Here is a 222,337-nt window from a genome sequence, read left to right on the forward strand (position 1 = left end):
GCCTTGTCGAAGTTGATCGACACCGGCATGCCGACGCCGACCTTGGAGCCGTCCTCGGGGGTGAAGTTCCCGATGAAGCTGTTGGCGGGCGAGACGGTGGTGAAGGAACCGTTCTCGTGCGCCTTGCGGCCCTCGGAGTCCGCCGCCGTCGCAGTGATCTTGTACGTCGTCGAGCGCTCCAGCTGGCCGGACGGCTTCCAGGTCTTGCCGTCCGCGGCGATGGCGCCCGCGATCTTCGTGCCGTCGGCAGCGGTCATCACGACCTCGGTCAGCTTGCCTTCGCTGACGGCGACCTTGGTGCCGCGGTTGATCCCGACGTTGTCGGCGCCGCTCTTGGGGGTGATCGCTATTCGCGCCTTCGAGGTCTCCTTGGCCGCCGCCGCGTCCACGTCGGCCTGCGACTTCTTCGAGCTGTCGGCGCTACTGCCGCCCTTGTCGCCGTCGCCGCTACAGGCAGAAAGCACCAGAACGCCGCCGAGCAGAGCGGACGCGGCCATCAGGCCCCTGCGGCGCCGCTTGCTGTCCGTCATCACACGCTTCTCCATCGTTGCCGATTCCCCACACGTCCCCGGGCAGAGCCGCTGGACAGCGTTTCCCTGCCAATGTCTTACAACACGTATTCCGACGCGTCCGTTCCACATCCGGGGAAGATGTGGGGAACACCACTCGCCGGCGACCGCCGGCGCACGCCGGCTCGCTCTGTCCGCCGACTCGTTCGTCGATCTCATCGACGCAGCCGCGCCGCCGCCGGTTGCAGCGGCGGGCGGCTTTGATGCGACAAGTTTTACGACACGTTCTACGACAGGTTCTATGCCACGTTCTATGACGAGGTCTCCAGGGACGCTACGCCCGGTCCCCCACTTCCTCCTCATCGAGGTCCCACTCCAAGGATTCAGGGTCGTATTCGATCTGCTCGCTGCTCCACGAGGCCTGCGCGAGCACCACCCCGGGGACGTCGCCGACCAGGTCCAACGGGTCCACGAGCTGGGCGAGGGCCTCCGCCACGTCTTCCCTGACACTGTCCTGGGCATGCATGCGATCGCCGTCCGCCCCGGCTGCGTCCGCCGCGACGGCGGCGAGGGCCGCTGTACTGAGGGCCCCTGGGTCGGTCACTTCCACGACGAGCTCCACCTGGAGCCGGACAAAGCGTGATGTGTCGGTTTCAGTCATGCGTCCGAGCGTAGGCTGCCCGGCCGCCGACGAGGGCACCTGACCCTCACGACTTTCCCGCGACCCGTTGCTTTCATTAGCATCGGCGCACACGGCCAATTCCCGGCACCATCAAGGGGGATCGATTACGTGTCCGCACGTCGACCACTGCTGACCGCCACCGCCGCCGGCACACTGCTGTGCGCCCTGTGGTTCGTCCCGTCCGCCAACGCGACCGCGGAGAAGGAGGCCCAGGCGCAGGAGGCTCGGACCCAGAAGGCCCAGGCCCAGGCGGAGCAGCACTCCGCCGCCGCTGCCGCCCCCGCCGACTCCGCCGCGCCCACGGAGTCGGACGCGTCCGACCAGGGCCTCAGGCTCGCCGACACGGGCGGCGTGGACACCACCCCGTATCTGATCGGCGGCACGGCCTTCCTCGGTACGGGCGCCGCCTTCGTGGCCTTCTCGATGAGACGGGCCGCGCGCCCGGTCTGACGCGCGGCCCACCCGCCTCCTGGTTACGCGAGCGGTCCTGTCACCGGCTCGACGACCTCCACAAGCCTGCCCGCACGTACGAAGGCGTCCGCGGCGGCCAGGTCGGGCGCCAGGAAACGGTCCGGGCCCGGCCCCTCGACGCCTGCCGCACGCAGCGCCGTGATGACCGCCCGCGAGGCCGGCGCGGGCTTGAGCCCCTCGCGCAACTCGATGCCGCGGGTGGCGGCGTACAGCTCGACGGCGACGATCCGCGTCAAGTTGTCGATGGAGGTGCGCAGCTTGCGCGCCGCCGACCAGCCCATGGAGACGTGGTCCTCCTGCATGGCGGAGGACGGGATCGAGTCGGCGGACGCCGGGACGGCGAGTCGCTTCATGTCGCTGACCAGGGCGGCCTGCGTGTACTGCGCGATCATCAGGCCCGAGTCGACACCGGGGTCGTCGGCCAGGAAGGGCGGCAGGCCGTGCGAACGGTTCTTGTCGAGCAGCCGGTCGGTGCGGCGCTCGGCGATGGAGCCCAGGTCGGCGGCGGCGATGGCCAGGAAGTCCAGGACGTACGCGACGGGCGCGCCGTGGAAGTTGCCGTTGGACTCGACGCGTCCGTCCGGCAGCACCACCGGGTTGTCGACGGCCGAGGCCAGCTCGCGCCCGGCGACGGTGAGGGCGTGCGCGATCGTGTCGCGGCCCGCGCCCGCGACCTGGGGGGCGCAGCGCACCGAGTAGGCGTCCTGGACGCGCGGCGCGTCGTCCTGGTGATGGCCGGTGAGCTCGGACCCGGCGAGCACCCGCAGCATGTTGTCGGCGCTGGCGCCCTGGCCGGGGTGCGGCCGGATTGCGTGCAGGTCGGGGGCGAGCACCTTGTCCGTACCGAGCAGCGCTTCGAGGCTCAGCGCGGCGGTGATGTCGGCGGAGGTGTAGAGCCGCTTCAGGTCGGCGATGGCCATGATCAGCATGCCGAGCATGCCGTCGGTGCCGTTGAGCAGCGCCAGACCCTCCTTCTCGCGCAGCTCCACGGGCACGATGCCGTGCGCGGCGAGCAGCTCACCGGCGGGCTTCAGCGTCCCGTCGGGGCCCTCGGCGTCGCCCTCGCCCATGAGCGCCAGCGCGCAGTGGGACAGCGGAGCGAGGTCGCCGGAGCAGCCGAGCGAGCCGAACTCGTGCACGACGGGCGTGATGCCCGCGTTGAGCAGGTCGGCGATGGTCTGCGCGACATGCGGCCGTACGCCGGTGTGGCCGGTGGCCAGGGTCTTGAGCCGCAGGAACATCAGCGCGCGTACGACCTCGCGCTCGACGTGCGGGCCCATGCCGGCGGCGTGCGACCGCACGATGTTGCGCTGCAGCTGGGCGCGCAGGTCCGGGCTGATGTGGCGGGAGGCCAGGGCCCCGAAGCCGGTCGAGACGCCGTACACGGGCTCGGGCTTGGCGGCCAGGGCGTCGATGATCTCGCGGGATGCGGCGAGGGCGGCGACGGCTTCGGCGGAGAGCTCGACACGGGCATTGCCCCGGGCTACGGCGATGACGTCCTCGGGGGTGGTCCCGGACGTCCCCAACACGACTGTGTGCCTGTGCATATCCATATTCAGAACCCTACGGACTGAATTCCTCGATGTCACTACCGGACGGCGGGACAGACCCTTACCTGTGACCATCCCGACCGACAGCCCTCAGGTCCGCCCCCGGAATCGACGGCGGTCGTGCGGGGCGGGCGGGGGTGTGTCCGCCAGCCTGACCACCGCCCCGTCGCGGCCCGCCACCACCGGCTTCGCCGCCCGCGCCGCCTTCGCGCGGTACTGCGCCGCGTCCGCGAGGCGGAACAGCCTGCGGGCCGAGTGCATCTCGCCGATGGGGTCGCCGGTCGAGGCAACCCCGCAGGCGACGCCCTCGCCCAGCTCCATCTCCCCGGCCCGTACGCACAGCTCCTCGGCCACCCGCACGACCTCGTCCGCCGACGGGCCGACCGCGAGCAGACAGAACTCGTCGCCGCCGAGCCGCGCGGCCAGCGCGCCCGGCAGCATCGCCCCGCACAGGGACAGGACGGAGCCGAAGCGCTCCAGGAGGCGGTCGCCGACCGCGTGACCGTGCGTGTCGTTGACCCGCTTGAGGCCGTTCAGGTCGCAGACGACGAGGCTGACGACCGTGCCCAACGTCCGGTGCCGCTCCACCGCCGCGTCCAGGCCCATGTCGACGGCGCGGCGGTTGGCCAGCCCGGTCAGCGGGTCGGTGTAGGCCAGCCTGCGGACCTCCTCCAGCCGCTCGGTCTGCGCGATGCCCGCCGCGGCCACCGACGCCAGCACCGTCGCGAAGTCCGCGTCGGACCGGCCGAAGACCGGGGCTCCGGTCGGCCTGGCGACGTACAGCTCGCCCCAGGCCCGCCCGCGCAGCACGATCGGCGCGACCACACACGAGCCGCGCCCGCGGCGGCGCAGCGCGGCGACCCGCTGATGGCAGTACCCGGCGGAGTCGGCGTCGTCCCCGGCCGGTCCCGCCGCCGTCTCGACCCAGGCGTTGGGCTCACCGCCGCCCGCCCACTGCTCGTGCAGGAACTCCGCGATCTCCGGAAACTGGTGGACGGGATACGTCTCCTCCTCGGGGAAGTCCTCCTCGCCCTCCGCGAGCTCGCCCGCATTGACGAGCACCCGCAGCCGCCCCAGCTCGCGCTCCCACACCGACACGGCGGCGAAGCTGCCGCCCAGCGCGTCCCGCGCGCCCAGCGCCGCCGCCCGCCAGGACTCGCGCGGGGTGTGCGCCGCTGCCATGGCTTGCGCCAGCGTCACTACGGCCCGCAGCCGCGCATCCTCACCCATCACCCCACCTTAGGGTGATTTGTATGACTACGGCCTTTCCGTCGTCCCCGCCTACTCGCCCGGCCAGTGCGGCTTGCGCTTCTCGTTGAACGCCGCGACGCCCTCCGCGCGGTCGCCTGAGAAGGCCACGGACCGCCACGCGGCGTCCTCGACCTCCAGGCCCGCCCGCAGGTCGAGACCGTGCCCGAGCCGCATCGCGCGCTTCGCCGCGCGCAGCCCCACCGGGGAGTTTCCGGCGATACGCGCCGCGAGCGCCAGCGCCTCCTCGCGGGCCTGCCCCGCGTCCACCAGCTGGTCGACGAGCCCGAGCGAGGCCGCTTCCGCCGCCTCCACACGCCGCGCCGTGAACACCAGCTCGGCCGCCCGCGCCGCGCCGACCCGCCTCGGCAGCAGCTGCGTACCGCCGCCACCTGGGATCACGCCGACCGACACTTCGGGCAGCCCGACCACGGCGGTGGCGTCCGCCACGATCAGGTCGCAGGCCAACGCCAGCTCGAAGCCGCCGCCGAGGGCGAAGCCGTGCACGGCGGCGATCGTGGGCATCGGCAGGTCGAGCACCCCGGTGTACGCACCCCGGGCGACCGGGCGCTGACGCACCAACTGGGCGTCCGTGAAGGAGTTGCGCTCCTTGAGGTCGGCCCCGACGCAGAAGGCACGCGCGCTGCTGGAGGTCACCACGGTGACCCGTACCGAGGGGTCCGCGGCGAGCGCGTCGCACGCGGCGGCGATGGAGCGGGCCATGTCGGTGGACACGGCGTTCATCGCCTTGGGCCGGTCGAGCACCAGCTCGGCCACGTGCCCGCCGTCGCCGTGCCGTCGTACGGCGACGAACTCACCGAATTGCTGCGGTTGCGACGGCTGCTGCTGCTCGCTCGTGCTCATGCGGGTGCCCTCCCGGTTAACGACCGTTACCGGGGCGATCCTAGTGGGGGCGCCTGCGGCGAGCTGTTCCCCTACCCGCCCCTTCCCGAAGCCGGGGGAGGCCCCCGGACCCCTGGACGCCCTTCGGGCGTGTCCTCAATCGCCGGACGGGCTGAAGAGGTTGCCGCATACGGCAATCTTCAGCCCGTCCGGCGATTGAGGACCGGGGTCTGGGGCGGAGCCCCAGTTGCGGGAAGGGGCGGGTAGGGGAACAGCCCCGCGCACCGGCACCCGCACCCCCACCGGCCCGCACCCGCTACGGCGTCGTCCGCCGCGTCAGCAACCAAGGCTCGACCGTCCCAAGACCCCGCACCGGCCGCTGCCACATCGGCTGAAGCGCGAACCGGTACGAGGGCGGCTCCACGCCCTCCTTCTCGGCCTTCTCCGCCTCCACAGCCGCCTCCGCCTCGGAAACCGGCGCGTCCCCGGTCCGCGAAAGCTCCTCGGCGAACGCCTCGTCCACCAGCAGCGCGTCCTTCGGCGCTATGGACGTGAGCCGGCTCGCCAGATTCACCGTCGTACCGAAGACGTCGCCCATCCGCGTGGTGACCGTGCCGAAGGCGATGCCGACGCGCAGGGCGGGCATCGCCTGGTCGTTGGCCATCGTCTCGATGAGCCGCAGCGCGATCTCCGCCGCAGTGCCCGCGTCGTCCGCCGCGTACAGGACCTCGTCGCCGAGGGTCTTGATGAGCCGGCCACCGTGCGCCGCGACCAGGTCCGCCGCGGTCGTCTCGAACGCCTCGACCAGCTCGCCCAGTTCCTCCTCCTCCAGCCGGCGCGTCAGCCGGGTGAAGCCGACGAGGTCCGCGAAGCCGACCGCGAGCCGCCGGTCGACCATCTCGTCGTCGTCGGCGGCCTGGACGACCCGGCCGGTCGCGGCGGCGAGCTGGCGCCGCCACACATAGACCAGGAACTCCTCCAGCTCCGGGAGGAGCAGCTCGACCAGGGGGTACGTGACCTCGGTACGGGTCATGCCGGGCTCGGGCGGCTCCGTCAGACCCTCCAAGAAGGAATCGATCTGCCATTCCGCCAGCCGGGCGGTGGTCTGCCCGGTGGACCGGGCGACCTGCACCGCCATCGGCTCGCTCAGCAGCCCGGCCTCGACCAGTCCCGCGAGGCGGCGCAGGGCCAGGACGTCCGCCTCGGTCAGAGCCTTGGCCTGCCCGATGTCGGCGAAGCCCATGGCGCGCCAGAAGCGGGAGGCGAGGTCCATCGAGACGCCTGCGGTACGGGCCGCCTGGAAGGGCGTATAACGGCGCTCGGCGCCGAGGATCAGCTGCTCCAGACGGATGGCGAGCGGGTCGTCGGTCGGCTCGGCGGTGTGGTCGACGGCGTGGTGCGGGGTGGGGTGGAGCGAGACCTCGGGCTCCATCCGGGCCTCGATCTCGTCCTCCTCGGCAGACCCCTCGGCCCACGGCCCGGTCCCGTCCGACTCCGTGTCCTCCTGAGACCGCGACGCCCGCCAGGACCCGGAACCGGCCCCGACCTCGGCGTCGTCCGGACCCCGCGCCCCGGAACCGTCCCCGACACGGGCTTGAGCACCGTCCGCGGCATGGTCGTTCGCACCGGACCGCGCACCGCCGCCCGGCTCGGCACCCGCGCCGTCACCTGCCCGGGACTGGGCCCCGTCCGCGGCCGCAACGGCACGGGAGGCCCCGCCGTCACCGCCCGCAGCTCCGCCACTCGCCCGTGCGGGCGCGCCTTCGTCCGCGCCGGTACCCGCGCGGGACGTCACACCGTCACCTCGCGGCGCCGCACCCGCTCCGCCCCCCGCAGGGGACCCCGCACGGGAGGTCCCGTCGTCGACGGTCACCTGCCGCCTCCTGCCCGTTCCCTGCGCACTGCCTGTGTCCTGCCGTTCGGTCGTCGCGCGATCTGTCGCGGATCGCCTCAACGATACGGCAGGTGTGCCCTACCTCACTCCCCAGTCCCCGGTGTCCCCCCTGTACCCGGACCCGGCCGCAGGTGTACGACGTCGCCCGCCCCCACCGGCTGCTGCATGCCCTCCGCCGTCGCCAGCACCAGCCGCCCGTCGCCGTCGACCGCCACCGCCTCCCCGGTCAGCGACCGGCCGCCGGGCAGTTCGGCCCGTACCGTACGGCCGAGTGTCGAGCAGCCCGCCGCGTACGCCTCCTGGAGGCGGCTGGCCGCCGGGTCGCCGCCACTGGTACGCCAATCGGCGTACCACTGGCCCAGCGAGCGCAGTACCGCGCGAAGGAGCGGATCGCGGTCGGTGGAGGCCGCGCCCGCGAGCAGCAGCGAGCCCGCGCCCGGCACCGGCAGCTCCTTCTCCGTGAGCGAGACATTGATGCCGATCCCGACCACGACGCCGTCCGCCGCGCGCTCCGCGAGGATGCCGCCAGCCTTGCGCTCCTCGCCGTCGATCGTGACCAGCAGGTCATTGGGCCACTTCAGGGCCGTGTCGACGCCCGCCGAGCGGGACAGCGCGGTGGCCACCGCGACGCCGCTGAGCAGCGGCAGCCAGCCCCAGCGCTCGATGGGCACCTCGGTGGGCTTCAGGAGTACGGAGAAGAACAGCCCGGAGCGCGCGGGCGCCGACCACTGGCGGTCGAGGCGGCCCCGGCCCCTGGTCTGTTCCTCGGCGACGAGCACCGCGCCCTCGGGCAGGTCGCCCGCGCGCGCGGCTAGGTCGCTGTTGGTCGATCCGGTGGCGGACACGACGTCCAGCGACGTCCACAGTCCGCCGGGCCGCAGCAGCGCGCGGCGCAGCGCGGGGGCGTTCAGCGGCGGTCGGCCGAGGTCGGACCAGCGTGCGTCTGGAGCATCCGGAGGCGTCATGCAACCCAGCGTAGGTGTGGCAAACGACGCACTGCCGAGTGGCATCCGCGCCGCTACGCTACGTGTCAGTAGCCGAAGTAGCCGTCCGTTGACCAGGCAGGGAGCCCCATCCCGATGTCAGAGGCCGAGATCGCCAACGCCGATGTCGATGCACAGAACAGTCAGACGACCGCGCACACGACCGCGGGAAAAATCGCGGATCTGCAGCGCCGTATCGATGAGGCGACGCACGCGGGCTCCGAGCGCGCGGTCGAAAAGCAGCACGCCAAGGGCAAGTTGACGGCGCGCGAGCGGATCGATCTGCTCATGGACGAGGGATCGTTCATGGAGCTCGACGAGTTCGCGCGGCACCGTTCGACCAACTTCGGCATCGAGAAGAACCGCCCGTACGGCGACGGTGTCGTCACCGGTTACGGCATGGTCGACGGCCGCCCGGTCTGCGTGTATTCGCAGGACTTCACCATTTTCGGCGGCTCGCTCGGCGAGGTCTACGGCGAGAAGATCGTCAAGGTCATGGACTTCGCGCTGAAGACCGGCTGCCCGGTCATCGGCATCAACGACGGCGGTGGCGCGCGCATCCAGGAGGGTGTGGTCGCGCTCGGCCTGTTCGCCGAGATCTTCCGCCGCAACGTCCACGCGTCGGGCGTCGTACCGCAGATCAGCCTGATCGTCGGCCCGTGCGCGGGCGGCGCGGTGTACTCGCCCGCAATCACCGACTTCACGGTGATGGTCGACCAGACCTCGCACATGTTCATTACCGGGCCCGACGTCATCAAGACGGTCACCGGTGAGGACGTGGGCTTCGAGGAGCTGGGCGGCGCGCGTACGCACAACACCACATCGGGTGTCGCGCACCACATGGCGGGGGACGAGAAGGACGCCATCGAGTACGTCAAGTCCCTCCTGTCCTACCTGCCTTCGAACAACCTCACCGAGGCCCCCGCCTATCCCGAGGTGGCGGACCTGGAGACGTCCGACGAGGACCGTGAGCTCGACGTCCTCATCCCGGACAGCGCCAATCAGCCGTACGACATGCACACCGCCATCGAACACGTCCTGGACGACGCGGAGTTCCTGGAGACCCAGGCACTGTTCGCACCGAACATCCTGACCGGCTTCGGCCGGGTCGAGGGCCGCCCGGTGGGCATCGTCGCCAACCAGCCTATGCAGTACGCCGGTTGCCTGGACATCAACGCCTCCGAGAAGGCCGCGCGCTTCGTCCGCACCTGCGACGCCTTCAATGTGCCGGTCCTCACCTTCGTGGACGTGCCGGGCTTCCTGCCGGGCGTGGACCAGGAGTACGGCGGCATCATCCGGCGCGGCGCAAAGCTGATCTACGCGTACGCGGAGGCCACGGTCCCGCTGATCACCGTTATCACCCGCAAGGCCTTCGGCGGCGCGTACGACGTGATGGGCTCCAAGCACCTGGGCGCCGACCTCAATCTGGCCTGGCCGACCGCGCAGATCGCGGTCATGGGCGCGCAGGGCGCGGTGAACATCCTGCACCGCAGGACCATCGCCGCATCCGACGACCCCGAGGCGGCCCGCGCCGAGCTGATCGCCGACTACGAGGACACCCTGCTCAACCCGTACGTCGCGGCGGAGCGCGGTTACGTCGACGCAGTGATCATGCCGTCGGAGACCCGCCGCCACATCGTGCGCGGGCTGCGCCAGCTGCGTACGAAGCGTGAGTCGCTGCCGCCGAAGAAGCACGGCAACATCCCGCTCTAGTTCCAGGACTGCAGGACTGCAGGACTCCAGAAAGGGTCGTTCGGATGATCAAGGTCGTACGGGGCAACCCGACATCGGAGGAGCTGGCCGCCGCACTCGCGGTAGTCCAAGCGCGCGCCGCGGCGGCGGAGAACTCGCCGTCCGGCGCACACGAGCCGGCAGCCGCCTGGGCGGACCCGGCGCGGGTGGCGCGGCATTCGATGCCGCAGCCAGGCCCGCAGGCGTGGAGCCGGACGTACTGGCCCGCGTGACGCCGGACGGCGTGGCGCCGCACATCGGGACGCCGCACAAGGAGGGCCGGACCCGCGTGCCGGGTCCGGCCCTCCGCGCGTCCCTCTCCGCGCGTCTCCCCCTCCGCGCGTCTCAGAGGACGGCCGCGACCGTCTTCGCCATCAGCCGGTACCCCGCGTCATTCGGGTGCAGGCCGTCCTTGAAGTCGTACGCCGGGTTGAGGCGTTCGGCGTCGGCCGGGTCCGCGAGGACCTTGTCGAAGTCGGCGACCGCGTCGAACTCCCCCGAGGTGCGGATCCAGTCGTTGACCTCGTCGCTGACCTGCCGCGCGTGCTCGCCCCAGTGGTCGGAGCCCTTGAGCGGGAGCAGCGTGGCGCCGACGATCCGCAGGCCCCTGGCGTGCGCCGCGCGGATCAACTCCCGGTATCCGGCGATCAGCTCGGCGGCCGGTACGACGGGCGACGGCTTGTAGGTGGGCTGGTCCTTCGCCTCGCTGAAGCCGATGTCGTTGAGCCCTTCGAGGAGGACGACGGTGGAGACGCCGGGCTGGTCGAGTGCGTCACGGCCGAAGCGGGCGGTGGCCCGTTCGCCGTACCAGGCCGAGTCGTTGAGAAGGAGGTTGCCGCCGATGCCCTGGTTGATCACGGGGCGCCCGGTGCGCTCGGCGAGGGCGTCGGAGTAGCGGCGGTCGGTGTTCGGGGTCGAGCCGAAGCCGTCGGTGATGGAGTCGCCGAAGAGGACGATGCCGTCGGTGCGGGGGCGCTCGCCACCGCCGACCTCGACGCCCGACAGGTAGTACCAGGACTGGGTGGCGTCGGTGAAGGCGGCGGCGGAGGTGGCGCCGCGCCGGTCCCCCTCGGCGCGGTAACTGTCGGTCCAGGCCTGGGAGTGGAAGGTGGCGGGCCCTGTGGTCCCGGCGAGGTAGAGGGTGACGGTCACCGACTCCAGGCGCTTCAGCCCCAACTGCGCGGCGTCGCTGCGCAGTTCGCCGTGCGCCGGTATCGCCACGGACCGCTTCCCGGCGAAGGTGAGGTGGCGGACGCTGCCCGGCTCGACGGCGGCCCCCTTGTCCGTACGGGCGAGGGTCGCGCCGGTGATGCGCAGCGGGGAGGTCCCGTACGCGTTGGAGAGGCGGATACGGGCCCGCTCACCGGCGGCGGTGACCCGGACGACCTGGCGGACGGTCTGGCCGGAGAAGCCCTCCTGCGACCAGTTCGGGGTGAAGCCGATGGCGGGGCTCTGCGGCGACGCACCCCATGCGGCGGTCCAGCGGGCGGAGGGCGGCTTGGCGGGGGCGGGCCGCGGGGACGCGGCCGGTGCGGACGACGCGTGCGCCGCGCCGAGCAGGCCGAGGGCGAGGGCGGCGGCGAGGACGGGTGCCGCGGTGCGGCGTACGCGGTGAATGTGCACGGCAATGCTCCTTCGATCGCCCTAATGGGCGGCGAGTTCCGTTAGGATATGAGGACCGTAACAGAGCCGGAGCCTTTAATGGAACAGAATTCCCGTTTGGAAGGTCCGGAAGCGGCGCCCAGCGGTCCGGAGGCCACGCCCGGCAGCGTGCGGCCGGGCGGCCGGACCGCCAAGGTCCGCGCCGCCGTGCTCGACGCCACCCAGGACGCACTCGTCGAACAGGGCTTCCACGGGCTGAACATGGACCGCGTCGCGGCGGGCGCGGGCGTCGGCAAGACCACCGTCTACCGGCGCTGGGGCTCGTCGGTCGGCCTGATCGCCGATCTTCTGCGCGACATGGCCGAGCAGTCCCTGCCCGCCGCCGACACCGGCTCACTTGAGGGCGACCTGCTGACCAACGCCCGTCTCGTACGGCAGACCCTTACCGACCCCCGGATGGGCGCCGTGTTCCAGGCCGTCATCGCCGCCGCCGCGTGCGACGCGCAGTGCGCGACCGCGCTGAACGGCTTCTACGCGACCCGCATCCGCGAGTGGGCGCCCTGCGTGGAGCGGGCCGTCGAGCGCGGCGAGGTGCCGGCCGGGACGGACGCGGGCGAGGTGATCCGGGCGGTCTCCGCGCCGCTGTACTACCGCTTCGCGGTCAGCCGCGAAGCGGTGGCCGAGGCGGACGCGGACCGGGCGGCGGGCGCGGCCCTCGCGGCGGCACGGGCGGGGGCGTACGTGGCCGTAGGCCTGTAGGCCCGTAGGCCCCAGGGGGACTAGTCCGTAGGTGGGGCGGCGTTTGAGTACGGATACTCAGGCGCCGGAGGCGTCACGGGCCGCAGGATCGATTGCATGCTGTGGTCCGACCCGGAGAACGAGCCGCCAAAAGAGCTGCGTGAGACGGAGGCGATGCTTCGTCGCATGGGGCTGCTGCTGGCGCTGGCGATGGTGATCGCCATGTTCGTGCTCGGCATCCACTGAAACTGCCACCCTGCCACCCTGCCATACAGGCTGGTACCCATAGGGCATGAAAAAGACCACGGTGTACCTTCCCGAGGAGCTTGAGCTCCGCCTGGACGCCGAGTCGGCAGCCACCGGAGTCAGCAAGGCCGAGCTCATCCGCCGGGGCATCGCCCAGCTCCTCGACAACTCGTCCCGGCCCAAAGAGCAACCACCCTCTGCCCGCGTTCAACAGCGGCCGTTCGCTCACGCCTGAGCAGATGGACGACGCCATTTACGAACGCATCAAGGAAAGGGCGGCCAGGCGTTGATCATCGTTGCCGACACCTCGGCCGTCTTCGCGGCCTTCGACGCCACCCAGCCCGAACATGGCGGCGCCGTCCGCATCATGGCGCAGGAGACACTGGCGATCTCCCCGCTCGTCGTCACGGAGCTCGACCATCTCGCCCAGTGCCACCTCGGGTTTCCGGAGGCACTTCGCGTCATGGAAGCCGTCAACGAGCGCCTTGTGGACGGTCAGTACAAACTCGCCACACTGCACCCCGTGGATCTCGTAGCAGCGCACGAAGTGCGGCAGAAGTACGAAGGCTTGCGGCTCGACCTCGCGGATGCAGTCGGCGTCGTCCTGGCCGACCGGTATCGAACCGACCGGATCTTCACCCTCGATCAGCACGACTTCAGGGCCATCACCCCGCTGACCAAGGGCTTCAAGGCCTTCCGCATCCTGCCACTCGACGCCTGAGCCCTGACCAGCGCCTCGTACGATGACCCGTATGACTGATCCCCGCCGCCGTCTCGTCCTCGCCTCCGCCTCCCCCGCCCGCCTCGCGCTGCTGCGGCAGGCCGGGCTCGCTCCTGAGGTGGTTGTCAGTGGGGTCGACGAGGACGCCGTGACCGCCCCTACCCCGGGCGAGCTGGCGCTCGTACTCGCGGAGGCGAAAGCCGCGTCCGTCGCGGGGCGGGACGAGGCCTCCGGCGCGCTGGTCATCGGCTGCGACTCCGTGCTCGAACTCGACGGCGAGGCGCTGGGCAAGCCCGTCGACGCCGAGGACGCCACCGCCCGCTGGAAGTCCATGCGCGGGCGCGTCGGCATCCTGCGGACCGGCCACTGCGTGATCGACACCGCGACCGGGCGCAGGGCCGCCGCCACCGCGTCCACCACGGTCCGCTTCGGCGAGCCGACCGACGCCGAGATCGCCGCGTACGTCGCGACCGGTGAGCCGTTGTACGTCGCGGGCGCCTTCACGCTCGACGGCCGCTCGGCGCCGTTCATCGACTCCATCGACGGCGACCACGGCAATGTCATCGGCCTGTCGCTGCCGCTACTGCGGCGACTCCTCGGCGAGCTGGGAATCTCGATCACCGACCTGTGGGTGTGACGCCCGCCGGAGCGCGGCCACGGCGCATCAGGCCGGCGCGGGCGCCCCGTTCTCCGGCCCCGCCATCGGCGCGTCCACCGGGTCCGCCTCATCGCGCTCGACCCGCGGGCCGTACGCGATGAGCGCCAGCACGATCAGCCCGAACTCGACCATCATCAGCGCGAACGCGGACCAGCCCACCAGGCCGACCGTCAGCGCCCCGAGCACCACATGCACCACGGCGCACACGATCAGCAGGATGCGGCCGATGCGGCCCGGCGGCCTGTCCGACAGCGCGCTGCGCAGCAGCACCACTCCGCAGATCGCCAGATAGAGGCCGAAGAGGCCGCCCATCGCCCAGGTGGAAGTGGCCATGGCTCCGGGGTCCAGGCCGGCCAGGGACATCGACTGGCCGTCAACGACCTTGCCGAGGATCCAGTTGACGAAAACTATTCCGATGGCTTCGACGAACAGCGCAGCCGCAGCTGCGGCAGCTATCGGTCTGCGCACCACGGCGCCCACCCTCTTCCGCTGTTACCTCATGTACGCACGACAGCGCGAACGCTACTCACGGGTAAACCTCTGGACAAGGGGTCGCGCGAAGTCGTGACGCGCAGCAGAGAATCTTTCGGGTGTTCGTAGAGACCCGACAAAGAAAGCAGGGGTGGCGGTGACCCCTGCAACAGAGACCTTGCCCACACAGGAAGGCTACTGTTCGGTGGGGAAACCCGTCGTACCGTGATGCGACAAGGGAATTCAGGACTCGCGCGGACCTCGAACACGCTCTGTGTGGGCAAGCTCACCATTGGGGACGGGTCGTAACGTCGTGTCGGCAGTCCCTAAAATCAGCTTGTTTCAAGGAGGGAGCCATCGTGCGCAAGGTGCTCATCGCCAACCGTGGCGAAATCGCTGTCCGCGTTGCCCGAGCATGCCGAGACGCCGGGATCGCGAGCGTAGCCGTCTACGCCGACCCGGACCGGGATGCTCTGCATGTCCGCGCGGCCGACGAGGCATTCGCCCTGGGCGGTGACACCCCGGCCGCCAGCTACCTGGACATGGCCAAGGTGCTCCAGGCGGCCAAGGACTCGGGTGCCGACGCCATTCACCCCGGCTACGGATTCCTGTCCGAGAACGCCGAATTCGCGCAGGCCGTCCTGGACGCGGGCCTCACCTGGATCGGCCCGCCGCCGCAGGCCATCCGCGACCTGGGTGACAAGGTCGCGGCCCGGCACATCGCGCAGCGCGCGGGCGCGCCGCTGGTCGCCGGCACGCCGGACCCGGTCACCGGCTCGGACGAAGTCGTGGTGTTCGCCGAACAGAACGGTCTGCCGGTCGCCATCAAGGCGGCCTTCGGCGGCGGCGGTCGCGGCCTGAAGGTCGCCCGTACGATCGAAGAGATCCCGGAGCTGTACGACTCCGCGGTTCGCGAGGCCGTTGCCGCCTTCGGCCGCGGCGAGTGCTTCGTCGAGCGTTACCTCGACAAGCCGCGGCACGTCGAGACCCAGTGCCTGGCCGACAGCCACGGCAACGTCGTCGTCGTATCGACGCGTGACTGCTCGCTCCAGCGCAGGCACCAGAAGCTCGTCGAAGAGGCACCCGCGCCCTTCCTGAGCGACGCCCAGAACGCCGAGCTTTACGCCGCGTCGAAGGCCATCCTCAAGGAGGCTGGCTACGTCGGCGCCGGCACCGTCGAGTTCCTCGTCGGGGTCGACGGCACGATCTCCTTCCTGGAGGTCAACACCCGCCTCCAGGTGGAGCACCCGGTTACCGAAGAGGTCACCGGCATCGACCTGGTCCGCGAGATGTTCCGCATCGCGGACGGCGAAGAGCTCGGCTACGGCGACCCCGCCGTGCGCGGCCACTCCTTCGAGTTCCGCATCAACGGCGAGGACCCGGGCCGCGGCTTCCTGCCCGCCCCGGGCACCGTCACCACCTTCGCCCCCCCGTCGGGCCCCGGCGTGCGGCTGGACGCGGGCGTCGAGTCGGGCTCGGTCATCGGCCCGGCCTGGGACTCGCTGCTCGCCAAGCTCATCGTCACCGGCGCCACCCGCGAGCAGGCGCTCCAGCGCGCCTCCCGCGCACTGGGCGAGTTCAACGTCGAGGGCATGGCCACGGCCATCCCGTTCCACCGCAAGGTGGTCGTCGACCCGGCCTTCACCGCCGACCCGTTCAGGGTGCACACCCGCTGGATCGAGACCGAGTTCGTCAACGACGTACCGGCGTTCATCCCCACCGATGTGGACACCGAGGACGAGCCGGGCCGCGAGACGGTCGTCGTCGAGGTCGGTGGCAAGCGCCTTGAGGTCTCGCTGCCGTCCTCGCTGGGCATGACGCTGGCCCGCACCGCCGCGGCAGGCGGCGCCAAGCCCAAGCGCCGCGCCGCCAAGAAGTCCGCTGCGGCGGCTTCCGGCGACACCCTCGCGTCCCCGATGCAGGGCACGATCGTCAAGGTCGCGGTCGAGGAGGGCCAGGAGGTCAAGGAGGGCGACCTCGTTGTCGTCCTGGAGGCTATGAAGATGGAGCAGCCCCTGAACGCGCACCGCTCGGGCACCGTCAAGGGCCTGGCGGCGGAGGTCGGCGCGTCCGTCACCTCGGGCGCGATGATCTGCGAGATCAAGGACTGACGTCCGGCCGTGCATGAGTTGAGGGCCCCGCCGATCTCGGCGGGGCCCTCAATTTCTGCTTCTGCCGGTACGTCAGGCGACACGGCCCACCTTGGCCACATGCACGGTCACCGTCTCGTCGACGATCTCGTACAGGACACGCCAGCGCCCCACACGGAGTCGGTAGTAACCGGACCCTGCCAGTTGCGCAGCAGCTGCCGGACACGGGTCAGCAGTCAGCTCCTGTACGGCGATTGCGCAAGCCTTGGCCCCACCTGGGTCCACCTCCCGCAGCCGACGAAACTCGGCCATCGCCGGGTATTCCCACACCAGCGTGTACGTCACCGTTCAACCTGCCGGTCCTCGGCCTCGAGCTGCTCCATGAACTCCTCGTGCGTCAACGTCGCGCCGCCAGGATTTGCACGTCGGGCGCGGATCTCGGCAATGTCTGCCTCGTCACGCAGACGCTGGAGCTCTTCCAGCTCTCCTATCGGGATCAGCGCAGCCGCCGGCTTCCCGTACTCGCTGATCAGAATGTGCTCGTGCCCGTGGCGCACGCGGCCGACCAGCTGGCCGAGCTGATTCCGGGCCTCGACAAGCGCGTAGGTATCCATGAGGCAAACAGTACTCACCTGCGGGTGTGTACGTCAAGCGGGCCGCGGCGCCCCCAGCGAATGTGCCCAATGGCATCCTGGAGACCAGCGGCACCGGCAGACACGGAGAAGGGCGGCGCAATGGCGACCAGCAGCGCACAGGTCGGTGCACAGACGTCGGCGACCGCATCGGCGACGTCCGCACGGCGGCCCATGCGCGCCGACGCGCGCCGCAACTACGAGCGACTGCTCGACGAGGCCCGCTCCGCGTTCGCGGAGCACGGCACGGACGCCTCACTGGAGGACGTCGCCCGCCGCGCCGGGGTGGGCATCGGCACGCTCTACCGGCACTTCCCCAACCGGCACGCGCTGATGAGCGCGGTCTTCCAGGGCGCGGTGGACGAACTGCTCGCGCATTCGCGCGCACTCGCCGACAGCGAGGTCCCCTGTACGGCACTGGTGACCTGGCTGCGCGACATCGTCACTCATGCGGGTGAGTATCGTGGCCTCGCCCGCGAGCTCATGTCGGCCTCGCACGACGACAGTTCGGCGCTGGCACGGTGCAGCACGCCAATGAGAGAGGCCGGCGAGCGGCTGCTCGTACGGGCTCAGGAGAGCGGCGCCGTCAGGCCCGATGTCTCCATCGGGGACCTGATGCAGCTGACCAACGCCATCGCGCTGGCCGCCGAACAGGCTCCGGACGATCCGGAGTTGGCCGACCGTCTGCTGACGCTGACCCTGAAGGGCCTGCGGGCGGAAGAGCCCAAGAGGCTGTAGCCGGTGGTGCGTTGACCGGATGGTCGTCGACCGCGTTGCGCCGGTCGACTTCGGTCGAGTGCCGGTCGGCTTCGATCCAGTGCCGACCGTCTTCGGTCAGCGGCGGCGCAGATCGGCGACGCGCGCCCGCTCCCGCTCGCCGGAGCCCGACTGCTGCTCCGCGAGGGACGTGGCTGCGGAGCGCAGTTGCGCACCGGCGCCCTGGATGGGGCCGCCCGGGTGCGTACGCCGCTGTCCCGGCAGCGGCATGTCCCGGCGGGGCTGCTGTCGCCCCGTCGGGACGCCATCACCCCCGGAGGCCGCAGCTCCCGGACCCGCGACGGCGATCTGCACACCCTGGTCGGCCAAGGCCTGCAGCTCGGTGGCCGCACGGTCGTCGTGGGGCGGCGGCTCGTCGGTGACGAGTCGCGTGATCACGTCCGTCGGCACCGTCTGGAACATGGTGTCGGTGCCGAGCTTGGTGTGGTCCGCGAGGACCACCACCTCGGCGGCGGCCTGCACCAGCGCCCTGTCGACGCTCGCCGACAGCATGTTGGACGTGGAGAGCCCGCGCTCCGCGGTCAGGCCGCTCCCTGACAGGAAGGCCCGGGTGACGCGCAGCCCCTGGAGGGACTGCTCGGCCCCACTGCCGACCAGCGCATAATTCGAGCCACGCAGGGTGCCGCCGGTCATGACGACTTCGACGCGGTTGGCGTGCGCCAAGGCCTGTGCAACCAACAGCGAGTTGGTGACAACGGTGAGCCCGGGGACCCGGGCGAGCCGTCTGGCCAGCTCCTGCGTGGTCGTACCGGCGCCGACGACGATGGCTTCGCCCTCTTCGACGAGTCCCGCGGCGAGTTCGGCGATGGCCGTCTTCTCCGCGGTCGCGAGATGGGATTTCTGCGGAAAGCCGGACTCTCGCGTAAAACCGCCCGGCAATACCGCACCGCCATGTCGGCGGTCGAGGAGTCCTTCTGCCTCCAGCGCTCGCACGTCCCGCCGTACGGTCACTTCGGAGGTCTGGACGACACGGGCGAGCTCACGGAGCGAAACAGCCCCGTTGGCGCGCACCATTTCGAGGATCAATTGGCGACGTTCTGCAGCGAACACGAAACTGACAGTAACCTGACCGGCCGATAGTTTTCAGCAGTTTGCGCCGAATAACAGAAGTTGTTCGCTAACTGAAGCGACAAGTGGTATACGCGGCGTACGCCCGGCACGTAGGCCGGAGGGCCACCTTCCGCGCACGCCTGACCTACGCTTCGCCCGCCGTCTTGCGGGAGTGCAGCTGGCGCGCTACCTCCGCGATCGAACCCGACAGGGACGGGTACACCGTAAAGGCGTTCGCGATCTGTTCCACGGTCAGGTTGTTGTCGACGGCGATCGAGATCGGGTGGATCAGCTCGCTGGCGCGCGGCGACACTACGCAGCCGCCGACCACGATGCCCGTACCCGGCCGGCAGAAGATCTTGACGAAGCCGTCCCGGATGCCGAGCATCTTGGCGCGCGGGTTGCGCAGCAGCGGCAGCTTCACGGCGCGGGCGTCGATCCTGCCCGAGTCGACGTCGGCCTGGCTGTAGCCGACCGTGGCGATCTCGGGGTCGGTGAAGACGTTCGACGAGACCGTCTTGAGGTTCAGCGGCGTGACCGCGTCGCCGAGGAAGTGGTACATCGCGATGCGGCCCTGCATGGCGGCGACGGACGCGAGCGCGAACACTCCGGTCACGTCACCCGCCGCGTACACACCGGGCGCGCTGGTGCGCGAGACCCGGTCGGTCCAGATGTGGCCCGAGTCCTTGACCCGGACCCCGGCCTCCTCCAGGCCCAGGCCCGCGGAGTTCGGGATGGCGCCGACGGCCATCAGGCAGTGCGTGCCGGAGATGACACGCCCGTCGGAGAGCGTCACCTCGACGCGGTCGCCGACCCGCTTGGCGGACTCGGCGCGCGAGCGGGCCATCACGTTCATGCCGCGGCGCCGGAAGACGTCCTCAAGCACGGCGGCGGCGTCCGGGTCCTCGCCGGGGAGCACCCGGTCGCGCGAGGAGACCAGGGTGACGCGTGAGCCGAGCGCCTGGTAAGCGCCGGCGAACTCGGCGCCCGTCACGCCGGAGCCCACCACGATGAGCTCCTGGGGGAGCTCGTCCAGGTCGTACACCTGCGTCCAGTTCAGGATCCGCTCCCCGTCGGGGAGGGCGTCGGGGATCTCGCGCGGGTGCGCGCCGGTCGCGAGGAGCACGGCGTCGGCGGTGAGGCGCTCCTCGCCGCCGTCGCTGTCGGTCACGACCACGGTGCGTGAGCCGTCCGCGCCCTGCCGGCCTTCGAGACGGGCCCGGCCGCGCAGCACCCGGGCGCCGGCCCGGGTGACGGAGGCGGTGATGTCGTGGGACTGGGCGAGCGCGAGGCGCTTCACCCGGCGGTTGACCTTGCCCAGGTCCACGCCGACGACACGGGCCGCCTGGTCGATGTGCGGGGTGTCGTCCGCGACGATGATGCCCAACTCCTCGTACGAAGAGTCGAAGGTCGTCATCACCTCGGCCGTGGCGATCAGAGTCTTGGACGGGACGCAGTCGGTGAGCACCGACGCCCCGCCCAGACCGTCGCAATCGACGACGGTCACCTCCGCGCCGAGTTGGGCGCCCACGAGGGCCGCCTCGTATCCGCCGGGTCCGCCGCCAATGATCACGATCCGAGTCACGTACTCCATTGTCCCGCACGCGCCAAGGTGCTTCGCCCCGGGGCCTCCAAACGGCGGCAGGCGATCCCCGGCGGCTCTCCGGAACACCTCCGACCCGCTACGGGAGCCGCCGCGCGGGACCCTCCCGTACCCTCGATCACATGTCGCTCTACGCCGCGTACGCCGGCAACCTCGACGCGCGGCTCATGACCCGCCGCGCCCCGCACTCTCCGCTGCGCAGCACCGGCTGGCTCAACGGCTGGCGGCTGACCTTCGGCGGGGAGTCGATGGGCTGGGAGGGTGCGCTCGCCACGATCGTGGAGGCCCCGCGCTCACAGGTCTTCGTCGCGCTCTACGACATCGCCCCCATGGACGAGGACTCCATGGACCGATGGGAAGGCGTGGGCCTGGACATCTACCGCCGGATGCGGGTGCGCGTGCACACGCTGGAGGGCGAGGACGCGACCTGGCTGTACGTACTCAACGGGTACGAGGGCGGGCTGCCGTCGGCGCGCTACCTGGGGGAGCTCGCGGACGCGGCCGAATCGGCGGGCGCCCCGCACGACTACGTGATGGAACTGCGCAAGCGGCCCTGCTGAGCGCGCGCGGCAGCCGGCCCCTGCGGCGTTCGTCGGAACCGCCAAAGCAACGATCGCAATACCGTCGGCAGTGACATCTACGCGCGTAGGCCAGAACCGGCTACCCTCGTCCGCGTGAACGCATCTGTTATTCCGGCCCTCGCCGACGGACCCGCCGACCCCCACGCCATCGCCGACGCCGCCGCGGCGCGGCTGCGCGAGCTGACCGGTGCCGAGACCCATGACGTCGCTCTTGTGATGGGCTCGGGCTGGCTGCCCGCCGCGGAGGCGCTGGGCGCGCCCGAGCACGAGTTCGCCGTCACCGAGCTGCCGGGCTTCCCGGAGCCCGCCGTCGCCGGCCACTCGGGCACGGTCCGCTCCTACAAGATCGGCGACAAGCGCGCCCTGGTCTTCCTCGGCCGTACGCACTACTACGAAGGCCGCGGCGTCGCCTCGGTCGCCCACGGCGTGCGCACCGCGGTGGCCGCCGGCTGCAAGACCATCGTCCTGACGAACGGCTGCGGCGGTCTGCGCCCCGGCATGCGCCCCGGCCAGCCGGTCCTGATCAGCGACCACATCAACCTGACGGCGACCTCGCCGATCATCGGTGCGAACTTCGTCGACCTGACGGACCTGTACTCGCCGCGGCTGCGCGCGATGTGCAAGGAGGTCGACGCGTCGCTCGAAGAGGGCGTGTACGTCCAGTTCCCCGGCCCGCATTACGAGACGCCCGCCGAGATCAACATGGTCCGAGTGCTGGGCGGCGACCTGGTCGGCATGTCCACGGTCCTGGAGGCCATCGCGGCCCGTGAGGCGGGCGCGGAGGTGCTCGGCATCTCCCTCGTCACGAACCTGGCAGCGGGCCTGACCGGCGAGCCCCTCAACCACGAGGAGGTCCTCCAGGCGGGCCGCGACTCGGCGACCCGCATGGGCGAGCTCCTGTCGAAGGTCCTGCACCGCATCTGACCTTGCCCGGGGGTTCCCGAAGCGGGGCGGAGCCCCCACGCGGCAGCAGCCGCACAATGTCACAGCGGGAAGGGGCGGGTAGGGGACAAGCCCGCCGCAGGCGCACCACACCGCACCACGGACGAGAGGTGGACCATCGTGCAGCAGGACCTGATCGCACAGGCGCAGGCCTGGCTGGCCGAGGACCCGGACAGCGACACCCGCGAAGAGCTCGCCAAGCTCATCGACACCGAGGACCTGAGCGAGCTCGGCGTGCGCTTCGCCGGCACCCTCCAGTTCGGCACGGCCGGGCTGCGCGGAGAGCTCGGCGCGGGCCCGATGCGCATGAACCGCTCGGTGGTCATCCGCGCCGCCGCCGGCCTCGCCGCGTACCTCAAGGCGCAGGGCGAGACCGACGGTCTGGTCGTCATCGGCTACGACGCCCGCCACAAGAGCGCCGACTTCGCCCGCGACACCGCCGCGGTCATGACCGGCGCCGGCCTGCGTGCCGCCGTCCTGCCCCGCCCGCTGCCCACCCCCGTCCTGGCCTTCGCCATAAGGCACCTGGGCGCCGTCGCGGGCGTCGAGGTCACCGCGAGCCACAACCCGCCCCGCGACAACGGCTACAAGGTCTACCTCGGCGACGGCTCGCAGATCGTGCCGCCCGCCGACGCCGAGATCGCGGCCGAGATCGCAGCCGTGGCGTCGCTGCACGACGTACCGCGCCCTGACGACGGCTGGTTCGTGCTGGACGAGGAGGTCCTGGAGGCCTATCTCGCGCGTACGGACGCCGTCCTCACCCCCGGCACCCCCCGCACCGCGCGCGCCGTCTACACGGCCATGCACGGCGTCGGCAAGGACGTCCTGACGGCCGCCTTCGCGCGGGCCGGTTTCCCCGCGCCCGTGCTCGTCGCCGAACAGGCCGAGCCCGACCCGGACTTCCCCACGGTCGCCTTCCCCAATCCGGAGGAGCCGGGGGCCATGGACCTGGCCTTCGCGACGGCCCGGCGCGCCGAGCCCGCCCCCGACCTGATCATCGCCAACGACCCGGACGCGGACCGCTGCGCGGTGGCCGTCCCCGACCCGGCGGCGGGCAGTGGCTGGCGGATGCTGCGCGGCGACGAGGTCGGCGCGCTGCTGGCCTCGCACCTCGTGGCGCACGGCGCCGTGGGCACCTTCGCCGAGTCGATCGTGTCGTCGTCGCTGCTCGGCCGCATCGCGCAGGCGGCGGGGGTCGGCTACGCCGAGACGCTCACCGGTTTCAAGTGGATCGCCCGCGTCGACGGCCTGCGCTACGGCTACGAGGAGGCCCTCGGCTACTGCGTCGACCCCGAGGGCGTACGCGACAAGGACGGCATCACCGCCGCGCTCGCCGTCGCCGAGCTGGCCTCGGAGCTCAAGGAGCAGGGCCGCACGCTCCTGGACCGCCTCGACGACCTCGCCGTCGAGCACGGTCTGCACGCCACCGACCAGCTGTCGGTGCGCGTCGAGGACCTGACGGTCATCGCGAACGCCATGCGCCGCCTGCGCGAGCAGCCGCCCGCCGCGCTCGCGGGCCTCACGGTCGTCACCGCCGAGGATCTCAGCGAGGGCACCGAGCTGCTGCCGCCCACCGACGGGCTGCGCTACCACCTGGACGGCGAGGTGAAGGCCCGGGTCATCGTGCGGCCGAGCGGCACCGAGGCCAAGCTCAAGTGCTATCTGGAGGCCGTTGTGCCGGTCGCCGGTCGGGACGGCCTCGCGGCGGCCCGTACCCGCGCGGACGCGATTCTCGCCGCGATCAAGCGCGACCTGTCGGCAGCCGCCGGAATCTGAGCGACCGCCGCCCGCATTCGAGCGATCCGAGCGGCACGTACGACACGTACACACATACGACACGAGCGACACCCTGACGGGCAGTCGGTTCCCGAACCGGGGACCGACTGCCCGAACGAGTGATTTCGGTACGGCAGTTGTCGCAGCCCCCGTGCCTTTTCCCGATCACGGGAGAAGGGTGACCCGGTACCCCCGCCGAGTCCCAGGAGCTGCCGCAGTGCCCCCGACCGCACCCCCGGTGACCGACCGCCACCACCGGGCCCCCCGCCGGTCCGCCCCCACCTTCCAGGTCAGGCGCGAGCGGGCGCGGGAGCGGGTGGTGCGCTCGCTGCGGCGGGCCGCCCCCGCGCTGCTCGGGTACGTCGCCGTACGGCTGCTCGGCGTCGTGGTGCTCTCCCACTGGTCCCATCTCAGGGGCCACGGCCTGTGGCCCGCCCTCGCCACCTCCTGGGACTCCCACTGGTACCTGGAGATCGCCGACCAGGGGTACGACTCGGCTCTCGGCACCGCCCGCAACAGCAACAACCTGGCCTTCTTCCCGCTCTACCCGGTGCTCGTCAAGGCCGTCGCAGGCGTCACACCCGGCTCGCGCGCCTCGGTCGGGCTGCTGCTCGCGGTGGCCTGCTCCCTGGTCGCAGCCTGGGGCATCTTCGCGATCGGCGACCGCCTGTACGGCCGTCGTGTCGCCGCCGCACTGACAGTGCTCTGGGGCTCGACGCCGGTCGCGATCGTCCAGTGGATGGGCTACACGGAGGCCCTGTTCACCGCGCTGACGGCGTGGGCGCTGTACGCCGTACTCACCGGCCGCTGGCTGTGGGCCGGTTCGCTCGCCGCGCTGGCCGGGCTGACCCGCCCGACCGGTGTCACGGTCGCGGCGGCCGTATCGGTGACCGCGATGACGGTCCTGTGGCGGTCGTGGCGACGCGAGCGGCGCGTCGACCGGGCGGTCGTCGCCGGCGGGCTGCTCGCCCCGCTGGGCTGGTTCGGTTACGTCGCCTGGGTGGGCCTGCGCCTCGGCCGCTGGGACGGCTACTTCGCCGTGCAGAAGCTGTGGCTCAACGAGTGGGACGGCGGCGCCGACACGCTGCGCGAGATGCGGCAATTCCTGCTGTACCAGTCCAGGCCGCAGCTGTTCCTGGTGGTGGTGACGGTTGTGCTGATCGTCTCCGTCGCCCTGTTCCTGCTGTGCCTGGCCGACCGTCTGCCGCTCCCGCTGCTGGTCTTCACCGGCATCCTGCTGCTGGTGGTCATCGGCAGCGGCGGCGTCTACTTCCCGCGCGCCCGCTTCCTGGTGCCGGGCTTCCCGCTGCTGCTGCCGATCGCGCTCGCCGTGGTGCGGGCGAGACCGCTGGTCGCGGTGCTGGTGATGGGCGGCATGACGCTGTCGTCGGTGTGGTTCGGGGCGTACACGCACCTGCTGTGGACGGGCCCGCCGTAGAACGGGCTCGGCCTCGGCTCAGTGAGCTCAGTGAGCTCAGTGGCCTCAGCCGACGACGAGCAGCACGATCAGCAGCACCGCGCCCACCGCGCTCGGCGCGACGACCTCGTACGCCCAGCGCACCATGGGGGCGCCCTGGGCCGACGGCTCCGCGGCGAACCGCTCCGCCTGCGCGCGCAGATCGCCGATGGTCTGGTCTGCGATGGCCTTGCGGGCGTGTGTGTCGGTGACGTCGGCGGACACGGAGGTCCTGCCATACGGGTCGTCGTGCGCGGCCTTGGTCTGCCGGCGGGCGACCCGCTTGCGCTGGCGCAGGGAGACGGGGACCGCCCACAGCTGGTACTTCTTGCCGTCCGCGAGTACCTCGCTGGAGTAACCGGCCTGCACGCCCTCGACGGACCCCCAGGGCAGCGTGATCGTACGGAAGGGATTGCGGACCTTCATCCGGTCGTCGCCGGCGAAGACGGCGGGCCGCAGCGTGTACGCGACGACCAGCGGCACGACGAACAGCAGCCCGGCCAGCGCCACCCACGGCGTACGTCCGTCACCGCGCACCACCGCGTCACCGCCGATCCAGACGCCCAGCGCGAGCAGCAGGACGCCTCCCACCATGGCGGAGGGCGACCGATAGGTCCGGTCGGCGTAGGTCGGCTCGGCACTCGGTTTGGGGCTGCTTGTCATGACGCCGATTCTGCCTGACCGGCGACGAGGGGGAGCCGCGGGGACATTGCGGTACGGCAACGTACCCGCCGAAGCGTGCCCGCGGCGCCGCCACGGGCCGTACACCACCGGCCGCGGCACGGGTCGCGGCGCCGGTACGCCCCGGGTTCGACAGCCAACCGCGATCCGGGACTGTACAGGCCGCTACGCGCGTAGATATGCTCCCCTGGTGACCATGCCCACCACTGCACCCGCATTCGTCGACGCCACCGCGTCCGACGGTGCGCTGCGCCGCTTCCTGCACGGGTTGCCCGGCGTAGACACCGTCGGCCTCGAAGCGCGCGCCGCGTCCCTCGGCACCCGTTCGATCAAGACCACGGCGAAGGCTTACGCCATCGACCTGGCCATTTCGATGATCGACCTGACCACGCTCGAAGGCGCGGATACCCCGGGCAAGGTCCGGGCGCTCTGCGCCAAGGGCGCCCATCCCGACCCGACCGACCGCACGACCCCCCGGGTCGCCGCGATCTGCGTCTATCCGGACATGGCGGCGACCGCCAAGGAGGCGCTGGCCGGGACCGGCGTCAAGGTCGCCTCCGTCGCCACCGCGTTTCCGGCCGGCCGCGCCGCGCTGCCGGTGAAGCTCGCGGACGTACGCGACGCCATTGCCGCCGGGGCCGACGAGATCGACATGGTGATCGACCGGGGCGCGTTCCTGACCGGCCACTACCTCAAGGTCTACGAGGAGATCGTGGCCGTGAAGGCCGAGTGCGGCGACCACGCCCGCCTCAAGGTCATCTTCGAGACCGGTGAGCTGGCGACGTACGACAACATCCGCCGCGCCTCCTGGCTCGGCATGCTGGCCGGCGCCGACTTCATCAAGACCTCGACCGGCAAGGTCGCGGTCAACGCGACACCCCCCAACACCATGCTGATGCTGGAAGCCGTCCGCGACTTCCGCATCCAGACCGGGGTGCAGGTCGGCGTGAAGCCGGCCGGCGGCATCCGCACCACCAAGGACGCGGTCAAGTTCCTGGTGCTGGTCAACGAGACGGCCGGCGACGACTGGCTCAGCAACGAGTGGTTCCGCTTCGGCGCCTCCTCGCTGCTGAACGACCTGCTGATGCAGCGTCAGAAGCTCAGCACCGGCCGCTACTCCGGCCCCGATTACGTGACGGTGGACTGACCATGGCTTTTGAGTACGCTCCCGCACCCGAGTCCCGTTCCGTCGTCGACATCGCGCCGAGCTACGGCCTGTTCATCGACGGCGAGTTCACCGAAGCGGCCGACGGCCAGGTCTTCAAGACCGTCAGCCCGTCCACCGAGGAAGTCCTCTCCGAGGTCGCCCGCGCGGGCACCGAGGACGTGGACCGGGCCGTGAAGGCCGCCCGCAAGGCCTTCGAGAAGTGGTCGGCGCTGCCCGGCGCCGAGCGCGCCAAGTACCTGTTCCGTATCGCGCGGATCATCCAGGAGCGCTCGCGCGAGCTGGCCGTCCTGGAAACCCTCGACAACGGCAAGCCGATCCGCGAGACCCGCGACGCGGACCTCCCGCTGGTCGCCGCGCACTTCTTCTACTACGCGGGCTGGGCCGACAAGCTCGACCACGCGGGCTACGGCGCGAACCCCCGGCCACTGGGCGTCGCCGGCCAGGTCATCCCCTGGAACTTCCCCCTCCTGATGCTCGCGTGGAAGATCGCCCCGGCGCTCGCCACCGGCAACACGGTGGTGCTCAAGCCCGCCGAGACGACCCCGCTGTCCGCGCTCTTCTTCGCCGACATCTGCCGCCAGGCGGGCCTCCCGCGCGGCGTCGTCAACATCCTGCCCGGCTACGGCGACGCGGGCGCGGCCCTCGTCGGGCACCCGGACGTCAACAAGGTCGCGTTCACCGGCTCCACCAACGTCGGCAAGGCCATTGCCCGTTCCGTTGCCGGTACGTCGAAGAAGGTCACCCTGGAGCTGGGCGGCAAGGGCGCGAACATCGTGTTCGACGACGCCCCCATCGACCAGGCCGTCGAGGGCATCGTCACCGGCATCTTCTTCAACCAGGGGCAGGTCTGCTGCGCGGGCTCGCGGCTGCTGGTCCAGGAATCGATCCAGGACGAGCTGCTTGACAGCCTCAAGCGCAGGCTCTCCACGCTGCGCCTGGGTGACCCGCTGGACAAGAACACCGACATCGGCGCGATCAACTCCGCCGAGCAGCTGGCCCGTATCACCGCACTCACCGAGACGGGCGAGGCGGAGGGCGCCGAGCGCTGGACCGCGCCGTGCGAACTGCCCTCCTCCGGCTACTGGTTCGCCCCGACGCTCTTCACCAACGTCACCCAGGCGCACACCGTCGCGCGCGACGAGATCTTCGGCCCGGTCCTCTCGGTGCTGTCCTTCCGCACCCCCGACGAGGCCGTCGCCAAGGCCAACAACAGCCAGTACGGCCTGTCCGCCGGCATCTGGACGGAGAAGGGCTCCCGCATCCTCGCGGTGGCCGGCAAGCTCCGTGCGGGCGTGGTGTGGGCCAACACGTTCAACAAGTTCGACCCGACCTCGCCCTTCGGCGGCTACAAGGAGTCGGGCTACGGCCGTGAAGGCGGCCGTCACGGCCTGGAGGCGTACCTCAATGTCTGAGCGCGAACCAATCAGCGGCTCCGCCGCGCGGCGACTGAGTGTCTTCAAGACCTACAAGCTGTACGTCGGGGGCAAGTTCCCCCGCAGCGAGAGCGGCCGGGTGTACGAGGTGCAGGACAGCAAGGGCAATTGGCTCGCCAACGCACCTCTCTCGTCCCGCAAGGACGCGCGTGACGCGGTCGTCGCCGCGCGCAAGGCGTTCGGCGGCTGGTCGGGCGCCACGGCGTACAACCGCGGCCAGGTCCTCTACCGAGTCGCCGAGATGCTGGAGGGCCGCAGGGACCAGTTCGTGCGCGAAGTGGCCGAGGCCGAGGGCCTGTCGAAGCCGAAGGCCGCGGCCGTCGTGGACGCGGCGATCGACCGCTGGGTCTGGTACGCGGGCTGGACCGACAAGATCGCCCAGATCGTCGGCGGTGCGAACCCGGTCGCGGGGCCGTTCTTCAACCTCTCGACGCCGGAGCCGACGGGCGTGGTCACGGTGATCGCCCCGCAGGACTCGTCGCTCCTGGGCCTGGTGTCCGTCGTCGCCCCGGCCATCGCGACCGGCAACACGGTGGTCGTCGTCGCCTCGGAGAAGTCCCCGCTGCCCGCCCTGTCGCTGGGCGAGGTGCTCGCGACCTCCGACGTCCCGGGCGGGGTGGTCAATATCCTCACCGGCCGCACGGCGGAGATCACCCCGTCGCTGGCTTCGCACCAGGATGTCAACGCGATCGACCTCACGGGCGCGGACACCGCGCTCGCGACGGAGCTGGAGATCGCGGCGGCGGACAACCTCAAGCGCGTCCTGCGTCCACAGGCTGTGGACACCGTCGACTGGTCGGCGGACCCGGGCACGCACCGCATGACCGCGTTCCTGGAAACGAAGACGGTCTGGCACCCGACGGGTTCGCTGGGCGCGTCCGGCTCGGCGTACTGACCCCGCGCCGCCACAAGATGGCCCCCGTACCGCCCGACGGCGGTGCAGGGGCCATCTCGCGTACTACTTCCGCGCGTACGGCTTCGCTCAGCCCGGCAGCGCGGACACGACGTCGCCCACGATCGGCAGGTCCTTCGGGGCGCCGCCCGCGGTCAGCGGGTTCGTCACCAGGGCCGTGCTGAGCGGCTTGAAGTCGGCGATCTGGGTGCCCACCACATTGTCCAGCGGGTCCACGCCCGTGCCCGCCAGCGGGTTCAGCCGGAGGTCCTTGAGCGGGGCGATCCCGCCCGCGGTCGCGTAGCCGAGCGCAGTGGTCGCGACCTGGACCGGGGCCGCACTGTCGAGTTCGTCGAGCAGATGAGTGACGCCGGCCGACTGCGCGAGGTCGGGCGCCGGCGCCGCCTGCGCCGCACCGCCCGACGCGAGGGCCGCCCCCGCGGCCGTGAGGGTCAGACCTGCGCGCAGCAGGGCGCGCCGGGGGGACTTGGATGCTGCGTGTCGTGACATGAGGATCAGGGGTTCCCGCCTGGCTGGGTAATCGTGAAGATACGCAGAGTAGTTGAAACTGGACTCCCGATACCAACGCCAACACGGACGGGTCCCCTGCCCGGTCCAATGCCGCACAATAGTTTTCCGTGAGCTCATCCCCGATACCCACGCGCGTCGTCCTGCTGACAGGTCCTTCCGGCTCCGGGAAGTCGTCCCTCGCCGCCCGTACGGGCCTGCCCGTACTGCGCCTCGACGACTTCTACAAGGAGGGCGACGATCCGTCGCTTCCACAGGTCGCGGGCAGTACGGACATCGACTGGGACTCCCCGCTGTCCTGGGACGCGGACGCCGCCGTCGCCGCGATCGAGGAGCTGTGCCGAACGGGACGTACGACCGTTCCCGTGTACTCCATCGCCACCAGCTCGCGCGTGGACAAGGAAAGGCTCGACATCGAGCGCACACCGCTGTTTGTGGCCGAGGGGATTTTCGCCGCGGACATCGTCGCCCGCTGTCAGAGTCTTGGCGTGCTCGCGGACGCGATCTGTCTGCGCGGTCGCCCCGCGACGACTTTCCGGCGGCGGCTGGCGCGCGATCTGCGCGAGGGCCGCAAGTCCGTGCCGTTCCTGCTGCGGCGCGGCTGGCGGCTGATGCGGGCGGAGCCCGGGATCGTCGCGCGGCAGGCCGCGCTGGGCGCGCATCCCTGCGGCAAGGAAGAGGCGCTGGGCCGGCTCGCCGCGGCGGCTGCGGGCCGCTGCGTCAAGGCCCGCAGCGCGACGGCGTAGCCACACAGAAACGTAAGCGCGCAGGCACCTGGACCCGCACAGAGAAAAGCAGGACCGGACGGACCCCCCGGCCCCCGGTCCTGCTGTTCCCCCGTACCCCCCGTGTCCCCCCTCGTTCCCCCGCGGTCCCCCGTGCTGTCGCCGTTTCCCCCGAAACAGCGACTCCCCCGATCCTTCAGGCCACCAGCTCGCCGAAGGACTCCTCCTCGTCACGGCCGAAGCTGAGGACCTGGTCCTCGCGCATCCGGCGGAGTGACCGCCAGATGCTGGACTTCACCGTGCCGACACTGATGTCGAGGATGTCCGCGATCTCCGGGTCGGTGCGGCCCTCGTAATAGCGCAGGACCAGCATCGTGCGCTGGAGTTCGGGCAGCCGGGCGAGCGCCTGCCAGAGCACGGCGCGCAGCTCGGTGCCGCGCATCGCGTCCGTGTCGCCCACCGTCTCCGGCAGCTCCTCGGTCGGGTATTCGTTGAGCTTGCGCCTTCGCCAGGCACTGATGTGCAGATTGGTCATCGTGCGGCGCAAATAGCCGCCCACCGCGGCCTTGTCGCTGATCCTGTCCCAGGCGCGGTACGTCGAGAACAGTGCGCTCTGGAGCAAGTCCTCGGCCTCGAACCGGTCACCGGTCAGGTGGTAGGCGGTTGCGTACAGGGAGGCCCTGCGCTGCTGGACGTAGGCGGTGAACTCCGCCTCCGACGCAGAAACGCCTTCCCCCGTGGTCTCCCCGTACGCCGTTCCCCCGTTGCCCCCCACAGATGCGTCAGGCACTACCGCAGCCATGTGCACGGTCTGCGTGCGCTGACGCCCGGCGCCGTGCGAGCACCCCCGCCCTCCCACAGCACCGGACTTCTCGGTGCTCCGTGTGACGTCGTGAAGACGCGTGACAACTGCGCTGGAAGTGGTGCCCTGCAGTACGTTCATCTCGCGCCCCCCGTCGGTGGAGTCCGTTGCTGTCCGTGTGACCAATAGCTTGCCCCGGCAGTTTCATCGGGTTGTCCGCCGACTGTCACAGGCCTGTCACAGGGGAAGTTCCTGCCGGGGATACGGTGCGGGAGCCGTACACGCGAGGTGCGGGAGCGGTATGGGAGCGCCGCAACTGTCGAAGTCCCCCTCCCCCATGGGCCAGAATGACCTCTGTGCCTTTCCTGTTGCTGATCGAGGACGACGACGCCATCCGCACGGCCCTCGAACTCTCGTTGTCACGCCAGGGCCACCAAGTGGCCACCGCGGCGACGGGAGAGGACGGCCTGAAGCTGTTGCGCGAGCAGCGGCCGGATCTGATCGTGCTGGACGTGATGCTGCCCGGCATCGATGGATTCGAGGTGTGCCGACGTATTCGACGAACGGACCAACTGCCGATCATCCTGCTGACCGCGCGCAGTGACGACATCGATGTGGTGGTCGGTCTGGAATCCGGCGCCGACGACTATGTCGTCAAGCCGGTGCAGGGGCGGGTTCTCGACGCCCGGATCCGGGCGGTGCTGCGGCGCGGCGAGCGGGAGGCCAACGACGCGGCCTCCTTCGGCAACGTCGTGATCGACCGCTCCGCCATGACGGTCACCAAGAACGGCGAGGACCTGCAGCTCACGCCGACCGAGCTGCGGCTTCTGCTGGAACTGAGCCGTCGGCCGGGGCAGGCGCTCTCGCGCCAGCAACTGCTGCGGCTGGTGTGGGAACACGACTACCTCGGTGACTCACGGCTGGTCGACGCGTGTGTGCAGCGGCTGCGGGCGAAGGTCGAGGACGTGCCGTCGTCGCCGACCCTGATCCGTACGGTGCGGGGCGTGGGCTACCGGCTGGACACGCCTTCGTGACAGAGGTCCCGGCGCCCAGGCGGGGCCTGCTGGCCGGGCTGCGCTGGACCAGTCTGCGGCTGCGCCTGGTCATCGTCTTCGCCCTGGTGGCGCTGACGGCTGCCGTCTCCGCTTCGGGCATCGCGTACTGGCTCAACCGCGAGGCGGTGCTGACCCGTACCCAGGACGCGGCGCTGAACGACTTCCGCCAGGAGATGCAGAACCGCGCCGCGACTCTGCCGCTGCAGCCGACCCAGAGCGAGCTGGAGACCACGGCCACGCAGATGGCGGCCAGCAGCGGCCCCGGCTACAGCGTGGTGCTCGTCGACGAGCGGGCGGCGGGCAAGCCGATCGCGGGCAATTCCGACATTGACTCCTTCACGCTCGACCAGGTGCCTGCGGAGCTCCAGGAGGCGGTGAACCGCAAGCAGAAGGTGACGGAGGCCAATGATGTTCCGTACCACCTCTACTGGTTGCGGATCAGCCCCAACAGCAAGCCGTTCCTGGTGGCCGGTACGAAGGTGATCGGTGGCGGGCCGACCGGGTACATGCTCACCTCGCTGGAGCAGGAGCGCGAGGATCTGAACTCGCTCGCCTGGTCGCTGGCCATCGCCACCGGACTCGCCCTGCTCGGTTCGGCGCTGCTCGCGCAGGCCGCCGCGACGACGGTGCTCAAGCCCGTGCAGCGGCTGGGTGACGCGGCGCGGCGGCTCGGTGAGGGCAAGCTGGAGACGCGGCTGCGGGTGTCGGGGACGGATGAGCTGGCCGATCTGTCCCGCACCTTCAACAGGACCGCCGAGTCGCTGGAGAAGAAGGTCGCGGACATGAGCGCGCGGGAGCAGTCGAGCCGCCGCTTCGTCGCCGACATGTCGCACGAGCTGCGGACGCCGCTGACCGCGATCACGGCGGTGGCGGAGATCCTGGAGGACGAGGCGGACAGCTTCGACCCGATGATCGCGCCGGCCGTGCATCTGGTGGTCAGCGAGACCCGCCGGCTCAACGACCTGGTGGAGAACCTGATGGAGGTGACCCGCTTCGACGCGGGCACGGCCCGGCTGGTGCTCGACGACGTCGATGTGGCGGACCAGGTCACCGCGTGCATCGACGCCCGCGCCTGGCTGGACGCGGTGGACCTGGACGCGGAGCGCGGCATCATCGCGCTGCTCGACCCGCGCCGCCTCGACGTCATCCTGGCGAACCTGATCGGTAATGCGCTCAAGCACGGCGGTTCGCCGGTACGGGTGTCGGTGCGGGTCGTCGACCAGGAGCTGACGATCGAGGTGCAGGACCACGGCCCCGGCATCCCCGTGGACGTACTGCCGCATGTCTTCGACCGGTTCTACAAGGCGAGTGCCTCACGGCCGCGCTCCGAGGGCAGCGGGCTCGGCCTGTCCATCGCCATGGAGAACGCGCACATCCACGGCGGCGACATCACGGCCGCCAACGCGCCGGACGGTGGTGCGGTCTTCGTGCTGCGGCTGCCGCTGGACGTGTCGGGGGCGGCGGACGAGGAGTCCTACGGCGACGTGGACGTCGAGCGGGAGGGGGAAGCGTGCGAGGAGAAGTGACCTCGACCGGTGTCCACGGCGTCGGAGCGTGGCGTGCGGCGTTCGCCCTGGCCTGTCTCGCGGTGCTCTGCGCTGTGGTGGCCGGGTGCGGGATCCGGACCACTTCGGTACCGGTCCGCTCGGGCGGCGCCCCGTCCCGGGTGCCGTGCGAGCTGTCGTCCCCGGGCGCCGACGACACGGCGGCGCCCGGCGTCGCGCTCCAGGTCTATCTGGTCTGCGGTACACAGTTGGTCTCGGTGGACCGGACGGTGCGGATCGCGGAGGACAAGCTGATGGCCGACCCGGTGCGGGTCGCTCAGCTTCTCCTCAACGAGCTCCAGAAGCCGCCGTCGGCCGAGGAGAAGCAGGCCGGGTTCACCACGGATGTACGGGAGACACTGGCCGCCTCCGGGCCGCGCAAGGGCGACCCGAAGGACGCACTGCGCCTGACCTCCCCGCCCGAGGACCTGCCGACGCACGCCCTGGCCCAGATCGTCTGTACGTACGCGGACAGCTCGGCGGCGGGTCCCGACAAGTCCGTGGCGCTGGGTGGTCCTTCCGACGACCCGGTGCGCGACTTCCGCTGCACCCAGGCGCTGAAGGCCAGGCCGGACGCAGTCGGGACGCTCGGAGAGATCCGCCCGGCGGTGTGACACGCCGTCGGCTTGTCACCGGCTCGTCACACCGGGCGGCCAGGCGGAACCGAACCTGCCGGTAACCGCGTCTTGAGGGGCGTGCGTCATGGCCCCGACGGAAGCACCGTCATCATTCGACTCCGCGTGGCGGGGACTCTGCTCCTCGTCGCGCATCTGCTGTACGTCGGGTGGCTGACGCTTCGCCCCCTGGACGTCCCGTGGGTGACCGCGCCGAACTTCCATCCGCTGGCCGGCATCAGGGCGGACATGGCCCTGGGCACGCTGCCCGCCGCGCGCCGGATCGGCGAGGCGCTGCTGCTGCTCGCACCGCTGGGGGTGCTGCTGCCGATGGTGGGCGGGCGTATCGCCGTGTCGCCGCTGGGCTCGCTGGCCCGTTCGGTCGCCGCCGGGGCGCTGTTCTCGCTGGCGATCGAGCTGTTGCAGACCGGGGTGCCCGGCCAGGTCGTCGATGTGGATTCACTGCTGCTGAACACGGTCGGGGTCGGGCTGGCGCACCTGGCGGTCGTCCCTGCGGGGCGCTCGCTGCTGCGGCGCCGTCGGCGGCGGGCGCGCCCTCGGGGCAGGGCCCTGCTGCGGGATGACGTGTCTCAGGGGGCTACCCCGACGATTCCCAGGGTCGGGATCGCCCCGTAGAGCGATGCTTTGCCCCCGTGGTCGGGCGCAGTATGGGAGCAACGGGAAACACACAGGACGTGCCTCCCGGACCACTTCTAAGGAGCCCGCCATGACCGCCCTTGCCCGCCCCCGTGACGGCCGGATGATCGGCGGAGTGTGCGCTGCGCTGGCACGGCGCTTCGGCACCTCCGCAACGACTATGCGAGTGATCTTCCTGGTCTCGTGTCTGCTGCCCGGTCCGCAGTTCCTGATCTACCTGGGCCTGTGGATCTTCCTGCCGGCGGAGAAGACCTCGACGACCGCCTGGTAGTTCACGACGTACCAAAAGCGAACGCCGAAGGGGCGCACACCGGATTCCGGTATGCGCCCCTCGTGCGTGCTCGTACGCCGGGTCTGCTCAGCCCGCGAGAGGCAGCGAGCCGGTGGACAGACCGCCCAGGAGGCCGCTGAGCGGGTCAGCCTTGCTGCCCTTGCCGCCCTTGCCGCCCTTGTCGCCTGCCGGCATCGCCGACTCGACGGCGCCGGAGAGCGCCTTCTCTCCGGCGGCCAGGGACTGGGGGGCGCCCTTGGGAAGCGCGGCGAGCGATTGCTCGACGGGCAGCGTCTTGGTGACGGCGCTCAGCGTGCCGAGCGTGTCCGGCAGGGTCGGGACGGCCGGGGCGGCGGCGGCACTGCCGGCGGCGGCAGCGGCAAAGGCGGCACCGAGAGCGGCGGCACCGAGAGTCTTGGCAGCAGACTGCTTCATGAAGAAAACGTCCTTGCTACAGGGAGCGGGGAGTTTGAGCGGCTCTGCAAGCTAGCCAGTCCCGTAGTTCCCCGCAAATACCCGAAAGCGGCCGGGTCCCGCGATTCCCGGCCGCCCCGTGTCCTGTGTGATCAGCCTCCGACAGAGGAAGACCCGCTGGTCGCAGCGGTCTGCCGGAACAGCCATTCGGATTTCAACTCGGCGTATCCAGGCTTGATCACGTCGTTGATCATGGCGAGGCGTTCATCGAAAGGAATGAATGCTGATTTCATCGCATTGACTGTGAACCACTGCATGTCTTCGAGCGTGTAACCGAAAGCATCGATCAGGTGCTCGAACTCGCGGCTCATTCCGGTACCACTCATGAGCCGGTTGTCGGTATTCACGGTCAGCCGGAAATGCAGCTTGCGCAGCAGCCCGATCGGGTGTTCGGCGTACGAATCGGCCGCGCCCGTCTGAAGGTTCGACGTCGGGCACATCTCCAGCGGAATGCGCTTGTCGCGTACGTACGAGGCGAGGCGGCCCAGCTTGACGCTGCCGTCCTCGGCGACCTCGATATCGTCGATGATGCGCACCCCGTGGCCGAGCCGGTCGGCGCCGCACCACTGGAGCGCCTGCCAGATGGACGGCAGGCCGAAGGCCTCGCCCGCGTGGATGGTGAAGTGGTTGTTCTCGCGCTTGAGGTACTCGAAGGCGTCGAGGTGCCGGGTGGGCGGGAAGCCCGCCTCGGCGCCCGCGATGTCGAAGCCGGAGACGCCCAAGTCGCGGTAGCGGTTGGCGAGTTCGGCGATCTCCAGGGCGCGGGCGGCGTGCCGCATCGCGGTGAGCAGCGCGCCGACGCGGATGCGGTGGCCGGCGGCCCTGGCGCGGCGTTCGCCCTCCCGGAAGCCCTCGTTGACGGCCTCGACGACCTCTTCGAGGGTCAGCCCCTGCTCCAGGTGCTGCTCGGGTGCGTATCGCACCTCGGCGTAGACGACGCCGTCCTCGGCGAGGTCCTCGGCGCACTCCGCGGCGACGCGGAAGAGCGCGTCACGCGTCTGCATGACGGCGCAGGTGTGCGCGAAAGTCTCCAGGTAGCGCTCCAGAGAGCCGGAGTCCGCGGCCTCGCGGAACCACAGGCCGAGCTTGTCGGCGTCGCTCTCGGGGAGTGCCTCATAGCCCGCTTCGCGGGCGAGGTCGATGATCGTGCCGGGCCGCAGGCCACCATCGAGGTGGTCGTGGAGCAGCACCTTCGGGGCACGGCGGATCTGGTCCGCGGTGGGCGTGTTGAGGGTCTCGCTCGTCATCTGGGCACTCTAATGCCTACGCGCGTAGATCACCTCCTGTCGATACGTAACAGTGACCGTGCGTACGGGTGGAGTACATCTGGCCTTCTGACACTGTTCTGTCATGGCGCAGCAAGCAATTCCGACCCACTCGGCCCGGCTGGGGCGGGCCTTCGGGTCGGCCGGGAACGGGCGAACGGTCAGCGGTGTGGTCCTGCTACTGCCCGCGGGCGAGCCCGTTTCGGACCGTGGCCCCTCCCCCCTCGCGTACGCCGTCGCGCGCCCGCTCGCGCGCAGACTCGCCGAGGCGGGGCGCTCGGAAGGGCTAGTCTCGCACGTCGTGCGCTACCGCGGGCGCGGGTGGAACGGGACCGATGCGCGGCTCGCCGCGGATGCGAGGTGGGCGGCGGACGAGGTCGTACGGCGGTACGGCGACGTGCCCGTCTGCCTGGTCGGCATCGACATGGGGGGCCGGGCCGCGTTGCACGCCGCGGGGCACTCGGCGGTCAACTCCGTGCTCGCGATGGCTCCCTGGCTGCCCGAGGACGATGTGGCGGCGGCGCCCGAGCCGGTGAAGCAGCTGGTGGGGCGGCATGTGCTGATCGTGCACGGCACGAATGACGAACGTACCGATCCGGAGCTGTCGTACCGGCTGGCCGAGCGGGCCAAGAAGGCGAATCGCGATACGTGTCGCTTCGAGGTGCACTCGGACGGGCACGCGCTTCGGCAGTACCGGGGGGAAGTCGTGGCGCTCGCGGTGGACTTCGTGCTGGGAGCGCTTTTTTCGCGGGGGTACGCGCGGCCGGTCGCCGACGCGTTCGCTGCGCCGCCGCCGCTGGGGTTGCGGATGCCGCTTGCTGCCGGGTTCGGGCGGTCGTTGCGGGCGTAGGGGTGGGGGGCGGGTGTGGGGGTTGCCTGCGGGTGGGTGGGCCGGGTGCGGGGTGCGGGTGGGTGGGCCGGGTGCGGGGTGCCTGCGGCGCTGGTCCCCTGCCCGCCCCTTCCCGCTGAGTCATTTTGCGGCTGCCGCCGCGTGGCGGGGCAGGCCTCGGACCCCGGGACGCCCTACGGGCGTGTCCTCAATCGCCGGACGGGCTGAATATGCGCCGCATCCGGGAAACTTTCAGCCGTCCGGCGATTGAGGACCGGGGTCGGGGGCGGAGCCCCCACGCGGCGGCAGCCGCGCAATGTCACAGCGGGAAGGGCGGGTAGGGGAACAGCCCGCCGCAGGCGGCCCGTCACTCGTCCCGGGTCGCCTCCGCCATCCAGCCGTACGGGAGTTCCTCGCCGTCGACCGTGACCGCTTCCACCGTCCGGGTGCGGGGATCGATCTCGGCCTGGACGCCGTCGCCCTCGTAGCGCGGGTAGCCGCTCGCGCCCCACTTGCCGGTCGCCACCACCGCCGCGACGCGCAGGGTGGCTCCGTGGTCGGTGTGGCCGTCCTCGTCCGTCGTGCGGGGCTTGAGCTCCACCGTGTAGGCGCGGGGGTGGGCGGGAGGGCCGGGACGCGGCCTGGGGTCCGTTGCTGACATGGGGACGACGCTAGCGCCGCCACCGCGCCCGCGCCCGCCCAGCGCACGACCCGCGCGCGTCGCAGCCTGCGGTGCGGGCCCGGTCTGTCAGGGTCGCAGGCATGAGCCGTCTGGTCCGCATCTGCGTCACGCACTGGGCGACCGCCCTTCCCGTACTGGCCGTCCTACTCCTGGTCTTCGCCTGGGGGCGGGATCTGCCGGGGCCCCTGGTCGCGCTCCTCGCGTGCTTCCTCGCCGGGGCGGTCCTCGCCGCCGTGCATCACGCCGAGGTCGTGGCCCACCGGGTGGGCGAACCCTTCGGCTCGCTCGTCCTCGCCGTGGCCGTGACGATCATCGAGGTCGCGCTGATCGTCACGCTCATGGCCGACGGCGGCGACAAGAGCAACTCGCTCGCCCGCGACACCGTCTTCGCCGCCGTGATGATCACCTGCAACGGCATCGTCGGTGTCTCGCTGCTGGTCGGCTCGCTGAAGCGGAAAGTGGCGGTGTTCAACGCGGAGGGGACGGGCGCGGCGTTCGCGACCGTGGCGACGCTGGCGGGGCTGAGCCTGGCGCTGCCGACGTTCACCACCAGTACCCCGGGGCCCGAGTTCACGCCCGCCCAGCTCATCTTCGCCGCGGTCTCCGCCGTGCTGCTGTACGGGCTGTTCGTGATGACCCAGACCTGGCGGCATCGCGACTACTTCCTGCCCGTGACCACCCAGGGCAAGGTGATCGACGGGGAGGAGCACGCCGACCCGCCGTCGCAGCGCGTGTCGCGGATCAGTCTCGGGTTGCTGGCCGTCTCACTGGTCGCGGTGGTGGGCCTCGCGAAAGGGGTGTCGCCGACCATCGAGGCCGGGGTCGAGGCCGCCGGTATGCCCGCCTCCGTGGTGGGTGTCATCATCGCGCTGCTCGTGCTGCTCCCCGAGTCGATCGCCGCCGTACGGTCCGCCCGCCGCGACCGGGTGCAGACCAGCCTGAACCTGGCGCTCGGCTCGGCCATGGCCAGCATCGGTCTGACGATCCCCGCGGTGGCCATCGCGTCCATCTGGATGGACGGGCCGCTGCTGCTCGGGCTCGGCGCGACCCATATGGTCCTGCTGACGCTCACCGTGGCCGTCGGCACGCTGACCATCGTGCCGGGGCGGGCCACCCCGCTCCAGGGCGGCGTACATCTGTCGCTCTTCGCCGCGTACCTGGTACTCGCCGTCAGCCCGTGATCCCCTCGGCCACTCCGGGCAGCAGGCGGCCCCGGCGCGACAGCAGGAAGCGTTTGAACGCCGCCACCGGGGGCGTGTCCGGGTGGCCGTCCAGCCAGGCGACCCCGATCTCGCGCACCGCGCGCGGCGCCGTGACGGTGAGCTCCACGACGCCGGGCCTAGCCACCGCGGGCGGCGGCAGCAGGGCGACACCGAGGCCGGCCGCGACCAGGCCGCGCAGCGTCTCCGCCTCCTCCCCCTCGAACGCGATCTTCGGCCGGAAGCCCGCTTCGGCGCACAGGTCGTCGGTGATCCGGCGCAGCCCGTAGCCGGATTCGAGGGTCACGAAGGTCTCGTCGGCCGCCTCCGCGAGACGCACCCGCTTGCGTCCTGCCAGCCGGTGGTCGTCCGGGACGACCAGGCGCAGCCGCTGCTCGTCGAGCCGGCGGGCCACCAGGTCGGGCGCGGTGGGGATGGGCGAGGTCAGGCAGAGGTCCAGGTCGCCCGCGCGCAGCCGTTCGATCATGGCCTCGCCGTAATTCTGGACGAGTTGGAACCGTACGCGCGGATGGTCGACGCGGAAGGCGCGGATCAGGCTGGGTACGGTCTCGGAGCCCATGGTGTGCAGGAAGCCGAAGGCGACCTTGCCGGTGGCCGGGTCGGCGTCGGCCCGTACCGAGTCGGCGGCCCGCTCGACCTCGGCGAGCGCGCGCTCGACCGTGGCGAGGAAGGTGCGGCCCGCCGGGGTGAGGGAGACCGTGCGGCCCTTGCGGGCGAACAGGGCGACTCCCAGGTCGTCCTCCAGCCTGACCATGGCGCGCGACAGCGTCGACTGGGGCACGCCCAGTTCGTGCGCGGCGCGTGTGACGTGCTCGTGGCGGGCGACCGCGGCGAAGTACGCGAGGCGCGGGGCGAGTACCTGCTGGATGTCTTCTTCGTAACCACTGGGTGACAGCCGGGGCTGTGAGCTTTGCTTATGCGCCATGGGATTGATTATCGCGAGTTTGTGCATTGGACGCATGAAGCGGCTGTGTCTACGTTCGTCACATGCCTTCCGCCAGTACCAAGGCGTCCACCAGCCGTGTGGCCGCCGACACCGTTGTTGCCACCGATTCCCGTCTCGCCCCCTCCTCGCCCGGCTACCGCCGGATGAGCTTCGCGCTCTTCGCCGCCGGAATGGCGACCTTCGCCCTTCTCTACTCCACCCAGGCCCTGCTGCCCGCCATCTCCGCCGACTTCGGTGTGACGGCGGGGCAGGCCAGCTGGACGGTGTCCGCGGCGACGGGCGCGCTCGCTCTGTTCGTTCTGCCGCTGAGCGCCCTGTCCGAGCGGTTCGGGCGGCGCACGCTGATGACGGTGTCGCTGGTGGTGGCGGTCGTGGTCGGGCTGCTTGTGCCGTTCGCGCCCTCCATCGAGTGGCTGGTGGCGCTGCGCGCGGTGCAGGGTGCGGCGCTGGCCGGACTGCCGGCCTCGGCGATGGCATACCTCGCGGAGGAGATCCGGCCGAAGGCGCTGGTGGCGGCGATCGGCCTGTTCGTTGCGGGGAACTCGATCGGCGGCATGAGCGGCCGGATCGTCAGCGGCTGGGTGGCCCAGGCCTGGGGGTGGCGGGCCGGGATCGCCGCCGTCGGTGTGATGGCGCTGCTGTGCGCCGTGGTGTTCCGGCTGATGCTGCCGAAGGCACGGCACTTCGCCCGGGGTTCGCTGAACCCGCGGGCACTGGCGAAGACGGTGCGCGGCCCATCTGGCCGACCCGCTGCTAGTGCGTCTCTACGCGATCGGCGCCCTGTTCATGACCGTATTCGGCGCGGTCTACACGGTGATCGGCTACCGGCTGGTGGCCGCCCCGTTCAACCTGCCGCAGGGCGTGATCGGCTCGATCTTCCTGGTCTACCTGGTGGGTACGGTCTCCTCGGCCGCGGCCGGCCGGCTCGTCGCCCGCACGGGACGGCGGGGTGCGCTGTACCTGGCGGTCGGCACCACCGCCGCGGGTCTGCTGCTCTCGCTGGCCGACACCCTGGCCGCGGTGCTGATCGGCCTGGTCCTCATCACGGCGGGCTTCTTCGCCGGGCACGCGGTGGCGTCCTCCTCGGTGAGCCGTACGGCGAAGACGGGCCGCGCGCAGGCTTCGGCGCTGTACCAGTCGGCGTACTACCTGGGCAGCAGCGTGGGCGGCACACTCGGCGCGGTGGCGTTCCACGCCGGGGGCTGGGCGGCGACCGTGCTGCTCGGTCTGGTGGCGGTGCTCGGCGTCGTATCGATCACGCTGTACGGGACCCGGGTCGCGCGGGCCGAGCTGCGGGCGGGGCGCCGGAGCGGCCGGCGCGGTGTGCTGGCTGCGGCGGGGCAGCGCTGAGGGTGTCGTCCGGGGTGCGTTTCCGGCTCCCTCGCGTCCGGTGTTTTCACCGCACGGGCGTGACTGTCAGTCCCCTGCGGTAGGTTCCAGATCGCTGGAGTTCTGGCAGATCTGGGCGACAGGGGCGGACCCGATGAGTGACATTGCCGCGACGACGGACCTCGATGCCCGGCTGGAGGGCCACCGGACGGAGCTGACCGGTTATTGCTACCGGATGCTCGGTTCTGCCTTCGAGGCCGAGGACGCGGTGCAGGACACGCTGGTGCGGGCGTGGCGCAGTATCGACAAGTTCGAGGGGCGGTCCTCCCTGCGGTCCTGGCTGTACCGCATCGCGACGAACGTCTGCATGGACTCGCTGAACGCGGGCAATCGCCGGGCCCGCCCGATGGACCTCACGGCCGCGACGCCGGTGGCGCAGGCCGCACTCAATTCCCGCCCCGAGGTCACCTGGCTTGAGCCGGTGCCGGACGGCCGGGTGCTGCCCTCGGTCGCCGACCCCGCGGACACGGCGGTGAAGCGGGAGTCGATCCGCCTCGCGTTCGTCGCGGCGCTCCAGCACCTGCCGCCGAAGCAGCGGGCGGTGCTGATCCTGCGGGAGGTGCTCGCCTGGAAGGCGAGCGAGGTCGCCGAGTTGCTGGAGACGACGGTCGCTTCGGTCAACAGCGCCCTCCAGCGGGCCCGCGCCACGCTCGCCGAGCACGGCGGGACGCAGGACACGGTGACGGAGAATCCGCTGGACGAGGAGCAGCGCAAGCTCCTCGACCGGTACGTCGCGGCCTTCGAGGGGTACGACATGGCCGCGCTGACCGCCCTCCTCCATGAGGACGCCACGCTCTCCATGCCCCCGTACGACCTGTGGCTGCGCGGCCACGACGACATCGTCGGCTGGATGCTGGGAGTCGGCGAGGTCTGCCGGGGCTCGCGCCTCGTCCCGGTCGTGGCGAACGGCACACCGGCCTTCGCCCACTATCACCCGCGCCCGTCGGGCGACGGCTTCGACCCGTGGGCGCTCATGGTCATCGAGATCGTCGATGGCAAGGTCTCCGGGATCACGTCCTTCCTGGACACGAAGCGGTGGTTCCCGCTGTTCGATCTGCCGGAGCACCTCGACGCGTCGGGAGTGGGTACGTCCTCGATCGCGGAGGGCCCGGCGGCCGGTTAGAAGATCTCGCCGAGCCCCACCAGGTGCAGCAGCGCGCACAGTTGGGGCGGTGGGTGTCGCAGTCTGATGCGGCACCCCCGCCTGCGCGCGGCGAGGCGCAGGCGGGCCAGTACCTCGACGGTGTGCAGATCGGGCCCGGCGACGGCTCCCACGTCACAGTCCACCTCTTGGGCGTCCGACGCGTGCAGCAGTTGGCGCAGCTCCTCGGACAGCCTGGGGATGTCGGCCGCGGTGACCCGGCCGGCGATGACAAGAACGATCGGTTGGGTGGCATCCACGGGGAAGAGACCTGTGGCACGGGCAGAACTCATCGCTGCGCGCATATGCGCAGCGGTCGGCCGTACGACGAAGGGGGCCGGCGGTGATCCGCCGGCCCCCTCCCTCCCTGCTTCGCTCAAGCGGGGAATCGCACGTCAGGCGATGCGCCCCAGGATGATCGGCTGCGCGGTGAACTCGGTGTCCTCGGGCGAGGTCAGGACTCCGCCGTCCAGCGCCTCCAGGGCGTACTCGAACTTCTCCGGGGTGTCCGTGTGCAGCGTCATCAGGCGCTGGCCCGCGGTGATCCGGTCGCCCGGCTTGGCGTGCAGCTCGATGCCGGCGCCCGCCTGCACCTTGTCCTCCTTGCGTGCACGGCCCGCGCCGAGGCGCCAGGCCGCGACACCGATCGCGTACGCGTCCAGGGTGGTGAGGCGGCCCGAGGTCGAGGCGTGGATGACGTGCTGCTCGCGGGCGACGGGCAGCGCCGCGTCCGGGTCGCCGCCCTGGGCCGCGATCATGCGGCGCCAGACGTCCATCGCGGAACCGTCGGCCAGCGCCTTCGCCGGGTCGGTGTCCTTCAGGCCTGCCGCGTCGAGCATTTCGCGGGCGAGGGCGAGGGTCAGCTCGATGACGTCGGACGGGCCGCCGCCCGCCAACACCTCGACGGATTCGCGGACTTCGAGGGCGTTGCCCGCGGTGAGGCCGAGCGGGGTGGACATGTCGGTGAGGAGCGCGACCGTACGGACGCCGCTGTCGGTGCCGAGGCCGACCATCGTGGCGGCCAGCTCGCGGGCGTCCTCGATGGTCTTCATGAAGGCGCCCGAGCCGACCTTGACGTCCAGGACGAGTGAGCCCGTACCCTCGGCGATCTTCTTGGACATGATCGAGGAGGCGATCAGCGGGATCGCCTCGACGGTGCCGGTGACATCGCGCAGCGCGTAGAGCTTCTTGTCGGCCGGGGCCAGGCCGTCGCCCGCCGCGCAGATGACCGCGCCGGTGGAGTCCAGGACGCTGAGCATCTCCTCGTTGGAGAGCTGGGCCCGCCAGCCGGGGATGGACTCCAGCTTGTCGAGCGTGCCGCCGGTGTGGCCGAGGCCGCGTCCGGACAGCTGGGGCACGGCCGCACCACAGGCGGCGACGAGCGGCGCCAGCGGGAGGGTGATCTTGTCGCCGACGCCGCCGGTGGAGTGCTTGTCGGCGGTGGGGCGGGCGAGGGTGGCGAAGTTCATGCGCTCGCCGGACGCGATCATCGCGGCCGTCCAGCGGGCGATCTCGACGCGGTTCATGCCGTTGAGCAGGATCGCCATCGCCAGGGCCGACATCTGCTCGTCGGCGACCTCGCCGCGGGTGTACGCGTCGATGACCCAGTCGATCTGCTCGGGGCTCAGCTCGCCCCGGTCGCGCTTGGTGCGGATGACGGAGATGACGTCCATGGAGTTCCCTACGCAGAAAGAAGTACAGAGGAGAAGTGGTGTCACACAGGATGCTGCTGGGTCACCCGAGGTGCTGCGGGCCGAACGCGTCCGGCAGCAGCTCGGCGAGGGTACGGATGCCCGCCGACGTGTCCAGCAAAAGCGCCGGGCCCCCGAACTCGTACAGCAGCTGACGGCAGCGGCCGCAGGGCATCAGGATCTGGCCCTGGCCGTCGACGCACACGAAGTGCGTCAGCCGGCCGCCGCCGGTGGTGTGCAGCTGCGAGACCAGGCCGCACTCGGCGCACAGCGAGAGGCCGTACGACGCGTTCTCGACGTTGCAGCCGGCGACGGTGCGGCCGTCGTCGACGAACGCCGCGGCGCCGACCGGGAAGCCCGAGTACGGGGCGTACGCACGGGACATCGCCTCGCGCGCCGCCTCGTGCAGGGCCTCCCAGTCGGCCTTGGCCGCGGCCTGTGTCATTTGCCCTGGCCCTTGCGGTAGGCCTGACCGTTCGCCTTGGGCATCCGCAGGCGTTGCGCCGACAGGGCCAGGACCAGCAGCGTCGCGACGTACGGCGTCGCGTCGACGATCTGGCTCGGCACCTCGTCGGTCAGCGTGTACCAGGTGAACAGCAGCGCCGAGACGGCCGCCGAGATCACCGCGGCGACGTACTTCTTCTTGTACAGCTGCCAGGCCACGACGAACACCAGGAGGATCGCCAGGAACAGCAGTACGGCGTGCACGTTCTCCGCGCCGCCGCGCAGCTTGAGGCTGTCGGTGAAGCCGAAGAGCCCGGCGCCCAGCGCCATGCCGCCCGGCATCCAGTTGCCGAAGATCATCGCGGCGAGACCGATGTAACCGCGGCCGCCGGTCTGGCCCTCCTGGTAGATGCCGGTCGCGACGATGGCGAGGAAGGCGCCGCCGAGTCCGGCCAGGCCGCCGGAGACGGTGACGGCGATGTACTTGTACTTGTAGACGTTCACACCGAGGGATTCCGCCGCCATCGGGTTCTCGCCGCAGGAGCGCAGCCGCAGGCCGAAGGCCGTGCGCCACAGGATCCACCAGGTGCCCGGGATCATCAGCAGGGCGACGACGGTGAGCAGGGACAGGCCGGTGACCAGGCCGCCGACCACGCCGGCGATGTCCGAGACGAAGAACCAGTGTTTGTCCTGGAGATCACCGAGCCCGTCGGAGAGCCCGGGGATGGTGATTTCGGTGATCGGGTCGATGCGCGGGGACTGCTTGGACGAGCCGCCGTCGATGTTCGCGAAGGTGAAGTTCGACAGATAGCGGGTGGCGCCGACGGCCAGGATGTTGATGGCCACACCGGAGACGATGTGGTTCACCCCGAAGGTGACGGTGATGACGGCGTGCAGCAGACCGCCGATCGCGCCGCCGATGATGCCGAAGGCGACCCCGGTCCACGGGCCCCACTGGAAGCCCGCCCAGGCACCGAACCAGGTGCCGAGGATCATCATGCCTTCGAGGCCGATGTTGATGACGCCCGCGCGCTCGGCCCACAGGCCGCCCAGACCGGCGAGGCCGATCGGGATGGCGAGCTTGAGTGCGCCGGACACCTGGCCCACCGAGGTGAGGTCGTTGGCGCCGCTGATGAGGCGGACCAGCGAGACCAGGGCCATGCCGCCCGCGATGATCAGCAGGATGACGGGCCAGGACAGCTTGCGGCGTACGCCCTTCTTGGGAGCGGCGCTCGCGGCGGCCGAGACAGTACTTGTGGTCATTACGCCGCCACCTCCTCACGGGATTTGCGGGCGGCTGCGGCGAGTTCCTCGCCGACCTTCTGCTGCTGGCGGCGCAGCCCGTAGCGGCGGACCAGTTCGTACGAGACGACGACGGAGATCACGATCAGACCCTGCATGATCGTCGCGATCTCCTTCTCGTAACCGTGCTGGTCGAGGGAGTTGGAGGACTTGTCGAGGAAGGCGATGAGCAGCGCGCTCGCCGCGATGCCGACCGCGTTGTTGCGGCCGAGCAGGGCGATCGTGATGCCGGTGAAGCCGACGCCCGCCGGGAAGTCCAGGCTGTATGTGTGGGTGTCGCCCAGGAGCGTCGGCATGCCGGCGAGTCCGGCGACACCGCCCGAGATCAGCATGGAGGTGAGGATCATCTTCTTGGCGTCCACACCGCTGGCCTGGGCCGCGCTCTCGCTGGCGCCGGTGGCGCGCAGGTCGAAGCCGAAGCGGGTGCGGTTGAGGACGAACCAGTAGACGATGCCGCAGCCTGCGGCGACGAAGGTGAAGCCGTAGATCTCGCCCGCCTCGGGGCTCAGGCTCAGGCCCGGGAACCAGCCGGACTCCGGGATCTCACCGGTGGTCAGGTTGTTGGAACCCTCCAGCTGGACGCCGAAGTTGTCGGGCAGGATCAGCCAGGCCACCAGTGAGGTCGCGATGGCGTTGAGCATGATCGTGGAGACGACCTCGCTCACCCCGCGAGTGGTCTTGAGGATGCCCGCGATACCGGCCCAGAAGGCGCCGACCAGCATCGCGACGATCACGATCAGCGCGATCTGCAGCGGTCCCGGCAGGTCCACGCTGGCGCCGACGAGGGCCGCCATCATCGCGGCGAGGCGGTACTGCCCGTCGACGCCGATGTTGAACAGGTTCATCCGGAAGCCGACGGCGACGGCCAGGGCTGCCAGGTAGTACGTGCCGGCCTGGTTGATGATCAGCACCTGGACGTCGACGTACGACGCGTTCTCGATCATCAGGCTGTACGGCTCGAACGGGTCGCGGCCCGAGGCGAGCAGCACCACCGAGGTCAGCACAATGGCGACCACCAGGGCCAGCGCCGGGCCTGCGAAGCCCAGGATCAGCCGGTCCTTGTCGAATTTCTTCATCGGGCCTCGTCCTCCGGGGCGTGCTCCAGACGGCCGGAAGCGGCGCCTGTCATGGCCGAGCCCAGCTGTTCCGGTGTGATGGTGGCGGGGTCGGCGTCCGCGACGAGTCGGCCGCGGTACATCACCCGCAGGGTGTCGGAGAGCCCGATCAGCTCGTCCAGGTCGGCGGAGATCAGCAGGACCGCGAGGCCGTTGCGGCGCGCCTCGCGGATCTGGTCCCAGATCTGCGCCTGCGCGCCGACGTCCACGCCGCGCGTGGGGTGTGCGGCGATCAGCAGCTTGGGGGTGTGGCTCATCTCGCGGCCGACGATCAGCTTCTGCTGGTTGCCGCCGGACAGCGAAGCCGCGGTGACGTCGATGCCGGGTGTGCGGACGTCGTACTCGCGCACGATCCGCTCGGTGTCCTTGCGGGCCGCCTTGAGGTCGAGGAAGCCGTGCTTGCTGTTGGGCCGCTCGGTGACATGGCCGAGGATGCGGTTCTCCCACAGCGGGGCTTCGAGCAGCAGGCCGTGCCGGTGGCGGTCCTCGGGGATGTACCCGACGCCGCTCTCGCGGCGCTTGCGGGTGGGGGCGTGCGAGATGTCGGTGGTGTCGAGGGTGATGACACCGCCGTCCGGGTCGCGCATGCCCATGACGGCCTCGACGAGCTCGGCCTGACCGTTGCCCTCGACGCCCGCGATGCCGAGGATTTCGCCCTTGTGGATGGTGAAGGAGATCGCGGCGAGCACCTCGCGTACGACGCCGTCGGAGTCGACGGCGTTCAGGTGGAGGTCTTCGACGCGCAGCATCGGGACGTCGGTGACCGTCGAATCGCGGGTCTCCGGCGAGGGCAGCTCACTGCCGACCATCAGCTCGGCGAGCTGCTTGGTGGTGGTGTGCGCCGGGTCTGCGGTGCCCACGGTCGTGCCGCGGCGGATGACGGTGATCTCGTCGGCGACCGAAAGCACCTCGCGCAGCTTGTGCGAGATGAAGATGACGGTCAGGCCCTCGGACTTGAGCTCGCGCAGGTTGTCGAAGAGTGCGTCGACCTCCTGGGGCACCAGGACCGCGGTCGGCTCGTCGAGGATCAGGGTGTGGGCGCCGCGGTAGAGGACCTTGAGGATCTCCACGCGCTGGCGGTCGGCGACACCGAGCTCTTCGACGAGGACGTCGGGGCGGGCGTTCAGGTGGTACGCGTCGGAGATCTCCATGATCTTCTTACGGGCCTTGGGGCCGATGCCGTACAGCTTCTCGCCGCCGAGAACGATGTTCTCCATGACGGTGAGGTTGTCGGCGAGCATGAAGTGCTGGTGCACCATGCCGATGCCGCGGGCGATGGCGTCGGCGGGGCTGGAGAAGGTGACCGTGGTGCCGTCGATCGTGATGGTGCCCTCGTCCGGCTTCTGCATGCCGTAGAGGATCTTCATCAGGGTCGACTTGCCGGCCCCGTTCTCCCCCACAAGGGCGTGGACGGTGCCCTTGCGGACGGTGAGGGCGATGTCGTAGTTGGCGACGACGCCGGGGAAGCGCTTGGTGATGCCGTGGAGTTCCACGGCAGGGGAGCTGGACGCGTTGATGACGCACTCTCCTTGGCGAAGGAGCTGGAAGCGGAGACGGGGCGGGGCGGGGCGGAGGGGCGAAACTATCGCGCTGAGGAGGGGTCTACACGCGTAGCGCTGCCGAATGGTTGAACTAATTGAAGGATCTGATCCAGGGTGTGGGTCCGGGTCCGTGGGGGTTCACCCCCACGGACCCGGACCCACTGGTCTCCCGCGGAACTACGGGGTCGTCTTGACCTTGATCGAGCCGTCGAGAATGCCCTTCTTGGCCTTCTCGACCGCGGCGGTGACGTCGGTCAGCTTCTTGTACGCCGGGTTGGAGTCGGAGAGGCCGACACCGTTCTCGTCGAGACCGAAGCGGACCTCACCGGTCTGCGGCTTGCCGTCCTTGACCGACTTGATCAGGTTGTAGACGGCGCCCGCGACGTCCTTGGTGGCCGACGTCAGGATCTTGTCCTTGTACGTGACCAGGCCCTTCTGCAGGTACTGGTCGGAGTCGACGCCGATGGCCCACTTGCCGGCCTTCGCCGTGGCCTCGATGGCGCCCACGCCCGCCTGGCCGGCGGCGTGGTAGACCACGTCGGCGCCCTTGTCGAGCTGGCCCTCCGCGGCGGCCTTGCCGAGGTCGGGCTTGGAGAAGCCGTCGTTGTTCGGCGGCTGGGTCAGGTACTGGGTGAGGACCTTGACCTTCGGGTTGGTGGCCTTGACGCCCTGGACGAAGCCCGCCTCGAACTTCTTGATCAGCGGCACCTCGACACCACCGATGAAGCCGACCGTGTTGGACTTGGTGGCCTTGGCGGCGGCGACGCCCGCCATGTACGACGCCTGCTCCTCGTTGAAGACCAGGTTCGCGACGTTGGGGCCGGTCACCGAGAGGTCGTCGACGATGCCGAAGGTGGTCTTCGGGTACTTCGCGGAGACCTTCTTGATGGCCGGGGCGTAGGCGTAACCGATGCCGATGACCGGGTTGTTGCCGTTACGGGCCAGCTCGGTGAGGCGCTGCACCTTGTCGGCGTCGCCCTCACCCTCGGCGGGCTCGGCGTCGACGCCCTTGATCTTGAGGTCCTTCTTGGCCTTCTCCAGGCCGGCGAAGGCGGCGTCGTTGAAGGACTGGTCGCCCTTGCCGCCGATGTCGTAGGCGATGGCGGCGCTGGCGCCCTTGTCGTCGGACGCGTCCGACGACGATTTGCCGCCACACGCGGTGGCGGAGAAAGCGAGGGCTGTGGACGCAATGGCCACGGTGGCAATCCTGGTTACCCGGCGCACGGGAGAGCTCCTTCAACATGACCGAAGCGCCTCTGCCGGCGCTGGTTTCGCGGCGATCGTAACGCGCGTAGATGTCAGATAAAGCCCCCTACGGAAGCCGTTATCGGATCGTCGTGAACGGAAGGCAGCGTGGCTGATTACACGCGGTGGCCGTCGAGCAGCGCAGCGGCCGTGAAGAGCTCCACTCCGACCGCGATCGCCCCCTCATCGGCGTCGAAATCGCCACGATGCAGGTCATGGCGGGCGGTGTCTCCGGGTGTGCGGACGCCGAGGCGGGCCATCGCGCCGGGAACGTGCTCCAAGTACCAGGAGAAGTCCTCGCCGCCGAGACTCTGCTCGGTGTCCTCGATTGCGTACGATCCGCGCCTGGCGGCCATGGCCGAGGCCAGCAGCTCGGTGACGGCGAGGTCGTTGACGACGGGCGGGACGCCCCGGATGTAGTTGATCTCCGACTTGGCCCGGTGCAGGGCCGCGATCTCGTCGATCGCGGCGTGCACCAGGTCCGGGGCCTCGCGCCAGGCCTTGAGGTCCAGGCAGCGGACGGTCCCGGAGAGCTCGGCGCGCTGCGGGATGACGTTGCAGGCGTGACCGGCCTCGATGCGGCCCCAGGTCACCGCGAGCCCCGCGCGCGCGTCGACGCGCCGGGCGATCAGGGCCGGGACGTCGGTGGCGACCCTGGCCGCTGCGGTGACCAGGTCGGTGGTGAGGTGCGGGCGGGCGGTGTGGCCGCCGGGGCCGTCCAGCGAGACTTCCAGGCGGTCGCAGGCCGAGGTGATGGCGCCGGGGCGCAGGCCGATGCGGCCCACGTCGACCTTGGGGTCGCAGTGCACCGCGATGATCCGGCCCACGCCGTCCAGAACACCGGAGACGATCGCGTCGGAGGCGCCGCCCGGCAGCACTTCCTCGGCGGGCTGGAAGATCAGCCGTACGGGGTACGGGAGCAGGCCCTGGCGGTGCAGGTCGGCGAGGATCAGTCCGGCGCCGAGGACCACGGTGGTGTGGATGTCGTGGCCGCAGGCGTGGGCGCGGTCCGGGACGGTCGAGCGGTACGGGACGCCCGCCTTGGTGTCCGGGATGGGCAGCGCGTCGATGTCCGCGCGCAGGGCGAGCATCGGGCGTACGCCGTCCCAGGCCCGGACAGTGCTGTCGTCACTGTCGGTGGTACGGATGTCGCTGCTGCCGATGCCGATGTCACAGATGAGCCCGGTCCCGATGGAGAGCACACGTGGCGCGAGACCGGCCTGCTCCAGCCGGGTCTTGAGCGCGGCGGTGGTGCGGAACTCCTGGTTGCCGAGCTCGGGGTGCATGTGCAGGTCTCGGCGGAAGGCGATCAGTTCGGCGCGCAGGCTCTCGGACAGCACGCCGGGCAGTTCTGCTTCCCCGGGGAGATCGGCATCGGACTCTCGGGACATCAACTGGTTCACCCGTCGAAGGGTAAGCCTCTTCAATGGCCAACTAACCATCGATCAACAAAACTTCAGCCCGATAGGGGAAAGAAAACTGGCCGCGATGCGCATGTCCTATCCGCACGGAGGGTACACAGAGTGGCTATGTCGCGGGCAGCGACTGGAGTCGGTGCACGTCACGGGCGGTGCCGGTGACCCCGGCCAGGAATCCCTGGGCGCGGGGTGACGCATGCGCCGTAAGCCAGTCGGGATCAATGTCGCAGACGGCCACCTTCACGTCCGTACCCGCGAGTGCGAGCGGGAGCGTATGCACGACGGTCGACGGGAAGCTCAGGATCGTACGTCCGATGGGCCCTCGGCGTGCGATGAGCTCCAGCGGGAGCTCGGGGCGGACGATTTCGAGGCCGGTCTCCACGGCGAGCCGGTGCAGCTTGTGGGTGCTCTCGCGGCGGTGGGCGAAGTAGCGGGTCGCGCCGTGCGCGCGGGCCAGCGCGATGACCGCCGCGACGTACTGGTCGGCGTCGACGACGCCCGTCTCCACCAGTGAGGTGCCGACGAGGTCGGCGCCGCCGGTGATGCGGGGCGGGCCGAAGCGGGCGCGGGTCCAGGCGAAGTCGTTGGCGGTGACCGTGACGCCGGGGGCGGTGTCGACGGGCATGGAGGTGAAGACCTCGACCGTGCGGGTGGCCGAGGGGGTGAGGCGGCGGCGCGCGGCGGCCGACACCGGCGCGAAGAGGATGTCGCGCGCCCCGGGGCGCCCGCCGCGCCGGTGCCAGCGCACCAGGCGCTCCCCGCGGGCGAGCTGCGAGATGAACTCCATGGTGGCCGTGCCGTCGTCGACGACGACCAGGTCACGGGCGCTGGTGATGGTCAGCAGGAGCTGTACGTACCGCGAGAACGGGTCGCCGATGACGATCCGCTCGGCGCGGCGCAGGGCCGACGCGAGCCCGCCTATGGTCTGGAACGGCGCCCCCGGACCGCCACGCGCCTCCTCCCACCGCACCCGCATCCCGTCACCGCGGGCGAGCTCCGCCATGCGCCGCAGCTGGCCGCGGGTCATGGGGTCGGTGGGTGACAGGACGACGACGGTGATGTCGTGCGTCTTGGTGTGGGCCCACTCCAGGACGTTCAGGAGCTGGACCGGGCTCTCCACGAAGGCGAGCGTGGCGGGGGCGGAGGCGGCGTTCACGACGGTGTGACCGGCCGTTCCGTCAGACCGCTACGGGTTCGCGGTCGGCGCCCTCGGCGACGACACCCGCGACGCGGCGGAGCTTCTTCATCGGGCCGAGCTCCGACTCGTACACCTTCTTGACGCCGTCACCGAGGGACGCCTCGATGGTGCGGATGTCACGGACGAGGCGGGTGAGGCCGCCGGGCTCGACGGACGCGGCCTGGTCGGAGCCCCACATGGCGCGGTCAAGGGTGATGTGACGCTCGACGAAGGCGGCGCCGAGCGCGACGGCGGCGAGGGTGGTCTGCAGGCCCGTCTCGTGGCCGCTGTAGCCGATCGGGACGTTGGGGTACTCGGACTGGAGCGTGTTGATGACGCGCAGGTTGAGCTCCTCGGCCTTCGCCGGGTACGTCGACGTGGCGTGGCACATCAGGATGTTGTCGCTGCCCAGGACCTCGACGGCGTGCCGGATCTGGCGCGGCGTCGACATGCCGGTGGAGAGGATGACGGTGCGGCCGGTGGCGCGCAGGGCGCGCAGCAGCTCGTCGTCGGTGAGGGACGCGGAGGCCACCTTGTGGGCCGGCAGGTCGAACTTCTCCAGGAAGGCGACGGCCTCGGTGTCCCACGGGGATGCGAACCAGTCGATGCCGCGCTTCTTGCAGTGCTCGTCGATGGCGCGGTACTCGTCCTCGCCGAACTCGACGCGGTGGCGGTAGTCGATGTACGTCATGCGGCCCCACGGGGTGTCGCGCTCGATGTCCCACTGGTCGCGCGGGGTGCAGATCTCCGGGGTGCGCTTCTGGAACTTGACGGCGTCGCAGCCGGCCTCGGCGGCGGCGTCGATGAGCGCGAAGGCGTTCTCGATGTCGCCGTTGTGGTTGATGCCGATCTCACCCGTGATGTAGACGGGGTGGCCGGGGCCCGCGGTCTTGGAACCGAAGGTGCGCAGGCGGGAGTTGGAGCTCATGTGGGGGCGTTCCTTACTTGGTGAGGGTGCTGGGGACGGTGGTGCGGAGGGGTTCTGTGGTGAGGAGGGGTTCTGTGGTGAGGGAAGGGCCGAGGATCCACGTAGCGATCTCGCGGATCGCGCCCTCGCCGCCGGGGATCGTCGTGACGGCGCGCGCGGCGCCGCGGACGGTGTCGTGGGCGTCGGCGACCGCGACGGGCCAGCCTGCGAGACCGAAGCAGGGCAGGTCGTTGACGTCGTTGCCGACATAGAGCACGCGCTCGGGTGCGACGGACTGCTCCTCGCACCACTGCTTGAGCGCGAGATCCTTGCGGTCGATGCCGTGGAGCACGGGGATGCGCAGCTTGCGGCCCCGTGCGGCGACGACCGCGTTCTGTTCCGTGGACAGGATCAGCAGCTTGAGCCCCGCCTTGCGCAGGGCCGCGATGCCGAGTCCGTCGCCGCGGTGCACGGCGACGAGCTCCCGTCCTTCGGAGTCGATCAGCACCCGGTCGTCGGTCTGGGTGCCGTCGAAGTCGAGTACGACCGCGTCGATGTCGTCGCGGGTCGGAAGTGTGGTGGTGACGGCCGTGTCGAGGAGCGGCGCGAGGGCACGTGCGCGTGCCAGGTCGTGCGGGTCGTCGATCTCCAGGACGCGGGCCGGGTCGGTGCGTACGAGAGCGGTCCGGCCGAAGAACCGGTGCCCGGCCTCCCGGAATCCGGCGACGTCCATGGCGTACGCGGCGCCGGTCTCCAGGAAGTCCTCCGGGCGGTCCTGCCTGCGGGGCCGGAAGGCCTTGTCGTGGTTGACGCCGTCGGCGGTCTGCACGCCATCGGCGGTCTGCACGCCCTGCTGGTCGCCTTCCCGCCAGAGGAAACCGTGGAAGGGGGCCACCGTGTGCGCCGTGTCCGCGCCGTCCTCCAGGACGGCCGTGCAGACACCCTCGATGTCCTCGCAGGTCAGGAACGGGCTCGTGCACTGCACCAGCAGCACCACGTCCACCACCGCGCCGTGCAGCGCCTCGTGCGCGTCCAGGGCGTGCAGTACGGCGGCCTCGCTCGTCGCGGTGTCCCCCGCGATGTCCGCGGGTCGCAGTACCGCTTCGGCGCCCGCGCCGCGTGCCGCGGCGGCGATGGCCGCGTCGTCCGTGGAGACCACGACGTCCGTGACCTGGCGAGCGCCCAGACAGGCGCGGACGGCGCGCACGACGAGCGGCGCGCCCCCCACCGCGGCGAGGTTCTTGGCCGGTACGCCCTTGGATCCGCCGCGGGCGGGAATCACCGCGAGGACGCGGCGCACGGTCGTTGTGCGGGGTGCGGTCGTTGTGCTGCCTACGGTCGTCGTGCTGCGCACGGTCGTTGGCTTGGCCTGCGGCGGCCGGGGCCGGCTGCTCATAGTTCTCCCATGCGGCGGATGACGGGTGCCACGCGCTGCACCCCATGGCGGTACGCCCCGCGCGCCGCCTCTCGCACGGCGTCGCGCACGACTCGGCGCACGCCCGTGACCTCGATGTCCCGCACCCCGTCGAGACGGTGGCGGGCGAGGACGCCGGGGAGGTAGCCCGGCGCGGTGACGGTGGTGTAGTAGGGGGACAGCGGCGGTAGTTCGGGCTGTTCAAGGAGGCCGGTGACACGTTTGCGTACGGCGTCGAAGGCCGTTTCGTACGAGCCGTCCGCGGCCACTCCCTGCCGGGCGAGCCACTCCTCGTCGGCGCGCGGCCGGTGGCCGGCGTCGAGCTGCTCCCAGGAGGCCAGGCATCCCGAGCCGAGGAAGTGGTGGTTGCCGAGCGCCTCGCGTACACCCAGGTCGGTGAGGACCGCGGTCGGAATGCGCCGGTGCAGGGCTTCCAGGGCGGCGGTCGAGCTGACCGTCACCAGAAGGTCGGTACGGTCGAGCACCTCACCCATGTGCCCGTACGCGAGGCGGAAGTTGGCGGGCGGGCCGCCTTCGATGCGGGCCGCGAGCCGCTGGTAGGGCAGCTCCTCGATGTGCGTGGTGTGCTCGCCCGGCCTGCTGCGCAGCTTGAGCACGACTTCCCGCCCGGGGTGCAGCCTGGCGTGCTGGACCAGACGGCGGAGCAGGTACGTACGGTCGGCGCGGGACTGCGGTACGGAGGGCTGGGCGGCGAAGACGACGACGCCCGTGGCGGACCCTGTGCCCGTCCCGGTGGCTCGGCCGGTCGCCGTACCTTCACCGGTCGCCGTGCTTCCGCCCGTCGCCGTGCCTTCATAGCGTGCGCCGCCGAGGAACGGCAGCGCGGCCTCCGTCACGGACGAGGCGTCGGCGCCCACCCCTTCGTACACCGCGCGGAAACGCTCCGCGTCGTGCCGCGAGTTGGCGAGGACGACGTCCGCGCCGTGGCGCAGCAACAGTCCGTCGGCGAGCTTCTCGTAGACGACACCGACATAACCGGTGACGACGACGGGCCGCCTGGCCGCTTCCGGCCACAGTGGCGCGAGGCCGTGCAGTACGGCCTGCACCGCGCCGCCGACGAGGGCGAGCAGGACGACGTCGTACGACTCGTGCTCGATCTCGCCGAGGAATTCGGCGGCCGTCACCTCCCGCACACCGTCCACCGGCACGCCGACCTCGGCGAGCTGGCGGGGGGTGGGGGTGGCCCGGCCGCGCAGAAGGAATCCGTTGAGTTCGCTGTCCGGTGCGATGCGGTGCGCGGTGAGTGCGCCCCATTTCCATCGCGTATCGGAATCGGCGAGCACGGCGATCCGTAGGGGTTTGCTGGTACTTGCTGGCACAACGAATAAGCTAGGGACGCTATGAGATTCACGGCCCAACTCAGCCGCAACAAAGGGTTAACAGCACATCGACGATCGGCGCCGGACCCCGGGAAACAGGTCGGTTAACCATTCCGCCATTCGTCGTTCACCCACGGTCTTTCCGGGCGTCGCAACGAATGCCGGAGTACGCCCTAGCGTCGCGGGGGTGGTCAAGCTCTCCGTCATCGTGCCGTTTTTCAACGTGCAGACATACGCGCCCGACACCCTGAGAAGTCTCCGTGCGAACGCACGCGACGACTTCGAATTCATCCTCGTCGACGACTGTTCGACCGACGAGACCCCAGAGATCCTGCAGCGCGCGGAGCAGGAGCTTCCGGGCGCTGTCCTGATCAGACACGAACGCAACGGCGGTCTGGCCACCGCCCGCAACACCGGCCTGGACGCCGCCCGCGGCGAGTACCTCACCTTCCTCGACGGCGACGACTGGCTGGCCCCCGGCCACTACCCACGCCTGCTCACCGCCATGGAGGAGCTGGGCTGCGACTTCGTACGCACCGACCATGTGCAGTGCACCGGGCGTACGCGCACGGTCCATCGCGTCCCGCAGGGTCGGCGTGGCGTCGTCATGTCGCCGCGCGAGGCGATCCTGCCCGCCACCAGGTCCACCTCGGTGGACTACGCCTTCGCGTGGGCCGGCATGTACCACCGGCGGCTCGCCGACCGGGGGCTGCTGCACTTCACGGACGGCCTACGGACGGCCGAGGACCGGCCGTGGATCTGGCGGCTGCACCGGGAGGCGGAATCCTTCGCCACCCTGAGCACCCTGGGCACCTTCTACCGGCGCGGAGTCGCCTCCTCGCTGACTCAGATCGGCGACGTACGGCAGCTCGATTTCATCCGCGCCTTCGACCAGGTCATCGAAGAAACAGCTAAGGACCGGGACGCGGACCGGCTTCTCCCGAAAGCCGTACGCACGTACTGCGCCATTATTTCCCACCATTTGGGAAGCATCGAAAGGTTCGAACCGGCCGTGGCAAGGAAATTGCGGACGATGAGCGCGGCGGCGTTGCGGCGGATGCCGCAGGACGTTCTGAAGGACGCGCTGGATTCGATGGACACGGAGCGTTCCGCACGGCTGCGCCGACTGCGCCGCCGCCCCTCGATCGGTGCGGGGGCCACGGCCTGATGGGCACGACGCAGATCTTCCTCGCCTCCACGCTGTACGGCGCCGCGACACTCGCCGCCGCGATCGACAGCGACTGCTTCGGCCCGGCCGACCGCAGGCTGCTGCTCGTCAGCAACAACGCGACGACCCCCGAGACGACCCCGTCCCTCGACGAGATGCCGGGCTTCGACCGGCTGCGCGACCGCTTCGACGGGCTGCTGTCCTGGAACGAGACCATCGCCCCGTTCCACCCGGGGGGCTGGGCGCCGCGCGCGGACGACATCCCCCTGTGGGAACGCCACCTGCGCCTGCTGTGGGACCTGGGCGACGACACGGTCGAGCTGGCAGTGGAGTCCATCCAGGTCAATCCGGCACTGGCGCTGACCCAGCTGTTCACGGACGCGCCGATCGATGTGTACGCCGACGGGCTGATGAGCTACGGCCCGACCCGCAACAAGATCGACCCGCTGGTGGGCATGCGCGTACAGCGCCTGCTGCACCTGGACCTGGTGCCGGGGCTCGAACCGCTACTGCTCGGCGAGTTCGGCGTCCGGCCGGAGCTCGTCCCGACGGACACCTTCCTGAAGGTGCTGGCGGAGGTGTCGGAGACCTCGGACGCCTCGGACGCCTCGGATGACTCGACGACGCATCCGGATCTGCCCGCCGACGCGGCGCTGCTCCTCGGCCAGTATTTGTCCGCGCTCTCGATCCTCACCCCGGAGGAGGAAGAGGACCTGCATGTCCGGATGCTCCGCGGGACAGTGGCACGCGGCCATCGCCGGATCGTCTTCAAGCCGCATCCCACGGCCCCGGCCCGCTGGTCGCGCCTGCTGGAACGGGAGGCGGCGGCGCTCGGCGTCGAGCTGACCGTCCTGGACAGCCCGCTGCTGGCAGAGGTGCTCTACCAGCGGATCCGCCCGGCGCTGGTGGTCGGCTGCTTCTCCACGGCGCTGCTGACCGCGAGCACGTTCTACGGGATCCCGGTGGCCCGCACCGGAACCGACGTACTCCTGGAACGCCTCGCGCCGTACCAGAACAGCAACCGCGTCCCCGTCACGATCGTCGATGCCCTGGTCCCCGACCTGGAGAGCGGTGCTCACGCGGGCACCTCCGACGCGAGGGTGGGCTCGCCTGCGGATGTCCCTGCGGACGCCTCTGTGGACGCCTCCGAGGACGTCCCTGACCTGGCAGGTCTGCTGAGGGCGGTCGGTTTCGCGATGCAGCCGCAGATCCGCCCGGACCTGCGGCCGGCCGCCGAGACCTATCTGACCCGGCACCTCGGCCCCCGCACCCGCCGCTACTTCAAGCGCCGCCGCCTGACGATGCTCGCGCTGCCCGGCGCGCTCCCGGCCCAGCTCGCCTTCATCCCGCGCAACGCGACGGTGCGCGGGGTGGCCCGCCGGGCCCGCCGCCTGAAGCGGGTGGCGCTGGGCTGAGCCTGTGCCGACGCGGTGCAGGAGGCGTATGTACGGGCCCGGGGCCGGTCGTCGTCCGGGCACGCGTTCTCGAAGTACGGGAGCACATGCTCGGCGCAGTCGGCGGCCCAGTGCAACAGGGCCCGGTGGTCCTCCTGGTCGGCCTGGTCGGCCTTGCGGTCCCCCACTGCCCCACCCGCTTTCCCCACCGGCCGCGCAACCGCGTCCGCATCTCACACATCCGACAGCCCTCTGACACACCAGAGGTATCAGACAGGGGCCAGAGAGAGGGATCAGGGAGGCAGGGGTCAGAAGAAGATGACCGACCGCAGCTTGAGGCGCTCGCTCGCGCCGCCGCCGGGCCGCATCGTGAAGTTGTCACCGGAGCAGTCCACACCGGTGAACGCGGTGGCGTAGGAATCGGTCCAGTTCCTGGGTGCCTCCGCGGGCGCCGAGGTGTACTCCACGGCCGCCTCCGGAATCGTGATGCAGACACCGGACTCGGGGGACGGCAGGACGCCGGTCTGATCGGAGCCGTCATCGCCGAGATACGAGTAGGTGAACACGCCCTCCGCGGCGTAGGCGGAGCCGGGGACGGCCAGAAGCAGGGCGGCGCCGGCCGCGGCGGCCAGGGTGTGACGAAGACGCATCGTGGAATTCCTTCGATTCGGGCACTTGGCAGTGCTGGTCGGGCGCAGCGTGCGGTGCCCCACCGTGGGCTCGAAGATTCCGGCTTTCTGCGAGGAATGCCGCTGAAACGATCCCGCCTCACCCGTTCGGCCGACGCCACCACCCGTACCGGTCGGTTGCGCGTTTCGCTCGTGGGCGCTCGTGGTTGTGTGCGGGTTGACTTGGACCACACGCCAATTCGTAGCGTTCAAGCGGCTGCTCGGGATCGGCCGCCTACCGGGGCACGTTGGTCCGGGACCAGACCGATTGGAGGGCCCGGTAGTCGATCACTGTGATGTCCTCCTGCCGGAGGAGATCGCGGGCCTCGGGTGACGTAAGGAACTCGTAGTCGGTCAGGCGCACCCGCCAGCCGCCGTCGATCGCCTGCGACTCCGCGTTGCCCAGGCCCGGATGTACCGCCCACTCGCTGAGGCCGGCGGGGAGGGCGCGCAGCAGTTCGGCGTAACGGGACGACTTGCCGTCGAGGTCGAGGGCGAAGCTGTCCAGGAAGTCGTTGTCGGTGACCGGCAGGCCGCGCTCGCGCATCTTCAGGCGGCCCGGATCGAGCCAGACCCGTACCGCCAGGCCGTACTCCGCGGCCAGCGCCACGGTCAGGTCGAGGATGTCTTCGCGTCCACCGTCGGCCAGGCAGTGCCAGTCCAGATGGGTCGGCGTCAGCCCGGCGTCGACCACCGCGTCGATCTGGGCGCGGAATTCGAGCTCCACCTCGTCGATACGCGCCGCGGTCAGGAGCGCGGCACGACCGGCCGTGGTGGGGGTGAACAGCTCGCCCGCCGCGTCGAGCAGCGAGGGCACCTTGTCCTTCGCGGCCAGCGGACCCCACGTGTAGTGGGTCGTGTCGCAGACCAGCGTGAGGTGGATCCCGAAGGGGATCTCAGGCCGTTCACGGAGCAGGTGCATCGCGTGCGGCGCCCATGGACACGGCGCCATCAGGCTGCACGAACTGCCGATGCCCTGCTCGATGGATTCGATGATCGCGACGTTGACCGCGTGATATATCCCGAGGTCGTCGAGGTTGACTATGAGCACGCGCGCATCGGGCGAAAACCCCAGCAGCTCGCTCGACTTGAGGGCAGATCTGTCCATGCCCTCACTATGGGCGAATCGTATGCGAGCGGCTGGGAATATCGGTTGGCCTCCGGAGAGCACTACGGGTTGCTGTCAGTTCCGTCAGTTCCGGTGCAGAGTCTGCAGAGCCTCGACGAGGATCTTGGGATCGTGGCCGCCCTTGAATACCGGCGGCGGCTGCTTGTCGAGGCCGAGCAGTCCGGCGACGGCGGTCCAGGCGGTGCGCACGGAGTACTCGACCGTGAAGACCACGTCGTCAGGGACCTCCGCGTACTGACCGATGAACGCGAGGTTGGTGGACTTCGCGGGGACGACCTGGGGGCGGTCACCCGCCTTGCGGACCAGGAACTGACTGGTGATGTAGGGCATCATCGCCGGGATCACGATCGATCCGTCGAGAATCTGCGGGCGCTCCTCGAAGCGCAGGTGCTGAAGGACCTCGTCCAGGATCTCGCGGCCGGTGCACTGCGACATCGGCTTGCGCACGAAGTCCCCCTCCTTGTCGGGGAACAGGGCGTATCCCCACCAGACGAAGGCGTCTTCCGGCTGCTCACGGAAGTGCGGCTGATGGTTGAGGACGATGGTGAGCAGCCAGTTGGAGTCCTTGAAGGTGATCAGGCCGCCCTTGCCGGCCTCGCTGCCGCTGAACTTCTCCATCAGCTTGAAGAAGACCGGGTCCTTGGTGGTGACCGTGAACGACTCCCAGGTGGAGTCCGCGGTGGTGGAGTCGAAGACCTTCGGGTCGCCCAGCCCCGCGCGCTTGGCCGCCAGGGTCTCCCACAGCTCCCAGGAGCCACTGGAGGTGGTGGTGTCCGGCACGGGGACGGTGTCGGTTGAGCCGAGCGTCGAGTTCGCGGTCATCGACCCGTTGGTCACCATCACCAGGTCACCCTCGTCCAGGGTGATCTCCTCCGTGGTTTCCGACGATTCCGATGATTCCGACGTCTCCGTCGTCTCCGTCGTCTCCGTCGTTCCGCCACGGACGCAGGTGATCGCCTCCACGGTCAGCGCGTCACCGGGCGCCAGCCGCAGATCGGTGACGCGGGTGCCCAGTCGCAGGGTGACGCCCTGCTCGGTGAGCCACTTCAGCAACGGGCGCACGATCGAGTCGAACTGGTTGAACTTGGTGCGGTAGATCCCGGACATGGAGTCGAAGGTCTTGAAGAGGTGCACAAAGCGGTTGAGGTAGTGGCGGAACTCGATCGCGCTGCGCCACGGCTCGAACGCGAACGTGGTGCACCACATCGCCCAGAAGTTCGTACGGAAGAACTCCTCGTGGAAGCAGTCCGAGATGCGCTTGCCGTCCAGCAGCTTCTCCGGGGTGGCCACGCACTTGACCAGCTGAAGACGGTCGCGTTCGGTGAAGGTCATCGAGTGCGCGTCGATGACCTTGCCCTCGGCATCCACCAGCCGTGCGTGGTCGTCCCACGCGAAGTCCTCGTGGAAGGCGAACGTGTCCTCGGTGACGGACTTCGAAGGGTCGTCCAGCGAGGGAATGGAGGACAGCAGGGCGTAGGTGCAGTCGAAGTGCACCTCGAACATCCGCCCACCCCGCATGGTGTACCCGGTCTCCGGAGAGCCGGCCGCGTCCAGGCTGCCGCCCTCGCGGTCCTGTTCCTCCAGGATCACGATGTCCGCTGCCGCGAACCCGCCGTCGCGGATCAGAAATGCCGCCGCCGACAGCGACGCGATGCCGCTGCCCACCAGATATGCCTTCGCCATGGCCGTCCCTCTATCCTTGTCCGACTTGTCCGACACGAGGTTCCCGGACAGATGGAGTGCACGTACCCGACGGACTGGGTTCGACGACCCCCGCACCTTGACCTCAAGCGGGCTTGGGCTTCTACCTTTGCCATATGGAATACACACATGACGACACGGGACTTGCACGCCAGCCAATCGGCTACTGGGCCCCATCCGCGGGCCGGGCGGCGGTCACCCATATCCGTTCCGCGCTCGCGGAGTTGGGGCTCAATCAGCCCCAGTGGTGGGTACTGAGCCGACTCACCGAGCACCCGGACGGGCAACCGCGCGCGGAGGTCACGGCCTTCCTCCAGGGGTACATGGACGAGGGGACCACACTGGACGGCGACATCACATCACTCGTCTCCCACGGCCTGGTCGACGAGGACGGCCCGCGGCTGCGGATCACCGCCGAGGGCAGCGAACTCCAGGCCAGGACCGCCGCACGTCAGCGGGAACTGCGGGAGGAGATCCACGCGGGGATACCGGACGAGGATTACGTACGTACGATCAAGGTCCTCCAGCGCATGATCCACAACGTGGGCGCGGAGGCGTGGCACCACTGAGGGGGCCCGGGTCAGTCCACAGCTCCGTCGAGATCGCCGTCGAGGAGCCGGTCAACGGAGAGCTCCATGGTGAAGCCCACCGAATCCGGCACCTGGACGGACGTCCCCCGCTTGTACGGCGTGCGGGTCTTGTACTCGCCGTCCCTCGGGTCGGTGTACAGCAGGACCTCGCCGTGCTTGCGGTCCACGACGACATAGATAGGGATGCCCGCCTGCGCGTAGGTGTCGACCTTGGTGCCCAGGTCGTCCGCCCAGTTGGAGGAAGTCACCTCCAGCACCATGCGGAAGACGTGCGGCGCGTAGCAGTTCTTCTGGACATGGGCGTCCCGGAAGCCATGATCGACGACCGAGAGGTCGGGGACGGCGAAGTCCTCGGGGCCTGTGGGCAGCCACAGGCCGATGCCCTGCACCATCCTGAGGCCTGCCTGACGCGCTCTGGCGCCGAAGTCCTCGCTGAGCCAGGACAGCGCCAAGGTGTGCGCTCCATCAGCCAGCGGTGTCACAGTGAGCGTCGCCATCTCCTGTACCCCCCGGTAGCCCCTGGGTTTCCATCATGCGCGGGCTTTCGCGGCCGGGCAGAACGGGGAACAGTGCCTGGGGACGGACGAGATACCGGGGGCGGAAATGAACCAGCACAGCCGCAGCAGCAGCCAGAACAGCCGGAACAGGCGGCAGGAGCGGGAGCAGGAGCAGAACAGAACGGACCATCGGGCGGTGCTCATACGCAGGGCCCTCGCCGCGACGGCGGTGGTGGCCGTGACAGTGACCACGGGGTGCGCGGTGCGGGCCGAGGGGGCGGGTGCCACTCCCACCGGCGCCCGCGCCGGGGCGGCGGCCGGACCCGGGGGCACGAAGGCGCCCGCACCGGCGCACAAGCCCGTGAGTGCGCCCTCCACGGCGCCGCGATCGGCCTCGCCGGCCGCCTCGTCCCCGGCCGCTGCCCCGGCCGTGTCACCGTCGGCCGTCACGCCGTCGAGGAGGGCCGCACCCAAGCCCCGCACGCTGATGGTGAACGGCTCCGGGGGCGCCCAGGTGCGGGAGCTCCAGGCCAGGCTCCGACAGAGCGGCCACTTCGACCGCAGCCCCACCGGCTACTACGGCACGGTCACCGCCGCCGCGGTCTCCTCGTTCCAGGGCGGGCGCGGCCTGGCCCGTACGGGCCGCACGGACACCGTGACCTGGCAGAGGCTCCTGGCGACGACCGACGAGCCGACCCGCTCCGAGCTGTACCCGCCGACCACCGAGACGGTCGCGAAGCCTGATCCGCGGTGTATGGAGGGCCGGGTCCTGTGCATAAGCAAGAACAGCCGCACGCTGGCCTGGATGATCGACGGGCGGGTCGTCTCCGCGATGGACGTGCGGCTCGGGTCGCAGTACACCCCCACCCGTGAAGGGACGTTCACGGTGTACTGGAAGTCCCGGCACCACGTCTCGACGCTGTACGACACCCCCATGCCGTACGCCATGTTCTTCAGCGGCGGCCAGGCGGTGCACTACTCGGCGGACTTCGCGGCCCGGGGCTACAACGGTGCCTCGCACGGCTGCATCAATGTCCGGGACCAGGGAAAGATCGCGAGCCTGTTCACCCAGGTACGCAACGGCGACGAGGTCGTCGTGTACGGGTGAGGCGAGGTGGGGCCACCCGAGGTGGGCTGAGTCAAGCGGGCCGAGTCGAGCGGGCCGAGTGAAGTGGGCGCGGGCGGGATCGGGGGAACGTTCCCGCCCGCGCCGTGTGCGCGGAGCCGTAGGCACGGGGGGAACCCCGGCTCGTCGCGCGGCCGATGACCAGTCGGCTCACTCTCTACTGCGCCACCGGCCCAAAAAACGTCACACCATGCCGTAGCGAAGGAAAAAGCGCAGTTCAGGTTGAGTTTCAGGCAGCCGATCCGACAGCGGACGCCGCGTGGTCCGGGAAGGACAGCGGGACGTAGGAGACCGGGGGGACGGGCAGATCGCCCGTGCCGGGAGCACCCTGGCTGCCGCCGTCCTTGCCATCGCCACCGTCCGCATTGCCGTCGTCGCCGCCGCCACCGCCGCCGCCGTCATCGCCACCGTGGTCGCCGCCGCCCGGCCGGCTGTCCGAGCCGTCCAGCAGCCGGTCGCAGAAGCGGGCCACCCGGTGGGATCCTCTGGCCGCCGTGTCCAGGCTGCGCCTGTGCTCGGGGGCGAGGTCGCCGCTGCGGTAGTCGCGGCAGGCCTGGACCGTCCTGCGGTGCCAGGTGGCGTTTCCGCTGCCGCCGCTGTTGCCGCCGTTGTCCTGGGGGGCCTCGGTGGTCGGGTCCTGTCCCGGTTCCGGGGTGCCGCCGCCGGGGGGCGGGCCGTTGTCCGGCGGCGGGGTCGGCTCGTGCGTGCCGTCCGTACCTCCGAGGTCGTGGCCGGGCGTCGCGCTCTCCTCGTCCGGGGCCGGGGTCGACGGCGGGACGGACCCCGGCGCGCTCGGGGCCCCGGTCAGCGCCTCGGAGGCGAGCGGCTCCGGGGTCGCGGCGGCCGAGACGGAGGTCCCGGGCGTCGGATCGGCGCCGAGGCCGAAGGGCGCTGGCAGCACACCCGTGCCGCCCGCGACCGCGACGCCGCCGAGCGCGACCCCGGCGAGCGCGGCGGCCAGGCCGAACCGTACGGGGCGCCCCCAGCGCGCGGGCGCGGGTCTTCCACGGCCGGCGGTCAGCGTGACGCGGGTGGGGGCCGCGCCGATACGTACGGAGGGGATCGCGTCCGGGGACGCCGCTCTGGCGTTGCGGAAGGCCGCCAGAGCGGCCGCCTCACCGGGAAGTTCGGCGGGGGCGCCCGTCTCGGGGCCGCCCGCGCGGGCCAGCCCGTCGAGGGCGGCGGCGAGGCGCTCGGCCTTGGCCCGTACGTGATCGTCGGCAGACTCGACCGGCTCGCCGCTCAGCAGTCGCTCCGCCGCGTCCTGGTCGAGCCACTCGTCACGCTCGTCGGCCATCACATGTCCTTCTGCGTCCGCACGCGCGAATGCGTCACACCGGCGGACGTCACCCAGCCCGGCATCCGGTTCCGCTGCGGCGGTACGGCGTCCAGTTCCGGCCGCTCGTCCACCGCGCCCGCCACCGTACCGCCGCCCGCTCCGTCGCGGCTCCCGGCCGGTGAAGGATCACCGGCGCCGAGGCCGGGGCCCGTGTCCGGCGAGATCTCCGCGGCCAGCAGTTCGGCCAGCCGCTTCAGCCCGCGATGGGCCGCGGTCCGTACCGCGCCGGGGCGCTTGCCCAGGGTCTCCGCCGCGCTTTTCGCGTCGAGCCCGACGACCACGCGCAGGACGACCGCCTCGGCCTGGTCCTGCGGGAGCTGTGCGATGAGGGCGAGCGTACGGCCGGTGGCGAGGGCTTCCATCGCCTCGCCCGCGGTGTCGGACTCGCCCGGCCGGCCGGCCAGTTCCGTCTCGTCACCGCCGACGGCCGGGCGCCTGCCCCGCATGCGGATGTGGTCGAGTGCGCGATTGCGCGCGATGCGCGCGGCCCAGCCTCGGAAGCGGTCGGCGTCGCCGCTGAACCTTTCGAGGTCGCGGGTGATCTGGAGCCAGGACTCCGAGGCGACATCCTCCGCCTCCGAGTCCCCCACCAGCGTGCGTATGTAGCCCAGCAACCGCGGGTGCACGGAGCGGTACACAGCACGGAAGGCTTCTTCGTCCCCGTCCTGCGCCGCGAGCACCGCGGTGGTCAGCTCCGCGTCGTCCCCCAGCACTCCCTCAACCTGTCCCCAGTCGCCGCTGGTCACCACCGTCGCACAGCCCTGCGCGAACCCGCACGCTACGACGTCTGACGGGGCCCCGTCCACAACTTGTACAACCTGCAACGACCTGCTGACTCAGCGCGGTGTGACAGAAAACGCATCCATGGCGCTGAGTGGAGTACGGGCCGTCGCACGGTCCGCACGGACGGCGGCCGGGGTCACTCCTGTGGGGGGTGGCGACCCCGGTCGTCTTTCGGTCTTTCCGCGCTCTGACCTGCGGGTATGTTGGGCGTCGACCACCCCCGTGGCCAGCAGCGTGGCCAGCGCGTCACGCGAGCTTCCCGAGACCAATGTGCTCAGCCGTCCCAGACGCCAGCTTGCGGGCCCCCTCGACCCGACGCTTTCCGTACTGGGCCATGGTGTAGCCCGGTGAGTGGTGCCTCACGTTCGCCGAGACCTCCACAGGGTTCTCCCCCGCCTCCAGGTCGTTCGTGACCTCGCTGTGCCGCCAGTCGTGAATGCGGAACCGGTCGGGGAGGTCCAGCCTCCGCCTAGAGCGTCGCCGTGATCCTCGGTCCAGGTCCGGCGGAGCCCCCGCCGCGCACCGCAAGAAACCACAGACTTCCATCTGAGGGCCGTGCACTCCGGCACTGGCCGAGGGGAGCGTGATGAGCGTGCTTGAAGTTCCGTCTGGCTGTTGGCGGTGTTCGGCGTGACGGTGATGGTGTCGCTGTCGGTGGATCTGCTGGCCCACCGCAGCGCGCATGTCATCGGATTCAAAGAAGCCACCAGATGGAGCGCATTGTGGGGCGGCCTCGCGCTGATCTTCGCAGCGGTCGTCTTCCTTTTCCTGGGCACAACGGCCGGAACTGAGTACACGACGGCATGGCTACTGGCGAAGAGCCTGTCCTTCGACAACCTGTTCGTCTTCGCCATGATCTTCGCCTACTTCAAGGTCCCCCGCCCCTACCAGCACCGCGCACTGTTCTCGGCGTCATCGGCGCGCCGGTCTTCCGCGGCGCGATCGTGCTGGCCAACGACCCGGCGGGGATCCGGTGGGCCGCCTGATGTGACGGGCCCGCGCTGTCGATTTCGTTACCGGTCCGGGGAGTGCTTGCGACCGGGGTCCAACCGAAAGTCGGAGCAGTCGCGGTTTTGACATGCACCCGGGCCCCACACCGGAACGAATACGCCGAGGGTCTTGCGGCGGTGGACTGCGACCGGCACGGGTTGCTTGCAGGCCGGACACACGTACGCTTCGCGCTTACGCTTCAGTTTGCCCATTTCTTTACGATATGCCCGTATTGACGCGCTGGGAAGTGCCCTGCCCCCTCGTTGTGGTCGTGGGCGGGGTTGAGCGTCCCGATCCGGTGAACCCGTTGGGGGCTCAGGGGCATCCACCACAGGCGGAGGGGTGGGCTGCTCGGTGGTCGCGGAGGCGGCCCGCTGCTCGTCGGCCTGTTCCACGGTGCCGGTCGGGGCGGGCCTTCTGAGGCTGAGCACTACGGAACCCGTCAGGACGATGACGATGACTGCGAGGCTGATCGGTGAGGGGATTTCCGGGATGCTCGGGCTGATCATCTTGTGGGATGCCTGGAAGATGAGCTTGACGCCGATGAAGGCGAGGATGATCGCCAGGCCCTTGCTCAGGTAGTGGAAGCGGTCCAGGAGGCCGGCGAGCATGAAGTAGAGGGCCCTCAGGCCGAGGATGGCGAACGCGTTGCTGGTGTAGACGATGAAGGCGTCGTCGCTGACCGCAAGGACGGCCGGAACACTGTCGACAGCGAAGATCAGGTCGGCGGCCTCGATGGCCGCGACCACCGCGAGCAGCGGAGTCGCCACCCTCTTGCCGGCTTCTTTGACGAAGAACTTCGCCCCGGCGTACTCCTCCCGCACCGGGATGATCTTGCGGAGCATCCGTACGGCAAAGCTCTTGCCCGGGTCGAAGCTCTCCTGCTCGTCCTTGAGGAGTTTGTAGGTGCTGTAGAAAAGGACCGCCGCGAAGGCGAACAGCACCGCGGTGAAGCGGCTGACCACGGCCACGCCGAGGGAGAGGAAGATCCCGCGGAATACGAGCGCGCCGATGACTCCGAAGAACAGCACGCGGTGCTGGTAGGCGCGGGGCACCTTGAAATACGCGAAGATCACGGCGAAGACGAACAGGTTGTCGACCGACAGGCTCTTCTCCAGCAGCCAGGCTGTCGTGTACTCGGCGCCGGCCGTGGTGCCGAGAACGAGGAAGACGACCGCGCCGAAGATCAGGGCGAGGCTCACCCACAGGCCGCTCCAAGCGGCGGCTTCCTTGAAGCCGATGACGTGCGCGGTGCGGTGGGACAGCAGGTCTACCGCCAGCGACACGACCACCGTCGTGGCGAACGCCCCCCACAGCCAGAGCGGGACCTCAAGCACACCGAACACCTCACCATGGCCCGCGCGAATTACGCCGACCCATATACAGGAGTGTCCGGCATTGCGCCCCCGGGAGCATGCGGAGCGGGTGAAGTCGGCAGGAGGCATGATGTGGTCGCACATCGCCGTTCTGACGCGCGGCCGACTCCTTGCACCATCCCTGGCCGGCTGACCCGCCAGCGCCGTTCACGGCCCCCGCCTGCCCGCTTACGGACTTTGCCCGACCGGGCGCCCCGCTCAACGTCGTGGTGGGGGCGCGCCTGCCCATCCGCGCGACACCTTGCCGACGGCAGCGACACCTCACCGATGAGCACGCCCGTTTTGTCTCAATGTGCATCGGCGCCGTGAATGCCTGTCCCGTCGGCATTTTCAGCGTCGCCCAACAGCCAGGGGTCGGCCATGGCGTGGATCCCGAGCTGTTGGGGTGCCCCAGTGGAGCGTCTCAGTCGCCGCGTGATGGGTGAGGTGTATCCGGTCAGGGGCACGGGGCTGAGGACCATGTCCGTACCGGTGCGGTAGGCGAGCCGTTGCACCTGGTCGGTGGGCAGGGCCTGGTAGGGGTTGATGCGCGCGGGCACCACCAGGGTGGTGGTCCGGACGGGGCCGGCGCGGGCGATGACGGGCAGCACGGGGGCGAGGATGGCGTCGGTTTCGGCCTGGATGCGGCGTGCGCGGGCGTGGTGCAGCAGGGCGTTGATGCTGAAGCCGGTGGTGCGGACGATGGCGGCGGCGGTGACCGGGCGTCCGGTGCGGGCGGAGAGGTCGGCCGCGTGGGCGGCGACCGCCTGATCGGCGCGGGAGCCGGTGAACATGGCCATAACGCTGCCGTCGGCGCGCAGGAAGAAGTGGTGGACGTGGACCTCCGGCGGAGCCGGGGACGGGGCGGCCGGCTGGGGCGCCTGGATCGTGGTCATGGCGAGTCCTTTGCGTGCGGGCTGCGGCTGACAGCGGACTGGTGGCGTGTGGACTCAGTGGGAGGCTGGTCGGCTCCGCTCGTGCCGTCTGCCTCAGTCCCGGCCGGTTGCTGGTCCTCGGTTTCGGCGGACAGGTCATTCATCGAGGAACGTTTCCTCTCTCAGGGCCGGACGGCAGGTCACTCGCAGGAGGGGTGGTCACGGCGCGGGCGCTCGCAGGGGTGTCCAGGCGGCGGGGGCGACCGCGTGGACATGCGGGCCGCCGCGCAGGGCCGCGGCCTCGATCAGGGTGAACGCGTCGAGCCCTTGCGGTCCGCACCGGGCGGCCACCACGTCCGCAGCCCGGTGGCGGGTGGCCAGGGCCAGCAGCTGCTTAGCCGCCGCCAGCCGCGACCCGTTTCCCGCCGGCAGGTGGAAGACCTCGGGGATGTAGCCCGTGGCGTGCGGGCCGACCTTCGGCATGACCCGGGCGAGCACCGCCCGTACCGGCGTGGAGGCCGGGCCGCAGGAGCGGCGGATGTGCGGGGGCATCACGGCGATCAGCAGCAGCGGGACGCGGCGGGCCAGCGCCATACGTGCTGCGGTCTCGGCCACCGCCACATCGTCGAGGCGGTCGGTCAGCACCGCCGCCACCGGCTGGACAAGACCCACCCGCGCAGGGCGGTGGACGCTGTTGCGTGCGGGGTGGGAGAGCAGTCGGGTCATGGCATTTGCCTGCCTTCCTTAACAGGGGGAATCCCCTCAATCGTCACCCCGCCACTCGACATGCGTCAACAGTTACGCGAATTTTTTTTCGCTAATGAAGCTTCGCATGAATGGGATGAATATGCGAAGCAGGGTTCGTATGATGGAGGGCATGGGTACTACACCGGCACGCGGCGACCAGTGGACGTTTCTGACCAACCACGCACGGGTGCTGCTGTGGATCGCCCGCGACCCGGAGGTCCGGCTGCGCGATGTCGCCGCCGGGATCGGTATCACCGAACGCGCGGTGCAGATCATCGTGGCCGACCTGGAAGCCGCGGGGTACCTGACCCGCACCCGGGTCGGCCGCCGCAACCGCTACACCATCGACTCCAGCGTCGCCCTGCGCCACCCCTTGGAGGCCGACCATCCCGTCGGCGACCTCCTCGGCCCCTTCCTCCACCGCGAGGACACACCGGACTGAGGTTCCCCTCGTAGCGTGGAGTCCGTGGCTGCAGGGGAAGTTGAGAGTCATGGCGGAGAAGCGACGGGTGTTCAAGCCGGAGTTCCGTGAGGGGGCTGTACGGATCGTGACGGAGACCGGGAAGTCGATCCCCGAGGTTGCGCAGGACCTCGGCATCAACCAGACGACGCTGGCGAGTTGGGTGTCGCGGGTGAATCGTGCCGGCGGAGGCCAAGCGGCGGACGAAGCCGAGGAGAACGCCCGGCTGCGGCGGGAGAACGCCCAGTTGAAGAAGGACAACAAGGAGCTGGCCATGGAGCGTGATGTCCTCAAACGCTGCATGGTCCTGTGGGTGAAGTAGCTGTGGCGGACCCGGTCGTGGTGGCCGGGGTGATCAGCGACCAGAGGACCGAGCACGGCATCCCGCACACCGTCTCATGCCGTGCGCTGGGGGTGCGCGAGTCGTGGTTCTACAAGTGGCGCATGGCCGAACCCACCGGGCGTGAGCTGCGGCGGCGGCAGCTGGAGGAAGCGATCGCGGGCGTCTTCGAGAAGTCCGGCGGCACCTACGGCTCCCCGAAGGTGTTCATCGAGCTGGTCCGCACGGGCTGGCGGATCTCGGTGAACACGGTCGCGAAGGTCATGGCCGATCTCGGCCTGGCCGGACGCAAGATCAGGCGTCGTCGGTGCCTGACCAGGCAGGGGAAACGGCCGGCCGCACCGGACTTCGTGAAACGCGACTTCACCGCGGAGGAACCCGATCTTGTCTGGGTGGGTGACATGACCGAGATCGTTACTGGAGAGGGCAAGCTGTATCTCGCCACGGTCATCGACCTGCACTCCCGGCGCCTGCTCGGCTACGCGATGGGTACCTTCCACGACGCCGACCTGGTCGTGGCCGCGCTGAACATGGCCGCGGCGACCCGCGGCGGTGACGTACGGGGCGTGATCTTTCATAGCGACCGCGGCAGCGAAGCGGATTCAAGTGGTCGTCGCAACACCTCCATCGTGGAGGAGCGGGTTGTGGCACATGGAAGAGCGCGTGCGGCCATTCAGGCCGGTCGTCCGCCGCTGCGGTCGCCGGGGCGTCCCCCGGTCAACCGGCGTGCGGAGAAGCAGCGGTTCTGGCGGAGGATCGCTGAGGGGTTGTCCAGTGAGGACGCGGCGGTCGCGTGCGGCGTGTCGCAGGCGTTGGGGCCGCGGTGGTTTCGCGAGGGTGGCGGCATGCCGCCGATCAGTCTCGATCCATCGTCGGGACGGTACTTGTCGTTTGCCGAGCGTGAGGAGATCGCACTGCTGCGGGCGAAGAAGCGCGGGGTCAGGGAGATCGCTCGCCAGACTGGCCGTTCGCCGTCGACGATCTCGCGGGAGCTACGGCGCAATGCGGCGACGCGTGGAGGTCGTCTGGACTACCGGGCCTCGGTCGCGCAGTGGCATGCCGACCGGCAGGCCCGCTGGCCCAGGACGTCCAGGCTCGCCGACAACGGGCAACTCCAGCAGTACGTACAGGACCGGCTTGCTGGCGCGATCAGCGCAGCGGACGGCAGCGGGATCCCAGGTCCGCACACGCGCTGGATTGGGCGACGGCACGGCCGTCGGCAGGACCGGCGCTGGGCGACCTCCTGGAGCCCGGAGCAGATCGCCCGCAGACTACCGGTCGACTTCCCCCATGATGAGTCGATGCGCATCTCACACGAGGCGATCTACCAGGCCCTCTACGTCCAGGGACGTGGTGGTCTGCGCCGCGAGCTGGTGGCCTGTCTGCGCACCGGCCGGGCCTTGCGCGTTCCCCGGGCACGCACCCGCGGCCGTGGCAGGAAGTTCGTCACCGAGGAGGTCAGGATCTCCCAGCGGCCTGCCGAGGCTGAGGACCGGGCGGTGCCCGGACGCTGGGAAGGCGACCTCATTATCGGCCTGAACAGCTCCGCGATCGGCACCTTGGTCGAGCGCAGTACCCGGTTCACGATGCTGCTGCACCTTCCGCCCATGCCCGGACACGGCGGGCCCCGCATCAAGAACGGCCCGGCACTGGCCGGGCACGGAGCCGAGGCCGTGCGTGACGCCGTGGGCATGACGATCACGGCACTGCCCGAACAGCTCCGCAAGTCGCTGACCTGGGACCAAGGCGCGGAGATGGCTCAGCATGCCCAGCTCCGCATCGATACCGGCCTGGAGATCTACTTCGCCGATCCCCACAGCCCGTGGCAGCGCGGCACCAACGAAAACACCAACGGCCTGCTCCGGCAGTACTTCCCCAAGGGCACCGACCTGGCCCGGCACACGCGCGGGGATCTCGACGCCGTCGCTTCCGCCCTCAACTCCCGCCCACGCAAGACACTCGGCTGGCGCACTCCCGCAGAAGCGCTCAACGATCACCTACTCTCGCTACAGAGCAGCGGTGTTGCAACGACCCCTTGAACCTGAGGAATACACCTCACGGAAGTTCGGCCGGGCCTGCCGGAAGCTGGGCGTGTTTCAGTCGATGGGCCGAGTCGGATCCTGCTTCGACAACGCCGTGAGCGAGGCATTCAACAGCGTCCTCAAGGTCGAGTACGTCTACCGGCACACCTTCACCACCCGGGCCGAGGCCCGGATCAGGATCGCCACCTGGATCACCGACTTCTACAACACCCGTCGGCTACACAGTGTGTGCGACTACAAGAGCCCGATCGACTACGAACGCGAGTACCGGGCCGGCCTCAGCGTGGGGCTGGCTGCATAGCAAGGGCTCCACACTTCGAGGGGATTGACAGTTGCGGACATCCCCGTCAGACCGCAGTGCTGGTAGGCCACCCCGACCGACTGCGCCTGCGTGTCGTCGATCACCAGCGAGGCGTCCGGATCGCCCAGATGTGTCACGACGTAGTCGCGGACCGCGTCCCGCAGCAGGTCAGCACACCACACCGAGCCGTTCAGCAGCCACTGCATCCGATCCGCGGTCACATGCCCGGCCCGCTCGGCCAACGTCCAGCCGTTCTTCCTCGGCAACTCCGCCAGCAGCCCCGCGACGAACTGCGCGAACACCACCCGAGGCTCCGGCCGGTTGAACAAACGCCACATCGAGCCGGTCAGTTCGGTCAGCGCCGCGTCCCACCCGGCTATCTGCTCAGCCGTCACACTCTGCATCATGCCCGGTCAACGACGAACGAAGACCCCCGTCACATGATCTCCGGCTGTAGTACTCGTGCGTCGTCGGGTAGGTCGCCAGTTCGGGCAGGTTTGCCCGCAACAGCGGCTCGAGCGCAGCTCATCCGACGCGATCTGCGGTCACCCAGTGTCCCGGCCGCTCCACTCGGCATCCGCACACAACCATCAAAGACATTTCGCCTGTCTTCGTCAGCCAGCAACTGGAGTGAAGGAAGGTCGCGGGATTGTGCGCGACACACTGAACGGACGAAAGTCAGGGTCCGTCAAGACGCGAAATGCAAATTCAGGAACAGAAATGTCGAAACGTCGCCAATTCGTCGAATCAGCAACACGAGCCAGAATGGGCCACTCGCCCGCAGTTTCCGGTTCGACTAGCCAATAGAATTCATCAGCCGACCGACTCGAACCCCATGGAATAAGCCCACCCTTTCCCGGTTCGTAGATTCGGTAGGGATCGAAGATCGGGTCGACCTCGTCGTCGCTGACGCCGAACTCGAGAGCGTCATCCAAAAACCCACGCCAACGGGTGATCAGGTCGAATACCTGACTCTGGTCTACGGAAAGTACGTGAAGGAAGTCCGAGAACTCTCCGCACCCAAAGAATACGCACAGCTGCTTGTAGTCGCTCGGGAGCTGCGTGCCCAATTCGCGTTCCATCGCTTCCCAAGCGATCGGAACACTTTTGGGCTTCCACTCGGTGGCATCCAGAAGTCGCTGAGTCCACACGGTAACCTCCACCAAGAATCAGAAGAATAAATCACACGGGCGGGCATCCCTAGCAGGATACCCGCCCTCACTCAAGCCGCTATCGGCGTTCTGGTGAGATTGCTGTGTTTATGGACTGGGTTCACGTCCCGTAGGTGTATTCCAGATCGTGGTGGCCCCGGACTCGCCGGTAGTAATGCTCTTCCAGGTGATGTCCAGATGGTCTGGTGCACCGTTGTCCCCAGTGTACCTCGCTCTCACCTGGTAATACATGGTTTGACCCAGGGCAATACGTCTCGCTATCTGGTTCTCGACCCGCTTCATCTGTGACATGTTTGGCTTCGCGTACAGCGCCACAAGGTTTCTTCTGTCCTCGCCCGAGCCGCCCAGTTGATTGGCGAGCAAATGCCCTCGGTGCATTCCGCTGCCCATTCCCGGAGGGGTAGCGGATTTCCGTCTGGGGGACGCGGGACAGGGGTGCCGAGAATGCTGGAATCGGCGTTGCCCTTGATCTCACCCGTGTCTCCGTCGACATAGCCGAAAGCACCTGGGCTCAGGCACGCGTAGACGCCTTGGGCGCGCTGCTTTTCGTCCAGCGGGCTGCAGTAGACGGCACTCTCGCCCTTACCACATGTGTCCTGCCCGACCGGGCGGTTGTGTCCCCAGTGGTACTCGTTCGCGGCCTCTGGCTCAACCAGCAGCCCCACATCGCAGTTCGGCTTCTCCCGGTCGTAGGAAACCTTGTCAGGCGTCTGTGTGTCGAAAGCCCCAAGGCCGGTGAGGAGTATCTCCATCACACCGAGGGCACCCTTGGGCGCCTTTGCTGCAGTCTTAGCACCGAGACCGACAGAAGACTTGATGCTGTCCCAGAAAGATTCGTGCCCGTCGAGTTCGATACCGCTGATGGGGTTGCCTGACGGCGGCCGTGGCAAAGTCCAGATGTGCGGCCAGCCGAGTCCAGGCTGATGGCCACCGGAAGTCCAGGTGGATGGCCGTCTGACCAGTGGTGTTCCTGATCACTTCCTTAACTGGAGGAGACCCCTCCGCCCGTTTGCTGGTGTTTGCACGCATCAGCTACCGGCCGGAGAGGTCCTGTGACGAAGTCTGACACGGAGATTATGGAAATCCTTGAGGCGTACGACCTGACCGGGACGGTCTGGTCGGCGGCGACCTTGACGGGGCACGACCCGAAGACGGTCAAGAGGTATGTCGAGGCCCGCAACGGCGGGCGCAATCCCTATGAGCGAGAGCCGCGGCCGAAGATGATCGACGCGTTCGGGGAGAAGGTCGAGGAGTGGGTCGAGCAGTCGAAGGCGACGATCCGAGCCGATGTGGTGCACGAGAAGCTCGTGAAGATGGGCTACCGGGGCAGCGAACGCTCGACGCGGCGGGCGGTGAACGCGGCGAAGAGCGCGTGGAAGGCGGGCAAGCGCCGCACGTACCGGCCGTGGATTCCCGAGCCGGGCCGGTGGCTCCAGTTCGACTGGGGCGAGGGTCCGCGCATCGACGGCCGTCGGACCTGGTTGTTCTGCGCGTGGCTGTCCTGGTCGCGGTTTCGGGTCGTGATCCCGGTCTGGGACTGCACGTTGGGCACGCTGGTGGCCTGCCTGGACACCACGCTCAGGCGGATCGGCGGGGCGCCGACCTACGTGCTGACCGACAACGCGAAGACGGTGACCGTCGAGCACATCGCCGGGATCCCGGTACGTCATCCGCAGATGGTCGCCGCGGGCCGGCATTACGGCTGCCAAGTGGTCAGTTGCGTGCCCTACGACCCCGAATCGAAGGGCGGCGCGGAAGCGACGGTTCGTATCGCGAAAGCCGACCTGGTGCCCACAGATGCGAACCTGCTGGCCGCTTACGACACCTTCTCCGAGCTCGCCGATGCCTGCCTGACCTGGTGCGATGCGGTGAACTCGCGCCGCCACCGGGCGACTGGGCAGATACCTGCGGACCGTCTGGACGTCGAACGCACCACGCTGCACGTCCTGCCCATCGAGCCGCTCGCGCTCGCGCTGGGCGAGGAACGGCTGGTCGGCTCGGACCGCACTATCAGCTTCAACTCGGTGCGCTACTCGACCCCGCCGGGATATACCGGCGCGAGGGTGTGGTGCCGGGTGGTCGGCGAGGAACTGTCCATCACCGCCCGCACCAACTCCGGTGATCTCTCGGAGATTTGGCGCCACGAGCTCTCCACCCCGGGTGTTCCGCAGATCATCGACGAGCACTACCCCGACCATCCCGACGGACGCAGCATCCACCAGCCGAGGCTGCGGCCCCGCTCGGAAGCGGAGATCGCGTTCGTGGGCATCGGCCCCGGAGCCGGGCGCTGGCTCAAGGAAGCCGGACCCGCCGGCGCCACCCGCATCCGCGCCAAGATGGCCCGCGCGGTCGAGCTGGCCGCCGTCCTGGGCAACGACAGAGTCGACCAGGCCCTGGGGCTGGCGGCCACAGCCGGGCGCTTCGCCGACGACGACTTGCTCTCGATCCTGGGACACATCGCCGACAGCAAGCCCGCCGGAGAGGTCGTCCGCGCGGACGAAGCCCACTCCGTCCAGAACGGAACCAGTGGCTGGCAGGCCCTGGGCCGCTGACCCAACACATCACCCACCAGCGAATCCTGACCGAACGTCTCATAAGAGAACGGCACCCCCATGAGCTTTCCCAACCCGCCCGCGATCCCCGAGGAACTCGACAAGCTCATGCGCCGCATGCGTCTGCCCTATATGCGCAAGGCGGCCCCGGACGTTCTGGCCACCGCCCGAGCTCAACGCTGGGACCCTGCCGAGGTGCTGCGGCTGCTGATAGCCGAGGAGGTCACCGGCCGCGACGCGGCCACCCGGCGCCTGCGGCGCCACTCGGCGAACTTCCCCACCGGCAAGACCCTGGGCTCCTGGCGGGCCGAGGACTCCACCATCCCCGAACCCACCCAGAATTCCCTCACCACCCTGGAATGGATCGGCCGCGCCGAGAACTTGGTGATCGCCGGCCCGTCGGGGACGGGCAAGAGCCACTTCACCGAGGGCCTGGCCCAGGCCGCGATCGAGAAGGACATGCGGGTGTCCTGGTTCACCCTGGAGACGCTGAGCACCGCGATCGGCAAGTCGAAGGTCGACGGGTCCACCGCACGGACCGTCGCCCGGATCTGCCGGGCCGATTTGATTGTCATTGATGACATTGGCCTGCTTCCAGTCGGCGAGGACGCCGCCGAGGCGTTCTACCGGATCATCGATGCCGCCTATGAGCGCCGTTCTATCGCGGTGACCAGCAACATTCATCCCTCGGGCTTCGACACGATCATGCCGAAGACTCTCGCGGGCGCGAGCACCGATCGCCTCATGCATCACGCTCACCTCGTGACCACCTCCGGCGACTCACATCGCCTCGCTGAGGCCCTCGCCGGGAAGGGAGTGGTCCCCTTGAACTGACCCCCCACCCCAGGAACACCACTGGCCACACGCCTGGGTTTCTGATGGCCACCAGCCTGGGCCTCCAACGGCCACCTACCTGGGCATCTCAATGACCGTTGACATTGCCCCCGGTGAACGCGTATCGGTTGCTCGTGTACGGATCGGCACCGAGATTCATGTCGGCGAGGGCGCCGTTGTACATGTCCCGGGTGGTGAATCGGTTGAGCCCCGGATTGTAGTCGCGAAAGCCCATGTCATACGTGCCCGACTGGGCGTCCCACCGCTTACCGTTGAAGCGGTAGGGGTTGTAAGCCTCCTTCGTAGGGTCACCGGCGTCTGGCTTGTCGATGCCGGTGAACTCCGACTTGTCGTCCGAGCCGTAGGCGGTGTAGCCATAGGTGGACTGGGTGTCGCCATTGCCGTCGGTCAGCGTTTCAACGTCGGTGTGGCTGTTGTAGCCGTAGTAGGCGTCCTCCGCCGTCCCGTTGGTGTTGTGCTTGACCTGAGACAGACGCTCGCCCCACGGGCTGTACTGGTACGACTTGGTCAGCGCGCCGGCGACTTCCTCGTTCAGAACCTCGCTGGACAGGCCCAGTCCCGTTCGCGGCCGGGCCTCCGAAGAGCACCCAGCGGGGAACGCCAACCGTCCCCTCTCCCACCAAGCGCACCCGCGGCCCCAAACGTCACTGCGGCGGCTCCCGCCCGTTCGGGCGCACTGCTGCAGGCCGAGATCTCACTGGCCTCAATCCACTCGGCGGGCGCGGCCACCGATCGGTTTCGTCCCCCGGCCGGTTGCTGCCGAGGACAACGGGTCGCCGACTGAACGTCCTTGCGAACGAAGCCGTCGCAAGCCATCTGCTCGCCGGCGGCGCCGGCCTCTGCTTCTCTGTCCGCCACCATTGATCATCTGCCGGTACAGTCCCTGCTCATCAGATCCAGGGAGGGCGCATGACCGTTGACGCTTCGGTGCACTTGACGTACGTGGTGACATGGCAGGAGATATCCGATGGACTCAAGATTCAGATGAGACACAGCCAGGTCGGACGCTGGTGCTATCGCATTCTGTGGGGACTGGTCGCCTTCCTCGTCCTGGTGACCGCAGCCAACGTGGTGACCAGAGGCGTTGACGCCGTGGGCGTGGGGGCATGGAGACTTGTTCTGATCGCCTGTCTTTCCCTGGTCGCGGTCCGCTGGTTGATGGCTCTGGCTCTGCTCGGCTACGCCCGGCATCTGGGCGAGCACCAGGTCACGGTCGACGACTCCGGAATCCGGACGATTTCCGAGCGGCATACGAATGACACCGGCTGGAAGTTCTACGGGCGCTGCGTCGAGGACCGGCGGGTGTTCGTGCTCCTCACGCCGGACGTGTGGGGAACAGGCGTGCTGATCCTGCCAAAACGTGGCCTGGATGCTCCCCAGGATTCGGAGCGACTGCGGGAGCTGTTCGCGCGACACATCGCAGCCGCGTGAGCGCAGGCTTGGGCTCGCGACTTCGCGACCAGCAGCACGCGATCCATACGCTGCCGTAGACCCGGGCACCCGATCCACAGGCCAGGGCGCGCCCAGGCAGCGCGACGTCATATCCCGAACCAGCCGTCGCTCGGCCGCTCCGTGACCTGCGTCGCCGCACTTGGCGACTGTGAGGCAAGGGGACTGGCGACATGGCTTGGGAGTACAAGATCGTCGCACTGTTCGGTGACGACACCACGAGTCAAGAGGCGGAACAGCAGCTCAGCGGACTCGGAGCAGAGGGTTGGGAAGCCATCTGCGCGGTGGGTCCGTTCATCTTTTCGGGGTCAGCACCAACCGCCCCACGCCTCCGGTCCCCGCCACCGATACATGGTGATCCGCGGCGCGTCGTTCAGGTGCTCATGAAACGGGAAAGGCCCGGCCCCCAGCAGCACACCTGGCGTGCTTCCGCGCGTGAACAGTGATCTTGCGCCTGGTGACCTGTGGACGCGAGGGGCTCTTCTGTTGGCGGCGCCGGGCTGCCTTTCTGCCAGGAAGTTGCCAGAGTGCAGGGAGTGGATGGATATGAGCCTACGATGTTGAGATGTCAAGGATTTGGCGGTAGTTGTGAACATTTTCAAGAATATTGCGGCAATGAAGTGAGCACCCACACGGGCCGTTGACCGAGCGCGCAGCCATTGCGCCTCGGCATCAAAGGCGTTTGGAATCTCACGAGCAAAGGGGTACGACCTGGTTCGCCAGGGGAGGTTTCCGTGCCGTGTGCTCCGCATCGGCCGCAGCCAGCGAGTCGTCACCGCACCCTTGCTCCGCGCCCTCGAAAGCCGCAAGCCGGAGTACAGCAGAGCCCACACCTGACACTGCACACCCTCACAACCCGCCACGCACGAACCCCGCCCGAGCACACCGGCGGGGGTTCCTCGTGTCACGTCGGTGTCACCGACTAGGCGGACTCCACTGACCGCAGGGCGCCTGAACTGGGTTTATAGGAATGCCCTGGACCAGCTGGACGCCCGCAGACGGTTTCTACGACATGTGCCAGGTGGTTCCCGCGGCCTCTTCATGTTCTCCAGCTGTGTCAGACCGGCTGTCGCAGCCACGACTCGAGAGCCGCATAGTCGCTGTCAGCCAGGCCACGGCGGGGATCGACGCGATGGAGCAGGGCTTGCCCCTGATGATGGGCAGCGACCCAGGCCCGATCGGTGTTCGTGATCTCGTCGTCGACCCAGGCGAACGGGCGCCCCGCAGCCCACGCGACAAGGGCACGGGTCTTCCAGTGCAGTCCGTTCCGTTCGTCCTGGTCATCGATATCGGACGGCTCCGGCCAGACCACCACCGCCAACTGCGGCAGACCAATGCGGGGCGCGATGCACTCGTTCGCGTCCGCCATCCATGTCGTCGCCCAGACCACCTCGCACGGGAGCGCCGCCAGCCGGGGTCCGTGCTCAGGATTAATCCTGGTCAGGAGCGGATTCGCGTCAGCATCGGGCAGTTCAGAACCCGTCGCATAGATCGGATACGGCTGGGACACCGCGCCGAACGGGATGAGTGGCCCATCGACATCGAGAAACAGCAGGGCACGCTGCACGGAACCAGTCACGGGAGCACGATAGCGGCGGATCCCACCAGTGCCCGCCTCGATGCCAAGCCCGACACCCGACCGTCGCCCCGCTTGCTGCTACTTCTCGTGAACATCCACGGGCCCCAAGATCCGCAACTGCTGCCCAAAACAGCAGACAAACGCTGCTGCTGGAAGTGAACGAAGCCAGTCCACCCCCGCTCGCGCGGGAACCACTGCGTCCGGGCCTCTTGACTCAGGGTACGAACCGGTCCACCCCCGCTCGAGCGGTGTTCGCCGCCGTGCTGGCCGTCCAGCAGCGCTTCCCGCGCGAGCGGGGGTGGACGGGGAGCGGCTCCGGCTGCCGCGACTGAGCTCCGGTGCCGATCCGGCCCCCGTGGACCAGCTCTGTGCCGTACTCGCTTGCCTAGGAAACGGACGCCCAGCAGCGTCTCCATGTTCGCCTCGATGATGCCCTGTCACCCGCTACACGTTGAAGCGGAACTCCATCACGTCGCCGTCCTAGACCCGGACTTCGCGGGTCGTTGATTCGTATGGTGTGACCGGCTCGGGGGTGTCCCCGGGCCGGGGTGTGGCGTTGGGTGGGGTGTGTCGAAGACTTCCCGGTCCCCGCGGCCACGGTCTCAGCGTCAGCGCTTTGAAGTAGCGGTGACGTCGGTGGTGGAGAAACGTCTGGGCGCTCTGCCTGTCGTTTCCCGAATTCACTCGTCGGCTGGATCTGGCCGGGATCATCGACGAGGTGTGCCCTGGTGGCGTCAGCGCCCTCGTGACGCACGGGCAGGTCATCGAGGCGCTGGTGGCCAACCGGCTGACCGCGCCCGCACCGTTGGTGCGGGTCGGGGACTGGGCTCGCACCTGGGCCGTGGAGGAAGTCTTCGGGATCGAGCCGGGCCTGCTCAACGACGACCGGCTGGCCCGGGCTCTGGATGCGATCGCTCCGCATCTGGAGCACATCGCCGGGACGGTCGGGGCTAGGGCGATCGCCGAGTTCGGCATCGATGTGTCCCGTCTGCACTGGGACATGACCAGCATGTCCGTCCACGGCGCCTATCCGGCCGAGGGCCAGGACGAGGATTTCCCGGTCATCGGCTACGGGCATCCCAAGGACCGGCGGGTGGACCTGAAACAGGTCCAGGCCGGGCTCGCGGTCTCCGCCGACGGCGGTATCCCGGTCCATGCCCGGGTCTTCGGCGGCCCGGCGGCCGAGGTGTCCCAGGTCGTCGGCGCGATGAAGGACCTGCGCACGATGGCCGGCACCCGCGACTTCCTGATGATCGCCGACTCCAAGCTGGTGTCCTACTCCAACGTCGCCGCCCTGCTGACGGCTGGGGTGCAGTTCGTCGCTCCGGCCCCGGCCGCGCAGGTCAAGGACGAGGTCTATGCGGCCCTCGACCTCACCCGGGCCACGACCGTGGACTGGGTGCCGGGCAGGGACGCGGGCAAGGCAGCCGTGCAGCGCGAGAGCTACCGGGTGCTGGAGGACACCCACGTCCTGAAGGGGGCGAGGAAAAGCGACCCCGAGCTCACCGTGCGCCGGATCCTGGTCCACTCCACCGCGAACGCCGCCGGCCAGCAGGCCGCTCGGGACAAGCGCCTGACCAAGGCGGCCGAAGACCTCGGCAAGCTCGCCGGTGCGGCCGGCGGACGGCACTACAAGAGTGCCGAGAAGATCGCCGCCCGCCTCGGTGTGATCGCGGCGAAGCGTCGTGTCGCTACCTGCCTGCGCTTTCACCTCACCGAGGACGAGCACGGCGTCCCCGCCCTGGACTGGCACTTCGATGAGGGAGTCCTGGCCGCCGAGGCCGCTGTCGACGGCTGGTACGCGCTGCTGACCTCGCTGCCCGCCGAGGAAGCCGACCCCAGCCAGGTCCTGGTCCACTACAAGGGCCAGGGCGCGGTCGAGCGCCGCTACCACGACTTCAAGGGGCCGCTCGCGGTCGCGCCGGTCTTCGTGCAGCACAACCGGCGCGTCGCCGCCCTGATCCAGGTCATCTGCCTGGCCCTGCTGGTGTTCTGCCTGATCGAGCGGCAAGTCAGACAGGCCCTGGGCCCCGAGCAGACCATGACCGGCCTCTACCCCGACAACCGCCGGGTCCGCCCCACCGGCCGCATGATCTTCTACCACCTCGGCGAACTCACCTTGCGGATCGGCCACATCACCGACCCACCCACCGTCCAGATCACCCGTGGCGTTCAACTCCACCTCCTCGATCTCCTCGACACCGACATCGGACAGACCCGCTGGCCACAGACCTGAAACGGTGACCCGCGAAGTCCGGGCCTAGAAGGCTGCTGAAAATCTTGTTGAGGGGGCTGTCCGGCCGTGGGCCGGGTGGCCCTCTTTGTTATGGGGTGGCCGGGATGAGGGTCCAAGTGCCGTTGACTCGGGTGAGTCCGAGTTTGATCAGTCGGCGGAGGTTGAGTGCGGCGGCGCGGTGGTGGAGGGCGATGTTGTTGGCGATGACGCCTCGGTGGCGGACGCGGCGGTGGCCGTGGGCGACGAGCCAGGCGATGGCGCGTTCGACCGGGGGCCGCCAGCGGCGGTACTCCTCCTGCCAGGTGGTGTCGGTGGCGGCCTGGTGCCGGGCGGCGGCGAGGAGTGCGTGCTGGGCGTGGACGTTGAGGGCGCGTCCGGTCTTGGAGGTCGTGCAGCGTTCCCGCAGCGGGCAGCCGGCGCACTGGCGCTTGAACTGGGCCGTCCGGTTGCCGTCGGCTTTGACGCGGCCCAGGTTCGCGGTGTTGCCGGCCGGGCAGGTCACCGTGCCGGCCTCGGTGTCGACGTGGAAGTCGTCGATGGTGAAGCCGCCGGGGACGGTCTGCCGCAGCGGTGGCGGTTTGATCACCGCTGTGTGGCCGGCCTCGGTGAGTTGTTCGCGCAGGGCGCCGGTGCCGTAGGCGGCGTCCCCGAGCACGGTCAGTGTCTGGCCGTCGGCAGTGTCCTCGTCGGCCAGCAGGTCGAGCGCGACGGCGGCTTCGTGGTTGCCGGGGCCGTGGCCGCTGGTCAGGGCGACGGCGGTGAACAGTCCGGCCTCGGGCTCGAAGGAGACGTGTCCCCGGAAGCCCTCCTGGTGGCGGGTGCGGTTCTTGTGGATGTGCCGGGCGTCGGGGTCGACAGTGGACACGGTGCGGTCGGGCACGGTGCCCCGGGTGATGCGCCAGCGTCCGTCGGATCCGTCGGAGTCCTCGGCGGGCTCCACGTCCTGCCCGGCGACCAGGGCGAGCAGGCCCATCGCGTTCGCCGCTCTCTCGCCCAGCTCGCGTTCGGGCAGACGGCCCAGGAGGTTGAGGGCGTCGGTGACCAAGGCGTCCACCAGCGCGGCCCGGGCCGCCCCGTCGTTCCAGGCGATCTTCGGTTTGCCCGGGTCGGTGTAGTCGTGGGCGGTGCACCACTGTCCGGCGACCGTGACGGCGCCGGGGACCTCGCGGATCACCCGGCGGATCGCCGAGACGATCTGGGTGACGGTGTCCTGGGTGGCCACAGCGTCGTCCAGGACGGTGGAGTCCAGCGCCCGCCGCGTCCTGCCCTTCAGCACCCCGGTCGCGGCCACGACCTCTTTGACCTTGGTAAAGATCCGCGTCGGGTCGCCGGAGCGGGCAAGCCGACGCCGGAAGTAGGTCAGCAACGACGGATCGAAGGCCATGTCGTGCAGGCCCAGCCCGCAAGCCGCCTTCCACCGCAGATCACAGCGGAGTTCCTGGACCGACTCGAAGTCCGACAGCCCGGTCAGGGACTGCAGCACCACCGTCGAGGCCAGCACCTGCGGCGGCAGCGACGGCCGCCCGTTGGCCGACGGGTACATGTCCGCGAAGAACTCCGCAGGGAACAACGCCTCCCGGTACTCGGCCAGGAACGCGTACACGCTCCCTGCCGGGATCAACTCCCGGCAGGTCTCCCACACATCCGGCCCGACCGGCTCCCCGGCCCATTCCCCCTGCATGCCTACAAGGCTGGCCCCGGACCTGCCGGCCCGGGGCCAGAACGCAAAAGATTTTCAGCAGCCTTCTAGATCACGTACCACGTGGCCTCCATGCGGGCCGCCCCTCCGGCCCTCCGGCGAGAAATCAACCTCTGGCGCAGCCGCCCGCAGGGGCCAACCCTGCGGGCTGGACGCATGACCAACGCGTGACCAACAGCGGCCAGGAACAGGCAGAAACACCCAGATGAGGGCCGATCTAGACGGTAAGCAGGAACCTGCACCAGGATGACAAAATGCCTGGTCAGAGGCCCTTTATTGCTCAGCCCGACCAGGGGTGGCGACCCCGGTCGTCTTTCGGCTTTTCCGCGCTCTGACCAGGCAATATCCAGAGCGCGGGGCTTATGCATGACCAACCGCGTGACCAACGCATCCGGGTGTTCACTCGATCCTCCCCAGGCCAATGCGCGGCGCCGTCCCCGATGCGAGCTTCCGGGCCCCCTCCACTCTGCGCTTGCCGTACTGGGCGCGCGGCGCCGCGACCGTACTGGTGGAGAAGCCCGCCACACTCCACCCCGCCGCCCTGGAGCCGGCACCGGAGGACACTCAGATCTTCGTGGGCTTCCAGCCGCACTTCGCCCCCGGCATCGCCCAGCTGCTCCACCAGGCTCCCGAGGTGCGCCGGGCCGCGGTGAGGCTCGTGTGCCGCCGGGACCTTGCGTACTACCAGCGGTGGCGCACCCGGTACGCCAAAGCCGGGACCGGCGACCCGCGATCCGCCCCCAGCAACCTGGCGTTGCGCCAGGCCCCGGCGTTTGGGCGTTGGAGTTGGGGAAGATCTGGACGACGTCGGTGCGACGCTTGACCTCGCGGTTGATCCGCTCCAGGGGGTCGGTCGATTGGATCTTCTTCCGGCACTGTAGGCGCCCATCGCCCGCCAGTCCCGTTTGCTCTTCGGGGGGAAGAAGCTCGCGGCGAAGACGATGAACAGCAGGGTGTTGAGCACCACCAGCGGCCACAGGCCGTACGCGGCATCAGCCATCACGTTCTCCTTGAGGCTGCTCGGTTTGTGGCCGGCCTGCGCCGGCCGCGGGCGAGGCCGCTCATCCGGCGCTGGTAGGTGTCCGCGTCGATCCGGCCGTGCAGGCGCAGGCCGACACACCATTGCTCAGCGCCTTCGAGGGCAGCTCGCCGCCCTCGAAGGCGTGCCAGCGGAGGGCAGCGGGGTTCGTTCGGCGTGATCAGGCGCACGATGTCGTAGCTCACGGCGGCCAGGATCAGCGTGCCGATCAGTGCGGCTATCAGGGCGCTCATGGCGCTCTCCTGGCCATGCCGTCGACGCGGGGATCCGGCCGGTTACGGCCGGCCTCCGGGGTGCTGGTGGTGGTCGTGCTTGCGCAGCGGATCGTTCTGGTCGGTGTGCTGGTCGCCCTCGCCGTGGCCGCCGCCGTGCATGCCACGCATCATGAAGAACATCATCAGCGGGCAGGCGACGCCGATGGCGAGGAGGGCGAGGGTGCCCAGGGGCATGCCGAGTACCAGGGCGCCGACGAAGGCGATGGCGACAGCGATCGCGTACAGGCCGTAGTTCCGGTTGGTCTTCATGGCCGGTCCTCCCCCTTGGGAGGTCGTCAGGGTTTGGTGAGCGGGCCGGAGGAGCGCAGGGCAGCCAGGCGTCGCTGGTACTCCTCCTCGTCGATCTCGCCGCGGGCGAACCGCTCGCCGAGCAGCTGCTCGGGCGAGGGCCCCGCGGAGAGGTGGGTGTGCTCGGGAGCGCGGTTCAAGGCGCGGAAGAGCAGGACCGCGGCGGTGATGATCAGCGCCCAGAACAGGATCATGCTGGCCGACATCGCGAACCAGCCCCAGCCGCTGACGTCGTGGTCGTACCAGAACATCATCGCGTTTCACTTCCCCAGGGCTCCGGGGCCGCGGGCCTGAGGCCCGCCGTCCCTCGTTGAGGGTTCCTTCTCAATAACCACGGTCCTCTGCCCGGCCCCGTGCGCACAGGATCGACAGGTCCTCCTCGTGAGGCCGTTCCGCCCCTACCTGGTAAGGGTAGGCGCCGGGCAGACTAAGTGCGTAAATAGGTATAGAGAGGACAGGTCTGCCATGGGTGTCGCCGATGTCGTCGTGGTGATCTCCGCCGCTGTGCTGATCGCCGGTCTGGGCTGGTTCTTCTTCGGCCCGCGCCGGGCCCGCACCGCGCGGATGGAGGGCGGGGTGCAGCGGGTCGAGGTGACCGTGCGGGGCGGCTACAGTCCCGATGTCATACGGGTCCGGCAGGGGGTGCCGGTGGAGCTGGTTTTCGACCGGCAGGAGAGCGGGGAGTGCACCTCCCGGGTCGTCTTCCCGGACCTGCGGGTCAGTGCCGGGCTTCCGGCGTACGCGCGCACCACCGTGCGCGTCAGCCCGGAGAAGGCCGGTTCCTTCGGCTTCGCGTGCGGGATGAACATGATCCACGGCACGCTGCTGGTCGAACCGGGCACAGGGCCGGACACCACGGCTGTGGCCCCCGCCGGCGGCCGGGAGACTGCTGCTACCGGAGGCGCCTCCGTCGCAGCGGGCGCAGTGCCGGGCGGCCAGGGCGGCACGGCGGCTGAAGCGGAGGCTGGCGAGGTTGCCGAGCGGCGCGCTGAGATCGCGGACCTGAGCCGCCGGGTCGCGGCGGGCGCGGTGCTCACCCTGCCGGTGCTGTTCGCGGTGATGGCGCACGAGTTGTTCGGCGCCGACTGGGTGCCGGGCTGGCTGCTGAACCACTGGCTGCAGCTGGCTCTGATCACTCCGGTGATGTTCTACACCGGCTGGCCGATCCACTCCACCGGCTGGCTGACCCTCAAGCACCGCAGCGCGGACATGAACTCCCTGATCACCCTGGGCACTTCGGCAGCCTACGGATACAGCCTGCTGGTCACCCTCGCGCCGTCGTTGCTGCCCGAGGACGTGCGGGAGGTGTACTTCGAGGCGGTCGGGGTGATCCTCACCCTGATCCTGCTCGGCAGGCTGCTGGAGGCCCGCGCCAAGGCTGGCACCGGCGAGGCCATCCGGGCACTGCTGGGCCTGCAGGCCCGTACCGCACGCGTGCTGCGGTACGGCACCGAGGCCGAAATCCCCGTCGAGGACGTCGTCGTGGGCGACGACGTGGTCATCCGGCCCGGCGAGAAGATCCCGGTCGACGCCGACGTGCTGTCCGGTTCCTCGGCGGTGGACGAGTCGATGGTCACCGGTGAGCCGATGCCGGTCACCAAGCGCGCAGGCGATACGGTCATCGGCGCCACGGTCAACGGCACCGGGTCCTTGCGGGTGCGCGCCGCCAAGGTCGGCGCGGACACGATGCTGGCCCAGATCGTCCGGCTGGTGCAGCAGGCCCAGGCGTCGAAGGCGCCGATCCAGCGGCTGGCCGACGCGGTCTCCGCCTACTTCGTGCCCGCCGTCATCGCCGTCGCCATCGCCACCTTCGCGCTCTGGTACACGGTCGGCCCGGCCCCGGCGCTCACCCTCGCCCTGGTCTCCGCCGTCGCGGTGCTGATCATCGCCTGCCCGTGCGCACTGGGCCTGGCCACCCCGCTGTCCATCATGGTCGGCACCGGCAAGGGCGCCCATGCAGGCATTCTCATCCGCTCCGCCGAAGCCCTGGAGACCGCCCACAAGCTGGACACCATCGTCCTGGACAAGACCGGCACCGTCACCGCCGGAAAGCCCGTCCTCACCGACGTGCGGCCGACTGACGGATTCGACGAGGCCGGGTTGCTGTCGCTGGTGGCAGCCGCCGAGGCCGACAGCGAACACCCCCTCGCCGCCGCCATCGTCACCAGCGCGCGGGACCGGAACCTCACCGTGCCGGCAGCGAACGGCTTCGACTCCGTCACCGGCAAGGGCGTGCAAGCCACCGTGAACGGCCGCGCCGTCCTGGTCGGCACCGCCCGGCTGCTCGCCGATGCGGGCATCGACACCACCGCACTCGCCCCTGCCGCAGCCGCGTTCTCCGCCGAAGGCAAGACACCGGTGCTCGCCTCGGTCGACGGCCGGGCGGCCGGGGTGCTCGCGGTCGCCGATACCGTCAAGGACGACTCCGCATCGGCCATCGCCGCGCTGCACCGGCTCGGCATCGAGGTGGTCATGCTCACCGGGGACAACGCCCGCACCGCCGCCGCGATCGCCGCTCAGGTGGGCGTGCGCCGGGTGCTGGCCGAGGTACTTCCTGAGCACAAGGCGGACGAGGTCCGCCGCCTGCAGGGTGAGGGCCGCATGGTGGGCATGGTCGGCGACGGCATCAACGACGCCCCCGCCCTCGCTGCCGCCGATGTCGGGCTCGCGATCGGCACCGGCACCGATGTGGCCATCGAGGCCGCCGACATCACGCTCATCTCCGGTTCCCTGACCGGCGTCGTCACCGCGATCCGGCTCTCCCGGTCCACCATGCGCAACATCCGGCAGAACCTGTTCTTCGCCCTGATCTACAACGCCGTTGGTATACCCCTCGCCGCCGGAGCCCTCTACCCGCTGTGGGGCATCCGGCTCAGCCCGATCATCGCCGCCGCGGCCATGGCCCTGTCCTCCCTGTCGGTTGTCGCCAACGCGAACCGGCTGCGCCGCTGGCGCACCGCCCCGCTGCCGTCCGCACCAATGTCAACGGTCGTGCCGGGGACCGAGATACCGACCGACCACACGCCACCACCCGCCCCGACACCGGAGACCGAAGCGAGCAACGATCGCGACAACCAACACGAATCCACCACCACGGTCACAGACCTGGTGTGCGGGATGCAGATCGACCCGGACGCCGCCGCGGAGCGCCATGTGATGGACGGACGGTGGTACTACTTCTGCTCCGCCGGCTGCGCCGCCACCTTCTGCGCCGACCCGGACCGTTACCGGGCACCTGCGGCACCTGGCACGCCACGAGAGAGATGAGACCAGGTGACCACCGTCCCCGACCACGCACACACGCCGGACCCGGCGCCGGGCGTGGCCCCGCGCGGCTGCGCCGACCGCAAGTCCGACCATCTCGCCCGGCTGCACAAGGTCGAGGGCCAGGTGCGCGGGGTGGCCCGCATGGTCGACGACGACCGGTACTGCATCGACGTCCTCACTCAGATCAGCGCAGCGCCGTGACCCGAGCCCTGCGGGAAGTCGCGCTCGGCCTGCTGGATGACCACGTGCGGCACTGCATGACCGACGCCGCGCGTGCGGATCCGGCTGCGGGCGGGACCAAGCTCGACGAACTCGCCCTCGCGCTGCACCTGTGACCGCCTCCGCGCCCCGCAGGGCAGGCAAACCCCGCAGGGGTACATTGAGCGAGCGGCGAGCTCCCACCCACGGGGCTCAGAGCAGAGAAGCCAGGTGAAGGACATGGCGATCCGGACAGCCCGCACGGGCGCCGTCCGCTGGGCGCGCGGCGCCGTCATCGCCCTGTGCGCCGCCCTGGCCGTGCTGGTTCACCATGAGACGGCCGCGGTCGCCGTCTCCTCCCCGCCGTCCACCACGCATTCCGGGCACGCCATGCCGCGCATGGCCACCTCTTCGTCCGTTTTCGCGATGCCGATGAGCTCCGCTGCCGACCACACGCGTGTGCTCGGCGCGAACGCGTCCGCCCACGGTGTCGATCACGGCGCCTGCGCCACCCCGGGCATGCAGCACTGCACCACCGCGAGCTGGGCCATCAACGGCAAGCCGTTCGACGTGGCGAACCCGGACGCCAACCCGATCCTGGTCGAGGAGGGCCAGCGGGTCCGGCTCGACTTCGTCAACGACACCACCATGTGGCACCCGATGCACCTGCACGGCCACACCTACCAGATCGGCGACTTGGGCCCGCGCAAGGACACCGCGATCGCCCTGCCCAAGAAGAAGCTGTCCGTCCTCTTCGACGCCGACAACCCCGGCCAGTGGATGCTGCACTGCCACAACGCCTACCACGGCGAGGCCGGGATGATGACGAACGTCGCCTACCAGGCATGACCTGACGGCTGGGTGACACGCGGCGTACTTGCGTGCCACCCAGCCGCGCTGCCAGGGGAACCCCGCCGAGCGAGCGGGCAGACCCGAGTGGTAGCCCCGCGCGCGCTGGGACCGCGAGCGGCAGGTCACAGGCCAGGGGCGCCCCACAGCGGGAACCAGCGGGTCAGGTCCTGCTCGATGCGCAGCTCGTCCTTGACCGTGGCCTTGACCTGGAGTTCGAGCGGGTTGTCGCGTTTGTGGCCGGGCAGGGGTGCGAACGGGTAGAAGGTGCCGCGTTTGTAGAGGTAGACCAGCGAGAGGGGGCGCAGCTCGGCGTCGTGGAAGGCGACCAGGGAGCAGAGCAGTTGCGGACCGAAGCCGCTGTCCTGCAGGGCGGTGTTGACCGCGTGCAGGTCGCCCACGAGGGCGGGCAGGCCGCCCGGGTCACGGCGGGAGAGCAGCCACGAGTAGCCGTATTCGTCGCGGCTGAACTCCACCGGTACGCCGCCCCGTTCGGAGTCCGCATCCAGAAGGGCTCGTACCTCCTGCTGAACTTGCGCGAATGCCCCGCCCTCGATGGTGGCGAAGCACACCGAGCCCGCACCGGTCGGGGTGAAGCCGGCGGCCGCCTGGAGGGTGATCGCCGCCGAGGGCAGTCCGAAGAGCTGGTCCAGGTCCGGCTTGACCGGCTTGCTCCGGGCGAACAGGACATCCAGGAAACCCACGGGGACTCAGCTCCTTTTCATGGCGTCGGGCCGCCTGGCTCGCCCAGTTCGGCGGATATCTCCGCGAGCGCCTCCAGCCGGCGTTCCAGGCTGGGGTGGGTGGAGAACATGTTGGCCAGCGCCGTGCCGGGCCCGAGGGCGGGGGTAAAGAAGAACGCGTTGAACGCCTGGGCGGTGCGCAGGTCCTGGGTGGGGATTCGGGCGATGTCGCCGCTGACTTTGGTCAGCGCCGAGGCCAGGACGGAGGGTTTCCCGGTCAGCATGGCTGCGGCGCGGTCGGCGGCCAGTTCGCGGTAGCGGGACAGTGCCCGGATGAGCAGGAAGCTGATGGCGTAGACGAGGGCGGAGACCGCCATCACGATCGCGAGCAGTGCGGCGGTGTTCTGGTCCCGGTTGCGCCCGCCGAACAGCTGCGAGTAGAAGGCGAAGCGGACGATGAGCCCGGCGATCACACCCAGGAACGAGGCGATGGTGATCACCGCGACGTCGCGGTGTGCGACATGGGAGAGCTCATGGGCGAGGACGCCTTCGAGTTCCTCGGTCTCCAGGCGGCGCAGCAGTCCGGTGGTGACGCAGACCACGGCGTGGTCTGCGTTGCGGCCGGTGGCAAACGCGTTGGGCAGGTCCATCTCCGAGATGGCTACCCGCGGTTTGGGCATGTCCGCAGTGGCGCACAGCCGGTCGATGACCCCGTGCAGCTGGGGCTGTTCCTCAGCTGTGACCAGGCGGCCGTGCATCGCGTACAGGGCGATCCGGTCGGAGAACCAGAACTGCGCAATCAACAGCCCGGCGGCGATGACGACCACCAGGACGACGGACTTGAGCAGCACGATCAGCGCGGCGATGAACGCCACGTACAGCAGCCCGAGCAGGAACATCGTGATCACCATGCGGGCAGTCAGCTGCCGGTCGGGCTCGAAACGGCTGCGCATCGCCATCACCCCGGGATCAGGCCCTCGCCCGCGAGCAGCTCCCGCACCTGCGTGAGACTGGTGCCCTCATCCGGCAGCGCCAGGTCGGAGGGCATGATCGTCTCGTCGGGCAGCGGCGTGCCGAGGCTGCGCACCGCGTCCAGCAGGGCCGACAGGGCGGCGCTGAACGCTACCTCGTCGTCTGTGTCTGCGGCTGACTGCAGGACGGAGTCCAGCTTGTTGAGCCGGTCCAGCTGCTCTTCGGCGATCTCGTACTGGCCCTCGCCGAGAATCCGCATGATCATGATGTCGCCTCCTGGTCCGGCGGGCTCTTCGGGGGTTCTGCGCCCTCCACAGCCGCCGGGGTGGAAGAGGCCGGGAGCTGGGCCTTCATCCGGGCCAGCTCGATCTCCACGTCCTGGCCCGCGGTGACGGCCTCAAGCTCGGCCTGGATGTCGTCACGGCCAGCCGGCAGGGTGGCGTCGTCCAGCGCGCCGGAGGCGATCAGCTCGTCCAGCGCGCCCGCGCGTGCCTGCAACTGCTCGGTCTTGTCCTGAGCGCGCTGCATGGCCAGGCCGACGTCGCCCATCTCCTCGCCGATGCCGGTGACGGCCTCGGTGATACGGGTCTGGGCCTCGGCCGCGGTGTAGGTGGCCTTGATCGTCTCCTTGCGGGTACGGAACGCATCGACCTTCACCTCGAGGCGCTGCGTGGCCAGGGTGAGCTTCTCCTCCTGACTGCGCAGCGACGCCTGCTGGCCCTGCAGATCGGTGATCTGCGAGGCCACGCCCGTGCGGCGGCTCAGCGCCTCACGGGCCAGATCCTCACGCCCCACGGCGAGCGCCTGCTGCGCCTGGCCTTCCAGCTTGCCGCCGGACTGCTGCAACTGGCTGATCTGCAGCTCAAGGCGCTTGCGGCTGGTCGCCACATCGGCCACGCCGCGCCGTACCTTCTGCAGCATCTCCTGCTGCTGGGTATAGGAGTAGTCCAGGACCTCGCGCGGATCCTCGGCTTTGTCCAACGCGTTGTTCGCCTTGATCCGGAACAGGGCGGCGATGCGGTGCGCGATGCTGGTCATAGCGGTCCGCCTCCTCTCGACGGGGGTGAGCGATCAGCCGGGCCACGCGACGTCGGCGGGCACCTTCAGGGTCCGGCCCCGTGGTCTGGGCCGCAACCTCGGCTCTGGGGCCATCCTTGCTCCGCGATGCAGAGCGGGGGTAGGGGACAGCGGCCCAGCCCGAGGGGCCGGTCGGGCCCTGTTGCTGGTCCCTGCCCGAGGAGCAGGCTCGACGAAGCCGGACGGCACCGCCGGGCAGAGTCACTGTTCGGCAGCCGGCCGCCCGGTTGGGCCCGCTTTCTGCGTCCATCCTCGAAGTCGCCGCCATGCCGTTTGCGCCCCACGCGCCTCACCCACCGCGGTGTCCGTTGCACGGGACGTGGCACGGGCGCAGGCTGCTCAATGACTATGGGAGTCCTTCGATGACCCAGCACCCGCCCACCGAGGCGGTCGACCGTCCGGTCGTCGGCTCGTACCCGACCTACGCCGGCGCCCAGCGCGCGGTCGATTTTCTCTCCGACAGCAAATTTCCGGTGGAAAACACCGCGATCATCGGTTCGGACCTGCGCATGGTGGAAACCGTGCTCGGCCGACTCACCCGCGGCCGGGCCGCCTTGGCGGGGGCCGGCACCGGCGCCTGGTTCGGGCTGCTGATCGGGCTGTTGCTGTCAGTGTTTTCCGCCGGCAACCACCACGTCCTGGTCCTGATGCTGAGCGGGCTGGCCTACGGCGCGCTCTTCGGCGCGGTCTTCGGTTTCGCCGGTCATGCCCTCAGCGGCGGGCACCGCGACTTCTCCTCCCGCAGCCAGATCGTGGCCGCCCGCTACGACGTGGTCGCCGACACCGAGGTCGCCGAGGAGGCCAAAAACCTGCTGATCAAACTGGCCGGGCGCGAAGACTGACCCGCGCCCGGCGCCCCCGTCGGTCACGTTCGCCTGCCGGTCACGCAGGCAGGGCGGCGGACACCACACCCTCGATGCGGGCCGCCCCACCGGCGAGTTATCAGCCTCTGACGCAGTAGCCCGCAGGGGCCGACCCGACAGGTTGGACGCGTGGCCAACACGTGACCAACCGGCCAGGCGCCTCATGTAATCCTAGCCAGCCCGGTGGGCTGAGCCGTCCCGGATCGCCGCCGGCCAGGAGAGGTGTGAGCTCTACCGCACCCAACAGGAACCTGGAGGGGGGCGGCCAATCGCCATTGTGTACACATGGAACATCCGGTACCTTTGAGCGTATGACGCAGATGCCCATAGAGTCCATCCGTGACGTCCGCGCGCACCTTGCCGAAGTCGTCGAGCGGGCCGATCGCGATGACCAGCCCACCGTGATCACGCGACGAGGAAAAGAAGTCGCCGCCGTCGTCTCGATCGATGTCCTGCGAAAGTACCAGCAGTGGGAAGAGCGCGAGATCAATCGCATCATCGACGAGCGGATGGCGAACCGCTCGGTCGGCGTCCCCATCGAGGACATCATGGAGGAGACCCTGGCGCGCAGTGAGTGAGTACCGCACCGTCTTCCGACCCGAGGCGCAGACCGAGCTTCGGAAAGTCCCCCGCGACATGGCGCTGCGCATCCTGGCCAAACTGACGGAACTGGAGAGCGACCCGCTCGGATTCAGCACCACGGCGCTCGTGTCCCAACCCGATCGCCGTCGCCTCCGGGTCGGCGACTACCGCGTCACCTACACCATCGACAACGGCGAACTGGTCGTATGGGTCGTTCACGTCGGACACCGCTCCACCGTCTACGAGACGTGAGGCCCCATCCATAACTCGCCGCGAGCCGTGGCCAACCCACCTCCCCCCAGCACGGGACGAAAGAAGAGAGCTTCGGGGTCCGCCCCTCCGGGGGTTGACCGGCCTTGTCAGCTCCGGCGTGACCGCCGCCCCGCAGGAAAGATCATCACCAGTTACTGCTGAGTATTCCCCTCCGGGGAAGCATGGGTCACTTCAAAGGTTCTTCCGGAAGAACGTGGTCAACTTGTCGAACGGGATGAGGTTGACACGATCGTAGAGATCTACGTGTCCGGCGCCCGGCACAATCACCAGTTCCTTGGGCTCGGCGGCAAGCCGGTAAGCCTCGTGGCTGAACTCCTTGGAATGGGCCTTGTCGCCGGTGATGAAGAGCATCGGACGGGGGAGATCGTCTCGATGTCGTTGAACGGGTAGAAGTTCATGAACTTGCTGCAACGGGTCCTGGACGACCTCACCGCCACCCCGGCCGTCGTGCAGGGCCGACGCGGCGACATCCTCGCCTGGAACGCACTGGCCGCCGCCCTGGTCACCGACTTCTCCCGCCTCCCGGAAAAGCACCGCAACTATCCCCGGATCATCTTCACCGATCCGGCCATGCGCACCCTGTACGCCGACTGGGAGACCTCCGCGCAGATCTCCGTGGCGCAGCTGCGCATGGAGGCCGCGAAGTATCCCGAGGACCCCCGCCTGATCGAGCTGGTCGGTGGACTGTCCATGCGCGACACGACAAGCAGTTCGCCCGCTGGTGGGGCGATCACCACGTCGCCGCCCGCACTGTGGGCACGAAGACCCTCAGCCATCCGGTCGTCGGCGAACTCGTCCTGGACTGGGACACCCTCACCGCCAACACCGATCCCGACCAGAACCTGACCGTCTGGACCGCCGCCCCCGGCTCCCCCACCCACGAACGGCTGCGCATCCTCTCCTCCTGGGCCGCCGACCAGCACCTGCCCGCGTCGCCACAACTCACCTGACCCTGTCGGCCGCTTCCACGCCCCCGGCGGAGGGGTCCGTCGATGGCGGTCACCGAGCCCCTCAACTGCTCAGCTCCCGCGCCACGAGCGGGCTTCCCACGCCCGGCCCTGCAGTGGGGTAGCTTGCTTTCCCGTGCTCGCCCGAAAAGTCGTGTCACCGGGTATGTACTGAGGCGGGCACGCTAGCGGGAAGGGCGCTCCCATGCGGGACAGCGGAATCGACGGACTGGGTGAGGCACTGGCCGCGGCGGAGGCCGCGCCGCCGGTGGAATCCGTCGACGTCATCGCCGCAACGTTGCGAAGACAGCTCGGAGCCCGGTCGGTATCGTTCCTGATCACCGACTTCACCGGCACCTCCGTCGTCCGCCTGGGCGCCGCGGACGACATCGATCTGGAGCGTCCCGCAGATCCGATCGCCGTCCCTGGCACCGTGTACGAGAAAGTGATCCGGACCCAACGACCGCAGATGGAACGCATCGGGGAGGGTGCCTGGACCCGGGTGATCACACCGGTGACCAATCGCGGGGACGCCCTCGGGCTGCTGGAGCTCTATCTGCCCCACCACCCCGGACCGAACACTCTGCTGAAGATCAGCCGGAGCGCCCACGCCCTGGCATACATCATCATCGCGAACCGGCCCTTCACGGACCTCTACCAGTGGGGTCGGCGCACCAGCCCGCTGAGCCTGGCCGCCGAGATCCAGCACCGGCTGCTGCCCACATCCCTGGCCTGCGAAGCCGCCCAGTTCGCGGTCGCCGGCGCCCTGGAGCCGGCCGAGTTCGTCGGCGGCGACACCTTCGACTACGTCATAGACCGCGACCACGTCCAACTCTCCGTCACCGACGCCATGGGCCACGACGTGGACGCCGCCCTCCTCGCCACCCTCCTCGTCGGCGCCCTGCGCCGCGCCCGCAGACAGGGAGCCGACCTCGCCGAACAAGCACAGATGGCCGACCAGGCCATGGTCGAGCACAGCGGCGGCCGCTACGTCACCGGACAACTGCTGCGTATCAGCCTGCAAGACGGCCGGACCGAGTTCATCAACGCAGGCCACCCCTGGCCGCTGCGCCTGCGCGGGGGGAAGGTCGAAGAGATCGTGCCGACCATCGACATGCCCTTTGGTTTCATAAACCCGCACACCTACACGGTCCAGCACTTGGATTTGCAGGCTGGGGACCGGCTGATCATGCTCACCGACGGGATGCTGGAGCGCAGCGCAGCGGACCTCGATCTGCCTGCCCTCATCAAGAGCACTCAGGACCTGCACCCACGGGAGGCCGCCCGCGTCCTGATCGAGCACGTCGTCAACGCCCATGACGGGCTCCTGCACGACGACGCCACCGTGATGTGCCTGGACTGGTACGGCACCGAGTCCACCCGACGCGACGCCGACCACGGCGCCGACCTCACCGAAGCCTCCCCCACGGTCGGACAGCGAACCGCACCAATGGAGCCTCCAGACGCCCGGGGTTGAAGTCGCCCCTGGCCAGGATCATCCCGGCGACCCGCAGCGCTCCACCCACGTCAGCAGCGACGGACGCCGCCACGTCGATGCCATCGGCCCGTCCGTGATCCCCGGCTGGGAACTCGTCTACGACCACCCGGAAGACCATGCCCAGGTCATCCGCAGCGAAGAGAGCATCTACGCCCTGGCCTGCACGCTGCACCGGCACGCCAAGGCGCTGTCCACGCAGAACGAGGAACGCCCATGGCGCGAGAGCGGCGGATGGTGTCCCGAATGCGTGGCCAGACTTCCCCCCGTCGCAGACGAGACGCCCTGAACTGCCGGACCGGAAGGAAAGGCGCAGCATGCGCGACTGCTGTTCATCCTGGACCCCACAGCGCCTTCTCTTACGCCTTGTGCTTGGCCTTCGCTTTGGCCTTGTCCTTCGCTTTGGCCTTGTCCTTCGCGTTGTCCTTGGCCTTGTCCGTCGGAGCCTTGGACGCCTTGGACCCTTTTTGAGTCTTGGTCGGCTTCGGGGACTTCGAGGCCTTCGGGGGCTTCTTGCCCGCCGGGTCCTGCTGCCCGCCCTGCTCGCCCCGCTTCAGCAGCCGCTCGCAGTGCGCCTTCGCGCCCTTCTTGCCACCCTCTGCCGCTTCGAGCCGCTCGAATGCCTTACGTCCGTCCCCTCCACCACCGGCCGCCAGGTACGCACGGCAGACCGCCTTCCCCTTGCCTTCACCGCTCCCCGAGGGCCGCGGCGACCCCGCGGACGTGGGGTCGCCCCCGACCGCAGGACCCTCCGGGTTCCCCGGCAGCTCTCCGGGTGTCGCCGGCGCGCTGCTGGCCGGGCCACGGCCTGGCCGGTCGCCGTCCGGGCCGCCACTGATGCCGAACGGCGCCGGGATCGCCCCCGTCCCGGCGGCCAGCGCCACTCCGCCCAGCGTCACCGTCGCGGCGAGCGAGCCGAGCACCACCTTCAGGGACAACGCCCCGCGTCGCCGGGAAGGACGCCAGTCGTCCCGGCGGCGCCTCTGCCACCGGCGCTCCGCGGGGGCGGCGTGCGCACCGGCGTCGCGCGCCGTCCGGAAGGCGACGAGCGCCGCCTCGGCGGCAGCCTCGGCACCCGCGCCAGCAGGACGTCGTACAGCGGCCAGCAACGCCTCGACCTCGGGCGTCACCCGCTCCTGAGCTGATTCCCGCTTCCGCTGACGTCTCATGTCTCATCTTTCAGCGTGCGCGACGCCGAACATGTCACAGCACCCACCCGGCCGGAGGACAACTGCTCGGCCAGCCTCCTGAGTCCGCGGTGCGCAGATGTGCGTACGGACCCTCCGCGCTTGCCCAGCACCCGGGCCGTCGCGGGGCCGTCGAGGCCGACGACCACCCGCAGCAGCACCGCCTCCGCCTGCTCGCGCGGCAGGGTGGCGATCATCGCCAGCGCCCGGTCGGTCGACAGTGATTCGAGCGCCTCACCCGCGGTGTCCTGCCTGCCCGGCAACTCCAGTACGTCGTGCTCGATCAGCACCGTGCGGGGCCTTCGCTGCTGCTTACGCAGATGGTCGAGCGCCCGGTGCCGGGCGATCGTCGCCGTCCAGCCGCGGAATCCCGCCCCGTCGCCCCGGAACCTCCCCAGGTCCCGGGCGATCTCCAGCCAGGTCTCGGACGCCACGTCCTCGGCGTCCTCCCCCACCAGCCCCCGTACGTACCCGAGCAACCCCGGCTGCACCATCCGGTAGGCCGCGGCGAACCCGTCCTCGTCCCCCTGCTGGGCCCGCTCCACGGCGGCACCCAGCTCCACGTCGTACACCGGTGTACGGCGCCGCTCCCCGCCCCTGCCCACGCTTCCCTCTTCGTACTGACGTCGTGCCGGTCGGTGTCAGTGCAGCTCGCGGTAGGTGTTCCAGCCGGTGCCGAGCTTGGCCTTCGCGGTGAACTGGCCCGTGCCCTTGGAGGTGTAACTGAACAGCTCACCGGCGGAGTTGGCGGCGAGGAGATCCGCGCGGCCGTCGCCGTTGATGTCACCGGGGGCAGCCAGCTTGGTGTACTGCTTCCAGCCCGCGCCGATCGACTTCCGCGCCTTGAAGGGCGAGGAGGACTTGCCCGTACCGGCGTACAGGTACAGCGTGCCGCCCGAGGTGCGGGCGAGGACGTCGGCCCGGCCGTCACCGGTGAGGTCACCGGCGCCGACGAGCTTGTTGTACTGATTCCAGCCGCTGCCGACGTTGACGCGGGCGGCGAAGCCGGTGCCCGCCCCGTTGCCGCGCTGGAGGTAGAGCTTGCCGGAGCCGTCGCGCGTCAGCAGGTCGCCCTTGCCGTCGCCGCTGAGGTCACCGGGGCCGATGATGGTGTTGTACTGGCTCCAGCCGCTGCTGATGACGAACGGGCCGCCTGACTTGCTGGCGTTGTACAGCTTGTCGTCGAACACCTGCAGCAGATCGCTCCAGCCGTCCTTGTCGAGCGAGGACGCGTTTACGATCTTGGCGCCTCGCCAGCCGCCTTCGTCGCTGACCTGTGCGCGGGTGCTCAACTTGCCGTTGTTCAAGGACCAGTAGTAGTAGAGCGTGCCGCGGGTGTCGAGGCCGAGGATCTCGTTCTTGCCGAAGTCGGGGTTGCCGCCCGCTCCGACGAAGAACGCCACGAGCCAGCTCCTGCCGGCCAGCACCTTCGGGGCGAACTTCCCCGCGCCGTCGGCCTTGTAGAAGTACGCGTCACCGGCGGTCGTGCGGGCGATGACATCGCCCGAGACCCCGTCGCCGTCCCAGTCGTCGACACCGACGAGCTGGTTGAACTGGCCCCAGCCGGTGCCCACCGCAACGCGGGGCTTGAACGGGGAAGCGGCATGGCCCGTACCGGCGTAGAAGTACAGGTTGCCGTTGGCCGTCCGGGCGTACACGTCGCCGAAGCCGTCGCCGTTGGCGTCGTTCGCGCCAACCAGCTGGTCGAACTGCCCCCAGCCCGTACCGACCTTGACGCGCCCGCGGAAGGGGTTGGAGTCGACCGCGCCATTGGTCACGTACAGGTAGAGCTCGCCGGCCGGCGTACGGGCGAGCACGTCGCCCCTGCCGTCACCGTTGAGGTCGCCCGGCGCGAAGACCTTGTTGTACGCCTGCCAGCCGGTGCCCGACCAGGTGGCGCCCGTGCTGCCGTCCGTACCCGTGCCCCGGTGCAGCGAGAGCGTGCCGCTCGCCGACAGGCTCAGGAACTCGGGGAGGCCACTGGCGTCCAGGTCGCCGGGCGTGATGATGTCCTTGTAGAACTTCCCCCGCGCGCCGACGCCGAATTCGTGCGCCGCGCCGCCACCGGACGGATCGACGTAGAGCAGTCCGTCATTGTGCCGGTACATGAGGTCGGTGTAGCCGTCCCCGTCAATGTCGTTACGGGGCTTCGCGGCGCCCGCCGCGCCCACGCCCCCCGTGAACCCGTCGCGCTTGGCGGCGAGCTCGGGCCGGGTCAGGCTCGGCAGCGGCGAGGCGTCCGGTCGCGCCTGCTCGATCGTCGCACGGCGCGGCGCCTTGTCGTCGGCGCCGTCGGCCGCAGCCGGGGCGGACAGCAGCATGCCGGCCGAGAGTTCGAGCGCGGTGCAGGCGGCGATGCGCCGGGCACGCGTGGAGCGCGATCTGAATCTGCCGGAGTGGTTGGGCATGACGAAAGACAAAATCCCCCCCAGGGACCTGATTCCAGAACGGGTCGCAGGGCTCGCGGCATTGGCCCGATGGGCGACGCGGCAAACCACCCCCGTAGTGATCAGAATCTTACAACTGGGGCCAGAGAAACAGTAGGGATAAACGACCGCGGGTCTACAGGGATACGAGCGCGGAACGGACGCGAAACGGACGGCGATATTTCGCCTGCCGCCGTTCCCCGGCCCCATGTGTGACGTTTCAAGGCCGCGATGCGCTGGGTAAAGCAGGCCACCTCTGCGAGAGATGTGCCACAGGTGAACTCCCAGGAAAGGTGGGTCATTTGAGCCCGCGCGAGTCACACGCCCGCAGACCGGCCCCCGGCCGAACCACCCCCGTCAGCCGGAGGCAGTCATGACCATCCACCATTTCCACCTGCGCTCGGTTTCGTCGGCCGAACTGAGCACCGATCCCGAACGGCTGCGGACCTTCTTCGCGGACGACTGGAAAGTGGTCCGCTCCAGATGCGAGGCACAAACGGAAACGGTGCTGGCCGAGGACTACCTCGATGTCCATCGGCTGTACGTGGGCGCCCGGCACCCGCCGACCACCAGCGCCCCCGAGACCCTGCTCGTGCTCGGCGGCCGACCGGTGCCCTTACCCGGTGAGGGCCTGCCGCCGTTCATCGTCCTCATCCCCGCGCAGGTGTCGGCGGCAGCCGCGTACCTGTGCGCAGTGTCGTTCGAGACGCTGTGGTCCACCGCGTGCGAGGACCTGATGGCGCCGCACGGGCTGCTCTTCACCGAGGCGGAGCTGCGGAGCCACTTCTCGCTCGTCCACCAGCGGCTCACCGCCTTCTACACACGGACCTCGAACGAGGGCCGCGCGGTCGTGAAGTGGCTGCTGGTCTGACACCCCCTAACTCTGGCTGCGCGCCCGGCGCGAGGCCGCCGCGCGCAGCACCCGCTTGCCCTCGTTCGACAGCCGCAGGGCGTTGCTGAGGCCGCAGCCCGAGTCGTCCGCGAGCATGTCGAGCAGCTCTGTCTGGCGGCGCAGTTCGCCCGCCGTGAGCGGGGTGATGCCGTCAGTCTCGCCGTGCAGGTACGCCTTCGCGCGCACCCCGTCGTCGGGCGCCGCCGTCACCCCGTCCAACCGCAGATGGACTTCGAGCACCGCGGTCGAGCACTCCTCGGCCCAGGCACGCAGCTCGGGCCCGGTGTACGCGGCGGGGACCGCGTCGGCCATCCGGCGGGCGAATCCGGCCAGTTCGCCGGGGGCGTGCCCGGCGACGCGCTCAACGACGGCGGCGACCCTGCGCAGCCTCCCCAGCCACGCGTCGTCGCCCTCGACGGCGGACCACAGGGGCCGCAGCGCCAGATCCGTGTCGAGGCCGAGGCGGTCCGCCCCGTCGACGTACTCAAGCAGGGGCAGGCAGCGGTCCAGGCACGCGACGGCGCTCGCGGCCAGGCTCCGGTCATCGGCGCGGCCGATCAATTCCACCAGGCTCACGAAGACTCCTTCGGCACAGCGAGGCCCGCGCTGTGCGGGCCTTCATCTCGGACTGCGTAATGTGGCTTGATTACGTCACAGTCCCGGCCGGATGCGCCCGTTCCGGTTGCAGTTCCGGACGGTCGCAGACCCGGCGGGACGGTCGCAGACCCGGCCGGTTACAGACCCAGCCGGTCGAGAAAGAGCACGAAGAGCTCCTCGGCCAGCGGATCGGCCTCCGCGCGCAGCACATCGAGCAGGGGCTGCTCCGGTACGGTCCTGCCGGTCGCCGCGGCCCACTGGACCGCCTTCGCCGCCGCTCGCTCGGGCGAGAGGAACAGATCCTCCAGCCGCAGCCCGTCGGCGCCGAGGAACGCGGCCATCGCCTCCGGTCCCAGGCAGCCGAACCAGGATCCGGCGGCCGTCGCCGAGGTCGTCGCCTCCACGACCACGCAGTCGCTGTCCATGACAAAGGCGAACAGCGCGGGCGTACCCGTCTCGCCGCACACGCCGCGCGCGAGCGCGCCCATGTCACCGACCTGCGGTTCGCTGGGGTGGGCCCATATCTGCCAGCCGTCCGCCCGCGTCTCGTGGAGGGCCAGGTCGTCGCGCACTTCCGCGAGCGCGTCCAGTTCCACGAGCGGGCGCGAGCTCCTGCCCACCACGAAATAGCCCCAGAAACCCATACCGGCTCCCCCACATGTTCGACTTCACACTGCCTGTCGCATTCTGCCCGTGGGAGGCCGGTCCGGGGCGGGATCAGTTGAGAACGGGACGTTCCACGGGCCTGGGCGCGGCCTTCAGCTGCTGCATGCGCGTCAGCATGCGGACGAAGAGGATCGCGAACACGGCGGCGGTGATGTCGATGAGACCGTCGACGACGAGCAGGTCCATCGCGTTCTTGAGGTCGTCCGCCTCTTCGGCCCGGTCGTACGCGCCTGAGGCCACCCGACCGAAGAGGAGCGACACGACCCAGGCCGTCCACCACACGTCGAGCACGGCGCCCGACTCGCCCTTCGACTTCCCGAGCCCGTACGGGTCCCGCTTGCTCGCCGCCAGGACGTCGGCGGCGACCCCGCGCGGGATCCACAGGTTGCCGATCGGGATGAACCAGGCGCCGATCGCCCAGCCGGCCCCTCTGCGCTGGAGGTCGGGCGCGAAGATCCCGGCGTTGCGCCGCACCCGGAAGAACCAGACGACGAAGACGACGCCGCTCGCGGCCACCGTGGCGAAGTACAGCAGCCCCGAGACGCGCATCAGGGAGTCGACGCCCTCCAGCGCCTCATCGGTGACCACGTTCCCCGAGACGATGTCGCCCATCAGGCTCCGCATCCGCAAGGAAACGACGATCGAGAACAGATCGGCCACGATCACGGCGCCCAGCAGTGCCACGACGGCGTACGAGAGCCCGACCGGCGAGCGCAGGCCCGCCACGGGCCCGGCGGCGGACTCGGACGCGGCCCCGGGCACTGGCGTCGCACGCGCGCGTGGCGGTGGTGAGGCGTGGCCGGCGGCGACACAGCGGTCGCAGGGCTCCCCGCTTCTGGTGGCACTGTTCAGCTGACAGTTGGTGCACAGCATGGCTGAGCGGACCCCCCAATACGACAAAGGCGCCCCTCCCCAGAGGCGCCGTAAAGATCACGGCCACTCCTGCGCGGCCGCCTGGGGAAGATACGCTGCCCAGTGCCGCCCGTCCATCAAAAACAGCAGGTCAGCTCGCCGGGGTTGGTTCATCGGGCGGCAGGTACGAGCTGTCGGCGTCGCACCGCGACACCAAAAACGTCCACTATGCGTGCCGGAACTCTCCCGTCCGGGTGAAATTCATTCATCCTTGACGCTGCGGTGCTGGACCGCCGATAGCGTTACGCCTCATCCACCCCACCCCGCACTTCGGTTCTCGTCGGTCACATTTCGAGGAGCTCACGCTGTCCAGCGATTTCCACGCCGGTTCTCCGAAGCGTCTGCCGACACTCCACCCCGGGTCACACCTCTCCGAGCCACTCCACCCCGAACACCGCGCCCCGGTTCGTCCGGCCCTGCCGCACCAGGGCCGTGAGGCCGCTGCCGCCGGGCTCGGCCACTTCAACCGCGCGCCCGTCGGGCCCGCCGAAGCCGCTCTGCTCGCCTGCTGCGGCAGCCGCCGCTGGGCGCAGCGGCTGGTCGCGCACCGCCCGTACCCCGATCTCGACTCGCTGCTCGCCGCCGCCGACGAGGCGTCGTACGACCTCTCCGTGGAGGAGATCGGCGACGCGCTGGCCCGTGAGTCCTCCGCCGGGCTGCGTGCGGGCGCCCCCACCAGCGCGCAGACCGCGCTGCGCGCCGCCCATGCGGCGTACGAGTCCAGCTTTGGCCACGCCTTCGTTATCTCCCTGGACGGGCACCGCCCCACGGAGCAGCTGAACCAGGTGCTGGCGGGAATCCGGTCCCGGCTTGGCAACGAACCGGACGAGGAGCGGTCCGTCGCAGCCGACGAACTGCGCAGGCTGGCACGCGGGCGGCTCGCCCATCTCGTAGCCAATCATCAGGAGCTGGGCGATTCGCCTGTTTCCTCCTGCATTGCGGGCCCCTAGGACCGCCCTGATAGCCCGTCCGTGGCTGTTTGATTGCCACTTTGATCACACCTGTGGACCCGGCGCGAACGAACCGACAAGTCGTCGCTACGATGGCCAGGGCCGGTGGACCGTACCCGGCCGGGCCAGACCGACATCGAAGCCGGCATGGCCCCAATCCCCGCTCCCGGAGGGTTTTTCCGTGCCGGCTGGAACGCTGTATCGCGGCCGGGAAGGTATGTGGTCCTGGGTGGCTCATCGAGTCACCGGCGTCCTCATCTTCTTCTTCCTGTTCGTACACGTCCTCGACACCGCTCTCGTCCGCGTCTCTCCCGAGGCGTATGACGATGTCGTGGCCACCTACAAGACCCCTCTCGTTGCTCTGCTGGAGTACGGCCTCGTCGCCGCCATCCTGTTCCACGCGCTCAATGGCCTGCGGGTCATCGCCGTGGACTTCTGGTCCAAGGGCCCCCGCTACCAGAAGCAGATGCTCTGGACCGTGCTGGGCATCTGGATCGTCCTGATGGTCGGCGCGCTGTACCCCGTCCTCGGCCACGCCGTACGCGAAGTCTTCGGGAGCTGAGGCAAACGTGTCTGAGAAAATCACAGTTGCTGAGGCCACTTCGTCCGCCGTGGGACCCGTCGAAGGCGTGAGCCTGTACGACGTGGACAACCCGGCGCCTCTCATCGAGGCGCCCCGCGCGCGCACCAAGAAGACGCCGAAGTCGACCCGTAGCAACTTCGAGCTGTACGCGTGGCTGTTCATGCGGCTGTCCGGCGTCGTGCTGGTCGTCCTGGTCCTCGGTCACCTGCTGATCCAGCTTGTGCTGGACGGCGGCGTGTCCAAGATCGGCTTCGCCTTCGTGGCGGGCCGCTGGGCCTCGCCGTTCTGGCAGGCCTGGGACCTCGTCATGCTGTGGCTCGCCATGCTGCACGGCGGCAACGGCCTGCGCACCGTCATCAACGACTATGCGGAACGGCCGGGCACCCGCTTCTGGCTGAAGATGCTGCTGTACACCGCCACGGTGTTCACCGTCCTTCTGGGCACGCTGGTGATCTTCACCTTCGACCCGAACATCCGCTAGGCCCCGGGGCTGAGGTAAACCACCCATGAAGATCCACAAGTACGACACCGTCATCGTCGGCGCCGGTGGCGCGGGCATGCGCGCGGCCATCGAGTCGACGAAGCGCAGCCGCACGGCCGTTCTGACGAAGCTGTACCCCACCAGGTCCCACACGGGAGCGGCGCAGGGCGGCATGGCCGCCGCGCTCGCGAACGTGGAGGAGGACAACTGGGAGTGGCACACCTTCGACACGATCAAGGGCGGCGACTACCTGGTCGACCAGGACGCCGCCGAGATCCTGGCGAAGGAGGCCATCGACTCGGTCCTCGACCTGGAGAAGATGGGCCTGCCGTTCAACCGCACGCCGGAAGGCACCATCGACCAGCGGCGCTTCGGCGGTCACTCCCGCAACCACGGTGAGGCCCCGGTCCGCCGGTCCTGCTACGCGTCGGACCGCACCGGTCACATGATCCTCCAGACGCTGTACCAGAACTGCGTCAAGGAGGGCGTGGAGTTCTACAACGAGTTCTACGTCCTGGACCTGCTGATGGTGGACGTCGACGGGGTCAAGAAGGCCTCGGGCGTCGTCGCCTACGAGCTGGCGACCGGCGAGATCCACATCTTCCAGGCGAAGGCGATCATCTTCGCCTCCGGCGGCACCGGCAAGTTCTTCAAGGTGACGTCGAACGCGCACACCCTGACCGGTGACGGCCAGGCCGCGGCGTACCGCCGCGGGCTGCCGCTGGAGGACATGGAGTTCTTCCAGTTCCACCCGACGGGCATCTGGCGCATGGGCATCCTGCTGACGGAGGGCGCCCGTGGTGAGGGCGGCATCCTCCGCAACAAGGACGGCGAGCGCTTCATGGAGAAGTACGCGCCGGTCATGAAGGACCTCGCGTCGCGTGACGTCGTCTCGCGCTCCATCTACACGGAGATCCGCGAGGGCCGCGGCTGCGGTCCCGAGGGCGACCACGTCTTCCTGGACCTCACCCACCTGCCGCCGGAGCAGCTGGACGCGAAGCTCCCGGACATCACCGAGTTCGCGCGTACGTACCTGGGCATCGAGCCGTACACGGACCCGATCCCGATCCAGCCGACCGCGCACTACGCCATGGGCGGCATCCCGACCAACGTCCAGGGCGAGGTGCTCTCGGACAACACCACCGTCGTGCCGGGCCTGTACGCGGCCGGCGAGGTCGCGTGCGTATCGGTGCACGGCGCCAACCGGCTGGGTACCAACTCGCTGCTCGACATCAATGTGTTCGGCAAGCGGGCGGGCATCGCCGCCGCCGAGTACAGCGCGACGGCCGACTACGTCGAGCTGCCGGAGGACCCGGCGTCGCTCGTCGTCGCCCAGATCGAGCACCTGCGCAACTCCACAGGCACCGAGCGGGTCGCCGTTCTCCGCAAGGAGATGCAGGAGTGCATGGACGCCAATGTGATGGTGTTCCGCACCGAGCAGACGATCAAGACCGCGGTGGAGAAGCTCGGCGAGCTGCGTGCCCGCTACCGCAACATCTCCATCCAGGACAAGGGCCGCCGGTTCAACACGGACCTCCTTGAGGCCGTCGAGCTGGGCAACCTGCTCGACCTGGCCGAGGTCATGGCCGTGTCCGCGCTCGCGCGCAAGGAGTCCCGCGGCGGTCACTACCGCGAGGACTTCCCGAACCGCGACGACGTCAACTTCATGCGCCACACCATGGCGTACCGCGAGGTCGGCGACGACGGCACCGAGTCGATCCGGCTCGACTACAAGCCGGTTGTCCAGACCCGCTACCAGCCGATGGAGCGTAAGTACTGATGGCTACCCCGACCCTGGACAAGGTCGACGACGCGAAGCCCGCGTCGTCCACCTCTCCGTACATCACGGTCACTTTCCGGATCCGCCGCTTCAACCCCGAAGTCTCCGCGGACTTCGATTGGCAGGACTTCGAGATCGAGATCGACCCCAAGGAGCGGGTCCTCGACGCGCTCCACAAGATCAAGTGGGATGTCGACGGCACGCTGACGTTCCGCCGCTCGTGCGCGCACGGCATCTGCGGGTCCGACGCGATGCGGATCAACGGCAGGAACAGGCTCGCCTGCAAGACGCTGATCAAGGACCTCAACCCGCACAAGCCGATCACGGTCGAGGCCATCAAGGGCCTCACGGTCCTCAAGGACCTCGTGGTCGACATGGAACCCTTCTTCCAGGCGTTCCGCGATGTGATGCCGTTCCTGATCACGAAGGGCAACGAGCCGACGCGTGAGCGTCTGCAGAGCGCGGAGGACCGCGAGCGGTTCGACGACACGACGAAGTGCATCCTGTGCGCCGCGTGCACGTCCTCGTGCCCGGTGTTCTGGAACGACGGGCAGTACTTCGGCCCGGCGGCGATCGTCAACGCGCACCGTTTCATCTTCGACTCGCGCGACGAGGGCGGCGAGCAGCGTCTTGAGATCCTCAACGACAAGGACGGCGTGTGGCGTTGCCGCACGACGTTCAACTGCACGGACGCGTGCCCGCGTGGCATCGAGATCACCAAGGCGATCCAGGAGGTCAAGCGCGCGCTGATCACGCGTCGCTTCTAGCCTTCTCGACGCGGCTCTCGCACCGCTCGGCCCCTGGGGGCCTCACGGGCTTCGAGCCGCTGCGCCGGACTCCGTCCGGCGGTTGACAGCTCGGGTCACCTTGTACGAGGGCCCCGCCATCCGGTTCGTCCGGGCGGCGGGGCCTTTGTGTTGGTGCCGGTCGGCGTGGCCTGCGTGGGGACGGCGGCCGTGCCGGGGGTTCGGCGGTTGAATGGCTCCAGAGGTAGGGCCGTGGTGACCGTGTGATCCGGATGTCAGTGGATGGGCCTACCTTCAAGACAGAGGTTCGGGGAGGGGACGGTCACGATGGGGACGACGACGGACGGCCTGGAGGGCACGGGGCTCCCGCCGGAGCTGCTCGACGCGTACGACGACTTCGGTCCGGCCATGCGCGCCGCGCACCCCGGGCTGCTCGCCTCGCCCGGCGCGGCCGCGTTCCTCGCGCACTGCGCGACCCAGGGCAAAGTGCGGGCCACCAAGCGGTGGCGCCGGGAGGCCGCTGCCCTGCTTGCGGGCGCGGAGCGCGGGGAGGAGATCGTCCGGGTGCTGCTCGACGGGATGGCGGGGCAGCGGGAGCATCCGGTGACCGAGCTTTCGCCGGTGACGGGCGGGGGGCGTGCGCCCGGGATCGCGAGCGAGGCCAACGAGACGCTGGTGCGCGGGCTGCTGTGGGCCGCCGCGGACCTCGGCGCGGAGTGGGTGGTGCCCGCGGTCGGCGGCGTGGCGCTCAACGCCGCCACGGGCCTGGGTGGTTCGGGCGGGACCTGCCGCAACGGGCGGATCGCGACCAGCGCGGTCGGGGTCCTCGGGGAGTTCGGCGGGGCACAGGGCACCCAGGCCGCGCAGGCACTCGGGCGGCTGAAGGGCCCGGTGCGCAACAGGACCGTGGTGAAGGGCATCGCCAAGTCTCTGGAGGCCGTCGCCGAGCGCAGCGGGCTGACGCCTTCGATGATCAGGGAGCGCGCCGTGCCCTCGTTCGGGCTCGACGCGCGGGGCATCAGGGACGAGCCGCTCGGCGCGTACACGGCAGCGCTGTCGATCAGCGCACCCGGCACCGCGTCACTCGGCTTCCGTGGGCCGCAGGGCCGCGTCCTGAGATCGGCCCCCAAGTCGGTGCGCGACGAGCACGGGCAGGAACTGGCCGGGATTCGCGAGGCGTTGAAGCAGCTGCGCGCGCTGCTGCCCGTCGAGCGCGGGCGCCTGGAGGAGCATCTGATGGCGGGCACCCGGTGGGGCCGGGCGGACTGGGAGCCGTACTACATCGACCATCCGGTGACCGGGTCGCTCGCCCGCGCCCTGGTCTGGGAGATCAGCTGGGACGGCGGGACCGGCTGGACGGCGGGGCTGCCCGAGCGCACGGGCGGCGGCTGGGCGCTGGCCGGCCCGGACGGCACCGCCGTGCCGGTCGCCGATGGGGCGCTGCTGCGGCTGTGGCACCCGGTTCGGGCGTCGTCCGACGACACCGGCGAGTGGCGGGCGGAGCTGGTCGGCCGCGAGCTGCGCCAGCCGTTCCCGCAGGTGTTCCGCGAGGTCTACCGGATCACCCCGGCGGAGTGGGAGACCCGTACACATTCCGAGCGCTTCGCCGCGCACGTCCTGCGCTACCCACGAGTGAGAGCGCTGATGGTGGAGCGCGGCTGGGCCGGGCCCCAGCTGGGTTACTTCAGCGAGGGCCAGGAGACCCGGATGCTGCGCGAGCTGCCGCGCCCCGGGGAACTGCACCCCTCGGACGGCGAGTCCTGGCGGGCCGGGTTCACCCTCGCCCTGGTCGACCAACAGCAGTCCGACGGCGGCCTCGCCGCGCTCTGCTCCACCGGCCGGCTGTGCTTCGAGCGGCGGCGCGGGCTGCGGGGCGCGTGGGAGCGGGCCGACCTCGTCGACGTACCGGAGCGGGCCCGCTCGGAGGCCGCGCGGGATGTGGACCTGTTCATCGGGGCGGCGTCGATCGGGGCGGATCCGCAGGGGGGCGGCGAGGACCTCGACCAGGACGGGGACGGGGAGCAGGAGTGGGAGCAGGACGGGGATCGGGCGTACGACACGTACTGGCACGACTGGGCGTTCGGCGAGCTCACCGAGTCCGCGCGGATCCGCCGGGAGGCGCTGGCCCTGTTGCTGCCGCGCACCCGGATCGCGGACCGCACGGAGCTGACGGACCGCTGGCTGCGGGTCCGGGGCGAGTTGCGGACGTACCGGATCCATCTCGGCTCGGGCAACATCCTGCTGGAGCCGGACGACGCCCAGCTGCGGATCGTGGCGGACCCCACGCCGGACCGGGAGGCGGTGTTCCTGCCGTTCGAGGAGGACGGTGGGCTGCTCTCGGTGATCCTTTCGAAGGCGTTCCTGCTGGCCGACGACGACCGGATCGCGGACCGGACGATCACCGGCCCGGTACGCCGGACGGGTTGAGCGCGGGGGCGACGGCCGCACGATTAGGCTCGGCCCTTGTGAAGGAAGCGAAGGAAGCGAAGGCCCCCAAGAGCGAGCACACCCGCGCCCTGATTCTGGAGACCGCGCTCCGGCTCTTCCAGGAGAAGGGGTACGACAGGACGACGATGCGGGCCATCGCCCAGGAGGCGGGGGTCTCCGTGGGCAACGCCTACTACTACTTCGCGTCCAAGGAACACCTGGTCCAGAGCTTCTACGACCGGCTCACCAGCGAGCACCGGGCGGCGGTCCTGCCGGTCCTGGCCGATGAGGACGAACTGGCGGCGCGCCTCCGCGGGGTGCTGCTGGCGTGGCTGGACGTGGCGGAGCCGTACCACCGGTTCGCGGCGCAGTTCTTCAAGAACGCCGCCGATCCCGAGAGCCCGCTCAGCCCCTTCTCCGCGGAGTCCGCGCCGGCGCGCGACGCGTCAATCTCGCTCCAGGAGCAAGTGCTGGCCGGGTCGAGGACGAAGGTGGACCCTGAACTGGCTGCGGAGCTGCCGCAGTTGATGTGGCTGATGCAGATGGGGCTCGTGCTGTTCTGGGTGTACGACCGCTCGGAGGACTCCAGCCGGAGCCGCCGGCTGGTGGAGCGGGTCGCACCGCTGGCCGCGCGGGCGATCTCGGTGTCGCGCTTCCGGGTGCTGCGGCCGTTGGTTCGGCAGGTGCATGAACTGCTGGTGGAGTTTGCGCCGGGGGGCGGGGCGAAGGGGTAGGGGCGGGTGCGGTGCGGCTTGCCTGCGGCGCTGATCCCCTACCCGCCCCTTCCCGAAACTCGGGCGGAGCCGCCTCGGGCCGGCACCCACCCACACCCGCACCCCACCCACTTCCCCCTACAACCAGCCCAGCTCCCAAAGCCGCCACACGCCCGTCCCGTCGGACAGCGACTGTCCGCCCCGGACATCCTGGTCCGTCAGTACAAAATCCTTCGTCTGCCACAACGGCACCAGCGGCACATCCTGCGCCACCGTCTCCTGAAGTTCCTTGAAGTCGCGCGCCGTACGCCCCCGGTCGCTGAACTCCTGCGTGGCGAGGATCAGTTCCTCGATCCGCTCGCTCTCGTACCCGTTCGAGAGGCTGCTGCCGCGCCCGACCAGCGGCTGGCTGAAGCTGTCCGGGTCGGGGAAGTCCGGGAGCCAGCCGATCGCGAACGCGTCGAAGGCCCCGGCGGCGTAACCCTCCTGGAAGTCCTGCCACTCCGCCTTCTCCGCAAGCCTGACCTTGAAGAGACCGCCCGCCTGGAGCTGCTCGCGCAGTTCGGCCGCCTCCGGCCTGGTCGCACCGCCCAACGAGTAGCCGAGGGTGATCCCGACCGGGGTCTCGACGCCCGCGTTCCGCAGCAGCTGACCGGCGCGCGCCCTGTCGGGGTTGGGGTACGCGTCGAAGTACGGCGTGCTGTGGCCCGTGACGCCCTGCGGGATCAGCGAGTAGAGCGGCTCGACGGTGCCGTGGTAGACCTCGGAAGCGATCTTGTTCCGGTCGATCAGCCAGGCCGCCGCCTGCCGTACCGAACGGCTGGACATCGGCGAGCTCTCGCGCAAGTTGAAGACGAGGTTGCGGATCTCGGAGCCCTCGCTCTCGCTGATGCGCACATCGCGGTCACCCGGGCCGAGCTCCGCCAGCACCTCAGGCGGCATCTTCCGGTGCGTGACGTCGATCCGCTTGGCCTTCCACGCCGCGTTGAGCTGCTCGGCCTCCTTGTAGTACCGGATCTCGATGGGCGTCCGGGTCTTCTTCACCGCTCCCTGGTACGAGGGGTTGGGCTCCAGCCGGGCCCTGACACCGGCCTTGTACTTCTTGAGGACGTACGGGCCCGACGCCACCACCGTGTCGCCGGTGCGCAGTTGATTCGCCGAGTACTCGCTACGGTCGACGATCGCACCCGCGCCGGTGGCCATCTTGAACGGGAAGGTGGCGTCTCCGGTACGGAGGCTGAAGGTGATCCTGTTCCCGGTGACCTTGACCGAAGCCAGCGACTCGAAAAGGGGCTTGGGGCTGGACGCGTCCCCGACGTCGACCGTCCGCATCCGGTCGAAGGAGTACTTGACGTCCTGCGCGGTGAGCGCGTGGCCGTTGGAGAAGGTCAGGCCCGAGCGCAGTTCGCACTGGTACGTCCGGAGCTTCTCGCCGAGGAAGCGGCAGCCGCTCGCGGCGTCCGGGACCGGCACGGCGGATCTCGGCTCGAAAGTCAGCAGCGACTGGTAGAGGTTGCTGTAGAGCGACCAGGAACCGGCGTCGTACGACCCGGCGGGATCGAGGCCGGACACATCGTCGGTCGTCCCGACGGTGATGACCCTGGGCTCTTCGCCCCTGGACGGCAGCAGCTGCCAGCCACCGACTCCGGCCGCCAGAACTATGACGCACGTTGCCAGAATCCGAATCCGGATCGACCGCATCTACCGCGCTCTCCTCGTCGCCCCACCCCTGGCCGGCGCGCGAAATATCCGCGTGCGGCTACCCCGTGACGAAGCTCACCCAATCACACGAACTTCGCATGCGGAAGGGGAAGTTGCACCGCACAGATACCCTTCCGGCAGGTGAGACGCGCTGTCTCCGCCACGCCGGAAGGGCCTCTCATGCCTGCTTCGAAGCGAGCTCCACGACTGTGATGTCGGAGTCCGCGCCGACCCGTACCGGAGGCCCCCAGGTGCCCGCGCCGCGCGTGACGTACAGCTGTGTGTCGCCGTACCGCTCAAGACCCGCGAGGGTCGGATTGGCCTGCGCCGCGATCAGCGGGCCCGGCCAGAGCTGGCCGCCGTGGGTGTGTCCGGACAGCTGGAGGCCGACGTCGTAGCGGACCGCGTCGTGGATGACGACGGGCTGGTGCGCGAGGAGCACGGAAGCGCGGCTGCGGTCCCGGTCACCCAGCGCCCGTACGAAGTCGGGGCCCTGGCCCTCGGATTCACCCGCGATGTCGTTGACCCCGGCGAGGTCGAAGCCGGCGATCTCGACACGGTCGTTCTCCAGGGGCCGCATCCCGAGCTCACGGACATGGTCGACCCACTCGCCGGCGCCCGAGAAGTACTCGTGGTTGCCGGTGACGAAGTACGTGCCGTGGCGGGATGCGAGCCCGGCGAGCGGCTCGGCGGCGGACCCCAGGTCGGCGACGCTGCCGTCGACGAGGTCGCCAACGACGGCCACCAGGTCGGGCTGAGTCGCGTTGATGGTGTCGACGATCCGCTGGGTGTGCGCGCGCCCGAGGATCGGCCCGAGGTGGATGTCGCTGACGACGGCGATGCGGAACCCGTGGGCGCCGCGCGCGAGTTTGGCGAGCGGCACGGTGACCCGCTTCACGCGCGGACCGCGCAGGACGCCGTACGTCCCGTAGCCGACGGTGCCGAGCGCGGCGGCGGCAGCGGCCCCGCCGACCACCCGCGACACGAAGAGCCGCCGGGAGGGGCCCTGCGCCGGGGGCATGACCGGGGGCGTGGGAGTGCGTACGTCGGTGTGCGTGACCGGGAGCGCGGGAGTGCGTACGTCGGTGTCCGTGCCCGTGCCCGTGGCCGCCCGGCGGGCAACGCCGGTCACCGCACCCGCGGTGCCGGCCGCAGTATCCGGCACCGCCTCAGCCGCATCGGGCTCGGGCTCGGCCCGGACCGGATCCGGCGAAGAGCCGGCACCCGCGTCAACTCCCGTCCCCGTACCGGCTCCCGCACCCGCGTCCCGCCGCGCCAGCGCCCGCCGCAGCAGTGGCCGCAGCGCCTCGCCGACCAACAGGGCCAGCGTCAGATAGAGCAGCACGGCCAGCCACAGGTACCCCGGCCACGAGACCACCTGCTGGAACCAGAACGGCGCACCCGCGCGCCCCGAGACGATCGCGCCGACCATCAGCAGCGGCAGCACCACCAGGGTCGCCGTGCCGACCCGGCGCGGCCGGCCGCCTGCCGCCGTCGTGTCGCGGACCAGCCGCCGCCACACGTACCAGTGCACCCCGGCCAGCAGGGCCGCGACCGCGAGCGCGAGAAGAATGCCGATGACTAGCACGTCTGCCCCTTTGCGCGCTCGCGGCGCAGATACCGCACTCCACGGAACCCGAGCACCCCAACGACCGTCCCCAGGAGAAAGGAAGTAATCGCGAGCAGCAGATGTACCCAGAAGTACGTGGTCGGGTCACCCGCGTCGTCAAAAGCGAGCCCGCTGCCGTCCTTCCACAAGTTCTTGACGAAAGTGATCCAGATGAACCAGCTCCACACCCCGAAGGCGAGCAGGAACCAGGAGACGGGGCGGCTGAGCTTCATGGGCTCAGTATCGCCACTGTCGCCAGGCCTGCTTGTCCGGGGTGGGCTTGTCCGGGGTGGGCTGTCCCGGCGGCACGCCCGGCGGGTCTCCCCCGCCATGACGGGTTCCATGGTCGAGCCATGTACGTTCTCGTGCGTGTCTGCCGTTAAAAAGACCGCTCTGACGGTCCTCTCCGCCGCGCTGCTTCCCGCTCTCTTCGCCGCACCCGCGCACGCGGCCCCCGGCGACGACAGGCCCGGCGCCAAGAAGCACCCGAAACCGCCGTCCGCGATGTCCACGGTCGGCGGCACTCAGCTGGGCAGCCCGGGGGTGCAGGTGAAGCTGGGAGCGGGCGCCCCGGTCCTGCCCAAGGAGCTGAGCGGCCGTTCGTGGATCGTCGCGGATGCCCAGACGGGCGACGTACTCGCTGCGAACAACGCTCACTGGCGGCTGCCGCCCGCCTCCACCATGAAGATGCTCTTCGCGGACACCGTGCTGCCCCGGCTGCCCAAGACGCAGGTCCGCAAGGTCAAGGACTCCGACCTCGTGGGCATGGGCGAGGGCAGCAGCCTGGTCGGCATCAAGGAGGACCAGAGCTACACGGTCCACGACCTGTGGCTCGGGGTGTTCCTGCGCTCGGGCAATGACGCCGTGCATGTGCTGTCCGCGATGAACGACGGGGTGCCCAAGACCGTTCGGGACATGCAGAAGCACGCCGAGGAGTTGCAGGCGCTGGACACCAATGTGGTGTCGCCCGACGGTTACGACGCCAAGAACCAGGTCAGCAGCGCGTACGACCTGACGCTCATCGCCCGCAGCGGGATGCAGAAGAAGGACTTCCGCGAGTACGCGTCAACGGCGAGCGCGCAGTTCCCGGGTGAGAAGAAGAAGGGCAAGAAGCGCGGGAGCTTCGGGATCCAGAACACCAACCGCCTGCTGACGGGCGATGCGGGCATTGAGCCGTACAAGGGCATCGCGGGCGTGAAGAACGGCAGCACCACACACGCGGGGACGACCTTCACCGGGGTCGCGCAGCGCGGCGAGCGGGTGCTGCTCGTCACCGTCATGAATCCGTCGGCGAACGAGAGCCACGCCGTCTACAAGGAGAGCGCGCGTCTCCTCGACTGGGGCTTCGCGGCGGCGGGAAAGGTGACCCCGGTCGGTGAGCTGGTCGCGCCCAAGTCGGCGAAGACCGGCAGCACCAAGGGCGCCCCGCCGGCCGGCCAGGACTCCGCCAGCCACAAGAGCCCCACCGAGCTCGCCGCGACGGACGGCGGCTCCAGCGGGGTCGGTATCGCGCTCGCCATCTCGGGCGGCGCGCTGGTGCTGCTCGCCGGTGGGGTGTTCCTGATCAACCGGCGCTGGCCGCTGCCTTCCCTGGGCCGCCGCCGCCGTTGACGGCCTCCGCCCCGGTGTCGGCTCCGGCCGTCTCCGGGGCGTCGGCGTCGCGTTCGTTGTTGCGTTCGTTGTTGCGCCGTGTCGCCGTCCAGGCGGCGCAGAGCAGCAGCAGCTTCGCGGTGAAGCTGATCCACAGCAGGAGTGCGATCGGTACCCCGAAGGCGCCGTACATGCTCTTCGCCGCTACGCCCTTCATATAGCCGCCGAGCAGCAGCTTGAGCAGCTCGAAGCCGACCGCGCCGATGAGCCCGGCGGTGATCAGCCGGTGCTTGGCCGGGTGTACGCCGGGCAGCAGGGTCAGGATGTAGAGCAGCAGGGCGAAGTCCGCGGCGACCGCGAGGGCGATCGCGACGACCTGCAGCAGCACACCGCCCGCGCCGCTCTCCGAGATGCCGATGCGCTCGGCGGTCCAGCCGACGGCGGTCGACCCGATGGAGGAGGCGGCCAGCGAGGCGAGCCCGACGGCGCCGAGGCCGAGCAGCACCCCGCCGTCCTTGAGCTTGAGCAGGAACGGGTTGCCCTCGTCCTCGTCGTCCAGCTCCCACACGGCCCGCAGGCATTCGCGCATCGAGCCGACCCAGCCGATGCCGGTGAACAGGAGCAGGGCGCCCGCGACCAGGCCGACGGCGCCCGCGTTGTCCACCAGGGAGCCGAGGTCGAGCTGGTCGGCGATGCCGGGCACCTGGTCGGACATCTTGTCCTCAAGGCTCTTGAGCTGATCGTCGGAGAGCAGCGCGGCGCCGATCGCGGCGGCCACGGTGATCAGCGGGAAGAGCGCCAGGAAACTGATGAACGTGATCGCGGCGGCCAGCCGGGACCAGTGCACCCGGTCGAGTGTCTCGTACGTACGCCACGCGTGTGTGGTCATCAGCCGCGTCACGAGCGGACCGATGACAGGCAGTTTCTTCAGCCAGTCCATGACGACCCTTTACCCTCGGAACGGAAAACCAGCGTCCGTGTACCCCAGAAACGCAGGCAGGTGGCGAGCCCCATGCCGACGACCGCTCCGGAGAGTGTGTCGGCCCGCGGCGAGGTGAGGCCGAGGCCGTAGTGCGAGACGGCGATGCACAGCAACTGCACGAGTGCGCCCGCGGCATTGACGGCGAAGAAGAGCCCGTACTGCCGGAGCCGGGAGACCTGTGCGGCCCTCCCCCGGTAGGTGCCGACCGCGTTGCCCGCGTACGCGACCGTGCAGCCGGCCAGGAACGCCACGGCCTTCGCGCCGAGCGGGTCCCAGCCCAGTGGCCCGCGCAGCCAGACAAAGAGCGCCAGGTCGGCGGCGTACGCGCACAGTCCGACGGCGGCGAAGGCGCTGATCTCCCGTCTGCTCGCCCGCAGAGTGGTGCTCGCCCGCAGAGTGGCGATGGGGGGACTCACAGGTCCGCGACCGCCAGCGCGTACATCGCCACCCATACGAGCCCGATCACGGCCAGCGCCCTGTCCCGCAGGACCACGTCCTCGGGGGCTCCTGCCGTGCCCCGGTCGGCGAAGACGGCGTAGCGCAGTACGGCGAGGATGAAGGCGATCATCGACAGCTGACGCCAGGGCAGCAGGCTGCCGTTGGCCGTGCCGCCGCTCTCCAGCGCCCACAGGCAGTACCCGAGTACGGCGACTCCGGCCGCCAGCTGCCATACGAAGCGCAGGTAGCCGGTGGTGTATTCGCTGAGCAGCGCCCGCGTCGCGCCGCCCTTGTCCGCCATCTGCACGGCTTCCGAGTAGCGCTTGGCGGACACCATGAAGAGCGCGCCGAACCCGGCGGTGATCAGGAACCAGCGGGAGAGCGGGATGGACAGCGCCACCCCGCCGATCATCGCGCGCATCAGGAAACCGGTGGTGACGACGACCAGGTCGACGACGAGTACGTGCTTGAGCGAGACGCAGTAGGCGAGTTGCATCAGGACGTACGCCGCGAGCAGTACGGCCGTCATCGGGTTGCACAGCAGCGCGGCGGCGACGGGGACCAGGATGGCGAGCAGCCCGCCGACGCCGTACGCGACGGACACCGGCACCTGGCCGGTGGCGACGGGGCGGCGGCACTTGACGGGGTGCGCGCGATCGGCCTCGGCGTCGCGCGCGTCGTTGATCAGGTAGACGGCGGACGCGGCTGCCGTGAACAGCAGGAAGACCAGGATCAGTTGGGTGAGGGCGTGCCGGGATGCCAGCTCGCCGGCGGCTGCGGGCGCGGCCACTACGAGGACGTTCTTGACCCACTGGCGGGGCCGCGCGGTGCGCAGCAGCCCGGCGGGCAGGCCGAGCGGGCGGTGTCCGGGCCCGGACGGCGGTGAGGCGCGTGCGGGCCGCTCGATGAGCGCGGCGGCTGCTGTGGTCACCCCCGGTGCGGCCCTCGATGCGGCCCCCGGTGCGGCCCCTGTCGTGGATGCTGTCGTGGCTGCTGTGGTGGTGCGCTCAGACATGGGCGGCTCCCCCGTCGACGATGGCCGGTGGCCTTGTCGGTCCTGCCGGTCCTGCCGGTCCTGTCATCCATGCGGCCCCGAGTCCGGCCATCACCCCGCCGAGCACTGCGCCCGCGACCACGTCCGTCGGGTAGTGGACCCCGACGACCAGCCGGGACACGCACATCGCGGCGGCCAGCGGCGGCACGATGTGCCTGCCCAGCGGGGTCAGCGCGCCGAAAGCCACCGCGGCTGCGGCCGCCGACGTCGCGTGCGAGCTGGGGAAGGAGTGCAGGCCCGCGGTACGCACCAGGGGCTCCCGGAAGGGGAGTTGGGGGCGTGGGCGGCGTACGGCCAGCTTGACGGCCATGCTCGCCAGGTGCGCGGCGCCGATGAGCGCCGTACCGCGCAGCCAGGCGTCGCGACGCTCCCAGTCGGCCGCGGCGCCCATCAGACCGGCGGCGATCCAGACGGCTCCGTGCTCACCGCACCAGGAGAGTCCGCGTGCGGCGGCGGCCAGATGCGGGTCTGTTCCACAGTCCCGCATCGCCGACAGCAGACGGCGGTCGACGTCTCGCATCTGTCACCCCTCTTCGGTAGCGGTGGTCCGGCGGAACGGACGCAGGCCGGGGGCGACTCTTGTCCATAAAGCCCACTATTCAGGGATATTAATGACAACACACCTTCAATCACCCGTTTCGCTCAGCACAGCGGGCTCGTAGCGGGCTTTGGCCGGCCCTTTGCTCAAACAGGACAGTTATGGGCGATACGGTCACGGTCATGTCTGTCGACACCGTCTCAGTGACCGGTTGGGGCCGCACCGCCCCGACGACCGCCCGCCTGGTCCGACCGCGTTCGTACGAGGAGGCGGCAGCCGCCGTCCGCGCCTGCGGGGCGCACGGCGCACGCGGTGGCATCGCCCGCGGCCTCGGCCGCGCGTACGGCGACGCCGCGCAGAACGCGGGCGGATCCGTCCTCGACATGACCGCCCTGAACCGCGTCCATACGGTCGACGCCCGTACGGGCGTCGTGGTGTGCGACGCGGGCGTGAGTCTGCACCGGCTGATGGAGGTGCTGCTGCCGCTCGGCTGGTTCGTGCCGGTGACGCCCGGCACCCGCTATGTGACCGTGGGCGGCGCGATCGGCGCGGACATCCACGGCAAGAACCACCACGGCTCGGGCTCCTTCTCCCGCCACGTCCTCTCCTTCGAGCTGCTCACCGCGGACGGCGAGGTACGCACGGTCCCGGCCGGCACGCCGCTCTTCGACGCGACGGCGGGCGCGATGGGACTGACGGGCGTGATCCTCGCCGCCACGGTCCAACTGCTGCCCGTCGAGACCTCCTTGATGTCGGTGGACACCGAACGGGCCACCGATCTGGACGACCTGATGGCCAGGCTCACCGCCACCGACGGCCAGTACCGCTACTCGGTCGCCTGGATCGACCTGCTCGCGCGCGGCGCGGCCATGGGGCGCTCGGTCCTGACCCGGGGGGAGCACGCGCCGCTGGACGCGCTCCCGGCGCGCGCCCGCCGCGCTCCGCTCGCGTTCCGCCCCGGCAGGCTCCCGGCCGCGCCCTCCTTCGTACCCGAGGGTCTGCTGGGCCGGTCCTCGGTGGGCCTGTTCAACGAGCTCTGGTACCGCAGGGCGCCCCGTTCGCGCGTCGGCGAACTCCAGAAGATGTCGACGTTCTTCCACCCGCTGGACGGGGTGCCGCACTGGAACCGGATCTACGGGCGCGGCGGGTTCGTCCAGTACCAGTTCGTCGTCGGGTACGGGCAGGAGGAGACCCTGCGCCGGATCGTGGGGCGCATCTCGGGGCGCCGGTGCCCGTCGTTCCTCGCCGTCCTCAAGCGGTTCGGGGACGGCGACCCCGGCTGGCTTTCCTTCCCGCTGCCCGGCTGGACGCTGGCGCTGGACATCCCCGCGAACATGCCGGGGCTCGGGGCGTTCCTCGACGATCTTGACGAGGAGGTCGCGGGCGCCGGTGGCCGTGTGTATCTGGCCAAGGACTCACGGCTGCGCCCCGAAATGCTGGCCCGGATGTATCCGCGACTGCCCGAATTCCGTGCGCTGCGCGCCGAGTTGGACCCCCGTTCGGTCTTCACGTCGGACCTGTCACGCCGCCTCTCCCTCTGACCGAACAGACCGACCAGACCGACCAGACCGAGTTTCAGGAGATTCCTCATGAAGGACGCCTTCGGCGCCCCGCAGTCCCTGCTCGTCCTCGGCGGCACGTCCGAGATCGGCCTGGCCACCGCCCGCCGCCTGGTGGCCCGCCGCACCCGCACGGTCTGGCTGGCCGGGCGCCCCTCCCCCGCGCTGGAGTCGGCGGCGGCCGGACTGCGGGCACTGGGCGCGGACGTACGCACCGTCGCCTTCGACGCGCTCGACTCCGCGTCGCACGAGGAGTCCCTCGGCAAGGTCTTCACCGAGGGGGACATCGACATGGTGCTGATGGCCTTCGGCGTCCTCGGCGACCAGGCGAACGACGAGGCCGAGCCGCTGGCCGCCGTCCGGGTCGCGCAGACGAACTACACGGGGGCCGTCTCCGCGGGCCTGGTGTGCGCCAACGCCCTCCAGGGGCAGGGCCACGGCTCCCTGGTCGTGCTGTCCTCGGTCGCCGGCGAGCGGGCCCGCCGCGCCAACTTCATCTACGGGTCGAGCAAGGCCGGTCTCGACGCCTTCGCCCAGGGCCTCGGGGACGCGCTGCACGGCACCGGCGTGCATGTCATGGTCGTGCGCCCCGGGTTCGTACGGACGAAGATGACCGAGGGGCTGACGGAGACACCGCTGGCGACGACGCCCGAGGCGGTGGCACTGGCCATTGAGACGGGCCTGCGGCGCCGCTCGGAGACCGTGTGGGTGCCGGGGACCCTGCGGGTGGTCATGTCGGCCCTGCGCCACGTACCGCGCCCGCTGTTCCGGCGCCTGCCGGTCTGAGGGACGCCGGGCCGTGGGGCGGCCGTACACCGGACGAAATTGGTCAGGGCACCCTGACGTCGAGCCCGGGGTTGGGCCGCCGGGGCGTGGTGGGCTCGTCGACCGGGGAATTCTGCGCGGGCACACCGCCGGGCACCGTGCCGCCCCCGAAGGCGTAGTCGCAGAGCTTGCGCCACACCCCGTCCGCGCCCTGTTCGTACAGCGCGAAGCCGGAGCAGGACCACTGGGCGCCGTACTCCGAGAGCTCTTCGTACGCCCGGTCCATCCCCTCTTCGGAGATGTCGTGGGCGACGGTGACATGCGGGTGGTACGGGAAGTGCAGCTCGCGCTGGAGCGGGCTCGACGCGTCCCTGACCCGCTTCTGAAGCCAGGAGCAGGCCGCGGCGCCCTCGACGACCTGCACGAAGACAACGGGCGAGAGCGGACGGAACGTACCGGTGCCGGACAGTCGCATCGGGAAGGACCGGCTCGCGGCGGCGACCGCCGCGAGATGCGTCCCGACCGCGGGCAGCACCGAGGCGTCCACCTCGGTGGGCGGCAGCAGGGTGACGTGGGTGGGGATGCCGAGGGCCGCCGGATCCCCGAAGCTCGCGCGCCGCTCCTGGAGCAGGCTGCCGTACGGCTCCGGGACCGCGATCGAAACGCCGAGCGTTACGGTCCCCACGTCGTTCTCCTCCGTCATCCGGTCATCCGGTGTCTTGCTGCCAGTGTGCAGTGTGGCGGGCGCGTCGCCCTTGTGGCCAGAGTCCATCGACCCGGGCCCTCCGCCCGGCCGGTGGACCGGGCCGAAACATCAGTGCTTCGCGGGCAGGAGGCCGACCTTGTCGTACGCCTGGGCGAGGGTCTCCGCGGCGACCGCGCGGGCCTTCTCGGCCCCCTTGGCCAGGATCGAGTCCAGCGTCTCCGGGTCGTCCAGATATTCCTGGGTGCGGGCCCTGAAGGGCGTGACGAATTCCACCATCGCATCGGCGAGGTCCGTCTTGAGCGCGCCGTACATCTTGCCCTCGTAGCTCTTCTCCAGTTCGGCGACGGTGGCGCCGGTGAGCGTGGCGTAGATGGAGAGCAGATTGCTGACGCCAGGCTTGTCCACGGGGTCGTAGCGGATCACCGTGTCGGTGTCCGTGACCGCGCTCTTGATCTTCTTCGCGGTGACCTTGGGCTCGTCGAGCAGATTGATCAGGCCCTTGGGGCTGGACGCCGACTTGCTCATCTTCGCGGTCGGGTCCTGAAGATCGAAGATCTTCCCGGTCTCCTTGAGGATGTACGGCGCCGGCACGGTGAAAGTCTCGCCGAAGCGGCCGTTGAAGCGCTCGGCGAGGTCCCGGGTCAGCTCGATGTGCTGGCGCTGGTCCTCGCCGACCGGGACCTGATCGGCCTGGTAGAGCAGGATGTCCGCGACCTGGAGGATCGGGTACGTGAACAGGCCGACGGTGGCGCGGTCGCTGCCCTGCTTGGCGGCCTTGTCCTTGAACTGGGTCATGCGCGAGGCCTCACCGAAACCGGCGATGCAGTTCATCACCCAGCCGAGCTGGGCGTGCTCGGGGACCTGGCTCTGGACGAAGAGCGTGCAGCGGTCCGGGTCGAGGCCGGCGGCCAGCAGCTGGGCGACCGCGAGCCTGGTGTTGGCGCGCAGCTCGGCGGGGTCCTGCGGAACGGTGATCGCGTGCAGGTCGACCACCATGTAGAAGGCGTCGTGGGTTTCCTGCAACGCCACCCACTGGCGCACGGCGCCCAGGTAGTTGCCGAGGTGGAACGAACCTGCGGTGGGCTGGATGCCGGAGAGCACACGCGGACGATCAGAGGCCATGACCTCATTCTCTCAGGTGCGGAACCCAGCTCTGTTCTCGGTGCCCGCCGCGGTCGGGCACGAATGAGACGAGAATCACAGCAGGCCCGGTCCGCGGAATGGCACCGAGCGGTCGGCGGGGGCGGTTTCCGGCAATTGAGCGCGATACGGCGAACCTGCGCGGCCCGGACGGTGTACCAACGGGGGCACCGCCGTGCGGGCAGGCCGCGCGGGCGTCGGATGGGGAGAAAATGCGACCGTTACGACGACTGGCCGTCGCCTGCGGGACCGCGCTCGCGACGGCGCTGCTGTACGCACCACCCGCGGTGGCGGCCGACCCGACCAGCGTCCTGCTGACCTCGCCCGTCAGCGGCGAGGCCCACGCGGTCCACCGGTCGAACGGCAGCTATGCGGAGTTGGAGAGTCACCTGGGCGCCGGGGAGCCGGGGAGCGTGGAGCCGGGCGGCGTGGCGATGCGTCCGGCGGTCGTCGACAAACCGGCGGACGCGGGCGGGACTTGGCGCAGGATCACGGTCACCTGGCTGGTGCACGACGTGTCCGTATGGCGGGTCGACCGGGTGCATGTGCCGAAGTCCGGCGGGCCGATCTGGGTCAGTACGGTGACCCCCGGCGACTCCGCCCCCAAGGAGCGCTGGCACCTGGCCGACGCCCCGGCGCGACTCCACGACCTGCTGACCGGGCTCGGCGTCCTGGGCAGGGCGAAGGGCGACCCGGCGGCCACCGGCAACTACGTGGGTGAGGCGGACCACCCGCCGGACTTCGTCTCCCCCGGGGTGTCGGAGCCGGCCGCGGTCGCACCGGGGGACCCCGCGCCCGTGCCGGAGCCCCCGTCGTCCGCCTCGCCCGCCGCCACCGCGTCGGCCTCCGGCGGCGGTACGGGCCGGTGGTGGGCGCTGCCGGGGCTGGCGGCCGGGATCCTGACGGGGCTCGCCGGGGCCGCCCTGCTCCAGCGCCGGCGGGCCCACCGGGGGTCGGGGCCGCCGGAGCCGCGCGGTCGACTCATCGATCTCTGACCGCGGAGAGACCGGGAACCGCGGAGCGCCGAGGAACCCCGGGATCGGAAACCCCGGGATCGGAAACCCCGGCATCGGAAACCGCAGCATCGGACAGCGGTCGGGCGCGCCGCGCCACCAGGTTTCTTCGTCGTCTGCGCGAGCGACGATAGAAAGGGGCACCATCCTCGCCCCTCACCGGATGGATTGTTTCGACGATCGGAGACCCCGTGTCGACCACCACTGCTGCCATCGCCTCCGCGGAAGCGCACAGCGCGCACAACTACCATCCCCTGCCCATCGTCATCGCCTCGGCGGAGGGCGCCTGGATGACCGACATCGAGGGCCGCCGCTACCTCGACATGCTCGCCGGTTACTCCGCGCTCAACTTCGGCCACGGCAACCGCCGGCTGATCGACGCGGCCAAGGCCCAGCTGGACAGAGTGACGCTGACGTCCAGGGCCTTCCACCACGACCGCTTCGCCGACTTCTGTACGCAGCTCGCCGAGTTGTGCGGCATGGAGATGGTGCTGCCGATGAACACCGGCGCCGAAGCGGTGGAGACGGCCGTGAAGACCGCCCGCAAGTGGGGCTACCGGGTCAAGGGCGTGCCGGACGGCCGGGCCAAGATCATCGTGGCGGGCGGCAACTTCCACGGCCGTACGACCACCATCGTCAGCTTCTCGACGGACGCCGAGGCGCGGGCCGACTTCGGCCCGTACACCCCGGGCTTCGAGATCGTCCCGTACGGCGATCTGACGGCGCTCGACGCGGCGATGACCGAGAACACCGTGGCCGTCCTGCTGGAGCCGATCCAGGGCGAGGCCGGGGTGCTGGTGCCGCCTGCCGGGTATCTCGCTGGGGTGCGGGAGCTGACGCGTGCGCGCAATGTGCTCTTCATCGCGGACGAGATCCAGTCGGGGCTCGGCAGGACGGGCCGGACCTTCGCCTGCGAGCACGAGGACGTCGTACCGGACATGTATCTGCTGGGCAAGGCGCTGGGCGGCGGGGTCGTGCCGGTGTCCGCGGTGGTGTCGTCGGCCGAGGTGCTCGGCGTGTACCGGCCGGGCGAGCACGGTTCGACCTTCGGCGGGAACCCGCTGGCCTGCGCGGTGGCGCTGGAGGTCGTGGCGATGCTGCGCACCGGGGAGTTCCAGCAGCGCGCCACCGAGCTCGGCGACCACCTTCACCACGAGCTGGGGCTGCTGGTCGGCGGCGGCGCGGTCGAGGCGGTGCGCGGCCGGGGGCTGTGGGCTGGCATCGATATCGCCCCGTCGCACGGCACCGGCCGGCAGATCTCCGAGCGGCTGATGGCGCGGGGTGTGCTGGCCAAGGACACCCATGGGTCGACGATCCGGATCGCGCCGCCGCTGGTGATCAGCAAGGAGGACCTGGACTGGGGCCTCGACCAGCTCAAGGGGGTGCTGGCCGACTAAGGGGTGTCCGCTAGAGGATCACGTGCGGGAGGAAGCGGGCGTACTCGTCCGTGATCAGGCCCGCCGACTCCCGGATGCCGAGCCCCGCCGCCTCGTTCTCGACGACCCACGCACCGAGCACCACGCGGTTGCCGTCGAAGTCGGGCAGCGGGGCCAACTCCTGGTAGCAGACGGGTGCGTCGGTCACCGCGCGGGCGACCAGCGCCGAGCCCGCCTGGTGGATCGTGACGCCCGCGCCCTCGCGGCCCAGCAGCGGCTTGGCGACGTACCCGGGGCCGTCGGCCGCGGCCAGCTCGCGCGGGCCGTCGAGATAGGCGGCGAGCAGGTTCGGGTGGCCGGGGTAGAGCTCCCACAGGATGGCCAGGAGCGCCTTGTTGGAGAGCAGCATCTTCCAGGCCGGCTCGATCCAGCAGGTGGTGCCGGTGCCGCCGCCGTTGTCGAGGGTGCTCAGGACGTGCGGTCCGAAGCGGTCGGTCGTCAGCCATTCCCACGGGTAGAGCTTGAAGCAGCTGCGGATGAAGCGCAGCTTCTCGTCGACGAAGCGGCGCGACAGCCGGTCCCAGCCGATGCGTTCGACGGACAGCGCCTCGGTGGTGATCCCGGCCTGCTGGGCGGTCTCGCGCAGATACGCGACCGTCATCAGGTCCTCGCCCAGCTCGTCGCCGTCGGAGTGGACGAAGTACAGCGGTCCCGGCGGCAGTAGCGGGGCCTGCCGCTTCCATGCGTCGACGAGCCGCTCGTGCAGGGAGTTCCACTGGTCGGCGCCGGGGAAGCGCTCCTCCATCCAGAACCACTGCGGGCCGGCCGCCTCCACCAGCGAGGTGGGGGTGTCCGCGTTGTACTCCAGCATCTTGGCCGGGCCCGTGCCGTCGTACCGCAGGTCGAACCGGCCGTAGAGGGAGGGGAGTTCGGCGCGCCTGCGCCAGGACTCGGAGACCCGCGAGACGAGTTGCGGGTCGGTGATGCCGAGGTCGGCGAAGCGGTCGTGCTCGACGATGTGCGCGGCTGCGGCCAGGCACATGGTGTGCAGTTCCTCGACGACCTCCTCCATCGCCTCGACCTCGGGCAGCGAGAACTCGTAGTACGCGCTCTCGTCCCAGTACGGGCGCAGGGAGCCGTCCGGGTAGCGGGTCAGGGGGTAGATGCAGCCCTGTTCCTCGACGGTCTGCTGCCAGCCGGGGCGCGGTTCGATCGTGTGACGCTTCATGGGTACGTTTCTGCGATCCGTTCCGCGATCCGTCAGCCGCCGCTGGAGCCGGAGGACCCGAAGCCACCGGTATCGACCGCCGACTTGTCGAAGCTGCCGGCGATGACCTTGCCGCTGCTGACGCGGCCCCCGTAGTAGTGCGTGCCGTTGCCGTCGTCGTCGTCGCACTCGTAGTCGGGCAGGACCTCTTGGGTGACCCGGTCCACGCACCGCTCGTCCGGCTCCGACCCGCAGGCCGTGAGGGTCGCCGCGAGGACCCCCATGCCGCCGAGCAGCACCGTGGTTGACCTCATTTTGCGCCGTGTTACTGCCATGTCTTGGCCCCTACCCCGTCGTTCGAACGTCTTTCCAGACCGTCGGACAGACTAGGTGGCCCAATACCGCCGCCGGAACCCGGTGCACGATCTCTCCCCAACTAATGTCACTATGTGCTCCTTGGGATGATTTGCGCGCTCAGTTCAGCGGTCTGTATCGGCACGGCCTCAGTCCTCCAGGCCGTCGCGGCCCGGGCCGCACAGCCCGGCACCGGCAGCGGCGTCGATGTGACGCTGCTGCTGCGCGCACTGCGCCAGTGGCGGTACGTCGCCGGGCTCGCCCTCGACCTCATCGGCTTCGTCCTCCAGATCCTCGCGCTGCTCGCCATCCCGATCTACGCCGTCGAGGCGGCGCAGGCCGGCAGCCTCGCCGTCACGGCGGTGGTCGCCGCCCGCGTGCTGGGGATCCCGCTCAGCCGCACCGAGTGGGGCGCGGTCGGGGTGGTCTGCGCGGGCCTGGCGATGCTGGGGCTCTCCTCGGGCCCCGAGGGCGCGGAGAACGGCCCGTCCGTGCTGCCGTACGCCCTGCTGGGCGTCGCGTGCGCGGTGCTCGTCACGGGCGCGCTGGCGGGCCGGCTCCGCGACCCGGCCCGCTCACTTGTCCTCGGCTTCGGCGCCGGAACCGGCTTCGGGGTGGTGTCGGTCTCGGTGCGGCTGATCGACGACCCGGCGCCGGCGGTGCTGTTCGCCAACCCCGCCCTGTACGCGCTGCTGCTCGGCGGCGGTGCGGCCTTCCTGCTGTTCACGTCGGCGCTCCAGCGCGGCTCGGTGACCACCGCGACGGCCGGTCTGGTGATCGGCGAGACGCTCGGCCCCGCCGTCGTGGGCGTGGTCTGGCTCGGGGACCGTACGCGCGAAGGCCTGGCCTGGGTGGCGGTGCTCGGCTTCGCGGTGGCGGTGGCGGGCGCGCTGACCCTGGCACGGTTCGGTGAGGCGCCGGTCGACGGGGTGGCCGACGCGGACAGCGACGCCGGGACAGAGGCAGGGACCACCCGCTAAACCTCCGAGCGGCCCCTGTCGAAAAAAGTTTCAGCGGCCGGGAACAAGGCGGAGTGATTGACCGTTCATATTTACGTAGGCTTTTATACCTGCACCCACAGACTGCCCCGGTCGGTCCCCCCGTCCGGCCGGGGCTCCCCCGTGTGTTCCCGTCCGAGAGAGTGATCAACGAACCGCGCCGGTACCCGCGCGCCACGTTTCCTCGTTGCAGACGGCGTGAACACTGCGAGCCTGTCCCACATACTGCCCACCCTCACCCGGACCGTTTCCGGCCCCCGTGACGACGCCGCCCCGAGCGGACATACGCAGATCGTGGCCGCTTGCCGCACGCACGGCGACACCCTGGTGATCGCCCTCCAGGGCGAGATCGACCGCTTCACCGCCGCTCCCCTGCACGCGATACTGACCTCCGCGGCCGCGTTCGGACACACCCGTCTCGTCATCGACGCGACCCGCATCACGTTCTGCGACTCAGGCTTCCTCAACGCCGTGCTCGGCTGGCGGCGCCGGGGGCGCAGGCTGTGTCTCGCGTCCTGTTCACCCGCCGTGGTGCGGCTGCTGGACGCCGTCCACGCCTCCGGCGACCGCCTCGCCAGGACTGCCACGCTGGAGGAAGCGCTGAGGTAAAGACCCCGGGCCACGATTCCTGACGCACCACCCCATCGTGCCGGGCGCCTGCCTCCCTCAGGGAAGCGCCCGGCACAGCGCGTCCAGGGCCCCCGTCCACGCACTGTCCGGCGGTGTCCCGTACGCGACGACCAGCGCGTCCCGCTGCCGCGCCGCAGCCGTCGCCGAAGGGTGGGTGTGCCGGCCCAGGCCGTACACCTCAAGCCCGTGCCAGGCCGCGGCCCTGACCACGGAGTTCTCGGTGCCCGGCGGCAGTTCGAGCACCGCGTGCAGCCCGGCCGCGATCCCGGTCACCCGGACGTCCGGCGCCCGCTCCGCGAGTGCGGCCACCAGTTGGTCGCGGCGGCGCCGGTAGCGCAGCCGCATGCCGCGCACATGGCGGTCGTACGCCCCCGATTCGACGAACTCCGCCAGCGTCAGCTGGTCCAGTGAGCTGCCCGCCCAGTCGAACGCGCCCTTGGCCCGCGTCACCGGCTCGACCAGCGCCTCCGGCAGCACCATCCAGCCAATGCGCAGCCCGGGGGCGAGCGACTTGCTGGCCGTCCCGAAATAGATCACGCGCTCCGGGTCGAGGCCCTGGAGCGCGCCGACCGGAGTAGGTCCAACACTCTGGGACCTTCCGGGTAGCGGGACGTTTCCGCTGGTCACAAAGGGTCTGGCATGGCAACGGCAACGAAGGTCAGCGTTTCTAGGAAACCGTCCCGCTCCCCGCTAGGGGTGAACTCATCTACGCAGCGCAAGACCGACGACAGGCCGGAAGTGGACCTGTTGCTGAGAAAGTCGAAGGTCGTCCGGGAAGGTGAGCGCGCGCTCTCGCTACGGGCGCAGGAGGAGCGGGGCCGACGCTGGGCCGACGAAGAGGGCTACGGGGTCCGCAAGGTCTGGCGAGAGAACTTGTCGGCGTGGTCGGACGTTCAGCGCCCGAAGTATGACGCCGCCATGGATGCCGTGATGAACGGCGAAGTACCGGCGCTGTGGGTTTATGCACTCGACAGGTTCAGCCGCAAGGGTGCTGAGGCGGTCGTCCCGATTCTTGGCAAGGCACGGGTCATCTTCGATTACGAGCGCCTTGATTCCAGCCAGGAACGCGACCGACAGTGGATCATTCAGCGTGCCGAAGACGCACGCGCCTACTCCGTCCGTCTGTCGTACAACGTCTGTAGGACGAAGGCCCGTCAGCGCAATGAGGGCCGTTGGTTGGCCCGTGCGCCGTTCGGGCTTGTCGCGGACAAGGGCACGCGGAAACTGTCGCCCAACCTGACGAAGGTTCGGGGCAAGGACTATTCCCCGTGGTCCATCGTGCTCCGCATTTTCGCGTCTATCGCGGGCGGTACGTCGTCGCGCGCATTGGCGCGGGAGTTCAACGAGGCAGGCATCAAGTCCGCGACGGGCAAGACGTGGCGGGCGGACAGTATCCGGGCGATCGTCATTCACCCCGTGTATGAGGGGTGGCTTACCGTCTCGCCGGGCGGCAAGTCGCACAAGGCCCCGACGCACTATTTCAACGATGCTGGGGAGCGTGTCCGGTGTGTCGAGCCCAGCGTGTTGCCGTCGATGGTTTCGGAAGACGTGGCCGACCGTGCGCGACGTGTTCTCAGCGGGCATCAGATCATCGACAACACCCCCCGTCCGGGACGCGCGAAATCGCTTCTCGCTGGACGCCTCGCGTGCGCGTCGTGCGGCAAGTCCATTGTGGCTGACGGCAAGTCGTACAACTGCCAACTTCGCGCTTCGGGCGGTGCGTGCGACGCTCCCGCTTCGGCATGGCGTGAGGCGCTGGAAACGTACGTGATTGAACGGTGGCTTGCCCGCATAGGCAACGCCGACTTCGATGACCCGCTCATGGTCGCCGTTGCGGAGCGCTGGCAGGCTCTCACGCGCCCGAAGGAGACCACGGAGATACAGGAAGCTACCGCAGCGCTCAAGGCCGCTGAGAAGGCGCTAGACAAGTTCCATGAGGATGACCGCGCGGGCTTCTACGCGGGCCGTTCAGCCAAGTACCGGATGCCCGCGAAGGTTGAGTCGGAAGAGCGGGTCACGGCAGCGGAAGAGCGCGTCAAGGAACTGTCCGGCGGATCAATTGACGTTGGCTTCCTGTTGAACGGGGGCGCGCGGAACGCGTGGGATGACGCAAGCGACGCGCTCAAGCGGGACTTGATCGGACTCGCCATTGACAGTGTGAAGGTGACGAAAGCACCGGGACAAGGCGTGAGGTTCAAGGGGGAATCCCGCTGCACCATCGAATGGGCTCAGCCTGCCGAGCAAGAGGAGTACGCAGAAGCGGCCTAAGGCCGCCTGAGGCCCGAACCAGCCCCGTTGGTCCTCATGGACCGGCGGGGCTTCTTCATGTCCGCAGGGAACCAGCACGCTCCCCGGATGCGCGCACGGTGAAACCCGGCAGAACTCGACCGACCGACCACGCCATTACGCCGACAAACAACGTACGGCCAACAGACTTTCAACGAGATACCCGGGAGTGCACACATGGTTATGACGGATTACGCCGCACTGATCAAGACGCTACGGAAGGCCGAGAGCCAGGCAGTCGAACACGCGTACGCATGTGAGCACGAAGCGGCGGTGCCCCTACTCAACGCCATATCGGAAGTGCGCGACGCCCTTGAAGCCCTTGCCGACGGCAGGCCGTGCCAGGGGCCCAAATGCGGCGCGACCATCATCTACGGCGGCAAGGGGCGACCCGCGCGGTTCTGTGGCCGTCGCTGTAGGGAGCGGTCGGCGTACCAGTCGAAGCGTCAGCAGAGCGACCAGCCAGAACGATGAACAGCGTGGTGAAGTGGTGGTTCTAGTGCTATTTCAGGTAACCCAGTGGAACCCAAAGGGAATACAGAAAAGGCCCTTCAATCACCACTTCACCACACTGTGACCGGCGTCACCCCATCGCGCCGACCTCATCGCCTCACGTGAGGTAGTGGTACCCGCAAACGCAGGAAACCTTCCCGCTCCAGTAATAGTGACAGGGGAGTGCAGGGCGCGACCGGTTTGCCGTTGAGGACTACTCCGGCACCGGTCGCCCGTCTTCCCCCTGCGAGCGCTTGACGGAGCGCCCAACGAACCAAGCCCGGATCTCTCGCTGAATGACCGCCGTCACGGTCACGCGAGAGATCCGGGTCTTTTTGCGTCCAGACCACCGACTCACGTGAGTCGGTGGTGATCTTCGTTTCCCACTAAGGGGCCCCTGTTGAACCATGCAGAAATCGCACGTACGGCAATCGAGAAGCGGGATGCGGCAGCGAGCAAGCTGACCGACCTGACCGGCCCTTCCGGGAACCGCTCGCTGTCCGTTGGTGAACGCAAGAAGGAAACCGAACTTCTCGACCTCATTGCCGAAGAGGACGCGAACGCGAAGCGCCACATTGCCGCTGCTGCATCAGAGGATGCGGCAACGCGGATCAATTCCCCACTTCGAGAAATCGGCACGACTCGCACCCTGGATAGGAAGACAGGTGGACGCATGACCGCTACCCCTGGCGAGCTTATGGCTCGCTCTCTTGAGATATCGCGCGGTATCACGACCACGGGCACGGGAAAGGCGATGACTCCCGCGCAGTACGCGAAGAATTTCGTGGATCTACTGGCCGTCAAGTCGGTGGTCATGAACTCCGGCGTGACCCGCGTGGACACTGACGCAGAATCGTATGTGTTCCCGGTCATCAAGAGCGATTTCACGGCCGGATTCGTCTCCGAGCTTGAAAGCCTGCCTACCGGTGGCTTCGGCATGGACGGCCTCAAGGTCGTTCCGAAGAAGCTTGCCGCTGCGGACATGATCAGCAACGAGCTAGTGCAGGATTCTGCGAGCGCCGCCCTTAACCCCCTGGCGACTTCCCTTCTCCGCTCCGTGGCTCTTGGCTTCGACCGTGAGAGCTTGGTGGGCGACGGGGTCAGCGGAAAGGGGTTCGTGGGACTGACCAAGACGCCGGGCATTCAGACGTTCGCCGTTACCGGCCCGCTTGCCGACCTAGACCCGTTCATCAAGGCATTCGGGCTACTGGAATCGGCAAATGCCGTCCCTACCGCAATAGTCATGACACCCGGCAAGTGGGCAACGCTCATGGCACTACGGGAGCACACGGGCTCTCTGAAGCCGCTACTGAGCGAGAGCGCCGGTTCCCCGACCGCCGGTATCCAGCGGTCAATCCTTGGAGTCCCGGTTTGGCTCTCGCCCTATCTTGCTCCCACTGACATTCTCGTCTATGAGGCTGCCCAGATTTACGCGGTGTGGCGACGTGATGCCGCCTTCGAAACGTCCTCCGATTCGGGGTTCTTCTCGGATGGTGTCGGCATTCGCGCCATTGGTCGGGCTGTAATTGCCGTGCCCAACTCTCAGGCCGTCGTCAAGCTCACCATTTCTGCCTAACCGAACGGGAGTTCAGCAATGACTAGCACCACCAATGAGGCCGTGATTCCAGTCCGCATGATCGGCCACATGGCCTACGGGCCTACCGATGAGAGCGGGCAGCCTGCCCGCGTTCTGAACATTGGCGAAGTCCATCACGTGCCCGCCGTTGAAGCTGAGTGGCTCATGGTCAACGACCTTGCAGAGCTGGTCTAGCCCAGAATGTTCATTCAGCTTACTGCCGGGGTTCGTATCGACCGTGCCCCGGCAGGGGCGGGAATGCGCGTCAAGTGCCCCGACGATATCGGGGAATATCTGGTTGGCCAGGAATGGGGGCGCGCGGTTGCCGGGGCTCACATGGTGAATGGCCGTCCCATGCTCGCTGCCAGGGTGCGGACGCTGCCCGGCACATCCGTGCCATTGGAGGACTGGCCCGAATTCATGCGGCCTTCCTGGCTCCGCCCCAACGGGCGTGTCGTCCGGCTGGGCAGCGACCGGCTATTCGTTCCTGTGCTCTGTACCCGTTGTCAGTCGATTTCCTACCGGCCAAAGGACACGCTGCCCGAAGGGGCGCGCCCCATCAGTCGAGGTGACGGGTGGTCAGTTACGTGTTCCGTGTGCAGCAAGAGGGAGGGCTAACCGTGGCTCTGAGAAAGCGATGCCTTGAATGCCGCATGTGGGCTGAGCCTGGCGAGTCCCGATGTGCTGGGCATCTGTTCGTCCGGCGTCGGCAACGTCGCATCGGGCGAACCGGCGTCAGTCTGAGAGTGCGTCAGATGCTCAACGCGAAGGGGTACGGATACTGCACCAAGTGCGGCGGGACGCTGCCCGCTGACGCTCTTGAGGTGGACCACATCAAGGCACTGAGCAACGGCGGCAAGGACGAGATCGCGAACATCCAACTCCTGTGCAGGCATTGCCACTTGAGCAAGACCAACGATGACCGGCGCGGCAACCGCTGACAGGGGCAGGGTGCGTCAGAAGTTGGCGGCAGTGGTCCCCCTGGCGATCCAGCCCAGCTCTTCTCACGCACGGCAGTCAGACGAAGCCTCACAGGGTGTCCGGCATCTTGCGCGCCACTTCACCACCCGGCCCATAAGGGGTATGCATGCGAGTTAAAAATTGTCAACACACCCTTTGTGGGGCTCCGCTGCCGAAGGATGCCGACCGGCGCACCCGGTATTGCAGCCCCGCCCACCAGCGCGCCGCCAACCGGCTCAAGCACGCCAGCAAGCGAGCGGGCACGGTGGCCACCTTCAAGCCCGTCAGCGCCCCTGAGGCGGACGCGGAGCGCGCGGACGAACTCCGTGCCGTGTGGCGGCTGCTGATCGACTCTGTGACCGCTCAGGGCGTTCTAGTGCCAGGCTCTGCCGGTGCCCCCGTGAGCCACCCGGCGTTGCGTTTCATCGTCGGTATCGACGCCGCCCTCTCGGCACACGAGAAGACGGCTGAGCCTGCCGAAGAGGACCCGCTAGAAGCGCTCCAGGCGCTGGCCCGAAGGGCGCTCGCCAGTGGCTGAAAGAACCAGCGACGAACTCGCCCAACTCATCTGTGTTCTCGCGGACGTTGGCGATCCGGAGACACACGCGCTCTGGCCGTTGTTCGTCGCGCTGCATGAAGCCGAGATGGGGTTTCCGGGCGACCGGCTGAACTTGTGGCTCAGCGCAACGTGCCCGTGTCACCTTTGAACCCCGACCCCTGCCCCCGTTGCCCGCTGCCTTCTCGGTAGCTGGGCGGCGGGGGCTTTCAGCGTTTTTGTGACGGTATGTAACGGAAATTCGGACATATGTGGGCGCTGAGCCTCAGCCGGCGGGAACGCTGAGTGATCAAAGAGGCTGTCGCGGGTCAAGTCACGGGCGTACGCTGGCCGTACGGCTTGACTTCGTGCCAGGGAGCGCGCAATGACCGAACTGCCCGCAGAGCTGACTACCGGCGAACGTATCCGCATCCTTCGGGAGCGCCGTGGGTTGAGTCGCCCAGTGCTGGCCGGTCTCGTCGGCCGGTCACCCGACTGGCTCAAGAAGATTGAGAACGGCGACCGTGACCTACGGTCGATCACACACCTTGTGCGTCTCGCGAACGCGCTGCACGTGCCGGACGTGGCGACTCTGACAGGTGGGGACCTGAGCATCCCGGCCGATGCGGTCGGCAAGCTCTCGCACGCGTCCGTCACGCCCATTAGGGCAGCCCTGCACGGCGTCTCGTTCGCCGCCGTGCCGACCGTGGGCGCGGTGTCTCCCGAAGCCCTGAAGGGCCGCGTGAGCGGCGCATGGCGGCTCTGGCACAGCAGTACTCACCAACGCACCGAAGTTGGGACGCTGCTCCCCGACTTGATCCGTGACGCTCACGCGTGCGTCAAGGCTCACCAGGGGGACGAACGGCGGGCCGCTCACGCTGCTACTGGGGACCTGTACCGTCTCGTTCAGCGGCACTTGGCCCATATCTGTGAGCCAGAGCTGTACTGGCTCGCTCTCGACCGTGGACGTGCTCACAGCGAGGAATCCGACCACCCCGTATCGCTCGCACTCGCCGCATGGTCAACGGCCATCGGTCAGCGCGCGGCGGGCTTCGCTGAGGAAGCCGTCCAAACCGACGAAGCGGGCATGGCGCTGCTGCGTAGCCGACTGGAAGACGGACCTACTGAACTCCTCGGCGTATATGGGGCGTTGAACCTTCAGGCCGCAATTTCATGCGGTCTTGACGGCAGGTCCGGCGATGCTGAGCGGTACCTCACCGAAGCGGACCGCACCGCCCGCCGACTGCCCGCCGACTACACGCAGACGCAATCGGCGTTCGACGCGTCCAACGTGGCCATTCATGGTGTCAGCGTCGGCGTGGGTCTGCTGACCCCTGGTGAGGCGCTGCGGCGCGCTGAGAGCATCGCGCCGGAAGGGATCACGTCGCTTGAGCGCCGCTCTCGTCTGCTGCTCGACATCGCGGCCGGTCACCAGCAGAAGCGGGAGACGGCTGCTGCCGTCCACTACCTCGGCCACGCACACCGTGTGACCCCCGAAGGCATTCGGTACGTGCCCATGGCGCGCGGCCTCGCCGCCCAACTCGCCAAGACGGCGTCAGGCCCGCTTAAGGGTGAGGCGGTCGCGCTCGCTGAGGCGGTCGGTGTAGCCGCTGCGTAGCCCAAATGGGTAGGGGGACAATCTGTCCCCCTCGCCAACTCCTGTGCCCCCTACGGTCTTTCGAACCTGATGAGACCTAGGGGGCGCAATCATGTGCAGCGCGACACCGGACCCCGAAGAGGGCTGCGAGATTGAGGCGCTGGCCACGCTGATAGAGGCGGGGGGCTTCTGGCGACTCGCGCCGGAGTGGGTGCCTCAGGCGTACGCGGACCCGTCGCCGGACGTGCTCAACCGTGTTGGTGACGGACTCCGGCAGTTGATCGCATGAGGAGTCCAGCACGGGCGGAACTCAGCCGCCTCATGGCAGCGCGCGGGACAAGCGGTGTGCTCTTGGCTGCCCCCGTGGGGGAGTCGGCAGACGGCGCGGACATCCCGCCCGGATCAACGGCGTATCCGCCGTGCCAGTGCCCCAAGCACCGCAAGGGCCGGACCCCTGCCCCGACGCCGGTAGAGCGCGAACTGAGCGCCCGTGTGGCGGAGATCAACGACCGTAGCGGAAGGGGCGTTCAGTGACTCGCAGCGTCATGCGGTTCGTGCCGTACACGATCGCTCAGGACCAGACCGCATGGCCCGAATACGTTGCCCGGTGCGTGTCCGGGGATGAGAAGGAATGCGGCGCTGAGTCGGGCAGCAAGAGCGACCCGGCAGACGTTGAGAAGTGGATGACCAACCACACGCGCGGCACGGGGCACCTTCGCTACCGGCGCACCTTCGCTGACTACGCGGTCTTTGAGCCCCCGGAAGGGGCCGAAGGTGGGCGCGTTATTCCCGGCGAAGTGGTGGAGCACGCACGCGCCATAGAGGTATCGCACCCGCTCGCAATCGAACCCCGAAAGGCAACCGCATGAGCGTCTTAGCATCCGTGGCGAGATTCACGGGCGTACTCATGATTGTGATGATCAGCAGCTCAGTTGGCTTCGTCCTCGGTGCAACGCTCGCCATTCCGAACTAGCGCCAACACCCATGGCGGCCATTCGGGTTAAGGGCCGTGTACACAACCCATCGACTCCGTCCCTGCCGGACGTAGCCGGATTCGAGGCTCCCCCGTCTTCGATTCGGAATCCCGGCAGGGGCGGTGAAAGCCCCCGGCTCGATCGCCAATAGCAGGAAGGCTTAGGGCGGCCGGGCGGGTCAGCAAGACGGCACGGGGACCGACTCCCCGCACGTACGGCGAAGGGATACGCACCATGACCGCAATCCCCGAATTCGAGTTCCACACGTCCAGCGCGTGCAAGTACGACAACAACAACAAGCTCTGCGTTGAGGTGGCGACCAACGTTCCTGACAAGGTGGCGGTCCGCAACTCCGTGACCGGTCAGACGGTCGAGTTCACGGCCGTTGAGTGGACCGACTTCCTGAGCGGTGCCAAGCTGGGAGAGTTCGACCTCTCGGCGTAGGAGTTGCTCATGATCCAGTGCCCGCATTGCGGCGGTAGTGCAGAGCAAGACCCGGAACACTCCGGCGTGATGCGCTGCTTGTCGTGCTGGGAGGTCTGGACGATGCCGAGCGAGTGGCGCTGTCCGGGCGTAGGCCGGGGGACGTTCGCCCCCGCTCTGCGGCTACTGGATGAGTACCGGCACCTGAACCGCTGAAGTCCCACCAACGCCCCGTCCGTCTGCTGTTCCCCCGTGGCAGATGGGCGGGGCTTCCTGCTGCGCTGACCTGGGGACATATCAAGTTGCAAGGGTGTAGGGTCCACCGGCTGCCGGTCGTAGCGGAACTCCCCGTCGTAATCGTCCTCCAGGACCAGGCCGCCGGTCGTCCGCGCCCAGTCCACCACCGCCGAGCGCCGCTCCGGGTGGAGCGGGACGCCCATCGGGAACTGGTGCGCGGCCGTCAGCAGCACCGCCCCGGCGCCCCGCAGCTCCACCAGCTCGTCGGTTCGTGAGCCGAGCGCGTCGAAGCCCAGCGGCGTGCTCCGCAGCCCGGCTTCCGCCAGCAGGTCCCAGTGGATGTCGAGGCCGTACGACTCCACGGCCACCTCCCGTACCCGCCGCTGCCGCAGCACCTTCGCGATGAGCATCAGCCCGTGCACGAAGCCGGAGCACACCACGATCCGCTCGGGGTCGGCGCGCACCCCGCGCGAGCGCGCCAGGTACCCGGCGAGCGCGTTACGCAGCTCCGAGCGCCCGCGCGCGTCGCCGAGCCCGAAGGCCTCGTTCGGCGCCTCGGTGAGGGCCCGCCTGGCCGCCTTCAGCCACTCGGCGCGCGGAAATGACGCGAGGTCGGGGGCGCCGGGCAGCAGGCTGTACGCCGCCCGGCCGGAGGTCGGCCGTCTGGGCGCGGCTGCGGGCACGGCCCGGCGCGGCACGGCCGACCGCTGCGCGACACGGGTGCCCGAGCCCTGCCGGGCGGTGAGCCAGCCCTCGGCGACCAGCTCGGCGTACGCGTCGGCGACGGTGTTGCGGGCCATGCCCAGGTCGGCGGCGAGCGAGCGGGAGGACGGCAGCCGGGTGCCGGGGGCCAGTCGGCCCGTACGGGCGGCTTCGCGCAGTGCGTTCATCAGGCCCGTACGCAGTCCGGGTCCTGCGAGGTCGACGTGCAGGTCGACGCCGGCGGCGACCTGGGCGGCCACTGCCGAAGTGGCCCAGGAATCAGTCACAGAAATGGACCATACCCGTGGGCTATCGCGCCCGTAGCGTCGTAGGCATGACGACCACCACGACAACCACCATGACGAACACGACGAACATGAAGGCAACCGCCCCCGAACACCCCGCCCGGCTGGAGATGGGCAAGCTGGCCCCCGAGGTATACAAAGCCATGGTCGCGCTCGACAGGGCGTCCAGGAAGGACGTCGACCCGGTCCTGGCCGAGCTGGTCAAGATCCGCGCCTCGCAGCTCAACCACTGCGCGTTCTGCATCGACATGCACAGCAAGGACGCCCTCGCGGCGGGCGAGTCCGCCGAGCGGATCATCCAGCTCAGCGCCTGGGAGGAGTCGCAGCACTTCTACACGGAGAAGGAGCTCGCGGCGCTCGCGCTGACCGAGGCCGTGACCGTACTGACCGACGGTTTTGTGCCCGACGAGGTCTTCGCGCGGGCCGCGAAGCAGTTCGACGAGACCGAGCTGGCCCAGCTGATCTCCGTGATCACGGTCATCAACGCCTGGAACCGCATCGCGGTGACCACCCGCATGGTCCCGGGCCACTACACGCCGAGCACGCCCAAGGGCTGACACACAGCGGTGCCGGGCGCCCCGTCCTGGGGCGCCCGGCACCGGCTGTTTGACGCGTACTACTTCTTGCGGAGCAAGGGACTACTTCTTCGGGAGCCAGGCTTCCCAGACGGCCTTGTTCTCCTTGACCCACTTCTCGGCCGCGTCCGGGCCGGTCAGCTTGTCCTTGGCGATCGACTTGGCGACGACGTTCTGCTGGTCGGTGGTCCACTCGAAGTTCTTGAGGAACTCGGCGGAGTCACCGCCGTCCTTCGCGAAGTCCGCGTTCAGGTACTTCTGCAGCGGGGTGTCGGCGTAGGCGCAGTTCGTCTTGGTCTCCGGGGCGTTGCAGCCTTCCTTGAACTCCGGCAGCTTCACCTCGACCAGGTCGATGTCGGCGTTCAGCCACTGCGGCTCCCACCAGTAGGTGATGAACGGCTTCTTGTCCTGGTACTTCTGCTGGATTTCCTTGATCTGGGCGGCCTCGTTGCCGGTCTCCTTGATGTGGAGATCGAGCTTGAGGTTCTTGATGAGGGGCTCGTCGTACGTCGTGTACGAAGGAGCCGCGCCCAGGAACTCGCCCTTGCCCTCGCCGCTGCCGGCGGTGGAGAAGTCCTTGGCGAGCTTGTTGATGCCCTTCCAGGTCTTGATCTCCGGGTTGGCGTCCGCGTAGTACTTCGGCACGAACCAGCCGATGTGGCCCTCGACGCCGAGGTCGCCGCCCTTGACGACGGTCTTCTTCTCGTCGATGTAGAGCTTGGCCTTCTTGGGCGCGCCGCCCCAGTCCTCCAGGATCGCGTCGGCCTTGCCGTTGTTCAGGGCGTCCCACGCGACCGGCTCGTCCAGCTGGAGGAGCTTGACCTTGACGTCCAGCTCCTTCTCCATGATCACCTTGGCGACCTCGGCGTTGGCGCGGGCGCCGACCCAGGACGGCACGGTGAGGGTGACCTCGTCGGAGGCCTCCTTCTTGGTCTCCGCGGCGCAGGAGCTGAGGGCGAGCATGCCGAGGATGCCGACTCCGGCGACGGAGGTATTACGTATCCGCTTGCTGAGCTTCACGAGAACGACTTCTTTCGTTGACAGAAGATCTTGAGAGAAAACTTTGGGGGCCCGAAGGCCGTGGGCCGGGTCAGACCTGGTCGCGCGCCTTCGCGGCGGCTCCGGTCTGGGTGATCCGGTCGAGCAGCAGACCGAGGCAGACGATCGCAAGGCCAGCGGTCATGCCGAGTCCCAGGTCGCCCTTGGCGAGGCCCTTGACCACGTCGACGCCGAGCGCGCCGCCGCCGATCATGCCGCCGATGACGACGAGCGCGAGGACCAGGACCACGCCCTGGTTGACGGCGAGTTGCAGTGCGGGGCGGGCCAGCGGCAGCTGCACCTGGAAGAGCTGCTGACGCGTATTGGCGCCGAGCGAGCGCGCCGCTTCGAGCGCCGCCGGGTCGACCTGCTTGATCCCCTGGGTGGTGATGCGTACGACGGCGGGCAGCGCATACACCACCGCCGCGCCGATGGCGGCCGTACGGCCGCCGCTGAACAGGGCGATCATCGGGATCAGATAGATGAACTGCGGCATCGTCTGCATGATGTCGAGCACCGGCCTGATGAGCCGCTCCGCGCGCTCCACGCGCGCGGCCAGCACACCGATCGCGAAGCCGAGCACCAGGGTCACCACGAGCGCGGCGATCACCTGGGAGAGCGTGTCCATCGAGCGGGTCCACAGACCCATCGCGCCGATGGCGCCCAGCGAGGCCACGACGGTGATCGCGGCGCGCCAGCGGCCCGCGAGGAAGCCGAGCACACCGGCGACCAGCACCAGCGACCACCACGGGGTGGTCTGGAGCAGATCGCGCACCGGGTTGATCACCCAGCTGGCGAAGCCTTCGGACCAGGTGAGGGTGCCGCCCAGGACGGGGACGCCGGAGCCGAGTTCGTCCTCGATGAAGTCGACCACGGTGTTGACCGGGCCACTGATCACGACGACCCAGCCCTCGGGCCACTCCTGCTTGCCGAGCGCCCGGCCGAGCAGGGCGCCGCCGACCGTGACGGCCGCCATGACCGGCCAGAGGATCCACGGCGTCTTGCGCTCGACGGCCGACGCGTCGTCCAGTTGCTCACCAGCCGCCGCGGTCGTCCGGTCCAGCCAGACGGCGATCAGGACGACGGCGATACCGGCAGGCAGCGCGAGGCCGACATCCACCGTGGAGAGCGCCTTGAAGATCTCGTCGCCGAGTCCCTCCGCGCCAATCATCGACGCGAGGACGACCATCGACAGACACATCATGATCGTCTGGTTGAGGCCGAGCAGCATCTGCTTACGGGCCAGCGGGAGCCGCGCCGTCAGCAGCTGCTGGCGGGCGTTCGCGCCGAGCGAGGCGGATGCCTCCAGCGCGGCGGCGTCCGCGCCGCGCAGGCCCAGCGAGGTGAGGCGGGCCATCGGCGGGGCGGCGTAAATCACCGTCGCGACGAACACCGACGGAGTGCCGATGTCGAAGAGCAGCACGAAGGGCAGCAGATACGAGAACGCCGGCAGCACCTGCATGGTGTCGAACACCGGGCGCAGCAGGCGCTCACAGCGGTCGGACAGTCCCGCGGCGAGGCCGAGCAGCGCTCCGACAATGGCCGCGGCGGTCACCGTGACGATCATCAGGGCCAGCGTCTCCATCGCCGGTTCCCACATGCCGAGCAGGCCGATCACCACGAAGGTGCCGAGCGCGGTGCCCGCGGTGCGCAGGGCGCGGCGGCGCAGTCCGGCGCCTCCCGCGTACCAGGCGACCAGCACGGCGGCGACGGTCACGCCGATGAAGCCGAGGCCTTCGAGCAGGCTGAGCACACCGTCGACGGAGCCTTCCGCCGAGTTGCTGATGTGCAGCAGGAAGTAGAGGAAGAGAGGGTGGGTGGTCCGGTTGTCGACCAGCCAGCGGTTCAGGTCGTCGAGCGGGGAGCGGATGTCGACGGTGAGGTCGGCGGGCCAGGCACCGGTGCCGGACGACAGGACCGCGCTGACGACCGCGACGAGCAGTACGGCGAGCAGCAGCATCGCCCGGGGGTTCCCGGCGATCCGGGCCAACGGGCCCGGGGCGCCGTTGAAGCCGTCGTTCTTCGCGGTATCGGCATTGTCGGTCGCGTCGCTCTTGTCGCTCTTGTCGTGCTTGTCGAGGACCGAATTCGGGGCGGCACTCATACGGCCGCCACCTCCTTGTCCTGCGTATCGCCGTTCGCCGTGTCGCCGTTCGCCGTGTCGTCGATACCTGCGACGACGGCGAGCAGCCGCTCGTGGTCGACGACGCCGATGGTACGTCCGGCGTCGACCACGCGGCAGTGGCCGCCACTGCGGGCGACGGCCTCGATCGCGTTGACGACGAGCGTGTCCGGGGTCAGCGCGGCGCCAGTCTCGGCCTCGCCGGCCTCGGCGGGCCGCATGGCGCGGCGTACGGAGATGACCTGCTCGCGCGGGACGTCGCGGACGAAGTCGCGTACGTAGTCGTCGGCCGGGTTGGAGACGATCTCCTCCGGCGTGCCGAGCTGAACGATGGCGCCGTTGCGCATCAGGGCGATGCGGTCGCCGAGGCGCAGTGCCTCGTTCAGGTCGTGGGTGATGAAGACCATCGTGCGGCCCTCTTCGCGGTGCAGGCGCATGACTTCTTCCTGCATGTCCCGCCTGATCAGCGGGTCGAGCGCGCTGAACGGCTCGTCGAAGAGGAGCACTTCGGGGTCGACGGCGAGGGCGCGGGCGAGGCCGACGCGCTGCTGCTGGCCGCCGGACAGCTGTCCGGGCCTGCGCAGCTCCATGCCTTCGAGGCCGACCTTGGTGACGATTTCCTGGGCCCTGGCGCGGCGCTCGCTGCGGCCCACGCCCTGGATCTCCAGGCCGTACGCGACATTGTCGAGGACGGTGCGGTGCGGCAGCAGGCCGAAGTGCTGGAAGACCATCGCGGCGCGGTGCTTGCGCAGTTCACGCAGCCGGTTCTTGTCCATGCCGATCACGTCTTCGCCGTCGAAGGCGAGGGATCCGGCGGTGGGCTCGATGAGCCGGGTCAGGCAGCGTACGAGCGTGGACTTGCCGGAGCCGGAGAGGCCCATGACGACGAAGACCTCACCCTTCTGCACATCGAAGCTCACGTCGCGCACGGCGGCGGTGCAGCCGGTGCGTGCGGTGAGCTCTTCGGCGGGCAGTTCGGCGAGCTCTTCGTTACCGGGTATGCGGTCGGCCTTCGGGCCGAAGACCTTCCACAGGTTGCGTACGGAGAAGACCGGTTCGGCGGCGGTCGCCTCGGCTTTCTTCGCGGCGCTCTGGTCGTCGTTCTGGTCGTCGTTCTGGTCGTCTTTGGTTCCGTCGTTCATGCCGTCGTTCATGCCGTCGATAATTTCGGTGCTCTTCTTGAGGTCGGTCATCACGCATCACCTCCCGGTGCAGTAGTTCCAGCAAGCATTTCGGCGCACTTCTCCCCGACCATCAGGACCCCGATCATCGGGTTCACAGCGGGCATCGTGGGGAAGACGGATGCGTCGGCGATACGGATGCCTTCGAGGCCGCGAATTTTCAAGTCCGGCGTCACTACGGCCAGTTCATCACCGGAAGCACCCATTCGGCAGGTCCCTGCCGGGTGGTAGACAGTGTGCGCGACCTTGCGCGCGTACTCGCTGATGTCCTCGTCGGACGTGACGTCGGGCCCCGGGCAGACCTCGCGCTTGAGCCAGCGGGCCAGCGGCTCGGCCTTGGCGATCTCCCGGGCGATCTTGATGCCGTCGACCAGGGTCCGGCCGTCGTAGTCGTCCTCGTCCGTGAAGTAACGGAAGTCGAGCGCGGGCTTGTCGGCCGGGTCCGCGCTGGTGAGGAACAACCGGCCACGGCTGCGCGCCTTCGGGATGTTCGGGGTCATCGACACCCCGTGCGCGGGGCGTTCGTAGCCCAGCCGCTCCGGATTATCGGTGAACGGAATTTGATAGAAGTGGAACATCAGGTCCGGGCCCTCGGACTCGGGGTCCCTGCGCACGAACAGACCCGCGTCGGAGTCCATCGCGGAGTTCTCCGGGATCGGCCCGTCCGTCTCCCAGACAATGACCGACTCGGGGTGATCGAGCAGGTTCTCGCCGACGCCCGGCAGGTCGAGGACCACGGGGATGCCGAGCGCTTCGAGGTCGGCGCGGGGGCCGATGCCGGAGTGCATGAGCAGCCGCGGGGTGTCCACCGCGCCCGCACAGACCAGGACTTCGCGGCTCGCCTCGACGAGGATCTCCTCGCCGTCCGCCGTCCTGACGTGCACACCGGTGGCACGGGCGCCGTCGAGCTCCAGCTTGTACGCCCAGGTCTCCAGCATGATGTGGAGGTTCGGCCGGTCCAGGAACGGGTGCAGATACGCGACCGACGCGGACGAGCGCTTGTTGTTCTCCGGGTGGTACGCGAGGTCGAAGAAGCCGACGCCCTCGTGGAAAGGCTTCTTGTTGAAGCCTTCGACGCGCGGCACGTCGAGTGCGGCCTGCGCCGCGTCGACGAAGTCGCGGGCGATGGCGTTACGGTCCTTCTCGTCGACCGGCACGATGTTGTTGCGCAGCTTGTGGAAGTACGGGCCCATGGCCGCGGCGTCCCAGCCGTCGGCCCCGGCCGCCGCCCACTCGTCCCAGTCGGAGGGCAGCGGCTGGAACGCGATGAGCGTGTTGTGCGAGGAGCAGCCGCCCAGCACGCGGGCGCGGCTGTGGCGGATGTGGGAGTTGCCGCGGGGCTGCTCGGTGGTGGGGTAGTCGTAGTCGAGCTCCCCGCCGAGCAGGCCCATCCAGCGGCGCAGGGTGAGGACTTCCGGCCGGTCGACGTCGGAGGGGCCGCCCTCGATGACGGCGACGCGGACGGAGGGGTCCTCGGTGAGACGGGATGCGATCACCGATCCTGCGGTGCCGCCCCCGACGACGACGTAGTCGTATACGGGCATGGGTTGCTGCTCCTCTTTCTGTGCGGCCGCCACGATCGCGGCCGGTCCAGCGTGTCCAGCGTTTTTCAGCGTTTTTCAGCCCGCCCCGACAAATTCAGCCCGTCCGGCGTTTGAGGACTTCGGGAAGGGGCGGGTAGGGGGAAACCTCAGCCCGCGAACCAGCGCACCGGCCGCGGATCCAGGTTCTGGTAGATGTGCTTCGCCTCGCGATACTCCGCGAGCCCGGCAGGACCCAGTTCGCGCCCGACGCCCGACTTCCCGAAACCGCCCCACTCCGCCTGCGGCAGGTAGGGATGGAAGTCGTTGATCCACACCGTCCCGTGCCGCAGCCGCCCCGCGACGCGCCGCGCACGCCCCGCGTCCGCAGTCCAGACGCCGCCGGCGAGCCCGTACTCGGTGTCGTTGGCAAGCGTGACAGCCTCGTCCTCGGTGCGGAAGGTCTCCACCGTCAGGACGGGGCCGAAGACCTCTTCGCGTACGACGCGCATCTCGCGGTGGCACTGGTCGAGGACGGTCGGCGCATAGAAGTAGCCCTCGGCGGGGCGTACGTCGGACGGCTCGGGGCGGGCGCCGCCGGAGCGGAGCACCGCGCCTTCCTCCAGTGCGGAGGCGACGTACATCTCGGTCTTCGCCAACTGCTGCGCGGAGACGAGCGGTCCGCACTCGATGCCGTCGGCGGTGCCGCGGCCGAGGCGGATCTTTGCTGCGCGGCGGGCGAGTTCGGCGACGAAGCGCTCGCGCACCGACTCCTCGATGATGAGGCGCGAGCCGGCCGAGCAGACCTGGCCGCTGTGGATGAAGGCGGCGTTCAGTGCCTGGTCGACGGCGGTGTCGAAGCCTTCCTCGGTGGCGCAGGCGTCGGCGAAGACGACGTTGGGGTTTTTGCCGCCGAGTTCGAGCGCGACCTTCTTGACGGTGACGGCCGCGGCCTGCATCACCTTGATGCCGCTGGTGAGTCCGCCGGTGAACGACACGAGGTCGACGTCGGGGTGCTCGGACATCCGCGCGCCGACGGGGTCGCCCGCGCCGGTCACCAGGTTGGCGACACCGGCCGGCAAGCCGGCCTCGACCAGCAGCTCGATGAGCGCGACGGTCGTCAGCGGGGTGACCTCGCTGGGCTTGATCACAAATGTATTGCCCGCGGCGAGGGCCGGGGCAATCTTCCAACTCGCCTGCAACAGCGGATAGTTCCAGGGGGCGATGAGCGAACAGACACCGACCGGTTCGTGTACGACGACGCTGTGGATCTCGGGAGAACCGGCGTCCACCACGCGCCCACCGCTCTCGTTCATCACGAGGTCGGCGAAGTAGCGGAAGGCGTCGCTCACGCAGTCGACGTCGACCCGGCCCTCTTCGAGGGTCTTGCCGGCGTCGCGGCTCTCAAGAAGCCCGATTTCCTCGCGGTCCCGCTCCAGCAGATCGGCGACGCGGCGCAGCAGCGCGGCACGCTCGGCCACCGGGGTGCGGGGCCACTCGCCCTCGTCGAACGCGGTACGGGCGGCTGCCACTGCGGCATCAACGTCCGCGACCCCGCCTTCGGCGACAACGGCGAACGGCATGGCGTCCGCGGGGTCGAGGATGTCACGCGTGGCGCCGGAGGCGGCTGCTTGCCACTTCCCGCCCACATGGATGGTCTTTTGTGCCGACACGTCGCGTTATGCCTTCCGTTCCCGATTTATTCCCGGCCGATTCCTGACTGGCAAGAACCAGCAACCAGGCCCCCTCCCCCCGGGGGCGGAAACCATGCGCAACTCATGGCCGAAAGTGCCCCGCATCACGCGACATTAGGGAACTTAAGTGTCAAATAGGGGCGAAACGAGCAACTGCGGAAGCCGTCACAGGCATCGTCACAGACCGTCACCTTCCTCACCGAGCTCATCCTGCACTCGCAACCCCGCCACCCACAGAGGCAACAAGAAGTGCAGAACAAGGAGCGAGACCAGCACGGGAGCAACGAGCCCCTCGACCTGTATCTCCCCCATCCACCCTGCCGCAGCGGCACCAAGAGCGCCGACGAACAGCACCCGGGTCATCAGGCGGTGCGCGAGGGTGTGCACGCGATCACGCTCGGCGAGCTGACGCTCGTCCAGTACGTGGTGGCGCAGCTCCAGCAGGCCACGCGTGGCGCTGTTGAGCACGCCGGTCAGGAGGACCCAGGGGACGAGCGCCACGATCGTGGGGGCGAGTGCCCACGTCCGGCCGTCGAAGACCAGCGCGATCCAGGAAGCCACCATGACGACGGTCAGCACGATGTGCGCGCCCACGACGAGCCGCCGCCGGGTGGCGGTGGCGTGCATGGCCTTGCCCTCTTCGCGGTTCATCAACGCGAACATGGCCCGGTCGTAACGCACCCCCCGCGTCGCCTGCCCGTCCGCCTGCCCATCGACCCGCTGCTCTGTGGTCCTCATGACTGCTTCCTCCCGTAGACCTCGTCGGTGAGCGACGGCATCGGCCGCAGGGAGAACAGCGCCTCCACAGGCAGCTCGAAGAACTCGGCGATCTTCAGGGCGAGATCGAGACTCGGGTTGTACTGCCCGCGCTCGATGTACCCGATGGTCTGGTAATGCGCCCCGACCGCCTCGGCGAGAGCCTGACGGGACACCTTGCGCTCCGCCCGGACGATCGCCAGCCTGTTGTGCACCTGCTCGCTCATGTATAAGAAGTACTACATCGTGACGAGTGACTGCAACCCTTACGGGCTCGATGCCGTAGAGGTTCTCCAGCAGGGCGGGAGTGCCGGGGTCGGCGGTGAGCAGGTGCCGGGCCTCGATCAGAACGGCGAGGCGGGCGGGTGCCGTTGAGCGGATCGCCCTCGCGGTGCACAGCGGCGCGCGGCGCTCTCGCGGCCTCTGTGGCAACTTCCGTTCACAGAAGCGTGTGCCCGTGGCGGTGGCCGATCTCAGGCGCGGCGGGCCCGCCAGAGCCATGCTGCCGTGCCGGTCAGCAGAGCGACCGTTGCCAGGTTGGCCAGGAGGGCCGGGGTGTCGCCCGCCGGGGCGTCGCTGGACCATATCCAGATGCTGATGGCGACGGTCGGCAGGACGGCGGCAAGCAGTACGCCGGTGGTCTTCTGGACGGCGGCCCAGTGCACTGAGGTGCAGAGAAGTACCGCGCCGATGACGCGGAACAAGGTGCTGCAGAACTGTGCGGCGGGGATGTCGGGGAGGAACGTCGCGACGAGGAAGGGGAGGGTGAGCATCAGGAGCGGGACCAGGGGGTGCACCTTGCCGCGCCGGGCGGGTGCACCGGCACCGCTCCGGGCCGGGGCCCCGGTGGCCCCGATCCCTGCCTCGGCCAGCGCCGTCGCCGCGATCGTGCGGGGGTCCCCCAGCTCCGCCAGGACCGCGCCGATCGCGGCATCGGGGCGTTCGGCGCGCGTCACCTCGATGTGTTCGGCGAGGTCGGCGAGGAGTTCCTGGCGACGGTCGGCGGGGAGCGCGGAGGCCTCGCGCTCGACGGCGGAGAGGTAGTCGCGTACAGGGTCGGCAGAGGTCTTCATGCGAGGTCTCCCGTGGAGGGGTGCGGAGTGGTCAGGAAGGCGTCGACGGCGTTGCGGAAGCCGGGCCAGACGCGGGTGAACTCGTCGAGCGCGGCCCGGCCGCTGTCGGTGAGCGCGTAGTAGCGACGGGGCGGTCCGGAGGCGGACTCCTGCCACGTCGTGGTGACCAGGTCGTCGCGGCGGAGCCGGGAGAGCAGCGGGTAGACCGTGCCCTGGCTGGTGGCCAGGGCACCGGAGTCCTCCAAGGCACGGAGGAGTTCCACGCCGTAGCAGGGGCGGTCCCGCATCAGGGCGAGTACGCAGTACTCCAGGACCCCCTTGCGCAGCTGGGCGGCTGCCCGGGCCTGCTTGGTCGAATCACCTGGTTCCATGCGATGCAAGATACCTGGTGAGGCAAGTGGATGGAAGGGGGACCCCGGCCAGGCGCATCACGTCGTAGCCGGCATCCATCACCACCAGCACGTCCCGGTCTCCGTGTTGCCACTGGCCCGGCCGACAGGGCACGGATACGTGGAACGCACCCGATGCGGCGAGCACCCGACGAGTGACACGGAGAGCATGCGCTGACCGGTCAGCCACCAGCCGCCCACCACGTCGCCGCCGTCGGCCACGCACGCACCGACGGCGGCGATCCGCGCGTCGAGCACGTCACGGTCGAACGCCGACACGAACGCCCCCGCATGCGGCCGGACTTGACCACCGAACCACCGGGCGGCCTCCTCCCCGTCCGACCAGCTCCCCTGCACGAACGACGCCGGCTTGAGGAGCCACTGGGCGACCTCCAGCGGCGGCACCGGACTGGACCGGAAATCGGGATGTACGTCCCTCCGGACCCCGTCCCGGTGAAGCTCGAAGCCGCTGCCGAGCCAGCTGTAGCCGTGATGATGCCGGTGCACTGCCTTCTCCGTCCGGAGCAGGACGACGGAACGGCCGGAGCCGCCCCGTCGTCACCTGGTGATGGCCGCGATCGTCGATTTCGGGCTTACGTGGGCTACTTGCGGCCGCAGCCGCCGCCGTCGCCGCAGCCCCCGTTGTCGTTGCCGCCCTGGCCGTCGTCGTCCTCCGGGTCGGCCTTGACCGTGCAGGGCAGTTCGCGCATGGTGACCTCCAGTGCGCTGCTCGGCGCGAGGCGCGTCCCCGCGCCGCCGTGCGCTTGCACTGGGCCCGCCTGATGGGCCCGCCCCACCCCGGCCGGATGTCCTTGGCCGGTACGCCGGCCGGTGGCGGGGAGCTTCCGGAACCCTGCCGATCCGCTCAGCCGGACCGCCCTCGGCGCAACGCGTCCGCGAGCGCGCCAGCAGGCGTCAGGGCGGCGGGGACGCGGGCCGCGTGCGCGGGACAGGCGTAGATGTTGCGCCCGGGGCCACTCGCGGCGTGGACCTCGTCCACGAGGACGGGCGAGTCGGTGAGGGTGCCGCACTTGTGGCAGTACTGAGGGGTCATGAACAGGCCTCCGCAACGGTGTCGAATCACGTTGCGAGGAGCATCGCCCTAGCGAAAGGTGCAGCTCAAGCAGCTTGCAGACGCTTGCAGATGTTCATCCGGTGGCACCAATCGCTTGCGCGATCAAGGCACGAGCCTGCTTTCCGTAGCAGGCCATTGCAGCGAGTTGCGCGAACATGCGCGTGTAGGTGGCCACTTCGGTCGGCTGCTTCACCGTCACCTGCGCGGTGGCCAGCTCGATGAGAACCTGCTCGTCGTCGAAGACCCAGAAGCCTTCCAGGGGCCACATGACACGGTCGGCGGACATGGGAATGATCCCCAAGCTGACCTGCGGAAGCGAAGCCACCTTCAGGAGATGCCCGAGTTGGGCCGCCATGACATCAGCGTCGCCAAACCGCGAATGCAGCGCCGTCTCCTCCAGCAGGATTCCGAAGCGCCGGGAGGCGTCGTACAGGACCTGTTGTCGTTCGATGCGTGCCGCTACTGCCTCTTCCAGGTCATCCGGAATGTCTCCGAACGCGATGATGCGGCTCATGATCACGCGGGCGTAGTCGGCAGTCTGCACGAGACCAGGAATGACACCGGGCTCGTAGATGCGGAAGTGGCGGGTGCGCTGGTAGAGGGGAACATGCGCCTCCTGGACAGGCCGCAGTCCCCTCCCGTCCACCCGACGCCACTCGACGTACAGCCCCTCGATGTTGTGAGACGTCGAGACCAGATCCGCGAACGCCTCAGGGACGCCGCACAGGAGCGCGTACTGGCGCAGGTCCCCGTCGGCCGGCGCCGTGAGGCCGTTCTCTATGCGGGATGCCTTCGACTCACTCCAGCCGGCACGAGCCGCGAACGCCCGTGCCGTCTCGAAGCCGGCCTGCTTGCGCATCTCCCGGAGGCGGTTGCCCAGCGTTCTGCGGGCTTCTCGAACTGCCGAGGAAGGAGACGATGCCACTGGTCAGGAAGAAATCTTGTAATCCTCGTGCGGGACCGCGCGTTCCCATACCGCCTCGAACGCGCTCGTGCAGAGCTCAAGCACCTTGGGGTCCGTCGAGAACTCCATCCTGTCCTCAGCACTCTCCCCGTCGCCGGTGAAGTGGAGGATCAGAACGAGCTCGTTGTCGAACACCCAGAAGTCATTACCCGGAAAGGCGATGTCCGTTGCCCTCCGGCGTGGAAGCCAGCGAATCTTCTCCCCAGCCTCGACGTTGGCGGCCGAGTAGTGGTGCTCGAACTTGATGTAGTCGGACTCCGGAACCGAGAACACCCGAGCACGACGGATCTCGACACCACGATTCGTCGCGTCACGAACCCAACTGAGCCACCTCTGGAACGAAGCGTCGTTGCTCGTCAGGTCCTCGCTTCGAGTACCTGCTTGCCACGCGACGTAGTCCGGGTCGGACGTCATGTAGCTGTCACGCATCTCAAGGTGGATCGCCGAGTGACGTGCCGAGGCGAGCAGTTCCTCAAACGTCGGTGGCTTCGTCACGCTTCATCTCCTCAAAGAACTGGACCATGCGACGCGGGATCTCGACAACCGTCTCATGACCCGGGATGTCCATCTGCCCCAGGCGCTCCTGGTCAAGCACTTTCCACCCCTGGACCAGATAGTTGTCCGTCTGGTCATCCAGATAGACAGTGGGTGAGCCATCCACCTTGCTCTCCGGGTCTTTGCCCAGCTTACGCAGTGCCATGTCTTCTCCTTCATCGGAATACTGACGACCTGCACTTGCGAGGATGCAGCCAACTCGCGTTGCAACGAGGGGGCCTTGCACCAACTTGCAGCGATTTAAGGTTCGGGGGCATGCGTCCGTTGGGGAGACTTGCGCCATGACTACACCCAGCAACCAGCACACATCATGGGATCAGGAGCTTCGCTCCGGCACCGCCCCCGTTCAGGACGCGTTTCTGGAATTGGTGCGTAGGACAAGGGATTCCCGCCACTACTGCCCCTCCCTGATCTGGGGAAATCTCCAGACAGCGGACTACGCACGAGCGGTCCTCGGGCACGTGGTGAGCTTCCGCGAGATCCCCGACGACGTGGAAGCGGGCGTCGCCAAGCGGTCCGCGCGAGCGAAGTTCATCGGGCAGGGGGGCCGCACGTACCACGCTCTGCTCGGCGAGCAAGCCCTGCGCACCAACCTCGGCGGTGCCGACGTGATGTGCGGCCAACTCACGCACCTTCGCGACGCGCTCGATCTGGCCGGGCTCAAGCTGGGCATCATCCCGTCGCGAGCGGAACTCGCCCTGTACCCCGGCCACTCGTTCTCCATCTTCGACGGCGATCAGGTGATGGTGGAGACCTTCTCCGCCGCGCTGACCATCACCGACAAGGCCGAGGTGGCCATCTACGAGAAGGCCTTCGCCCTGCTGGAGCAATCGACGGTCTACGGGCAGCAGGCGCGCGACCTCATCGAGGCGGAGCTTCGCGCCCTGGGCTGATGGCCTGGCCACTCGTCGCGTGTGTCTGGGCTGTCGCCGACAGTTCCTCCCAGTGGTGGATCAACGCCCGGCACACGCCCGCGAGTTGCTCCGCCCGGTACGCCGGTCCGATCCCCGCCGTCGCCCCCGCGCGCAGCTTGCGGCGGGCCTCGGCGACCGAGGCCAGGGCCAGGCAGCGGCCCTGCTCGCCCTGCGGCAGGCCCAGCGCCAGCGCTTCAACCTCCGGGGCGAGCAGCCCGATGTGTGTACGCAGCAGCAGGATGGTGTCCTCGACCGTCTCAACTCGCTGCTCATCAGGGCCACTTCGTTCGTGTGGGATTTCCTCGTTCATGTCTCGAATGTGCCCTGCTCAGGGCTAGCTTTACGAGCCTGACGCGGCGTACGGGCCTGCTGTACGGGCCCTCGCCAATTCCGTACGAAACGGCGAGGGAGTGTCGGCGTGACCGACCATCGCAACAACCAGAACCAGAACCAGTACGACGAGAACGTCCCCGTGAGCCTGCGCATCCTCAGCACCCAGATGCGCGCCCTACGGGAGGGCGCGGAGCTGACTCAACGGGAGCTGGGTGACCGGGCCGGGTTCTCGGAGTCCCAGATCGGGAGTGTGGAGCAGGGGCGCCGGCCGCTGCGGATGGACCTGGCGGAGCAGCTGGAGAAGGTCTTCAAGGTGCCGAAGGTCTTCACGTCCGTCGTGAACGAGCAGCTCAAGGAGCCGCATCCATCGTGGTTCCAGCCGTTCGCGGATGCGGAAGCGGACGCGGTTGCGTTGTCCACGTACCGCACTCACCTCATCCATGGCCTGCTTCAGACTGAGGAGTACTCGCGAGCTGTCCATCTCGCCTACCGACCTGCGGTGGACGACGAGGAGATCGAACGCCGGGTGACTGCGCGACTGGGACGACAGAGCCTCCTCACCCGCACACCGATCCCCTCCCTGAGCTTCATCCTGGAAGAGATCGTCCTGCGCCGCCCGATTGGGGGCCATGCGGTAATGCGCCGCCAATTGAGCCACTTGTTGGAGGTGAGCCGCTCGCGGCACATCGAGATCCAGGTGATGCCAACGGATCGCCCCAACCATGCAGGCCTGGGAGGACCATTCACACTCGTCGAGGCATCGGATCAGCACGTCTCCGCGTACCTCGAAGTGCAGGACAACGGCCAGCTGATCACCAATGTCCGCACAATCAGTCAGCTCGCCAGACGGTATGGAATCCTCCAGAGTCAGGCCCTTTCCTCCGAGGAATCGGCTGACTTCATCGAGCAGTTGGCGAGGGGAGACCGATGAGCACTCCGACTTGGTTCAAGTCCAGTTATAGCGGTGGAGGCGGCGAGGACTGCATCGAAGTCGCCGTCCACCCCACCACCATCCACATCCGCGACTCCAAGAACACCCCCGACACCGGCCCCATACTCGACGTCTCCCCCGCCCCCTGGGCGGACTTCGTCGCGTACGCGTCCGGGCAGGTCAGCGCGTAGACCCCCAGGTCCCACCGGATCGCGGTCCCCGCGACCCGGTGGGCCGCGACGCGACAGGGCCCGACGTCCCTAAAGGAATGGCGTAAGGAACTCTCAAACCTCCCCTCCAACTCCCCATGTCACCCGATCAGGTGACGGGGTGGCATATTCGGGGAGAAGAGCGGTACGTTCGCGGCACAACAGCAAACAGAAACGGCCCCCGGCGGGACGCCAATCCCGGACCGAGGGCCTGTTCATCAGGAAGAGAAGAGCTTCCCAATGACTTCAGCGCAGTCTATCCCCGCGCCCCCTTCCGGCGGCGGCGTGACGCATGTCCGGCACCGGCACGAGTCGCACTTCACCGTCGTCGGCAACCACCTCGCCCAGCACCCCACCCTCTCCGCCACCGCGATCGGCATCGCGGTCCGCATCCAGTCGCTGCCCGACGGCGCGAAGGTCGGCATCAAGGCGCTGGCCGCGCACTTCCCGGAGAGCGAGTACCGAATCGCCGCCGCCCTCAAGGAACTTGAGGCCGCCGGGTATCTGAGCCGCTCCAGGCACCGCACCGCAGGTCAGCGGATCGTCACCAGGACGACGTACTACGAACGGCCTGGCACGAACGTCAACGCTCCCGTGCGGCGGGTCAGTCTCGTCAAGCGTCCGCGCCCACGGCCCGTGGATCTGCTGCTGCACCGGCCTGCCGTGGATCTGCTCTCCGGGCTGCGCCTACGCGACCCTCGACTGACGCTCTCCGTACGGGACATCGCCGCCCTCGCGCCGGACGTCAGCTCCTGGCTGGCGAGCGACGTACCGGCCTCGCAGGTGACCCACATGCTGACCTCGCGGCTGCCCGACGGGCCGATCCACCGGCCTGTACGGCTGCTCACGTACCGGCTTCACGAGGCGCCGCCGCCCGTGCCCGCACCGGCGCCGCAGGTCGCTCGGGTGACCGTTGCGCCCATGCAGAACTGCGACGGGTGCGACCGGGGCTTCAGGTCCCACGAGCCCGGTCACTGCGGTGACTGCGCGGCGGGTGGGCCGGGCGCCGTCGCCTGACGCACGCCGCCCCCGGCGGCCAGTCGATCGGCTGCCGGGGGCGGGGGTGCGTACGTACGGAGTACGGGGGCGGACTCAGATGAGGCCGAGCTCGCGGACCGCGTCGCGCTCTTCCTTGAGCTCCTGCACCGACGCGTCGATGCGGGCGCGGGAGAAGTCGCTGATGTCCAGGCCCTGGACGATCTCGTACTTGCCGTTCTTCGTGGTGACCGGGAAGGACGAGATGAGGCCCTCGGGGACGCCGTAGGAGCCGTCCGACGGGATGCCCATGGAGGTCCAGTCGCCGGCGGCCGTGCCCGTGACCCACGTGTGGACGTGGTCGATGGCGGCGTTGGCGGCCGAGGCGGCCGAGGACGCGCCGCGGGCCTCGATGATCGCCGCGCCGCGCTTGGCGACGGTCGGGATGAAGGTGTCGGCGAGCCACTGCTCGTCGTTGACGACCTCGGCGGCGTTCTTGCCGGCGACCTCGGCGTGGAAGATGTCGGGGTACTGGGTCGCGGAGTGGTTGCCCCAGATCGTGAGCTTCTTGATCTCGGCGACCGGCACGCCGGTCTTCTTCGAGAGCTGCGAGAGCGCACGGTTGTGGTCGAGGCGCGTCATCGCGGTGAAGCGCTCGGCCGGTACGTCCGGGGCCGCGGCCTGCGCGATGAGCGCGTTCGTGTTGGCCGGGTTGCCGACGACGAGGACCTTGATGTCGTCCGCGGCGTTGTCGTTGATGGCCTTGCCCTGCGGCTTGAAGATGCCGCCGTTGGCGGACAGCAGGTCGCCGCGCTCCATGCCCTTGGTACGGGGGCGGGCGCCGACGAGTAGGGCCACGTTCGCGCCGTCGAAGCCGACGTTCGGGTCGTCGGTGATCTCGATGCCCTGGAGCAGCGGGAAGGCGCAGTCGTCAAGCTCCATGGCGGTACCCTCAGCGGCCTTCAGGCCCTGCGGGATTTCGAGGAGACGCAGCTTGACCGGCACATCCGCGCCGAGCAGGTGACCGGACGCGATACGGAAGAGCAGCGCGTAGCCGATCTGTCCGGCCGCGCCGGTGACGGTGACATTCACGGGAGTGCGGGTCATGGCGATCTCCGTAAGACAGCTGGCGGTGGGGGTCCCTGCCCCTAGTTTCCGGACGTCTCTCCGGTGAATCTTGATGTGAAGAGAAATCCAGCGGTCAGGCTATCGGACCCCGGGAGCGCCGGTCCCCCGGCCCCGTGTGGTGCGGCGCACATCCGTGTCCCGATACCGCGTGTCATCGCGCCCCGCACGGCGTGTTCATCGCGTCCCGCAGCGCGTGTAGCCGCGTGTCTCCAGCCGCCCCGCTGGCCCCGCTGTCCCCACGCACACAGGCAGCGGCCGCCGACGCGGGAGGGGGTGCGCCGACGGCTGCCACCGGGTGCTGTACACCCGTGGGGGGATGACCTTCGCGTGCCCCCGATGTGCTCGGACATGCCCCCACTTCCATAAGTTTTTTCTGCTCCCGTTTTGCCCCGCTACTCCGGCGTGGTGCAGCCCTTGACCCCGGTCGTGAGCGTCGCGCACGCCTTCGCGTCGGTGGCCTTTGCCACGGCGAGCATCGGGGTGTACGCGTCCCTGTCGGCGTTCACCGTGCTGTCCTGGCCCGCCCCCGGGCTCGTTTCGGCCTTGGCGCCGGAGGTGATCTCTATGGTGTCGCCGTCCGTGGCCTGAGTGATACGGGCCCACGCCGCCCCGCACGTCTTGCTGTACCGGACCTCGACGACGGCGGTGCCGATGGTCGCGGTGGCCGTGGTCCTGGCGAAGTCGCCGCCGCAGCCCATGTTCTCCGGGTCCTTGCCCGTGCAGTCGTCACCGGCGCATTCCACACCGGCCGGCAGCTTGGGCGCCGAACTCGTCGGGGTGGCGGACGGCTTGTCGTCCGCGGCCGACTGCTTGTCCTTGCCGCCGAGGCCGGTCAACAGCACGACGGCCGCGATCAGCAGGAGCATCCCCACGACACCGGCGAGGAACATCGTCGCCTTCCGGCGGCGACGCTGCTGGTCGGGCGAGCCGCTGCCGTCGTGCGGGAGCTGCGGCGGCGCGCCGAAGCCCTGCGGCGGCGCGGCGGGCGGCGGGCCGGTGGAGGCCGGGGCCGCGCCCATGCCCGTACTGCGGCCCGTACCGCCGACGGATCCCGCGCCTGCGGCAGGCCCCGTACTTGCGGCCGGACCGGCGCCCGATGCCGAGACGGCGGGCCAGGGAGCAGGACTGCGGCCGGGGCCGGACGCGGGCCCGGAGGGGTGCCCCGGGCGGGCGCCCTGGGCAGGCCCTGAGCCGGCCTTCTTCCCCGACTTGCCGTTCTTCACCGGCAGCGGCGCCTGACCGAACTCGCCCAGCGCGGCCCGCGCCTGCGAGATCCTGATCGCTTCCATGGTCATGTCGTGGCGCATCTCGGAGCGGCTCCAGGCGCGCTCCGCGAGCTCCCACATGGTGGTGAGGTGCCCCGCGTTCGCGCCGGTCACCTCGGCCAGCACGAGCACCGCGCCCTTCGGCGCGAGCAGTCGGCCGTTCAGATAGCGCTCCCAGGACGTCTTGCTGTACCCGGTCCGGTCCGCCACCGCCGCGATGCTGAGCCCGCTTCGGTCGACGAGCCTGCGCAACTGGTTCGTGAACTCCGTGACCTGAGGATCCAGCTCCTCGGGCAACGCCTTCCAACGAGGCATTACGCCTCCCCCTTTTCCCCCCGTACGTTCCTGATGTGCCCCGCGCCCACGTGCCCCCGCCGTGCCCTTCGTCATCCGTGATCCGGACTACCCAGAGGGATGCGCAAACCCAGGATGTCAGTTCCAGGGGTGGCGGCGCACGGGAGTGTTCGGGACACCGGCGTGCCCCTTGCGCGCCCCCGCCCCAAATCCTCGGCCAGTGTCCCACCTGTACGGCGTGTTCTGTTGCGCAGTGATCGCACCGTGGCGGAATGGTCACTTCCATGACACAGGGACCCGGCAACTGTTGATCGATTTTGGCGCGTCCGTGACTCTTAAGGGCAGGCAGCGCGGGGTCAACAACCGCCGGCCCGCACCATACAGACGGCGCTCGCCCTCCCACGGGGGAGAGGACGGGCGCCGTCGTATGTGCGGTTGTGCGTGCCGTTGTATACGCCGCACTGTGGGCCGTTGCCCAGGTAATTCCGGCCGGTCGCCACTACCGGGAGTAGGGCCGGGTGATGATCTCCATGTTGTGGCCGTTCGGGTCGTCGAAGTACGCGCCACGACCGCCGAAGAGACGGTTGATCTGTCCGGGCTCGGTGTGGTTGGGGTCGGCGTAATAGGTGACTCCGGCCGCTTCGATCCGGCCGATCATGGTGTCGAATTCCTCATCGGGGACCAGGAACGCGTAGTGCTGCGACTGGAGGGTGGGCTCGACGTTGGTGTAGTAGTCGAGCGTCACACCGTTGGCGACGTCGACCGGGATGAACGGCCCGAACGGGGCGCCCACTTCCAGGCCCAGGATGTCGGCGATGAATTCGGCCGAGGCCTGCTTGTCCTCGGCGAAAACAACGGTGTGGTTCAGTTCTGCGGCCATCGAGACCCTCCTTCAGGGGGTGGGTTGTACGGACCTGTAAACCGTAGGCGGCAGGCCGCGCGCCGGCAGGTCATTTACGCCGCACTCCGGCCGGGTGGTCAGCGTTCTGGCGTGAAGACCGGTAGCCACGGCTGGCACATGTGCACATTTTATGGGTACATTCTCTTCATGGAGACCATCCCGATCTCAGAACTCAATCACCACACGTCAAGGGTCACCGCGAAAGTCAAGCGCGGGACCACCGTGCGCCTCACCGAGCACGGCAAGCCCATCATGCGACTCGTCCCCGAGGAGGAGGCTGCAACTGCTCTGGACCGCCTCGCCGCATCCGGCAAGGTGCACCGCAGCGCCCACCCCGGGGCCATGCCGGAGTTGATGGAAGACCTGGCCGACCTGCCGTCGCTGTCGGACATGCTGATCGCAGAGCGGGACAGGGAGCGCAACCGATGAGCCTGTACTACCTCGATTCCTGCGCCGTGCTGAAGCTGGTCAAGCAGGAAGCGGAGACCCACGCTCTGCGCGCATGGCGCACACAGCTCGGGTCCCAGGCGCAGCTGGTGACTTCACAACTCGCCGGCGTAGAGCTGGCCCGGACATTCCGGCGGGCCGGGCTCGACCGCCAGCGCGTGCCATTCCTCGTCGGGAACGCCCTCAAGGGAGTGGATCAGATCGTCCTCGACGACGACGTTCTGATCCGTGCCGCCGCGTACGAGGTGGAGAAGCTCGGCACGCTCGATGCAATCCACCTGGCCACTGCCGACCCCCTCAAGGAGGAGCTGGACGGCTTCGTGACCTACGACAAGGAACTGTCCTGCGCAGTGGAAGCAATCGGCTTCACACTCCTCGCTCCAGGCGCCCAGACCAACTAGCGCGCACCCCGGAAAGCGCCCGGCGGCCTCCCCCCTCACGGGCGCACGCGCGCCGCGCGCACCCCGGAAAGCGCCCGGCGGCCTCCCCCCTCACGGGCGCACGCGCGCACGCCTTTCAGCGCAGATGAGACCGGCGCACCGTGAAGGACTTCAGCGCACTGTGAAGCGGACCACTGCCTCCAGGAAGGGGATCTCCAGCCAGGGATCGGGCTGTGCCATCAGCGCGAGCATGGAGATGACAACGCCCAGCAGCCCGTACGTCACCATGTCGGTGAAGCGCGAACGCACCGCCAGCATGCCCACCGAGGGAATCAGCCGGCGCATCACGGCGCCCCCGATCAGGGACAGGCCGATCAGCAGGGTGCCGAGCCGGAAGCCGATACCGAAGAGGTCGACGGCGACCAGCAGCAGCCCGAACGCCGTCCCGCCCATGACCGCGAGGAACGGCCACTGCCGGACCGGGGCTGCGGCCCCTCCGGGCGCGGCCCGGCCGCCGCCCTCGGGGCGCGCAGTGTCCCGGGTGAAGAGGGGGAAGCGCCGTGTGGAACGGACGGGCCCCTCCGGACTCGGGACGCTGACCACGCCCTTGCTCGCCGGCTCGGTGAATTCCGGGGCGGAGCCCGGGGAGAGCTCCGGAGCAGCCTCTCCCGCGGGGTCCGGGTCAACCTCGCCGGAGGCGTCGGCGGGGCCGTCGGCATCGGCACCCGCGCCGGACGGCACATCCGCATCCGAAGTAGTCGCGTCCGGGACTGCGTCCGGCGTCACGTCCCGGCTCGTACCCTTGCCCATGGGCAACGCTTCCCTCTCACTCACTCCCGCTCAGCTCGCGACAGCGATGGCGGCCGCGTCGCGCTCGGCGGCCTCGACGACGTTCACCAGCAGCTGGGCGCGGGTCATGGGACCGACACCGCCCGGGTTGGGTGCGACCCAGCCGGCCACCTCCGCGACGCCCGGGTGGACATCGCCGACGATCTTGCCGTTCTCGTCGCGGCTGACGCCGACGTCGAGCACGGCCGCGCCCGGCTTGACGTCCTCGGGCTTGATGAGGTGAGGCACACCGGCGGCGGCGACGATGATGTCGGCCTGCCTGAGGTGCGAGGACAGATCACGCGTACCGGTGTGGCACTGCGTCACGGTCGCGTTCTCGGACTTGCGGGTCAGGACCAGCGGCATCGAGCGGCCGATGGTGATGCCGCGTCCGACGACCACGACATGCGCGCCGTTGATCTCGACGCCGTGGTGCCGCAGCAACTGGACGATGCCGTACGGCGTGCAGGGCAGCGGGCCCTTCTCGCCCAGCACGAGCCGGCCGAGGCTCATCGGGTGCAGGCCGTCGGCGTCCTTGGCCGGGTCCATCAGCTCCAGGACGCGGTTGGTGTCGATGCCCTTGGGGAGCGGAAGTTGGACGATGTAACCCGTGCATTCGGGGTTGTCGTTGAGCTCCCGTACGACCGCCTCGATCTCCTCCTGGGAGGCGGTGTCGGGCAGCTCGCGCTGGAGGGAAGCGAGCCCGACCTGGGCGCAGTCGCGGTGCTTGCCCGCGACGTACCACTTACTGCCCGGGTCGTCGCCGACCAGCAGGGTGCCGAGTCCGGGGACGATGCCCTGGGACTTCAGAGTCGCCACGCGGGCGGTCAAATCGGACTTGATCGCGGCTGCGGTGGCCTTGCCATCGAGAATCTGGGCGGTCATACCCCCATCCTCGCGGATGGACCCGCCATGGTTCCAATCCGCCGTGCGTCCGGGGCCCGTCGCGACGGGCGAGGTTGCACTTACACAACACATACGACAACCGACTGGACAAGAAGACGACCGCACAACGACGATGATCCGCGCAGTGCCGCGGAGAGCGGCGGGGGGCTGACCGCTTGATTTGTGATGTTCCTCCGCTCGGGCCGCGACGTCCCCAGCATTTCAACGGAGGAAACCCGCCATGAGTTTCGGCGACCCGAACAACCCGTACGGCCAGCAGGGCCAGCCCGGCCAGCCCCCGCAGCAGCCCGGTCAGCCCCCGCAGGGTCAGCCCGGCTACGGCTACCCGCAGGCCCCGCAGGGCGTGCCCCCGCAGCCCGGTTACGGCTACCCGCAGGGCGCCCCGCAGCAGGGTCAGCCCGGTTACGGCTACCCGCAGCAGCCCGGCTACCCCGGCCAGCCCGGCGGCCAGGCGCCGGAGGGCTACACCATCATCCCGAACCTGGGCATGGTTCAGGTCGCCAGCTACGGGCAGCGCTGCGGCGCGCGTCTGCTGGACCAGCTCTTCGCGGGCATCCTGTGGTTCGTCCTGAGCCTCGTCATCGGGGTCGGCATGGTCGGCGCCACTTCCACCGATAATCCGGACGCCGCTGTAGCGGCGGGCCTCGGCGCGCTCTTCATGCAACTGCTGGTGTGGGCAGTGTGCTTCATCCTCTGGGACGTCATCTGGGTGACCGTCAAGGGCGCCACTCCGGGAAAGATGATCGTCGGGCTGGCCATCGTTGACAGCCGCAACGGATCCAAGCCCGCCTTCGGCGCGGCCCTGGTCCGCTGGGGCTTCCCGATCGGCTTGGGCGTCATCACCTGCTTCCTGGGTTACGTCCTGATCCTGATCTCGCCGTTCTTCGACAACACCGGACGGCTCCGCGGCTGGCACGACAAGGCAGCCAATACTCAGGTCATCAAGAAGTAAGCAGCGTTACGCAGCAGTACGGCCGAAGGCCGCAACCCCGGCGGGTTGCGGCCTTCGGCCGTACGTATGCAGCGCCTGCTGCCCTCTGCCCTGCTGCCCTAGTGGAAGAAGTGGCGCGTGCCCGTGAAGTACATCGTCGCGCCCGCCTTCTTCGCGGCCTCCACGACCTGCTCGTCACGGACCGAACCGCCCGGCTGCACCACGGCCTTGATGCCCGCGTTCAGCAGAATCTCCAGGCCGTCAGGGAACGGGAAGAACGCGTCCGAGGCCGCGTACGCCCCCCGCGCGCGCTCCTCGCCCGCACGCTCCACCGCGAGCTTCGCGGAGTCGACGCGGTTGACCTGTCCCATGCCGACGCCGACGGACGCGCCGCCCTTGGCGAGCAGGATCGCGTTGGACTTCACGGCGCGACAGGCGCGCCAGGCGAAGGCGAGTTCGGTGAGCTCGTCGGCGGACAGCGCCTCGCCACTGGCGAGCGTCCAGTTCGCCGGGTCGTCGCCATCGGCCTGAAGGACGTCCTTGACCTGGGCGAGCCCGCCGCCGTCGATCGGCTTGAACTCCGCCGGGGGCTGCGGGCTTTCGGCGCAGCGCAGCACCCGGATGTTCTTCTTCCGGGAGAGGATCTCGACGGCGCCGTCCTCGTAGTCCGGGGCGACGATGACCTCGGTGAAGATCTCCGCGACCTGCTCGGCCATCGCGGCGGACACCGGCCGGTTGACGGCGATCACGCCGCCGAAGGCGGACAGCGGGTCGCAGGCGTGGGCCTTGCGGTGCGCGTCGGCGACGTCGTCACCGATCGCGATGCCGCACGGGTTCGCGTGCTTGATGATCGCTACGCAGGGGGCGGAGTGGTCGTACGCGGCCCGGCGCGCGGCGTCGGTGTCCGTGTAGTTGTTGTACGACATCTCCTTGCCGTGCAGCTGCTCGGCCTCGGCGAGGCCCCCGCAGCCGCCGGTGTAGAGAGCGGCGCCCTGGTGCGGGTTCTCGCCGTAACGCAGAACGTTCTTGCGCTCGTACGTGACGCCGATGAAGGACGGGAAGTCCTCGCCGTCACCGGCGTAGTCGCCCGCGAACCAGCCCGCGACGGCCACGTCGTACTCGGCGGTGTGCCGGAAGGCCTCCGCCGCGAGGCGCTTGCGTGCCGTGAGGTCGAACCCGCCGCTCTGCGCGGCGGTGAGCACGTCCGCGTACCGCTCCGGGCTGGTGACGACCGCGACCGAGGGGTGATTCTTGGCGGCGGCGCGGACCATCGAGGGGCCGCCGATGTCGATCTGCTCGACGCACTCGTCAGGAGTGGCGCCGGAGTCGACCGTCTGCTGGAACGGGTAGAGGTTCACGACGACCAGGTCGAAGGGCTCGATGCCCAGCTCGGCCAGCTGCTCACGGTGCGAGTCGAGCCGCAGGTCGGCGAGGATGCCGGCGTGCACGCGCGGGTGCAGCGTCTTCACCCGGCCGTCCAGGCACTCGGGGAAGCCGGTGAGCTCCTCGACCTTGGTGACCGGCACCCCGGCCGCGGCGATCTTGCCCGCGGTGGAGCCGGTGGAGACCAGCGTGACGCCCGCCTCGTGCAGACCGCGGGCCAGGTCCTCCAGACCCGTCTTGTCATAGACGCTGACCAGCGCGCGGCGGATGGGCCGCTTCGTACCTTCGGCGGTCACTGGATAACTACCTTTCGTCCCTCAATGCGGTAGCCGTTACGGGCCAAGCGCCCCACGACATCGACGAGCAGCCGTCGCTCGACTTCCTTGATGCGCTCATGAAGAGCGACACCGTGGTCTTCGTAATCCTGCTCCCGGACCTCGACCACGCCCTGCGCGATGATCGGACCGGTGTCGACGCCGTCGTCGACGAAGTGGACGGTGCATCCGGTGACCCGTGCGCCGTACGCGAGCGCGTCACGTACGCCGTGGGCTCCGGGAAAACTGGGCAGCAGCGCGGGATGGGTGTTCACGAACCGGCCGCCGAAACGGGCGAGGAATTCCTTGCCCACGATCTTCATGAAGCCAGCCGACACCACCAGGTCCGGTTCGTACGCGGCGGTCGCCTCGGTCAGGGCCGCATCCCACTCCTCGCGCGTTCCGTGGTCCTTCACGCGGCAGACGAAGGTCGGCAGTCCGGCGCGCTCGGCGCGCTCAAGACCTGCGATCCCGCTCCGGTCGGCTCCGACGGCCACAATGCGGGCGCCGTACGCGGCAGGATTCTCCTCGATTACGTCAAGCAGGGCCTGGAGGTTCGTACCGGAACCGGAGACCAGAACAACAAGGCGGGCCGGCGTACGGGAGGGGGGCGGGGAGGCCACAGCGGGTCTCTTTCTCGCAGATGGTGCGGCTTGTGTGGTCGTACGAACGGATCGCGTCCCCCGTTGGGGGAACTCTACGAAGGCGCCGACCGTCAGCAACGATACCGGCACACCGGGCCGCCCCCACGGGACGGGTGCGCGGCCGGGAGGTAGCGTCAGGGGACAGGTTCCGTCCTCGGACGCGAACAATCCGTCTCCGGACGGGAACAGACGACACAAGACCCTTCGCAGTTCAGGGGTCTGAGGGGAAGACGTTCACCAGATGACGGACCGACGCCGCCGCGCGGCTCTCCGCCTGCCGCACTCAGGGGCACGCCTCGGGACATTTACAGATGCCGGGGGGCGCGGCTCCCAGTCGCTGCTACGGGAGCGTCAGTCCTCGTCGACCCCGCCCGAGCCGCCGCAGGGGGACGACAACCCGTTCGCACCGCCGCCCGAGGGCAAGCCCGACCAGCCCTGGAAGCCGCGCAGGCCGGCGGCCGGGGACGACCCCGACCCCGACCCCGACCTCGACTCTGATTCCTCTTCTTCCTCTTCCTCCGGCACCGGTTCTGGTTCTGGTTCCGGTGGGTCGTCGGCGCCGGAGGACAGGCCGCGGTCCGTGTGGGGCAGCAAGTGGAGCAGCCGCCAGCCCGGACAGCAGGGCGGTGGTTTCGGCGGGCCCCGCGGACGGCAGGGCGGTCCCGAGGGACAGGGCGGCCCCGACAACAAGGGCACGGGCCTGCGCTGGGACCCGACGGACCCCGCCCAGCGGCGCGCCCGTTACGCGCTGCTCTCCGGCATGTGGGCCTTCTTCTGCGCGCTCTTCGACCTCCCCGAGATCGCGCTGCTGCTCGGGGCGCTCGCGCTCTACTGGGGCATCAGCGCCCTGCGTGGCGTGAAGCCGGCCGACCGGCCCGACGCGACGGCCGACCCGACGACGCCCCGTCCGGCCCCGGTGGCCGCGAGCGGCCCGCCTGCGGCCGGCGCGGGGGGCGCGGGGCCCGGCAGCAAGCCGCTCACGACGGCGGCGGTGAGCGGGCTTGTCACGGCGACGCTCGCGCTGGCGATCGTGGCGGCGACGTTCACGGTGCAGATCGTTTACCGCGACTACTACACGTGCGTGCAGGACTCGCTGACCCAGTCGGCGCAGGTGACGTGCAACGACCTGCTGCCGAAGACGCTGCGGCCGGTGTTCGGGGTGAAGGAGTAAGGAGATGGGGGCGGGGGTGGAGGTGGGGGTGGTGGGGAGGCGGTGGGCGGTGGCGCCTGCGGCGGGCTGTTCCCCTGCCCCGCGCAGCGGCCTACCGTTCCTCAGGCGGTGTCGGCGTCGGTGACACTGGGAGATCCCGCTCCGGCGGGATGTCCGCCATCAGCCCACCCGACGCCTCCTTGACCGCCGCCCACCGCGCCTCCCGCACCCCGCTGTCGTGCCACACCGCACCCGGATCATCCGCAGGCAAGAAGTCGTACGACTCCCCCGCGTCCTCCTGCTGCGCAGAGGCAGACACAGAGGCAGAGGCAGAGGCAGAGGCAGACGCGGCCTCGCTCCGGGCCGCAGCCCGAGCCCGGCGCGACCGACGCCACCAGCGCCCGCCGGAGTCCGTTACGCCCTCGCCGTCGGCCACGACACCAGCCCCGGCCCCACCGGTCGCGCTGTCGTCCGGCGTACCGCTTTCGCTGTCTTCAGCGGGTACGGCCTCCTCGCTCTGCCCACTGGGCCGCCACCAGGGCACCGATTCCCCTTGGCCCGGCTCGGCGGGAGCAACCGCCTCCACCACGTCCTCCCCGCCACGTCGCCACCAACGTACGGACTTCACCGGCACCAGCACCGGCACAGTCGCGACGGCCACGGCAGCCGCATCGCCATCGCGTGAGCCACGCCGCCACCACTTCCCCTTCGCGAGGCCCGCCTCAGCAGCCGCACCGGCATCCGCATCCACCACCGGAACCGCCGCGCGCCCGCGCCCGCGCCACGACCACGGCGACCGCTCCCGCAGCCGCCACGCGCGCAGGAGCACCGCCCCCGGGACCCCGAGCATGACCGTCCAGACCAGCGCCGCCGCGCCCGTACGCCACCACGAGGGGCCGAACGTCGACAGGTCCCCGGTGCCCAACGGCCCGCCCGCCAGCGCCGCGAGCATCGCCGCCGCCACCGCGCACCCGGCGCCCGCCAGCGCCGCGGTGAGCGCCGTCTCGCGGCGGCTCCAGGCTTCCTCCCGCACGGCGAAGGCGGGCGCCGCCCTGCGCACGGTGAACCACGCGATCACCGCCGCCGCGACGACCGGCACGGCGAACGAGGCCAGGCTCCCCGTCCCCCGCCCCTCGGCCGGCAACGCCGCGAGCAGCGGGAAGTGCGGCAGCGCGGGATTCCCCGCAACAGCCAGAGGCGTGGCCGTCGCGCCCACGCCCACGGCGAACCCGGGGCCGAGTCCGTACGCGGCCCCCCACACCGCGGCGTTCGGCACCAGCGCGACGGCGAGCATCAGCACCGCGAACCGTCCCGACCACACCCCCGTGAGCTGGAGGAACGCGCCCTGCGCCGATCCCGCGTGCCATACCAGCGAGGTCGCGACCAGTAGCGCACCGCCCCCCACCAGAACCATGACGCCGGCCGCAGCAGCCCGGAGTGCGACCAACAGTCGAGGGCGCACGAGGGCATCGCGCACGCCCCCTGGAATCCAGCCGGGCAGCGACCCGTACGGGCGTCCGTTCCCCGTCCACACCCCGGCGGCGGCCGCCGCCATCGTGACGACGGGCAGATGGAAGGCGGCACTGAGCGGCGCGGCGGGCAGCGGCCCGCCCGAGGCGTAGAGCAGCGCGGCGGTGCCGATCAGCAGGTAGCCGATCGTCACGCCCCAGAAGGCGCTGCGGGATGACGGCCGCGGTCGCTCCTGATCGGGATCGAGGGCATCCCGCGCGGCCCGGTGCGCGAGCCACACCGGCAGCGCGATCAGCAGCATCGGGGCCAGTCCGATCGGGGCGGGGACACCGGAGAGGGCGTCGTGCCGGACGAGTTCCGTGCCGTGGGCGAGCAGCCACAGCCCGGCGGCGACGTGCAGCGCCCCGGCGGGACCGCTGTCCGGATACGGCGAACTGATCCACAGCACCATCACCAGCACGGCGAGCGAGCCCAGGCCGAGCCCCGCCGCGATCACCCCCCGCGCGATACAGGCGGCCTGCGCCGAGGAACGACTGTGCACGGACGACAACCACGGGGCGCGTTCGCGTTCGGTCACTTGAGTCACCCGGCCATGCTGCCAACGACACGCGCTTATTCCGCGTAACAGGCAAACGGCTGCCGTGTCGCTCAATATACGTTTATGTACTTTTTCGTCTGGCGCAGCGCAGTGGGGAGTCCTTCATGACGCAGAGCACCCGTACCGTCTCGGCCTCCTCCCTGCCCTCTCCCAAGGAGCGGCGCAGGCTGCGCGAAGCGAAATCGCTGTCCCATGAGCAGATCGCCACCGCCATAGGGGTCACGCGCGAGACGGTGCAGTCATGGGAAACGGGCCGCACCAGCCCCAAGGGACGCAAACGCGAGGCGTACGCGAAGCTGCTCGTCGCTGCGGAGACGACGAAGCCCCGGGATCCGGAGCGAAAGCCCGCCCCCGAGGCTGAGCCTGAACGGGCGCCCGATCCCGGCCCCCACACCACGCCGGCACCGGTACCGGCTTCTGAGGCGGAGCCCGAACCCGGGCCCGCGTCGGTGTCCGCGCCCGCCTCACCTGCCCGCAATGAGATCCCCGTCGCGGCCCCCGCTCCGGACCTCACGCCCGCCGAGGCCTTCGACGCCCTGTACACGCACAGCGCCCCGGCCATACTGCGCCAGGCCTACCTCCTGACCGGGCGCCAGCGGCTCTCCCAGAAGTCCGTGCAGCACGCCTTCCACCTCGCCTGGCAGCGCTGGCCCGAGGTGGCGACCGACCGCGACCCTGCGGGCTGGGTGCGTGCGGCGGCGTACGAGTACGCCATGTCCCCCTGGCACCGGCTGCGGCGCGGCAACAAATATCCCGACCGGGTCCCCGCCGAGCCCAGCCGCCGCGCACTCCTCGACGCCCTCCTCGACCTGCCGCCCGCGTACCGCCGCACCCTGCTTCTCTACGACGGCCTGGGCCTCGACCTGCCGGAGACGGCGGCCGAGACGGAGGCAAGCACCCCGGCCGCCGCGAACCGCCTGGTCAACGCGCGTGCCGCCGTGGTGGAGCGGCTGCCGGAGCTGGCCGGGGCGAGCAGCCCGGCCGAGCAGTCGGCCCTGTTGCAGGAGCGCCTCAGTACCCTGTCCGACCTCAAGCCCGTCGTCATGCTGCCGCCGGGCCGGGCCGTACGGACGGGCAGCGAACGCAAGACGCAATTCTGGACGCGGGCGGCCATCACCCTCACCGCGCTGATCATCGGCGCGACCTCCTTCACGCTCGCCACCGCCCCCACGCGGTACGAGCCCCCGCGCGCCCCGGGCGAAACGGTCAACGGCGTCCCCGTCCGCGGCGGCCCGCTCAAGCTGACGCAGGAGGACATCGAACTCCGCGACAGACTCCGGGCCGAGCCCATGAACGGCCCGGAGCGCCTGGTCCCCCAGGCCCGCTAGGAAGCCACCGGAAGCCACCGGACACATGCCCGCACACGCGGGCGGGCCCGCACCCCCTCGAAGGGGGATGCGGGCCCGCACCGTACAAACGACTGCACAAACGACTGCACAAACGACTGCACAAACGACTGCGCAGACGACTGGGCAGCGACCAGCGGTCACACGATCAAGAGATCGCGATCACGCAGCGAGGATCTCGCGCGCCAGCTTGGCCGTCTCGGTCGGCGTCTTGCCGACCTTGACGCCCGCGGCCTCAAGGGCTTCCTTCTTCGCCTGGGCGGTGCCCGAAGAGCCGGAGACGATGGCGCCGGCGTGGCCCATGGTCTTGCCCTCCGGCGCGGTGAAGCCCGCGACGTAACCGACGACCGGCTTCGTGACGTGCTTCGCGATGTAGTCGGCCGCGCGCTCTTCCGCGTCGCCACCGATCTCGCCGATCATGACGATCAGGTCGGTCTCGGGGTCGGCCTCGAACGCCTGGAGGGCGTCGATGTGCGTCGTACCGATGACCGGGTCGCCACCGATGCCGACGGCGGACGAGAAGCCGAGGTCACGGAGCTCGTACATCATCTGGTAGGTCAGCGTGCCGGACTTGGACACGAGACCGATGCGGCCGGGCTTGCTGATGTCGCCCGGGATGATGCCGGCGTTGGACTGGCCCGGGGTAATGAGACCGGGGCAGTTCGGGCCGATGATCCGGGTCTTGTTGCCCTTCGAGACCGCGTGCGCCCAGAAGGCGGCGGAGTCGTGGACGGCAATGCCCTCGGTGATCACGACGGCGAGACCGATCTCGGCGTCGATCGCCTCGACGACGGCGGCCTTGGCGAAGGCCGGCGGCACGAAGACGACGGAGACGTCGGCGCCGGTCTTCTCGATCGCCTCGGCGACGGAGCCGAAGACCGGGACGGACGTGCCGTCGAAGTCGACGGTCGTACCGGCCTTGCGCGGGTTCACGCCGCCGACGATGTTGGTGCCGTCAGCCAGCATGAGCTTGGTGTGCTTCATGCCCGTGGCGCCGGTCATCCCCTGGACGATGACCTTGCTGTCCTTGGTGAGGAAGATAGCCATGGTTGTGGTGTCCCTCGTCCCTTACTTCGCAGCCGCGGCGAGCTCGGCGGCCTTGTCGGCCGCGCCGTCCATGGTGTCCACACGCTGTACGAGCGGGTGGTTGGCGTCGGACAGGATCTTGCGACCCAGCTCCGCGTTGTGGCCGTCGAGGCGCACGACCAGCGGCTTGTTGACCGCCTCGCCCTTCGACTTCAGCAGGGCCAGGGCCTGAATGATGCCGTTGGCGACCTCGTCGCAGGCGGTGATGCCACCGAAGACATTGACGAACACGGACTCGACGTCCGGGTCGCCGAGAATGATCTCCAGGCCGTTCGCCATGACCTCGGCGGAGGCGCCGCCGCCGATGTCGAGGAAGTTGGCCGGCTTCACGTTGTCGTGCTTCTCACCGGCGTACGCGACGACGTCGAGGGTGCTCATGACGAGACCCGCGCCGTTGCCGATGATGCCGACCGAGCCGTCGAGCTTGACGTAGTTGAGGTTCTTGGCCTTGGCAGCAGCCTCAAGCGGGTTGGCTGCTGCCTTGTCCTCAAGCGCCTCGTGCTCCGGCTGACGGAAGTCGGCGTTCTCGTCGAGAGAGATCTTGCCGTCCAGCGCGATGATCCTGCCGTCGCCCGACTTGATCAGCGGGTTGACCTCAACGAGGAGAGCGTCCTCCTTGATGAAGACGACCCACAGCTTCTGCAGGACGTCGGCCACCTGGTCGGCGATCTCCGCCGGGAACTTCGCTGCGGCGACGATCTCCGCGGCCTTCTCCGGAGTACAGCCCTCGTTGGCGTCGACCGGAATCTTGGCCAGCGCGTCGGGGTTCTCCTCCGCGACGACCTCGATCTCCACGCCGCCCTCTACGGACGCCATGGCGAGGAAGGTGCGGTTGGTGCGGTCAAGGAGGAAGGAGACGTAGTACTCCTCCGCGATGTCCGCGGTCTCGGCCAGCATCACCTTGTGGACCGTGTGGCCCTTGATGTCCATGCCGAGAATGACGTCGGACTTGGCAACAGCGTCGGCGGGGCTGGAGGCAAGCTTGACGCCGCCGGCCTTGCCTCGGCCACCGACCTTGACCTGCGCCTTGACGACAGCCTTGCCGCCCAGGCGCTCGGTTGCTGCGCGGGCCGCCTCAGGCGTGTCGACGACTTCACCGGCCAGCACCGGTACACCGTGCTTGGCGAAGAGATCCCTCGCCTGGTACTCGAACAGGTCCACGCGCGTCCGTCCCTTTTCGTGTGATCGCGGTTCGTTGCATTGTCTGCAATGGGCGTGCCGCAAAGGGCAACGTGACGGCGCTGTCACAAGGGAGGCGTACACGGTGTCCGGTACGCGGCATGTCCGCCTCGCAGGTTATCCCCGTGGGCCGTGGGTCCCTAAATCGCAGATCACACCTGAGCGGTGATACCGGTCACAGATTGCACCTGTGACCGCCTCCGGCGGCCTCGGGCAGCCTCGGGAGTGACCAGCGGGCCCTTGCCTCACTGGTGGGGCGCCGTGTCCGGTATGGGGAGAGGCCGCTTCTCGATCGCCGCCGCCATCACTTCGGGGAAGAGCTCGGGCGTACAGGCGAAGGCGGGCGCGCCGAGGGCCGCGAGGGCAGCCGCGTGCTCCCGGTCGTACGCCGGTGCGCCCTCGTCGGACAGTGCGAGCAGCGCCACGAACTGCACCCCCGACGCCTTCATCGCAGCGACCCGCTTGAGTATCTCGTCCCTTATCCCGCCCTCGTAGAGATCGCTGATGAGCACGACCACGGTGTCGGCCGGGCGGGTGATCTGCGACTGGCAGTACGCGAGGGCCCGGTTGATGTCCGTGCCGCCGCCGAGCTGAGTGCCGAAGAGGACGTCGACCGGGTCGTCCAACTGGTCGGTGAGGTCGACGACGGCGGTGTCGAAGACGACAAGGCGGGTGGCGATCGAGCGCATGGAGGCCAGGACCGCGCCGAACACGGACGCGTAGACGACGGAGGCGGCCATCGACCCGGACTGGTCGATGCACAGGACAACGTCCTTCTTCACGGACTGCGAAGCCCGTCCGTACCCGATGAGCCGTTCGGGAACGATGCTCCGGTACTCCGGGAGGTAGTTCTTGAGATTGGCCCGGATCGTACGGTCCCAGTCGATGTCCCGGTGCCTGGGGCGGTTGATACGGGCGCTGCGGTCGAGGGCGCCGGTGAGGGTGGCCCTGGTGCGGGTGACGAGGCGCTTCTCCAGATCGTCGACGACCTTGCGCACGACCGCTCGGGCCGTCTCCTTGGTCGTCTCCGGCATCACCTTGTTGAGCGAGAGCAGCGTCCCCACCAGGTGGACATCCGCCTCAACGGCCTCCAGCATCTCCGGTTCGAGCAGGAGGGCGGAGAGACCGAGACGGTCGATCGCGTCGCGCTGCATGACCTGCACGACGGAGCTCGGGAAATACGTACGGATGTCGCCGAGCCAGCGCGCGACGGACGGCGCGGAGGCGCCGAGCCCGGCCGACCGGTTGCTGTCGCGGGGCCCCTTGGCGGCGCCACCGCCGTAGAGCGCGGTCAGGGCCCCGTCCATCGCGGCGTCCTGCCCGCCGAGCACACACCCGGTCCCGTCGGCCTCCTGCCCCCCGAGCACCAACCGCCACCGCCGGAGCCGCTCGCCGGCGGCGGTGCTCGCGTCGTCGGTCGTGGAAACGTCCGTCGTGGAATGGTCCGTCGCGGAGCCGGCTGTCGCGGAGCCGAGCGTCGCGACCACGTCATTGCCGTACGTGCTCATCGGGCCTCCTCCGTCAGGACCTTCGGTCGGTTGTCATCTTCTTGCTGGAACTGGGGCTGTTGCTGTTGCTGGAGGTGTTGCTGACGCTGTTGCTGTTGGCGCAGATCGTGGCGCTCCTCCATGTCCCTGCCGAGCAGCAGCGCCAGCACCGGCAGTACGGCTTCGGCCCGCCTCTCGTCGATGCCGGGACCGAAACCGGGTGCTCCGGCTTCGGTCCGGGCCGGTCCCGCCGCGGTCGGCCCGCGCCTGACCAGCTCGCCCAGAGTCCGTCGCACACCCGGCTCGTACGCCGAGAACGTGCGGCGCAACAGCGGCAGTACGTCGGTGAACGCCTGGTCGGGGACACCGGCCAGCCAGGCATCGACCAGGCCCAGGAGGCGCGCGTCGTGCACCAGGAGCATCCCCCCGCCCGAGGCGCCGCCGACGAAGCCCTCGATCCAGGCAGCGCCGTCGGCCGGCGGGGTGCCGGGTGAGAGCGCGAGCCCCATGAGCCGCGCCGCCTCGTCCTCCGCGAGCCGCCCGTCGTCCAGCAGCAGCCGCACAGCCCGCCCTCGGATCACGCCTCCCACGGAATCCCGCCCCGCGAGCTTGCGCAGCACGGCGGCCCAACGCCCGCGCAGTCCACCGGAAGTGCCGGAGGCCCGACCGGAGTCATCGGCGCGCCCGGCACTCGTCCCCCCGCCGGCCGACTCCGGTATGCGCACCGCCTCGGGGTCACGCACTTCGGGATCACGCACTTCGGGATCACGCACTTCGGGATCACGCGCACCCGCGTCGTGTGGCGCGGACTCCGCCAGAAGGCCGATCGCCGTCTGGACCGCGTCGAGGTGGCGGCGCATCTCCGCGGCGCCGTCCGCGTCGAGGCCCGTACAGGCGGGTGGCAGCCCCACGCAGATCCTCTCGGCGAGGCCCGCCGCCACCTCGCCGAGCGCGACCGTGTCCGTGCCGCGTACGTCGCCGTACCGCAGGGAACGGGCGAGGGCGGGCAGCGCCTGGGCGAGGTTGCCGACGTCCGCGTCCAGCGCGGCGCGGTCCGCGAGGGCCCGCATCACCACCGGCAGGGCGTCCGGGAGTTCGGCCAGGAGGCACCGCTCGGCGAGCGCGGTGACATCGGCGAGCGCGGTCGCCGAAGTGGCTTGGGACTCGGCCTTGGCCGTGGCGGCGGAGAGCACGGTCGTGCCCCACACCCCGGCCTCCGCGACCCGCACCGCGAGCTCGGGCTCCCAGCGCAGCAGCCAGCTCTCCCGGAACGTACCGGTGCTCCCCCGCCCTGTGGCGGGCCCGCCCCAATCGATGGACAGCAGCCGCAGCCGGTGCAGCAGCCTGCTGCGCGCCGCGTCGGTCTCCTTGCGGAGGTCGAACTCCAACTCCCGCTCCAGCGGCTCCGGCTTGAGCCGCAGAGTGCGCTGCGCCCGGGTCAGATCGCGCTGCAGCGGCACGGCGGGCGCAGCGTCAGGGACCTCGCCGAGCACATCACCGACGACGAGCCGGTCATGGATGAGCGCGAGTGGCACGTCGGAGCCCTCGCACATCACGGCGCGGACGGCGTCGGTCGTCTCGGTCAGGCCCGCGAGGGGCCGCCCGCGCATGGCGGCGAGGGTCTCGGCGAGCCGGACGGCCTCGATGACATGGGCGGAGGACACCATCCGGTCCTCGTCCCGCAGCAGCCCGGCGACCTTGGTCATCCAGCGCTCGACCGGCCTGTCCCTGGCGCCGAACAGGTGCCCGTACCAGCCGGGCGAGTCGATGCCCGCGCCGTATCCGCTGTGCCGGGCGAGCCTGCGGTGTGTCCAGGGCACCCAGGTCATTTCGGTCCTGACCTTGGGCAGCCCCTTGAGCAGCGCCCGGTCGGCGGTGGCCGTGGCGGCCTTCTCGTCCAGCGCGGGAAGGTGCCATGCGCCGCAGACGACGGCGATGTCCTCGCCGAACTCCTTGCGCGCGGCCCGCAGCCGGGTCCGCATATAGGCCTCGCGCACCCGGTCATGGGCGTGCCCGCCGTCCCCGTACTCCTGCCGCAGCGCTCCCATGGCTTCGGCGATCGCCCTGAACGGTGCGAGGGCGGTCTCCCGCTGGACGTCACCCGCGGACGGGCCGCGGTGCTCGACCACGTCCTCCCACCAGCGCTCGGGGTCGTCGTACCCGGCGGTCTCGGCGAGGACGGCGATCGGATCGATCCGCAGGTCACCCGGGACGGATGAACGGCCTTCCCGCCGGCCCCCGTCACCGTCGCCGCCCCCGGATTCGGCACCCCCGTCCGGTGTCCCCGCACCGCCCGGCGCCGCGCTCTCCCCCTCACCCCCGTCCCTTCCCTCCTCTCCTACCTGTCCCGCGCCGTCTCCCGCCTCTTCCTCTTCGTCTTCCCTGAACGCCAGCGAATGCGCCGCCGGGAGATCGATGAAGCGCACCGGAACACCGCGCCCGAGCGCCCAGCGGATCGCGACCCATTCCGGTGAGAACTCGGCCAGCGGCCAGAAGGCCGCCCGCCCGGGGTCGTCCGTGACATGCGCGAGCAGGGCAACGGGCGGGCGCATCTGCTCGTCCGCCGCGAGTGACAGCAGCGCGTCACCCTCGGGCGGCCCCTCGATCAGCACGGCCCGGGGCCCCACGGCGTCGAGCGCACTTCGCACCGCGCGGGCCGAGCCGGGCCCGTGGTGGCGCACACCCAGCAACAGCGGGCCCGCCGTCATGCCGAGACCTCCCGGCAGGCGCGATAGAAGTCCTTCCAGCCGTCCCGCTCGCGGACCACCGTCTCCAGGTACTCCTGCCAGATCACGCGGTCCGCGGCCGGGTCGCGCACGACAGCGCCGAGCAGGCCGGCGGCCACGTCACCGGGGCGCAGCACACCGTCCCCGAAGTGCGCGGCGAGGGCGAGGCCACTGGTGACGACGGAGATCGCCTCGGCCGTGGACAGGGTCCCCGAGGGGGACTTGAGCTTCGTACGGCCGTCGGAGGTGACGCCGTCGCGCAGCTCGCGGAAGATCGTGACCACCCGCCGGATCTCGTCGATCCCGTCCGGTGCGGTCGGCAGGTCGAGCGAGCGACCCAGCTGGTCGACGCGGCGCGACACGATGTCGACCTCCGCGTCCGCGGTCGCGGGCAGCGGCAGCACGACCGTGTTGAAGCGGCGGCGCAGCGCGCTGGACAGATCGTTCACCCCGCGGTCGCGGTCGTTGGCGGTGGCGATGACGTTGAACCCTCGGACGGCCTGAGTCTCCAGGCCCAACTCCGGGATGGGCAGGGTCTTCTCCGACAGGATCGTGATCAGGCTGTCCTGCACATCCGCCGGGATACGGGTCAGCTCCTCGACCCGCGCGGTCATGCCCTCAGCCATGGCGCGCATGACCGGGCTGGGAACGAGCGCGGCGCGACTCGGCCCGTTCGCGAGCAGCTCGGCGTAGTTCCAGCCGTAGCGGATGGCTTCCTCGGGCGTCCCCGCTGTGCCCTGCACCAGCAGGGTGGAGTCGCCGCTCACGGCGGCGGCGAGATGCTCGGAGACCCAGGTCTTGGCGGTGCCTGGGACTCCGAGCAGGAGCAGCGCACGGTCCGTGGCGAGGGTGGTGATGGCGACTTCGACGATCCGGCGCGGCCCCACGTACTTCGGTGTGATCACCGTGCCGTCGGGCAGGGTCCCACCGAGCAGGTAGGTGGCGACGGCCCACGGCGACAGCAGCCACCGGGCGGGCCGCGGCCGGTCGTCGGCCGCGGCCAGCGCCTTGAGCTCGTCGGCGAACGCGTCTTCCGCGTGCGGCCGCAAGGCCTCACCCCTCGCCGCACTGCCGACAGCCTTGGTTTCGGGCACGCTCATGGATCCCCCTCCAGATTTCCCGGATGTGAGATCTACCGTGCACCACGCCACTGACAATCAGCCGTCACCGCAGGTCAGCGACCAAGTGAGGCAGTGTTGGAGCTACTTGGCAATCGGCGAGATCGTGATGCAGCCACCCACCATGGCCTTCTCCCCCTTGGCCTCCTTGATCGTCTCGCCCTTGTAGACAACCTTGCAGCTCAGGTCGGCGGCGCCCTCGATGGCGATCGGCGACACGGCGGCCGGCATGATTCCGCGCAGGGTGACCGTCTTCGTCCACGGCAGCTTGGGCTTGGCGACGGATTCCATCTTGGGGTTCATGGCCGTGCCCTTGCCACCCGCGAACTCGATGGAATCGACACTCTTGCCGGTGACCTCGTACGTGACCTCGTAGGTCTCGTCGACGGCCTTGTCGACCTGGTCCACGGCCTTGTCCTTGGCTGCCTCGGTCGTCTCGGCGCAGGCGCCGAGACCGAAGGCGAGGCCGGTGATGACGGCGGCACAGACTGCGGTGCGACAGACGGCGGTGCGGATGATGCGGTTCATGCGGGATCCCCCCGGATCTTGAGTGCGGAATCTCGCACCCAATCGCAAAGGAAAAGCAAAGTCAAGCTGCCGCCCGATCGGCCGAATCCGCAGGTGGGAGCCGATTGTCAGTGGTGGCGCGTAGCGTCGTTGGCATGAATCAGCTGGGGGTGCGCTGGACTGCGGATCAGGTGCTGGCACTGGCTCCTGATGATGCGTCACGCAAGGCGGGAAGCAGGCTCGGTACGGCCGGGCCGTGGTCGGAGACGGGGAGCAGCGGCTCGGGGGCCGTGTGGGGCTTGTGCAAGGGCAGCGGCGGCAAGCCGTACCGGACAGTGGTCGACATGGCGGGCAGCAGTCCCGCCTACAAGTGCAGTTGTCCGAGCCGGAAGTTCCCCTGCAAGCACGCGTTGGGGCTGCTGCTCCTCCAGACCGCGGACGAGCAGGGGTTGCGGGCAGTCACGCCGCCGGGCGCGGCGGCAGGCGTGACGGTGGGCGCGACGGTGGGCGCGACGGCGCCCGGCTGGGCCCAGGAGTGGCTGGCTACACGCAGGGAGAGCGCCGCCAGGACGCGGGGGCGGGAGCAGGGCGTAGAGGGTTCGGCGGAAGGAGAGTTGGGGTCCTCCGCGAAGACAGGCGACCCCGAGGCCGCCCGGCGCAGGGCCGAGCGACGGGCCGAGCGGATCAGCCTGGGGGCCACCGAGCTGGAGCAGCGGTTGACCGACCTGCTGCGCGGCGGTCTGGCCACTGCCGAGCAGACGGGGTACAAGCTGTGGGAGGAGACGGCCGCCCGGATGGTCGACGCCCAGGCACCCGGATTGGCTGCTCGGGTAAGGGAGTTGGGTGCCATACCGGCATCGGGGGCCGGCTGGCCGGTGCGGCTGCTTGAGGAGTGCGCGCTGCTGCATCTGCTGGACCTGGCCTGGTTGGGCCGTGACCGGCTGCCGGAGCCACTGTCCGCGACGGTCCGCACCCGCGTCGGCCTCACCAAGCCCGCCGAGGGCCCGTCCGTGCGGGACCACTGGATGGTGCTCGCCCAGTACGACACCCCGGACGGCAAGCTCGTCGCGCGCCGCATCTGGCTGTACGGACGGGACTCGGGACGGACCGCGCTGGTGCTGTCCTTCGGGGCCGCGGGCCGGGCACCCGAAATCGCCCTGCCGCCCGGCCTGATGGTCGACGCCGAGCTCACCTATTTCGCGGGGTCCGGGCAGCTCCGGGCCGACTTGGGCGAGCGGTTCTCCGTCCCCGTCCCGATCGACGAAGCGCCACCGGGCGCCGGGACCACCGAAGCGGTGTGTTCCTACGGGGCGGCTCTGAAGGACGACCCATGGCTGGAATCCTGGCCGGTGACGCTCAGCGGCGTCATACCGATACCCGCGGAGGACGGCTGGCAACTGGCCGACGCGAAAGGGGAGTCCGCCCTCCCCGTCGCCCCCTCGGCCCTGTCCAGGCCCGGCCTGTGGAAGCTCGCCGCCCTGTCCGGCGGCGGCCCCGTCACGGTCTTCGGCGAGTGCGGCCACCGCGGCTTCACACCCCTGGCCGCCTGGCCCGAAGGCTCGGCGGAGACCGTCGCGCTCGTCGACGCCTGATCACCGGGCCATCCCGAGCGCGCACCACGCACAACCTCGCCGATTGTCCCGACCGCCGCACCCCGACTGTCCTGACCTGACCGTCCTGACCGTACGGAGGGACCCATGACCAGCACCACCCATTCGACCGCCGGCAGGCCCAGCACCACCGGCACGACCCGCGGCACGAACACCGGCACGCCCCCCGGCGCCAACACCGGAGTCGGCAACAGCAGCTGGGAAGAGGTCATCACAACCGCCCTGCTCGGCACCGACCGCCGCGCGCTGCCTGCCGGGCTGGCGCCGGCCGGCAAGGATGCGCCGGTCGCGCTGTTGGACGCCGCCGCCCAGCTGACCGTACGGCGCAGAGCGGGCCTGCTTCCGGCGCGGGCCGGTGCGCGGCCCACACCCGCGCTGCATGATCCGCGCCCGCAGTTGCCTGCGGCTGCTCGTGGCCGCCTCGCCCAGCTACTGGCCGGCCGGTCCGCCTCTCCCACGAACGCCGGGGGTCGGCGCGGCACTGCGCCCGATCTCACCGAGCTGCTCCCCCAGTGGCTCGCCGCGGCGAACGGGCGCCGCTATCAGGCACCGGCCGCGCTGCTGCCCGCGCTCCTGGACGCCGCCCGCTCCCGCAGCGACCTACGGCCCCAGGCCCTGTCGTTCGCCGGGCCGCGCGGTCTCTGGCTGGCGCGGCTCAACGCGGACTGGAGGTTCGCCCTGCGCGGGGCGTCCGGCGGCACCGCACTGCCCGACATCCGGGACACCGAGGCCGTGCGGACCTTGTGGGAGGAGGGGCTGTTCGCGGAGCGGGTCGGGCTGCTCGCCTCCGTGCGGGCGCATGAGCCCGCCGCCGCGCTCGCGCTGCTCGCCGCGACGTGGCCCACCGAGCGCGCCGAGGACCGGCTGATGTTCCTCGACTCCCTGCGCACGGGCTTGTCCGACAGCGACGAGCCCTTCCTGGAACAGGCACTGTCCGACCGCAGCCGCAATGTGCGTTCCACTGCCGCCGAACTGCTCTCGGCGTTGCCGAGGTCCGCCCTGGCCTCCCGGATGGCGGGCCGCGCCACGACCTGCGTCAGCCTGGATCGCAGCGACCGGACGGGGGACGGGGAGCGCATCGCCGTCGAGGCCCCGCACGAATGCGACGCGGACATGCAGCGCGACGGCATATCGCCCAAGCCCCCGGCCGGCCGGGGCGAACGATCCTGGTGGCTGGGCCAGTTGGTGGAGTGCACGCCCCTGGCCGCCTGGACGCGCAGGCTCGGCGGCCGTACGGCACGGGAGATCGTCGCGCTGCCCGTGAGCGACGACTGGCAGGAGGAGCTGCATGCCGCCTGGTGCCGTGCGGCGGTACGGCAGCATGACGCCGACTGGTCGCGGGCCCTGCTCGGTATGCCCTCCGCGCCCCCGACCTCCGGGACCGGCACCTCGTCGCTCGCCGAGCGCTCGAAGCTGCTGGCCACTCTGCCGGAGGGTGAGCGGGCGGACTGGGTGGCCGAGTTCATCGCGGCGCACGGACTGTCCGAGGCCTTCCAGCTGCTCGGGGTCTGCACGGTGCCGTGGGCGGCGTCGCTCGGGCGCTCGGTGGTCGACGCGCTCGACATCGCACGTGACGCGGGGAGCTACCCGTGGAGTTTCAGCGGGGTCATGGGCCTGGCGGAGCGGTGTCTGCACCCCGGCGAGGCGAGCCGTCTCGAAATCCTCACGACGACTCCCGACGAGCAGGAGGACGCGTCGCCCGGCGCGGGCGGCTACTGGTCGGAGGCCTTCCAACGCCTCGTCGGCACCCTCCGTCTCAGGGCGGCGATGCTCGCCGAATTGTCGCAACCCGGGGAGCCTCCGTCGGCGTCTCCCACCGCAGAACCGTCGGAGCCGACCGAACGGCCGCAAGGGCCGGGCTCCCCGGAGGCGTCGGGGTCGCCCGAGCCGCCGGACCGGCCGAAGGAGTAAGCCATGGGGCCCGTCGCGTCGCCCGGAGCGTCACGTACCGGAGCGCGCCGCACGACAGGACGGTGCGACGCGACCGACCCGGCCCGTCAGTCGAGCCAGGCCTCCACGCCGGAGTCGGGGCCGACCAACGCATCGAGATCGGGACCGGCCTCCACGCTGGACTCGGGACCAGCCTCCACGCTGGACTCGGGACCGGCTTCCACGCCGGCGTCGGGCGCCACATCAAGCCCAAGCGTGCGCTCAAGCGTGAGCGTCGGCCCAAGCCCAGGTTCGAGCCCGAGCACGGGCCCCGCACCGGCCCCAGCGCCGGCCGTCACCTCAAGCTCAGGCTCAGGCGCCGACTCCGTCCCGGGCTCCACCTCAGGCCGAGGCGCCGACTCCGCCCCAGTCGTCCCATCGAGCGCGAGCGCAAGTCCGAGCCCGAGCGTCGGCGCGGGCTTCGCACCAACCCCCGCTGTCACCCCAGCGTCGGCCCCCGCCGTCACCTGGGCGGCGTCAGGCTCGGCTTGCGCGTCAGGCCTGGGCGGCCTGGCGGACGTTGGCGTTGACCCAGTCGACGATGGACTGCGTCGTCGCGCCCGGGGTGAAGATCGCCGCGACACCCTTCTCCTTCAGCGGCGCGATGTCCGCCTCCGGAATGATGCCGCCACCGAAGACCTTGATGTCTTCCGCGTCGCGCTGCTTGAGCAGGTCGATGACCTTCACGAAGAGCGTGTTGTGCGCACCGGAGAGGATCGACAGGCCGATCGCGTCGGCGTCCTCCTGGATGGCGGTGTCCACGATCTGCTCGGGCGTCTGATGAAGCCCGGTGTAGATGACCTCCATACCGGCGTCGCGCAGCGCCCGCGCGATGACCTTTGCCCCACGGTCGTGCCCGTCGAGGCCCGGCTTGGCGACCACCACGCGGATCGGTCCGGTCACACCCATCACTGCCTCCATGTACCGACTGCGCCGTCATTGGCACGCGTCCCCGCTCCGGAAAAGGACGGGGAAGTGAACGAACGTTATCTACAGCATCCCGCAAGCGCTCGTTTCACGGTGGACAGGGAGGGGGAAATCACACGTGGGACATGTTCGCTATGCATCGTTCCCGCCTCAGCAGGCGCTACTGCCGCAGCGCCGGGAATGATCGCCTGGGGAGCCGCAACGAGGTCGCCGCATCCCCCTGCCGTCAGCCGCACGGCACGGGAGTGCGTCACGCCGACCGCCTCCGCACGGCACCCCATGAGGGCACACGGGAGACGGAGCTGTCTCCCCACGTGCCGTTCGGGAGGTCGGCCATGAAGATTCTGCCCTTCTTCTTCGTTATTCCGCCGTGTCTGCGCCAGTTGCAGCTGTCAGCCGCGCTCCTGCGGGCCACCGCCCTGGAGCTGGCCATCCTCGCCGGGCACCTCTTCCTCTATCCGTCGGGCATCGCCCAGGAGCGCCGCCGGGATCCGGTCGACGAAGCAGTGGGCATGCTGCCGGAAACGTCCCGGCTGCCCACGACCGGCCACGCCCACCCGCCGGTCGTGCTGCTGCACGGCTTCGTGGACAACCGGTCCGTGTTCGTGCTGCTGCGCCGATCCCTGGCCCGGCACGGCTGGCACCACCTGGAATCCCTCAACTACTCGCCGCTGACCTGCGACATACGTACCGCTGCCGAGCTGCTCGGGCGCCACATCGAGGAGATCTGCGAGCGCACGGGTCACGCCCGGGTCGACATCGTCGGCCACAGCCTCGGTGGCCTGATCGCCCGCTACTACGTGCAGCGCCTCGGCGGCGACACGCACGTACGCACACTGGTCACTCTCGGCACTCCGCACTCCGGCACCCGCGTAGCCCCGCCCATGAGCGCTCACCCCATCGTGCGACAGATGCGTCCGGGCTCCGACGTGATCGAGGAACTGCGTGAGCCCGCGCCGGACTGCCGTACCAAGTTCGTAAGTTTCTGGAGCGATCTCGATCAGCTGATGCTCCCCGTCGAAACGGCGTGCGTCACCCACGAGGATCTGATTGCCCAGAACATACGAGTGACTGGAATCGGCCATCTGGCTCTGCCCGTCCATCCGGCCGTCGCCGCCGGGATCCGACAGGCGCTCCAGGCTCAGGATGCCGCGGCCGGGGCGCCCGGGGCAGCATCGGTGGCCTGATCCCCACCCCTGACCTGGCCGCCCCACCCCCTCGCCCAACCGCGCCCAGATCGAACACTCGTCGAACGTAAGGCCAAGGCTGCGCCCGTCGTCCACCAAAAGGCGGCCGAATGCCCGTTTCCGGAGCGCCGGGAACCTGCCGAAGATTGTCGTCGCCGCATACCGCCGGGTACAGTCGCGCCACTGTTTGCCTTTGGGGCTCCCGTATTCCCAGGGGCTCAAGTTTCTCCAGGGACCCCAGACCTCAGGTCCTGTTGTCGAGGCGAGAGAGAAGTTGGTGGACGACCAGCACGCCCACGCCGGGTACGACGGCTACTCCACCGGCAGTTTCGACACCGATCCACTTTTCGGCACACTCCCGGGGTCGGCAAGCCCATACGGGGTGGACCACAGCGGCCAGTACGACTCCTCCCAGTGGGACACCACGGGTGCCCACCAGACGGTGGGGTACGACGCCTACGGCGCGCAGCAACAACAGCACCATCATCAGCAGCAGTACGACACCACCTCATGGCCTGCCGCCGGATACCAGACAGCGGCGGATATCCCCGCACAGACCACCGGCCAGTGGGACACCAACGCCTGGAACCAGGTAGGGCAGTTCGGCACAGGGCAGCTCGACACGGGCCAGTTCATCCCGGGACAGTTCGACTCGGGACAGACCGGCCAGTACGCGGCCCCGCAGTTCGCCCAGGCCGCCGACACCACCGGGCAGTGGAGCACGGCACCGGGGTACAACACCGGCGCGTACGACACCGGCGCATACGACGCCACCGCCTGGAACACCGGCGGCCACACCGGGGCCCACCCCGTCGCCGCGCCTGAGGAAGTCCTCTACGCCACGGCCCAGTTCTCGGTCGCCGACCTGACCGAGGCCCCGCAGGCGTTCGCAACGTCCGAGGCGCACGAAGCACCCACCCCGTACGAGGCATACAACCCGCACGAACCGCATGAACGGTACGAAGTCTCGCCGGACTACGGGCAGTACGACACCGACGCCGGGAACGACGCCAGCACCCGCAGCACCGCCAGCGACGACACCGACTCCGCCGACGACGCCCCCTACACCGCTCCGGACCCGGATCGCGAGCCCGTCGCAGCAACCGCCGCCGCCGACGGCCCCCGCGCCGCCCGCCGCTCCGCGAGCCGGGGCCGTCGCCGCACCCCCGCCAAGCGCTCCGCGCTCCTCACCGTCGCCGTCCCCTCCGCCTGCGTGATGGGGGTCGCCGGCATCGCTGCGGCCTCGGTCGGCGGAGTCGGCAGCTCCGCGGAGCCGAAGGACGGGACCACCACGGTCGCCGCCCCCGACGCCGGCTCGGTGAAGCCGGTCACCGTCAACAACAAGCTGGACACCCAGCTCGCCAACCTCAGCGCGGACGCCGACGACTTCGCCGACCGTGCCAGCCGCACGCAGGAGCGCATCGACCTCAAGGCCCGCCAGATCGCCGACAAGAAGCGCCGGGCCCAGGAGGCCGCCCGCAAGGAGGCCGAGCGCCCCAAGTTCGTCCTGCCGGTGGCGCAGCACGGACTCAGTGCGTACTACGGCCAGGCCGGCGTCAACTGGATGTCGCAGCACTCCGGCATCGACTTTCCCGTCTCGTACGGCACGCCGGTGATGGCCGCGACCGACGGCACCGTCCGTACGCAGTACAACAGCGCCTACGGAAACATGGCCATTGTGACCGCCGCCGACGGCACCGAGACCTGGTACTGCCACCTCAGCAGCAACAAGCTCCGGTCCGGCTCGGTCCAGGCCGGCGACACCATCGCGTACTCCGGCAACTCGGGCAACTCCACCGGGCCGCACCTGCACTTCGAGGTACGTCCCGGCGGCGGCGCGGCGATCGACCCGCTGTCGTGGCTCCGCAGCCACAACATCGACCCGACCTGAGCCCGGCACCGTAAGCCCCGAGCGCAAGGCGAACAGGCCGCGGCCCAGCCCCCCGTCGGCGCCCGCCCCGGACGCCCGCCCCCGGCGTCCGCTAAAGCTTCTGAACCGGCGCGTACCGCAGCAGCAGCTTCTTCGGCCGCTCGTCGCCGAAGTCGATCGTCGCCTGGGCGTCCGATCCCGTCCCCGTCACCGTCACGACCGTCCCAAGGCCGAACTGGTCGTGCGTGACCCGGTCCCCGACCGTCAGCGCGATCACCGGCTTGTCCGAGGACCGTCGCGTGGCGAAGCCCGAAGGACCGGAACGCCCGCCACCACCACCGGCGCCCCCGCCCCGCGTGGACGAGGACGAGGAGGAGAACGTCGACGTGAGCGAGGAGGACGACGACCGCGAGGAGCCGATGCCCGAGACCGGGCCCGCCGGAATCTGCGCCCCCGTCCGCTTCCACGTCAGGTGCTCCTCCGGGATCTCCTCCAGGAACCGCGACGGCGGGTTGTACGAGGGCTGTCCCCACGCGCTGCGCATCGTCGACCGCGTCAGATAGAGCCGCTCACGCGCGCGAGTGATCCCCACGTACGCCAGCCGCCGCTCCTCCTCCAGCTCCTTGGTCTGTCCGAGCGCGCGCATGTGCGGGAAGACCCCGTCCTCCATACCCGTCACGAACACCACAGGGAACTCAAGGCCCTTGGCCGTGTGCAGCGTCATCAGCGTGATGACGCCGGAACCGTCCTCGTCTTCGTCCGGGATCTGGTCGGAGTCGGCGACGAGCGCCACCTTCTCCAGGAACTCCGCGAGCGTCCCCGGATTCTCGCCGTCGGCCCGCTCCTGCTCGAACTCCAGGGCCACCGCGGCCAGTTCCTGAAGGTTCTCGATGCGCGTCTCGTCCTGCGGGTCCGTCGAGGCCTGCAGCTCGGCGAGGTAACCCGTGCGCTCGAAGACGGCCTCAAGCACCGTGGCGGGCCCTGCGCCCGCCTCGACGACCGTGCGCAGCTCCTCCATCAGCGTGTTGAACCGCTTCACGGCATTCGTCGAGCGGGCCGCCATGCCGTACGCCTCGTCGACGCGCTGGAGCGCCTGCGGGAAGCTGATCTTCTCGCGCAGTGACAGCGCGTCGATCATCGCCTCGGCGCGGTCGCCGATGCCCCGCTTCGGTACGTTCAGAATGCGGCGCAGCGGAACGGTGTCCTCGGGGTTCGACAGGACGCGCAGATACGCCAGGACGTCCCGGACCTCCTTGCGCTCGTAGAAGCGGACTCCGCCGACGACCTTGTAGGGCAGGCCGACCCTGATGAAGATCTCTTCGAAGACACGGGACTGCGCGTTCGTACGGTAGAAGATCGCGATGTCGCTGGCCTTTGCGTCGCCCGCGTCGGTCAGGCGGTCGATCTCCTCGGCGATGAACTGCGCCTCGTCGTGCTCGGTGTCCGCGACATAGCCGGTGATCAGGGCGCCCGCTCCGGCGTCCGTCCACAGATTCTTCGGGCGGCGGTTCTCGTTTCGCTCGATGACGGCGTTGGCGGCGGTGAGGATCGTCTGCGTGGAGCGGTAGTTCTGCTCCAGCATGATCGTCTTCGCGTTGGGGTAATCCTCCTCAAACTGGAGGATGTTACGAATGGTGGCCCCGCGGAAGGCGTAGATCGACTGGTCGGCGTCACCGACGACGCACAGCTCGGCCGGGGCCTTGTCCTCACCGGACGGACCGACCAGCTCGCGCACGAGGGTGTACTGCGCGTGGTTGGTGTCCTGGTACTCATCGACCATGACGTGCCGGAAGCGCAGCCGGTAGTGCTCGGCGACGTCCGGGAACGCCTGGAGCAGGTGCACCGTGGTCATGATGATGTCGTCGAAGTCCAGCGCGTTGGCCTCGCGCAGCCGCGCCTGGTACATCGCGTACGCCTCGGCCAGCATCTTCTCGAAGCCGTCGGCGGCCTGACCGGCGAAGGTCTCCTCGTCGATCAGCTCGTTCTTCAGATTCGAGACTTTGGCACTGAAGGCCTTAGGCGGGAACTTCTTCGGGTCGAGATCCAGATCGCGGCAGACGAGCGCCATCAGGCGCTTCGAGTCCGCAGCGTCGTAGATCGAGAACGAAGACGTGAAGCCGAGCTTCTTCGACTCGCGGCGCAGGATACGGACGCACGCGCTGTGGAAGGTCGAGACCCACATCGCGCCCGCGCGCGGGCCGACGAGCTCCTCGACGCGCTCCTTCATCTCGCCCGCGGCCTTGTTGGTGAAGGTGATCGCGAGGATCTGGCCGGGGTGCACACCCCGATTGGCCAGCAGATACGCGATCCGGTGGGTCAGCACCCGGGTCTTGCCCGAGCCGGCCCCCGCCACGATGAGCAGCGGCGAACCGGCGTGCACGACAGCGGCGCGCTGCTCCTCGTTCAGCCCGTCGAGCAGCGCGGCAACATCCGTCACGGGGCGCGGTGCGCCGCCACGGTAGTACGCGTCCCTGGGCGCCGGGGGCGCCGCGAAGGCACCCTCGAAGAGGTCGTGCGGGACCTCCTCCGCGGCGTGCCCCTCGGGGGGCGGCGGAGTCGCCTCCGCCGTCGGCTGGAGGTCGGCCAGGAAGCTGTCGTCAAAGAGGCTGCTCATCGTTCACCAAGTTTAGGCGGGCCCACTGACACCCCGCCCCGGAATGCCCGCGAATCCCGTCGGCGACGGCCGTACCGGGCCGCGCCGACCGCTTCGCCAACCGCATTCGTCCGTGACCTCCGCCACATCTCCACCCCTCTCACGCCACCTCTACATCAAGGTAACGAAAACGTATCGGGCATATCGAACATCGGGCTTCCCAGCGGTCACACGCATTGGCTAGCGTGCTGCGTCGGGCGGCTTGTACCTCCACCGGCGATCGGCGCCGGACCGAGTCGCCCACGCCGAATTCGTACTGCCGCAAGGCAGTTCGGAACCGGGGACCCACACGCACCACTGGGGTGAATCGGTCCGAGTTCCCCACGGACCGTAGGGCAGCCTTCCGTTCCGCCCGAACCCGACAGCTAACCCGGTAGGCGGTCCACGGAAGGAAAATGCCGACCTTGGCATCGCATCGCAAATCGCGCACCCGGCTACGTACCACCGCACCCGCCGTCGGTATGACGACGGCCGCCATAGCCTCCATCAGCCTGCTGGGGCAGAGCGCCCAGGCCGCGCCGAATGAGCCGAGCCCCAATCCGACCGTCGAGGAAGTGCAGAAGAAGGTCGACGACCTCTACCGGCAGGCCGGAACCTCCACCCAGAGCTACAACAAGGCGAAGGAAGCCACCGAGGGCCAGCGCAAATCGGTGGACGGACTGCTCGACGACGTCGCCAAGCGCACCGAGAAGCTCAACGAATCGCGGCGCAAGCTCGGCAACTACGCCGCCGCGCAGTACCGGTCGGGCACGGTCACCCCGACCGCGGCGCTGCTGCTCGCGGACAGCCCGCAGCAGTACTTCGACCAGAACCAGCTGATGGACCGCATGACGGAACGTCAGAAGTCGTACATCACCGACTACGAACAGAAGCAGGAAGAAGCCTCCAAGGAGCGCGCCGAGGCGACCCGCAGCCTGGAGAAGCTCACCGAGTCGCAGGCCGCGCTCAAGGCCTCCAAGCAGGACGTCCAGAAGAAGCTCGCCAAGGCGCGCGAGATGCTGTCGGATCTCACCGCCGAGGAGAAGGCCCGGCTCGCGGCGCTGGAGAAGGAGCGGGAGGCCGAGGCCACCCGCAAGGCCGAGGCGAAGGCCAAGGCAGAGGCGAAGGACAGAGCCGACGCCGAGCGCAAGCGCCAGGAGGAAGCGGCCCCGCAGGAGGACGGCGCGGGCAGCGGCACGGGTACGGGCACCGGGACGGGCTCAGGCACCGCCCCGGGCACGGGTACGGGCGGCGGCAGCGAGTCCGGTGGCGCGTACGCGGCCAAGGCCGAGAAGGTGCTGGCCTTCGCCCGCGCCCAGATCGGCAAGCCGTACGTCTGGGGCGCCGCGGGCCCGAGTTCGTACGACTGCTCCGGGCTGACCCAGGGCGCGTGGAAGGCCGCGGGCGTTGATCTGCCGCGGACCACCTGGGACCAGGTGGAGGTCGGCACACGGATCGCGACCGACGACCTGAAGCCGGGTGACCTGGTCTTCTTCTACGACGACATCAGCCATGTCGGCATCTACATCGGCGACGGCAAGATGATCCACGCGCCCAAGCCCGGCGCGTACGTCCGCGAGGAGTCGATCTACTACATGCCGATCTACGGCAGCGTGCGCCCGGCGTAGTACACACCGCGCACTGTAGGGACTCAATAGATCTGTCGGATTCTCAACGTTCTGTCGTCAACTTGTCGTTTCCGACACGCTATTGAGAATCGCTCCGGCGAGTGACCTTAGGGCCCTGGAGGCGACTTCAGGGCCCGCTCTCGCATGGTACGCCGCAGTGGCTGGGCAGTCTCACCCTGGATCACGATCGGTGGTCACTTGGTTGCGTACAGCAGGGGTGGCGGTGGCAGATCGTTTGGGCCGTACGGCGGTTTCGGGTGCCGACATGATCGAGGTGCGGTACCGGCAGGCGGACGGAGGGTTCGCAGAGACGACGTTGGACCGGCTCGTGGTGACGGAGGTAGCAGCCGGACTGCCAGTGAGGGAATTCCGCTGGTACAAGGGGCGTCGGCACTACTCGGGCTGGTATCACTCCGCGACGGGTGATCGCTTGGTCGCCTACGAGAGCCGCCTGGAGCTCGCGCGAATCTTGCTGGCGGACTTCGCCCGGGACGTGGTGGGGATCGCTGCTCAGCCCTTCCAGGTGGTCGGGGACGACGGTGGTCGCAGACGCCGCCACGTTCCGGATCTCCTGCTGGTACACGCCGATGGGCTGGTGACGGTCGTGGATGTCAAGGCTCCGCATCGCATCGAGGACTCGAAGGTGGTCGCACAGTTCACCTGGATGCGGGGGCTGTGTTCTTTGCGAGGCTGGGCTTTCGAAGCCTGGACGGGCACCAACCCGGCTGTCATGGAAAACGTGCGGTTCCTGGCCGGCTACCGGCGTCGGCAGGTCATCGAGTCGCGGCTGCTTCCCGAAGTGCTGGAGGCCGCACGAGTGCAGGCCACCATCGGCGGTATCGAGAGGGCTCTGTCCCATCGGCATCTCGTTGATGTGGTCCGCCCGGCCCTGCTGCATCTGATGTGGTCGGGCGCTTTGTCTGCGGACCTTTCGGAACCCCTGAGTGCGCGGACATCGGTTCGCCTCGCCGGTGAGGAGGACAAGGGCTGATGAGCGGAAATGCGGTCACTGTGTTTCCCGGCTCTCGGCTCGCGTTCTGCGGCGAGGTCGTCGAGGTCGTGGAGTTCAACCACCGTGGTGTGACCATCCGCAATACGCGGACTGGCGAGTTCACCACGGTCTCGGTGGGCCGCCTGGCGGCGGGCGCCCGGATGCAGAGCGAGGGTCTGCCCGGACCGATGGACAGCGCCGGTCTGCTGTTGGCGTCGTTGTCCCGGCAACAGCGTGATGAGCTCAGCGAGCGGGCCGGACATGTCCGTGAAGTCCTGACCGGCTACCGGTCAGGTTTCGCGGAGGGCGCTCTGCCGGGTGAACCTCGGGCGGGATTCGCGAGCGACAGGTCGTTGCCACAAAGGATCGCGTCCAAGGCCTCCGAACTGCGGGTTGCAGCTCGGAGCGTGGAGCGCTGGGCTGCCGCCTACCAAGGCGGAGGCGAGGCCGCGCTGGTGGATGCCCGGTTGCTCAAGAGGAGAGCGTCACGGGTCGATCCGCGATGGGACGAGGCGGTCCGGGCGGTGCTGGCCGAGTACGTCACCGCGTCGACACCGACCCGTTCCGCGGTGCTCAAGCGGGTGGAGACCTGGCTGGAGGAAGCTCATGGGAGTCGGGTGGTGCCGCTTCCGTCCCAGGCGACGGCTTACCGGCGGCTGGAAGCGCTGAGCAAGGGCACGAACGCGGTGTCGGGCAGCGCGAAAGCGAGGCGGTCGATCGCGGAGCGTCCGCAGGGAACTTACGGGCGGCTGCGGGCGACGCGGCCGGGCGAGTACGTGGTGCTGGATACCCAGGATCTCGATGTCTTCGCGATGGAGCCGGTGACCTGCCGCTGGGTGCGTGCGCAACTGACCGTTGCCCAGGATCTGTTCAGCCGTTGCATCGTGGGACTGCGGGTGACGGCGGTGTCCACGAAGGCGCTGGACGTCGCCGGAGTGCTGTTCGAGGCGGTCGCGCCACCCGGAGATGACACGAGCACCGTGCTGGCCCCCTATCAGGGGGTGCCCGAACAGGTGGTGTTCACCGAGGAGGAACTCGTACCGGGCCGGGGGCTGTGTCCGCCGGAGACGCTGGTCATCGATCACGGACGGGCCTTCCTTTCCACACACGTGATCAGTGTGTGCACCCGGCTCGGCATCTCGATCCAGCCCGCCCAGCCGAAGAAGCCCACCGACAAACCGACCGTGGAAAGGTTCTTCCGGACCCTGCGCGAGGGGCTGATCCAGCATCTCCCCGCATACAAGGGCCCTGACCTGCACAGCCGTGGGGAGAAGGTGGAAGACCAGGCGTTCTTCTACATCCACGAGCTGGAGGATGTGATCCGCGACTGGGTTGCCCAGTCCTATCACCGCTCGCAGCACGACGGGCTGGTCATTCCGCAGTGGCCCGGGGTGGAACTGTCACCGCTGGAGATGCTGGAGGCCGGACTGGCACGGGCAGGCCGGCTGCGGCTGCTGCCGTCGGCCGACCTGGTCTTCGACTTCCTCCAGGTCAAGGCCCGAACCATCCAGCACTACGGCATCGAGGTGGACGGGCTTCGTTACAACGGCCCCGCACTCGACGGCTACCGGGGAAAATCGAGCCCCTTCGGCGGGCTGCTGGCGGGCCGGTGGCCGCTTCGGGTCAACCCCGATGACGTGCGGTTCGTCTACTTCCAGGATCCGGCCGACGACTCCTGGCACGCGCTGGAATGGGAACACGCTCCCGGCCTGCACACGCCGTTCTCGGCCGAGGCCGCGGCGCATGCCCGGCGCCTGTCGATGCGCCGGAGCAGGCACGTCGATACCGCCGAGGCCCTGGATGAACTGCTGGCCCGCTGGGGCCAGGGCATGGTCACCGACCGGCGCGAACGGCGGATGGCTCTGCGGCTGTCCGCCGAGCGTGCGGCCCTCCCGCTGCCCCGGGCGCCCGAGGAAGAGGTGTTGTCCCCGGCACAGCTGCATGTGGTCGCCGAACCGGTCATCACTGGGGACAGCGATGACGAGGACGAAATCTTCGACGCCCCCGACGGGGACGATTTCTACGCGGATGCCTTCGAGGTGCTGGAGTGAGTACACCCAGGCTGTTCAGCCTGTCCCGCAAGGAGGGCTGGAACAGGTACGTCACCATGCCTGCCCGACAGCGGCCCGACTCCCTCACCCGCACCCAGTTGTCCGCGCTCAGCGCTCCGGCCCGCGAGGAGTACAACGACCAGCGGCACGACTGGCACGCGAACTCCGGCATCATCCAGACCCCGCAACTCGCCGCGATCCACGAGGAACTGGACCAGATCGTGGCCAGCAACCGACAGGACGGCGACCGTATCCGCTCGGCGGCGGTCATCGACGCCCTGCCCGGCCTGGGCAAGACCACCATCGCCAACCAGTACGGCCGCGCCTACGACCGGCAGCAGCGCCAACGGCTGGGACCGGTCACCGCCGAGGGCAACGAGAGGGTCCCGGTCTTCCGGGTCGGCCTGACCTCGAACACCACCCTGCGCACGCTGAATCAGATGATCTGCGAGTTCTACGGGCACCCTGCTACCAGCCGAGCCACCGCCCAGGCCTTGGCCAGTCACGCGCTGGACTGCGTACTGAACTGCGAGAGCCGTCTGGGGATCATCGACGACATCCACTTCATCGACCTCGACCGCAAGGACGGACTCGCGGTCAGCAATCATCTGAAGTGGCTGGCCAACGAGCTCCCGGTGACCTTCGTCTATGTCGGTGTCGGCCTGGCCGAACGCCGATTCTTCGCCGACGGTCTGAGCGGCAAGAACACCGTTCTCGCACAGACCGCCCGCCGTTGGACCCGGCTCGGCGTCGACCCGTTCCACCTCACCACCGACCAGGGACGCCGGCATTGGCGGAGCCTGATCAAGGCCTCTGAGCGCCAACTCGTGCTGACCGACCACCGGCCCGGCACCCTCCCCGCTCTCGCGGACTATCTCTTCGAACGCACCAGCGGGCACATCGGGTCGTACTTCACGCTGCTGACGCGCGGCTGTTATCGGGCGATCCGCACTGGTGCCGAAGCACTCGATCGCGGCCTGCTCGACCAGGTGCGTCTCGACGAAGCATCGGAACAGGCCCGTCAGCAACTGGCTGCCGCTCTCGCCCACGGCACGCTGTCCTCCGAGGTCGGGGCCGCCTCATGAGTGCGAGTTCTCGCCGGGTCCTGCCGCTGCGAGTCTCCCTCGCCCCCGGGGAAGGAATCGACAGCTGGCTCGAGGCACTTGCCCGCCGCAACGGTGTTTCTCTGCGCAAACTGTTGTCGCACCTCGACCTGCCCGAGAAATCACTGACCCGCACACTTCTGACCAGCATCACGCCGCCGATGCTCCGCGAGCTGGAACGCCGCTGCCAGCTGCCCGCCCACCACCTGGACCAGGCCGTCCCCCACCCGGCACTGCCACTCCACACCCGGCAGGCACGCGGCTCGCGCTACTGCCCGCACTGCCTGGCCGAACGCGGCGGACGTTTCAAGCTCTCCTGGTGGCTCCCCTCCGCGTTCGCCTGCACCTCCCACCGCACCCTGCTCCTCGATGCCTGTCCGGGCTGCGGCCGGCTGCCACGCCGGACACTGCCGGGCCGAACCCGGTTCCACCCGGCCGGGGTCTGCGCCGCCTACCGCCGGGACGGCCGCCCGTGCGGAACAGACCTCCGCACCGCCCCGACGCTCCACCTTCCCTCCGACAGCGCCTTGTTGGACGCTCAGCGGTGGGCCAATCAGCTCCTTGCCGAGAACGCCGTCGACAGCATCGCGGACCTGCACCAGCTCTCCCGGTGGCTGCTGCATGTCCTGCCCGACGAAGAGGTACGCCCTCTCGGGGCCCTGGCCGAAGCAGCATGGGCCGACCGCCCCGGCAAGGCCCCGCCCGACCGGCTCGCCCCGTTGAACCCGATCCTCACTGCGATCGCCGCCCACCACTCCCGTCCCCTGCTGGGGTCCTGCGACGAAACAGCAGTCCGCCGCATCCGGCAACTGCGCACCAACCAGGGCTCCCTGGCCGGCCTCTACCCCGCCCACATGGCCCTGTTGTCCTGGCGGGGCTTGTCACCACGAATGCGCGGCAGACTCATCCACGCGGCCGATAGCGGCCTCACCCACCTTGACCGGATCCGGCTGTGCTCCGGCAGCCCGGCCGCCCGCGTCCCCGCCCCGGACGAGGCACCTCATGTCTCCCGGCGGCGGCACGTCCCCCAACTGCTCTGGCCCGGCTGGACGCTGCGCTTCCTGCCACCCGACGGGCTGCGGGTCGATCTGTTCCGCGCCACCGCCGCCGCCCTGCTCTTCCTGCCCGGCTCGGGCAGCCGGGACAAGAAGTCCCTGCTCGAACCGCTGCACACACATACGCCCAACTACATCGCCCACACCCTGCAAGTGATCAGCCAGAGCGGATACGACCAGGTCTTTCCCGCGATCTGCCGCCTCGCCGACCACCTCGACGAGCACGGCAGCGAGATCGATTACCAACGACGGCGAGAGCTCATCCCCTCCGGCACCATCAGCGAGACCGCCTGGCAGGAACTGTGCTTCCGCACCAACACGCATCCCGGTGAAACAAGCACGCCCGCCGCTCCGGGCCGCCTTCTGCACGCCCGACGGCACCTGTTCCAACTGCTGACCGGTGCCGACCTCACTGACCCCCGGCACACGCTGGCCTGGAAAGATCCGGGCGACCGCAACCGCACCATCGCGTTCGACCTGTCGCTGTCCCTGGACCAGAGAACCGCCCTGCACCATCACGCCCAAGAACTGCTCGACGAGCTCGGTATCGACGAACCCGTGACCTGGCAACCGCCCGAAGAATGCTGCCACGGACTGGACCTTCCCGGCCCCCGGCTTGACGACATCGACCTCAACGCCCTGCGACGCCTCATGATCACCGAAGGACGCACCCCTTCCGAGACCGCCCGCCAGCTCGAAACGAGCGTCACCCACGTGCGCCTCGCCTTGGAACGCATCGGCCAAGACCCGCGCCACGGGAACACCCGGGGCCCCACCGCGGCACGGAAAGTACGCGAGCACGCCCGCAGCGTGCTGACTCCTGTCTTCTTCCAGCGCGAGTACACCGAGGGCGGCAAGACACTCACCCGCATCGCCGAGGACACCGGCTTCTCCCGGCACGTGGTCGCCGAGCAGGCGAAGGCGATCGGCCTCACCCTCTACTTCTCACGCCGCCCGCTGCCCATCGACGAAGCATGGCTGCGCGGGCAGTATCTCGAACGAAAACGCTCCACCGGTGACATCGCCGCCGAGCTGGGTTTCGAGAACGAAACCGTACGCCGCCGACTCCAGCACCTCGGCGTTTCCTTGCGTCCGCAAGGCGTCCACAGCCGCACCGTCATGACGGCGAAACTCGACACCAAGATCCCGCGCAACGTCCGCGCTGCCGTCGAGGGAACCCTGCACGGCTGGCTCCGGCTGCACCGCTTCCAAGTCGCCATGGCATTTCCGAACCTGGAATCCGCAGCCGATCACATCGGCATCTACCAGAGCACTCTCGTCACCCAGTTCCGGTGCCTGGAACACGATCTGGGGCAAACGCTGTTCCACCGCTCAGCCTTCGGCCGGGCACACCGCCCCACCAACAGCGGCAACGCTCTTCTGCGGTCTCTGCGCACCGACACCGTTCAGGCCCTGATGCAAGCCGAACTCCGGCCCGCGCAGATCATCGCCATGCCGGATTCGGACACCCTCGCCCAAGCCGCAGCCCGTCTCACCACCCGCCGCGACCCCAGCCCGCTCAAGCCCTTCAACGACATCTCCGTCGCCCGGATCCGGATCACCGCCCCGACCCTCACACTGCTGCGAGACCTGCTCGACCACCAGGACGAAGAGTTCTACGGCGCCCAGATCCATACACGGACCGGACTCGACCACGGCACCCTCTACCCCCAACTGAAGCGGCTGGAGCAAGCAGGCTGGCTCACCAGCCGCCCCGAAAGCCAGGAATCCTGGCACGGCCGAGCACCCGTCGGCTGCGGCCCCGGCCGCCGCCGCACCTACTTCGCCCTCACGCCCGAAGGACTCCGCGCCGCAGCCCACGAAGTCCACCACCCCACACCGCGCCGCAAGAACCGGACACGCTAATGAGAAGAATCATGGACAAGTCGATGAGAAACCGTCCCGAACCCCAAGCTCAGAGGCACTCAACCGGACAAGAAGGTTGAGAACCTACACGCACACCGCACACCGCACACAGCCGGACGGGCCTGGACGACCACGCCCGTCCGGCAGCTGCGACGGGCGGCTGACCGCGCTGATCCACACCAGCACCGCGCCGACCGGCAAGGTGGGCGGCCCCGAGCAGATCACCTCGGTCGCCCGCCACATGTACGACGCCGAGCACATCCGCCACCAGCAGCACGTCCTGCAACTCGACACCACGGACAGCACGGAGCGGGGCCGCTCGATGTGGGCGCGGGTCAAAGGGCGCACCGAGAACGTGCTCCTGGCGATGGATTTCCAGGCGTACATGTTCCGCCCCGGCTACATCCAGGCCATGCACGGCGCGAAGCCGAAGACCCCGGCGTACCGATGGATGTACGTCGCCGCCTCCTGGCTCTATCCGGTCCTGCGCCGGGTGATCCCGACCCATGTGACGACCACCGAGAACCTGGGCCGCGCGATGCTGGCGATCGCTGGCCGCGAAGGGGCGGGCGGGACGGGCGCGGGCGAGCACATCCTGTACAGCCCGGAGATCAACCGGCTGGCGGCGGAGGGGCGCTGAGTCCCCGGCCAATGGGTGAAGCCGCGCAGAAGGGTGAGGCCGCACAGACCGACGTCGGCCGCCTCCCGACCGCCTCCCAGCCGCCCCTCGACCGCCTCCCGGCGCCCATAGCAGCCCCGGTCCACCAGGCGCCTCCGCGCCCCTACATCGGTCGCAGCCGAGCGGAATGCTCAATTCCGGGTCATTCCGTCGCTCACCGGCGATCGCATCATCACCGAATTCAGGCAATGTCGGTCATTCCGGTGCTTCCCCGTGACCCGCAGGTTTAGCGTCCTCCCTCAGGTGGCCGACTCCCCACCGCCGCACCTCCCCGGAGCGGCCGGTCGGCCATCACCGCCGAAAATCCGGCGGCGGCCCGACCCCCTGTGCGGGCCGCCGCCGGACGCGGACCGACGGACGACCGATAGGACGTGGACGCCCTCGTGGCAGCGCACCGCAAGCCCAAGCAGCGCACGCTCACCGGCAGTACCGCCCGCACCGCCGTCACACTCGCCCTCGCTGGAGCGGCGAGCGCCACAGCCTTTGAGGGAACCAGCGTCGCGGAGCCGGCCCTCACCCCCGCTCAGGTGAAGGCCAAGGTCGACCAGCTCTACCACGACGCCGAGGTCGCCACCGAGAAGTACAACGGCGTACAGGAGACAGCGGGCGACACCCGCGAGTCACTCGGCGAGCTGCGCGACGAGGCCGCCCGCAGGACCGAGCGCCTCAACGCCTCGCGCAACGCGCTCGGTTCGCTCGCCGCCGCCCAGTACCGCACCGGCGCGATGGACCCGGCCCTGCAGATCGCCCTCAGCTCCGACCCGGACCAGTACCTGGAACGGGCCGCGAGGGCCGACCGGGCGGGCGACCGGCACGCCGCCGCCATCAACGGCGTCCGGCAACAGCTCGGCGCCATCGACCAGTTGCGCAGCGAGGCCGACACCAAGCTGGCGAACCTCAAGTCGCAGCAGAGCGAGCTGAAGAAGCACAAGTCGAAGATCCAGGGCAAGATCGGCGACGCCGAGGCCCTGCTGTCCCGGCTGACCGCCGAGGAGCGCGCGCAGTACGCCACCCAGGACGGCCACGGCGGCTCGGCAGCCCCCCGCGCGGACCGTGGCGCCCCGCGCGGCAGCGCGGCCACCGCGCCCAACGCGCGGGCCGCGCAGGCCGTTTCCTTCGCCCAGGGCGCCCTCGGCGCGCCCTACGTCTGGGGCGCCACCGGCCCCTCGTCCTTCGACTGCTCGGGGCTCACCCAGGCGGCCTGGCGCGCGGCGGGCGTCTCGCTGCCCCGGACGACGTACACGCAGATCAACGCGGGCAACCGCATCCCCCGCGACCAACTCGCCCCCGGTGACCTGGTCTTCTTCTACTCGGGCATCAGCCACGTGGGCCTCTACATCGGCGACGGCCAGATGATCCACGCCCCGCGCCCCGGCGCCCCGGTCCGAGTGGCCCCCATCGACCAGATGCCCTTCGCGGGAGCGAGCAGGCCCGCCTAGTCGCGAGTCGGCCCCCTAGGCAGTGTCTGATGGCTCTTTGATGAGGTCGCGGAGCCAGATGACGATGGCTGCGGTGGCCAGGGTGCCGTTGAAGATGTAGTCGCGTTTGTCGTACCGAGTGGCGACGGCCCGGTGTTGTTTCAGTTTGCCGATGGTGCGTTCGACGGTGTTGCGTCGGCGGTACTGGTCGCGGTCGAAGGCTGGTGGACGTCCGCCGGCCCGGCCGCGTCGGTGGCGGTTCGCGCGCTGGTCGTCGGGCTGCGAGATCGTTGCTTTGATCCCGCGTCTGCGCAGGTAGACGCGGTTGGCGCGGCTGGAGTACGCCTTGTCGCCGCGGGCCCGGTCCGGTCGGGTGCGGGGACGCCCGGTCCCGGTGCGGGGCACGTTCAGGGCGTGCATGAGCGGGATGAACATCGGGCTGTCCCCGCGCTGACCGGGCGAGGTCAGCCAGACCAGAGGCCGGCAGCGGTCGTCGGCCAGCAGGTGGATCTTGCTGGTCAGTCCGCCCCGGGAGCGTCCCAGGGCCTCACGCCCATCTTCGTCCACACGAATGCCGCCCCTTTTTCAGGATGGTCGGTCGGAGGAGTATGCCGGGCTCCAGCCGCGTGCTGGTGGGCCCGGCATGTCGTTGAGTCGACGTTCACCGCCCACTCGCCGTCTGTATCCAAAGCGGTGGCATCCGCGCCGGCCTGTAAGGCACGCAGGATCTTTGACCAGGTGCCGTCGGCCGACCAACGGCGGTGTCGCTCGTAGGCGGTCTGCCAGGTTCCGTAGCGTTCAGGCAGGTCACGCCAGGGAATCCCGGTCCGTGTCCGGTAGAACACACCGTTGACCACGGTGCGGTGATCGGCCCACCGTCCACCCGGCCCGCCGATTTCCGGCAGCAGCGGAGCTATCCGCTCCCACTGAGCATTTGTCAGTTCATGCCGACGCACCATGACCGACTCCTGCCCTGAACAGCGATAGATCCACCGCCCGGACAAGAGCCATCAGACACTGCCTAGTCGCGACCCGCGCAGTCCCGCCCGCGTACTCCTGCCCGCACGGGGTAGGTGGGCAGGGCGTCGCCATGGCAGGCATGGCGACAGCGAGGGGGAACGGAGGACCAGCCATGCCGGGCATCATCAGCCGGATCAAGCAGTACGCGCGCAGTCCACAGGGCCGCCGCACCATCGCACAGGGTCGCCGCGCGGCGTCCGACCCCAGGATGCGCGCCCAGGTCAAGAGCCTCTTCAGCCGACTGCGGGGCGGCCGCAGGCACTGAGCCCCCACTGTTCTTGGACGCCCCGGCCCCGGCCCTGCCAGGTGCGGGGCCGGGCCCCGCACCTGCACACCGCTCCGGATCAGACCCGCCAGGCCCGGAGGCGTTCAGGACTCCACGCATGACGACCGGCCCTTTCCGCGATTCGAACAGCGACCGGCCGACGCGAGATACTCCTCGGATGACCTCGAACCACTCGATCCCCGAGCCCGAACCGAGCGACGACGTAGCCCCAGACGTAGACGTAGACCCACAGGACGACGCAGGTGTCGCGCCGGGTGGTGGGCGCCGGCTGTTCTGGTGGACGATCGCGATCGCCCTCGTGGTGCTGCTCGTCGACCAGAGCACCAAGTGGTGGGCCGAGAGCGCGCTGGGCGACGGCGAGCGGATCCCGGTGATCGGTGACGTCATCCGCTTTGTGCTGCTCTACAACCCCGGTGCGGCGTTCTCGATCGGAGCCGGGGCAACCTGGGTGTTCACGATCCTCGCGGGGCTCGCGATGGTGGGGATCGCGGCGTACGCATGGCGGGTGCGGTCCGCACCATGGACGGTCGCGCTCGGGCTGCTGCTCGGCGGGGCGACAACACACTTCGGAGACCGGCTGCTGCGGGCGCCCGGCTTCGGGCGCGGACATGTTGTCGACTTCATCGACTACGCGGGCTTCTTCGTCGGCAACGTCGCGGACATCGTGCTCTTTGTGGGCGCGGTCATGATCGTGGTGCTCTCGTCGAAGGACGCACGCACCACCGTGGACGACACAGCCACGGACACCGGCACCGGCACCGGCACCGAATCGACGCCCGCCCTCTGAACTCCCCCTTCGACTCCCGGAGATCACCCATGCAGAGCACCCCACTCCCCAGGTCGGTCGAGGAGGCCGTCGTGGCGGAGCAGAGCGGCCGGAGCCTGCGCTATCTGCCCTTCTGGGGTCACCGGCCGAACCGCGACGGCACGCCGGGGGCCGGCTGCCTCAGCCAGTGGTGGGAGGCGGACTTCTCCGAGGACGGCCATACGTACCGGTCCGCCGAGCACTACATGATGGCGCACAAGGCCTGGCTGTTCGGCGACCCCGCGACGGCGTCGAAGATCCTGGAGGCCGGGCACCCCGCCGATGCGAAGAAGCTCGGGCGCCAGATCAGCGGCTTCGACAACGCCGTGTGGAACGCGGAGCGCTTCGGGATCGTGGTCCGGGGCAACATCGCCAAGTTCGGCCGACACGACGACCTGCGCGAGTTCCTTCTCGGCACGCGCGACCGCGTCCTGGTCGAGGCGAGCCCCATGGACCGCATCTGGGGCATCGGCCTGGCGGCCGACGACGAAAGGTCCGCGTCCCCGGCGACCTGGAACGGCCTCAACCTGCTCGGCTTCGCTCTGATGGACGCCCGCGACGCGCTCAGCTGAGTTACCGTCAAATGGCTTCCGCACAAGCCCGATTGACACCCCTCGCGCGCTGGTGGATCGTAATGCTCCACTACGCGCGACGCGCGTTGCTCGACGGGTCGGGGGCCGGTATGAGTGCGGGGGATCACGGGGATCAGTACGTCGGGTCGGGGCCGGTATGGCCTCCTCCGCCGCCACCGCCCAATCACCCGCCCACCGTTGGCCCGCCTGTCCCGCCCGACCCCGCGCGTGCCGCGGCCGTCGGGCTGCTCAACGTCACCGGGCTCGGGCTCGGTTACGTGCTGTTGCGCCAGTGGGTCTGGGCCGCCGTGTGCTGGGCCGCGACCGGTGTACTGGTGCTGATCGCGCTGCCCGCCGACCCCGACGGCGTACCGGGTGGGCTGCTCGTCGGGTATCTCCTCGTGCTGCTCATCGCCGCCGCCGACGGGGCGCGCCGTGCGCTGCGGTCGCGCACCTCGCTGCCGGTCCGGCCCGCGATCGCCGTCGTCCTCGGGCTGCTGCTGCTCGCGGTGCCCGCCGGGGGCGCCGTCGCGTACGGCTCCGCCCAGGACGAGGCCCGCGAGCAGGTGCTGCTCGACCGCCTCGGGGATGCGGACCGGGCCGTCAAGACCGCCGCGAACCAGAGCTTCGCCAGCGGCGAGCAGGGTTTCAAGACCGCGCTCACCGACTATCGCGAGCTCGCCGAGGACCACCCGGGCTCGCGGGCCGCGAAGCTCGTGCCGGAGCGGCTGGACGCGTACTACAAGGCCGTCGCCACGCCGTACAGCAGTGGTCAGCACTGCCTGGCCATCGATGCGCTGAAGTACCTGCGGACCGTCCCCGATTCGGTCGACAAGCGCCTCCTCGGCGACCTGGCGACCTGGCCCGACCAGCCGCTGGCCACCTCGTACTACGAGTGCGGCATGTCGAAGCTGGGCGAGGAGACGAGCGGGGCCGAGGCCGGCGCGCTCGGTGAACTGCTGAGCACCTTCCCCGAGTCGACGCAGGCCGCGAAGGTCGAGCCCGCCGTCCGCGCCCGGATCAAGGACCGGGCCGGGGCGATGGACGACGACGGGCCTTGCGAGGTCACCGAGGAGCTGCGCCGCATCGGCGCCACCGCGTCCGCGCTGCCGGGATCGACCGGCGCCGCGCTGCGCACGGCCGACGACCGGCCCGTGGAGAGCGGGCTCTACGCCTGCGGTGTGAAGCACTTCAAGGACAAGGAGTTCAGCGAGGCACGCACGACGCTGGACACCTACGCCGCGGACTACAAGGGCAGCAAGAAGAGCAAGCAGGCCCGCAATATCGCCATCGCCGCCGAGATCGCCCAGACTCGCGCCGCGGCCGGCAACCGGCTGCCTCCATCGGGCAGCGCCGGTGGCCCCCGGATGCCGTTCGTCATCACCAATGACGGCCCCGACCCGGTCGAGGTCCTCTACACCGGGCCCACCACCGGCACCATCAAGCTCGGTGCGTGCAAGGGCTGCACGACGTATCCCAGTACGGCGGCGGGCAAGAGCCAGGCCTGCAAGGGCAGTAGCGGCAAGTACCCGAAGGCAACGCTCCAACTGCCCGCGGGCAACTACCACTTCCTGCACAAGAACGCCGGGAAGGTCGACGCGAACGTCACCAACAACGCGTCCGGCCCCAAGATCCAGCCCGGCTACTCGTACACGTACTGCACCTTCGTCGTACGAAGCCTGGGACTGCCCGGAGTGCCCGGACTGCCGGACCTGACAAGGCCACTGCCCACCCCGACGATCCCGCTGCCGGACATCGCGCCCGCGCCGCCCAGCAACTGACAGGCCCTACAAGCCCCGTGCCTTCGCGTCAGACCAGCCGACGGGCCGTCGCCCAGCGCGTCAGCTCGTGCCGGTTGGACAGCTGGAGCTTGCGCAGAACCGCCGAGACGTGCGACTCGACCGTCTTCACCGAGATGAAGAGCTGCTTGGCGATCTCCTTGTACGCGTAACCGCGCGCGATCAGCCGCAGCACCTCGCGCTCCCGCTGCGTGAGCCGGTCCAGGTCCTCGTCGACCGGCGGCGCGTCCGTCGACGCGAACGCGTCGAGCACAAAGCCGGCGAGGCGCGGGGAGAACACCGCGTCGCCGTCCTGGACGCGGAAGATCGAGTTGATCAGGTCCGTGCCGGTGATCGTCTTGGTGACGTAACCGCGCGCCCCGCCGCGGATCACGCCGATGACGTCCTCCGCCGCGTCCGAGACGGACAGCGCCAGGAACCGCACCGGGTTGTCGACCGCGCCCATGAACGGCGCGCAGCGGCGCAGCACCTCGACGCCGCCGCCACCCGGCAGATGCACGTCGAGAAGGACCACCTCGGGTCGGGTCGCCGTGATGACGGTGACCGCCTGGTCGACATCGGCGGCCTCGCCCACGACCTCGACGCCCGTGGTCTCGGTGCGGCCGATCTCCGCCTGCACTCCGGTACGGAACATCCGGTGGTCATCGACGAGCACCACCCGCGCCCGCCTGCCCTCGGCCTCGGCCTGGGTCTCGGTCTCGGTGTTGCTCATGCGTCCGCCGCCCTCTCCATCTCAAGCTCGACTTCCGTGCCCCCGTCGGGCGCGGAACGCAGCCTCGCCGTACCGCCGTTGCGTTGCATACGGCCGATGATTGATTCTCGTACGCCCATACGGTCGTCAGGTACCGCGTCCAGATCGAACCCGGGTCCCCTGTCGCGCACGGAGACGAAGACCGTCCGGCCCTCGACCTCCGCGAAAACCTGCACCGCTCCGCCCTCGCCACCGTACTTCGCGGCGTTCACCATTGCCTCGCGTGCTGCCTGCATCTGTGCGGCCAGCTTGTCGTCGAGCGGGCAGTCGCCGACGACGACGACCTCCAGCGGCACGCCGTGGTTGTCCTCGACCTCGGCCGCCGTCCGCTTGACCGCCTCCGCGAGGGTCTGCGGCTCCTCGTCCTCGTCCTTGCCGGTGCCCTCGGGCTTGTACAGCCAGTTGCGCAGCTCCCGCTCCTGCGCGCGGGCCAGCCGCCGCACCTCGCCCGGGTCCTCCGCGTTGCGCTGGATCAGGGTGAGGGTGTGCAGCACCGAGTCGTGGACGTGGGCGGCGACCTCGGCGCGCTCCTGGGCGCGGATGCGCATCAGGCGCTCCTCGGACAGGTCCTGCGTCATGCGTACGAGCCAGGGGCCCGCCAGCAGCGCGATGCCTGTGACGACGGCGAGCGCGGCGGTCAGTACGTTGCCGAGCTGCGCCGCCGAGCCGCGCACCACCAGGAACGCGGTGAGGCCCGTACCGACCAGGGCCACGCCCGCCAGGCCGCGGGCCAGCTGAAGCATCCTGCGGCGGTGGCCGATCTCCATCCAGTGGGCGCGCCGCGCATTGTCGGCCTGGCGCCACACCAGGATGACGCCGAAGCAGATGAGGAGGGTGGGCCAGATGTAGCGCCCGGCCTCGCCGCCCACCTTCACGTTGCCGACGAAGACCGCGGCGCCGATGAGCAGCGCGACCAGCGCGAAGACCTGGCCCTTGTCGGGCTTACGGAGCTTGCGGCGCCCGTCGGGGGTGGTCTCGAAGGCGGACCGGGGCGCGTCGACGCCACCGACGCCGAGCGGCACGATGAACCAGAAGGCGGCGTACAGCAGCACGCCCAGGCCGTCCGACAGGAACAGCGCGATGAAGATGATCCGCACCCACACCACGGGCAGCCCGAGGTGCCCGGCGAGCCCGCGCGCGACACCGCCGAGCATCCGCCCCTCGGCGCTGCGGTAGAGCTTGCGCGGCTGCGGTTCCTCGGGGTCCGGGGCGAGCGGGCCCACCGGGCGGCGGGGTGCGGCGACTGGCATGTTCCGATGGTCACACGTACCCGTGCACCGGGGCATCAGGGTCGGTCCCCCAGTCGACCCTGATCCCGGCCGGGGCACAGCTCGTAGCCGACGGGGGTACGTCTCGTCCCCGGCGGCGGCAGCACAGCTCGTACCCGGCAGGGGCGTAGCCTCCATCCCCGGCGGCGGCGTCTTCGCTCCCTCAGGGGTGAAATCAGGGATCGTCCAGGGTCGTCGTGTGCCCCATGGTGCCGTTCGGCCCGTCACCATGGACGTATGACTGAGCCGCACGACGCCGCGCCTCCCGGGCCGCCGGTGTCCTCCCCCGACGAGCCGCCGCGGCCCCAGCTGCGCCGCAGCAAGCGGCAGAAAGTGCTGGGCGGCGTGTGCGGCGGGCTCGGCAGGCACTTCGACCTCGACCCGGTGATCTTCCGGATCGTGCTCGGCGTGCTGACCGTCACCGGCGGCATCGGTCTGATCTTCTACGGCTTCGCCTGGCTGTTCATCCCCCTCGACGACGAGGAGGAGAGCGAGGCGCGCAGGCTCCTGACGGGCCGGGTCGACGGGACCACGCTCATCGCCGTGCTCTGCGCCCTGATCGGCTGCGGGCTCTTCCTGTCCATGCTGAACAACGGCACGGTCCTCGGCTTCGCCGTGCTGCTCTCGGTCGCCCTGGCCGGCGCCACCTACTGGTCGCAGCGCCGCCGCCTCGCCGACCCGCTGAGCGGCCCGCTCGACCCGGTGGCCGCGCAGGCCGTCGCGGTGGCGCCGCCCGAGACGAAGGCGCCGCCCGTACAGAGTCCGCCGTCCTGGTGGCGCGACCCCATCGTCAAGGACGGCACGACGGGCCTGGCCGGCTCCGGCTACATGTGGGGCCCGGAGGCGGCGATCGTGGACGACGCGCTGGCCAGGGCACGGGCCAAGGTGTCGGGCGGTTCGCCGCAGCCGCGCCGCCGCGACCCGGCGACGCGCGGGCCGCGCAGTATCGGCGGCCGGGTGTTCCTGCTGGCCGTGCTCGCGGGCGGGCTCGGCACCGCCCTGTCGTGGGAGGGCCGGCCGCTCGGTACGAGCCTGCAGATCGGCTTGGCCTGCGCGCTCGCGATCTTCGGCCTGGGCATCGCGGTCAGCTCCCTGCTCGGACGCACGGGCGTCGGCTCGATCCTGCTCGCGGTGATCACGGCGGGCCTGCTGGCCGCGTCCGCGATGCTGCCGAAGGAGATCTCCACGGAGTGGATGCGCACCGACTGGAAGCCCATGTCGGTCGCCGCCGTGCAGCCCCGGTACGAGCTCGGGTCGGGTGTCGGCACCCTCGATCTGGGCGGGGTGCGGGTCCCGGTGGACCAGAAGGTGAGCACGGGGGCCAAGGTGGGCGCGGGGCGCCTGCTGGTCGTCGTACCGAAGGATGTGACCGTGAAGGTGAGTATCGACGTGGGGCTCGGCGACATCCAACTGCCGAGCGACAGGCCGCAGGACGTGGACATCCAGCCGGATCAGCGGATCCGGCAGACGCTGAAGCCGCCCAAGGGGGCCAAGCCCGCCGGGACGGTGGAGCTGAGCCTGGAGATCGGCGCCGGACAGGTCGAGGTGGCCCGTGCCGCGAAGTGAGCCGTACGACGAGCACGCCGGCGGGCCGTACGCAGGGCGCCTGTCCGAGCCCGGGGCCGCAGCCGCGCCCGGCTGCCGCCGGGCGTTCCGGCACGGCTTCCTGCCGGGCAAGCTGATCGCCGGCCTGATCCTGGCGGGGACGGCCGGCGCCTACGCGGGGGATGCCGCCGGGGCCTGGCACACGCCCGCCTACCTGGCGCTCCCGGCGGTGTTCGGCGGCCTGCTGCTGGCCGGGGCGGCGAGCTGGCTGAGCTACCGGGGGCGGCGCCGCGCGGCCAGGGCCGCGTCGAGGGAGAACACCGCGGCGCCCGCGAGCACCAGCGGGAGCCAGGCCATGAGGTAAGCCAGGTCGTTCCCGTAGTAGTACGGGTCGCTCTGCCAGCTCACGGTCAGCCACAGGCTCAGCGAGATCAGCGCGCCGCCGAACGCGGCGAGGCGCGCGAGTAGGCCGATCAGGGTGCCGATGCCGACGGCGAGCTCCCCGAGGGCGATGGCGTACGCGAAGCCCTCAGGGTTCTTCAGCGCCATGTCGACGAGGGCGGGAATCGCGGAGCTGTCGCGCACGCCGCTCATCAGTTCGCCGATCGACCCGGGGCCGCTCGCCGCCATGAACTGGCTGTCCGTGAGCTTGTCGATGCCCGCGTAGATGAAGGTGACGCCGAGGAACAGCCGCAGCGGCAGCAGCGACAGGCGGCTCGCCGACTCTTTCCAGCCGCCACGCGCGCGCGGACCCGCATTCAAGCCGCCCATGGTGTCCCCGGTCCGATACCCGTGAGCCATGATCTGGTCCCGCCTCTCGAAAGCGCGCGCTGCGCGCAGGCACGATTCTGCTCGCGCCTTTCGAAGATGGATACGTACGCAAGTCCAGTCAGGCTCAAACAGACCGGCAGGTCAATCGGACCGCGATCTCGATCGAGCCTGTCCGCGATCTCGATCCGTTACACCCACCACGGGTTCGGGCCCGGGTTCGGCGTCGTAGGGCTGCTCAGTCCGTGACGTCGATCGTCACCGTCGCGGTCTCCGCGCCCGCCGCCGTGACCACCTGCACCTCGACCCGGCCCGGCTCGACCTCCACCGGGACCGGCACGGTCAGCACCGTGTCCGTCGGGTTGGCGAAGCCGCCGGGGACCGGGATCAGCGGCACATGGACGTGCACCGTGCCGATCCGTACCACCATCCGCGCCAGCCGGTCCGGGGTACCCGCGCCCGGCGGCACAAAGCCCGCGCCCCGGATCTCGATGTCGTCGCCGGTACGGATCGGGGCGTCCAGGTCGCCCGCCTCCCTGACCCGTACGACGGACAGCACGACGGGCCGGCCGCCCTCCGCGTACTTCCCCGCGAGGTACGTCGCCGCCGAGACCGCCACCAGGATGGCAAGACCCCACGGCAGGTCGGGCAGCTGCTCGGGGTGCCGGGCGAGACGTACCGCCGCGAAGGCCACGGCGACCCCGCTGACCGCGATGTACTGGACGTCGGTGAAGGAGCCGCTGCCGGCGTCGTCGGTGAGCAGGTCGGCGGCCCGGGGCCGGTCGGCGCGGGCCTTCTGGAGGCGCTGGCTCAGTACGCGTACGGACACCACGCGCCCCACCAGGACGGCGATCGCGCAGGTCAGCGCGAGGACGGTCAGCACGCCCGCACCCTGGGCGATCTCCAGCCCGGCGATGAGCTCGTCCCGGTCGGCGCGGGCGGACGCGCCGGCCAGCTCGATCGCGATCACCAGCACCGCGAAGACGACGAGCAGCACCCAGGAGGCGGCGACAGCGCGCGAGGTGGAGAGCCGGTTGTCCTCGCCGATGAGGGGCGCGAGAATCCCGCCGCGCGCCCGGTGCACGCGCGCCGCGCCGGTCAGCAGGACAGCGGTGATGAGCGCGGCGGCGAGCCCGGCGCTGCGGGCCACCGTCCACCCGACGCCGATGGCGGTGAACGACTGGACGAGGGCGAGGGCCACGACACCGCCCCACACCACGTACAGGGTCGCGCGCCACACCAGCCGGAGCCAGGACTCACCCGCCTCGCGGCCGCGCTCGGCGACCGCGCGGGCGGACTGGGTCAGCTCGTCGGACACCCACTGGCGCGAGGCGCCGGTGGAGTGCACCACGGCGGCGGGCAGCCCCTGGCCCGCGGCCAGCCCGTCCCTCTTGGCGAGGAACTCCGCCACCGCGCGCCGGTGCCCCTCACGCGCGCCGTGCGGGCAGTCACCGCACATACAGCCACCGCCGTGCGTGCCCACTCTCGCCTCTTGCACCGCCACAGAAACTGCCGCCCTTCCGACCCCGCCCGGATGCACCGCTGAACGCCGTGCAACTCCTGGGAATTGTGCCGTACCCGGGGCCGTCGACGCCCAGTGGGGCGGGCCGGGGAGGGTGAGGGGCCCGCCATCGAATTGACGTACGGATTGACGCACAAGTCGGCGTCCTACGCGAGGAGTTCGGGCTCGGCCCGGCTGATCTGCCGCCACAGCGGCTGATGGTTGATCCACCCGACAAGATCGCTGCCGAGCTGGTCCCGGGTGGCGAGGGCGTCCTTGTGGCCGATCAGCACCGGCCTGCCCGCGCCGCGCGCCGCGAGCTGCACCTGGCAGGCGCGTTCCATGGAGATGAACCACCAGGCAGCCGCGTCCACCGAGTCCCCGACGGTCAGCAGCCCGTGGTTGCGCAGGATGACGGCCTTGTGCGCGCCGAGCGCGCCCGCGATCCAGCTCCCCTCCTCCTCGTCCACGGACACGCCGGTGTACGCGTCGTACAGGGCGTGGGACTCGTAGAACGCACAGGCTTCCTGGGTGATCGGGGCGAGCAGCTCACCGAGCGCGGACAAGGCCCGGCCGTGAAGGGAGTGGGTGTGCGCGACGGCGACGACGTCGGGGCGGGCCCGATGGACCTGCGCGTGGACCATGAACGCGGCCTGATTGACATGGTGGCGCCCCTCGACGACCTGCCCGTCCCCGTTGACGAGGATCAGATCGCTGACGGTCATGTCCGCGAAGGCCAGCCCGAAGGGATTCACCCAGAAGCAGTCGGCGTGCTCCGGGTCACGGGCGGTGATGTGCCCCGAGACGCCCTCTTCGTACCCGTACCGCGCGAACAGCCGCAGCGCCCCGGCCAGCCGTTCTTTGCGGTACGTGCGTTCCTCGGCGGGGGTCGCGTGGGTGGGCGGCAACGCGAACTGGAGCCGCTCGACGGGTATGGGCGCGGGGATCTCGTTCATGGGGCGGAAGCTACCGGGCGGTACGACAGGTGAACAGGGGCGTGCGGGATCAGTCGCGCGGGGCGCGGCGGCGGTCGATCACGGAAAGGTCGATCTCCATGGGGAACGGATCGTCCATCACGAGCTTGGTCTTGTGGATGCCGGTCGGCGCGTAGGAGCGCGTCGCCGGATCCAGTTCGTAGGTGTAGACGACCGGGAGGCCGTCACTCTCCTCCACCCGCCAGAAGTACTTCACGCCTGCGGCCGCGTACTTACGGGGCTTGACCTCGCGGTCACGGTCCTCGGAATCCGGCGAGACGACCTCGACCGCGAGGACGATGTCCTCGGGGCTGAACCAGGTCTGATTGGGGCCAGTGTCCGCTTCCGTGCGGTACACCAGGACATCAGGCTCCGGCCGGTTTCGCTTGTCGAGCTTGATCGTCATCTCGCGATCGACATCCAGGTCCATCGGCACCTGTGCCAGAAGGGCGTTCTCCAGCAGCCACATGGTGCGCGTGTGGAACCTCCGCTGCGGACTCATGAAGACAAGACTCCCGTCGATCAGCTCGGTGTGCGGCGGGAGGCCCGGGATCCGGTCGAGATCGTCCGCCGTCCAGCCGCCCTCGGGCGGGATCGGCCACAGGTACTTCTGCTCTTCGAGCTCGTACTCAGGTGCGGCGCTCATGATTGCTCCCATGCGACGGAGTCTCGCGTGCCTTGCAAGCGTACCCAGGACATACGACGACGCCGCCGCCCAAACGAATGAGCGACGGCGTCGGCGTCGGCGTTGACTGCGGGGTGACTGCTAGGCGAGTGTCACTCCCACTCGATCGTCCCCGGAGGCTTGCTCGTCACGTCGAGCACCACCCGGTTCACGTCCGCGACCTCGTTGGTGATGCGGGTCGAGATCTTCCCCAGGACGTCGTACGGCATCCGCGTCCAGTCCGCCGTCATGGCGTCCTCGGACGAGACCGGGCGCAGCACGATCGGGTGGCCGTACGTGCGGGCGTCGCCCTGGACGCCGACCGAGCGGACGTCCGCGAGCAGCACGACCGGGCACTGCCAGATCTCGCGGTCGAGACCGGCCGCCGTCAGCTCCTCGCGGGCGATCGCGTCGGCCTCCCGCAGCAGGTCGAGGCGCTCGCGCGTGACGTCGCCGACGATGCGGATGCCCAGGCCGGGGCCGGGGAAGGGCTGGCGCTGGACGATCTCGTCCGGCAGGCCCAGCTCCTGGCCGACCATGCGGACCTCGTCCTTGAACAGCTGGCGCAGCGGCTCGATGAGCTCGAATTCCAGGTCCTCGGGGAGGCCGCCCACGTTGTGGTGGGACTTGATGTTCGCGGTGCCGGTGCCGCCACCGGACTCGACCACGTCCGGGTAGAGCGTGCCCTGCACGAGGAACGCGACGTCCTCGCCCTCGGCGCCGGCCTCGGCGACGATCTCCGCCTGGGCCTGCTCGAAGACCCGGATGAACTCGCGGCCGATGATCTTCCGCTTCTGCTCGGGGTCGCTGACCCCGGCGAGGGCGGACAGGAAGCGCTCCTCGGCGTCGACGACCTTGAGCTGGATACCGGTCGCGGCGACAAAGTCCTTCTCGACCTGCTCGGTCTCGCCCTTGCGCATCAGCCCGTGGTCGACGTACACGCAGGTCAGCTGGTCGCCGATGGCCTTCTGTACGAGCGCGGCGGCGACCGCGGAGTCCACGCCGCCGGAGAGACCACAGATGGCGCGCTTGGTGCCGACCTGCTCGCGGATCAGGGCGACCTGCTCCTCCACGACGTTGGTCGTGGTCCAGGTCGGGGTGATGCCGGCGCCGCGGTACAGGAAGTGCTCAAGGACCTGCTGGCCGTACGTGGAGTGCATCACCTCGGGGTGGTACTGCACGCCGTACAGCTTCTTCTCGTCGTTCTCGAAGGCCGCGACCGGTACGACGTCCGTGGACGCGGTGACGGTGAAGCCCTCCGGCGCGGCCGAGCACGCGTCGCCGTGCGACATCCACACCGACTGCTCGTCGGGGGTGCCCTCGAAGAGGGTGGAGCCGGACTTGGACACGGCCAGGGCGGTACGCCCGTACTCGCGCGCCCCGTTGTCGTCGACGGTGCCGCCGAGCGTCGTGGCCATCAGCTGGAAGCCGTAGCACATGCCGAAGACGGGGACACCGGCCTCGAAGAGCGCGCGGTCCACGGTGGGGGCGCCCTCGGCGTACACGGACGACGGGCCGCCGGAGAGGACGATCGCCTTGGGGTTCTTGGCCAGCATCTCGGCCACGGGCATGGTGCTCGGGACGATCTCGCTGTAGACCCGGGCCTCACGGACGCGACGGGCGATGAGCTGGGCGTACTGCGCGCCGAAGTCGACTACGAGTACGACGTCGGGGGCGGCGGGGGGCGCTGCTGGCACGGGGCGGCCTTCCGGCGGTTGGGCGGTTAAAGGTGGCGGGACTGTCGATTCTAACGGCGACCGGCCGCACCTCTTGTCTCACCATCCGAACCCCCCGGGCCCCACGCTGGCCGCCGCGCGACGAGCGCGCCATACTGGCCGACATGTCCAAGCAGCTGAGCTTCCTCTTTACCTATGGCACCGGCCCGTCCGGCTGCCATGGTCGTGCTGCTTGAACCACTGACAAGCAACTTCCCAGGCGCCCCGGGCCGACAAGGTCCGGGGCGTTCTGTGTTTCCCGGACCTGATCGCCGCCCCGGGGCCCGTACCGGCCCCTCCGGGCCAACCCTTCACGTTCAGGAGATACGGACATGAGCACCGCGACCACCACCGCCCCCACCGCTGCGGAGAAGACCGGCGCGCGCACCGACGAGGCCGCCTCCCTCATCGGGGACGCCCGCGAGCGCATCGACTCGCTCGACGACCGGATCATCGGCCTGATCCAGGAACGGATGGCCGTCTCGTCCGTCATCCAGCAGGCCCGCATCTCCTCGGGCGGACGCCGGGTGAACCTCTCCCGCGAGATGGAGGTCCTCGCCCACTACAGGGACGCGCTGGGGAGGCCGGGCACGGCTCTGGCCATGACGATGCTGGAGCTGTGCCGGGGCCGGATCTGAGTTGGCCCCGGATCTGAGTTCGGGCCCGTCCTCACCCGTACGGCGCGTGACCGGTCCCACGGGCCTTCGTTGGTACCGGTGTCCGCCCCAGCCAGGGGTGTACACGCAGGAAGAGAACCACGCGTGGCTCCGCCGGGGCGTGCGACGCACTGCACGTGTGTCGTGGGACCTCGTTCCGGCGCATGTGACCGGTCGGCAGGGGACAGCGGATCGGTCACCCAAGTCGGCCGGTTCCGGGGACGCCCGGAACCGGCCGACTGTGTCCGCGGGTCCCCCAGGATGTGGTCGAAACGGTTGCGCACGCTGCGGCCGGTCCAGCACGATGCAAAGACGGGCACCAGCACTTCGCACCGCTATTGCCATTGGTCGACACCATTTGTGCGCCGGGGCGCCCACCCGGCGCATCGAAGCCCGACCCGCACCACCGCACACGCACCACCACCGCACACGCACCACCACCGAACCAGCGGCGCTACCCCCCGGCGCCGCTTCCCGGCACCGACGTCGCCCCGACGTCGGTGCCGATGGCCAGGGGCCCCGCGCATCTCCACCGCGGGGCCCTTCGCTTTGCCCCCGCGCCCGGCGTCTCGGCACCTCTACACTCCTCATCCGCAAACGGAGTGACGTATGCCACATGAGAAATATGCGGGTCTCTGGACAACCCTTTGAGCAAGTCACAGGTCTCACGTGCGTACCAAGAAGGCCGGTCAAAGGGGCTGCGCTCGGAGGGGAGCGCAGCCCCTTTTGCCTGCCCGGTCACTTCCGGCGCTGCTGTTTCGGCGGCACCGCCGGGACCGCCAACAACGGCAGTTTCAGTGCGCCGAACGCCTCCGCCGGCACCACCGGCGACTTCGGCTCGACCGCCGACAGGCGTACGTACGCCGCGTCCTGCGCCGGCCGCACATCCGCGTCGCCCTTGTTGGGCCAGTAGGACATCGCCCGCTCCGCCTGCGCGGTGATCGTCAGCGACGGGTTCACCCCGAGGTTCGCAGAGACCGCCGAACCGTCGACCACCGAGATGCCCGGGTGCCCGTACAGCCGGTGGTAGGGGTCTATGACGCCCTCCTGCGGCGAGGCGCCGATCGCGCAGCCGCCCAGGAAGTGCGCGGTCAGCGGGGTGCCCATCAGCTCGCCGATGTTGCTGCCGGGGAAGCCGTTGATCTCGTCCGCGAGGATCGTCGCGGCGCGCGTCGCAGCCGGTATCTGCTTCGGGTTGGGCGCGCCGTGGCCCTGACGGGCGGTGAGCAGGCCTTTTCCGATCCCCCCCGGCTTGCGGTACGTCGTCAGGGAGTTGTCCAGGGACTGCATGACGAGGCCGATGATGGTCCGCTCCGACCAGTGGTGGTTGGAGAGCGAACGGGCGGTGAGCACCGGGTGCCTGGCGACGTTGCCGAGCCAGCCCAGCGCGCGCGGGAACTTCTCGGCGTACGGCACCTGGATGATCGACATCGTGCCCATCGCGTTGGAGCCCCTGCCGTAACGGACCGGCTCGATATGGGTGTTGGCGTCCGGGTGGATCGAGGACGTGATGGCGACGCCCCGCGTGAAGTCGGCCTTGGCGCCGCCGTGCTTCTTGCGGTAGCGGCGGTCGGTGGTCTGCGAGCCGACGAGCGCCTCGGAGTTCGTACGGGTCAGCTCACCGAGCTTCGCCGAGATACGGGGCAGCTCGCCGCGGTCCTTCATGGCGTGCAGCAGGGTCTGCGTGCCGTAGGTGCCTGCGGCGACGACGATCCGGCGCGCGCGCAGGGTGCGGGGCGTTGATCTGCGGCGGGACTCGGTGGGAACGGTCGCGACGCGGTAGCCGCCGTCCGGGTGCTCGGAGAGGCCGACGACGGACGTCATCGGGTGGATGACTGCGCCCGCCTTCTCCGCGAGGTGGAGGTAGTTCTCGTTGAGGGTGTTCTTCGCGCCGCGACGGCAGCCCGTCATGCACTCTCCGCACTCGGTGCAGGCCTTGCGGGACGGGCCCGCGCCGCCGAAGTACGGGTCGGGAACTTCGGCGCCGGGCTCGGCCGTTGAATCACCGGCGGCGTCCGCCCCGTCGCCGAAGAAGACCCCGACGGGGGCCATGTGGAAGGTGTCGCCCACCCCCATGGCCTGCGCGGCCGCCTTCAGGTGCACGTCCGACGGCGTCATGGTCGGGTTCAGGCGCACGCCCAGCATGCGCTTGGCCTGGTCGTAGTACGGCGCCAGCTCGTCCTGCCAGTCGGTGATGCCCGCCCACTGCTGGTCCTCGAAGAAGGGAGCGGGGGGTACGTACAGCGTGTTGGCGTAGTTGAGGGACCCGCCTCCGACGCCCGCGCCTGCCAGGACCATGACATTCCCGAGCAGGTGCACGCGCTGGATTCCGAAGAGGCCGAGTGCGGGGGCCCACAGGTAGTTCTTGATGTCCCAGGAGCTCTTGGGCAGCGACTCACGGGTGAAGCGGCGGCCCGCCTCCAGGACGCCGACCCGGTAGCCCTTCTCCGTCAGGCGCAGCGCGGAGACGGCCCCGCCGAAGCCCGAGCCGACCACGATGACGTCGTAGTCGTAGAGGGAATCATCAGTGTCCTGGGCGTCCTCAGGGTCCTGGCTGCGGACAGAGCTCTCCTGCGACATTGGCGCTCCTCAACAAAAATTGTGTCCAGAGACGGGAGGAAAGAGGGGGCTGCGGGCGGGGCCTAGCGGAAGCGCAGCGCCTTGAGCACGCGCAGGCTGGTCGTCATGAACGCGGCGTACCGCTCGTCGTCCATGCCGAAGGACGGCGCCATCGGCATCAGCCGCTGGTGGGCGACGGTCTGCGCCTCGGTGAACTTGAGGATGCCCTCGGAGCCGTGCCGTCGGCCGAGGCCGGAGTCCTTCATGCCGCCCATCGGCGACTGGACGCTGCCGTACGCCGGGGCGTACCCCTCGTTGATGTTGACCGTGCCGGTGCGCAGCCGGACCGCGACCTCGTGGCCGCGCTTGGCGTTCTTGGTCCAGACGCTCGAATTCAGGCCGTACGACGTGGCGTTGGCGAGGCCGATGACGTCGTCCTCGTCCGTGAAGCGGTAGATGGAGACGACCGGACCGAAGGTCTCCTCGGCGCACACGGCCATCGGTGCCTCGACGCCGTCGAGGATGGTCGGCTCGTAGAAGAGCGGGCCGATGTCGGGGCGGGCGACGCCGCCCGCGACGAGCGTGGCGCCCTTGGCGACGGCCTCGTCGACATGCCGCTGCACATTCTCCAGCTGGCGCTCACCGACGAGGGAGCCCATGTCCGCGCCGTACGCGAGAGCCGTGCCGAGGCGCATCGCCTTCGTGCGGGTGGCGAAGCGCTGCACGAAGTCGTCGGCGATCGACTCGTGTACGTACAGCCGCTCGATGGAGATGCACAGCTGTCCGGCGGAGGAGAAGCAGGCACGGACGGCGCCGGCCGCTGCCTTCTCCACATCGGCGTCGGCGAGCACCAGCATGGCGTTTTTGCCGCCGAGTTCAAGGGAGACACCGACGAGGCGGGCGGCCGCGCCCTGCGCGACCTCGCGGCCGGTGCGGGTGGAGCCGGTGAAGGACACGTAGTCGGCGTGCTTGACGACCTCGGGGCCGACAACCGGGCCTTCGCCGAGGACGACTTGGAAGACCTCGGCGGGCAGACCGGCCTCGACCAGCAGGTCACGGGCCCACAGTGCGGTCAGGGCGGTCTCGGTGTCGGGCTTCATCACGACGGCGTTGCCGGAGACGAAGGCGGGCAGCGCGTCGCCGACCGACAGCTCCAGCGGGTAGTTCCACGGCGCGATCTGGCCGACGACACCGCGCGGCTGGCGCAGCTCGGTGACCTTGGTGAGTGTCGGGACGGCGCCGGTGTGCCGCTTGGCCTTCAGGTAGTTGGGGGCCCTGCGCCCGTAGTGGCGGGCGGCGCTGGCGACCGCCAGGACCTCCTCGTGCGCGTGCAGGCGCGCCTTGCCGGTCTCCAGCTGGATGAGGTCGAGCACCTCGGCCTGCCGCTCCAGGACGAGGTCGTGGAAGCGCAGCAGGACGGCGGCGCGCTGCCGGACCGGGACGGCGGCCCAGACCGACTGTGCGGCGCGTGCCCGCTCGAAGGCGAGTGCGACGTCTTCAGGGGTGGACTCGGGCAGGTCCGCCAGCTTCTCCCCGGTGAACGGCGAGTGGTTGGCCGTACGACCGGAACCGACCACGTCACGGGTGAGCTGCGCGACCACCTCGGGGGTGACCACGTCGGCCGCGGTACGCGCGCCTGCCGGGGTGGCGGCTACGGGATTGGTGCCGAGGGCGGTGTCGGGAGCCTGCAAGTCCGTCATGAGGGCGACACTAAGCCCCTCCACAGACTTTTGGTACCCGTGGGTAATGGCTTTTCACCGACCCCTCACCACCACGCCAGTATTCACTGGCAGATAACTCCTGATCAGGGGCTCGGCATCGCCCCGGCCCCGCCGCCGGAGTCACAGGTCCTGAATTTCCAGATGCTTGACGATGGTGTCGAAGAGCTGCTCGCCGTCCTTGGCCGCCGCGCCACGGTCGGGCATGGAGACCTGGAGCCGCCAGTAGGCCGACTTCTTGCCGTTGACGTAGTAGCGCTCCTGGTAGCGCTTGTAGAGGTCGTCCTCGCCGGCGCTGTAGTCCCGGTAGCTGGTCAGCACGTCCCTGGCGTCCTTGCCCTGCTGCTTCGCGGGCGTCGCGGTGCTCTTGACGTCCTGGATCGTGGTCTTGTTGTCGCCGCCGCCGCGGTAGTACGAGACCCACTCCGCGGCCTGCTGGGCGACAGTGCCGGGACCCTTGTCCTTGGCCGGAACCCGCGCCAGGTAGATGGTGAAGACACCGCTCGGGTCGTAATAGGTGACGCTGAAGTCGTCGGTGGAGCCACTCTGCACCCGCCGGTAGTCCTCGGGCACGGCCACGTCGGCCGCGAGGAGCTCGGTCTCCGTACGGACCTTCCAGCCCTGCGGCAGCTCGTCGCCCCCGAAGGGGTTGGCGGCCGGAGTCCATAGCTGGTGGGCTCGTTCGCCCGTCCACCATCGTTCGTCATGCGCACATCCTGACGAAGTGTTGCGTGTGTTACCACCGGGCCGGCTTCCGGATGCCGACCTGTGACATTGCCACCCACGATGTCCGCACCCCCCGCCCGCCATCAACCACGAGTGAAGGAATCCAGCGCCGTGTCGAAGTGCCTCTTCGCCTCGTCCTGGCGGCTGACCGGCGCCGACACCCATACGTCGTACATCCGGCCGTCCTCGTCCCAGCAGATGTCGTACGTGTGCCGGGCCTCGTCGCCCGCCTCGAAGCCGTTCCAGGTGAACTCCCACAGCGCGGCGGTGAGGCCGTTGTGGGTGGTCGGGGTGACCTTGTCGTCGCGGTAGCCGGGGTTGTTGTCGGGGCCATCGGCCGCCGAACGGCGCATCTCGGCGAGCGGGCCGTCCGGGACCGGGGGCTGGCTGCGGATGCCGATGCGCAGGGCGCCGTCCGGTGAGATGTAGAAGACCCGCCGGTCGTCGGTGGAGCGGGTGAAGCCTTCGGGGACCGTGACGCTGAAGCCCTGACGGTCGGTCACCGAGCGGTAGCCGACCGGAGGTGTGCGGGTCACGGTGACGGTCGGGGCCGGTGAGCCGCCGTTGCGGGAAGTCGCCGACGGAACGCCGTCGCGAGGGGTGGCCGGGGATCCGTCGTCGGGCGTGGCCGGGGGTGAAGTGACTGTGCGGGTGGGCGCGATGGTCGTCCGCCCGCCGGTGGGGCCGTTGCCGCCGCCGCTCCCGCCCGCGTCGTCGTCATCGAGCAGCAGCGTCGCCGTGACCGCGCCCGCCCCCGCCATCGCGACGACGAGGATGCCCGCGACCAGGGCGCCCCGGATGCGCCCGGCCCGTGGCCGGGCCGGGGCGACCGGTTCCTGCAGCCAGGAGGACGGGCGGTAGGTCGCCGACGCGGTGGGTGCGATGCCGGTCGCGAGCTGGGCGAGCAGCAGCGCTCGGGCCTCCTCCGCGCCGATTCTGCGCGCCGCATCGCGCTGGAGCAGGCCCTGGACGACGGGCATGAGTGGTCCTGCGGCGGCGGGCGGGCGGATCTCGTCGTGTACGACGGCGCACAGGATGCCGCTCAACGAGTCGCGGTAGAAGGGGGATTGACCGGCCAGCGCCACGCACAGGAGCACGCCGAGCGACCACAGGTCGGACGCGGGGCCCGCGGGCATGCCCTCCATCCGCTCGGGCGCCGTGTACTCGGGAGAGCCGACGAAGGTCCCGGCGTCGGTGAGCGTGGTGGCGCCGGAGAAGCGTGCGACCCCGAAGTCGGTCAGCACGATACGGCCGGTGCCCGTCTCCAGCAGCACATTGGCGGGCTTGAGGTCCCGGTGCAGCACCCCGCGTTCATGGGCCGCGCCCAGCGCCCCGAGCAGCGCGAGCCCGATCCTGGCCGCCTCGGCGGCGTCCACCGGGCCGCTCCGCGCGATGCGGTCGGCGAGCGAGCCGCCCTCGATCAACTCCATGATGATGTACGGACGGCTGTCGTCCTCGTCCGCGACGACGTCGTGCACCACGATCACATTCGGGTGCACCAGCTGGGCGACCGCGCGGGCCTCGCGCAGCGCCCGCTCCCGCCGCTGCTGCGCGTCGACGCCAGGAACGCCGCCGGCGCCCTCGTCGAGATGCAGTTCCTTGACGGCGACCTGTCGGCCGAGCAGTTCGTCGGTCGCCTGCCAGACGGTGCCCATGCCGCCCCGGCCGAGCCTGCGTCCCAACCGGTAACGCCCCGCGATCACCCGCGTGTTGCCGTCAGCAGTCATGCGTCATCAGCCATCCGTCATTGGTCGTCCTGCTCGGGCGGCGGGCGCCAGCCGCGCAGGACGGTGTCGAATTGCTCGCGCGTCGTCGCCCAGTCCTTCTCGGGGCCCGACATGTAAATCGCGTACTCCGTGCGGCCGTTGTCCGCGAAGTACATCTGGTCGATGGCGCGCCGCTCCCCCGGGTTCTCCTTGTACGCCGTCCAGCCGAACTCCCAGAGCCCGGCGACCCCGTCCCTGTAGTGGTTGGTGTGCAGCGCCACTTGGCGGTATTCGGGCAGCTGGGCCTTGAGGGTTTTCTCCAGCGCCAGCATGTGCATGTACGGGTTCTCGAAGTCCGGCGAGTGGTCGATGCTGATCCGGATCCGGTGATTGCCGTTGTCGGGGGTGTAGTCGATCTCGGTGCCGTCCATCTGGCGCTTCCAGCCCTTGGGTACGAGCAGGCTGAAGCCCTCGGGGTCCTGGACGCGCTGCCAGCCCTTAGGCACGGCGTCCGGGTCGGAATCCGCCTGCGGCGCCGGGGATTGCGACCCGCCGTCGGTCGATTCCTGCTCCCCGTCCGCGTACTTCATGACGCCGAACGCGGCCCCGCCGCCAACCAGGGCTGCGGCCAGCACGGCCACCACCGCGGTGCGCCAGCCACCGGACCGGCCCGCGGGGGCGGAGGCGGGCACGGGGGTGGGGAGCTCGGCGGGCGCGGGGGTGGGGACGGGTGTGGTCACCGCCGTGTTCGTCTCCCGCAGGGCACCCCGCGGAACCTGCTGCGTCGGTACGTACGCCTGCGCCGCCTTGGGCTCTCGCCCCTCCATCGCGTCCAGGAGC

Annotated in this window: 216 protein-coding genes, 12 pseudogenes and 1 riboswitch (2 of these 229 running past the window's edge); of the genes and pseudogenes, 105 read left to right on the forward strand and 123 right to left on the reverse strand. The window is 69.6% G+C overall.

From position 1 onward, the window contains the following. A protein-coding gene (locus ABCR94_RS24230) for a L,D-transpeptidase (RefSeq protein WP_347122132.1) crosses the window boundary here: on the reverse strand, positions 1-545 show its 5' end (the start). Its footprint begins 727 nt before the window's first position; 545 of the gene's 1,272 nt are visible here — the first part of the coding sequence; its start codon is at positions 543-545; its stop codon lies off the left edge, out of view. Between the two features lie 298 nt (positions 546-843). Beyond that, complete coding sequence (locus ABCR94_RS24235; protein WP_347122133.1) at positions 844-1,170, reverse strand: hypothetical protein; 327 nt, start codon at positions 1,168-1,170, stop codon at positions 844-846. 129 nt (positions 1,171-1,299) lie between these two features. On the opposite strand from ABCR94_RS24235, the gene ABCR94_RS24240 reads away from it, so the two are divergent. Then, positions 1,300-1,641: a hypothetical protein gene (locus tag ABCR94_RS24240; protein ID WP_347122135.1), complete on the forward strand. Its 342-nt coding sequence runs from the start codon at positions 1,300-1,302 to the stop codon at positions 1,639-1,641. 23 nt (positions 1,642-1,664) lie between these two features. Here ABCR94_RS24240 and hutH read toward each other — a convergent pair whose 3' ends face one another. From hutH to ABCR94_RS24265, 5 genes are all read right to left on the reverse strand, one after another. Then, positions 1,665-3,209, reverse strand: coding sequence for a histidine ammonia-lyase (gene hutH / locus ABCR94_RS24245; protein ID WP_521977839.1), 1,545 nt, complete (start codon positions 3,207-3,209; stop codon positions 1,665-1,667). 93 nt (positions 3,210-3,302) lie between these two features. Continuing rightward, positions 3,303-4,442, reverse strand: coding sequence for a GGDEF domain-containing protein (locus tag ABCR94_RS24250; RefSeq protein ID WP_521977686.1), 1,140 nt, complete (start codon positions 4,440-4,442; stop codon positions 3,303-3,305). A 51-nt stretch (positions 4,443-4,493) separates the two neighbouring features. Then, positions 4,494-5,324 (reverse strand): enoyl-CoA hydratase/isomerase family protein, encoded by an 831-nt coding sequence (locus ABCR94_RS24255; protein WP_347122141.1) that lies wholly within the window; start codon positions 5,322-5,324, stop codon positions 4,494-4,496. Positions 5,325-5,619: 295 nt separating this feature from the next. Further along, on the reverse strand, positions 5,620-6,735 hold the full coding sequence (locus ABCR94_RS24260) for an adenylate/guanylate cyclase domain-containing protein (RefSeq protein ID WP_347122493.1): 1,116 nt from the start codon (positions 6,733-6,735) through the stop codon (positions 5,620-5,622). A gap of 545 nt (positions 6,736-7,280) precedes the next feature. Continuing rightward, complete coding sequence (locus tag ABCR94_RS24265; protein ID WP_347122143.1) at positions 7,281-8,162, reverse strand: biotin--[acetyl-CoA-carboxylase] ligase; 882 nt, start codon at positions 8,160-8,162, stop codon at positions 7,281-7,283. A gap of 114 nt (positions 8,163-8,276) precedes the next feature. Between ABCR94_RS24265 and ABCR94_RS24270 the strand changes: the two genes are divergently transcribed. Both ABCR94_RS24270 and ABCR94_RS24275 read left to right on the forward strand, forming a co-directional pair. Further along, complete coding sequence (locus ABCR94_RS24270) at positions 8,277-9,893, forward strand: acyl-CoA carboxylase subunit beta (RefSeq protein ID WP_347122144.1); 1,617 nt, start codon at positions 8,277-8,279, stop codon at positions 9,891-9,893. 44 nt (positions 9,894-9,937) lie between these two features. Beyond that, complete coding sequence (locus ABCR94_RS24275; RefSeq protein ID WP_347122145.1) at positions 9,938-10,144, forward strand: acyl-CoA carboxylase epsilon subunit; 207 nt, start codon at positions 9,938-9,940, stop codon at positions 10,142-10,144. A 112-nt stretch (positions 10,145-10,256) separates the two neighbouring features. Here the strand turns inward: ABCR94_RS24275 and ABCR94_RS24280 are convergent, their stop codons facing one another. Then, entirely contained in the window at positions 10,257-11,534 is a 1,278-nt protein-coding gene (locus ABCR94_RS24280) for an SGNH/GDSL hydrolase family protein (RefSeq protein WP_521977690.1), read from the reverse strand. A gap of 78 nt (positions 11,535-11,612) precedes the next feature. On the opposite strand from ABCR94_RS24280, the gene ABCR94_RS24285 reads away from it, so the two are divergent. The 5 genes and pseudogenes from ABCR94_RS24285 (at position 11,613) to ABCR94_RS24305 (ending at position 13,855) form a co-directional block, all read left to right on the forward strand. Then, a complete protein-coding gene (locus ABCR94_RS24285; protein WP_347122146.1) occupies positions 11,613-12,272 on the forward strand; it encodes a TetR/AcrR family transcriptional regulator in 660 nt (219 codons plus the stop codon). Between the two features lie 96 nt (positions 12,273-12,368). Continuing rightward, entirely contained in the window at positions 12,369-12,497 is a 129-nt protein-coding gene (gene mmpB, locus ABCR94_RS24290; protein WP_347122148.1) for a morphogenic membrane protein MmpB, read from the forward strand. A gap of 46 nt (positions 12,498-12,543) precedes the next feature. Continuing rightward, positions 12,544-12,787 (forward strand): annotated as a pseudogene (locus ABCR94_RS24295) (ribbon-helix-helix protein, CopG family). Then, positions 12,784-13,218, forward strand: a complete 435-nt coding sequence (locus tag ABCR94_RS24300) for a type II toxin-antitoxin system VapC family toxin (RefSeq protein ID WP_347122150.1) — start codon at positions 12,784-12,786, stop codon at positions 13,216-13,218. The pseudogene ABCR94_RS24295 and the gene ABCR94_RS24300 overlap by 4 nt, the downstream one beginning before the upstream one ends. A 22-nt stretch (positions 13,219-13,240) precedes the next feature. Continuing rightward, the gene (locus ABCR94_RS24305; RefSeq protein WP_347122152.1) at positions 13,241-13,855 is read left to right on the forward strand and encodes a Maf family protein; all 615 of its coding nucleotides are present in this window, start codon (positions 13,241-13,243) and stop codon (positions 13,853-13,855) included. Positions 13,856-13,882: 27 nt separating this feature from the next. Here ABCR94_RS24305 and ABCR94_RS24310 read toward each other — a convergent pair whose 3' ends face one another. Further along, complete coding sequence (locus tag ABCR94_RS24310; protein ID WP_521977693.1) at positions 13,883-14,347, reverse strand: hypothetical protein; 465 nt, start codon at positions 14,345-14,347, stop codon at positions 13,883-13,885. A 359-nt stretch (positions 14,348-14,706) separates the two neighbouring features. On the opposite strand from ABCR94_RS24310, the gene ABCR94_RS24315 reads away from it, so the two are divergent. Continuing rightward, a complete protein-coding gene (locus tag ABCR94_RS24315; RefSeq protein ID WP_347122155.1) occupies positions 14,707-16,458 on the forward strand; it encodes an acetyl/propionyl/methylcrotonyl-CoA carboxylase subunit alpha in 1,752 nt (583 codons plus the stop codon). A gap of 72 nt (positions 16,459-16,530) precedes the next feature. On the opposite strand, the gene ABCR94_RS24320 is transcribed toward ABCR94_RS24315, so the two are convergent. After that, positions 16,531-16,782 carry a type II toxin-antitoxin system RelE family toxin gene (locus tag ABCR94_RS24320; RefSeq protein ID WP_347122157.1) on the reverse strand — a complete coding sequence of 84 codons (252 nt, stop codon included), beginning with the start codon at positions 16,780-16,782 and terminating at the stop codon, positions 16,531-16,533. After that, positions 16,779-17,051 (reverse strand): type II toxin-antitoxin system Phd/YefM family antitoxin, encoded by a 273-nt coding sequence (locus ABCR94_RS24325; protein WP_347122158.1) that lies wholly within the window; start codon positions 17,049-17,051, stop codon positions 16,779-16,781. Before ABCR94_RS24325 ends, ABCR94_RS24320 begins: the two co-directional genes overlap by 4 nt. Before the next feature lie 192 nt (positions 17,052-17,243). On the opposite strand from ABCR94_RS24325, the gene ABCR94_RS24330 reads away from it, so the two are divergent. Next, positions 17,244-17,807: a TetR/AcrR family transcriptional regulator gene (locus ABCR94_RS24330; protein ID WP_347122495.1), complete on the forward strand. Its 564-nt coding sequence runs from the start codon at positions 17,244-17,246 to the stop codon at positions 17,805-17,807. 96 nt (positions 17,808-17,903) lie between these two features. Here ABCR94_RS24330 and ABCR94_RS24335 read toward each other — a convergent pair whose 3' ends face one another. Then, on the reverse strand, positions 17,904-18,896 hold the full coding sequence (locus ABCR94_RS24335) for a DeoR/GlpR family DNA-binding transcription regulator (RefSeq protein WP_347122160.1): 993 nt from the start codon (positions 18,894-18,896) through the stop codon (positions 17,904-17,906). Positions 18,897-19,041: 145 nt separating this feature from the next. Further along, positions 19,042-20,490: an NAD(P)H-quinone dehydrogenase gene (locus tag ABCR94_RS24340; RefSeq protein WP_347122162.1), complete on the reverse strand. Its 1,449-nt coding sequence runs from the start codon at positions 20,488-20,490 to the stop codon at positions 19,042-19,044. 131 nt (positions 20,491-20,621) lie between these two features. Between ABCR94_RS24340 and ABCR94_RS24345 the strand changes: the two genes are divergently transcribed. The 4 genes from ABCR94_RS24345 (at position 20,622) to ABCR94_RS24360 (ending at position 25,236) form a co-directional block, all read left to right on the forward strand. Continuing rightward, the gene (locus tag ABCR94_RS24345) at positions 20,622-21,059 is read left to right on the forward strand and encodes a gamma-glutamylcyclotransferase family protein (protein WP_283520925.1); all 438 of its coding nucleotides are present in this window, start codon (positions 20,622-20,624) and stop codon (positions 21,057-21,059) included. A gap of 114 nt (positions 21,060-21,173) precedes the next feature. Then, on the forward strand, positions 21,174-22,004 hold the full coding sequence (locus ABCR94_RS24350; protein WP_347122164.1) for a purine-nucleoside phosphorylase: 831 nt from the start codon (positions 21,174-21,176) through the stop codon (positions 22,002-22,004). A 138-nt stretch (positions 22,005-22,142) separates the two neighbouring features. Next, complete coding sequence (locus tag ABCR94_RS24355; protein ID WP_347122166.1) at positions 22,143-23,798, forward strand: phospho-sugar mutase; 1,656 nt, start codon at positions 22,143-22,145, stop codon at positions 23,796-23,798. Positions 23,799-24,015: 217 nt separating this feature from the next. Next, positions 24,016-25,236 carry a glycosyltransferase family 39 protein gene (locus ABCR94_RS24360; protein WP_347122168.1) on the forward strand — a complete coding sequence of 407 codons (1,221 nt, stop codon included), beginning with the start codon at positions 24,016-24,018 and terminating at the stop codon, positions 25,234-25,236. 45 nt (positions 25,237-25,281) lie between these two features. Here the strand turns inward: ABCR94_RS24360 and ABCR94_RS24365 are convergent, their stop codons facing one another. After that, positions 25,282-25,917, reverse strand: a complete 636-nt coding sequence (locus tag ABCR94_RS24365; protein WP_347122169.1) for a PH domain-containing protein — start codon at positions 25,915-25,917, stop codon at positions 25,282-25,284. A 214-nt stretch (positions 25,918-26,131) separates the two neighbouring features. On the opposite strand from ABCR94_RS24365, the gene deoC reads away from it, so the two are divergent. From deoC to ABCR94_RS24380, 3 genes are read left to right on the forward strand one after another with little or no spacing between them, the layout of a single operon-like run. Next, complete coding sequence (gene deoC, locus ABCR94_RS24370) at positions 26,132-27,082, forward strand: deoxyribose-phosphate aldolase (RefSeq protein ID WP_347122171.1); 951 nt, start codon at positions 26,132-26,134, stop codon at positions 27,080-27,082. Then, a complete protein-coding gene (locus ABCR94_RS24375) occupies positions 27,079-28,515 on the forward strand; it encodes an aldehyde dehydrogenase family protein (RefSeq protein WP_347122496.1) in 1,437 nt (478 codons plus the stop codon). Before deoC ends, ABCR94_RS24375 begins: the two co-directional genes overlap by 4 nt. Continuing rightward, positions 28,508-29,431, forward strand: coding sequence for an aldehyde dehydrogenase family protein (locus ABCR94_RS24380; protein WP_347122172.1), 924 nt, complete (start codon positions 28,508-28,510; stop codon positions 29,429-29,431). The genes ABCR94_RS24375 and ABCR94_RS24380 overlap by 8 nt, the downstream gene beginning before the upstream one ends. Positions 29,432-29,518: 87 nt before the next feature. On the opposite strand, the gene ABCR94_RS24385 is transcribed toward ABCR94_RS24380, so the two are convergent. Next, on the reverse strand, positions 29,519-29,938 hold the full coding sequence (locus tag ABCR94_RS24385; RefSeq protein ID WP_347122174.1) for a hypothetical protein: 420 nt from the start codon (positions 29,936-29,938) through the stop codon (positions 29,519-29,521). Positions 29,939-30,066: 128 nt separating this feature from the next. On the opposite strand from ABCR94_RS24385, the gene ABCR94_RS24390 reads away from it, so the two are divergent. Beyond that, positions 30,067-30,702, forward strand: a complete 636-nt coding sequence (locus tag ABCR94_RS24390; protein WP_347122176.1) for a uridine kinase family protein — start codon at positions 30,067-30,069, stop codon at positions 30,700-30,702. A 175-nt stretch (positions 30,703-30,877) separates the two neighbouring features. Here the strand turns inward: ABCR94_RS24390 and ABCR94_RS24395 are convergent, their stop codons facing one another. Next, positions 30,878-31,624, reverse strand: a complete 747-nt coding sequence (locus tag ABCR94_RS24395) for a SigE family RNA polymerase sigma factor (RefSeq protein WP_347122178.1) — start codon at positions 31,622-31,624, stop codon at positions 30,878-30,880. Positions 31,625-31,839: 215 nt separating this feature from the next. Here ABCR94_RS24395 and afsQ1 point away from each other — a divergent pair, with 215 nt between their 5' ends. The 5 genes from afsQ1 (at position 31,840) to ABCR94_RS24420 (ending at position 35,624) form a co-directional block, all read left to right on the forward strand. Continuing rightward, on the forward strand, positions 31,840-32,517 hold the full coding sequence (gene afsQ1 / locus ABCR94_RS24400; RefSeq protein ID WP_283520915.1) for a two-component system response regulator AfsQ1: 678 nt from the start codon (positions 31,840-31,842) through the stop codon (positions 32,515-32,517). Continuing rightward, the gene (locus tag ABCR94_RS24405) at positions 32,514-34,064 is read left to right on the forward strand and encodes an ATP-binding protein (RefSeq protein ID WP_347122180.1); all 1,551 of its coding nucleotides are present in this window, start codon (positions 32,514-32,516) and stop codon (positions 34,062-34,064) included. Before afsQ1 ends, ABCR94_RS24405 begins: the two co-directional genes overlap by 4 nt. Continuing rightward, on the forward strand, positions 34,049-34,696 hold the full coding sequence (locus ABCR94_RS24410; protein ID WP_347122181.1) for a hypothetical protein: 648 nt from the start codon (positions 34,049-34,051) through the stop codon (positions 34,694-34,696). Before ABCR94_RS24405 ends, ABCR94_RS24410 begins: the two co-directional genes overlap by 16 nt. Before the next feature lie 81 nt (positions 34,697-34,777). Beyond that, positions 34,778-35,332 (forward strand): VanZ family protein, encoded by a 555-nt coding sequence (locus ABCR94_RS24415; RefSeq protein WP_347122183.1) that lies wholly within the window; start codon positions 34,778-34,780, stop codon positions 35,330-35,332. 91 nt (positions 35,333-35,423) lie between these two features. Further along, positions 35,424-35,624, forward strand: coding sequence for a PspC domain-containing protein (locus ABCR94_RS24420; protein ID WP_283520912.1), 201 nt, complete (start codon positions 35,424-35,426; stop codon positions 35,622-35,624). A gap of 87 nt (positions 35,625-35,711) precedes the next feature. On the opposite strand, the gene ABCR94_RS24425 is transcribed toward ABCR94_RS24420, so the two are convergent. Both ABCR94_RS24425 and ABCR94_RS24430 read right to left on the reverse strand, forming a co-directional pair. Next, entirely contained in the window at positions 35,712-36,059 is a 348-nt protein-coding gene (locus ABCR94_RS24425; protein WP_347122184.1) for an ATP-binding protein, read from the reverse strand. Positions 36,060-36,190: 131 nt separating this feature from the next. Continuing rightward, the gene (locus tag ABCR94_RS24430; protein ID WP_347122185.1) at positions 36,191-37,345 is read right to left on the reverse strand and encodes an adenosine deaminase; all 1,155 of its coding nucleotides are present in this window, start codon (positions 37,343-37,345) and stop codon (positions 36,191-36,193) included. A gap of 103 nt (positions 37,346-37,448) precedes the next feature. On the opposite strand from ABCR94_RS24430, the gene ABCR94_RS24435 reads away from it, so the two are divergent. Continuing rightward, entirely contained in the window at positions 37,449-38,213 is a 765-nt protein-coding gene (locus ABCR94_RS24435) for a dienelactone hydrolase family protein (RefSeq protein WP_347122186.1), read from the forward strand. Positions 38,214-38,559: 346 nt separating this feature from the next. On the opposite strand, the gene ABCR94_RS24440 is transcribed toward ABCR94_RS24435, so the two are convergent. Beyond that, a complete protein-coding gene (locus ABCR94_RS24440) occupies positions 38,560-38,853 on the reverse strand; it encodes a hypothetical protein (RefSeq protein WP_347122187.1) in 294 nt (97 codons plus the stop codon). Between the two features lie 101 nt (positions 38,854-38,954). On the opposite strand from ABCR94_RS24440, the gene ABCR94_RS24445 reads away from it, so the two are divergent. After that, entirely contained in the window at positions 38,955-40,055 is a 1,101-nt protein-coding gene (locus tag ABCR94_RS24445; protein ID WP_347122188.1) for a calcium:cation antiporter, read from the forward strand. Here the strand turns inward: ABCR94_RS24445 and ABCR94_RS24450 are convergent. Continuing rightward, complete coding sequence (locus ABCR94_RS24450; protein ID WP_347122189.1) at positions 40,045-41,019, reverse strand: LysR family transcriptional regulator; 975 nt, start codon at positions 41,017-41,019, stop codon at positions 40,045-40,047. The genes ABCR94_RS24445 and ABCR94_RS24450 overlap by 11 nt on opposite strands. 62 nt (positions 41,020-41,081) lie before the next feature. Between ABCR94_RS24450 and ABCR94_RS24455 the strand changes: the two are divergent. After that, positions 41,082-42,390 (forward strand): annotated as a pseudogene (locus ABCR94_RS24455) (MFS transporter). Between the two features lie 133 nt (positions 42,391-42,523). After that, complete coding sequence (locus ABCR94_RS24460; RefSeq protein WP_347122190.1) at positions 42,524-43,552, forward strand: sigma-70 family RNA polymerase sigma factor; 1,029 nt, start codon at positions 42,524-42,526, stop codon at positions 43,550-43,552. On the opposite strand, the gene ABCR94_RS24465 is transcribed toward ABCR94_RS24460, so the two are convergent. From ABCR94_RS24465 to ABCR94_RS24520, 12 genes are all read right to left on the reverse strand, one after another. Then, the gene (locus tag ABCR94_RS24465; RefSeq protein ID WP_347122191.1) at positions 43,549-43,863 is read right to left on the reverse strand and encodes an STAS domain-containing protein; all 315 of its coding nucleotides are present in this window, start codon (positions 43,861-43,863) and stop codon (positions 43,549-43,551) included. The genes ABCR94_RS24460 and ABCR94_RS24465 overlap by 4 nt on opposite strands. A 102-nt stretch (positions 43,864-43,965) precedes the next feature. Then, entirely contained in the window at positions 43,966-45,243 is a 1,278-nt protein-coding gene (locus ABCR94_RS24470) for a thymidine phosphorylase (RefSeq protein WP_347122192.1), read from the reverse strand. Between the two features lie 61 nt (positions 45,244-45,304). Continuing rightward, the gene (locus ABCR94_RS24475; protein ID WP_347122193.1) at positions 45,305-45,706 is read right to left on the reverse strand and encodes a cytidine deaminase; all 402 of its coding nucleotides are present in this window, start codon (positions 45,704-45,706) and stop codon (positions 45,305-45,307) included. Then, complete coding sequence (locus tag ABCR94_RS24480; RefSeq protein ID WP_347122194.1) at positions 45,703-46,968, reverse strand: ABC transporter permease; 1,266 nt, start codon at positions 46,966-46,968, stop codon at positions 45,703-45,705. Before ABCR94_RS24480 ends, ABCR94_RS24475 begins: the two co-directional genes overlap by 4 nt. After that, positions 46,968-48,083: an ABC transporter permease gene (locus ABCR94_RS24485; protein WP_347122195.1), complete on the reverse strand. Its 1,116-nt coding sequence runs from the start codon at positions 48,081-48,083 to the stop codon at positions 46,968-46,970. The genes ABCR94_RS24480 and ABCR94_RS24485 overlap by 1 nt, the downstream gene beginning before the upstream one ends. Continuing rightward, the gene (locus tag ABCR94_RS24490) at positions 48,080-49,615 is read right to left on the reverse strand and encodes an ABC transporter ATP-binding protein (RefSeq protein WP_347122196.1); all 1,536 of its coding nucleotides are present in this window, start codon (positions 49,613-49,615) and stop codon (positions 48,080-48,082) included. Before ABCR94_RS24490 ends, ABCR94_RS24485 begins: the two co-directional genes overlap by 4 nt. A gap of 225 nt (positions 49,616-49,840) precedes the next feature. Then, positions 49,841-50,887 carry a BMP family lipoprotein gene (locus tag ABCR94_RS24495; protein WP_347122197.1) on the reverse strand — a complete coding sequence of 349 codons (1,047 nt, stop codon included), beginning with the start codon at positions 50,885-50,887 and terminating at the stop codon, positions 49,841-49,843. A 137-nt stretch (positions 50,888-51,024) separates the two neighbouring features. Further along, a complete protein-coding gene (locus tag ABCR94_RS24500; RefSeq protein ID WP_347122497.1) occupies positions 51,025-52,299 on the reverse strand; it encodes an amidohydrolase in 1,275 nt (424 codons plus the stop codon). A 136-nt stretch (positions 52,300-52,435) separates the two neighbouring features. Beyond that, positions 52,436-53,482 (reverse strand): hypothetical protein, encoded by a 1,047-nt coding sequence (locus ABCR94_RS24505; RefSeq protein WP_347122198.1) that lies wholly within the window; start codon positions 53,480-53,482, stop codon positions 52,436-52,438. Between the two features lie 22 nt (positions 53,483-53,504). Beyond that, on the reverse strand, positions 53,505-54,431 hold the full coding sequence (locus tag ABCR94_RS24510; protein ID WP_347122199.1) for an N-acetylneuraminate synthase family protein: 927 nt from the start codon (positions 54,429-54,431) through the stop codon (positions 53,505-53,507). A gap of 13 nt (positions 54,432-54,444) precedes the next feature. Next, positions 54,445-55,806 carry a cytidylyltransferase domain-containing protein gene (locus ABCR94_RS24515; protein ID WP_347122200.1) on the reverse strand — a complete coding sequence of 454 codons (1,362 nt, stop codon included), beginning with the start codon at positions 55,804-55,806 and terminating at the stop codon, positions 54,445-54,447. After that, positions 55,803-57,164, reverse strand: a complete 1,362-nt coding sequence (locus tag ABCR94_RS24520; RefSeq protein WP_347122201.1) for a DUF6716 putative glycosyltransferase — start codon at positions 57,162-57,164, stop codon at positions 55,803-55,805. Before ABCR94_RS24520 ends, ABCR94_RS24515 begins: the two co-directional genes overlap by 4 nt. Positions 57,165-57,351: 187 nt before the next feature. Between ABCR94_RS24520 and ABCR94_RS24525 the strand changes: the two genes are divergently transcribed. Both ABCR94_RS24525 and ABCR94_RS24530 read left to right on the forward strand, forming a co-directional pair. Next, entirely contained in the window at positions 57,352-58,332 is a 981-nt protein-coding gene (locus ABCR94_RS24525) for a glycosyltransferase family 2 protein (protein WP_347122202.1), read from the forward strand. After that, positions 58,332-59,747 carry an alpha-2,8-polysialyltransferase family protein gene (locus tag ABCR94_RS24530; protein ID WP_347122203.1) on the forward strand — a complete coding sequence of 472 codons (1,416 nt, stop codon included), beginning with the start codon at positions 58,332-58,334 and terminating at the stop codon, positions 59,745-59,747. The genes ABCR94_RS24525 and ABCR94_RS24530 overlap by 1 nt, the downstream gene beginning before the upstream one ends. Before the next feature lie 17 nt (positions 59,748-59,764). Here ABCR94_RS24530 and ABCR94_RS24535 read toward each other — a convergent pair. From ABCR94_RS24535 to ABCR94_RS24550, 4 genes and pseudogenes are all read right to left on the reverse strand, one after another. Next, positions 59,765-59,935, reverse strand: a pseudogene (locus ABCR94_RS24535) (putative immunity protein); the annotation flags it as partial. A 99-nt stretch (positions 59,936-60,034) separates the two neighbouring features. Next, positions 60,035-60,376 (reverse strand): hypothetical protein, encoded by a 342-nt coding sequence (locus tag ABCR94_RS24540; RefSeq protein WP_347122204.1) that lies wholly within the window; start codon positions 60,374-60,376, stop codon positions 60,035-60,037. 253 nt (positions 60,377-60,629) lie between these two features. Continuing rightward, a complete protein-coding gene (locus ABCR94_RS24545) occupies positions 60,630-61,502 on the reverse strand; it encodes a polysaccharide deacetylase family protein (protein WP_347122205.1) in 873 nt (290 codons plus the stop codon). Positions 61,503-61,586: 84 nt separating this feature from the next. After that, positions 61,587-63,401, reverse strand: coding sequence for an oleate hydratase (locus ABCR94_RS24550; RefSeq protein ID WP_347122206.1), 1,815 nt, complete (start codon positions 63,399-63,401; stop codon positions 61,587-61,589). On the opposite strand from ABCR94_RS24550, the gene ABCR94_RS24555 reads away from it, so the two are divergent. Further along, positions 63,341-63,793, forward strand: coding sequence for a MarR family winged helix-turn-helix transcriptional regulator (locus ABCR94_RS24555; RefSeq protein ID WP_347122207.1), 453 nt, complete (start codon positions 63,341-63,343; stop codon positions 63,791-63,793). The two genes, ABCR94_RS24550 and ABCR94_RS24555, sit on opposite strands and share 61 nt — an antisense overlap. Before the next feature lie 11 nt (positions 63,794-63,804). Here the strand turns inward: ABCR94_RS24555 and ABCR94_RS24560 are convergent, their stop codons facing one another. Then, a complete protein-coding gene (locus ABCR94_RS24560; RefSeq protein ID WP_347122208.1) occupies positions 63,805-64,311 on the reverse strand; it encodes a Uma2 family endonuclease in 507 nt (168 codons plus the stop codon). 106 nt (positions 64,312-64,417) lie between these two features. Between ABCR94_RS24560 and ABCR94_RS24565 the strand changes: the two genes are divergently transcribed. Next, positions 64,418-65,419, forward strand: a complete 1,002-nt coding sequence (locus tag ABCR94_RS24565; protein WP_347122209.1) for a L,D-transpeptidase family protein — start codon at positions 64,418-64,420, stop codon at positions 65,417-65,419. Between the two features lie 247 nt (positions 65,420-65,666). On the opposite strand, the gene ABCR94_RS24570 is transcribed toward ABCR94_RS24565, so the two are convergent. Next, positions 65,667-66,734 carry a hypothetical protein gene (locus ABCR94_RS24570; RefSeq protein WP_347122210.1) on the reverse strand — a complete coding sequence of 356 codons (1,068 nt, stop codon included), beginning with the start codon at positions 66,732-66,734 and terminating at the stop codon, positions 65,667-65,669. After that, positions 66,734-67,489: an RNA polymerase sigma factor gene (locus tag ABCR94_RS24575; RefSeq protein ID WP_347122498.1), complete on the reverse strand. Its 756-nt coding sequence runs from the start codon at positions 67,487-67,489 to the stop codon at positions 66,734-66,736. The genes ABCR94_RS24570 and ABCR94_RS24575 overlap by 1 nt, the downstream gene beginning before the upstream one ends. Before the next feature lie 709 nt (positions 67,490-68,198). Here ABCR94_RS24575 and ABCR94_RS24580 point away from each other — a divergent pair. Continuing rightward, positions 68,199-68,512 (forward strand): annotated as a pseudogene (locus ABCR94_RS24580) (TerC family protein); the annotation flags it as partial. A gap of 440 nt (positions 68,513-68,952) precedes the next feature. Here ABCR94_RS24580 and ABCR94_RS24585 read toward each other — a convergent pair. The 3 genes and pseudogenes from ABCR94_RS24585 to ABCR94_RS24595 all read right to left on the reverse strand — a co-directional run. Continuing rightward, positions 68,953-69,886: pseudogene (locus ABCR94_RS24585) on the reverse strand (TerC family protein); the annotation flags it as partial. Between the two features lie 326 nt (positions 69,887-70,212). Beyond that, positions 70,213-70,800, reverse strand: coding sequence for a hypothetical protein (locus ABCR94_RS24590; protein WP_347122211.1), 588 nt, complete (start codon positions 70,798-70,800; stop codon positions 70,213-70,215). A 198-nt stretch (positions 70,801-70,998) separates the two neighbouring features. Beyond that, complete coding sequence (locus ABCR94_RS24595; RefSeq protein ID WP_347122212.1) at positions 70,999-71,505, reverse strand: universal stress protein; 507 nt, start codon at positions 71,503-71,505, stop codon at positions 70,999-71,001. 151 nt (positions 71,506-71,656) lie between these two features. Between ABCR94_RS24595 and ABCR94_RS24600 the strand changes: the two genes are divergently transcribed. The 5 genes and pseudogenes from ABCR94_RS24600 (at position 71,657) to ABCR94_RS24620 (ending at position 74,669) form a co-directional block, all read left to right on the forward strand. After that, a complete protein-coding gene (locus tag ABCR94_RS24600; RefSeq protein WP_347122213.1) occupies positions 71,657-71,968 on the forward strand; it encodes a helix-turn-helix transcriptional regulator in 312 nt (103 codons plus the stop codon). 49 nt (positions 71,969-72,017) lie between these two features. Continuing rightward, entirely contained in the window at positions 72,018-72,308 is a 291-nt protein-coding gene (locus tag ABCR94_RS24605) for a transposase (RefSeq protein WP_347122214.1), read from the forward strand. 29 nt (positions 72,309-72,337) lie between these two features. Next, a pseudogene (locus tag ABCR94_RS24610) lies at positions 72,338-72,919 on the forward strand (IS3 family transposase); the annotation flags it as partial. A 51-nt stretch (positions 72,920-72,970) separates the two neighbouring features. Next, a complete protein-coding gene (locus ABCR94_RS24615) occupies positions 72,971-74,365 on the forward strand; it encodes an IS30 family transposase (protein ID WP_521977843.1) in 1,395 nt (464 codons plus the stop codon). Positions 74,366-74,417: 52 nt separating this feature from the next. Next, positions 74,418-74,669 carry an integrase core domain-containing protein gene (locus ABCR94_RS24620; protein WP_347122215.1) on the forward strand — a complete coding sequence of 84 codons (252 nt, stop codon included), beginning with the start codon at positions 74,418-74,420 and terminating at the stop codon, positions 74,667-74,669. On the opposite strand, the gene ABCR94_RS24625 is transcribed toward ABCR94_RS24620, so the two are convergent. The 3 genes from ABCR94_RS24625 to ABCR94_RS39175 all read right to left on the reverse strand — a co-directional run bounded on the left by ABCR94_RS24625 (position 74,621) and on the right by ABCR94_RS39175 (position 76,231). After that, positions 74,621-75,064: a transposase gene (locus tag ABCR94_RS24625; RefSeq protein ID WP_347122216.1), complete on the reverse strand. Its 444-nt coding sequence runs from the start codon at positions 75,062-75,064 to the stop codon at positions 74,621-74,623. The genes ABCR94_RS24620 and ABCR94_RS24625 overlap by 49 nt on opposite strands. Before the next feature lie 219 nt (positions 75,065-75,283). Further along, positions 75,284-75,820: a hypothetical protein gene (locus tag ABCR94_RS24630; protein WP_347122217.1), complete on the reverse strand. Its 537-nt coding sequence runs from the start codon at positions 75,818-75,820 to the stop codon at positions 75,284-75,286. Between the two features lie 108 nt (positions 75,821-75,928). Continuing rightward, on the reverse strand, positions 75,929-76,231 hold the full coding sequence (locus ABCR94_RS39175) for a DNA/RNA non-specific endonuclease (protein WP_521977713.1): 303 nt from the start codon (positions 76,229-76,231) through the stop codon (positions 75,929-75,931). 686 nt (positions 76,232-76,917) lie between these two features. Between ABCR94_RS39175 and istA the strand changes: the two genes are divergently transcribed. Next, positions 76,918-78,393 (forward strand): IS21 family transposase, encoded by a 1,476-nt coding sequence (gene istA / locus ABCR94_RS24635; RefSeq protein ID WP_521976416.1) that lies wholly within the window; start codon positions 76,918-76,920, stop codon positions 78,391-78,393. 60 nt (positions 78,394-78,453) lie between these two features. Then, positions 78,454-79,227 carry an IS21-like element helper ATPase IstB gene (istB, locus tag ABCR94_RS24640; protein WP_347116964.1) on the forward strand — a complete coding sequence of 258 codons (774 nt, stop codon included), beginning with the start codon at positions 78,454-78,456 and terminating at the stop codon, positions 79,225-79,227. Between the two features lie 103 nt (positions 79,228-79,330). Here the strand turns inward: istB and ABCR94_RS24645 are convergent. Next, positions 79,331-79,804, reverse strand: a pseudogene (locus ABCR94_RS24645) (RHS repeat-associated core domain-containing protein); the annotation flags it as partial. A gap of 353 nt (positions 79,805-80,157) precedes the next feature. On the opposite strand from ABCR94_RS24645, the gene ABCR94_RS24650 reads away from it, so the two are divergent. Next, on the forward strand, positions 80,158-80,679 hold the full coding sequence (locus tag ABCR94_RS24650) for a YcxB family protein (protein ID WP_347122218.1): 522 nt from the start codon (positions 80,158-80,160) through the stop codon (positions 80,677-80,679). Between the two features lie 1,075 nt (positions 80,680-81,754). Here ABCR94_RS24650 and ABCR94_RS24655 read toward each other — a convergent pair. Continuing rightward, positions 81,755-82,276 carry an HAD domain-containing protein gene (locus ABCR94_RS24655; RefSeq protein WP_347122219.1) on the reverse strand — a complete coding sequence of 174 codons (522 nt, stop codon included), beginning with the start codon at positions 82,274-82,276 and terminating at the stop codon, positions 81,755-81,757. 718 nt (positions 82,277-82,994) lie between these two features. Between ABCR94_RS24655 and ABCR94_RS24660 the strand changes: the two genes are divergently transcribed. Continuing rightward, positions 82,995-84,512, forward strand: a complete 1,518-nt coding sequence (locus ABCR94_RS24660; protein ID WP_347122220.1) for an IS1634 family transposase — start codon at positions 82,995-82,997, stop codon at positions 84,510-84,512. Positions 84,513-84,600: 88 nt separating this feature from the next. Here ABCR94_RS24660 and ABCR94_RS24665 read toward each other — a convergent pair whose 3' ends face one another. From ABCR94_RS24665 to ABCR94_RS24690, 5 genes and pseudogenes are all read right to left on the reverse strand, one after another. Further along, entirely contained in the window at positions 84,601-86,193 is a 1,593-nt protein-coding gene (locus tag ABCR94_RS24665) for an IS1182 family transposase (RefSeq protein WP_347118091.1), read from the reverse strand. Positions 86,194-86,987: 794 nt separating this feature from the next. After that, positions 86,988-87,080: pseudogene (locus tag ABCR94_RS24675) on the reverse strand (transposase); the annotation flags it as partial. 130 nt (positions 87,081-87,210) lie between these two features. Then, positions 87,211-87,483: a hypothetical protein gene (locus tag ABCR94_RS24680; RefSeq protein WP_347122221.1), complete on the reverse strand. Its 273-nt coding sequence runs from the start codon at positions 87,481-87,483 to the stop codon at positions 87,211-87,213. 42 nt (positions 87,484-87,525) lie between these two features. After that, on the reverse strand, positions 87,526-87,774 hold the full coding sequence (locus tag ABCR94_RS24685; protein WP_347122222.1) for a DUF2933 domain-containing protein: 249 nt from the start codon (positions 87,772-87,774) through the stop codon (positions 87,526-87,528). 26 nt (positions 87,775-87,800) lie between these two features. Then, positions 87,801-88,067, reverse strand: a complete 267-nt coding sequence (locus tag ABCR94_RS24690) for an SHOCT domain-containing protein (protein WP_347122223.1) — start codon at positions 88,065-88,067, stop codon at positions 87,801-87,803. Positions 88,068-88,278: 211 nt separating this feature from the next. On the opposite strand from ABCR94_RS24690, the gene ABCR94_RS24695 reads away from it, so the two are divergent. The 4 genes and pseudogenes from ABCR94_RS24695 to ABCR94_RS24705 form a co-directional block, all read left to right on the forward strand. Then, positions 88,279-91,080, forward strand: a complete 2,802-nt coding sequence (locus ABCR94_RS24695) for a heavy metal translocating P-type ATPase (RefSeq protein ID WP_347122224.1) — start codon at positions 88,279-88,281, stop codon at positions 91,078-91,080. Between the two features lie 6 nt (positions 91,081-91,086). After that, positions 91,087-91,281, forward strand: a complete 195-nt coding sequence (locus ABCR94_RS39180) for a metal-sensitive transcriptional regulator (protein ID WP_521977717.1) — start codon at positions 91,087-91,089, stop codon at positions 91,279-91,281. Further along, on the forward strand, positions 91,278-91,415 hold the full coding sequence (locus ABCR94_RS39185) for a metal-sensing transcriptional repressor (RefSeq protein ID WP_521977719.1): 138 nt from the start codon (positions 91,278-91,280) through the stop codon (positions 91,413-91,415). Before ABCR94_RS39180 ends, ABCR94_RS39185 begins: the two co-directional genes overlap by 4 nt. Positions 91,416-91,821: 406 nt before the next feature. Continuing rightward, positions 91,822-92,127, forward strand: a pseudogene (locus ABCR94_RS24705) (multicopper oxidase domain-containing protein); the annotation flags it as partial. A 125-nt stretch (positions 92,128-92,252) separates the two neighbouring features. On the opposite strand, the gene pspAB reads toward ABCR94_RS24705, so the two are convergent. From pspAB to ABCR94_RS24725, 4 genes are read right to left on the reverse strand one after another with little or no spacing between them, the layout of a single operon-like run. Then, entirely contained in the window at positions 92,253-92,831 is a 579-nt protein-coding gene (gene pspAB / locus ABCR94_RS24710) for a PspA-associated protein PspAB (RefSeq protein WP_347122225.1), read from the reverse strand. A gap of 17 nt (positions 92,832-92,848) precedes the next feature. Then, the gene (htpX, locus tag ABCR94_RS24715) at positions 92,849-93,763 is read right to left on the reverse strand and encodes a zinc metalloprotease HtpX (protein WP_347122226.1); all 915 of its coding nucleotides are present in this window, start codon (positions 93,761-93,763) and stop codon (positions 92,849-92,851) included. Between the two features lie 5 nt (positions 93,764-93,768). Beyond that, positions 93,769-94,047, reverse strand: a complete 279-nt coding sequence (pspAA, locus tag ABCR94_RS24720) for a PspA-associated protein PspAA (protein WP_347122227.1) — start codon at positions 94,045-94,047, stop codon at positions 93,769-93,771. Beyond that, a complete protein-coding gene (locus ABCR94_RS24725) occupies positions 94,044-94,820 on the reverse strand; it encodes a PspA/IM30 family protein (protein ID WP_347122228.1) in 777 nt (258 codons plus the stop codon). The genes pspAA and ABCR94_RS24725 overlap by 4 nt, the downstream gene beginning before the upstream one ends. Before the next feature lie 401 nt (positions 94,821-95,221). Between ABCR94_RS24725 and ABCR94_RS24730 the strand changes: the two genes are divergently transcribed. The 3 genes from ABCR94_RS24730 (at position 95,222) to ABCR94_RS24740 (ending at position 96,556) form a co-directional block, all read left to right on the forward strand. Continuing rightward, on the forward strand, positions 95,222-95,701 hold the full coding sequence (locus tag ABCR94_RS24730) for a YflT domain-containing protein (protein WP_347122229.1): 480 nt from the start codon (positions 95,222-95,224) through the stop codon (positions 95,699-95,701). Positions 95,702-96,033: 332 nt separating this feature from the next. Beyond that, positions 96,034-96,300: a type II toxin-antitoxin system Phd/YefM family antitoxin gene (locus ABCR94_RS24735; protein WP_347122230.1), complete on the forward strand. Its 267-nt coding sequence runs from the start codon at positions 96,034-96,036 to the stop codon at positions 96,298-96,300. Beyond that, a complete protein-coding gene (locus tag ABCR94_RS24740; protein ID WP_347122231.1) occupies positions 96,293-96,556 on the forward strand; it encodes a type II toxin-antitoxin system RelE family toxin in 264 nt (87 codons plus the stop codon). The genes ABCR94_RS24735 and ABCR94_RS24740 overlap by 8 nt, the downstream gene beginning before the upstream one ends. Before the next feature lie 192 nt (positions 96,557-96,748). Here ABCR94_RS24740 and ABCR94_RS24745 read toward each other — a convergent pair whose 3' ends face one another. Continuing rightward, positions 96,749-96,928 (reverse strand): alpha/beta hydrolase, encoded by a 180-nt coding sequence (locus ABCR94_RS24745; RefSeq protein WP_347122232.1) that lies wholly within the window; start codon positions 96,926-96,928, stop codon positions 96,749-96,751. Between the two features lie 45 nt (positions 96,929-96,973). On the opposite strand from ABCR94_RS24745, the pseudogene ABCR94_RS39190 reads away from it, so the two are divergent. The 4 genes and pseudogenes from ABCR94_RS39190 to ABCR94_RS24760 form a co-directional block, all read left to right on the forward strand. Further along, a pseudogene (locus tag ABCR94_RS39190) lies at positions 96,974-97,099 on the forward strand (MmyB family transcriptional regulator); the annotation flags it as partial. 68 nt (positions 97,100-97,167) lie between these two features. Then, positions 97,168-97,527 (forward strand): MmyB family transcriptional regulator, encoded by a 360-nt coding sequence (locus ABCR94_RS24750; RefSeq protein ID WP_521977845.1) that lies wholly within the window; start codon positions 97,168-97,170, stop codon positions 97,525-97,527. Positions 97,528-97,729: 202 nt separating this feature from the next. Then, complete coding sequence (locus ABCR94_RS24755) at positions 97,730-99,001, forward strand: PP2C family protein-serine/threonine phosphatase (protein ID WP_347122233.1); 1,272 nt, start codon at positions 97,730-97,732, stop codon at positions 98,999-99,001. 94 nt (positions 99,002-99,095) lie between these two features. Continuing rightward, complete coding sequence (locus ABCR94_RS24760) at positions 99,096-99,308, forward strand: hypothetical protein (RefSeq protein WP_347122234.1); 213 nt, start codon at positions 99,096-99,098, stop codon at positions 99,306-99,308. A gap of 70 nt (positions 99,309-99,378) precedes the next feature. On the opposite strand, the gene ABCR94_RS24765 is transcribed toward ABCR94_RS24760, so the two are convergent. The 3 genes from ABCR94_RS24765 to ABCR94_RS24775 are packed head-to-tail and all read right to left on the reverse strand — an operon-like array spanning position 99,379 to position 102,614. Further along, positions 99,379-100,188, reverse strand: coding sequence for a hypothetical protein (locus ABCR94_RS24765; protein ID WP_347122235.1), 810 nt, complete (start codon positions 100,186-100,188; stop codon positions 99,379-99,381). Continuing rightward, entirely contained in the window at positions 100,185-100,811 is a 627-nt protein-coding gene (locus tag ABCR94_RS24770; protein ID WP_347122236.1) for an RNA polymerase sigma factor, read from the reverse strand. Before ABCR94_RS24770 ends, ABCR94_RS24765 begins: the two co-directional genes overlap by 4 nt. Positions 100,812-100,847: 36 nt before the next feature. Further along, the gene (locus ABCR94_RS24775) at positions 100,848-102,614 is read right to left on the reverse strand and encodes an FG-GAP-like repeat-containing protein (RefSeq protein WP_347122237.1); all 1,767 of its coding nucleotides are present in this window, start codon (positions 102,612-102,614) and stop codon (positions 100,848-100,850) included. Positions 102,615-103,005: 391 nt separating this feature from the next. Here ABCR94_RS24775 and ABCR94_RS24780 point away from each other — a divergent pair, with 391 nt between their 5' ends. Beyond that, positions 103,006-103,503 (forward strand): DUF1877 family protein, encoded by a 498-nt coding sequence (locus ABCR94_RS24780; protein ID WP_347122238.1) that lies wholly within the window; start codon positions 103,006-103,008, stop codon positions 103,501-103,503. A 6-nt stretch (positions 103,504-103,509) separates the two neighbouring features. On the opposite strand, the gene ABCR94_RS24785 is transcribed toward ABCR94_RS24780, so the two are convergent. The 4 genes from ABCR94_RS24785 to ABCR94_RS39195 form a co-directional block, all read right to left on the reverse strand. Beyond that, entirely contained in the window at positions 103,510-104,100 is a 591-nt protein-coding gene (locus ABCR94_RS24785) for a hypothetical protein (protein WP_347122239.1), read from the reverse strand. A gap of 158 nt (positions 104,101-104,258) precedes the next feature. Beyond that, positions 104,259-104,765, reverse strand: coding sequence for a hypothetical protein (locus tag ABCR94_RS24790; protein WP_347122240.1), 507 nt, complete (start codon positions 104,763-104,765; stop codon positions 104,259-104,261). 73 nt (positions 104,766-104,838) lie between these two features. After that, entirely contained in the window at positions 104,839-105,549 is a 711-nt protein-coding gene (locus tag ABCR94_RS24795) for a DUF4328 domain-containing protein (RefSeq protein WP_347122241.1), read from the reverse strand. A 512-nt stretch (positions 105,550-106,061) separates the two neighbouring features. Beyond that, complete coding sequence (locus ABCR94_RS39195; protein WP_521977726.1) at positions 106,062-106,247, reverse strand: hypothetical protein; 186 nt, start codon at positions 106,245-106,247, stop codon at positions 106,062-106,064. On the opposite strand from ABCR94_RS39195, the gene ABCR94_RS24800 reads away from it, so the two are divergent. The 7 genes from ABCR94_RS24800 to ABCR94_RS24830 all read left to right on the forward strand — a co-directional run bounded on the left by ABCR94_RS24800 (position 106,197) and on the right by ABCR94_RS24830 (position 113,400). Further along, positions 106,197-106,649: a 2-oxo-4-hydroxy-4-carboxy-5-ureidoimidazoline decarboxylase gene (locus ABCR94_RS24800; protein WP_521977847.1), complete on the forward strand. Its 453-nt coding sequence runs from the start codon at positions 106,197-106,199 to the stop codon at positions 106,647-106,649. The two genes, ABCR94_RS39195 and ABCR94_RS24800, sit on opposite strands and share 51 nt — an antisense overlap. A gap of 181 nt (positions 106,650-106,830) precedes the next feature. Continuing rightward, positions 106,831-107,211: a succinate dehydrogenase, cytochrome b556 subunit gene (gene sdhC / locus ABCR94_RS24805; RefSeq protein ID WP_347122242.1), complete on the forward strand. Its 381-nt coding sequence runs from the start codon at positions 106,831-106,833 to the stop codon at positions 107,209-107,211. Between the two features lie 19 nt (positions 107,212-107,230). Beyond that, complete coding sequence (locus ABCR94_RS24810) at positions 107,231-107,713, forward strand: succinate dehydrogenase hydrophobic membrane anchor subunit (protein ID WP_347122501.1); 483 nt, start codon at positions 107,231-107,233, stop codon at positions 107,711-107,713. A 25-nt stretch (positions 107,714-107,738) separates the two neighbouring features. Continuing rightward, a complete protein-coding gene (sdhA, locus tag ABCR94_RS24815) occupies positions 107,739-109,493 on the forward strand; it encodes a succinate dehydrogenase flavoprotein subunit (RefSeq protein ID WP_347122243.1) in 1,755 nt (584 codons plus the stop codon). Continuing rightward, entirely contained in the window at positions 109,493-110,260 is a 768-nt protein-coding gene (locus ABCR94_RS24820) for a succinate dehydrogenase iron-sulfur subunit (protein WP_347122244.1), read from the forward strand. Before sdhA ends, ABCR94_RS24820 begins: the two co-directional genes overlap by 1 nt. Positions 110,261-110,566: 306 nt before the next feature. After that, positions 110,567-112,666 (forward strand): DUF4132 domain-containing protein, encoded by a 2,100-nt coding sequence (locus ABCR94_RS24825; RefSeq protein ID WP_347122245.1) that lies wholly within the window; start codon positions 110,567-110,569, stop codon positions 112,664-112,666. After that, a complete protein-coding gene (locus ABCR94_RS24830) occupies positions 112,663-113,400 on the forward strand; it encodes a TetR/AcrR family transcriptional regulator (RefSeq protein WP_521977729.1) in 738 nt (245 codons plus the stop codon). The genes ABCR94_RS24825 and ABCR94_RS24830 overlap by 4 nt, the downstream gene beginning before the upstream one ends. 117 nt (positions 113,401-113,517) lie before the next feature. On the opposite strand, the gene ABCR94_RS24835 is transcribed toward ABCR94_RS24830, so the two are convergent. The 3 genes from ABCR94_RS24835 to ABCR94_RS24845 form a co-directional block, all read right to left on the reverse strand. After that, positions 113,518-115,080: an ABC transporter substrate-binding protein gene (locus ABCR94_RS24835; protein WP_347122247.1), complete on the reverse strand. Its 1,563-nt coding sequence runs from the start codon at positions 115,078-115,080 to the stop codon at positions 113,518-113,520. A 178-nt stretch (positions 115,081-115,258) separates the two neighbouring features. After that, the gene (locus ABCR94_RS24840; RefSeq protein WP_347122248.1) at positions 115,259-116,668 is read right to left on the reverse strand and encodes a metallophosphoesterase; all 1,410 of its coding nucleotides are present in this window, start codon (positions 116,666-116,668) and stop codon (positions 115,259-115,261) included. Next, positions 116,662-117,033, reverse strand: a complete 372-nt coding sequence (locus tag ABCR94_RS24845) for an SCO4848 family membrane protein (RefSeq protein ID WP_521977849.1) — start codon at positions 117,031-117,033, stop codon at positions 116,662-116,664. The genes ABCR94_RS24840 and ABCR94_RS24845 overlap by 7 nt, the downstream gene beginning before the upstream one ends. On the opposite strand from ABCR94_RS24845, the gene ABCR94_RS24850 reads away from it, so the two are divergent. Then, positions 116,921-118,300: a D-alanyl-D-alanine carboxypeptidase family protein gene (locus tag ABCR94_RS24850; RefSeq protein ID WP_521977732.1), complete on the forward strand. Its 1,380-nt coding sequence runs from the start codon at positions 116,921-116,923 to the stop codon at positions 118,298-118,300. The two genes, ABCR94_RS24845 and ABCR94_RS24850, sit on opposite strands and share 113 nt — an antisense overlap. On the opposite strand, the gene ABCR94_RS24855 is transcribed toward ABCR94_RS24850, so the two are convergent. Genes ABCR94_RS24855 through ABCR94_RS24870 form a run of 4 tightly spaced genes read right to left on the reverse strand, consistent with a single transcriptional unit; the run spans position 118,254 to position 121,273 of the window. Beyond that, positions 118,254-119,219 carry a YihY/virulence factor BrkB family protein gene (locus tag ABCR94_RS24855; RefSeq protein WP_347122251.1) on the reverse strand — a complete coding sequence of 322 codons (966 nt, stop codon included), beginning with the start codon at positions 119,217-119,219 and terminating at the stop codon, positions 118,254-118,256. The two genes, ABCR94_RS24850 and ABCR94_RS24855, sit on opposite strands and share 47 nt — an antisense overlap. Further along, entirely contained in the window at positions 119,207-119,677 is a 471-nt protein-coding gene (locus ABCR94_RS24860; RefSeq protein ID WP_347122252.1) for a GtrA family protein, read from the reverse strand. The genes ABCR94_RS24855 and ABCR94_RS24860 overlap by 13 nt, the downstream gene beginning before the upstream one ends. Continuing rightward, positions 119,674-120,714, reverse strand: coding sequence for a decaprenyl-phosphate phosphoribosyltransferase (locus ABCR94_RS24865; protein ID WP_521977735.1), 1,041 nt, complete (start codon positions 120,712-120,714; stop codon positions 119,674-119,676). Before ABCR94_RS24865 ends, ABCR94_RS24860 begins: the two co-directional genes overlap by 4 nt. Further along, positions 120,707-121,273 carry a phosphatase PAP2 family protein gene (locus ABCR94_RS24870; protein WP_347122253.1) on the reverse strand — a complete coding sequence of 189 codons (567 nt, stop codon included), beginning with the start codon at positions 121,271-121,273 and terminating at the stop codon, positions 120,707-120,709. The genes ABCR94_RS24865 and ABCR94_RS24870 overlap by 8 nt, the downstream gene beginning before the upstream one ends. A gap of 200 nt (positions 121,274-121,473) precedes the next feature. On the opposite strand from ABCR94_RS24870, the gene dprE1 reads away from it, so the two are divergent. Together dprE1 and dprE2 are read left to right on the forward strand one after the other, a co-directional pair. Continuing rightward, the gene (gene dprE1, locus ABCR94_RS24875; RefSeq protein ID WP_347122254.1) at positions 121,474-122,832 is read left to right on the forward strand and encodes a decaprenylphosphoryl-beta-D-ribose oxidase; all 1,359 of its coding nucleotides are present in this window, start codon (positions 121,474-121,476) and stop codon (positions 122,830-122,832) included. Between the two features lie 48 nt (positions 122,833-122,880). Continuing rightward, a complete protein-coding gene (gene dprE2, locus ABCR94_RS24880) occupies positions 122,881-123,636 on the forward strand; it encodes a decaprenylphospho-beta-D-erythro-pentofuranosid-2-ulose 2-reductase (protein WP_347122255.1) in 756 nt (251 codons plus the stop codon). Between the two features lie 43 nt (positions 123,637-123,679). Here the strand turns inward: dprE2 and ABCR94_RS24885 are convergent, their stop codons facing one another. Continuing rightward, on the reverse strand, positions 123,680-124,300 hold the full coding sequence (locus ABCR94_RS24885; RefSeq protein WP_347122503.1) for a 2'-5' RNA ligase family protein: 621 nt from the start codon (positions 124,298-124,300) through the stop codon (positions 123,680-123,682). 129 nt (positions 124,301-124,429) lie between these two features. Next, a complete protein-coding gene (gene trpS, locus ABCR94_RS24890; protein WP_347122256.1) occupies positions 124,430-125,443 on the reverse strand; it encodes a tryptophan--tRNA ligase in 1,014 nt (337 codons plus the stop codon). Positions 125,444-125,673: 230 nt separating this feature from the next. Between trpS and ABCR94_RS24895 the strand changes: the two genes are divergently transcribed. Then, positions 125,674-126,456, forward strand: coding sequence for a hypothetical protein (locus ABCR94_RS24895; protein ID WP_347122257.1), 783 nt, complete (start codon positions 125,674-125,676; stop codon positions 126,454-126,456). Between the two features lie 209 nt (positions 126,457-126,665). Continuing rightward, positions 126,666-127,871, forward strand: a complete 1,206-nt coding sequence (gene rocD, locus ABCR94_RS24900) for an ornithine--oxo-acid transaminase (RefSeq protein ID WP_347122258.1) — start codon at positions 126,666-126,668, stop codon at positions 127,869-127,871. A 10-nt stretch (positions 127,872-127,881) separates the two neighbouring features. On the opposite strand, the gene ABCR94_RS24905 is transcribed toward rocD, so the two are convergent. Next, positions 127,882-129,078, reverse strand: coding sequence for a glutathionylspermidine synthase family protein (locus ABCR94_RS24905; RefSeq protein ID WP_347122259.1), 1,197 nt, complete (start codon positions 129,076-129,078; stop codon positions 127,882-127,884). 32 nt (positions 129,079-129,110) lie between these two features. After that, positions 129,111-129,371 (reverse strand): hypothetical protein, encoded by a 261-nt coding sequence (locus tag ABCR94_RS24910; protein ID WP_347122260.1) that lies wholly within the window; start codon positions 129,369-129,371, stop codon positions 129,111-129,113. 147 nt (positions 129,372-129,518) lie between these two features. Here ABCR94_RS24910 and ABCR94_RS24915 point away from each other — a divergent pair, with 147 nt between their 5' ends. Next, complete coding sequence (locus ABCR94_RS24915; RefSeq protein ID WP_347122504.1) at positions 129,519-130,391, forward strand: DMT family protein; 873 nt, start codon at positions 129,519-129,521, stop codon at positions 130,389-130,391. 216 nt (positions 130,392-130,607) lie between these two features. Next, positions 130,608-131,018, forward strand: coding sequence for an STAS domain-containing protein (locus ABCR94_RS24920; protein ID WP_347122261.1), 411 nt, complete (start codon positions 130,608-130,610; stop codon positions 131,016-131,018). Between the two features lie 57 nt (positions 131,019-131,075). Here the strand turns inward: ABCR94_RS24920 and ABCR94_RS24925 are convergent. Beyond that, positions 131,076-131,612, reverse strand: a pseudogene (locus ABCR94_RS24925) (aminotransferase class I/II-fold pyridoxal phosphate-dependent enzyme); the annotation flags it as partial. A 66-nt stretch (positions 131,613-131,678) separates the two neighbouring features. Here ABCR94_RS24925 and ABCR94_RS24930 point away from each other — a divergent pair. The 9 genes from ABCR94_RS24930 (at position 131,679) to ABCR94_RS24970 (ending at position 139,903) form a co-directional block, all read left to right on the forward strand. Next, positions 131,679-133,307 carry a recombinase family protein gene (locus ABCR94_RS24930; protein ID WP_347122262.1) on the forward strand — a complete coding sequence of 543 codons (1,629 nt, stop codon included), beginning with the start codon at positions 131,679-131,681 and terminating at the stop codon, positions 133,305-133,307. A gap of 910 nt (positions 133,308-134,217) precedes the next feature. After that, a complete protein-coding gene (locus ABCR94_RS24935) occupies positions 134,218-135,393 on the forward strand; it encodes a phage major capsid protein (protein ID WP_347122263.1) in 1,176 nt (391 codons plus the stop codon). 18 nt (positions 135,394-135,411) lie between these two features. Continuing rightward, a complete protein-coding gene (locus tag ABCR94_RS24940) occupies positions 135,412-135,588 on the forward strand; it encodes a hypothetical protein (RefSeq protein WP_347122264.1) in 177 nt (58 codons plus the stop codon). Between the two features lie 560 nt (positions 135,589-136,148). Next, a complete protein-coding gene (locus ABCR94_RS24945; RefSeq protein WP_347122265.1) occupies positions 136,149-136,334 on the forward strand; it encodes an HNH endonuclease in 186 nt (61 codons plus the stop codon). Positions 136,335-136,480: 146 nt separating this feature from the next. Continuing rightward, positions 136,481-136,891: a hypothetical protein gene (locus tag ABCR94_RS24950; protein ID WP_347122266.1), complete on the forward strand. Its 411-nt coding sequence runs from the start codon at positions 136,481-136,483 to the stop codon at positions 136,889-136,891. A 382-nt stretch (positions 136,892-137,273) separates the two neighbouring features. Continuing rightward, on the forward strand, positions 137,274-138,506 hold the full coding sequence (locus tag ABCR94_RS24955) for a helix-turn-helix domain-containing protein (protein WP_347122267.1): 1,233 nt from the start codon (positions 137,274-137,276) through the stop codon (positions 138,504-138,506). Positions 138,507-138,597: 91 nt separating this feature from the next. Beyond that, positions 138,598-138,774: a hypothetical protein gene (locus ABCR94_RS24960; protein WP_347122268.1), complete on the forward strand. Its 177-nt coding sequence runs from the start codon at positions 138,598-138,600 to the stop codon at positions 138,772-138,774. A gap of 241 nt (positions 138,775-139,015) precedes the next feature. After that, positions 139,016-139,354 (forward strand): DUF7848 domain-containing protein, encoded by a 339-nt coding sequence (locus ABCR94_RS24965; RefSeq protein ID WP_347122269.1) that lies wholly within the window; start codon positions 139,016-139,018, stop codon positions 139,352-139,354. 339 nt (positions 139,355-139,693) lie between these two features. Beyond that, complete coding sequence (locus ABCR94_RS24970; protein ID WP_347122270.1) at positions 139,694-139,903, forward strand: DUF397 domain-containing protein; 210 nt, start codon at positions 139,694-139,696, stop codon at positions 139,901-139,903. Positions 139,904-140,202: 299 nt separating this feature from the next. Here the strand turns inward: ABCR94_RS24970 and ABCR94_RS24975 are convergent. Further along, positions 140,203-141,108: pseudogene (locus ABCR94_RS24975) on the reverse strand (aminotransferase-like domain-containing protein); the annotation flags it as partial. Positions 141,109-141,155: 47 nt separating this feature from the next. Between ABCR94_RS24975 and ABCR94_RS24980 the strand changes: the two are divergent. Beyond that, positions 141,156-141,683, forward strand: a complete 528-nt coding sequence (locus tag ABCR94_RS24980) for a carboxymuconolactone decarboxylase family protein (RefSeq protein WP_347122271.1) — start codon at positions 141,156-141,158, stop codon at positions 141,681-141,683. An 81-nt stretch (positions 141,684-141,764) separates the two neighbouring features. On the opposite strand, the gene ABCR94_RS24985 is transcribed toward ABCR94_RS24980, so the two are convergent. From ABCR94_RS24985 to ABCR94_RS25015, 7 genes are all read right to left on the reverse strand, one after another. After that, positions 141,765-142,721: a glycine betaine ABC transporter substrate-binding protein gene (locus ABCR94_RS24985; protein ID WP_347122272.1), complete on the reverse strand. Its 957-nt coding sequence runs from the start codon at positions 142,719-142,721 to the stop codon at positions 141,765-141,767. A gap of 70 nt (positions 142,722-142,791) precedes the next feature. Further along, positions 142,792-144,843, reverse strand: coding sequence for an ABC transporter permease (locus ABCR94_RS24990; RefSeq protein WP_347122273.1), 2,052 nt, complete (start codon positions 144,841-144,843; stop codon positions 142,792-142,794). Further along, on the reverse strand, positions 144,840-146,003 hold the full coding sequence (locus ABCR94_RS24995; RefSeq protein ID WP_521977852.1) for a quaternary amine ABC transporter ATP-binding protein: 1,164 nt from the start codon (positions 146,001-146,003) through the stop codon (positions 144,840-144,842). Before ABCR94_RS24995 ends, ABCR94_RS24990 begins: the two co-directional genes overlap by 4 nt. A 50-nt stretch (positions 146,004-146,053) precedes the next feature. Further along, positions 146,054-147,586: a GMC family oxidoreductase gene (locus ABCR94_RS25000; protein WP_347122275.1), complete on the reverse strand. Its 1,533-nt coding sequence runs from the start codon at positions 147,584-147,586 to the stop codon at positions 146,054-146,056. Positions 147,587-147,732: 146 nt separating this feature from the next. After that, the gene (locus tag ABCR94_RS25005; protein ID WP_347122276.1) at positions 147,733-149,235 is read right to left on the reverse strand and encodes an aldehyde dehydrogenase family protein; all 1,503 of its coding nucleotides are present in this window, start codon (positions 149,233-149,235) and stop codon (positions 147,733-147,735) included. 198 nt (positions 149,236-149,433) lie between these two features. Next, positions 149,434-149,994: a hypothetical protein gene (locus ABCR94_RS25010; protein ID WP_347122277.1), complete on the reverse strand. Its 561-nt coding sequence runs from the start codon at positions 149,992-149,994 to the stop codon at positions 149,434-149,436. Further along, entirely contained in the window at positions 149,991-150,239 is a 249-nt protein-coding gene (locus ABCR94_RS25015; protein WP_347122278.1) for a helix-turn-helix transcriptional regulator, read from the reverse strand. The genes ABCR94_RS25010 and ABCR94_RS25015 overlap by 4 nt, the downstream gene beginning before the upstream one ends. Here ABCR94_RS25015 and ABCR94_RS25020 point away from each other — a divergent pair. Continuing rightward, positions 150,238-150,387 carry a hypothetical protein gene (locus ABCR94_RS25020; RefSeq protein ID WP_347122279.1) on the forward strand — a complete coding sequence of 50 codons (150 nt, stop codon included), beginning with the start codon at positions 150,238-150,240 and terminating at the stop codon, positions 150,385-150,387. The two genes, ABCR94_RS25015 and ABCR94_RS25020, sit on opposite strands and share 2 nt — an antisense overlap. Before the next feature lie 98 nt (positions 150,388-150,485). Here the strand turns inward: ABCR94_RS25020 and ABCR94_RS25025 are convergent, their stop codons facing one another. From ABCR94_RS25025 to ABCR94_RS25060, 8 genes are all read right to left on the reverse strand, one after another. Beyond that, entirely contained in the window at positions 150,486-151,085 is a 600-nt protein-coding gene (locus ABCR94_RS25025; protein ID WP_347122280.1) for an HAAS signaling domain-containing protein, read from the reverse strand. Next, the gene (locus tag ABCR94_RS25030) at positions 151,082-151,456 is read right to left on the reverse strand and encodes a PadR family transcriptional regulator (RefSeq protein ID WP_347122281.1); all 375 of its coding nucleotides are present in this window, start codon (positions 151,454-151,456) and stop codon (positions 151,082-151,084) included. Before ABCR94_RS25030 ends, ABCR94_RS25025 begins: the two co-directional genes overlap by 4 nt. A 78-nt stretch (positions 151,457-151,534) precedes the next feature. Next, a complete protein-coding gene (locus ABCR94_RS25035; RefSeq protein WP_347122282.1) occupies positions 151,535-151,981 on the reverse strand; it encodes a hypothetical protein in 447 nt (148 codons plus the stop codon). 95 nt (positions 151,982-152,076) lie between these two features. Beyond that, a complete protein-coding gene (locus ABCR94_RS25040) occupies positions 152,077-152,244 on the reverse strand; it encodes a hypothetical protein (RefSeq protein ID WP_347122283.1) in 168 nt (55 codons plus the stop codon). A 95-nt stretch (positions 152,245-152,339) separates the two neighbouring features. Then, positions 152,340-152,528: a hypothetical protein gene (locus tag ABCR94_RS25045; protein ID WP_347122284.1), complete on the reverse strand. Its 189-nt coding sequence runs from the start codon at positions 152,526-152,528 to the stop codon at positions 152,340-152,342. A 94-nt stretch (positions 152,529-152,622) separates the two neighbouring features. Then, complete coding sequence (locus ABCR94_RS25050) at positions 152,623-153,474, reverse strand: helix-turn-helix domain-containing protein (protein WP_347122285.1); 852 nt, start codon at positions 153,472-153,474, stop codon at positions 152,623-152,625. Between the two features lie 3 nt (positions 153,475-153,477). Beyond that, positions 153,478-154,008: a DUF6879 family protein gene (locus ABCR94_RS25055; RefSeq protein WP_347122286.1), complete on the reverse strand. Its 531-nt coding sequence runs from the start codon at positions 154,006-154,008 to the stop codon at positions 153,478-153,480. Next, positions 153,986-154,213, reverse strand: coding sequence for a hypothetical protein (locus ABCR94_RS25060; protein WP_347122287.1), 228 nt, complete (start codon positions 154,211-154,213; stop codon positions 153,986-153,988). The genes ABCR94_RS25055 and ABCR94_RS25060 overlap by 23 nt, the downstream gene beginning before the upstream one ends. A 136-nt stretch (positions 154,214-154,349) precedes the next feature. On the opposite strand from ABCR94_RS25060, the gene ABCR94_RS25065 reads away from it, so the two are divergent. Next, positions 154,350-154,961 (forward strand): DUF5753 domain-containing protein, encoded by a 612-nt coding sequence (locus ABCR94_RS25065; protein ID WP_347122288.1) that lies wholly within the window; start codon positions 154,350-154,352, stop codon positions 154,959-154,961. On the opposite strand, the gene ABCR94_RS25070 is transcribed toward ABCR94_RS25065, so the two are convergent. Continuing rightward, a complete protein-coding gene (locus ABCR94_RS25070; protein ID WP_347122289.1) occupies positions 154,930-155,292 on the reverse strand; it encodes a DUF6415 family natural product biosynthesis protein in 363 nt (120 codons plus the stop codon). The genes ABCR94_RS25065 and ABCR94_RS25070 overlap by 32 nt on opposite strands. A gap of 108 nt (positions 155,293-155,400) precedes the next feature. On the opposite strand from ABCR94_RS25070, the gene ABCR94_RS25075 reads away from it, so the two are divergent. The 3 genes from ABCR94_RS25075 (at position 155,401) to ABCR94_RS25085 (ending at position 157,472) form a co-directional block, all read left to right on the forward strand. Beyond that, positions 155,401-156,246: a helix-turn-helix domain-containing protein gene (locus ABCR94_RS25075; RefSeq protein WP_347122290.1), complete on the forward strand. Its 846-nt coding sequence runs from the start codon at positions 155,401-155,403 to the stop codon at positions 156,244-156,246. Then, entirely contained in the window at positions 156,243-156,437 is a 195-nt protein-coding gene (locus tag ABCR94_RS25080) for a DUF397 domain-containing protein (RefSeq protein WP_347122291.1), read from the forward strand. The genes ABCR94_RS25075 and ABCR94_RS25080 overlap by 4 nt, the downstream gene beginning before the upstream one ends. Before the next feature lie 258 nt (positions 156,438-156,695). Continuing rightward, positions 156,696-157,472: a helix-turn-helix domain-containing protein gene (locus ABCR94_RS25085; protein ID WP_347122292.1), complete on the forward strand. Its 777-nt coding sequence runs from the start codon at positions 156,696-156,698 to the stop codon at positions 157,470-157,472. A 75-nt stretch (positions 157,473-157,547) separates the two neighbouring features. Here the strand turns inward: ABCR94_RS25085 and ABCR94_RS25090 are convergent, their stop codons facing one another. The 3 genes from ABCR94_RS25090 to ABCR94_RS25100 all read right to left on the reverse strand — a co-directional run bounded on the left by ABCR94_RS25090 (position 157,548) and on the right by ABCR94_RS25100 (position 160,997). Beyond that, on the reverse strand, positions 157,548-158,537 hold the full coding sequence (locus tag ABCR94_RS25090; RefSeq protein WP_347122293.1) for a malate dehydrogenase: 990 nt from the start codon (positions 158,535-158,537) through the stop codon (positions 157,548-157,550). A gap of 413 nt (positions 158,538-158,950) precedes the next feature. After that, a complete protein-coding gene (locus tag ABCR94_RS25095; protein ID WP_347122294.1) occupies positions 158,951-160,138 on the reverse strand; it encodes a helix-turn-helix domain-containing protein in 1,188 nt (395 codons plus the stop codon). A 478-nt stretch (positions 160,139-160,616) separates the two neighbouring features. Then, positions 160,617-160,997, reverse strand: coding sequence for a VOC family protein (locus ABCR94_RS25100; protein WP_347122295.1), 381 nt, complete (start codon positions 160,995-160,997; stop codon positions 160,617-160,619). A 168-nt stretch (positions 160,998-161,165) separates the two neighbouring features. On the opposite strand from ABCR94_RS25100, the gene ABCR94_RS25105 reads away from it, so the two are divergent. Both ABCR94_RS25105 and ABCR94_RS25110 read left to right on the forward strand, forming a co-directional pair. Continuing rightward, positions 161,166-161,447 (forward strand): type II toxin-antitoxin system Phd/YefM family antitoxin, encoded by a 282-nt coding sequence (locus ABCR94_RS25105; protein WP_347122296.1) that lies wholly within the window; start codon positions 161,166-161,168, stop codon positions 161,445-161,447. After that, a complete protein-coding gene (locus ABCR94_RS25110) occupies positions 161,444-161,866 on the forward strand; it encodes a type II toxin-antitoxin system VapC family toxin (protein ID WP_347122297.1) in 423 nt (140 codons plus the stop codon). Before ABCR94_RS25105 ends, ABCR94_RS25110 begins: the two co-directional genes overlap by 4 nt. Before the next feature lie 150 nt (positions 161,867-162,016). On the opposite strand, the gene ABCR94_RS25115 is transcribed toward ABCR94_RS25110, so the two are convergent. Both ABCR94_RS25115 and ABCR94_RS25120 read right to left on the reverse strand, forming a co-directional pair. Beyond that, positions 162,017-162,655, reverse strand: coding sequence for a DUF3017 domain-containing protein (locus ABCR94_RS25115; RefSeq protein ID WP_347122298.1), 639 nt, complete (start codon positions 162,653-162,655; stop codon positions 162,017-162,019). 30 nt (positions 162,656-162,685) lie between these two features. Then, positions 162,686-163,558: a bifunctional methylenetetrahydrofolate dehydrogenase/methenyltetrahydrofolate cyclohydrolase gene (locus ABCR94_RS25120; protein WP_347122299.1), complete on the reverse strand. Its 873-nt coding sequence runs from the start codon at positions 163,556-163,558 to the stop codon at positions 162,686-162,688. A gap of 241 nt (positions 163,559-163,799) precedes the next feature. Between ABCR94_RS25120 and ABCR94_RS25125 the strand changes: the two genes are divergently transcribed. Continuing rightward, entirely contained in the window at positions 163,800-164,531 is a 732-nt protein-coding gene (locus tag ABCR94_RS25125) for an RDD family protein (protein WP_347122300.1), read from the forward strand. A gap of 98 nt (positions 164,532-164,629) precedes the next feature. Here the strand turns inward: ABCR94_RS25125 and purH are convergent, their stop codons facing one another. Then, positions 164,630-166,189 (reverse strand): bifunctional phosphoribosylaminoimidazolecarboxamide formyltransferase/IMP cyclohydrolase, encoded by a 1,560-nt coding sequence (gene purH / locus ABCR94_RS25130; protein WP_347122301.1) that lies wholly within the window; start codon positions 166,187-166,189, stop codon positions 164,630-164,632. After that, positions 166,186-166,830: a phosphoribosylglycinamide formyltransferase gene (purN, locus tag ABCR94_RS25135; protein WP_347122302.1), complete on the reverse strand. Its 645-nt coding sequence runs from the start codon at positions 166,828-166,830 to the stop codon at positions 166,186-166,188. Before purN ends, purH begins: the two co-directional genes overlap by 4 nt. A 262-nt stretch (positions 166,831-167,092) precedes the next feature. Here purN and ABCR94_RS25140 point away from each other — a divergent pair, with 262 nt between their 5' ends. Beyond that, the gene (locus ABCR94_RS25140) at positions 167,093-168,022 is read left to right on the forward strand and encodes a hypothetical protein (protein ID WP_347122303.1); all 930 of its coding nucleotides are present in this window, start codon (positions 167,093-167,095) and stop codon (positions 168,020-168,022) included. Positions 168,023-168,113: 91 nt separating this feature from the next. Here ABCR94_RS25140 and ABCR94_RS25145 read toward each other — a convergent pair whose 3' ends face one another. Then, on the reverse strand, positions 168,114-170,057 hold the full coding sequence (locus ABCR94_RS25145; RefSeq protein WP_347122304.1) for a cell division protein PerM: 1,944 nt from the start codon (positions 170,055-170,057) through the stop codon (positions 168,114-168,116). A 116-nt stretch (positions 170,058-170,173) separates the two neighbouring features. On the opposite strand from ABCR94_RS25145, the gene ABCR94_RS25150 reads away from it, so the two are divergent. Next, a complete protein-coding gene (locus tag ABCR94_RS25150; RefSeq protein ID WP_347122305.1) occupies positions 170,174-171,397 on the forward strand; it encodes a sigma factor-like helix-turn-helix DNA-binding protein in 1,224 nt (407 codons plus the stop codon). 180 nt (positions 171,398-171,577) lie between these two features. Here the strand turns inward: ABCR94_RS25150 and sucD are convergent, their stop codons facing one another. The 6 genes from sucD to ABCR94_RS25180 form a co-directional block, all read right to left on the reverse strand. Continuing rightward, positions 171,578-172,462, reverse strand: a complete 885-nt coding sequence (gene sucD / locus ABCR94_RS25155; RefSeq protein WP_347122306.1) for a succinate--CoA ligase subunit alpha — start codon at positions 172,460-172,462, stop codon at positions 171,578-171,580. Between the two features lie 21 nt (positions 172,463-172,483). Beyond that, the gene (sucC, locus tag ABCR94_RS25160; protein WP_347122307.1) at positions 172,484-173,662 is read right to left on the reverse strand and encodes an ADP-forming succinate--CoA ligase subunit beta; all 1,179 of its coding nucleotides are present in this window, start codon (positions 173,660-173,662) and stop codon (positions 172,484-172,486) included. A gap of 263 nt (positions 173,663-173,925) precedes the next feature. Next, positions 173,926-175,188 carry a VWA domain-containing protein gene (locus tag ABCR94_RS25165; RefSeq protein WP_347122308.1) on the reverse strand — a complete coding sequence of 421 codons (1,263 nt, stop codon included), beginning with the start codon at positions 175,186-175,188 and terminating at the stop codon, positions 173,926-173,928. Continuing rightward, positions 175,185-177,875 (reverse strand): DUF5682 family protein, encoded by a 2,691-nt coding sequence (locus tag ABCR94_RS25170; protein ID WP_347122309.1) that lies wholly within the window; start codon positions 177,873-177,875, stop codon positions 175,185-175,187. Before ABCR94_RS25170 ends, ABCR94_RS25165 begins: the two co-directional genes overlap by 4 nt. Continuing rightward, on the reverse strand, positions 177,872-178,993 hold the full coding sequence (locus ABCR94_RS25175; RefSeq protein WP_347122310.1) for an ATP-binding protein: 1,122 nt from the start codon (positions 178,991-178,993) through the stop codon (positions 177,872-177,874). Before ABCR94_RS25175 ends, ABCR94_RS25170 begins: the two co-directional genes overlap by 4 nt. A 102-nt stretch (positions 178,994-179,095) precedes the next feature. After that, positions 179,096-179,539, reverse strand: a complete 444-nt coding sequence (locus ABCR94_RS25180) for a hypothetical protein (RefSeq protein ID WP_347122311.1) — start codon at positions 179,537-179,539, stop codon at positions 179,096-179,098. 134 nt (positions 179,540-179,673) lie between these two features. Here ABCR94_RS25180 and ABCR94_RS25185 point away from each other — a divergent pair, with 134 nt between their 5' ends. Then, on the forward strand, positions 179,674-181,110 hold the full coding sequence (locus ABCR94_RS25185) for an SWIM zinc finger family protein (RefSeq protein WP_347122312.1): 1,437 nt from the start codon (positions 179,674-179,676) through the stop codon (positions 181,108-181,110). Positions 181,111-181,215: 105 nt separating this feature from the next. Further along, complete coding sequence (locus ABCR94_RS25190) at positions 181,216-183,039, forward strand: DUF5691 domain-containing protein (protein ID WP_347122313.1); 1,824 nt, start codon at positions 181,216-181,218, stop codon at positions 183,037-183,039. 86 nt (positions 183,040-183,125) lie between these two features. On the opposite strand, the gene ABCR94_RS25195 is transcribed toward ABCR94_RS25190, so the two are convergent. Further along, on the reverse strand, positions 183,126-183,356 hold the full coding sequence (locus ABCR94_RS25195; protein WP_347122314.1) for a hypothetical protein: 231 nt from the start codon (positions 183,354-183,356) through the stop codon (positions 183,126-183,128). A 196-nt stretch (positions 183,357-183,552) separates the two neighbouring features. Next, positions 183,553-183,966 (reverse strand): coenzyme B12-dependent isobutyryl CoA mutase small subunit, encoded by a 414-nt coding sequence (icmB, locus tag ABCR94_RS25200; RefSeq protein ID WP_347122315.1) that lies wholly within the window; start codon positions 183,964-183,966, stop codon positions 183,553-183,555. A gap of 353 nt (positions 183,967-184,319) precedes the next feature. On the opposite strand from icmB, the gene ABCR94_RS25205 reads away from it, so the two are divergent. Further along, the gene (locus ABCR94_RS25205; protein WP_347122316.1) at positions 184,320-185,171 is read left to right on the forward strand and encodes an esterase/lipase family protein; all 852 of its coding nucleotides are present in this window, start codon (positions 184,320-184,322) and stop codon (positions 185,169-185,171) included. Positions 185,172-185,448: 277 nt separating this feature from the next. Continuing rightward, complete coding sequence (locus ABCR94_RS25210; RefSeq protein ID WP_347122317.1) at positions 185,449-187,062, forward strand: M23 family metallopeptidase; 1,614 nt, start codon at positions 185,449-185,451, stop codon at positions 187,060-187,062. Between the two features lie 91 nt (positions 187,063-187,153). Here the strand turns inward: ABCR94_RS25210 and pcrA are convergent, their stop codons facing one another. Continuing rightward, positions 187,154-189,655: a DNA helicase PcrA gene (gene pcrA, locus ABCR94_RS25215; RefSeq protein ID WP_347122318.1), complete on the reverse strand. Its 2,502-nt coding sequence runs from the start codon at positions 189,653-189,655 to the stop codon at positions 187,154-187,156. A gap of 272 nt (positions 189,656-189,927) precedes the next feature. Further along, positions 189,928-190,090: riboswitch (cyclic di-AMP (ydaO/yuaA leader) on the forward strand. Here pcrA and ABCR94_RS25220 point away from each other — a divergent pair. The 7 genes from ABCR94_RS25220 to ABCR94_RS25250 all read left to right on the forward strand — a co-directional run bounded on the left by ABCR94_RS25220 (position 190,090) and on the right by ABCR94_RS25250 (position 200,485). Further along, positions 190,090-191,301, forward strand: coding sequence for a C40 family peptidase (locus ABCR94_RS25220; RefSeq protein WP_347122319.1), 1,212 nt, complete (start codon positions 190,090-190,092; stop codon positions 191,299-191,301). (Overlaps the previous riboswitch by 1 nt.) A 265-nt stretch (positions 191,302-191,566) precedes the next feature. Next, positions 191,567-192,292: a TnsA-like heteromeric transposase endonuclease subunit gene (locus ABCR94_RS25225; protein WP_347122505.1), complete on the forward strand. Its 726-nt coding sequence runs from the start codon at positions 191,567-191,569 to the stop codon at positions 192,290-192,292. Continuing rightward, positions 192,292-194,343, forward strand: coding sequence for a TnsB C-terminal domain-containing protein (locus ABCR94_RS25230; RefSeq protein ID WP_347122320.1), 2,052 nt, complete (start codon positions 192,292-192,294; stop codon positions 194,341-194,343). Before ABCR94_RS25225 ends, ABCR94_RS25230 begins: the two co-directional genes overlap by 1 nt. Next, positions 194,340-195,428 (forward strand): TniB family NTP-binding protein, encoded by a 1,089-nt coding sequence (locus tag ABCR94_RS25235; RefSeq protein WP_347122321.1) that lies wholly within the window; start codon positions 194,340-194,342, stop codon positions 195,426-195,428. The genes ABCR94_RS25230 and ABCR94_RS25235 overlap by 4 nt, the downstream gene beginning before the upstream one ends. After that, on the forward strand, positions 195,425-198,367 hold the full coding sequence (locus ABCR94_RS25240) for a TniQ family protein (RefSeq protein ID WP_347122322.1): 2,943 nt from the start codon (positions 195,425-195,427) through the stop codon (positions 198,365-198,367). The genes ABCR94_RS25235 and ABCR94_RS25240 overlap by 4 nt, the downstream gene beginning before the upstream one ends. 76 nt (positions 198,368-198,443) lie before the next feature. Beyond that, positions 198,444-199,007 (forward strand): hypothetical protein, encoded by a 564-nt coding sequence (locus ABCR94_RS25245; RefSeq protein WP_347122323.1) that lies wholly within the window; start codon positions 198,444-198,446, stop codon positions 199,005-199,007. 422 nt (positions 199,008-199,429) lie between these two features. Then, positions 199,430-200,485: a C40 family peptidase gene (locus ABCR94_RS25250; protein WP_347122506.1), complete on the forward strand. Its 1,056-nt coding sequence runs from the start codon at positions 199,430-199,432 to the stop codon at positions 200,483-200,485. A gap of 15 nt (positions 200,486-200,500) precedes the next feature. On the opposite strand, the gene ABCR94_RS25255 is transcribed toward ABCR94_RS25250, so the two are convergent. Then, positions 200,501-201,423 (reverse strand): IS5 family transposase gene (locus ABCR94_RS25255; RefSeq protein ID WP_521976869.1). Its coding sequence is split into 2 segments (ribosomal slippage): positions 200,501-201,034 and positions 201,037-201,423, totalling 921 coding nucleotides; the frame shifts between segments, so codons are not numbered across the junction. Positions 201,424-201,596: 173 nt separating this feature from the next. On the opposite strand from ABCR94_RS25255, the gene ABCR94_RS25260 reads away from it, so the two are divergent. The 4 genes from ABCR94_RS25260 (at position 201,597) to ABCR94_RS25275 (ending at position 204,928) form a co-directional block, all read left to right on the forward strand. Next, positions 201,597-201,749: a hypothetical protein gene (locus ABCR94_RS25260; RefSeq protein WP_347122324.1), complete on the forward strand. Its 153-nt coding sequence runs from the start codon at positions 201,597-201,599 to the stop codon at positions 201,747-201,749. Between the two features lie 178 nt (positions 201,750-201,927). Continuing rightward, positions 201,928-202,557, forward strand: a complete 630-nt coding sequence (gene lspA / locus ABCR94_RS25265) for a signal peptidase II (protein WP_347122325.1) — start codon at positions 201,928-201,930, stop codon at positions 202,555-202,557. Positions 202,558-202,586: 29 nt separating this feature from the next. Next, positions 202,587-203,147: a riboflavin biosynthesis intermediates N-glycosidase gene (gene ybiA, locus ABCR94_RS25270; protein WP_347122326.1), complete on the forward strand. Its 561-nt coding sequence runs from the start codon at positions 202,587-202,589 to the stop codon at positions 203,145-203,147. 110 nt (positions 203,148-203,257) lie between these two features. Continuing rightward, on the forward strand, positions 203,258-204,928 hold the full coding sequence (locus tag ABCR94_RS25275; RefSeq protein ID WP_347122327.1) for a hypothetical protein: 1,671 nt from the start codon (positions 203,258-203,260) through the stop codon (positions 204,926-204,928). A gap of 28 nt (positions 204,929-204,956) precedes the next feature. Here ABCR94_RS25275 and ABCR94_RS25280 read toward each other — a convergent pair whose 3' ends face one another. Next, the gene (locus tag ABCR94_RS25280; protein ID WP_347122328.1) at positions 204,957-205,658 is read right to left on the reverse strand and encodes a LuxR C-terminal-related transcriptional regulator; all 702 of its coding nucleotides are present in this window, start codon (positions 205,656-205,658) and stop codon (positions 204,957-204,959) included. After that, on the reverse strand, positions 205,655-206,947 hold the full coding sequence (locus ABCR94_RS25285) for a PspC domain-containing protein (RefSeq protein WP_347122329.1): 1,293 nt from the start codon (positions 206,945-206,947) through the stop codon (positions 205,655-205,657). Before ABCR94_RS25285 ends, ABCR94_RS25280 begins: the two co-directional genes overlap by 4 nt. Positions 206,948-207,202: 255 nt before the next feature. Between ABCR94_RS25285 and ABCR94_RS25290 the strand changes: the two genes are divergently transcribed. Both ABCR94_RS25290 and ABCR94_RS25295 read left to right on the forward strand, forming a co-directional pair. Next, positions 207,203-208,531, forward strand: a complete 1,329-nt coding sequence (locus ABCR94_RS25290; protein WP_347122330.1) for a PspC domain-containing protein — start codon at positions 207,203-207,205, stop codon at positions 208,529-208,531. Beyond that, positions 208,518-208,874 carry a hypothetical protein gene (locus tag ABCR94_RS25295; protein WP_347122331.1) on the forward strand — a complete coding sequence of 119 codons (357 nt, stop codon included), beginning with the start codon at positions 208,518-208,520 and terminating at the stop codon, positions 208,872-208,874. The genes ABCR94_RS25290 and ABCR94_RS25295 overlap by 14 nt, the downstream gene beginning before the upstream one ends. Here the strand turns inward: ABCR94_RS25295 and ABCR94_RS25300 are convergent. From ABCR94_RS25300 to guaA, 5 genes are all read right to left on the reverse strand, one after another. Further along, positions 208,784-209,311: a DoxX family protein gene (locus tag ABCR94_RS25300; protein ID WP_521977761.1), complete on the reverse strand. Its 528-nt coding sequence runs from the start codon at positions 209,309-209,311 to the stop codon at positions 208,784-208,786. The genes ABCR94_RS25295 and ABCR94_RS25300 overlap by 91 nt on opposite strands. Before the next feature lie 205 nt (positions 209,312-209,516). Continuing rightward, positions 209,517-210,737 carry a hypothetical protein gene (locus ABCR94_RS25305; RefSeq protein ID WP_521977855.1) on the reverse strand — a complete coding sequence of 407 codons (1,221 nt, stop codon included), beginning with the start codon at positions 210,735-210,737 and terminating at the stop codon, positions 209,517-209,519. Positions 210,738-210,946: 209 nt separating this feature from the next. Further along, on the reverse strand, positions 210,947-211,735 hold the full coding sequence (locus ABCR94_RS25310) for a class II aldolase/adducin family protein (RefSeq protein WP_347122333.1): 789 nt from the start codon (positions 211,733-211,735) through the stop codon (positions 210,947-210,949). Between the two features lie 49 nt (positions 211,736-211,784). Next, entirely contained in the window at positions 211,785-212,399 is a 615-nt protein-coding gene (locus ABCR94_RS25315; RefSeq protein ID WP_347122334.1) for a Uma2 family endonuclease, read from the reverse strand. Between the two features lie 131 nt (positions 212,400-212,530). Then, the gene (guaA, locus tag ABCR94_RS25320) at positions 212,531-214,114 is read right to left on the reverse strand and encodes a glutamine-hydrolyzing GMP synthase (RefSeq protein ID WP_347122335.1); all 1,584 of its coding nucleotides are present in this window, start codon (positions 214,112-214,114) and stop codon (positions 212,531-212,533) included. Between the two features lie 350 nt (positions 214,115-214,464). Between guaA and ABCR94_RS25325 the strand changes: the two genes are divergently transcribed. Then, positions 214,465-214,770 carry a chorismate mutase gene (locus ABCR94_RS25325; protein ID WP_347122336.1) on the forward strand — a complete coding sequence of 102 codons (306 nt, stop codon included), beginning with the start codon at positions 214,465-214,467 and terminating at the stop codon, positions 214,768-214,770. A gap of 756 nt (positions 214,771-215,526) precedes the next feature. Here the strand turns inward: ABCR94_RS25325 and ABCR94_RS25330 are convergent. From ABCR94_RS25330 to ABCR94_RS25350, 5 genes are all read right to left on the reverse strand, one after another. Continuing rightward, complete coding sequence (locus ABCR94_RS25330) at positions 215,527-217,368, reverse strand: GMC oxidoreductase (RefSeq protein WP_347122337.1); 1,842 nt, start codon at positions 217,366-217,368, stop codon at positions 215,527-215,529. Between the two features lie 62 nt (positions 217,369-217,430). Continuing rightward, entirely contained in the window at positions 217,431-219,047 is a 1,617-nt protein-coding gene (locus ABCR94_RS25335) for a succinic semialdehyde dehydrogenase (RefSeq protein WP_347122338.1), read from the reverse strand. Positions 219,048-219,188: 141 nt separating this feature from the next. Beyond that, complete coding sequence (locus ABCR94_RS25340) at positions 219,189-219,644, reverse strand: hypothetical protein (protein WP_347122339.1); 456 nt, start codon at positions 219,642-219,644, stop codon at positions 219,189-219,191. 230 nt (positions 219,645-219,874) lie between these two features. Then, the gene (locus tag ABCR94_RS25345; protein WP_347122340.1) at positions 219,875-221,518 is read right to left on the reverse strand and encodes a serine/threonine-protein kinase; all 1,644 of its coding nucleotides are present in this window, start codon (positions 221,516-221,518) and stop codon (positions 219,875-219,877) included. Between the two features lie 17 nt (positions 221,519-221,535). After that, positions 221,536-222,337 carry the end of a serine/threonine-protein kinase gene (locus ABCR94_RS25350; protein ID WP_347122341.1) on the reverse strand. It continues 809 nt past the right edge of the window, so only the last 802 of its 1,611 coding nucleotides appear in the window; the start codon falls outside the window, past its right edge; its stop codon occupies positions 221,536-221,538.

Origin of the sequence: Streptomyces changchenzhani (assembly GCF_039766235.1) — a bacterium.
Classification (GTDB): domain Bacteria; phylum Actinomycetota; class Actinomycetes; order Streptomycetales; family Streptomycetaceae; genus Streptomyces.

What these genes read in the sequence shown, in the direction of transcription:
- ABCR94_RS24825 (WP_347122245.1), top strand. Translation starts at nt 110,567, where the DNA reads ATGGGGACGACGACGGACGGCCTGGAGGGCACGGGGCTCCCGCCGGAG.
- ABCR94_RS24725 (WP_347122228.1), bottom strand. Translation starts at nt 94,820, where the DNA reads ATGACCAGCATCGCGCACCGCATCGCCGCCCTGTTCCGGATCAAGGCG.
- ABCR94_RS24960 (WP_347122268.1), top strand. Translation starts at nt 138,598, where the DNA reads ATGTGCAGCGCGACACCGGACCCCGAAGAGGGCTGCGAGATTGAGGCG.
- ABCR94_RS24765 (WP_347122235.1), bottom strand. Translation starts at nt 100,188, where the DNA reads ATGAGACGTCAGCGGAAGCGGGAATCAGCTCAGGAGCGGGTGACGCCC.
- ABCR94_RS24650 (WP_347122218.1), top strand. Translation starts at nt 80,158, where the DNA reads ATGACCGTTGACGCTTCGGTGCACTTGACGTACGTGGTGACATGGCAG.
- ABCR94_RS24365 (WP_347122169.1), bottom strand. Translation starts at nt 25,917, where the DNA reads ATGACAAGCAGCCCCAAACCGAGTGCCGAGCCGACCTACGCCGACCGG.
- ABCR94_RS25275 (WP_347122327.1), top strand. Translation starts at nt 203,258, where the DNA reads ATGAGTGCGGGGGATCACGGGGATCAGTACGTCGGGTCGGGGCCGGTA.
- ABCR94_RS24430 (WP_347122185.1), bottom strand. Translation starts at nt 37,345, where the DNA reads ATGACGAGCGAGACCCTCAACACGCCCACCGCGGACCAGATCCGCCGT.
- ABCR94_RS24590 (WP_347122211.1), bottom strand. Translation starts at nt 70,800, where the DNA reads ATGACCACGATCCAGGCGCCCCAGCCGGCCGCCCCGTCCCCGGCTCCG.
- ABCR94_RS24555 (WP_347122207.1), top strand. Translation starts at nt 63,341, where the DNA reads ATGGAATACACACATGACGACACGGGACTTGCACGCCAGCCAATCGGC.
- ABCR94_RS25000 (WP_347122275.1), bottom strand. Translation starts at nt 147,586, where the DNA reads ATGCCCGTATACGACTACGTCGTCGTCGGGGGCGGCACCGCAGGATCG.
- icmB (WP_347122315.1), bottom strand. Translation starts at nt 183,966, where the DNA reads ATGGGTGTGACCGGACCGATCCGCGTGGTGGTCGCCAAGCCGGGCCTC.
- trpS (WP_347122256.1), bottom strand. Translation starts at nt 125,443, where the DNA reads ATGGCCTCTGATCGTCCGCGTGTGCTCTCCGGCATCCAGCCCACCGCA.
- pspAA (WP_347122227.1), bottom strand. Translation starts at nt 94,047, where the DNA reads ATGATCATGCGGATTCTCGGCGAGGGCCAGTACGAGATCGCCGAAGAG.
- ABCR94_RS25085 (WP_347122292.1), top strand. Translation starts at nt 156,696, where the DNA reads ATGACTTCAGCGCAGTCTATCCCCGCGCCCCCTTCCGGCGGCGGCGTG.
- ABCR94_RS24775 (WP_347122237.1), bottom strand. Translation starts at nt 102,614, where the DNA reads ATGCCCAACCACTCCGGCAGATTCAGATCGCGCTCCACGCGTGCCCGG.
- ABCR94_RS25010 (WP_347122277.1), bottom strand. Translation starts at nt 149,994, where the DNA reads ATGAGGACCACAGAGCAGCGGGTCGATGGGCAGGCGGACGGGCAGGCG.
- ABCR94_RS25230 (WP_347122320.1), top strand. Translation starts at nt 192,292, where the DNA reads ATGAGCGGAAATGCGGTCACTGTGTTTCCCGGCTCTCGGCTCGCGTTC.
- ABCR94_RS24945 (WP_347122265.1), top strand. Translation starts at nt 136,149, where the DNA reads ATGCTCAACGCGAAGGGGTACGGATACTGCACCAAGTGCGGCGGGACG.
- ABCR94_RS24540 (WP_347122204.1), bottom strand. Translation starts at nt 60,376, where the DNA reads ATGCGTCTTCGTCACACCCTGGCCGCCGCGGCCGGCGCCGCCCTGCTT.
- ABCR94_RS25025 (WP_347122280.1), bottom strand. Translation starts at nt 151,085, where the DNA reads ATGAAGACCTCTGCCGACCCTGTACGCGACTACCTCTCCGCCGTCGAG.
- ABCR94_RS25150 (WP_347122305.1), top strand. Translation starts at nt 170,174, where the DNA reads ATGACGCAGAGCACCCGTACCGTCTCGGCCTCCTCCCTGCCCTCTCCC.
- ABCR94_RS24340 (WP_347122162.1), bottom strand. Translation starts at nt 20,490, where the DNA reads ATGGAGTACGTGACTCGGATCGTGATCATTGGCGGCGGACCCGGCGGA.
- ABCR94_RS24790 (WP_347122240.1), bottom strand. Translation starts at nt 104,765, where the DNA reads ATGGGTTTCTGGGGCTATTTCGTGGTGGGCAGGAGCTCGCGCCCGCTC.
- deoC (WP_347122171.1), top strand. Translation starts at nt 26,132, where the DNA reads ATGCCCACCACTGCACCCGCATTCGTCGACGCCACCGCGTCCGACGGT.
- ABCR94_RS25110 (WP_347122297.1), top strand. Translation starts at nt 161,444, where the DNA reads ATGAGCCTGTACTACCTCGATTCCTGCGCCGTGCTGAAGCTGGTCAAG.
- ABCR94_RS24950 (WP_347122266.1), top strand. Translation starts at nt 136,481, where the DNA reads ATGCGAGTTAAAAATTGTCAACACACCCTTTGTGGGGCTCCGCTGCCG.
- ABCR94_RS24870 (WP_347122253.1), bottom strand. Translation starts at nt 121,273, where the DNA reads ATGCGAGACGTCGACCGCCGTCTGCTGTCGGCGATGCGGGACTGTGGA.
- ABCR94_RS24855 (WP_347122251.1), bottom strand. Translation starts at nt 119,219, where the DNA reads ATGGACTGGCTGAAGAAACTGCCTGTCATCGGTCCGCTCGTGACGCGG.
- ABCR94_RS24560 (WP_347122208.1), bottom strand. Translation starts at nt 64,311, where the DNA reads ATGGCGACGCTCACTGTGACACCGCTGGCTGATGGAGCGCACACCTTG.
- ABCR94_RS24425 (WP_347122184.1), bottom strand. Translation starts at nt 36,059, where the DNA reads ATGAAGCAGTCTGCTGCCAAGACTCTCGGTGCCGCCGCTCTCGGTGCC.
- ABCR94_RS24550 (WP_347122206.1), bottom strand. Translation starts at nt 63,401, where the DNA reads ATGGGGCCCAGTAGCCGATTGGCTGGCGTGCAAGTCCCGTGTCGTCAT.
- ABCR94_RS25015 (WP_347122278.1), bottom strand. Translation starts at nt 150,239, where the DNA reads ATGAGCGAGCAGGTGCACAACAGGCTGGCGATCGTCCGGGCGGAGCGC.
- ABCR94_RS25095 (WP_347122294.1), bottom strand. Translation starts at nt 160,138, where the DNA reads ATGCCTCGTTGGAAGGCGTTGCCCGAGGAGCTGGATCCTCAGGTCACG.
- ABCR94_RS25260 (WP_347122324.1), top strand. Translation starts at nt 201,597, where the DNA reads ATGCCGGGCATCATCAGCCGGATCAAGCAGTACGCGCGCAGTCCACAG.
- ABCR94_RS25065 (WP_347122288.1), top strand. Translation starts at nt 154,350, where the DNA reads ATGACTACACCCAGCAACCAGCACACATCATGGGATCAGGAGCTTCGC.
- ABCR94_RS25070 (WP_347122289.1), bottom strand. Translation starts at nt 155,292, where the DNA reads ATGAACGAGGAAATCCCACACGAACGAAGTGGCCCTGATGAGCAGCGA.
- ABCR94_RS25140 (WP_347122303.1), top strand. Translation starts at nt 167,093, where the DNA reads ATGACGGACCGACGCCGCCGCGCGGCTCTCCGCCTGCCGCACTCAGGG.
- ABCR94_RS24595 (WP_347122212.1), bottom strand. Translation starts at nt 71,505, where the DNA reads ATGACCCGACTGCTCTCCCACCCCGCACGCAACAGCGTCCACCGCCCT.
- ABCR94_RS25020 (WP_347122279.1), top strand. Translation starts at nt 150,238, where the DNA reads ATGTATAAGAAGTACTACATCGTGACGAGTGACTGCAACCCTTACGGG.
- hutH (WP_521977839.1), bottom strand. Translation starts at nt 3,209, where the DNA reads ATGCACAGGCACACAGTCGTGTTGGGGACGTCCGGGACCACCCCCGAG.
- ABCR94_RS24680 (WP_347122221.1), bottom strand. Translation starts at nt 87,483, where the DNA reads ATGAGCGCCCTGATAGCCGCACTGATCGGCACGCTGATCCTGGCCGCC.
- ABCR94_RS25330 (WP_347122337.1), bottom strand. Translation starts at nt 217,368, where the DNA reads ATGTCGCAGGAGAGCTCTGTCCGCAGCCAGGACCCTGAGGACGCCCAG.
- ABCR94_RS24515 (WP_347122200.1), bottom strand. Translation starts at nt 55,806, where the DNA reads ATGAGCAGCCGGCCCCGGCCGCCGCAGGCCAAGCCAACGACCGTGCGC.
- ABCR94_RS25090 (WP_347122293.1), bottom strand. Translation starts at nt 158,537, where the DNA reads ATGACCCGCACTCCCGTGAATGTCACCGTCACCGGCGCGGCCGGACAG.
- ABCR94_RS25165 (WP_347122308.1), bottom strand. Translation starts at nt 175,188, where the DNA reads ATGAGCACGTACGGCAATGACGTGGTCGCGACGCTCGGCTCCGCGACA.
- ABCR94_RS24685 (WP_347122222.1), bottom strand. Translation starts at nt 87,774, where the DNA reads ATGAAGACCAACCGGAACTACGGCCTGTACGCGATCGCTGTCGCCATC.
- ABCR94_RS25185 (WP_347122312.1), top strand. Translation starts at nt 179,674, where the DNA reads ATGAATCAGCTGGGGGTGCGCTGGACTGCGGATCAGGTGCTGGCACTG.
- ABCR94_RS24265 (WP_347122143.1), bottom strand. Translation starts at nt 8,162, where the DNA reads ATGACGCCTCCGGATGCTCCAGACGCACGCTGGTCCGACCTCGGCCGA.
- ABCR94_RS25315 (WP_347122334.1), bottom strand. Translation starts at nt 212,399, where the DNA reads ATGAGCGCCGCACCTGAGTACGAGCTCGAAGAGCAGAAGTACCTGTGG.
- ABCR94_RS24250 (WP_521977686.1), bottom strand. Translation starts at nt 4,442, where the DNA reads ATGGGTGAGGATGCGCGGCTGCGGGCCGTAGTGACGCTGGCGCAAGCC.
- htpX (WP_347122226.1), bottom strand. Translation starts at nt 93,763, where the DNA reads ATGCGCAGCCGTTTCGAGCCCGACCGGCAGCTGACTGCCCGCATGGTG.
- ABCR94_RS25305 (WP_521977855.1), bottom strand. Translation starts at nt 210,737, where the DNA reads ATGTGCGGTGACTGCCCGCACGGCGCGCGTGAGGGGCACCGGCGCGCG.
- ABCR94_RS25205 (WP_347122316.1), top strand. Translation starts at nt 184,320, where the DNA reads ATGAAGATTCTGCCCTTCTTCTTCGTTATTCCGCCGTGTCTGCGCCAG.
- ABCR94_RS24735 (WP_347122230.1), top strand. Translation starts at nt 96,034, where the DNA reads ATGACGCAGATGCCCATAGAGTCCATCCGTGACGTCCGCGCGCACCTT.
- ABCR94_RS24480 (WP_347122194.1), bottom strand. Translation starts at nt 46,968, where the DNA reads ATGACCACAAGTACTGTCTCGGCCGCCGCGAGCGCCGCTCCCAAGAAG.
- ABCR94_RS25290 (WP_347122330.1), top strand. Translation starts at nt 207,203, where the DNA reads ATGACTGAGCCGCACGACGCCGCGCCTCCCGGGCCGCCGGTGTCCTCC.
- ABCR94_RS25280 (WP_347122328.1), bottom strand. Translation starts at nt 205,658, where the DNA reads ATGAGCAACACCGAGACCGAGACCCAGGCCGAGGCCGAGGGCAGGCGG.
- ABCR94_RS24500 (WP_347122497.1), bottom strand. Translation starts at nt 52,299, where the DNA reads ATGTCCCGAGAGTCCGATGCCGATCTCCCCGGGGAAGCAGAACTGCCC.
- lspA (WP_347122325.1), top strand. Translation starts at nt 201,928, where the DNA reads ATGACCTCGAACCACTCGATCCCCGAGCCCGAACCGAGCGACGACGTA.
- ABCR94_RS24385 (WP_347122174.1), bottom strand. Translation starts at nt 29,938, where the DNA reads ATGTCACGACACGCAGCATCCAAGTCCCCCCGGCGCGCCCTGCTGCGC.
- ABCR94_RS24980 (WP_347122271.1), top strand. Translation starts at nt 141,156, where the DNA reads ATGACGACCACCACGACAACCACCATGACGAACACGACGAACATGAAG.
- ABCR94_RS24465 (WP_347122191.1), bottom strand. Translation starts at nt 43,863, where the DNA reads ATGAGTTCTGCCCGTGCCACAGGTCTCTTCCCCGTGGATGCCACCCAA.
- pcrA (WP_347122318.1), bottom strand. Translation starts at nt 189,655, where the DNA reads ATGAGCAGCCTCTTTGACGACAGCTTCCTGGCCGACCTCCAGCCGACG.
- ABCR94_RS24865 (WP_521977735.1), bottom strand. Translation starts at nt 120,714, where the DNA reads ATGTCTGAGCGCACCACCACAGCAGCCACGACAGCATCCACGACAGGG.
- ABCR94_RS24530 (WP_347122203.1), top strand. Translation starts at nt 58,332, where the DNA reads ATGGGCACGACGCAGATCTTCCTCGCCTCCACGCTGTACGGCGCCGCG.
- ABCR94_RS25180 (WP_347122311.1), bottom strand. Translation starts at nt 179,539, where the DNA reads ATGAACCGCATCATCCGCACCGCCGTCTGTCGCACCGCAGTCTGTGCC.
- ABCR94_RS25080 (WP_347122291.1), top strand. Translation starts at nt 156,243, where the DNA reads ATGAGCACTCCGACTTGGTTCAAGTCCAGTTATAGCGGTGGAGGCGGC.
- dprE2 (WP_347122255.1), top strand. Translation starts at nt 122,881, where the DNA reads ATGAAGGACGCCTTCGGCGCCCCGCAGTCCCTGCTCGTCCTCGGCGGC.
- ABCR94_RS25285 (WP_347122329.1), bottom strand. Translation starts at nt 206,947, where the DNA reads ATGCCAGTCGCCGCACCCCGCCGCCCGGTGGGCCCGCTCGCCCCGGAC.
- ABCR94_RS24475 (WP_347122193.1), bottom strand. Translation starts at nt 45,706, where the DNA reads ATGACACAGGCCGCGGCCAAGGCCGACTGGGAGGCCCTGCACGAGGCG.
- ABCR94_RS39175 (WP_521977713.1), bottom strand. Translation starts at nt 76,231, where the DNA reads ATGGGCAGCGGAATGCACCGAGGGCATTTGCTCGCCAATCAACTGGGC.
- ABCR94_RS25045 (WP_347122284.1), bottom strand. Translation starts at nt 152,528, where the DNA reads ATGACCCCTCAGTACTGCCACAAGTGCGGCACCCTCACCGACTCGCCC.
- ABCR94_RS24305 (WP_347122152.1), top strand. Translation starts at nt 13,241, where the DNA reads ATGACCCGTATGACTGATCCCCGCCGCCGTCTCGTCCTCGCCTCCGCC.
- istA (WP_521976416.1), top strand. Translation starts at nt 76,918, where the DNA reads ATGGAAATCCTTGAGGCGTACGACCTGACCGGGACGGTCTGGTCGGCG.
- ybiA (WP_347122326.1), top strand. Translation starts at nt 202,587, where the DNA reads ATGCAGAGCACCCCACTCCCCAGGTCGGTCGAGGAGGCCGTCGTGGCG.
- ABCR94_RS24570 (WP_347122210.1), bottom strand. Translation starts at nt 66,734, where the DNA reads ATGGCCGACGAGCGTGACGAGTGGCTCGACCAGGACGCGGCGGAGCGA.
- ABCR94_RS24835 (WP_347122247.1), bottom strand. Translation starts at nt 115,080, where the DNA reads ATGCGGTCGATCCGGATTCGGATTCTGGCAACGTGCGTCATAGTTCTG.
- ABCR94_RS24345 (WP_283520925.1), top strand. Translation starts at nt 20,622, where the DNA reads ATGTCGCTCTACGCCGCGTACGCCGGCAACCTCGACGCGCGGCTCATG.
- ABCR94_RS25030 (WP_347122281.1), bottom strand. Translation starts at nt 151,456, where the DNA reads ATGGAACCAGGTGATTCGACCAAGCAGGCCCGGGCAGCCGCCCAGCTG.
- ABCR94_RS24485 (WP_347122195.1), bottom strand. Translation starts at nt 48,083, where the DNA reads ATGAAGAAATTCGACAAGGACCGGCTGATCCTGGGCTTCGCAGGCCCG.
- ABCR94_RS24605 (WP_347122214.1), top strand. Translation starts at nt 72,018, where the DNA reads ATGGCGGAGAAGCGACGGGTGTTCAAGCCGGAGTTCCGTGAGGGGGCT.
- sdhA (WP_347122243.1), top strand. Translation starts at nt 107,739, where the DNA reads ATGAAGATCCACAAGTACGACACCGTCATCGTCGGCGCCGGTGGCGCG.
- ABCR94_RS24270 (WP_347122144.1), top strand. Translation starts at nt 8,277, where the DNA reads ATGTCAGAGGCCGAGATCGCCAACGCCGATGTCGATGCACAGAACAGT.
- ABCR94_RS24395 (WP_347122178.1), bottom strand. Translation starts at nt 31,624, where the DNA reads ATGAACGTACTGCAGGGCACCACTTCCAGCGCAGTTGTCACGCGTCTT.
- ABCR94_RS24600 (WP_347122213.1), top strand. Translation starts at nt 71,657, where the DNA reads ATGGGTACTACACCGGCACGCGGCGACCAGTGGACGTTTCTGACCAAC.
- ABCR94_RS24445 (WP_347122188.1), top strand. Translation starts at nt 38,955, where the DNA reads ATGAGCCGTCTGGTCCGCATCTGCGTCACGCACTGGGCGACCGCCCTT.
- ABCR94_RS25325 (WP_347122336.1), top strand. Translation starts at nt 214,465, where the DNA reads ATGAGCACCGCGACCACCACCGCCCCCACCGCTGCGGAGAAGACCGGC.
- ABCR94_RS24755 (WP_347122233.1), top strand. Translation starts at nt 97,730, where the DNA reads ATGCGGGACAGCGGAATCGACGGACTGGGTGAGGCACTGGCCGCGGCG.
- ABCR94_RS24695 (WP_347122224.1), top strand. Translation starts at nt 88,279, where the DNA reads ATGGGTGTCGCCGATGTCGTCGTGGTGATCTCCGCCGCTGTGCTGATC.
- ABCR94_RS25060 (WP_347122287.1), bottom strand. Translation starts at nt 154,213, where the DNA reads ATGGCACTGCGTAAGCTGGGCAAAGACCCGGAGAGCAAGGTGGATGGC.
- ABCR94_RS25120 (WP_347122299.1), bottom strand. Translation starts at nt 163,558, where the DNA reads ATGACCGCCCAGATTCTCGATGGCAAGGCCACCGCAGCCGCGATCAAG.
- ABCR94_RS24235 (WP_347122133.1), bottom strand. Translation starts at nt 1,170, where the DNA reads ATGACTGAAACCGACACATCACGCTTTGTCCGGCTCCAGGTGGAGCTC.
- ABCR94_RS25240 (WP_347122322.1), top strand. Translation starts at nt 195,425, where the DNA reads ATGAGTGCGAGTTCTCGCCGGGTCCTGCCGCTGCGAGTCTCCCTCGCC.
- ABCR94_RS24565 (WP_347122209.1), top strand. Translation starts at nt 64,418, where the DNA reads ATGAACCAGCACAGCCGCAGCAGCAGCCAGAACAGCCGGAACAGGCGG.
- ABCR94_RS25310 (WP_347122333.1), bottom strand. Translation starts at nt 211,735, where the DNA reads ATGAACGAGATCCCCGCGCCCATACCCGTCGAGCGGCTCCAGTTCGCG.
- ABCR94_RS24690 (WP_347122223.1), bottom strand. Translation starts at nt 88,067, where the DNA reads ATGATGTTCTGGTACGACCACGACGTCAGCGGCTGGGGCTGGTTCGCG.
- ABCR94_RS24260 (WP_347122493.1), bottom strand. Translation starts at nt 6,735, where the DNA reads ATGGAGCCCGAGGTCTCGCTCCACCCCACCCCGCACCACGCCGTCGAC.
- ABCR94_RS24820 (WP_347122244.1), top strand. Translation starts at nt 109,493, where the DNA reads ATGGCTACCCCGACCCTGGACAAGGTCGACGACGCGAAGCCCGCGTCG.
- ABCR94_RS25170 (WP_347122309.1), bottom strand. Translation starts at nt 177,875, where the DNA reads ATGACGGCGGGCCCGCTGTTGCTGGGTGTGCGCCACCACGGGCCCGGC.
- ABCR94_RS24255 (WP_347122141.1), bottom strand. Translation starts at nt 5,324, where the DNA reads ATGAGCACGAGCGAGCAGCAGCAGCCGTCGCAACCGCAGCAATTCGGT.
- ABCR94_RS24990 (WP_347122273.1), bottom strand. Translation starts at nt 144,843, where the DNA reads ATGAGTGCCGCCCCGAATTCGGTCCTCGACAAGCACGACAAGAGCGAC.
- ABCR94_RS25220 (WP_347122319.1), top strand. Translation starts at nt 190,090, where the DNA reads ATGCCGACCTTGGCATCGCATCGCAAATCGCGCACCCGGCTACGTACC.
- ABCR94_RS24470 (WP_347122192.1), bottom strand. Translation starts at nt 45,243, where the DNA reads ATGGACGTCATCTCCGTCATCCGCACCAAGCGCGACCGGGGCGAGCTG.
- ABCR94_RS25105 (WP_347122296.1), top strand. Translation starts at nt 161,166, where the DNA reads ATGGAGACCATCCCGATCTCAGAACTCAATCACCACACGTCAAGGGTC.
- ABCR94_RS24930 (WP_347122262.1), top strand. Translation starts at nt 131,679, where the DNA reads ATGGCAACGGCAACGAAGGTCAGCGTTTCTAGGAAACCGTCCCGCTCC.
- ABCR94_RS24440 (WP_347122187.1), bottom strand. Translation starts at nt 38,853, where the DNA reads ATGTCAGCAACGGACCCCAGGCCGCGTCCCGGCCCTCCCGCCCACCCC.
- ABCR94_RS24910 (WP_347122260.1), bottom strand. Translation starts at nt 129,371, where the DNA reads ATGAGGTCAACCACGGTGCTGCTCGGCGGCATGGGGGTCCTCGCGGCG.
- ABCR94_RS24545 (WP_347122205.1), bottom strand. Translation starts at nt 61,502, where the DNA reads ATGGACAGATCTGCCCTCAAGTCGAGCGAGCTGCTGGGGTTTTCGCCC.
- ABCR94_RS25175 (WP_347122310.1), bottom strand. Translation starts at nt 178,993, where the DNA reads ATGAGCGTGCCCGAAACCAAGGCTGTCGGCAGTGCGGCGAGGGGTGAG.
- ABCR94_RS24450 (WP_347122189.1), bottom strand. Translation starts at nt 41,019, where the DNA reads ATGGCGCATAAGCAAAGCTCACAGCCCCGGCTGTCACCCAGTGGTTAC.
- sucD (WP_347122306.1), bottom strand. Translation starts at nt 172,462, where the DNA reads ATGGCTATCTTCCTCACCAAGGACAGCAAGGTCATCGTCCAGGGGATG.
- ABCR94_RS24995 (WP_521977852.1), bottom strand. Translation starts at nt 146,003, where the DNA reads ATGAACGACGGAACCAAAGACGACCAGAACGACGACCAGAACGACGAC.
- ABCR94_RS24275 (WP_347122145.1), top strand. Translation starts at nt 9,938, where the DNA reads ATGATCAAGGTCGTACGGGGCAACCCGACATCGGAGGAGCTGGCCGCC.
- ABCR94_RS24845 (WP_521977849.1), bottom strand. Translation starts at nt 117,033, where the DNA reads ATGGAACCCGTCATGGCGGGGGAGACCCGCCGGGCGTGCCGCCGGGAC.
- istB (WP_347116964.1), top strand. Translation starts at nt 78,454, where the DNA reads ATGAGCTTTCCCAACCCGCCCGCGATCCCCGAGGAACTCGACAAGCTC.
- ABCR94_RS24915 (WP_347122504.1), top strand. Translation starts at nt 129,519, where the DNA reads ATGATTTGCGCGCTCAGTTCAGCGGTCTGTATCGGCACGGCCTCAGTC.
- ABCR94_RS24850 (WP_521977732.1), top strand. Translation starts at nt 116,921, where the DNA reads ATGGGCTCAGTATCGCCACTGTCGCCAGGCCTGCTTGTCCGGGGTGGG.
- ABCR94_RS24970 (WP_347122270.1), top strand. Translation starts at nt 139,694, where the DNA reads ATGACCGCAATCCCCGAATTCGAGTTCCACACGTCCAGCGCGTGCAAG.
- ABCR94_RS24325 (WP_347122158.1), bottom strand. Translation starts at nt 17,051, where the DNA reads ATGGATACCTACGCGCTTGTCGAGGCCCGGAATCAGCTCGGCCAGCTG.
- mmpB (WP_347122148.1), top strand. Translation starts at nt 12,369, where the DNA reads ATGCTGTGGTCCGACCCGGAGAACGAGCCGCCAAAAGAGCTGCGTGAG.
- ABCR94_RS24460 (WP_347122190.1), top strand. Translation starts at nt 42,524, where the DNA reads ATGAGTGACATTGCCGCGACGACGGACCTCGATGCCCGGCTGGAGGGC.
- ABCR94_RS25100 (WP_347122295.1), bottom strand. Translation starts at nt 160,997, where the DNA reads ATGGCCGCAGAACTGAACCACACCGTTGTTTTCGCCGAGGACAAGCAG.
- ABCR94_RS25300 (WP_521977761.1), bottom strand. Translation starts at nt 209,311, where the DNA reads ATGGCTCACGGGTATCGGACCGGGGACACCATGGGCGGCTTGAATGCG.
- ABCR94_RS25345 (WP_347122340.1), bottom strand. Translation starts at nt 221,518, where the DNA reads ATGACTGCTGACGGCAACACGCGGGTGATCGCGGGGCGTTACCGGTTG.
- ABCR94_RS24285 (WP_347122146.1), top strand. Translation starts at nt 11,613, where the DNA reads ATGGAACAGAATTCCCGTTTGGAAGGTCCGGAAGCGGCGCCCAGCGGT.
- ABCR94_RS25125 (WP_347122300.1), top strand. Translation starts at nt 163,800, where the DNA reads ATGAGTTTCGGCGACCCGAACAACCCGTACGGCCAGCAGGGCCAGCCC.
- ABCR94_RS25115 (WP_347122298.1), bottom strand. Translation starts at nt 162,655, where the DNA reads ATGGGCAAGGGTACGAGCCGGGACGTGACGCCGGACGCAGTCCCGGAC.
- dprE1 (WP_347122254.1), top strand. Translation starts at nt 121,474, where the DNA reads ATGTCTGTCGACACCGTCTCAGTGACCGGTTGGGGCCGCACCGCCCCG.
- ABCR94_RS25225 (WP_347122505.1), top strand. Translation starts at nt 191,567, where the DNA reads ATGATCGAGGTGCGGTACCGGCAGGCGGACGGAGGGTTCGCAGAGACG.
- ABCR94_RS24435 (WP_347122186.1), top strand. Translation starts at nt 37,449, where the DNA reads ATGGCGCAGCAAGCAATTCCGACCCACTCGGCCCGGCTGGGGCGGGCC.
- ABCR94_RS24420 (WP_283520912.1), top strand. Translation starts at nt 35,424, where the DNA reads ATGACCGCCCTTGCCCGCCCCCGTGACGGCCGGATGATCGGCGGAGTG.
- ABCR94_RS25335 (WP_347122338.1), bottom strand. Translation starts at nt 219,047, where the DNA reads ATGACGGACTTGCAGGCTCCCGACACCGCCCTCGGCACCAATCCCGTA.
- ABCR94_RS24330 (WP_347122495.1), top strand. Translation starts at nt 17,244, where the DNA reads ATGCGCGCCGACGCGCGCCGCAACTACGAGCGACTGCTCGACGAGGCC.
- ABCR94_RS24905 (WP_347122259.1), bottom strand. Translation starts at nt 129,078, where the DNA reads ATGAAGCGTCACACGATCGAACCGCGCCCCGGCTGGCAGCAGACCGTC.
- ABCR94_RS24665 (WP_347118091.1), bottom strand. Translation starts at nt 86,193, where the DNA reads ATGCAGGGGGAATGGGCCGGGGAGCCGGTCGGGCCGGATGTGTGGGAG.
- ABCR94_RS24780 (WP_347122238.1), top strand. Translation starts at nt 103,006, where the DNA reads ATGACCATCCACCATTTCCACCTGCGCTCGGTTTCGTCGGCCGAACTG.
- ABCR94_RS24745 (WP_347122232.1), bottom strand. Translation starts at nt 96,928, where the DNA reads ATGCTCTTCATCACCGGCGACAAGGCCCATTCCAAGGAGTTCAGCCAC.
- ABCR94_RS24940 (WP_347122264.1), top strand. Translation starts at nt 135,412, where the DNA reads ATGACTAGCACCACCAATGAGGCCGTGATTCCAGTCCGCATGATCGGC.
- ABCR94_RS24730 (WP_347122229.1), top strand. Translation starts at nt 95,222, where the DNA reads ATGACCCAGCACCCGCCCACCGAGGCGGTCGACCGTCCGGTCGTCGGC.
- ABCR94_RS24380 (WP_347122172.1), top strand. Translation starts at nt 28,508, where the DNA reads ATGTCTGAGCGCGAACCAATCAGCGGCTCCGCCGCGCGGCGACTGAGT.
- ABCR94_RS24955 (WP_347122267.1), top strand. Translation starts at nt 137,274, where the DNA reads ATGACCGAACTGCCCGCAGAGCTGACTACCGGCGAACGTATCCGCATC.
- ABCR94_RS24510 (WP_347122199.1), bottom strand. Translation starts at nt 54,431, where the DNA reads ATGAGCTCCAACTCCCGCCTGCGCACCTTCGGTTCCAAGACCGCGGGC.
- ABCR94_RS24895 (WP_347122257.1), top strand. Translation starts at nt 125,674, where the DNA reads ATGCGACCGTTACGACGACTGGCCGTCGCCTGCGGGACCGCGCTCGCG.
- ABCR94_RS25190 (WP_347122313.1), top strand. Translation starts at nt 181,216, where the DNA reads ATGACCAGCACCACCCATTCGACCGCCGGCAGGCCCAGCACCACCGGC.